This is a genomic window from Solibacillus kalamii (assembly GCF_002174535.1).
GTDB classification, from domain to species: Bacteria; Bacillota; Bacilli; order Bacillales_A; family Planococcaceae; genus Solibacillus; species Solibacillus silvestris.
In genome coordinates this window covers 1-187,536 of sequence record NZ_NHNT01000006.1, presented here as the reverse complement: position 1 = coordinate 187,536, position 187,536 = coordinate 1, and the positions used below count along the sequence as shown (strand labels likewise).

Annotated in this window: 175 protein-coding genes, 2 rRNA genes, 3 pseudogenes and 2 riboswitches; of the genes and pseudogenes, 119 read left to right on the top strand and 61 right to left on the bottom strand. The window is 38.5% G+C overall.

Annotated features, from left to right (window positions below; all coding sequences use genetic code 11):
• Positions 1-114, top strand: a 5S ribosomal RNA gene (rrf, locus tag CBM15_RS10940); the annotation flags it as partial.
• Positions 115-172: 58 nt separating this feature from the next.
• On the opposite strand, the gene CBM15_RS10935 is transcribed toward rrf, so the two are convergent.
• The gene (locus CBM15_RS10935; RefSeq protein WP_087617527.1) at positions 173-643 is read right to left on the bottom strand and encodes a GNAT family N-acetyltransferase; all 471 of its coding nucleotides are present in this window, start codon (positions 641-643) and stop codon (positions 173-175) included.
• Between the two features lie 199 nt (positions 644-842).
• Between CBM15_RS10935 and CBM15_RS10930 the strand changes: the two genes are divergently transcribed.
• The 16 genes from CBM15_RS10930 to purD all read left to right on the top strand — a co-directional run bounded on the left by CBM15_RS10930 (position 843) and on the right by purD (position 18,225).
• Positions 843-1,541 (top strand): response regulator transcription factor, encoded by a 699-nt coding sequence (locus CBM15_RS10930; protein WP_087617526.1) that lies wholly within the window; start codon positions 843-845, stop codon positions 1,539-1,541.
• Positions 1,538-2,986 carry a HAMP domain-containing sensor histidine kinase gene (locus CBM15_RS10925; RefSeq protein ID WP_087617525.1) on the top strand — a complete coding sequence of 483 codons (1,449 nt, stop codon included), beginning with the start codon at positions 1,538-1,540 and terminating at the stop codon, positions 2,984-2,986. Before CBM15_RS10930 ends, CBM15_RS10925 begins: the two co-directional genes overlap by 4 nt.
• A 1-nt stretch (position 2,987) precedes the next feature.
• Entirely contained in the window at positions 2,988-4,025 is a 1,038-nt protein-coding gene (locus CBM15_RS10920; RefSeq protein WP_239534789.1) for a LolA family protein, read from the top strand.
• Between the two features lie 152 nt (positions 4,026-4,177).
• Positions 4,178-4,366 carry an NETI motif-containing protein gene (locus tag CBM15_RS10915; protein WP_008408744.1) on the top strand — a complete coding sequence of 63 codons (189 nt, stop codon included), beginning with the start codon at positions 4,178-4,180 and terminating at the stop codon, positions 4,364-4,366.
• A 98-nt stretch (positions 4,367-4,464) separates the two neighbouring features.
• A riboswitch (purine riboswitch) is annotated at positions 4,465-4,564 on the top strand.
• A gap of 169 nt (positions 4,565-4,733) precedes the next feature.
• Positions 4,734-5,222, top strand: a complete 489-nt coding sequence (purE, locus tag CBM15_RS10910) for a 5-(carboxyamino)imidazole ribonucleotide mutase (RefSeq protein ID WP_014822577.1) — start codon at positions 4,734-4,736, stop codon at positions 5,220-5,222.
• Positions 5,219-6,343: a 5-(carboxyamino)imidazole ribonucleotide synthase gene (purK, locus tag CBM15_RS10905; protein WP_087617523.1), complete on the top strand. Its 1,125-nt coding sequence runs from the start codon at positions 5,219-5,221 to the stop codon at positions 6,341-6,343. Before purE ends, purK begins: the two co-directional genes overlap by 4 nt.
• 13 nt (positions 6,344-6,356) lie before the next feature.
• The gene (gene purB, locus CBM15_RS10900) at positions 6,357-7,658 is read left to right on the top strand and encodes an adenylosuccinate lyase (protein ID WP_087617522.1); all 1,302 of its coding nucleotides are present in this window, start codon (positions 6,357-6,359) and stop codon (positions 7,656-7,658) included.
• 28 nt (positions 7,659-7,686) lie between these two features.
• Complete coding sequence (gene purC, locus CBM15_RS10895; RefSeq protein WP_087617521.1) at positions 7,687-8,397, top strand: phosphoribosylaminoimidazolesuccinocarboxamide synthase; 711 nt, start codon at positions 7,687-7,689, stop codon at positions 8,395-8,397.
• A 3-nt stretch (positions 8,398-8,400) separates the two neighbouring features.
• Positions 8,401-8,646 (top strand): phosphoribosylformylglycinamidine synthase subunit PurS, encoded by a 246-nt coding sequence (gene purS, locus CBM15_RS10890; protein ID WP_087617520.1) that lies wholly within the window; start codon positions 8,401-8,403, stop codon positions 8,644-8,646.
• A gap of 4 nt (positions 8,647-8,650) precedes the next feature.
• Entirely contained in the window at positions 8,651-9,334 is a 684-nt protein-coding gene (gene purQ, locus CBM15_RS10885; RefSeq protein WP_087617519.1) for a phosphoribosylformylglycinamidine synthase subunit PurQ, read from the top strand.
• Positions 9,321-11,552, top strand: a complete 2,232-nt coding sequence (gene purL / locus CBM15_RS10880) for a phosphoribosylformylglycinamidine synthase subunit PurL (RefSeq protein WP_087617518.1) — start codon at positions 9,321-9,323, stop codon at positions 11,550-11,552. The genes purQ and purL overlap by 14 nt, the downstream gene beginning before the upstream one ends.
• Positions 11,528-12,946: an amidophosphoribosyltransferase gene (purF, locus tag CBM15_RS10875; RefSeq protein WP_008408735.1), complete on the top strand. Its 1,419-nt coding sequence runs from the start codon at positions 11,528-11,530 to the stop codon at positions 12,944-12,946. The genes purL and purF overlap by 25 nt, the downstream gene beginning before the upstream one ends.
• A 24-nt stretch (positions 12,947-12,970) precedes the next feature.
• Positions 12,971-14,026 (top strand): phosphoribosylformylglycinamidine cyclo-ligase, encoded by a 1,056-nt coding sequence (gene purM, locus CBM15_RS10870; protein ID WP_087617517.1) that lies wholly within the window; start codon positions 12,971-12,973, stop codon positions 14,024-14,026.
• On the top strand, positions 14,026-14,598 hold the full coding sequence (purN, locus tag CBM15_RS10865; protein ID WP_087617516.1) for a phosphoribosylglycinamide formyltransferase: 573 nt from the start codon (positions 14,026-14,028) through the stop codon (positions 14,596-14,598). The genes purM and purN overlap by 1 nt, the downstream gene beginning before the upstream one ends.
• A gap of 353 nt (positions 14,599-14,951) precedes the next feature.
• Positions 14,952-16,487 carry a bifunctional phosphoribosylaminoimidazolecarboxamide formyltransferase/IMP cyclohydrolase gene (gene purH, locus CBM15_RS10860; protein ID WP_087617515.1) on the top strand — a complete coding sequence of 512 codons (1,536 nt, stop codon included), beginning with the start codon at positions 14,952-14,954 and terminating at the stop codon, positions 16,485-16,487.
• 487 nt (positions 16,488-16,974) lie between these two features.
• Positions 16,975-18,225: a phosphoribosylamine--glycine ligase gene (gene purD, locus CBM15_RS10855; protein WP_087617514.1), complete on the top strand. Its 1,251-nt coding sequence runs from the start codon at positions 16,975-16,977 to the stop codon at positions 18,223-18,225.
• A gap of 53 nt (positions 18,226-18,278) precedes the next feature.
• On the opposite strand, the gene CBM15_RS10850 is transcribed toward purD, so the two are convergent.
• The 3 genes from CBM15_RS10850 to CBM15_RS10840 all read right to left on the bottom strand — a co-directional run bounded on the left by CBM15_RS10850 (position 18,279) and on the right by CBM15_RS10840 (position 20,059).
• Positions 18,279-19,055 (bottom strand): multidrug ABC transporter ATPase, encoded by a 777-nt coding sequence (locus CBM15_RS10850; RefSeq protein ID WP_087617513.1) that lies wholly within the window; start codon positions 19,053-19,055, stop codon positions 18,279-18,281.
• Positions 19,056-19,069: 14 nt separating this feature from the next.
• Entirely contained in the window at positions 19,070-19,426 is a 357-nt protein-coding gene (locus tag CBM15_RS10845; RefSeq protein ID WP_087617512.1) for a hypothetical protein, read from the bottom strand.
• Positions 19,427-19,828: 402 nt separating this feature from the next.
• Positions 19,829-20,059, bottom strand: a complete 231-nt coding sequence (locus CBM15_RS10840) for a YgaP-like transmembrane domain (RefSeq protein ID WP_014822588.1) — start codon at positions 20,057-20,059, stop codon at positions 19,829-19,831.
• A 311-nt stretch (positions 20,060-20,370) separates the two neighbouring features.
• Between CBM15_RS10840 and CBM15_RS10835 the strand changes: the two genes are divergently transcribed.
• The 14 genes from CBM15_RS10835 to CBM15_RS10770 all read left to right on the top strand — a co-directional run bounded on the left by CBM15_RS10835 (position 20,371) and on the right by CBM15_RS10770 (position 37,134).
• Positions 20,371-22,101 (top strand): adenine deaminase C-terminal domain-containing protein, encoded by a 1,731-nt coding sequence (locus CBM15_RS10835; protein WP_087617511.1) that lies wholly within the window; start codon positions 20,371-20,373, stop codon positions 22,099-22,101.
• Between the two features lie 27 nt (positions 22,102-22,128).
• Entirely contained in the window at positions 22,129-23,187 is a 1,059-nt protein-coding gene (locus CBM15_RS10830; RefSeq protein ID WP_087617510.1) for a DUF3048 domain-containing protein, read from the top strand.
• Positions 23,188-23,205: 18 nt separating this feature from the next.
• Positions 23,206-23,520: a YerC/YecD family TrpR-related protein gene (locus CBM15_RS10825; protein WP_008408714.1), complete on the top strand. Its 315-nt coding sequence runs from the start codon at positions 23,206-23,208 to the stop codon at positions 23,518-23,520.
• Positions 23,521-23,694: 174 nt separating this feature from the next.
• Positions 23,695-24,384 (top strand): heptaprenylglyceryl phosphate synthase, encoded by a 690-nt coding sequence (gene pcrB, locus CBM15_RS10820; RefSeq protein WP_087617509.1) that lies wholly within the window; start codon positions 23,695-23,697, stop codon positions 24,382-24,384.
• A 35-nt stretch (positions 24,385-24,419) separates the two neighbouring features.
• Positions 24,420-26,678: a DNA helicase PcrA gene (gene pcrA / locus CBM15_RS10815; RefSeq protein ID WP_087617508.1), complete on the top strand. Its 2,259-nt coding sequence runs from the start codon at positions 24,420-24,422 to the stop codon at positions 26,676-26,678.
• Between the two features lie 12 nt (positions 26,679-26,690).
• Entirely contained in the window at positions 26,691-28,688 is a 1,998-nt protein-coding gene (ligA, locus tag CBM15_RS10810) for an NAD-dependent DNA ligase LigA (protein WP_087617507.1), read from the top strand.
• Between the two features lie 18 nt (positions 28,689-28,706).
• Positions 28,707-29,882, top strand: a complete 1,176-nt coding sequence (locus CBM15_RS10805) for a CamS family sex pheromone protein (protein ID WP_087617506.1) — start codon at positions 28,707-28,709, stop codon at positions 29,880-29,882.
• A 293-nt stretch (positions 29,883-30,175) separates the two neighbouring features.
• Positions 30,176-30,466, top strand: a complete 291-nt coding sequence (gene gatC, locus CBM15_RS10800) for an Asp-tRNA(Asn)/Glu-tRNA(Gln) amidotransferase subunit GatC (RefSeq protein ID WP_008408705.1) — start codon at positions 30,176-30,178, stop codon at positions 30,464-30,466.
• A 17-nt stretch (positions 30,467-30,483) separates the two neighbouring features.
• Positions 30,484-31,947 carry an Asp-tRNA(Asn)/Glu-tRNA(Gln) amidotransferase subunit GatA gene (gene gatA, locus CBM15_RS10795; protein WP_087617505.1) on the top strand — a complete coding sequence of 488 codons (1,464 nt, stop codon included), beginning with the start codon at positions 30,484-30,486 and terminating at the stop codon, positions 31,945-31,947.
• Position 31,948: 1 nt separating this feature from the next.
• Positions 31,949-33,394, top strand: coding sequence for an Asp-tRNA(Asn)/Glu-tRNA(Gln) amidotransferase subunit GatB (gatB, locus tag CBM15_RS10790; RefSeq protein WP_008409014.1), 1,446 nt, complete (start codon positions 31,949-31,951; stop codon positions 33,392-33,394).
• 139 nt (positions 33,395-33,533) lie between these two features.
• On the top strand, positions 33,534-34,712 hold the full coding sequence (nagA, locus tag CBM15_RS10785) for an N-acetylglucosamine-6-phosphate deacetylase (RefSeq protein ID WP_087617504.1): 1,179 nt from the start codon (positions 33,534-33,536) through the stop codon (positions 34,710-34,712).
• A gap of 2 nt (positions 34,713-34,714) precedes the next feature.
• A complete protein-coding gene (locus CBM15_RS10780) occupies positions 34,715-35,587 on the top strand; it encodes a GNAT family N-acetyltransferase (protein ID WP_087617503.1) in 873 nt (290 codons plus the stop codon).
• A gap of 20 nt (positions 35,588-35,607) precedes the next feature.
• Positions 35,608-36,273: a GNAT family N-acetyltransferase gene (locus CBM15_RS19650; RefSeq protein WP_338057550.1), complete on the top strand. Its 666-nt coding sequence runs from the start codon at positions 35,608-35,610 to the stop codon at positions 36,271-36,273.
• The gene (locus CBM15_RS10770) at positions 36,274-37,134 is read left to right on the top strand and encodes an ROK family protein (RefSeq protein WP_087617502.1); all 861 of its coding nucleotides are present in this window, start codon (positions 36,274-36,276) and stop codon (positions 37,132-37,134) included.
• 56 nt (positions 37,135-37,190) lie between these two features.
• On the opposite strand, the gene CBM15_RS10765 is transcribed toward CBM15_RS10770, so the two are convergent.
• From CBM15_RS10765 to CBM15_RS10745, 5 genes are all read right to left on the bottom strand, one after another.
• Positions 37,191-38,273, bottom strand: coding sequence for an ABC transporter ATP-binding protein (locus CBM15_RS10765; protein ID WP_087617501.1), 1,083 nt, complete (start codon positions 38,271-38,273; stop codon positions 37,191-37,193).
• 74 nt (positions 38,274-38,347) lie between these two features.
• Positions 38,348-39,199 (bottom strand): helix-turn-helix domain-containing protein, encoded by an 852-nt coding sequence (locus CBM15_RS10760; protein WP_087617500.1) that lies wholly within the window; start codon positions 39,197-39,199, stop codon positions 38,348-38,350.
• 81 nt (positions 39,200-39,280) lie between these two features.
• The gene (gene putP / locus CBM15_RS10755) at positions 39,281-40,768 is read right to left on the bottom strand and encodes a sodium/proline symporter PutP (RefSeq protein ID WP_087617499.1); all 1,488 of its coding nucleotides are present in this window, start codon (positions 40,766-40,768) and stop codon (positions 39,281-39,283) included.
• 90 nt (positions 40,769-40,858) lie between these two features.
• Positions 40,859-41,833, bottom strand: a complete 975-nt coding sequence (locus CBM15_RS10750; RefSeq protein ID WP_087617498.1) for a proline dehydrogenase family protein — start codon at positions 41,831-41,833, stop codon at positions 40,859-40,861.
• 301 nt (positions 41,834-42,134) lie between these two features.
• Complete coding sequence (locus tag CBM15_RS10745; RefSeq protein ID WP_087617497.1) at positions 42,135-43,430, bottom strand: AAA-type ATPase lid domain-containing protein; 1,296 nt, start codon at positions 43,428-43,430, stop codon at positions 42,135-42,137.
• A 168-nt stretch (positions 43,431-43,598) separates the two neighbouring features.
• Between CBM15_RS10745 and pruA the strand changes: the two genes are divergently transcribed.
• Entirely contained in the window at positions 43,599-45,143 is a 1,545-nt protein-coding gene (gene pruA / locus CBM15_RS10740; protein ID WP_087617496.1) for an L-glutamate gamma-semialdehyde dehydrogenase, read from the top strand.
• 85 nt (positions 45,144-45,228) lie between these two features.
• Here the strand turns inward: pruA and CBM15_RS10735 are convergent, their stop codons facing one another.
• From CBM15_RS10735 to CBM15_RS10715, 5 genes are all read right to left on the bottom strand, one after another.
• Positions 45,229-46,137, bottom strand: coding sequence for an ABC transporter ATP-binding protein (locus CBM15_RS10735; RefSeq protein ID WP_087617495.1), 909 nt, complete (start codon positions 46,135-46,137; stop codon positions 45,229-45,231).
• A 2-nt stretch (positions 46,138-46,139) separates the two neighbouring features.
• Positions 46,140-47,186: an ABC transporter ATP-binding protein gene (locus tag CBM15_RS10730; protein WP_008405512.1), complete on the bottom strand. Its 1,047-nt coding sequence runs from the start codon at positions 47,184-47,186 to the stop codon at positions 46,140-46,142.
• A gap of 14 nt (positions 47,187-47,200) precedes the next feature.
• Positions 47,201-48,133 carry an ABC transporter permease gene (locus CBM15_RS10725; RefSeq protein ID WP_008405516.1) on the bottom strand — a complete coding sequence of 311 codons (933 nt, stop codon included), beginning with the start codon at positions 48,131-48,133 and terminating at the stop codon, positions 47,201-47,203.
• On the bottom strand, positions 48,133-49,062 hold the full coding sequence (locus CBM15_RS10720) for an ABC transporter permease (RefSeq protein ID WP_008405519.1): 930 nt from the start codon (positions 49,060-49,062) through the stop codon (positions 48,133-48,135). The genes CBM15_RS10725 and CBM15_RS10720 overlap by 1 nt, the downstream gene beginning before the upstream one ends.
• A gap of 146 nt (positions 49,063-49,208) precedes the next feature.
• Positions 49,209-50,825 carry a peptide ABC transporter substrate-binding protein gene (locus tag CBM15_RS10715; protein ID WP_087617494.1) on the bottom strand — a complete coding sequence of 539 codons (1,617 nt, stop codon included), beginning with the start codon at positions 50,823-50,825 and terminating at the stop codon, positions 49,209-49,211.
• A gap of 354 nt (positions 50,826-51,179) precedes the next feature.
• Between CBM15_RS10715 and CBM15_RS10710 the strand changes: the two genes are divergently transcribed.
• Both CBM15_RS10710 and CBM15_RS10705 read left to right on the top strand, forming a co-directional pair.
• Complete coding sequence (locus CBM15_RS10710; protein ID WP_087617493.1) at positions 51,180-51,737, top strand: thioredoxin family protein; 558 nt, start codon at positions 51,180-51,182, stop codon at positions 51,735-51,737.
• A gap of 175 nt (positions 51,738-51,912) precedes the next feature.
• On the top strand, positions 51,913-52,839 hold the full coding sequence (locus tag CBM15_RS10705) for a diacylglycerol kinase (protein ID WP_087617492.1): 927 nt from the start codon (positions 51,913-51,915) through the stop codon (positions 52,837-52,839).
• Between the two features lie 407 nt (positions 52,840-53,246).
• Here the strand turns inward: CBM15_RS10705 and CBM15_RS10700 are convergent, their stop codons facing one another.
• Positions 53,247-54,932, bottom strand: coding sequence for a methyl-accepting chemotaxis protein (locus tag CBM15_RS10700; protein WP_087617491.1), 1,686 nt, complete (start codon positions 54,930-54,932; stop codon positions 53,247-53,249).
• Positions 54,933-55,119: 187 nt separating this feature from the next.
• Here CBM15_RS10700 and rlmD (CBM15_RS10695) point away from each other — a divergent pair, with 187 nt between their 5' ends.
• Positions 55,120-56,487 carry a 23S rRNA (uracil(1939)-C(5))-methyltransferase RlmD gene (gene rlmD, locus CBM15_RS10695; RefSeq protein WP_087617490.1) on the top strand — a complete coding sequence of 456 codons (1,368 nt, stop codon included), beginning with the start codon at positions 55,120-55,122 and terminating at the stop codon, positions 56,485-56,487.
• A 278-nt stretch (positions 56,488-56,765) separates the two neighbouring features.
• Here rlmD (CBM15_RS10695) and CBM15_RS10690 read toward each other — a convergent pair whose 3' ends face one another.
• Positions 56,766-57,305, bottom strand: a complete 540-nt coding sequence (locus tag CBM15_RS10690; RefSeq protein ID WP_087617489.1) for a hypothetical protein — start codon at positions 57,303-57,305, stop codon at positions 56,766-56,768.
• A gap of 1,012 nt (positions 57,306-58,317) precedes the next feature.
• Here CBM15_RS10690 and CBM15_RS10685 point away from each other — a divergent pair.
• Entirely contained in the window at positions 58,318-59,064 is a 747-nt protein-coding gene (locus tag CBM15_RS10685; protein ID WP_087617488.1) for a DUF2935 domain-containing protein, read from the top strand.
• Positions 59,065-59,351: 287 nt separating this feature from the next.
• On the opposite strand, the gene CBM15_RS10680 is transcribed toward CBM15_RS10685, so the two are convergent.
• Positions 59,352-60,038: a type 1 glutamine amidotransferase domain-containing protein gene (locus CBM15_RS10680; protein WP_087617487.1), complete on the bottom strand. Its 687-nt coding sequence runs from the start codon at positions 60,036-60,038 to the stop codon at positions 59,352-59,354.
• Positions 60,039-60,112: 74 nt separating this feature from the next.
• Here CBM15_RS10680 and CBM15_RS10675 point away from each other — a divergent pair, with 74 nt between their 5' ends.
• Both CBM15_RS10675 and CBM15_RS10670 read left to right on the top strand, forming a co-directional pair.
• The gene (locus tag CBM15_RS10675) at positions 60,113-60,454 is read left to right on the top strand and encodes a MerR family transcriptional regulator (RefSeq protein ID WP_087617486.1); all 342 of its coding nucleotides are present in this window, start codon (positions 60,113-60,115) and stop codon (positions 60,452-60,454) included.
• A gap of 242 nt (positions 60,455-60,696) precedes the next feature.
• Positions 60,697-61,584: a glycine-rich domain-containing protein gene (locus tag CBM15_RS10670; protein WP_087617485.1), complete on the top strand. Its 888-nt coding sequence runs from the start codon at positions 60,697-60,699 to the stop codon at positions 61,582-61,584.
• A gap of 364 nt (positions 61,585-61,948) precedes the next feature.
• On the opposite strand, the gene CBM15_RS10665 is transcribed toward CBM15_RS10670, so the two are convergent.
• The 3 genes from CBM15_RS10665 to CBM15_RS10655 form a co-directional block, all read right to left on the bottom strand.
• A complete protein-coding gene (locus tag CBM15_RS10665; protein WP_087617484.1) occupies positions 61,949-62,665 on the bottom strand; it encodes an FAD-dependent oxidoreductase in 717 nt (238 codons plus the stop codon).
• Between the two features lie 200 nt (positions 62,666-62,865).
• Positions 62,866-63,294, bottom strand: a complete 429-nt coding sequence (locus CBM15_RS10660) for a MarR family winged helix-turn-helix transcriptional regulator (protein ID WP_087617483.1) — start codon at positions 63,292-63,294, stop codon at positions 62,866-62,868.
• 125 nt (positions 63,295-63,419) lie between these two features.
• Positions 63,420-64,049 (bottom strand): nitroreductase family protein, encoded by a 630-nt coding sequence (locus tag CBM15_RS10655; protein ID WP_087617482.1) that lies wholly within the window; start codon positions 64,047-64,049, stop codon positions 63,420-63,422.
• Positions 64,050-64,246: 197 nt separating this feature from the next.
• On the opposite strand from CBM15_RS10655, the gene CBM15_RS10650 reads away from it, so the two are divergent.
• The gene (locus CBM15_RS10650) at positions 64,247-64,810 is read left to right on the top strand and encodes a CotY/CotZ family spore coat protein (protein WP_087617481.1); all 564 of its coding nucleotides are present in this window, start codon (positions 64,247-64,249) and stop codon (positions 64,808-64,810) included.
• A 57-nt stretch (positions 64,811-64,867) separates the two neighbouring features.
• On the opposite strand, the gene CBM15_RS10645 is transcribed toward CBM15_RS10650, so the two are convergent.
• Positions 64,868-65,233 (bottom strand): dehydrogenase, encoded by a 366-nt coding sequence (locus tag CBM15_RS10645; protein ID WP_087617480.1) that lies wholly within the window; start codon positions 65,231-65,233, stop codon positions 64,868-64,870.
• Between the two features lie 11 nt (positions 65,234-65,244).
• On the bottom strand, positions 65,245-66,432 hold the full coding sequence (locus tag CBM15_RS10640) for a ParM/StbA family protein (protein ID WP_087617479.1): 1,188 nt from the start codon (positions 66,430-66,432) through the stop codon (positions 65,245-65,247).
• A gap of 156 nt (positions 66,433-66,588) precedes the next feature.
• Between CBM15_RS10640 and CBM15_RS10635 the strand changes: the two genes are divergently transcribed.
• The 3 genes from CBM15_RS10635 to CBM15_RS10625 all read left to right on the top strand — a co-directional run bounded on the left by CBM15_RS10635 (position 66,589) and on the right by CBM15_RS10625 (position 70,382).
• On the top strand, positions 66,589-67,359 hold the full coding sequence (locus CBM15_RS10635) for a CsxC family protein (protein WP_087617478.1): 771 nt from the start codon (positions 66,589-66,591) through the stop codon (positions 67,357-67,359).
• Positions 67,360-67,463: 104 nt separating this feature from the next.
• Positions 67,464-69,284, top strand: a complete 1,821-nt coding sequence (locus CBM15_RS10630; protein WP_087617477.1) for a hypothetical protein — start codon at positions 67,464-67,466, stop codon at positions 69,282-69,284.
• A gap of 276 nt (positions 69,285-69,560) precedes the next feature.
• Positions 69,561-70,382, top strand: coding sequence for a CsxC family protein (locus CBM15_RS10625; protein ID WP_087617532.1), 822 nt, complete (start codon positions 69,561-69,563; stop codon positions 70,380-70,382).
• Between the two features lie 150 nt (positions 70,383-70,532).
• Here CBM15_RS10625 and CBM15_RS10620 read toward each other — a convergent pair.
• Both CBM15_RS10620 and CBM15_RS19280 read right to left on the bottom strand, forming a co-directional pair.
• A pseudogene (locus tag CBM15_RS10620) lies at positions 70,533-70,857 on the bottom strand (CotH kinase family protein); the annotation flags it as partial.
• Between the two features lie 406 nt (positions 70,858-71,263).
• Positions 71,264-71,401, bottom strand: coding sequence for a hypothetical protein (locus CBM15_RS19280; RefSeq protein WP_162287368.1), 138 nt, complete (start codon positions 71,399-71,401; stop codon positions 71,264-71,266).
• Positions 71,402-71,487: 86 nt separating this feature from the next.
• Between CBM15_RS19280 and CBM15_RS10615 the strand changes: the two genes are divergently transcribed.
• Together CBM15_RS10615 and CBM15_RS10610 are read left to right on the top strand one after the other, a co-directional pair.
• Entirely contained in the window at positions 71,488-71,958 is a 471-nt protein-coding gene (locus tag CBM15_RS10615) for an SRPBCC domain-containing protein (protein WP_087617476.1), read from the top strand.
• A 54-nt stretch (positions 71,959-72,012) separates the two neighbouring features.
• On the top strand, positions 72,013-72,198 hold the full coding sequence (locus CBM15_RS10610) for a hypothetical protein (protein WP_087617475.1): 186 nt from the start codon (positions 72,013-72,015) through the stop codon (positions 72,196-72,198).
• Between the two features lie 58 nt (positions 72,199-72,256).
• Here CBM15_RS10610 and CBM15_RS10605 read toward each other — a convergent pair whose 3' ends face one another.
• Positions 72,257-74,302: a methyl-accepting chemotaxis protein gene (locus CBM15_RS10605; RefSeq protein ID WP_087617474.1), complete on the bottom strand. Its 2,046-nt coding sequence runs from the start codon at positions 74,300-74,302 to the stop codon at positions 72,257-72,259.
• A gap of 316 nt (positions 74,303-74,618) precedes the next feature.
• On the opposite strand from CBM15_RS10605, the gene CBM15_RS10600 reads away from it, so the two are divergent.
• Positions 74,619-75,524, top strand: coding sequence for an NAD(P)/FAD-dependent oxidoreductase (locus CBM15_RS10600; RefSeq protein WP_087617473.1), 906 nt, complete (start codon positions 74,619-74,621; stop codon positions 75,522-75,524).
• Between the two features lie 369 nt (positions 75,525-75,893).
• On the opposite strand, the gene CBM15_RS10595 is transcribed toward CBM15_RS10600, so the two are convergent.
• Complete coding sequence (locus CBM15_RS10595) at positions 75,894-76,628, bottom strand: YqcI/YcgG family protein (protein ID WP_087617472.1); 735 nt, start codon at positions 76,626-76,628, stop codon at positions 75,894-75,896.
• 173 nt (positions 76,629-76,801) lie between these two features.
• On the opposite strand from CBM15_RS10595, the gene CBM15_RS10590 reads away from it, so the two are divergent.
• The 6 genes from CBM15_RS10590 (at position 76,802) to CBM15_RS10570 (ending at position 81,311) form a co-directional block, all read left to right on the top strand.
• Positions 76,802-77,656 (top strand): dimethylarginine dimethylaminohydrolase family protein, encoded by an 855-nt coding sequence (locus CBM15_RS10590; RefSeq protein ID WP_087617471.1) that lies wholly within the window; start codon positions 76,802-76,804, stop codon positions 77,654-77,656.
• Between the two features lie 183 nt (positions 77,657-77,839).
• The gene (locus CBM15_RS10585; RefSeq protein WP_087617470.1) at positions 77,840-78,691 is read left to right on the top strand and encodes a DegV family protein; all 852 of its coding nucleotides are present in this window, start codon (positions 77,840-77,842) and stop codon (positions 78,689-78,691) included.
• Between the two features lie 716 nt (positions 78,692-79,407).
• Positions 79,408-79,551 carry a hypothetical protein gene (locus CBM15_RS19370; protein WP_014822645.1) on the top strand — a complete coding sequence of 48 codons (144 nt, stop codon included), beginning with the start codon at positions 79,408-79,410 and terminating at the stop codon, positions 79,549-79,551.
• 105 nt (positions 79,552-79,656) lie between these two features.
• Entirely contained in the window at positions 79,657-79,878 is a 222-nt protein-coding gene (locus tag CBM15_RS10580) for a DUF2829 domain-containing protein (RefSeq protein WP_008405570.1), read from the top strand.
• Positions 79,879-79,933: 55 nt separating this feature from the next.
• Entirely contained in the window at positions 79,934-80,656 is a 723-nt protein-coding gene (locus CBM15_RS10575) for a 3-oxoacyl-ACP reductase (RefSeq protein ID WP_087617469.1), read from the top strand.
• A 151-nt stretch (positions 80,657-80,807) separates the two neighbouring features.
• Positions 80,808-81,311, top strand: a complete 504-nt coding sequence (locus CBM15_RS10570; RefSeq protein ID WP_087617468.1) for a QueT transporter family protein — start codon at positions 80,808-80,810, stop codon at positions 81,309-81,311.
• Positions 81,312-81,378: 67 nt separating this feature from the next.
• Here CBM15_RS10570 and splB read toward each other — a convergent pair whose 3' ends face one another.
• The 3 genes from splB to CBM15_RS10555 form a co-directional block, all read right to left on the bottom strand.
• Positions 81,379-82,407 carry a spore photoproduct lyase gene (splB, locus tag CBM15_RS10565; protein WP_087617467.1) on the bottom strand — a complete coding sequence of 343 codons (1,029 nt, stop codon included), beginning with the start codon at positions 82,405-82,407 and terminating at the stop codon, positions 81,379-81,381.
• A gap of 253 nt (positions 82,408-82,660) precedes the next feature.
• Positions 82,661-84,859 (bottom strand): polysaccharide pyruvyl transferase family protein, encoded by a 2,199-nt coding sequence (locus CBM15_RS10560; RefSeq protein WP_087617466.1) that lies wholly within the window; start codon positions 84,857-84,859, stop codon positions 82,661-82,663.
• On the bottom strand, positions 84,852-85,550 hold the full coding sequence (locus CBM15_RS10555; protein ID WP_087617465.1) for a glycosyltransferase family 2 protein: 699 nt from the start codon (positions 85,548-85,550) through the stop codon (positions 84,852-84,854). Before CBM15_RS10555 ends, CBM15_RS10560 begins: the two co-directional genes overlap by 8 nt.
• 157 nt (positions 85,551-85,707) lie before the next feature.
• Here CBM15_RS10555 and CBM15_RS10550 point away from each other — a divergent pair, with 157 nt between their 5' ends.
• Positions 85,708-85,884 (top strand): DUF2642 domain-containing protein, encoded by a 177-nt coding sequence (locus tag CBM15_RS10550; protein ID WP_087617464.1) that lies wholly within the window; start codon positions 85,708-85,710, stop codon positions 85,882-85,884.
• A 15-nt stretch (positions 85,885-85,899) separates the two neighbouring features.
• Entirely contained in the window at positions 85,900-86,124 is a 225-nt protein-coding gene (locus CBM15_RS10545) for a hypothetical protein (protein ID WP_087617463.1), read from the top strand.
• 377 nt (positions 86,125-86,501) lie between these two features.
• Here CBM15_RS10545 and hpaB read toward each other — a convergent pair whose 3' ends face one another.
• The gene (hpaB, locus tag CBM15_RS10535) at positions 86,502-87,944 is read right to left on the bottom strand and encodes a 4-hydroxyphenylacetate 3-monooxygenase, oxygenase component (RefSeq protein ID WP_087617461.1); all 1,443 of its coding nucleotides are present in this window, start codon (positions 87,942-87,944) and stop codon (positions 86,502-86,504) included.
• 565 nt (positions 87,945-88,509) lie between these two features.
• Between hpaB and CBM15_RS10530 the strand changes: the two genes are divergently transcribed.
• A complete protein-coding gene (locus CBM15_RS10530; RefSeq protein WP_008405590.1) occupies positions 88,510-89,364 on the top strand; it encodes a hypothetical protein in 855 nt (284 codons plus the stop codon).
• Between the two features lie 70 nt (positions 89,365-89,434).
• Here the strand turns inward: CBM15_RS10530 and CBM15_RS10525 are convergent, their stop codons facing one another.
• Positions 89,435-89,875 (bottom strand): YtoQ family protein, encoded by a 441-nt coding sequence (locus CBM15_RS10525; protein ID WP_008405594.1) that lies wholly within the window; start codon positions 89,873-89,875, stop codon positions 89,435-89,437.
• Positions 89,876-90,040: 165 nt separating this feature from the next.
• On the opposite strand from CBM15_RS10525, the gene nadX reads away from it, so the two are divergent.
• From nadX to CBM15_RS10500, 5 genes and pseudogenes are all read left to right on the top strand, one after another.
• A complete protein-coding gene (gene nadX, locus CBM15_RS10520; RefSeq protein WP_087617460.1) occupies positions 90,041-90,817 on the top strand; it encodes an aspartate dehydrogenase in 777 nt (258 codons plus the stop codon).
• Positions 90,818-90,962: 145 nt separating this feature from the next.
• Positions 90,963-91,931, top strand: a complete 969-nt coding sequence (locus CBM15_RS10515; protein ID WP_087617459.1) for a tRNA dihydrouridine synthase — start codon at positions 90,963-90,965, stop codon at positions 91,929-91,931.
• A gap of 241 nt (positions 91,932-92,172) precedes the next feature.
• Positions 92,173-92,520, top strand: a complete 348-nt coding sequence (locus CBM15_RS10510; protein WP_087617458.1) for a PadR family transcriptional regulator — start codon at positions 92,173-92,175, stop codon at positions 92,518-92,520.
• Positions 92,507-93,505 (top strand): HAAS signaling domain-containing protein, encoded by a 999-nt coding sequence (locus tag CBM15_RS10505; protein ID WP_087617457.1) that lies wholly within the window; start codon positions 92,507-92,509, stop codon positions 93,503-93,505. The genes CBM15_RS10510 and CBM15_RS10505 overlap by 14 nt, the downstream gene beginning before the upstream one ends.
• A 377-nt stretch (positions 93,506-93,882) precedes the next feature.
• Positions 93,883-95,084, top strand: a pseudogene (locus tag CBM15_RS10500) (SLC13 family permease); the annotation flags it as partial.
• A gap of 43 nt (positions 95,085-95,127) precedes the next feature.
• Here the strand turns inward: CBM15_RS10500 and CBM15_RS10495 are convergent.
• On the bottom strand, positions 95,128-96,309 hold the full coding sequence (locus CBM15_RS10495; protein ID WP_087617456.1) for an MFS transporter: 1,182 nt from the start codon (positions 96,307-96,309) through the stop codon (positions 95,128-95,130).
• A 157-nt stretch (positions 96,310-96,466) separates the two neighbouring features.
• Between CBM15_RS10495 and CBM15_RS10490 the strand changes: the two genes are divergently transcribed.
• A complete protein-coding gene (locus tag CBM15_RS10490) occupies positions 96,467-98,035 on the top strand; it encodes an alkaline phosphatase family protein (RefSeq protein ID WP_087617455.1) in 1,569 nt (522 codons plus the stop codon).
• A gap of 34 nt (positions 98,036-98,069) precedes the next feature.
• On the opposite strand, the gene CBM15_RS10485 is transcribed toward CBM15_RS10490, so the two are convergent.
• Positions 98,070-98,954, bottom strand: a complete 885-nt coding sequence (locus tag CBM15_RS10485; RefSeq protein WP_087617454.1) for a patatin-like phospholipase family protein — start codon at positions 98,952-98,954, stop codon at positions 98,070-98,072.
• 403 nt (positions 98,955-99,357) lie between these two features.
• Here CBM15_RS10485 and CBM15_RS10480 point away from each other — a divergent pair, with 403 nt between their 5' ends.
• The 6 genes from CBM15_RS10480 to CBM15_RS10455 are packed head-to-tail and all read left to right on the top strand — an operon-like array spanning position 99,358 to position 105,282.
• Positions 99,358-100,314, top strand: a complete 957-nt coding sequence (locus tag CBM15_RS10480) for a sugar kinase (RefSeq protein WP_065217604.1) — start codon at positions 99,358-99,360, stop codon at positions 100,312-100,314.
• Between the two features lie 23 nt (positions 100,315-100,337).
• Positions 100,338-100,967, top strand: a complete 630-nt coding sequence (locus CBM15_RS10475; protein ID WP_087617453.1) for a bifunctional 2-keto-4-hydroxyglutarate aldolase/2-keto-3-deoxy-6-phosphogluconate aldolase — start codon at positions 100,338-100,340, stop codon at positions 100,965-100,967.
• Between the two features lie 3 nt (positions 100,968-100,970).
• The gene (gene uxuA / locus CBM15_RS10470) at positions 100,971-102,041 is read left to right on the top strand and encodes a mannonate dehydratase (RefSeq protein ID WP_087617452.1); all 1,071 of its coding nucleotides are present in this window, start codon (positions 100,971-100,973) and stop codon (positions 102,039-102,041) included.
• A complete protein-coding gene (locus CBM15_RS10465) occupies positions 102,041-102,877 on the top strand; it encodes an SDR family oxidoreductase (RefSeq protein WP_087617451.1) in 837 nt (278 codons plus the stop codon). The genes uxuA and CBM15_RS10465 overlap by 1 nt, the downstream gene beginning before the upstream one ends.
• A 3-nt stretch (positions 102,878-102,880) precedes the next feature.
• A complete protein-coding gene (locus CBM15_RS10460) occupies positions 102,881-103,885 on the top strand; it encodes a LacI family DNA-binding transcriptional regulator (protein ID WP_087617450.1) in 1,005 nt (334 codons plus the stop codon).
• 59 nt (positions 103,886-103,944) lie between these two features.
• Positions 103,945-105,282 carry a gluconate:H+ symporter gene (locus tag CBM15_RS10455; protein ID WP_008405615.1) on the top strand — a complete coding sequence of 446 codons (1,338 nt, stop codon included), beginning with the start codon at positions 103,945-103,947 and terminating at the stop codon, positions 105,280-105,282.
• A gap of 46 nt (positions 105,283-105,328) precedes the next feature.
• On the opposite strand, the gene CBM15_RS10450 is transcribed toward CBM15_RS10455, so the two are convergent.
• The gene (locus CBM15_RS10450; protein WP_008405617.1) at positions 105,329-105,574 is read right to left on the bottom strand and encodes a hypothetical protein; all 246 of its coding nucleotides are present in this window, start codon (positions 105,572-105,574) and stop codon (positions 105,329-105,331) included.
• Positions 105,575-105,804: 230 nt separating this feature from the next.
• On the opposite strand from CBM15_RS10450, the gene CBM15_RS10445 reads away from it, so the two are divergent.
• Positions 105,805-107,202: a hypothetical protein gene (locus tag CBM15_RS10445; protein ID WP_087617449.1), complete on the top strand. Its 1,398-nt coding sequence runs from the start codon at positions 105,805-105,807 to the stop codon at positions 107,200-107,202.
• 145 nt (positions 107,203-107,347) lie between these two features.
• Positions 107,348-108,967 carry a multicopper oxidase family protein gene (locus tag CBM15_RS10440; RefSeq protein ID WP_087617448.1) on the top strand — a complete coding sequence of 540 codons (1,620 nt, stop codon included), beginning with the start codon at positions 107,348-107,350 and terminating at the stop codon, positions 108,965-108,967.
• 60 nt (positions 108,968-109,027) lie between these two features.
• Here CBM15_RS10440 and CBM15_RS10435 read toward each other — a convergent pair whose 3' ends face one another.
• Positions 109,028-109,588, bottom strand: a complete 561-nt coding sequence (locus CBM15_RS10435) for a DUF3298 and DUF4163 domain-containing protein (protein WP_008405623.1) — start codon at positions 109,586-109,588, stop codon at positions 109,028-109,030.
• A 267-nt stretch (positions 109,589-109,855) separates the two neighbouring features.
• On the opposite strand from CBM15_RS10435, the gene CBM15_RS10430 reads away from it, so the two are divergent.
• Both CBM15_RS10430 and CBM15_RS10425 read left to right on the top strand, forming a co-directional pair.
• The gene (locus CBM15_RS10430) at positions 109,856-111,118 is read left to right on the top strand and encodes an MFS transporter (protein WP_087617447.1); all 1,263 of its coding nucleotides are present in this window, start codon (positions 109,856-109,858) and stop codon (positions 111,116-111,118) included.
• A 59-nt stretch (positions 111,119-111,177) separates the two neighbouring features.
• Positions 111,178-111,417: a hypothetical protein gene (locus CBM15_RS10425; RefSeq protein WP_087617446.1), complete on the top strand. Its 240-nt coding sequence runs from the start codon at positions 111,178-111,180 to the stop codon at positions 111,415-111,417.
• 64 nt (positions 111,418-111,481) lie between these two features.
• Here CBM15_RS10425 and CBM15_RS10420 read toward each other — a convergent pair whose 3' ends face one another.
• The gene (locus CBM15_RS10420) at positions 111,482-111,712 is read right to left on the bottom strand and encodes a DUF1540 domain-containing protein (protein ID WP_008405628.1); all 231 of its coding nucleotides are present in this window, start codon (positions 111,710-111,712) and stop codon (positions 111,482-111,484) included.
• A 307-nt stretch (positions 111,713-112,019) separates the two neighbouring features.
• On the opposite strand from CBM15_RS10420, the gene CBM15_RS10415 reads away from it, so the two are divergent.
• Together CBM15_RS10415 and CBM15_RS10410 are read left to right on the top strand one after the other, a co-directional pair.
• Complete coding sequence (locus CBM15_RS10415) at positions 112,020-113,507, top strand: class I adenylate-forming enzyme family protein (RefSeq protein ID WP_087617445.1); 1,488 nt, start codon at positions 112,020-112,022, stop codon at positions 113,505-113,507.
• A 76-nt stretch (positions 113,508-113,583) separates the two neighbouring features.
• Positions 113,584-114,075, top strand: a pseudogene (locus tag CBM15_RS10410) (catalase-related domain-containing protein); the annotation flags it as partial.
• Between the two features lie 43 nt (positions 114,076-114,118).
• On the opposite strand, the gene CBM15_RS10405 reads toward CBM15_RS10410, so the two are convergent.
• The 5 genes from CBM15_RS10405 to CBM15_RS10385 form a co-directional block, all read right to left on the bottom strand.
• The gene (locus CBM15_RS10405) at positions 114,119-115,024 is read right to left on the bottom strand and encodes an ABC transporter ATP-binding protein (RefSeq protein ID WP_008405631.1); all 906 of its coding nucleotides are present in this window, start codon (positions 115,022-115,024) and stop codon (positions 114,119-114,121) included.
• Complete coding sequence (locus CBM15_RS10400; RefSeq protein ID WP_087617444.1) at positions 115,017-116,069, bottom strand: ABC transporter ATP-binding protein; 1,053 nt, start codon at positions 116,067-116,069, stop codon at positions 115,017-115,019. Before CBM15_RS10400 ends, CBM15_RS10405 begins: the two co-directional genes overlap by 8 nt.
• Before the next feature lie 15 nt (positions 116,070-116,084).
• Positions 116,085-117,020 (bottom strand): ABC transporter permease, encoded by a 936-nt coding sequence (locus tag CBM15_RS10395; protein ID WP_087617443.1) that lies wholly within the window; start codon positions 117,018-117,020, stop codon positions 116,085-116,087.
• Positions 117,020-117,949, bottom strand: a complete 930-nt coding sequence (locus CBM15_RS10390) for an ABC transporter permease (protein ID WP_087617442.1) — start codon at positions 117,947-117,949, stop codon at positions 117,020-117,022. Before CBM15_RS10390 ends, CBM15_RS10395 begins: the two co-directional genes overlap by 1 nt.
• A gap of 131 nt (positions 117,950-118,080) precedes the next feature.
• Complete coding sequence (locus CBM15_RS10385) at positions 118,081-119,748, bottom strand: peptide ABC transporter substrate-binding protein (protein WP_087617441.1); 1,668 nt, start codon at positions 119,746-119,748, stop codon at positions 118,081-118,083.
• A gap of 322 nt (positions 119,749-120,070) precedes the next feature.
• Here CBM15_RS10385 and CBM15_RS10380 point away from each other — a divergent pair, with 322 nt between their 5' ends.
• Both CBM15_RS10380 and CBM15_RS10375 read left to right on the top strand, forming a co-directional pair.
• Positions 120,071-120,568, top strand: coding sequence for a YehS family protein (locus CBM15_RS10380; protein WP_087617440.1), 498 nt, complete (start codon positions 120,071-120,073; stop codon positions 120,566-120,568).
• A gap of 245 nt (positions 120,569-120,813) precedes the next feature.
• A complete protein-coding gene (locus CBM15_RS10375; protein WP_087617439.1) occupies positions 120,814-121,713 on the top strand; it encodes a radical SAM/SPASM domain-containing protein in 900 nt (299 codons plus the stop codon).
• 58 nt (positions 121,714-121,771) lie between these two features.
• On the opposite strand, the gene CBM15_RS10370 is transcribed toward CBM15_RS10375, so the two are convergent.
• Positions 121,772-122,347: a metallophosphoesterase family protein gene (locus CBM15_RS10370; RefSeq protein ID WP_087617438.1), complete on the bottom strand. Its 576-nt coding sequence runs from the start codon at positions 122,345-122,347 to the stop codon at positions 121,772-121,774.
• A gap of 212 nt (positions 122,348-122,559) precedes the next feature.
• On the opposite strand from CBM15_RS10370, the gene CBM15_RS10365 reads away from it, so the two are divergent.
• From CBM15_RS10365 to CBM15_RS10300, 14 genes are all read left to right on the top strand, one after another.
• Positions 122,560-123,405 carry a MurR/RpiR family transcriptional regulator gene (locus CBM15_RS10365; protein WP_087617530.1) on the top strand — a complete coding sequence of 282 codons (846 nt, stop codon included), beginning with the start codon at positions 122,560-122,562 and terminating at the stop codon, positions 123,403-123,405.
• 57 nt (positions 123,406-123,462) lie between these two features.
• A complete protein-coding gene (locus tag CBM15_RS10360) occupies positions 123,463-124,866 on the top strand; it encodes an extracellular solute-binding protein (protein ID WP_087617437.1) in 1,404 nt (467 codons plus the stop codon).
• A 98-nt stretch (positions 124,867-124,964) separates the two neighbouring features.
• Complete coding sequence (locus CBM15_RS10355; protein WP_087617436.1) at positions 124,965-125,858, top strand: carbohydrate ABC transporter permease; 894 nt, start codon at positions 124,965-124,967, stop codon at positions 125,856-125,858.
• 13 nt (positions 125,859-125,871) lie between these two features.
• Positions 125,872-126,696, top strand: a complete 825-nt coding sequence (locus tag CBM15_RS10350; RefSeq protein WP_087617435.1) for a carbohydrate ABC transporter permease — start codon at positions 125,872-125,874, stop codon at positions 126,694-126,696.
• 10 nt (positions 126,697-126,706) lie between these two features.
• Positions 126,707-127,738: a serine hydrolase domain-containing protein gene (locus CBM15_RS10345; protein ID WP_087617434.1), complete on the top strand. Its 1,032-nt coding sequence runs from the start codon at positions 126,707-126,709 to the stop codon at positions 127,736-127,738.
• A gap of 13 nt (positions 127,739-127,751) precedes the next feature.
• The gene (locus tag CBM15_RS10340) at positions 127,752-128,729 is read left to right on the top strand and encodes an N-acetylglucosamine kinase (protein ID WP_087617433.1); all 978 of its coding nucleotides are present in this window, start codon (positions 127,752-127,754) and stop codon (positions 128,727-128,729) included.
• On the top strand, positions 128,726-129,631 hold the full coding sequence (murQ, locus tag CBM15_RS10335; protein WP_087617432.1) for an N-acetylmuramic acid 6-phosphate etherase: 906 nt from the start codon (positions 128,726-128,728) through the stop codon (positions 129,629-129,631). The genes CBM15_RS10340 and murQ overlap by 4 nt, the downstream gene beginning before the upstream one ends.
• Positions 129,632-129,794: 163 nt before the next feature.
• Positions 129,795-130,937 (top strand): acyl-CoA dehydrogenase family protein, encoded by a 1,143-nt coding sequence (locus CBM15_RS10330; RefSeq protein ID WP_087617431.1) that lies wholly within the window; start codon positions 129,795-129,797, stop codon positions 130,935-130,937.
• Between the two features lie 22 nt (positions 130,938-130,959).
• Positions 130,960-132,141 carry an acetyl-CoA C-acetyltransferase gene (locus CBM15_RS10325; protein ID WP_087617430.1) on the top strand — a complete coding sequence of 394 codons (1,182 nt, stop codon included), beginning with the start codon at positions 130,960-130,962 and terminating at the stop codon, positions 132,139-132,141.
• Between the two features lie 531 nt (positions 132,142-132,672).
• Positions 132,673-133,905: a DEAD/DEAH box helicase gene (locus CBM15_RS10320; protein WP_087617429.1), complete on the top strand. Its 1,233-nt coding sequence runs from the start codon at positions 132,673-132,675 to the stop codon at positions 133,903-133,905.
• 3 nt (positions 133,906-133,908) lie between these two features.
• Entirely contained in the window at positions 133,909-135,138 is a 1,230-nt protein-coding gene (locus CBM15_RS10315; protein ID WP_087617428.1) for an aminopeptidase, read from the top strand.
• A 21-nt stretch (positions 135,139-135,159) separates the two neighbouring features.
• Complete coding sequence (locus CBM15_RS10310) at positions 135,160-136,026, top strand: SGNH/GDSL hydrolase family protein (protein ID WP_087617427.1); 867 nt, start codon at positions 135,160-135,162, stop codon at positions 136,024-136,026.
• Between the two features lie 119 nt (positions 136,027-136,145).
• On the top strand, positions 136,146-137,309 hold the full coding sequence (locus tag CBM15_RS10305; RefSeq protein WP_087617426.1) for an exonuclease SbcCD subunit D: 1,164 nt from the start codon (positions 136,146-136,148) through the stop codon (positions 137,307-137,309).
• Between the two features lie 2 nt (positions 137,310-137,311).
• Positions 137,312-140,365 (top strand): AAA family ATPase, encoded by a 3,054-nt coding sequence (locus tag CBM15_RS10300; RefSeq protein ID WP_087617425.1) that lies wholly within the window; start codon positions 137,312-137,314, stop codon positions 140,363-140,365.
• Between the two features lie 55 nt (positions 140,366-140,420).
• Here the strand turns inward: CBM15_RS10300 and CBM15_RS19535 are convergent, their stop codons facing one another.
• Both CBM15_RS19535 and CBM15_RS10295 read right to left on the bottom strand, forming a co-directional pair.
• Positions 140,421-140,549 carry a hypothetical protein gene (locus tag CBM15_RS19535; protein ID WP_008405671.1) on the bottom strand — a complete coding sequence of 43 codons (129 nt, stop codon included), beginning with the start codon at positions 140,547-140,549 and terminating at the stop codon, positions 140,421-140,423.
• Positions 140,550-140,616: 67 nt separating this feature from the next.
• Positions 140,617-140,949 (bottom strand): magnetosome magnetite crystal formation protein family, encoded by a 333-nt coding sequence (locus CBM15_RS10295; RefSeq protein WP_039966819.1) that lies wholly within the window; start codon positions 140,947-140,949, stop codon positions 140,617-140,619.
• Positions 140,950-141,065: 116 nt separating this feature from the next.
• A riboswitch (TPP riboswitch) is annotated at positions 141,066-141,174 on the top strand.
• A gap of 130 nt (positions 141,175-141,304) precedes the next feature.
• Between CBM15_RS10295 and thiT the strand changes: the two genes are divergently transcribed.
• From thiT to CBM15_RS10275, 4 genes are all read left to right on the top strand, one after another.
• Positions 141,305-141,871, top strand: a complete 567-nt coding sequence (thiT, locus tag CBM15_RS10290; RefSeq protein ID WP_087617424.1) for an energy-coupled thiamine transporter ThiT — start codon at positions 141,305-141,307, stop codon at positions 141,869-141,871.
• Positions 141,872-142,061: 190 nt separating this feature from the next.
• Complete coding sequence (gene map, locus CBM15_RS10285; RefSeq protein WP_008405676.1) at positions 142,062-142,814, top strand: type I methionyl aminopeptidase; 753 nt, start codon at positions 142,062-142,064, stop codon at positions 142,812-142,814.
• A 171-nt stretch (positions 142,815-142,985) separates the two neighbouring features.
• Positions 142,986-143,828, top strand: coding sequence for a polyphosphate kinase 2 family protein (locus CBM15_RS10280; protein WP_087617423.1), 843 nt, complete (start codon positions 142,986-142,988; stop codon positions 143,826-143,828).
• 72 nt (positions 143,829-143,900) lie between these two features.
• Complete coding sequence (locus CBM15_RS10275) at positions 143,901-144,461, top strand: GNAT family N-acetyltransferase (protein ID WP_087617422.1); 561 nt, start codon at positions 143,901-143,903, stop codon at positions 144,459-144,461.
• 52 nt (positions 144,462-144,513) lie between these two features.
• Here the strand turns inward: CBM15_RS10275 and CBM15_RS10270 are convergent, their stop codons facing one another.
• The 3 genes from CBM15_RS10270 to CBM15_RS10260 all read right to left on the bottom strand — a co-directional run bounded on the left by CBM15_RS10270 (position 144,514) and on the right by CBM15_RS10260 (position 146,841).
• Positions 144,514-145,083, bottom strand: a complete 570-nt coding sequence (locus tag CBM15_RS10270; protein WP_008405682.1) for a beta-class carbonic anhydrase — start codon at positions 145,081-145,083, stop codon at positions 144,514-144,516.
• Positions 145,084-145,242: 159 nt separating this feature from the next.
• Entirely contained in the window at positions 145,243-145,443 is a 201-nt protein-coding gene (locus tag CBM15_RS10265) for a hypothetical protein (protein WP_008405685.1), read from the bottom strand.
• Positions 145,444-145,605: 162 nt separating this feature from the next.
• The gene (locus CBM15_RS10260; RefSeq protein WP_087617421.1) at positions 145,606-146,841 is read right to left on the bottom strand and encodes an aminopeptidase; all 1,236 of its coding nucleotides are present in this window, start codon (positions 146,839-146,841) and stop codon (positions 145,606-145,608) included.
• Positions 146,842-147,032: 191 nt separating this feature from the next.
• On the opposite strand from CBM15_RS10260, the gene motA reads away from it, so the two are divergent.
• The 4 genes from motA (at position 147,033) to CBM15_RS10240 (ending at position 150,741) form a co-directional block, all read left to right on the top strand.
• Positions 147,033-147,833 (top strand): flagellar motor stator protein MotA, encoded by an 801-nt coding sequence (gene motA / locus CBM15_RS10255; RefSeq protein ID WP_008405688.1) that lies wholly within the window; start codon positions 147,033-147,035, stop codon positions 147,831-147,833.
• Positions 147,817-148,572 (top strand): flagellar motor protein MotB, encoded by a 756-nt coding sequence (gene motB, locus CBM15_RS10250; protein ID WP_008405690.1) that lies wholly within the window; start codon positions 147,817-147,819, stop codon positions 148,570-148,572. The genes motA and motB overlap by 17 nt, the downstream gene beginning before the upstream one ends.
• Positions 148,573-148,744: 172 nt before the next feature.
• A complete protein-coding gene (locus tag CBM15_RS10245; RefSeq protein ID WP_087617420.1) occupies positions 148,745-149,833 on the top strand; it encodes a carbohydrate kinase in 1,089 nt (362 codons plus the stop codon).
• Complete coding sequence (locus tag CBM15_RS10240) at positions 149,833-150,741, top strand: pseudouridine-5'-phosphate glycosidase (protein WP_008405693.1); 909 nt, start codon at positions 149,833-149,835, stop codon at positions 150,739-150,741. Before CBM15_RS10245 ends, CBM15_RS10240 begins: the two co-directional genes overlap by 1 nt.
• Before the next feature lie 85 nt (positions 150,742-150,826).
• On the opposite strand, the gene CBM15_RS10235 is transcribed toward CBM15_RS10240, so the two are convergent.
• Positions 150,827-151,048 (bottom strand): DUF1128 domain-containing protein, encoded by a 222-nt coding sequence (locus tag CBM15_RS10235; RefSeq protein WP_087617419.1) that lies wholly within the window; start codon positions 151,046-151,048, stop codon positions 150,827-150,829.
• 183 nt (positions 151,049-151,231) lie between these two features.
• On the opposite strand from CBM15_RS10235, the gene CBM15_RS10230 reads away from it, so the two are divergent.
• Positions 151,232-151,561: a hypothetical protein gene (locus CBM15_RS10230; RefSeq protein WP_008405697.1), complete on the top strand. Its 330-nt coding sequence runs from the start codon at positions 151,232-151,234 to the stop codon at positions 151,559-151,561.
• 54 nt (positions 151,562-151,615) lie between these two features.
• Positions 151,616-152,551 (top strand): YihY/virulence factor BrkB family protein, encoded by a 936-nt coding sequence (locus CBM15_RS10225; protein ID WP_087617418.1) that lies wholly within the window; start codon positions 151,616-151,618, stop codon positions 152,549-152,551.
• Between the two features lie 289 nt (positions 152,552-152,840).
• On the opposite strand, the gene CBM15_RS10215 is transcribed toward CBM15_RS10225, so the two are convergent.
• Positions 152,841-153,923 carry a CdaR family transcriptional regulator gene (locus CBM15_RS10215; RefSeq protein ID WP_087617416.1) on the bottom strand — a complete coding sequence of 361 codons (1,083 nt, stop codon included), beginning with the start codon at positions 153,921-153,923 and terminating at the stop codon, positions 152,841-152,843.
• 125 nt (positions 153,924-154,048) lie between these two features.
• Here CBM15_RS10215 and CBM15_RS10210 point away from each other — a divergent pair, with 125 nt between their 5' ends.
• Complete coding sequence (locus tag CBM15_RS10210; RefSeq protein ID WP_087617415.1) at positions 154,049-155,167, top strand: glycerate kinase; 1,119 nt, start codon at positions 154,049-154,051, stop codon at positions 155,165-155,167.
• 14 nt (positions 155,168-155,181) lie between these two features.
• Positions 155,182-156,528: a GntP family permease gene (locus tag CBM15_RS10205; protein ID WP_087617414.1), complete on the top strand. Its 1,347-nt coding sequence runs from the start codon at positions 155,182-155,184 to the stop codon at positions 156,526-156,528.
• 53 nt (positions 156,529-156,581) lie between these two features.
• On the opposite strand, the gene CBM15_RS10200 is transcribed toward CBM15_RS10205, so the two are convergent.
• Positions 156,582-158,486, bottom strand: a complete 1,905-nt coding sequence (locus CBM15_RS10200) for a heavy metal translocating P-type ATPase (RefSeq protein ID WP_087617413.1) — start codon at positions 158,484-158,486, stop codon at positions 156,582-156,584.
• 216 nt (positions 158,487-158,702) lie between these two features.
• Between CBM15_RS10200 and CBM15_RS10195 the strand changes: the two genes are divergently transcribed.
• Positions 158,703-160,082 (top strand): L-cystine transporter, encoded by a 1,380-nt coding sequence (locus CBM15_RS10195; protein ID WP_008405708.1) that lies wholly within the window; start codon positions 158,703-158,705, stop codon positions 160,080-160,082.
• 411 nt (positions 160,083-160,493) lie between these two features.
• Here the strand turns inward: CBM15_RS10195 and CBM15_RS10185 are convergent, their stop codons facing one another.
• Together CBM15_RS10185 and CBM15_RS10180 are read right to left on the bottom strand one after the other, a co-directional pair.
• Entirely contained in the window at positions 160,494-162,032 is a 1,539-nt protein-coding gene (locus CBM15_RS10185) for a fumarate hydratase (RefSeq protein WP_087617411.1), read from the bottom strand.
• Positions 162,033-162,286: 254 nt separating this feature from the next.
• A complete protein-coding gene (locus CBM15_RS10180; protein WP_008405711.1) occupies positions 162,287-162,472 on the bottom strand; it encodes an SE1561 family protein in 186 nt (61 codons plus the stop codon).
• Between the two features lie 451 nt (positions 162,473-162,923).
• On the opposite strand from CBM15_RS10180, the gene CBM15_RS10175 reads away from it, so the two are divergent.
• Positions 162,924-164,084 (top strand): MFS transporter, encoded by a 1,161-nt coding sequence (locus CBM15_RS10175; protein WP_087617410.1) that lies wholly within the window; start codon positions 162,924-162,926, stop codon positions 164,082-164,084.
• A gap of 16 nt (positions 164,085-164,100) precedes the next feature.
• On the opposite strand, the gene CBM15_RS10170 is transcribed toward CBM15_RS10175, so the two are convergent.
• The 5 genes from CBM15_RS10170 to CBM15_RS10150 form a co-directional block, all read right to left on the bottom strand.
• Complete coding sequence (locus CBM15_RS10170; protein WP_087617409.1) at positions 164,101-164,337, bottom strand: carboxypeptidase; 237 nt, start codon at positions 164,335-164,337, stop codon at positions 164,101-164,103.
• 122 nt (positions 164,338-164,459) lie between these two features.
• Entirely contained in the window at positions 164,460-164,855 is a 396-nt protein-coding gene (locus CBM15_RS10165; protein WP_087617408.1) for a VOC family protein, read from the bottom strand.
• A gap of 114 nt (positions 164,856-164,969) precedes the next feature.
• Positions 164,970-166,331: a 23S rRNA (uracil(1939)-C(5))-methyltransferase RlmD gene (gene rlmD / locus CBM15_RS10160; protein WP_087617529.1), complete on the bottom strand. Its 1,362-nt coding sequence runs from the start codon at positions 166,329-166,331 to the stop codon at positions 164,970-164,972.
• A gap of 131 nt (positions 166,332-166,462) precedes the next feature.
• The gene (locus CBM15_RS10155; protein WP_008405716.1) at positions 166,463-167,248 is read right to left on the bottom strand and encodes a polysaccharide deacetylase family protein; all 786 of its coding nucleotides are present in this window, start codon (positions 167,246-167,248) and stop codon (positions 166,463-166,465) included.
• Positions 167,249-167,297: 49 nt separating this feature from the next.
• Positions 167,298-168,197: a TIGR01777 family oxidoreductase gene (locus CBM15_RS10150; RefSeq protein WP_087617407.1), complete on the bottom strand. Its 900-nt coding sequence runs from the start codon at positions 168,195-168,197 to the stop codon at positions 167,298-167,300.
• A 103-nt stretch (positions 168,198-168,300) separates the two neighbouring features.
• Here CBM15_RS10150 and recX point away from each other — a divergent pair, with 103 nt between their 5' ends.
• Genes recX through CBM15_RS10135 form a run of 3 tightly spaced genes read left to right on the top strand, consistent with a single transcriptional unit; the run spans position 168,301 to position 169,709 of the window.
• Positions 168,301-169,116: a recombination regulator RecX gene (recX, locus tag CBM15_RS10145; protein ID WP_087617406.1), complete on the top strand. Its 816-nt coding sequence runs from the start codon at positions 168,301-168,303 to the stop codon at positions 169,114-169,116.
• Positions 169,109-169,438 carry a YfhH family protein gene (locus CBM15_RS10140; protein WP_008405719.1) on the top strand — a complete coding sequence of 110 codons (330 nt, stop codon included), beginning with the start codon at positions 169,109-169,111 and terminating at the stop codon, positions 169,436-169,438. Before recX ends, CBM15_RS10140 begins: the two co-directional genes overlap by 8 nt.
• Before the next feature lies 1 nt (position 169,439).
• Positions 169,440-169,709 carry a YfhJ family protein gene (locus CBM15_RS10135; RefSeq protein WP_008405720.1) on the top strand — a complete coding sequence of 90 codons (270 nt, stop codon included), beginning with the start codon at positions 169,440-169,442 and terminating at the stop codon, positions 169,707-169,709.
• Between the two features lie 89 nt (positions 169,710-169,798).
• Here the strand turns inward: CBM15_RS10135 and CBM15_RS10130 are convergent, their stop codons facing one another.
• Positions 169,799-170,788 carry a metal-dependent hydrolase gene (locus CBM15_RS10130; protein WP_087617405.1) on the bottom strand — a complete coding sequence of 330 codons (990 nt, stop codon included), beginning with the start codon at positions 170,786-170,788 and terminating at the stop codon, positions 169,799-169,801.
• A 114-nt stretch (positions 170,789-170,902) separates the two neighbouring features.
• Here CBM15_RS10130 and mutY point away from each other — a divergent pair, with 114 nt between their 5' ends.
• From mutY to nikC, 9 genes are all read left to right on the top strand, one after another.
• Positions 170,903-171,961: an A/G-specific adenine glycosylase gene (mutY, locus tag CBM15_RS10125; protein WP_087617404.1), complete on the top strand. Its 1,059-nt coding sequence runs from the start codon at positions 170,903-170,905 to the stop codon at positions 171,959-171,961.
• Positions 171,962-172,007: 46 nt separating this feature from the next.
• Positions 172,008-172,307, top strand: coding sequence for a hypothetical protein (locus CBM15_RS10120; protein ID WP_087617403.1), 300 nt, complete (start codon positions 172,008-172,010; stop codon positions 172,305-172,307).
• A gap of 266 nt (positions 172,308-172,573) precedes the next feature.
• A complete protein-coding gene (ntdP, locus tag CBM15_RS10115; protein WP_087617402.1) occupies positions 172,574-173,122 on the top strand; it encodes a nucleoside tri-diphosphate phosphatase in 549 nt (182 codons plus the stop codon).
• 150 nt (positions 173,123-173,272) lie between these two features.
• Complete coding sequence (locus tag CBM15_RS10110; protein ID WP_193433786.1) at positions 173,273-174,997, top strand: ABC transporter ATP-binding protein; 1,725 nt, start codon at positions 173,273-173,275, stop codon at positions 174,995-174,997.
• A 151-nt stretch (positions 174,998-175,148) separates the two neighbouring features.
• On the top strand, positions 175,149-176,168 hold the full coding sequence (locus tag CBM15_RS10105) for an ABC transporter ATP-binding protein (RefSeq protein WP_008405730.1): 1,020 nt from the start codon (positions 175,149-175,151) through the stop codon (positions 176,166-176,168).
• On the top strand, positions 176,143-177,120 hold the full coding sequence (locus CBM15_RS10100; RefSeq protein WP_087617401.1) for an ABC transporter ATP-binding protein: 978 nt from the start codon (positions 176,143-176,145) through the stop codon (positions 177,118-177,120). The genes CBM15_RS10105 and CBM15_RS10100 overlap by 26 nt, the downstream gene beginning before the upstream one ends.
• Before the next feature lie 32 nt (positions 177,121-177,152).
• Entirely contained in the window at positions 177,153-178,796 is a 1,644-nt protein-coding gene (locus CBM15_RS10095) for an ABC transporter substrate-binding protein (RefSeq protein ID WP_008405734.1), read from the top strand.
• An 83-nt stretch (positions 178,797-178,879) separates the two neighbouring features.
• Complete coding sequence (locus CBM15_RS10090) at positions 178,880-179,884, top strand: ABC transporter permease (RefSeq protein ID WP_087617400.1); 1,005 nt, start codon at positions 178,880-178,882, stop codon at positions 179,882-179,884.
• A 16-nt stretch (positions 179,885-179,900) separates the two neighbouring features.
• Positions 179,901-180,791: a nickel transporter permease gene (gene nikC / locus CBM15_RS10085; RefSeq protein WP_087617399.1), complete on the top strand. Its 891-nt coding sequence runs from the start codon at positions 179,901-179,903 to the stop codon at positions 180,789-180,791.
• A gap of 37 nt (positions 180,792-180,828) precedes the next feature.
• Here the strand turns inward: nikC and CBM15_RS10080 are convergent, their stop codons facing one another.
• A complete protein-coding gene (locus tag CBM15_RS10080; protein ID WP_087617398.1) occupies positions 180,829-181,923 on the bottom strand; it encodes an FUSC family protein in 1,095 nt (364 codons plus the stop codon).
• 68 nt (positions 181,924-181,991) lie between these two features.
• The gene (locus CBM15_RS10075) at positions 181,992-183,278 is read right to left on the bottom strand and encodes a glutamate-1-semialdehyde 2,1-aminomutase (protein WP_087617397.1); all 1,287 of its coding nucleotides are present in this window, start codon (positions 183,276-183,278) and stop codon (positions 181,992-181,994) included.
• A gap of 134 nt (positions 183,279-183,412) precedes the next feature.
• Between CBM15_RS10075 and bcp the strand changes: the two genes are divergently transcribed.
• From bcp to perR, 3 genes are all read left to right on the top strand, one after another.
• Positions 183,413-183,880: a thioredoxin-dependent thiol peroxidase gene (bcp, locus tag CBM15_RS10070; protein WP_087617396.1), complete on the top strand. Its 468-nt coding sequence runs from the start codon at positions 183,413-183,415 to the stop codon at positions 183,878-183,880.
• A 24-nt stretch (positions 183,881-183,904) separates the two neighbouring features.
• Complete coding sequence (locus CBM15_RS10065; protein WP_087617395.1) at positions 183,905-184,852, top strand: D-2-hydroxyacid dehydrogenase; 948 nt, start codon at positions 183,905-183,907, stop codon at positions 184,850-184,852.
• A 176-nt stretch (positions 184,853-185,028) separates the two neighbouring features.
• On the top strand, positions 185,029-185,475 hold the full coding sequence (perR, locus tag CBM15_RS10060) for a peroxide-responsive transcriptional repressor PerR (RefSeq protein WP_014822720.1): 447 nt from the start codon (positions 185,029-185,031) through the stop codon (positions 185,473-185,475).
• 93 nt (positions 185,476-185,568) lie between these two features.
• Here the strand turns inward: perR and CBM15_RS10055 are convergent, their stop codons facing one another.
• A complete protein-coding gene (locus CBM15_RS10055; RefSeq protein WP_008405748.1) occupies positions 185,569-185,910 on the bottom strand; it encodes a YgzB family protein in 342 nt (113 codons plus the stop codon).
• Positions 185,911-186,202: 292 nt separating this feature from the next.
• Here CBM15_RS10055 and CBM15_RS10050 point away from each other — a divergent pair, with 292 nt between their 5' ends.
• Together CBM15_RS10050 and CBM15_RS10045 are read left to right on the top strand one after the other, a co-directional pair.
• Entirely contained in the window at positions 186,203-187,096 is an 894-nt protein-coding gene (locus CBM15_RS10050; protein WP_087617394.1) for a nucleotidyltransferase-like protein, read from the top strand.
• 343 nt (positions 187,097-187,439) lie between these two features.
• Positions 187,440-187,536: ribosomal RNA gene (locus CBM15_RS10045) — 16S ribosomal RNA — on the top strand; the annotation flags it as partial.

Below are 187,536 nucleotides of genomic sequence, written 5' to 3'. Positions count from 1 at the left end.
AAGTGATGATGGCAAAGAGGTCACACCCGTTCCCATACCGAACACGGAAGTTAAGCTCTTTAGCGCCGATGGTAGTTGGGGGCTTCCCCCTGTGAGAGTAGGACGTCGCTTCGCACACGCAAAACCACTGAGGAATCAGTGGTTTTTTTGTTGTTATAAATAGTTTTATTTTTTATATTCTCACCATTGTCATAAATTCTGTAACGTCATTACTGAATTCATCTTCTTTAACAAAACCAAGCTTTTTATATAAATGAATGGCTCTCTGATTAAATGTCGCTACGGTTAATCTTAGCGATTTACTTGGATACTTCTCCTCAATAAATTTCATAATCCCTGTACAAAACTCGAACCCATTGCCTTTTCCAACAAGATTTGGGTGCATTCCGACTCCCATATCTATTAAATCTGCCGTATAAACACCGAAATGGTTCCCTCTAGGTACTCGAGCACTCTCTCCGATACAGAAAAATCCAATTACTTCTTTATTTTTATCTGCAATGGCATAGTAGGATCCATCCATTAATTCTTCCAAAGCCTCATCAGTTTGTTCATTATTATAAAAATCGTAAGGCTGTTCATATTTCCATCCGAGAATTGTAGTGGCCATCTTACTGTTCATCTTTTCGATAAAGAATTCCATTATTGCGACACCTCTTTTATTTATTTACACAATTGATAGTAACATAAAATTTCCATTTTAAAACGACCATCTTTACAGTGAAAGGTAACTTTGGCTATCTTTAAACAGCCATAACAAAGTAAGATAAAATATAAAGGATTTATAAAGTCACAATTATCGATAAAATTACTTGTTATAGTGATGGTAGGAGGCGTACATGATGGAACAACAAATTCTTTTAGTGGAAGATGACCGTGAAATTGCGCGCATTATTAAAGACACCTTAATAAAGGAAGGCTATGCAGTGACATGGGCAACGACTGGGATTGAAGGATTAGAAGATTTTTCTGCCGGGAACTATGATTTAATACTTGTTGATTGGATGATGCCTGAAATGGATGGGCTATCAATGATTGAACATATTCGACTGCAAAGTGATGTTCCAATTATTATGATCAGTGCAAAAAGTAATGAATCGGATAAAGTCACAGGGTTACAAGATGCCGATGATTATTTGGCAAAGCCGTTTTCTTTAGAAGAATTAAAAGCGCGTGTTCGTTCTCAAATACGACGATGGCAGAGATATAATAGAGTTTTCGCAGCAGAAGATATGATTTCATATGTACATGGATTAAAAATTGATTGGGTAAAAGAATGTGTTTATATCGAAGAGGTTGAAGTTAGCTTGACACAAAAAGAGTTTGCGTTACTGAAAGTATTGGCACAAAATCCTTTCGAGCTATTTACAAAGGAAGCGTTGTATACACATGTTTGGCACCAAGTTGAGCTGGATCAAACACATACGGTAACGGTGCATATTAAAGCATTGCGTGAGAAGCTGAAGGATCCTGTAAAATCACCTAACTATATACAAACTGTATGGGGAAAGGGCTACCGCTTTATAGGTGAACAAGTATGAAAATTAAATCATGGCTTCTCCTTACGTATTTGCTTGTCATGATATTACCGTTACTTGCACTGTATGGGCTATATATATCCATTAACGATTACTACCAGGATAAAAGTCTTGATGAGTATTTTGAAAAGTGGGCAGTTGTATCAGATATAAAAGATTATTTGGATAATCCGTCGCTTTACACGATTAATGCTAATTATAAGGAAATCGAGAAACTGACATCCGATCAGTTGATGATTACGCTGTACAGTCCGAATGGCAAGATTTTTTATTCCTCGAATTTAATCAACTCTTTGAACGGTTTTGAATCAAAAAGTGCGGTTTATAAAAATCTGTTTGAATTTAAACAAAACTACGAAACATTCGTTTATAAAGAACCTGTTTATGAAGATGGGGAAATTAAGGGGGTATACAAGATTACGCTCGTTCGATCTGAATGGCTGGAACAAGTAAACACAAAATCACTTATTGTCGTAACGAGTTTAATTGTAGTAATGCTGTTGTTATACGGGTCGGTTGTCTATATGCTGAATAGGCGCCTCAATAAGCCGGTAAAAAGACTAATGGAACAAATGCGCGCTTTCGCCAAGGATGAAGCAACAAGTCCGCTACCGGTAAAAAAGGATGAAATCGGAGAACTAACCGAGAGCTTTCAATTAATGCTGCAGGAAATTACAGCGACGCGAAAAAAGCTTGCATTAGAGCAGCAGCAAAAGGAATTTATGATTGCCAGTCTGTCACATGACTTGAAAACGCCTCTAACATCAATTCAAGCATATGCAGAAAGTTTACGGCATGGGACCCATACTGAAAAGGACCATCAGGAGTATTTGCAGATTATTCAGTCCAAATCAGATTATATGAAGCAGTTGCTTGATGATTTAATGATGCTAACATTATTGCAGTCACCGACATATGAACTGGAACTTGTAAAAGTTGAAGGCGAAGAGTTTTTTGATATGCTCTTGGGCGACTATGAACAAATCAGCAAAGAAAAGGGGTTTGAAGCAAAGACGACAGCCAATGTGGAAGGGAGTTATCTTGTAAATCCGAAGCAATTGATGCGCGTTGTCGATAATGTTGTCGCAAATGCCTGGACGTACACAAATCCGGGAGGAGCGATTTATATATCCGCATTTGAAACGCTGAATATTCCTGTATGCAGTACAAAAAGGTTAGCAGAAAACTTTACGGAAAAGGGCGTATATATCGTCGTCCAAAATAGCGGGGTGACCATATCGGAACAGCAGTGTGAGCAAATGTTTGAGCCGCTGTATCAGTTTGATGTTTCTCGAAGCCAGATAGGTGAGCGAGGGGCTGGTCTCGGTTTGAGTATTGCAAAGCAAATTATGGCTAAGCATAATGGGACAATTAAAGCTATAACACAGCAAGATCAATTAGCGATTATCATCTGGCTACCACCAATTGAAGAAGAGGGGAATGGATAAAATGAAAAAAATGATATATTCAGCAGCATTAATTTTAACGCTGTCTTTAGCGGCATGCAGCAATGAGGAAAATTACTCGCCCCAAGAAATATTGAATCAGGCGATGCAGGAAACATCTGAACTTGATTCTTATTATGGAGAATATAAGATAACAATGGACGACGGGACCGAGATTCTTTCGAAGCAATGGGAGAAAAAAGGAAAGACACGTGTAGAAATGGTTGATTCCACAGGAGAAGAATCGATTGCAGTTAATGATGGCAAAACATTAACTTCCTATTCGAAAACAACGAATGAAGCAATGATTTTTGGGCTAGGGCCAGAAGTAGAAAGTTTAGTTCGTCCAACGTTAAAAGAGCAGGCATTGCATACGTTGGAACAAATAAAAAATTCCCACGATATTACGATTGGTGAAGAAGAAAAGATTGCTGGGCATGAAACGTACCATTTAATTGCAAAGGCCAAAAAGCAAAATACGCTTATTGGGGATATGGAAATTTGGGTAGATAAAAAAACATGGATGACATTAAAAACGATTTCGGCAAGTGGCGATATGAAAATAACTTCTGAATTTACGAAATTTGAGCCAAACAGTAAAATTGACGATGCTAAATTTAGTGTAGATATACCCGAAGATGCCGTTGTTAAGGTCGAGTCTTTCAAGCCATTGGAACAATTGACAGTAGAGCAGGCTGTCGAGAAGATTGGACCATTTTTAATATTCCCTGAATCCCTTGGTTACACAATGGAAGGAATTGAAGACATGGGGGTTACTGATACGGGAGAGATTGCCTTAACATATTCCAAAAACGGTGATAAACAATTCTCGCTTTCAATCTTTAAGCCAATGCAGTCAATTGGAGAGGAAGAAGAACTGATTGAAGTGCGCGGACAAAAGGGTTCTAAAATCGAGTTGGGTACTTTCAAAACAATCCAATGGGATGAAGAAGGTTTACGATATAATGTGATTTTAGAAAATCCGGACTTAACATTTGAGGAAATACTGCAGTTAACAGAGCAAATGGAGATTATAAAATAAACAATTCGGAGCAATTACAGGAAATTTGTGATTGCTCCGTTTTAATTTTACTTGTGACAAATCGTTCACAAAATAAAACCATTCTATTAGAAAGTACTAAAAGTATCGTGGTATAGTTAGAGCGATATTTTACATGTGGAAGGATGACCTTTTTGGCTAAAAAGCAAGTATGGTATGAAGTAGAAGAAAATGAAACAATCGAGCAATGCCTTGAAAGAATGAAGAAAGATGGCTATATGCCTTTTGGACGCAGAGAAGAGCCGGTGTTCGAAGAAGTAAATGGCGAGCCTATCTATTTGCGTCAAAAAATACAATTTAAAGGTGTATTAATAGAAGAATAACGTACTACTCGATTAAAAACCGAACAATATCTTTTGCTTTAAAAATATTGTTCGCATTTTTGCATTGATTTTATGCGTAACCCTTGTTAAAATGTGTACAGGAAAAACATTTAATCCCTCATATATGCTAGAGAATATGGCTCTAGTGTCTCTACCCGGCACCGTAAATACCGGACTATGTGGGAAAGCAACTTCAGGTATGATGAAATAAAGGATGTGGATCTCAATGCAATTATCTACATATACTTTTAATGCTCAGTCCTCAAGTAGATTGCTTTCTCATGCGTAGAGCGTAGAGAGCAATTTATTTGAGGATTTTTTTACATTTATTACACAAATGGCGAAGATGTTTAAAGGAGCGAAACTCATGAATCCGAAAATTGGCGTTATTATGGGAAGTTCAAGTGATTGGGAAACGATGAAGCATGCTTGTGACATTTTGGACGAGCTGCAAGTGCCTTATGAAAAGCAAGTCGTTTCAGCACATCGCACACCAGATTTAATGTTTGAATATGCGGAAGCTGCGCGTGGACGCGGTATTCAAGTAATTATTGCAGGGGCTGGTGGAGCAGCTCATTTACCAGGTATGGTAGCAGCAAAAACGACGTTACCTGTAATTGGGGTACCTGTACAGTCACGTGCGCTAAACGGACTCGATTCACTATTATCGATTGTCCAAATGCCAGGTGGTGTACCTGTCGCGACTGTAGCAATTGGCAAGGCAGGAGCAACAAATGCAGGCCTGCTTGCAGCGCAAATTTTAGGAGCGTTTGATCAGGAACTTGCTGCAAAGCTTGAGGCACGACGTGAAGCGACAAAAGCGCAAGTTTTGGAAAGCACAGGTGACTTAACGTGACGAAAATGATTTACCCTGGACAAACAATCGGCATCATCGGCGGTGGTCAGCTTGGTCGTATGATGGCAGTTGCCGCAAAAGAAGCCGGCTATAAAATCGCAGTACTGGAGCCAACAATGGATTCGCCTTGTGGACAAGTGGCAGACATACGAATTGTCGCAGCTTATGATGATGAAGCAGCATTGGAAGAGCTGGCGGAAGTTAGTGATGTCATAACATATGAGTTTGAGAATATCGATTACGATGGTTTGAAACGTTTAACACAAATGGCCTATGTTCCTCAAGGCGCAGAGCTTGTGCGCATTACACAAAATCGTGTCACAGAAAAGCAAATGATTGTTGAGGCAGGCTGTCCGGTTGCACCGTATATTGTCGCATCTACCTATGAAGAGCTGCTAGAAAACATTGGAGAAATCGGCTTCCCATGTATCGTTAAAACAGCACGGGGCGGTTATGACGGGAAAGGACAGCAGTTATTGAAATCAGCTGAGGACTTACCAATGGCAAAAGATTTATTTACACATTCACAATGTATTGCAGAGGGTTTTGTTCCATTTACGAAAGAGATTTCTGTCATCGTTCAGCGCAATGGTGATGGTGAAACATACTGCTTACCTGTCGGAGAAAACATTCATATAAACCACATTTTACATGAAACGATTGTCCCGGCCCGTATCGAACAGTCGACAGCACAATTAGCTGAAGAAGCTGCACTTAAAATTGCCGATTCTCTGAAACTGATCGGAACATTGGCAGTGGAAATGTTCGTCCTTGAAGATGGCAGCATCGTTATAAATGAATGTGCGCCACGTCCGCATAACTCAGGCCATTATTCGATAGAGGCATGCAATATTTCCCAGTTTACACAGCATATTCGTGCAGTATGCGGATGGCCGCTACGTAAACCAAAACTGTGGGCACCTTCAATTATGGTGAATGTACTTGGTCAGCATGTCGTTCCATTAACAAATTCAATTTCAAAATTTCCTGACTGGTCTGTACATTTGTACGGGAAATCAGAAGCAAAGGTAAATCGGAAAATGGGTCATGTTACAATCATGACAGATGATATAAATACAGCATTACAACAAATAACAGACTCTGGTATTTGGCCGGAGTAAAAGGAGAAGATTTATGATAGAACGCTATACACGTCCAGAAATGGGTGCTATTTGGACTGAAGAGAACAAATTTAAAGCATGGCTTGAAGTAGAGATTTTAGCTTGTGAAGCATGGGCTGAAATCGGTGAAATTCCTAAAGAAGATGTAGCAAAATTACGTGCTAATGCATCATTTGATATCGACCGCATCTATGAAATTGAACAGGAAACACGTCATGATGTAGTAGCATTTACACGAGCTGTTTCGGAAACACCTGCACTTGGCGAAGAAAAAAAATGGGTACACTACGGTTTAACATCAACGGACGTTGTAGATACAGCACTATCATACTTAATCAAACAGGCGAATGAAATTTTACGTAAAGATTTACACCAATTCATCGCCATTCTGACAGAAAAAGCAAAAGAGCATAAATTTACAGTAATGATGGGGCGTACACACGGTGTGCATGCAGAACCGACAACATTTGGTTTAAAGCTGGCATTATGGCTTGAAGAAATGCGCCGTAACTTAGTACGTTTTGAAGAAGCCGCAAAAGTAATCGAAACAGGTAAAATGAGCGGTGCTGTAGGAACATATGCCAATATTAATCCACGTGTGGAAAGCTATGTATGTGAACATCTTGGATTAGCAGCTGCACCAATTTCTACACAAACATTACAGCGTGACCGTCATGCACAATACTTTTCTACATTGGCATTGATCGCTACATCAATTGAAAAATTTGCGACAGAAATCCGCGGACTGCAAAAATCTGAAACACGTGAAGTGGAAGAAGGGTTTGCGAAAGGGCAAAAAGGTTCTTCTGCTATGCCGCATAAGCGAAACCCAATCGGCTCTGAAAATATGACAGGTATGGCACGATTGATGCGCGGCTACATGCTGACAGCTTATGAGAATGTAGCTTTATGGCATGAACGTGATATTTCACATTCTTCAGCTGAACGTGTCATTATTCCGGATGCCACAATTACATTAAATTATATGTTAAATCGTTTCGGTAATATTTTGAAAAACTTAACTGTATTCCCTGACAATATGAAACGCAATATGGAGCGTACATTTGGTCTGATCTACTCTCAGCGTATTTTACTAGCGTTAATCGACAAAGGATTATCACGTGAGGAAGCGTACGATACGGTTCAGCCATTAACAGCGCGAGCTTGGGATGAGCAAACACAATTCCGTCCGCTTGTAGAAGCGAGTGAAGAAATCACATCGCATCTATCACCGGAAGAAATTGCAGACTGCTTTGACTATAACTACCATATTCAGAATGTTGATTTGATTTTCGAACGTTTAGGTCTTAACTAACTAATCAATTAATCAGGAGGAATACGTCATGAATAAAGGCCAGCTTTTATATGAAGGGAAAGCAAAACGATTATATACAACAGAAGATACTGAAATTCTTTTTGTTGAATACAAAGATAGTGCGACAGCATTTAATGGTGAGAAAAAAGCCGAGATTGCTGGAAAGGGAAATTTAAACAACCAAATTACGACTTTACTTTTCGAAAAGTTACAAGCAAACGGAATCGAGTCACATTTCGTAAAAAGGCTTTCAGCGAACGAACAGCTTGTACGTAAAGTCGAAATTATTCCAATCGAAGTTGTTACACGCAATATTGCTGCAGGCAGCCTGGCAAAACGTCTAGGCTTGGATGAGGGCACACCGCTTAAGCGTCCAATCGTCGAATTTTACTATAAAGATGATGCATTAGGTGATCCAATCATTACAACGGAGCATATTGACGTGCTGAATATCGCAACACCAATCGAAGTAGAACAGCTGTATAATGCGGCACTGCATGTGAATGAAGTGCTGCGTCCGATTTTTACTGCGGTTGGTGTAACATTAGTCGACTTCAAACTGGAATTTGGTCGTGACAAAGACGGCAATATTTTACTTGCCGATGAAATTTCTCCTGATACTTGTCGTTTGTGGGATTCTACTACAAAAAAAAAGCTTGATAAAGACGTATTCCGCCGTGATTTAGGCAATCTAACGGAAGTATATGAAATTATATTACAAAAACTTGGAGGCAACTAACTCATGAAGAAAGTTAAAATATACGTAACATTAAAAGAAAGCATCCTGGATCCACAAGGTTCTGCAGTTCAAGGCTCATTGCAAAAAATCGGTTATGGCGAAGTATCTGACGTACGTATTGGTAAATATTTAGAAGTTACAATCCAAGACACTGACCGCGATATCGAAACAATCGTAAAAGAAATGTGCGAAAAAGTATTAACAAATACGGTAATCGAAAAGTACCGTTATGAAGTTGAGGAGGCATAATACGATGAAATTTGCAGTACTCGTTTTCCCGGGGTCTAACTGTGATATCGACATGTTTCATGCGATTAAGGACGAGCTAGGTGAAGAAGTAGAATATGTTTGGCATACAGCTACAAGTCTAGACGGATTTGACGGGGCATTAGTGCCTGGCGGTTTCTCATATGGAGACTATTTACGTTGTGGCGCAATGGCAAACCAATCAAACATTATGTCGGCTCTAAAAGAGTTTGCTGCACAAGGCAAACCAGTGCTAGGTGTTTGTAACGGATTCCAGATTTTAACGGAAGCAGGGCTGTTACCTGGTGCTCTAATCCGCAATAAAAATCTTAAATTCATGTGTCGTACAGTACAGCTAAAAGTTGAGAACAACAACACATTATTTACAAACGGATATGAAGAAGGAGAAGTAATCAATATTCCGATCGCGCACGGTGAAGGCAACTACTACTGTGATGACGAAACATTAGCCTCTTTACAAGCCAATAACCAGATTGTCTTTACATATGGAGGCGAAAATCCGAACGGTTCTTTAGCGGATATTGCAGGAATTATCAATAAAGAAGGCAATGTACTCGGCATGATGCCACATCCAGAGCGTGCTGCAAATGAAATCGTTGGTGGCGCAGATGGTCTTAAACTATTTAAATCAATTGTGAAGCAGTGGAGGGAACAGCATGTTAACAACTAATTTCGAACCAACACCAGAGCAAATTAAGGAAAAACGTCTCTATGCAGACATGGGGATGTCAGATGCGGAATTTGACTTAGCAATTGAAAAATTAGGTCGTATTCCAAACTGGACAGAAACAGGTCTTTTCTCGGTAATGTGGTCTGAGCACTGCTCTTATAAAAAATCGAAGCCGGTACTTCGCAAGTTCCCGACAAAAGGTCCTCAAGTACTGCAAGGTCCTGGTGAAGGTGCTGGTATTGTTGACATCGGTGATGAGCAAGCGGTCGTTTTCAAAATGGAATCACATAACCATCCATCTGCGATTGAACCATACCAAGGTGCTGCAACAGGTGTAGGCGGAATTATCCGTGACGTTTTCTCAATGGGTGCACGTCCAATTGCGATGCTGAACTCCTTACGTTTTGGTGAGTTGAAATCAGCGCGCGGTAAATATTTATTTGAAGAAGTTGTTGCTGGTATTGCAGGTTACGGAAACTGTATCGGTATTCCGACAGTAGGCGGCGAAATTGGTTTTGATCCGTGCTACGAAGGAAATCCGCTTGTAAATGCAATGTGTGTCGGATTAATCGATCATAAGGATATCCAAAAAGGTATTGCTGCAGGAGTAGGAAATACTGTAATGTACGTTGGTGCAAAAACAGGTCGTGACGGTATTCACGGTGCAACATTCTCTTCTGAAGAATTGACAGAAGATACTGAAGAAAGTCGTTCGGCAGTACAAGTTGGGGATCCGTTCATGGAAAAATTACTTCTTGAAGCTTGTCTGGAAGTTGTAAAATCAGATGCATTAGTTGGTATTCAAGATATGGGTGCAGCAGGTCTTACTTCATCTTCAGCAGAAATGGCCTCTAAAGCTGGTACTGGTGTAGAAATGAACTTGGACTTAGTTCCTCAACGTGAAACAAACATGTCAGCGTATGAAATGATGTTATCAGAGTCTCAAGAGCGCATGCTGATCGTTGTAAAAGCAGGTCGTGAAGATGAAATTAAAGCGATTTTCGATAAATATGATCTTGATGCGGTAGCAGTAGGAAGAGTTACAGAAGACAAAATGCTTCGTTTACTGCACAAAGGTGAAGTGGTAGCAGAGGTGCCTGCAGACGCGCTTGCTGAAGACGCACCGGTTTACAATATGCCGGATGCTGAACCAGCTTACTTTGCAGAATATCAGGCAATGGAAAATACGGAACCAAACGTAACAGATTATAAAGAAACGTTAACAGCACTTTTAAAAGCGCCGACAATCGCTTCAAAAGAGTGGGTTTACGATCAATATGACTATCAAGTACGTACAAATACTGTTGTAGCACCAGGTTCGGATGCTGCAGTATTACGTGTACGCGGTACAAATAAAGGGTTGGCGATGACGACAGACTGTAATGCTCGCTATATCTACCTAGACCCTACAACAGGCGGAAAAATTGCTGTTGCTGAAGCAGCGCGTAACATCGTATGTTCAGGCGGACAACCACTTGCGATTACAGACTGCCTAAACTTCGGTAATCCGGAAAAGCCTGAAATCTTCTGGCAAATCCAAAAATCGGCTGACGGTATTGCGGAAGCTTGTTTAGCATTAGATGCACCAGTAATTGGCGGTAACGTGTCAATGTACAATGAGCGTTCAGGTGAAGCCGTTTATCCAACACCAACAATCGGTATGGTTGGATTAGTAAAAGATTTAGCACATGTTACAACTCAGGAAGTAAAAGCTGCTGGTGACGTTGTGTATATAGTCGGCGACACGAAAACAGAATTCGGTGGATCTGAATTACAAAAGTTAGTGGAAGGCGGCATTTTTGGCAAAGCACCTTCAATCGACTTGACAGTAGAAGCGGTACGTCAACAATCTATTTTAGAAGCGATTCAAGCGGGACTTGTTCGATCAGCGCATGATGTTTCTGAAGGTGGAGTTGCGGTTGCATTAGCAGAGAAAACTTTCGCAGCAAAAGGTTTAGGCTTAGACGTAGCATTAACAGGTTCTGCAACAACGGCTCTATTCGCTGAATCACAATCACGCTTTGTATTAACTGTGAAAGCTGAACATGCAGAAGGCTTTGAAACAATCGTAAAAGATGCACAAAAAATTGGTACAGTAACAGACGACGCGAACATAAAAATTAGCGGTGAAGCTGGTGTACTTGTTGAAGGTACTGTGGAGGAATTCCGTTCTGCCTGGAAAGGAGCAATTCCATGCTTGCTGAAATCAGAGGCTTAAATGAGGAATGTGGTGTATTTGGCATTTGGGGTAACCAGGATGCGGCGCACTTAAGTTATTACGGTTTACACGCATTACAGCATCGTGGACAGGAAGGAGCTGGTATCGTCACAACTGACGGTAATCAGCTTCAGGCTGTACGTGGTGAAGGTCTCGTAAATGACGTGTTCAATGAAAATAAATTACGTAAAGTAGTAGGGCATGCGGCAATTGCGCATGTACGATACGCAACAGCAGGCGGTAAAGGACTGGAAAATGTTCAGCCACTGTTATTCCGTTCTTCAACTGGCTCACTGGCAATTGCCCATAATGGGAACTTAGTGAATGCCACACATTTAAAACAGTTTTTAGAGCGCTCTGGCAGCATTTTCAACTCGACTTCCGATACAGAGGTTGTTGTACATTTAATTAAAAAATCAAAACACTCTCCATTTCGTTCAAAAGTGAAAGAAGCATTGTCGCTATTAAAAGGCGCATTCTCTATTATTCTATTGACGAATGATCAAATGATTGTAGCGCGAGACCGAAACGGCTTACGTCCCCTTTCACTTGGAAAACTGGGGGATTCTTATGTTGTTGCTTCTGAAACATGTGCATTTGATTTAATCGGAGCGGAATACGTACGTGAAGTGGAACCAGGCGAGTTATTGATCATTTCAAATAATGGTCTTGAAGTCGACAGCTATGTTGAAAAGGACAAGCGAACAATGTGTGCGATGGAATATGTGTATCTTGCACGTCCTGATTCAAATATTGATGAAGTGAATATCCATATGGCACGTAAACGCATGGGGAAAGAACTCGCAAAAGAATGTGCCCATATTGAAGCGGATGTCGTTACAGGAGTTCCTGATTCGTCCATTTCTGCAGCAATTGGATTTTCTGAAGCGAGCGGAATTCCATACGAGCTTGGCTTAATTAAAAATCGCTATGTTGGTCGTACTTTTATCCAGCCGACACAGGAACTTCGCGAACGTGGTGTTAAAATGAAGCTTTCACCGGTAGTTCAAGTTGTTAAAGGAAAACGTGTCGTAATGGTAGATGATTCAATTGTACGCGGTACAACATCGAGACGCATTGTACGCATGCTGAAAGAAGCAGGGGCGGCAGAAGTACATGTTGTGATTTCTTCCCCTCCAATGACGGATCCTTGTTATTACGGAATCGATACATCGACACATGAAGAGCTGATAGCATCAAGCCACAGTGTGGAAGATATACGAGTTGCAATTGAAGCGGACACATTAACATTTTTATCTTTGGAAGGTATGGTCCGTGCAACGAACCGCCCGTTCGAAGATGAAAATGGCGGACTTTGCGTCGCATGCTTTACAGGAAAATACCCGACAGAAATATTCCCGGACACAGTTTTACCACATGAAAAAGACTGTTAGAAATTAAGGAGGAGCAAGTACATTATGTCAAAAGCATATGAACAGGCAGGCGTAAATATTGAGGCAGGTTATGAAGCAGTAAAACGTATGAAATCGCATGTCGAGCGTACGAACCGTTTAGGTGTGATGGGAACGTTTGGCGGCTTTGGAGGCATGTTTGATTTGTCTGCACTGAACTTAAAGGAACCAGTTCTTATTTCAGGTACGGACGGTGTTGGGACGAAACTAAAGCTTGCATTTATGGTTGATAAACACGATACAATCGGCGTGGACTGTGTTGCGATGTGTGTAAATGATATCGTTGCACAAGGTGCTGAACCGCTTTACTTCCTTGACTATGTAGCAGTAGGAAAGGCTGAACCGGCAAAAATAGAACAAATCGTTAAAGGTGTTGCAGACGGTTGTGTGCAGTCAGGAGCAGCATTAATCGGTGGAGAAACAGCAGAAATGCCGGGTCTTTACGAAGAAGACGAGTACGACTTAGCTGGCTTTGCTGTAGGTGCTTGTGAAAAAGCGGATATTATTACAGGTGAGAAAATAGAGGAAGGCGATGTTCTAATCGGCCTTGCTTCAAGCGGAGTCCATTCTAATGGCTATTCATTAGTTCGTAAAATTGTATTCGCTGACAATGAAATTGCAGTTAATGCAGTAGTAGAAGGCTATGAAGACCTTGGTCCAATCGGAGAAGCGCTTCTAGTTCCTACAAAACTTTATGCAAAGCCTGTCTTAGCAGCACTTAAAGCAGCAGACGTACATGGTTGTGCACACGTAACAGGTGGGGGCTTCTATGAAAACTTGCCACGTATGATGCCACAAGGTTTGGCAACTGAAATTGATTTAGGAGCTTGGCCAGTGCTGCGCATCTTTGAGTTTTTAAAAGAAAAAGGTGCATTAGCGGACAAAGATTTATATAACGTATTCAACATGGGAATCGGTTTTGTTATTGCGGTACCTGCGAGTGAAGCGGAAAAAGTGATCGCTGCAGTAGAAGCGGAAGGTGAAAAAGCCTATACAATTGGTCGCGTTGTCAACGGTGAAGGTGTCATCTTTAATGGCGAACATGACGGGAGCTTAGTGTAATGAGTACGAAAATTGCCGTATTCGCTTCCGGAAGCGGTAGTAACTTTCAGGCAATTCAAGAAGCGATTAGCCGCGGTGAGCTTAACGCGACAATCGAGCTTGTAATTACGGATAAGCCGGGTGCCTATGTTGTGACACGTGCACAAAATTGTGGTATTCCTGTTGTGGAGCTTGCACCGAAAAATTTTGCCGATAAGGCAGCCTACGAAGCGAAACTAATTAAACTGTTAAAAGAACGAGAGATTGAATGGATCATATTAGCAGGTTATATGCGCCTTGTTGGGGAAACGCTTTTAGCGGCTTATGAGCATCGGATTATCAATATTCATCCGTCGTTGCTGCCGTCATTTCCCGGAAAAGATGCTATTGGTCAGGCAATGGCTCATGGCGTAAAAGTTACCGGTGTGACGGTGCATTATGTAGATGCGGGAATGGATACGGGAAAGATTATCTCGCAAGGGGCAGTTGACGTTATCGATGGAGACCGTGAAGCAACAGAAGAGCGTATACATAAATTAGAACATGCGCTATACACGAGAACATTACAGCAATTATTTAACGCAAAAAAGTAAATTCGCATGAGCCGCTCCAGTGAGGGCATTGCTCACCGATAAGTTGAAAAAATTTCACCAACGAATTGTATTATTCTAAGGATAGTACTTTGACTGAATATTGTTGTTTGGAGTGAAGGCGGCGAGTGCAACTGCCGGCTCTGCCTTTCGTTGCAGAGCGAAGCGGAGTCATAGAAGCCAATCAAAGCTTCCTGGGGGACAAGCACGACGCCTGAGACTAGGAACAAAAGCTAAGAACGCCACGTCCTGTGGCAACGCTTTTGTGACCAACATCCTGTTGGCCTCGTGCCCCCGGAAAGCGTCCGCCGTAACGGAAAACAACACTTATAATAACTAAATTGGAGGACCTAATCGTGACGAAACGTGCACTTATTAGTGTTTCAGATAAAAATGGTATTTTAGAATTTGCAAAAGAATTAGTAGCTCTTGGCTATGAAGTACTTTCTACTGGAGGAACAAAAAGTTTACTACAACAAAACAATGTTCCGGTAACAGCAGTGGATGAAGTAACAAACTTCCCGGAAATTTTGGATGGCCGTGTAAAAACATTAAATCCAATGATTCATGGCGGTCTATTAGGTAAGTTTGATGAGCCAAGCCATGTTGCACAGATGAATGAACATGGCATCCGCCCAATCGAAATTGTATGTGTCAACTTATATCCGTTCGTCGAAACGATTTCCAAGCCGGATGTATCTTGGGATGATGCAATTGAAAATATCGATATTGGTGGTCCGACAATGTTACGTTCAGCTGCAAAAAACCATGATTATGTAACGGTAATTGTTGATGCAAATGACTATTCTGCCGTATTGGAAGAGTTGAAGGCAGATGGAAAAACAACATTAGCAACACGTCGTCGTTTAGCAGCAAAAGTATTCCGTCATACGGCTGCTTATGATTCGTATATTTCCAATCATTTATCAAATGCAATTGGCGAAGAGTTCCCTGAAAACATGACGCTAACATATGAGTTGAAGCAAACATTACGCTATGGTGAAAACCCTCATCAAAAAGCGGCTTTCTATGCAAAACGTTTAGGTTCGGATTTCTCGATTGCCTACGCAACACAATTACACGGTAAAGAGTTATCGTACAACAATATTCAGGATGCAAATGCAGCATTGCAAATCGTAAAAGAATTTGAAATGCCTGCAGCGGTTGCCGTAAAGCACATGAACCCATGTGGTGTCGGTACTGGCGAAACAATTGAAGAAGCATTCAATAAAGCATATGAAGCAGATTCAACATCTATCTTTGGCGGCATCATCGCATTAAACAAAGAAGTGGACAAGGCAACTGCCGAAAAATTATCGGGTATTTTCCTGGAAATCATCATTGCGCCAAGCTTTACTTCAGAAGCATTAGAGATTTTAACGCAGAAGAAAAACATTCGTCTGTTAACAATCGATTTCACACAGGAAAAGCAGGATCAGTTCAATGTTGTAGCAGTTGAAGGTGGTTTACTTGTACAAGAGCCGGACCGTTTCGGCTTTAAAGATGCAACTATTCAAGTTGTGACAGACCGTGAACCGACTGAAGAAGAGTGGGAAGCATTAAAACTAGGCTGGGCAGTTGTGAAGCATGTAAAATCGAATGCCATCGTTGTAACAGATAAGCAAATGACATTAGGTGTAGGTGCGGGTCAAATGAACCGTGTAGGTGCTGCGAAAATTGCCTTTGAACAAGCGGGAGAAAAAGCACAGGGCGCGGCATTAGCTTCTGATGCATTCTTCCCAATGGGCGACACAGTAGAAGCAGCGGCAAAAGCCGGTATTAAAGCAATCATTCAACCAGGTGGCTCGATTAAAGACCAGGAATCAATAGATGCAGCAAACAAATATGGTATTGCCATGGTGTTTACAGGGGTTCGTCACTTTAAACACTAATTAAAAGTTAGCAGTAGAGAAATTATTAAATTTACGTTATAATAGAATAAAGTTTCGCTAATGTTCTGGCCGGACGTTAGCAGAAGCGTTTGCAAATGCTTTATTTATTCTTCTTTCTGGCCGGGAGAGGGGTAAATAAGACGATTGGGCGATTCTTGGCCGGGTCCCCGTCGTAACCAAATTTTATTAACAACTGCATCGACTTTGGCCGGGAGATGCCCTGTTAATAATAAAATAATCATTGATTGTAAGATACACAGCACTACTTTTGGTCGGGTAGCGCAGTGTAAACGACCATTAATGAAAAGCGCTCGCCTAAAATTTGGCGGGCGTTTTTTTTATTAGAAAAATAAAATTAATAGAGAATTATAAGGTTAAATCATGTGTAGGGAATGACTTTAGTTGTTTGGAGTGAAGGGCGAGGACTCCCCCCCGCGGAAGGCATTCGCCCGCAACGGAAATTAACGATATAAAAGGAGAGCTCATAATGAATATTCTTGTAATCGGTAGTGGTGGTCGTGAACATGCGATCGCAAAGCAATTCAATAATGCACCATCTGTACAAAACGTTTTCGTAGCACCAGGAAATGACGGGATGAAACAGGATGCACAAGTAGTGGCAATCGATGCACTGGATTTCACATCACTTGCACAATTTGCAAAAGAAAATGATGTGGCTTTAACATTTGTAGGTCCGGAGCAGCCATTAGCAGAAGGAATCGTTGACTACTTCAACGAGCAAGGCTTGGTTATTTTCGGCCCAACAAAAGCGGCGGCAAAAATTGAAGGTTCGAAGTCTTATGCAAAAGAGATTATGAACAAATATAATATTCCGACGGCAGCGCATGAAACATTTACAGAAGCGGATAAAGCGGTTGATTATATTAAAGAGCAAGGTGCTCCAATTGTAATTAAAGCGGACGGATTAGCTGCCGGAAAAGGTGTCATTGTAGCGATGTCAGAACAGGAAGCGATCGAAGCAGTGGAAGATATGATCGGTAACCAACGTTTCGGTGATTCGTCTTCCCGTGTTGTTGTAGAAGAGTTCCTGGATGGCGAAGAATTCAGCTTTATGAGTTTTGTACATAAAGGACAAATTTATCCAATGGTCATAGCACAAGATCATAAACGTGCTTATGATGGCGATAAAGGACCAAATACAGGGGGAATGGGTGCTTATTCACCAGTACCGCAAATTTCTGAAGACATTGTAAAAGTTGCATATGACACAATCGTAGAGCCGACTGTAAATGCAATGGAAGCAGAAGGTGTATCATTCACCGGTATCCTGTATGCAGGCTTAATTTTAACGGCAAAAGGCCCGAAAGTAATAGAGTTCAACGCACGATTTGGTGACCCGGAAACACAAATCGTATTACCACGTATGGCTTCAGACTTCGGTGAATTTATGATGAGCTTAATGAACGAGCAGCCATTCGATTTACAGTGGAAAGAAGCAGCTATGCTAGGTGTTGTTGTTGCGGCGGAAGGCTACCCAGGCGATGTGGAAAAAGGAAATGCTCTGCCGGAGCTTTCGGATGTTGAACTGCCGGTATTCCATGCGGGGACAAAGCTTGCGGGTGATCGGTTCGTAGGTAACGGTGGCCGTGTGTTATTAGTAGCAGCAGAAGCAACTACATTAAAAGAAGCGCAGGAAAAAGTATATGCTGAACTTGCAAAAAAAGAATGGACGAATTTCTTTTTCCGCAAAGATATTGGCTGGAGAACATTTAAATAAAGGGAAGGCGATACGTACAGACGTGTCGCCTTTTTACTCAATAAAACTGTCTATTATATATCGCCCTTTTTATGTTTCTCAATCTCCATGGCAAGTAAAAGTAATTTGTCATCAAACTCATCGAGAATACGTAATTTTTCTTCAAGCTCCGTTTCGAAACTGGTTGCTTGGATGAATAAATTTTGAAGCTGGTTTTCCAGATTAATCCGGGTAATGGATTGTTCATCTGAAGTAGGGGAATATTTATGTTTAGGCTCTTTTACTTGGGCCATTTCTTCTAACGTAGAATGAATTTCATCGTTTTTATCTTTAATTTCCTTTAACAGATGGTGCTGTTGATTGATCGTTTCGCGCAGAGAAATTAATTGTTCATTGTTACTGTTCATGAAGGAACGAAGCAAATGATCCAGCTCTTCGACGGCATATTTATAGTTTTCTGAACGGGCAGCAGGAGATACAATATCACCTGTTTTTTCGATTGTTTCTTTTAACTGTTTATTTTCTTTCTGTAAGTTTTCTTTTTTTTCCACTAGTGATTCTATGGAAGAAATGAGTTTTATTCTTTGCTCTTCACGTAACTGAATATTTTCGTGCAGTTCGCTCAGCTCTTTTTCAAAGCTTTTCCTCAGCATCATTAATTCCACAGAAAGTTCTTTTTTCTCATTAATTAACTGATTCAGTTCCTGCTCAAGACTATTTACCATTGAATAATGGTCCACGCTTTGTAGGGTGGATATTTCGTTTTGATATTTAGCGATTTCTGATTTTAAAAAGTTGATGGTTTGCTGTAATTGAAGTGGGTCTTTACTTTTCACGCTATCAATCTCCAAATGGATCCCTCCTATCAAGTCATATTTTTCAGTAAGCTTATAATCTCTTGAAAATCTTTTTCATTTTCATGGACGAGCTGATTTATTTTTTCTGCGGCTTTTCTTTCTTCTTCTTCATTGGCAGGATATGATGTTTCAAATTTATTGTTTGATAATAAATAGGCCATTAACAAATTGAGTGAACTTTTTTCCGGAAATATAAAGCTGTTAGTATTTTCCTGTACTTCATCTTTTACCGATGAAAAATTCTCTTTCATAAAATGCTTTAGGATCTTATCAAATGTTAGTACTCCCGATTCTTCTTGTTTATCTTCAAATTCGTTTATAATGTTTCCTCCTGTTCCAAATGAATAACACTTAAAACTGTACATGTACATACCGTCCGCTAAATAACAACATTCAGGTAACTGATCTTGGAAATATGGTAAGAGCCTAGACATAAACTCTCTTGATCTAATAGATAGGAAATATTAGAAGTGGAAGTTATCGTTGAATACTTTTATTTCGTGGATATAATTTTGGGTTTGATTTTCCAGCGCATTTAATTTTATTTCAAAAGGATTGGAGCTTTTAGCCACTGGAAATGCTGCCGCCTTACAAATGATTTTTATTTTGCTTATGTAAGCAAAATAAAGAAAGGGCATTTCACCCTTTCTTCACTGTATGATGATTAAGTTATTGGTAACACTGCGATATGTAAAAACGCTATATTTAAATTTAAAATATAGCGCTTTGTAATGTGAGCATTATAGAACAAGCCCTAGATCCACCTCTTAATCATTGACGGGCATCATTTCGGTCATCTGCTCTGATTTGGCCATTGCGACTACTGGACAATACTGATAATACCCTTCCGCCACTTTCATTGAACCGGCAAGAATCATCATACGACCAACTGTACATTGAGGTTTATGAGCAATTCTCCCGACACCGAATGCGGTCATAGCAACACCGCACATCATACGGATAAAAGCGTTTGTTTCAGAAATATTTGGGGTCAGCAATTATGTTTCCTCCTTTTTTTAGAAAATTTAAAAATTATTTTGGAAACACTTTGCTTTATGAAAGTGCTATGTTACGATTAATTCACCAAAAGGAATATTGTAGCAATTGCCTACATAAAGCAAAATATATTGAACTAAGTATGTGTTTTTCTTTTAAATCGATACGCATTTAATCTAGCTTCAGCAGCTGTTAAAGACAATTGCTGAAGCTACTTGAATCGCAGCAGGATATTTTTTAGAGCTGGTTTAGCATCTTGGAAAAGTTATAAGCGTCTTTATATTAGGTGTAAAAGTTGAAAGGAGTGCAGAAAATGCCGGAAATTAGTTGGAAGTTAAGTAATATAAGAGAGCAAGTTAGTATCATTGATGGGCATGCTGCTCCGAATCTAGTTTTAAAAAATGCTAAATACTTACATAGTATGATGAAAAGTTGGGGAACAGGTAACATCTGGATATCCAATGATCGCATCGTATATGTTGGTAAGGAAATGCCTGCAAATACAGAAGGGACAGAGGTTGTTGATTTGGCAGGGAAAGTAGTAGTACCAGGTTATATTGAGCCGCACGTACATCCTTTCCAATTGTACAATCCCCACAGTTTCGCAGAGTTTAGTGCACAGACAGGCACGACTACATTTATTTCAGACAATATGACACTTGTTTCATTAATGAAAAATAAGAAAGCGTTTTCTTTTATGGATGAGCTTGCTAAATTGCCATTTTCATTCTACTGGTGGAGTCGTTTCGATTCCCAAACTGAACTTGAAAATGAGAGGGAACTTTACTCAAATGCCTCGGTCTTGGAATGGCTTGACCGTCATGACGTATTGCTTGGCGGGGAACTGACAGGATGGCCTCGTCTGATGCGCGGGGATGATCAAATGCTTTACTGGATTCAGGCAGCTAAGCATAAGGGGAAAAAAATCGAAGGACACTTACCGGGAGCATCCGAAAAAACGTTGGCTAAAATGCGTTTACTAGGAGTCGATGGTGACCATGAATCTATGACAATTGAAGATATTGAAGCGCGTATACTGCATGGATATGCTGTTACACTTCGCTATTCATCGATTCGACCGGATTTGCCACATCTATTAAAAGCGGTTGTCGATAAAGGCTACGAAATATTCGATCATTTAATGATGACAACAGATGGCTCCACACCGAGTTTCCATGAAGATGGCGTGATGGACAAATGTATTCGGGCAGCCCTTGAAGCAGGTGTGCGCCCAGTTGATGCTTATAATATGGCAAGCTATAATGTTGCGAGATATTATAATATGACCAATTTGCATGGGTTACTTGCTACAGGTCGTTATGCAAATATTAATATTTTAGCGGACGAACATTCGCCGACACCTGAAGCAGTAATTTCAAAAGGAGTATGGCTAAAACGCGACAATACAGATTTGAAAGCATTTCCGGAAGTTGACTTATCTCTATTCGGTGATCTGAAAATTGATTTTGATTTGCACGAAGGAGATTTTCAATTTTCGATGCCGATTGGCGTTGAGATGGTGAATGATGTCATAACAAAGCCGTATAGTATAAAAATTCATGGACATCATCATACATTATCTACAGACCATGATGAAAGCTATTTAATGCTTGTCGACCGCAATGGGAAATGGCGTATTAATACGATGATTAAAGGATTTGCGACACATGTAAAAGGCTTTGCCTCATCTTATTCCAACACTGGAGATATTATTTTAATAGGAAAATCGGTGCAGGATATGCAGCACGCTTTCCGAGAATTGAAGAAAATGAATGGCGGGATTGTACTTGTAGAGGATGATCAAATTGTGACAAGTATTCCTTTAACTTTGGCCGGCTCTATTTATGAGGGAACCGTTGATGAAGTAATTCCGCTTGAGCTAGCATTGAAGAGTGCTTTGAAAAAACGTGGGTATCACCATACAGATGCAATTTACACATTGCTGTTTTTACAATCGACACATTTACCGTATATTCGAATTACGACACGTGGGCTTTTTGATGTCATGAAAAATAAGGTTATGCTACCTGCTGTAATGCGATAAACCTGAAAAAACGAGAGGAGTAGCACGATGAAACGCAGTATATTCATGTTAACACTATTAGGCATAACCTTAGCGACAGGTTGTTCAGATAAAGAACAAACAGAGGAGCCTGCTGTAGAGATAGAAGAAAACGAAGTAGAGAAAGATATTATTGTAGCGGAGGCTGAAGAAGTACTGCCATTTGTAACGCCGTTTACAGGGGAACGAGTGGCAGAGGAAGTGACGATGCGCCCAATACTTGCCACGATTAATAACCATCCGCAAGCACGGCCGCAATCCGGACTTGCACAGGCGGATGTGGTGTATGAAATGCTGGCGGAGGGTGATGTAACACGCCTTTTAGCTCTTTACCAGTCCGAACTTCCTGAATCTATCGGACCGATCCGCAGTGCGCGTTCATATTTTATTGATATCGCAAAAGGGCTGGATGCATTTTATATTGCGCATGGCTACAGTCCTGAAGCAAAATCGATGCTTTCGCAAAGAGTAGTCGATAATATTAATGGAATGCACTATGATGGTACTTTCTTTAAACGTTCATCGACACGGGTCGCTCCTCACAACTCTTATATTTCGGGTGAAAATGTAAAGGCGGGTGCTGAAAAAGTAGGGACTTCACTACTTTATCAGAAAAAAGTGTCCTACCCATTTTATGAAGCCGAAGATAATGTTAAAATAGGAACAACAGCTAATGAAGTATTGATGAAATACAATAACAGCGGTTCATTTAATAGTCAGTACGTATACAATGCCGAAACGAATCAGTACAAGCGTTATTCTGCAAATGTAGAAACAGTCGATTACGAGACAAATGAATCGATCGAATTAGCTAATATTTTATTTTTTGAAATGCCTCATCGAATTGTAGATAATGCCGGTCGACGCGAGATTACAATTACTGGTGGCGGCAATGCGTATGTAGCTCAAGCAGGGACGATACGTGAAGTGAAATGGAAAAATGCAGATGGCCTGCTGGTGGCAGTCGAAGAAGATGGAACGGAAGTAAAGTTAGTTCAAGGAAAGACATGGATACATTTCGTACCAACATCTCCAGGTCTAGCGGCATCTGTTATATATTCAGAGTAGAGAGGAAATGGTGGGCACATGCAAATTGAAAAAATTCGCGGTCATCAAACAGATCAGTTATTTAAAGCAGTCCTAGAGTTAAAAGATATTGAGGAATGCTATAAATTTTTCGATGATTTGTGCACAATTAGTGAAATTCAATCATTGGCACAGCGATTTGAAGTTGCACATTTATTACGTTTGAAAAAAACGTATGAAACAATTAAAAAAGAAACGGGTGCTTCAACAGCAACAATTTCCCGTGTACGCCGTTGCTTTGATTACGGGAATGACACTTATGATGAAATGCTGGGCCGTCTATATCCAGACGAAAAACCATTTACGTCAAAGTAATGAAGCGCCAATGCGCCCAATCATAAATACATGAGCAAGCTTAAAAGACTGAGCAGATTTATCCGCTCAGTCTTTTAATATTTGAACGAATTTCGTTATACTAAGAGATGGTCAATAAAAACAAAGATAATGGAAAGTTCAATATAAAAATTTTGAGAATAGGTGGATATATTCATGGAATATTTAAACTGGAGACATGTATTTAAACTGGACCCTGCTAAGGAAATTACAGATGAGGCATTAGAGCAGATTTGTGAATCGGGTACGGATGTTATTTTAGTAGGCGGGACAGATGATGTGACGTTGGATGGCGTTCTGGATCTGCTCGTCCGTGTACGTCGTTTTTCAGTACCGATTGCGCTGGAGATTTCAAACGTTGATAGTATTACACCAGGATATGATTATTACTTCATTCCGTCGGTGTTGAATAGCCGTGATACAAAATGGGTGAAAGATTTACATCATGAAGCGATTAAAGAATATGGCGATGTACTAATTTGGGAAGAGCTTGTAGCGGAGGGCTATTGTGTACTGAATCCGGATTGTAAAGTAGCGCAAGTAACAAATGCAAAAACGGATTTGACAGTGGAAGACGTAGTGGCCTATGCACGAATGGCCGAAAACTACTTTAAATTGCCAATTTTTTATTTAGAGTACAGCGGTGCATATGGTGATATCGAAATGGTCAAAGCAACAGCCGAAGTTTTAAATGAAACAAAGCTCTTTTATGGAGGCGGCATTACTTCTGTAGAACAGGCGAAAGAAATGGCTGCATATGCCAATACCGTAGTTGTCGGAAATATTATTTATGATGATTTAAAAGCGGCATTAAAAACCGTACAAGCAGTGAAAAGTGTTATATAATAGGAACAAATGTTCTTTAGATAGGAAGGTGCAATATGGAGCATATAGCAAAAAACTTAGTAGCGGGAATGAATCCACAGCAAGCTGAAGCGGTGAAAACTACAGAAGGCCCGCTCCTAATTATGGCAGGGGCCGGCTCTGGGAAAACAAGGGTACTGACTCACCGTATCGCCTATTTAGTGGTTGAGCGTGAAGTATACCCTTCAAAAATTTTGGCCATTACATTTACAAATAAAGCTGCCCGTGAAATGCGTGAGAGAATTGACGGGATATTAGGAAGCGGGACAACGGAAAGCATGTGGGTATCCACATTCCACTCAATGTGTGTACGCATTTTGCGACGCAATATTGACCGGATCGGCTATTCGAAAAGCTTCTCAATTTTAGATAGTTCAGATCAGCTGACGGTTATAAAAAATATATTGAAGCAGGATAATATAGATCCTAAAAAATATGACCCGCGTGCAATCTTAAACACGATCAGTTCTGCAAAAAACGAGTGCATTACTGTGGATGGGTTTGAAGCGAATATGAATCCGCATAATCCTTTCGAAAAGATTGTCGCACAGGTATATAAAGGCTATCAGAAACGATTAAGACAAAATCAAAGTCTCGATTTTGATGATTTAATTATGCTGACAATCCGTCTATTTAAAGAAGCGCCGGATGTGCTTGAGTTTTATCAAAACAAATTCCAGTACATTCATGTCGATGAGTATCAAGATACGAACAAATCTCAATATTTGCTCGTGCAATTATTGGCGAAGAAATTCCGTAATATTTGTGTTGTCGGGGATTCGGACCAATCGATCTATCGTTGGCGAGGTGCTGATATTTCGAATATATTATCATTCGAAAAAGATTACAAAGAAGCAAAAGTTATTATGCTTGAGCAAAACTACCGCTCTACAAAACGTATCTTACAAGCAGCAAACAGCGTAATTGAAAAAAATAAAGACCGCTATAAAAAAGTACTGCGAACAGAAAATCCGGAAGGCGAAAAGATCCCGCTTTACAAAGCGGGAAATGAGCAGGATGAAGCGCAGTATGTCGTACGTACGATTCAAAAACTCATGAAGGATGAAGATTACAAGCTGGATGATTTTGCGATTTTATACCGTACAAACGCACAGTCACGTGTGATGGAGGACGTGCTCGTAAAATCGAATATGAACTACCAGATTGTTGGCGGTACAAAGTTCTATGATCGAAAAGAAATTAAAGATTTACTCGCTTACTTACGTTTAATTGCAAACAATGATGATGACCTGTCATTGGCGAGAATCATCAATGAACCAAAACGTGCGATTGGTGCGACTTCATTTGATAAAATGCTTGTCTATGCAATGGAGCGCGACCGATCAATCTTTGATGCGATGGGTGAGCTTGTATTTATGGGGCTTTCAGGCAAAGCAGCCACTTCAGCTGAAAATTTCTACAATATGATTCGTTCATTGAGTGATCGTCAGCAGGAATTATCGGTTACAGAGATTGTGGAAGAAGTGCTTGAAAAATCAGGATACCGCCAAATGCTGAAAGCGGAAAAGTCGATTGAAGCAGAAAGCCGCTTGGAAAATATCGAAGAATTTTTAACAGTAACACAGGCTTTTGAAGCGCGCAGTGAAGACCAGTCATTAGTAGCCTTTTTAACGGACCTGGCACTTATTGCGGATATTGATTCTTTAGATGAAGAAGAAAAAGCGAAAGGTACGATTATTTTAATGACGATGCATGCCGCAAAAGGGCTGGAGTTCCCTGTTGTGTTCATTATCGGGATGGAGGAAAATATATTCCCGCATTCACGTTCATTGGAAAGTGAAGATGAAATGGCCGAAGAACGGCGCTTGATGTATGTCGGCGCAACTCGGGCAGAGCAGCGTCTTTACTTGTCTTGTGCGGGTTCTCGTACAATTTTTGGTCGTACAGGATACAATGCCCCATCACGTTTTTTACGCGAAATTGATGAAAATGTGTTAGAGCAAGTTTCAAAAGCAAATACTACATCTTATCGTGATGATTCACTGCCATTTAAATCGAACCGTTATGACCGTATGCCGAAGCGTTCATTAGGAAGCGTGCAGGCACCTGCTTCCCAAACATCACGACTGAATTCTACAGGCGGGGATAAGTTTGACTGGAAAGTAGGCGACAAAGCAGCCCATGGTAAATGGGGTGTCGGTATGGTCGTAAGTGTAAAAGGTGAAGGGGATGGCATGGAACTGGATATCGCTTTCCCATCACCGACTGGAATAAAACGTCTGCTAGCGAAATTTGCACCGATTACGAAAGCTTAGGAGGAACATTTGATGAATGAAATAGAACAAAGAATTGCGGAATTAAACAAGCTTCTTCATGAGTATGGCTATGCGTATTATGTACTGGATAAACCGGTAGTAGAAGATAGTGTATATGATCAGCTTTTACATGAACTTATCGCATTAGAAGAAGCAAATCCGGAATTTATTTATCCTGATTCTCCTACTCAGCGTGTCGGTGGCATGGTATTGGAAGGCTTTAAAAAGGTAACACATGAAACAGCAATGCTTAGTCTATCGAATGCCTTCAATGAAGAAGATTTGCGTGATTTTGACCGGAAAATCGAGCAGGCAATCGGTAAAAATTACTCCTATGTATGTGAACTGAAAATTGATGGTTTGGCCATATCTTTGCGCTATGAAAACGGGGTTTTTGTACAAGGTGCTACGCGTGGTGACGGAACGGTTGGTGAAGATATTACAGCCAACCTGAAGACAATCCGTGCCATTCCTTTACGTTTAAATGAACCAGTAACATTAGAAGTGCGCGGCGAAGCCTATATGCCGAAAAAATCTTTCGAGAAACTGAACGAACGTCGAGCTGAAAATGGCGAAGAGCTATTTGCAAACCCTCGGAATGCGGCAGCAGGATCGTTGCGTCAATTAGACCCAAAAATTGCGGCAAGCCGAAATTTATCGACTTTTATATATGCAGTTGGCGGGGATGGAGAAAGCTATGGAATCGACGGGCATTGGGAAATGCTCAAGTATTTGGAGGAGCTAGGTTTTCCATCAAATAAAGAGCGTGAGTATTGCGAAACTATTGAGGACGTTTTGGCGTTTATAGAAAAGTGGACAGAAGCGCGCCCAAATTTATCGTATGAAATTGATGGTATCGTCATTAAAGTGAATCGCTATGCCCACCAAGATGAGCTTGGCTTTACGGCAAAATCGCCGCGCTGGGCAATTGCCTACAAATTCCCGGCTGAAGAAGTTATAACAAAATTACTGGATATCGAACTGACGGTAGGTCGCACGGGCGTTATTACTCCGACAGCGATTTTAACACCAGTACTTGTAGCCGGAACTACTGTGAGCCGTGCATCATTGCACAATGAAGACCTGATTCGTGAAAAGGACATTCGAATCGATGATACGGTCATTGTACGGAAAGCGGGGGATATTATTCCGCAAATTGTGGGGGTTGTTCTGGAACAGCGCCCGGATGACGCCGTACCATATAAAATGCCGACACATTGTCCCGCATGTGATGAAGAAATTGTACGCATTGATACTGATGTAGCATTGCGCTGCGTGAATCCGCATTGTCCTGCACAAATCGCGGAAGGTGTGAAGCATTTCGTTTCCCGCAATGCGATGAATATCGACGGTCTTGGCGAGAAGGTAGTGGAACAGCTGCTGAGAGAAGGCTATATTCAAGATGTAGCAGGACTATATGAACTGACAGTAGAACAACTGATCAACCTGGAGCGAATGGGGCAAAAATCGGCTACAAATTTAGTTGAAGCACTTATTCAGTCAAAGGACAATTCGCTGGAACGACTATTATTCGGTCTTGGCATTCGCCATGTTGGTGAAAAGGCAGCTAAGATTTTGGCAGCACATTTTGAAACAATCGATGCACTAATGGTCGCTACTGAAGAAGATTTGAAAGATATTCACGAAATTGGCGATAAAATGGCCGAATCGATTGTCGCGTATTTTGCAAACGAGCAAGTACAACAATTAATCGAACGCCTAAAAGGATTTGGCTTAAATATGAGCTATAAAGGCAAGAAAATTGTCGTGGAAGCAGGGGCAAATCCTTTTGCTGGTAAAACAATTGTACTGACAGGAAAATTACAGCAATTGACACGTAACGAAGCAAAGGCGAAAATAGAACAGTTAGGTGGTACGGTTGCAGGGAGTGTCAGTAAAAAAACAGACCTTGTAATTGTCGGAGAAGATGCAGGCTCGAAGCTGGAAAAGGCACAAAGCTTAGGCATTGAAATTTGGGATGAAGTGCGCCTAATCGAACAATTAATATAGTAAAGGGGACTTGCTCTCATGAAACGTTATCGCTGGATACCTGCGATAATTGTAGCGGCGATGTTGTCAGCGTGTGCGCCAAACCTCACACCTGATACAGAACTGACGCAAGAATCAGATACAGAACAGGCTGTGGAAACAACAATTATCCCGAATATGCAAATAAACGATAAATTTTATCGCACATTGATTCCATATAAGGAAAGTGCAAGCCGTGGTTTAGTTGTTTCCAATATTTATACGAAGTACGATATGAAGGAAGTCGAAACAGGCTTAATGCGTATTTCGCAAAATCATTTCGATACGGAAAACTATTACTTCCAGGAAGGTCAGTATTTAGATGAAGAAACATTGAAATACTGGCTGGCCCGTCCAAACCAAACAGAAGATAAAGGACCGGAGTACCAAGGTCTAAACCCATCAAGTGTGGATGAGGCGACAGGCAAGGAAATGGATCCGACTGTAAAAGCGACAGAAGCGCCAGTTTATTTGGCACATATTGTGGAACAAAATTATTTAACAAAAACCGATGAGAACAAAGTAAAGCTGGCTGGTGTTTCAATCGGTTTAGCATTAAATTCAGTTTACTATTATCAAAAAGAGCAGTATGGAGAATTTTTTGAAGAGAAAATTCCGGATGCAAAAATAGATGCAGAAGGTAAAAAAATAGCGCAGGAAGTGATCAATCGATTGCGTGCCCGTCCGGAACTGGCAGATGTTCCAATCGTCATTGCTCTATTTAAACAAGCTGAAAGAAATGCAATTGTGCCGGGAACGTATACCGACTATAATTTTGCGGATAAAGGAAAGACAGAATTGGGTGAATGGAAGGCAATCGATGAAAAATACGTTACTTTCCCGATGAGTTCACCGGATGATGTATATCGTGACCTGAATACGAATTTCCAAAACTTCAAACAAGATGTCGACAAGTATTTCTCAAACTTCACGAGCGTGTTTGCGACTGGCTTTTACCAGAACAAAAAAGTCCAGAAGCTTGATATCGAAATTCCGATCCAGTTTTACGGAACAGCTGAAATTACAGGATTTACCCAGTATTTGACCGGTTTAATGCTTAATCATTTACCGCTTGACCTGTATATTTCGGTGAGCATTACCTCTGTTAACGGACCCGAAGTACTGATTATTAAAGAACCAAATGAAGATGAACCTTTTATTCATATTTATGAGTAAAATCTTTCGAAAAATACCATACTTTTACGAGTGTGGTATTTTCTTTTTGTAAAAGAAATCTACTTCATTACGTTAATGCGTTAATTTGGCGAAAAAACGTCATAAGTGGGGGATTGTTTGCTGGATTTTTTCCTAAAGCGGAGATTTTTACATGGAAAAATGTTATCATTATGGGCATGGTTTATGTAGAATCAGCGGGTATCCAAAACAATCACTGACTCCACATATAGACCCGGCGGATGATCCGGATTTTGCCGAGGTATATTTGATTCGATAACTTGGAGGTGTAACAAATGGCAAAAATTTCGAAAGAAGAAGTAAAACACGTAGCACACTTAGCTCGCCTTGCTATTACAGAAGAGGAAGCAGAGAAATTTGCTGAACAACTAGGGAAAATTACTGATTTCGCAGAGCAGCTAAATGAATTAGATACAACAAATGTAGAACCGACTTCACATGTTTTACCTTTAGTGAACGTACTTCGTGAGGACGTAGCAAAAGAAGGCTTACCTCTTGAAAAAGTAATGCTGAACGTAAAAGAACAAGAAGCAGGTCAAATTAAAGTACCATCAATTATGGAGTAATAGGAGGAACCACTCGCATGACAGTATTTGAGCGCACATCAGCACAATTGCAAGAGAGCTTAAAGTCGGGTGAACTAACAATTGCGGATTTAACACAAGAAGCGTTTGACCGCATTGAAAAGTTGGACGGCGATGTACAAGCTTTCTTAGCATTAAATAAAGAACAAGCAACTGCAAAAGCAGCTGAATTAGATCAAGTTCCTTTTGAGGAGCGCGGTCCATTATTCGGTATGCCGATTGGCGTAAAGGATAATATCGTAACAGAAGGATTGGAAACAACTTGTGCTTCTAAAATTCTGGAAGGTTTTATGCCAATTTACGATGCAACAATCGTAAAAAAATTACGTGATGCAGGCATGATCACAGTCGGTAAATTGAATATGGATGAATTCGCAATGGGTTCTTCAAATGAAAACTCGGCTTATAAAACAACTAAAAACCCATGGAACCTTTCGCATGTGCCAGGTGGTTCTTCAGGTGCATCTGCAGCTGCAGTTGCAGCGGGTGAAGTACCATTTTCACTAGGTTCTGATACGGGTGGATCAATCCGTCAACCAGCAGCCTACTGTGGTGTTGTAGGAATGAAACCTACATATGGTCGTGTATCACGTTTTGGTTTAGTTGCATTCGCATCTTCTTTAGACCAAATCGGACCAATTACACGCAATGTAAAAGACAATGCATTATTACTTGAAGCAATCTCAGGTGTAGACGAAATGGATTCTACTTCTGCGGATGTGCCTGTACCAAACTATGCAGCCGCTTTAGACGGTAATATTAAAGGCTTAAAAATTGCTGTACCAAAAGAATTCCTAGGTGAAGGCGTTGGCGAAGCAGCAAAACAGTCGGTTCTTGATGCATTGGAAGTATTAAAAGGGTTAGGTGCTACAGTAGAAGAGGTATCATTACCACACTCTAAATACGCGTTAGCAGCTTATTACATCCTTTCTTCATCAGAAGCATCTTCAAACCTTTCACGTTTCGATGGTATTCGTTACGGCTACCGTTCAGAAAACGCGAAAAACTTATTAGAGCTGTACAAACAATCTCGTGCTGAAGGTTTCGGCGATGAGGTAAAACGCCGTATTATGCTTGGAACATATTCATTATCAGCTGGTACGTATGATGCTTACTACAAAAAAGCACAACAAGCACGTACTTTAATCAAAGCTGATTATGACAAAGTGTTCGAAAACTATGATGTAATCATCGGGCCAACTGCTCCAACACCCGCATTCGCAATCGGTGCAAACATTGATGATCCGATGACAATGTATGCAAACGATATTTTAACAATTCCGATTAACTTAGCAGGTGTACCGGCAATTTCGGTTCCATGCGGATTTGAAAACGGATTACCATTAGGATTACAAATTATCGGTAAGCATTTCGATGAAGAGACACTTTACCGCGTTGCCTATGCTTATGAGCAACAAACAGATTTCGCTAAACAAACTCCAGCATTATGGGAGGTAAAATAAAATGAACTTTGAAACAGTCATTGGCTTAGAGATTCACGTTGAGTTAAAAACAAACTCAAAAATCTTCTCTAGCAGTCCAAACCACTTTGGTGCGGAACCAAACACAAATACAACAGTAATCGACCTTGGTTATCCAGGTGTTTTACCAGTATTAAATAAACAAGTAGTAGATTACGCTATGCGTGCTTCTTTAGCATTAAACATGGAAATCGAACAGGAAACTAAGTTCGACCGTAAAAACTACTTCTATCCGGACAATCCGAAAGCTTACCAAATTTCACAATTTGATAAGCCCATCGGTAAAAACGGTTGGGTAGAAATCGAAATTCCAGCTAAAGGTGATACACCAGGCTACAAAAAGAAAATCGGTATTACACGTCTTCACATGGAAGAAGATGCTGGTAAATTAACGCATGCTGATGGCTATTCTTTAGTGGACTTAAACCGTCAAGGTACGCCATTAGTAGAAATCGTTTCTGAGCCGGATATCCGCACGCCGGACGAAGCATATGCTTACCTGGAAAAAGTAAAATCTATCATTCAATATACAGGCGTTTCTGACGTACGTATGGAGGAAGGTTCTCTGCGTTGTGATGCGAACATTTCAATCCGTCCATACGGTCAAGAAGAGTTCGGTACGAAAACTGAGCTTAAAAACTTAAACTCATTCAACTTTGTCCGTCGTGGTTTAGAGCACGAAGAAATCCGCCAAGCAGAAGTATTAATGGCTGGTGGCGTTATTGAGCAGGAAACACGCCGTTTTGATGAGAAAACAGGTAAAACAATTCTTATGCGTGTTAAAGAAGGTACAGATGATTACCGTTACTTCCCAGAGCCGGACTTAGTGCGTCTTTCAATTTCTGATGAATGGGTAGAGCGCGTACGTAACGAGATTCCAGAATTACCGGATGCTCGTAAAGCACGTTATGTTTCTGAATTAGGCTTAAATGATTATGATGCAAACGTACTTGTAGTAAACAAAGAGATTTCAGATTTCTTTGATGCAACTGTAAACGCAGGTGCTGATGCGAAATTATCAGCTAACTGGTTAATGGGTGATATTTCTGCATACTTAAATGCAGAACAAAAAGAGCTGAAAAATACAGCTCTAACACCGGAAAACTTGGCTGGTATGGTGAAATTAATTTCGGACGGTACAATTTCTTCTAAAATCGCGAAAAAAGTATTCACTGAGTTAGTAACGAATGGTGGAGACGCTGCGAAAATTGTGAAGGAAAAAGGCTTAGTCCAAATTTCTGATCCGGAAGTAATCCGTGGTTTCGTCACAACTGTTCTTGATAACGATGCAAAATCAGTAGAAGATTTCAAAGCTGGTAAAGACCGTGCGATTAAGGCACTTCTTGGCCAAATTATGAAAGCTTCTAAAGGCCAAGCAAACCCACAATTAACAAACCAAATCTTAATGGAAGAAATTAATAAACGTTAATTTCTTCTTAGAAACGGCAGTCCATTTTTTAATTGGACTGCCGTTTTATTTTGGCCAAAAAAGGAATTTTCTTGAAAAATGATAAGAGGTAAGCTAATAATGGGAAATGTATAAGATGTGGTAGAGGGGGGAAATGTTCATGGAAAAAACATGGTGTATTGGACCACTTCAAATTGTCCGGGAACAGCGGATAGAGGATGACTGTTACGCTGTAATTGAAGGTGGAAAAATAGTTCAGTTTTGCAAAAGGGGTGAATTACCTGAACAGGTCGATCTGGTAGAAACAAAGACAGCTTATAAAATGATGCCGGGGATGATTGATCAGCATATTCACGGAATATCCGGTGCTGATGTAATGGACGGAACGGAAAGCAGTCTAAATACGATCAGTATGGCACTTGCAAAACACGGGGTGACAACCTTTTTAGCGACAACGATGACTGCGGAAGAAAATCAACTCGAGCGTGTTGTACAAGCGATTGCGAATATGAAAAACAATGTAAAAGGTGCAAAAATTGCAGGCATACATTTAGAAGGTCCTTTCATTAGCCCGATTCAAAAAGGGGCACAGTCCGATCAGTTTATTATAAAACCTTCTGTAGAAATATTTGACCATCTAAACAGGTCTGCCCAATACGAAATTAAGCTTGTTACACTAGCGGCAGAGCTAGATAAAGGCCATAAGCTTGCAACGTACTTAAAACATAACGGCATTGTAGCATCCATTGGTCACTCAGATGCGACCTATGCTGAGACAAAGACATTATTGGGACAACAGCTTATCAAGAATGCCACTCATTTTTGTAATGGGATGAGGCCGATCCATCACCGGGAGCCCGGCTTGCAGGTTGCATTAATGCAAAGTGAGTGTATGCTGGAAATTATTGCTGACGGATTTCATATTCATCCGGACATGATTCGCTTTATTTACGACACGATTGGTGAAGACCGAATGATATTAATATCAGACAGTATGCGCGCAACCGGATTAACAGACGGTATTTATGATTTAGGTGGACAACAAGTCCGGGTAGAAGATGGCTTATGTAAATTAGTCGGGAGTGACGCGCTTGCTGGAAGTACGCTGAATTTAAACAAGGCCCGAAAAAATATGAAAGACTGGCTCGGATTATCAGATGTGACACTAGCTAAGCTGACTGCAACTAACAGTGCAAAGCTGTTAGGGTTGTTTGAAAATAAAGGGTCAATTGAAATTGGTAAAGATGCTGACTTTTATATAGTTAACGAAAACGAAGAAGTTGTATTAACTGTTTCAGAAGGAAAAATAATTTACGAAAATTTTAAAAAGGAGGGATAGTAGTGAATTTCATAAAAGGGGACGCTGTGCGCCTTAATCCGCAATTGAAAGGGAGTTTCTTTAAACTGGCAAATGATACTTTTGGATTGGATTTTAGACAATGGGATGAGCTAGGGTATTGGAACGATACATATTGTCCTTATGTATTTGAAGCGGATGGTGAAATAGTAGCCAATGTTTCTACCAGTCATGGAACGATGATTTTGGATGGCAGGCAGTATAAAGCAGTTCAAATCGGATCTGTAATGACAAATCCCACATTCCAAGGAAAAGGATTATCGCGTCAGCTTATGGAAAAAGTTATGGAAGATCATGTGGATACAAATATCATATACTTGTTTGCAAACAAAACAGTATTGGACTTTTATCCGAAGTTTGGTTTTGAAACTCGGACGCAATCTACATTTACTGTGGATAAAAAAGACATTGAACCGGTTTATACAGAAGTAAAGAAAGTTAACTTGGAAGATAAACCGACAAGAAACATATTTTATGAAACAACTGTGTTTAGAAAACCTGTTAGTCAGAAAATGAGTATGGTTCAAAATGAAAACATCGTGATGTTCCATGCATTGACCCAATACCAGGATTGTATTTACTATGTGCCAAAGTTTCAGGCATTTGTTATTTTAAATGAAACAGCCCAGCATGCTGAGTTAATCGATGTGATTTCTAAAGAGCCGGTTAATATACAGGAAATACTAGGTTGCTTGCCAATTCAATCTGAACAGATCAGGCTGTGCTTTACACCGGATGATATAAAGCTTCCTGTCACGCAAGATGTGTTTATAGATGATGGGGCAATGTTTGTAAAAAACCAAAAAGATATTGTGTATCCTAATAATTTGCTTTATCCATATAGTGGGTTGGCATAAAAAATGAAGGTCCGTGAAAAATACTACGGGCCTCCATATACCGTTATGCAGAACGGGCCCTTCTCAATAAAGGCATAAAGAAAATTCAGCTTGGCGGGGATATAGGGCACTTATTATGCGGAGTCCCGCTTGATCAGCGGGAGGGTGTTGCGTTTGCAGAGAAGTTTGGCTTTAAACGAGTTGTCGAAAGTGTAGACTTCACAAAAACCGTAACGGAACCATTATCACTGCCTGAAAAAAATAATGTTCAATTTGTTCTATTAGAAAAAGAGGAACAACAGCAACTCATTGATTTTATGGCTCAGTCATTCCCTGGGCGGTGGACTTTTGAAGCGCATGATTATTTCGCTCATGGAGGTACAGGGAGAGATTATGTCGTTGTGAAATGGGAAGGCAAGATAGTGGGCTTCTGTCGTATAAATGATGAACATAGTGCTTTGAAGGGGCCAAACTATAATTGGGCAGAGCAGTTTGAGCGATTAGGTGGCATTGGTCCACTAGGGGTAAATGAAGATTATAGAAAGTATGGCTTAGGGCGAGCTGTTATCGAAGCTGCAGAATATTATTTGCAGCAACGTGGTAAAGAGACGTTCTTTATTGATTGGACGGATTTAATCGCCTTTTATGAGAAGCTAGGCTATACAATTTGGAAAGACTACGGAATTTTTGTAAAGCAGGTGGAGTAAATGTGGATTTTAAGTGCAGATATCGGAGGGACAAAATTAGCACTTGCTTTATCGAAGCAAGAACAGCCGGAAATATTAATAAAGCAAATGGAAGTTAAGAGTCCCCAGCAGTCTGAATCATTATTTGAGGCGATTATTTCAGGTTTTGATAAGCTTCTGGAAGGTGACGAAGGAGATGTTATAAAAGTAGCGGTTGGACTACCGGGAATTTTAGATTTAGAGCAAGGGTTTGTAGTTTTTCAGCAAAACTTGCCGTGGCGTAATTTTCCGCTTGTCCAAAGACTTCAAACGACATTTCCGAAAGCTGAGGTTATTATGGAAACGGATATGATGACTGCAGCAAATGGAGAATATAAAGTACGTCACTTTGAGAAAGAAACATTCATATATGTCACGATCAGCACAGGAATTGCCTGCTGTATCATCCATGAAGGAAAATTTTTAAGAGGTGCCGGAATTCCCGGAGAAATCGGTTTTTCAATAACAGGCTCCGGTGCCTATTTTGAAGAAGTATGTGCTGGACCCGGTTTATTAAACACATTACAGCAGCAAACAAATGAAGAAGGCACATTACAGCAATTTTTTGAACGCTACTATGAAAAGGATGAACGCATCGTGCCGCTCATACATGAATGGCAGCAAGAAATCGCTCAGAAGATTCACAGCTTCATTTTATTAGTAGATCCGCATGTTGTCGTACTAGGCGGAGGAGTTATGAATCATCATCCGCAAATTGTGGATGAGATTTCAGGTTTAGTTGACCAGTATTTTAGTTTACCATTTTTTGAACATAAAAAAGGTAGAGTACAAGCAAGCTTAAATAAAGGAAATGCAGGACTGATCGGTGCTGCGCTGCTATAAAATTATGAAAGAAGCAGTCAGAAATAATTCTGACTGCTTCTTCTAATTATTTACTATCAGCGAATCCGCATTTCTGTTGCCGGATCAAAGAAGTGAGCTTTTGCCAGGTTGAAGTTAAGTGAAAGCTCCTGCCCCATAGCTACATCTGCATCTGCATGTATTTTACCTACAAATTGCTGGTCATCAATTGACGCATAAACAATCATTTCTGCACCGGTTAATTCACTTACTTGGACTTTCGTTTTAACGAGACTGCTTGAATCTTGTTTATGGCCATCATGAATATCTTCCGGACGGATACCTAAAATAATTTCATGGTTAATATAGTTTTGTTCTTTTAATATTTTTAATTTTTCTTCCGGAATGCGGACTTTTTCATTGGCGATTTCAAAATATTCGCCTACAACATTCCCGCGAAGGAAGTTCATAGCTGGAGAACCGATAAACCCGCCGACAAATACATTTTCAGGTGTATCGTATACTTCACGCGGCGTTCCGATTTGCTGAATGACACCATCCTTCATTACAACAATTCGTGAAGCCATCGTCATCGCTTCCGTTTGATCGTGCGTAACATATATAGTCGTTGTATTTAAACGATAATGGAGCTTTGTAATTTCAGAGCGCATTTGTACTCGAAGTTTTGCATCCAAGTTCGATAACGGTTCATCCATTAAAAACAGCTTCGCATCACGAACAATGGCACGGCCAAGTGCAACACGCTGACGTTGGCCACCGGAAAGCGATTTTGGCTTCTTGTCCAATAAATCCGATAACCCTAAAATTTCCGCAGCTTCACGTACTTTTTTATCAATTTGATCTTTCGAGAATTTCCGCAGCTTCAAGCCAAAAGCCATATTATCGTACACATTCATATGCGGGTATAGAGCATAGTTTTGGAAAACCATTGCAATATCGCGGTCTTTTGGTTCAACTTCATTCACTCGTTTACCCTCGATGCGCAATTCGCCTTCAGAAATCGTTTCAAGTCCTGCGACCATACGCAATGTCGTAGATTTTCCGCAGCCTGACGGACCAACAAGTACAAGAAATTCACCAGGTTCAACCTTTAAATGAAAATTTTCAACAGCTACATGGCCATCGGGATAACGTTTTACAAGATGATCAAAATCTAACATAAAAAACCAGTCCCCCTTTTTTATAGTATAAAAGATTAAAAGGGAGCTGCCTTTGTGCAATGTGCTTGAAATTATCAGGAATATTTTGTTAGTTTATACAACTGGGCTGCTAAATTGGCTAATAGCAGGTCATCACTGCGCTTTAAATCCAACGTAGTTTCTTCAAAATAACGTTGTGTACGGTATAACAAGGTGTTGCGATGGATATGTAATTCTTTCGAAGCAGAGGACATATTTCCGTTATGGGAAAATAGCGCTGTAATGGTAGTAATCATTTCATCATTTAAACTATTGAACAATGTATGCTGCAAATATTGTTGTAACGGCATAGTCAAGTGTAATGGCAATAAAATTAAGAAGCTTTCAGAAAATGTATAAATCGTTTGGTGCTGCCGTTCTAAAATGGACTGAAATATTTTTTGCTCCGTTAAGAAAGAATGATGCAGCATTTCAGAAACCGGAAGCAATTGACCTACGAAAAGCTGTCCATGCAAATAAAAGTCATTTTCCAATATTGCCATAAAGCCTTCAAGTTCTTCTCGAGTATAATCTCTAAGCAAAATAATCCAGAAAGTATGAGGAGCAGCTTCCAATAGATAAGCATCATTCATAAAGAAAAGCTCAATAGCGTACTTTAATTGCCCGGCATCATTGGTAATATGATATTGTAATATGCGAATAGAAGAATAAGTTGCAGGCTTCGGGACTACACCTTGTGTTAACAATAGTAACCACGGATCCATTTGTTCACTGCATTCTCGATAAAAATGCTTTAACATTAAAGCATCTCGTTCGGTTATTTCGTTTTTTGCGATCTCATACCAGCATGCATCAGCTGAATCATAAAAGATCGTTGTTGCTGAATTATGGGTTGTCGGGTATGTGCTATGTCTTTTAAGGGAAGGGAATAGTTGTGCAAGTTGCATAAAATAACCTCCATCACATTATCTGCTTTTTGATATTGAAAAAACGGTATGTCTTTATTAAAGATCATACCGTTTTTATTATTACTTTTGCTCTTCTTTTAAAATACGTTGTGTTTCATTGAACTCTTCTTCGATTTCCGCATTTGGTTTATATGTCAACATACTCACTACGACTGCAACGACTAAACATGCTATAAAGCCTGGTACAATCTCATAAAGCATGCTCGTTAAACTTTCCGTACGTCCCCAAACGAATGCAACTGCGGCACCGGCAACCATTCCGGCAAGTGCTCCGTAGTTTGTAAGCTTACGCCAGAACAGAGAAAGTAAAATGATTGGACCGAATGCTGCACCAAAACCGGCCCATGCGAATGCGACCAATCCTAAAATTGTGCTTTCCGGATTCCATGCAACAATTGCCGCAAAAATAGATACGAAAAGTACAGCGACACGACCTAAAAATACGTAATGTTTATCTGTCGCAGTTTTGTTGAATAAAGCTTTATAAATGTCTTCAATCAGTGCTGAAGAAGTTACGATTAATTGTGATGAAATGGTACTCATAACTGCTGCTAAAATTGCTGCAAGTACGATTCCTGCAATGAACGGGTGGAATAAAATCTGCCCTAACACGATAAATACTGTTTCCGCATCCTTCAATTCCGTACCTTGCTGCTGGAAGTAAGCCACACCGACTAATGCTGTTGCGAGCGCACCTAGTAAACTGAAAATCATCCAGCCAATACCGATACGACGAGCATTCTTCGTTTCTTTTACAGATGTAATCGCCATAAAGCGTACGATTATATGTGGCTGACCAAAGTAGCCAAGCCCCCATGCAAGAGAAGAAATAACAGCTGTTGCTGTTACAGTAGAAGGAAGAAGGCTGAACATTTCCGGATCGACTGCTTTAATAGAATCAACCGTTTCTCCAATACCGCCAGTTAAGAAGATTCCGAAAACAGGAACTGCAATTAATGTAACAAGCATTATAAGACCTTGAATTACATCCGTATAACTAACAGCTAAAAACCCGCCGAATAATGTGTAGGCAACAACTACTGCCGATACGAATAAAAGACCTGTATGGTAATCCATTCCGAATGAGCTCTCAAAAAACTTACCGCCTGATACCATTCCGGAAGATACATAGAATGTAAAGAATACTAAAATGATAATCCCCGATGCGATACGTAATAGTTTCGTGTTGTCACGCAAACGGTTATCCAAATAACTTGGAATCGTGATGGAATCCTTTGTTACTTGTGTATAAACACGTAAACGAGGTGCTACAAGTAACCAATTTAAATACGCACCGACTGTTAAACCGATTGCAATCCAAGCTTCCACGAGACCCGATAAATAGATTGCACCTGGAAGCCCCATTAATAGCCAGCCCGACATATCCGCTGCACCGGCACTTAATGCTGTTACTGCAGCACCGAGACCACGTCCGCCCAACATATAGTCTGTCAGGTTGCTAGTTTTCCGGAAAGCATACCAGCCAATGCCGAGCATCACAATCATATAAATAATAATGGCCAACAACTGATAACTGTAATCTGACATAAATACAACTCCCTTAATAATAAATTTTTGACTAGTTTACCATGTTGCAATACATGGTCGTCAACGCAATAAAATATGGCGCTTCTGTACTTATCTATACTTTTTAGACATACGTCCGGCTAAAAATGCACCTGCTGCAACAGCTAAAATTGTATTTGTCTTTTTCGTAAATACTTGTTTTGTAACTAGTGTCAGGTTTTGCGGACGTTCTGCTAAACGACGCATAAAATAGCCGTACCAATCATTACCAAATGGTACATACGTACAGAAGTTATACCCTTCCTTTGCGAGGCCCAACTGCATTTCTTTGCGGAAGCCATAAAGCATTTGGAACTCAAATTTATCATTAGGAATATTATGCTTATCGACAAATTGTTTTACATGATTAATTACATTGTGATCATGTGTCGCAATCGAAGTGAATTTGCCATGTAGTAAATGATATTCAATCTGCTCGATAAACTTGCGGTCGATATCGGCTTTATTTTGGTAAGCGACAGACTCATCTTCTTTGTAAGCGCCTTTTACAATACGTAAACGGTAATCTTTAAAACGTTCTACATTTTCACCTGACTCGAAAAAGTATGCTTGAATAACTGTACCTACATTATCGTAATCGACGTGAATCTTTTCCAAAAGTTCAAATGATGGGTGTAGACGTGCATAGTTTTCCATATCGAAATTAACAAAAATCTGATATTTATTTGCCAATGCAACGATCTCTCTTAAATTTTCATAGCAAAATTCAAAATCAATATCCAACCCCAACTGAGACGGTTTCAAAGAAATATGTGCATCCAGATTTTCACTATGAATACGTTCAATTACAGCTGAAATTTGGTTTTTTGCAGCAAGTGCAGCAGATTTTTCAAACACAAATTCCCCTAGATTATCGACAGTACAAGAGATACCTTGTGCATTTAAATGCTTGATGCTTTCTATAACTTCATCGATATTTGTACCTGCAACGACACTTTGCGCCCCCAGCTTAAATCCGTATTTTTGGGCTGCAGAATTTAATGTTTGATTCTCTGAAAGTGCGATAAAAAAATCTTTTAATGACATTTTAAATAGTCCCCCTGCGAATAAAAAAGTTTTTTAATGTTATTGAGCAGAGTATAAAACAAAAAATTCAAAAAAGGAAATAGAATTTGAGAGGATTAATGTTTACTAGATGAAAAAGTGAGAAATATCAACGGTTTTTAAAGCAAAAAAATTTTGCTGAAATACTTTCTTGAAACGTTTACATTCTCTAAAAAACATAATTTATAAAACATGCAATAAAATATTGCACTAAGAAAAATGGAAAAGAGACCCACTAGTAGCGGGTCTCTTAAGTGGTAAATAATACAAATTATTACCAATTTTATTTGCGTTTTAGACGATATTGCAAACCTTGCCGATGAATGCCCAGTGCTTTAGCTGTCTGCGAAATATTTCCGTCATTCAGCTGTAAGGCGTGTGAAATATAATAGTCCTCAACTTTACGCATATATTCATCAAGAGGCTGCAATGTCTGTTCAGAGAAATCGAATAATTTTTGCTGTTCAGAGGCAGTTGGCTCTGCTTGCTGGAGCTTCCACTTGAAGTATGCTGGGATATGTATAAGTTCCACATATTCTTCTGTTGTTAGTAAGGCACTAATATCATCCAGTAAAACTTCAAGTTCTTTTAAATTTCCAGGCCAGTCGTAGTTCTGGAAAATTTCCTCGATTTCAGGTGCTAATCCTTTAACTGAGCTGCCATAAGCAATGCGTCGGCGAGCAAAATAATCGTCCACGAAGGGCTTAATATCTTCACGGCGCTCCCGGAGTGCGGGTACTTTTATTGTTAAGTTCGAAAATAAGTAATACAGGTTTTTGGACAGATGACCTTTCTGGATTAAGTCAATCGGATCTTCACCAATACTTGCAATGAAGACATGGTTACGTTCGGTATGTTTTTCCAGAAGCTCCACGATGCGGTTCTGTGCTTCATCTGATAAAAATTCAATCCGCTCGGCAAAAAACGTATAGTTTTTTTCCTCGGCAATATATTTTTCTATTTGAGTGAGCAATGTTTTTTCATTGCGTCGGCAAATAAGTGTGATGAAGCGTTCGTTTTTTTCAGCAAGCTCATGATGAATACCTTCTGCAATCATATCTTTCCCTGTTCCGGATTCACCGACAAGCATAACCGGAATTCGACCGAGTGCGGCAATTTTAGCTTGCTGAATTACTTGCTTCATTGATTTTGAAACAGCAGTAATAATATCAAAAGTTAATGGAGCACCGTAACGACTTAGAGGACGGTCCATCAAAAACTCCTGCTGAGTAATATCGCGGGAAAATTGAATGGCGATTTTCGTACCGTCATTTAGGGTATATGGATAATAGTCATTCATCATTGTCACTTCTTCACCACGTGCATTCCAGAACGTTTGCTTAATATGTTTGAAGCTTTGACCTGAAGCTAAAACTTTTTGCAGCATATTTTGCTCCAAGTTAAAGTCGAGTGACTGTGATAAAAAGCGTTGTGTAATTTGTTCAAGTGATTCACCGGTAAGCTCGCGCATTTTTTTGTTGTATACGATGACTCGTCCATTTTCGTCAATAGCGCAAAGACCGGTTTCTATTTTTTCAATCATAAATTCAAAAACACTAGAGCGATCTAGTTGATTCATGCGGTGTAACCCCCTCTATTTTATTTTAGCATGGGAATGTCAAAATGAGATAATTTGCGTAATTTAGAAAAAATAATTGATTTAAGCATTATTATATTGCATAATTCAAATTAAGAAACATAATATGATGCAAAATAATATTGCACTTAATATCGGAGGTAATGATAAATGATTAACTATAAACATGAACCATTTACAGATTTCTCGGTAGAAGAAAACAAGCAAGCTTATTTGGAAGCGCTTAAAAAAGTAGAATCACAGCTTGGTGCCGATTATCCTCTAATTATCGGTGGTGAACGTATTACGACAGAAGAAAAAATTGTATCATATAACCCGGCTAAGAAAACAGAAGTGATTGGCTCTGTTTCAAAAGCTTCAAAAGACTTGGCTGAAAAAGCGATGCAAGAAGCAGATAAAGCATTCAAGTCATGGAAAAAAGTTAAACCTGAAATTCGTGCAGACGTATTATTCAAAGCAGCGACAATTATCCGCCGCCGCAAGCATGAGTTTTCTGCATGGTTGACGAAAGAAGCAGGTAAGCCTTGGAATGAAGCGGATGCAGATACTGCAGAAGCAATCGACTTTTTAGAATACTATGGCCGTCAAATGCTGGAAATGAAAGATGGTCGTAAAGTAGAAAGCCGTCCGAATGAATACAACCGTTATGACTATATTCCACTAGGGATCGGGATTGTTATTTCGCCTTGGAACTTCCCGTTCGCTATTATGGCAGGTACAACTGTTGCAGCTGTTGTTACTGGTAACACAGTATTATTAAAACCAGCATCAACTACACCGGTTGTCGCTTATAAATTTATTGAAGTGCTTGAAGAAGCAGGTTTACCAAAAGGCGTAGTAAACTTCGTACCTGGTAGTGGAGCAGAAGTAGGGGACTACTTAGTAGACCACCCGAAAACACGCTTCATCAGTTTTACAGGTTCTCGTGATGTCGGCTTACGTATTAACGAACGTGCATCAAAATTAAGTCCAGGACAAATTTGGATTAAACGTGTCATTGCTGAAATGGGCGGTAAAGATACAATCGTTGTTGATAAGGATGCAGATTTAGAGTTAGCTGCACAGTCCATCGTAAAATCAGCTTTCGGTTTCTCAGGACAAAAGTGTTCAGCATGTTCACGTGTAGTAATCGTAAAAGATGTATATGATCAAGTTGTAAACCGTGTGGAAGAGTTAACGAAATCATTAACAATCGGTGACCCTTCAGACAATAACAACTTTATGGCAACAGTAATCGATTCGGCAGCATTCAAAAAAATCAGCGAGTATATTGAAATCGGTAAAACAGAAGGCCGTCTAGTTGCTGGTGGTACTGCAGATGATTCTGTTGGTTACTTTGTACACCCGACAGTATTTGCCGATGTAGATCCGGAAGCGCGTATTATGAAAGAAGAAATCTTCGGTCCAGTTGTAGCGATTACAAAAGCAGATTCATTTGAAGACGCGATTGATATCGCAAACAATACTGAATACGGATTAACAGGTGCCGTTATTACAAACGACCGTATGAACTTAGAGTATGCCCGCGAAGAGTTCCATGTTGGAAACCTTTATTTCAACCGCGGCTGTACAGGTGCTATCGTTGGTTACCAACCATTTGGCGGCTTCAACATGTCAGGTACTGACTCTAAAGCAGGCGGACCAGATTATTTAACATTGCATATGCAAGCGAAAACAACATCTGAAGCATTTTAATATTAAGTAATAGTCATTGGAAATTTCCTTATTATATATAGAAAGAACTCCTTCACATTGCCTCGTGAAGGAGTTCTTTTGTTTTTTATTTAGCCCATTCTTTTACTTGTGCATCTGTGCCAAAGACGAAATGGCCAGGGCGGGCTTCGATTACTTTAGCTGCCGGATCATGTTCAACATGTTTGTACGGGATACGTGTACGGTTGCGTTCATAAGCGGGATCTGGCTGAGGAACAGCAGATAATAGAGACTTCGTATACGGGTGGATTGGGTTGTTGTAAATCTCATCCGCACTTCCAAGTTCTAATATTTTCCCGCGATACATAACCGCGATTCGGTCTGATATATATTTTACCATCGATAAATCATGAGCAATGAATAAATAAGTTAACCCACGTTCTTTTTGAAGTTGCTTCAGTAAGTTTACTACCTGTGCTTGAATTGATACATCAAGTGCAGAGATCGGCTCATCTGCAATGATGAAGCTTGGATCTAAACTAAGTGCACGGGCAATACCGATACGTTGACGCTGCCCGCCAGAAAACTCATGGGCATAACGGTTAGCATGCTCGCGTGTCAGTCCGACCGCTTCCAACAATTCACCTATACGAGCTTGGCGTTCTTTTTTGTTTTTATACAGACCATGAATGTCAAAGCCTTCTGCAATTAATTCACCAGCTGTCATACGAGGATTTAAACTCGCATACGGGTCCTGGAAGATCATTTGCATTTCACGATTGAATTGCATTAATTCTTTTCGTGACTTCATCTCTGATATATTTTTGCCTTTAAAGGTAATTTGACCTTCTGTAATATCGTAAAGGCGGATAATTGAACGGCCCGTCGTTGATTTACCACAGCCGGATTCTCCGACTAAACCTAATGTTTCGCCTTCATACACATCAAAGGAGATACCATCGATCGCTTTAATCGGTTGTTTGGCAGTGCCAAAATACTGTTTTAAGCCTTTTACTTCTAATATTTTATTTGCCATAATTACATGCCCTCCTGTTGATAGCCTTTAATACGGCGTGCTACCGCCTCAGGAACAGGCATTTTTGGTGCATCAGGATGCAGTAGCCAAGTTTTAGCGTAGTGTGTATCCGATACTTTAAACATTGGCGGTTCCATCTCGAAATCGATTTTCATTGCAAATTCGTTACGAGGGGCAAATGCATCGCCTTTAGGTGGATCGATCAAGTTTGGCGGAGAACCTGGAATCGCCATTAACAGCTCATCTGTAGAGTTGTTTAAGTCCGGCATAGAGCCGAGTAGTCCCCAAGTATATGGGTGCTGTGGATTGTAGAAAATATCTTCTACTGTACCGTACTCAACGATTTGACCTGCATACATGACCGCAACTCGGTCTGCTACATTTGCTACAACACCCAGATCATGGGTAATGAAAATAATCGATGTATTCGATTTCTTTTGAAGTTCTTTCATCAACTCTAAAATTTGTGCCTGTATCGTTACATCTAATGCTGTTGTCGGCTCATCGGCAATTAATAGTTTTGGATCTGCTGCAAGAGCGATAGCGATAACAACACGCTGGCGCATCCCTCCCGACAGTTCGTGAGGGTAAGCTTTATAACGCTTTTCTGGGAAAGGGATACCTACTTGATCAAGTAACTCAACCGCACGTTTTTTTGCTTCGTCCTTATTTGTAACTTTTTTATGTTTTAGAAGTACTTCGGTAATCTGTGCACCGATCCGCATTGTTGGATTTAATGCAGTCATTGGATCTTGGAAAATCATTGAAATATCATTTCCGCGAACTTTCATCATTTCTTTCTCAGATAAAGGAATAATATTGCGACCGTTGAAGTTAATCTCACCACCGGCATAAATACCTGGTGGCTGAGGAATTAACTTCATCAGTGCGTTACTCGTTACGGATTTTCCGGAACCGGATTCCCCGACGATTGCTAATGTTTCGCCCTCGTATAATTCAAAGCTTACTCCGCGTACGGCTTGTACGACACCAGCGTACGTTTTGAAATTAATACGTAAGTCGTTTACTTCTAATACTTTTTTCTTCATTGCGTACACTCTCCTTATTTACGTAATTTCGGATCAAGTGCGTCACGTAAGCCGTCCCCAACTGCGTTAAATGCGAATATTGTAATCGAGATTAAAGCTGCAGGGAACAATAATCGCCATGGTGCAGATTGAAGTGCTTTGAAACCTTCAGAGGCCATCGTACCCCAGCTGGCTAAAGGAGCCTGAACCCCTAAACCTAAGTAGCTTAAGAAACTCTCTGTGAAAATTGCACTTGGAATAGTCATTGTCATTGTTACTAAAATAGCACCCATTGCATTTGGGATTAAGTGACGTTTAATGATGTGCCATTGATTTGCGCCTAATGTACGAGCAGCAAGTACGTATTCCTGATTTTTAATTTTCAGTACTTCACTTCGTACAATACGCGCCATGTTTACCCAACCTGTAATGGAAAGGGCGATAATCATAGGAATTAAACCAGGTTCCATAATTACCAATAAAATAATTACTACTAATAGATAAGGAATTGCCGTCAACACGTCTGCGATACGCATCATAATATTATCGACACGACCACCTGCCAAACCTGCAATACTTCCCCATAAAACACCGATAATCAAATCAATTACAGCGGCAGTAATACCGATGAATAATGAAATTCGAGCGCCTTCCCATGCACGGACGAAAATATCACGCGCAAGGTCATCCGTACCGAACCAATGTGTTGCAGAAGGAGCGGTATTATATAAACCTACATTCTGTTCATATGTATAAGAAGAGAACACCGGCGCAAAAATTGCAAATCCTGCAATTATAATAAGAAGGATTAACCCGAGTACAGCTAACTTGTTATGAGAGAAGCGATAAAATACTTCTTTCCAATAAGATACTTGCTTTTTAGAAAGGGCATCTGTATTTTCTGAACGACCGACAACATCGAACATGTCAGCTGATACTTTTGGTATTTGCTGTTCGTTTTGAGCCATTATTTTTTCGCTCCTTTCAATTTAATACGTGGATCGATGACACTGTATAAAATGTCTACGATTAATACAGCCAGTAATAAAATTAATGAATAGAACACTGTCGTACCCATAATTACCGTATAGTCACGGTTTGTAATACTTGTTACGAAATGGCGGCCAAGTCCTGGCACAGCAAAAATCTGTTCAATAACGAACGAACCTGTGATAACACCGGCAAAAAGTGGACCTAAATACGTTACGACCGGCAATAATGCATTACGTAAAGAGTGCTTGAACACGATTGTCCATTTTCCAAGACCTTTTGCACGAGCAAGCTTTACATATTCACTATTGTTTTGCTCCAACATACTAGAACGAGTAAGTTTGGCAATAAATCCGGCATGGGTAACAGCGATTGCCAATGAAGGTAATATTGTATAGGCAAATCCTTTCCAGCCACTTACCGGGAACCAGCCTGCTTCAAATGCCAGGTAATACTGCAAGAGTCCGGCTAATATGAAGGAAGGAACTGAAATCCCTAAAATTGCAAAAATTGTCGCGGCATAATCTCCAAAGCGGTTATGATACAGTGCTGAAACAACGCCGAGTAATACACCAAGACCAATTGCTAAAACCATTGCCTGAAGACCTAAAGCAAGGGATACAGGGAAGCTTTCTGCGATAATGTCATTTGTGGAACGGCCTTTGTATTTCATCGACTCCCCAAAATCAAATGTCATTGTATCTACTAAATAGTCTTTATATTGGATATACCAAGGATTATCCAACCCATATTTCGCGTTTAACTGTTCTTCGATGGCAGGCGGCAATTCACGTTCGCTCGTGAAAGGGCTACCGGGAGCAAGCTGCATTAGGAAGAACGTCGCTGTAATAATTAAGTACATTGCAAGTACGATATAGAGTAATCGTTTAATGATAAAGTTAAGCAATGTCCGTACCTCCTTTTTATACTATTTTGAAAATTCGATAAAACTATGAAAGGGAGTGCCCGAAATTTTATTTCGAGGCACTCCCTGTTTACGATGACCTTGCAATTAATTTGACCATCGCAGGAGTAAATAATAAATAGTTAAAATTACTTCATTTTAACGTATTTAAGATTAATGTTACCTAAAGCATCTGGAACCATATTTTCTACTTCGTCAGATACAACATTTAAGTTTGTATTGTAGTAAATAGGAGCTACAGGCATTTCTTCCATAATTACTGCTTCAGCTTCCAATAATTTTTCCGTACGTTTGTCCGGATCAGTTTCAGTGATCGACTCATTTAATAATGCAGTGTATTCATCGTTTGACCAGCCAGTTTGGTTATTGCCGTTCTCTGCAGAGTTATACATTTCTAGGAATGTATACGCATCATTGTAGTCAGCACCCCAACCAAGACGACCGATTTGGTAATCGCCATTTCCAATTTTATCTAAGTATACTTGCCATTCTGAGTTATCAAGTTTAACAGTAATACCTAAATTAGATGACCATCCTTGTTGGATGAATTGTGCGATTGCAGAGTGTGCTTCAGAAGTATTGTATGAAACTTTTACTTCTAAATCAGCAGGATTTGCTAATCCTAATTCTTTCAGACCAGCTTCTAAATATTTCTTCGCTTCTTCGAAATCAGCATCTTTGAAGTAACCTTCATCATCGCCGAAGCCTTCTACAGAGTTTGGCACGATACCTAATGCAGGTTCTTGTTCGCCTTTTACAACATTACTGATTAAGCCTTCACGGTCGATTGCCAATGCTAATGCTTTACGAATGTTTTCGTTTTGCATTACCGTATCTTCTGTATTGAACTTGTACCAGTAAATAGATGACATATCAGAAACGTTTAATTTGTCTTCAGATTTTAAGCGATCGATTGCATCAAGAGAAATTGTCCCGTAAGGAGCACCTAAGAAATCAATTTCTCCAGCGTCAAACATTGTCATTTGAGTTGTTTCAGACTCAACCATTGCAATGTTTACCGTATCGATATCTACATTTTCTGTATCCCAGTAAGTATCGCTTTTCTCTAAAACGATATCGCCTGAATGGTTCCAAGTAGATAAATTGTATGCACCGTTCGATACATATGTATCTGCTTCTGTGTACCATTTTGGATCCGCTTCAGCTGTTGCTTTATGGATTGGGTAGAACGTTTTGAATGCTGTTAATTCCAAGAAATATGGAGTTGGAGCATTTAACGTTACTTCCAATGTTTTTTCATCGATAGCTTTAATCGCCACATCTTCGGCATTACCTTTACCGTTGTTGTATTCTTCTGCTCCTTTAATAGGGTAAAGGATAGTAGAATATTCAGACGCATTTTCCGGGTTTAATGCCCATTTCCATGCGTATTCAAAATCTTCAGCTGTAACTTTTTCTCCATTTGACCATTGTGCGTCACGTAAAGTGAATGTGTAAGTTAAAAGATCATCCGATACTTTATAGTCTTCAGCGGCAGCTAAAACCGGCTCGCCTTCAACCAATGTTGTTAAACCTTCAAAAGTATTTTCTAAAATTGCGCCAGAAGTTGTATCTGAAGCTAATTGTGGATGTAATGAAGGTGGCTCAGAAGTGATTAGTAAATCTAATTCTTTTTCCCCATCTCCAGATGATGTTGATTTAGTTTCATCTCCTCCACATGCTGCAAGTAATGCAGATAATGAAAGTGCTGTAGCAGTCAATGCGACCTTTTTGTTGCGTTTCATAAATACCCCTCCTAGAAAATCATGTAAATTAAATTTTCTGATAATTTTTTGATGCGTTATTTTAATATATCAGAATATTTGTATGAAATATATACTACATTTGAAATTTTTTATAGATACTAATAAGTAAGACAATTAGGAAAATTTTTAATTATTTTACTATAAGGTAATATTATTTGCATAAAATATTAGTTGGTTATAAAATTCTCGAAAGTATTAAGAATCTGCTGTTTTATGTAACTTGTTTTGAAAATTTAGAATTGTATTATTGTGTAACAATTTTGACACATAAAACTTTCTTTTTTTCTTGAAAACGTGCAAAATAGAAGAGAGCATTTGAAAGGTGGTATATATATGAAAACAGAACAACAATATTTTGAAGAGAGCAAATCCATGAAAGAATATATGGATGCAATGTCTCAATTAAAAGAACAAAGTTTTGCTATTTATGAGAGCTTTGAGCTTCCGGAAGATACAGCTTTTATTGAAAAGCTGAAAAATGCCAATGTCCATATTTTAGCAATTACTGAAGACTGGTGCGGGGATGCAATGATTAACAATCCAATCATTCGCAAAGTTGCAGAAGCAGCAGATGTAGAAATTCGTACAGCATTACGCGATGCGGATACAGATTTGATTGATCGTTATTTAACGAATGGTGGACGTGCTATTCCAATGTACTTGATTTTAAATGAAGCAGGAGAAGTAATTACAACGTGGGGCCCACGTGCACCGCAATTACAGCAGCTAGTAACCGATTTACGTGCAACATTACCGGATAAAGAAGATCCAACATTTGAAGACGCACAAAAAGTGGTATACGAAAATATGCGCGGGCAATATGTAAACGATTCAAAGCTGTGGAGCTATGTATATGAAGATTTTAAAAATAAGATAATCGCAGCAATATAATTTTACTTTACCTGTTACTTTTACGAGTTCTTACTATATAATATAGTAGGAACTTTTTTCTATTTTAAGCGTATTATTGAAGAGAATATCCTGGGTACTATTGTTGCTTTTCTAAAACAGACAGCAGTATACTTTGGACAGAATGAAAAATATAATTAATCAGGATGAGATCAATATGAAAAGAGCGAGAATTATATATAACCCAACTTCGGGTCGTGAAGTATTTAAGAGACATCTTCCGGAAGTATTGGAGAAACTCGAAATAGCAGGATATGAAACTTCATGCCATGCAACGACTGGTGAAGGTGATGCAACAAAAGCTGCAATCGAAGCTGTAAGACGCGAATTTGATGTTGTAATTGCGGTAGGTGGAGACGGGACGTTAAATGAAGTAGTGGCAGGTGTTAGTCAATGCGAAAAACGGCCAAAGCTTGGTTTAATTCCAATGGGGACCACAAATGACTTTGCACGGGCTGTTCGTATTCCCCGAAATGTTGAAGAAGCACTAAACATCATTCTTGCAGGGGATACAATACCTGTCGATGTCGGTATTTTGAATGACGACCGCTACTTCATTAACATTGCTGCAGGCGGGCGTATCACCGAGCTGACATACGAAGTACCGAGCAGAATGAAAACGGTACTTGGACAAATGGCGTATTATTTGAAGGCAATTGAAATGATTCCTTCTATTAAAGCAACTCATATGAAAATCCAAATGGATGAGGAAGAGTTTGATGGTAAAGCGATGATGTTTTTATGTGGCTTAACAAATTCCGTAGGCGGTTTCGAAAAAATCGCACCCGATGCATCAATCAATGATGGACTGTTCACTGTTATGATTTTAAAGGAATGCAATATTGCGGATTTCATACGTATTGCTTCATTGGCATTGCGTGGCGAGCATTTATCCGACGAACGTGTCATTTACAGAAAAGCTAGTCGTGTTGTCGTATCATCTGATCAGGAAGTGCATTTAAATCTGGACGGTGAATATGGCGGCGATGCACCAGCTGTTTTCCAAAATTTAAAACGGCATATTGAAGTATTCGTGCCGAAAGATAAAATTCGTGAAATTGAAACGGATGAAGAAGTAATTTAACTATAGCTTGCAAGGGTAGTGGAATGCCCTTGTGAGTTTTTTTGTTTTTATCGGGAAGAGTCGGGGGACGGGGAATTAGCGGTTTTCTAATATAGTGCTTAAATGTTCTAATAAAATAAATTAAGTTCTAATAAAAGCGGGAAGTACTAATATATCGCTTTGATCTTCTAATACCGGGTCGAGATGTTCAAATAAACTCACCGAATGTACTAATATCCTCTAAACACTTTCTAATAAAGCCTTTCAATATTCTAATATCCGCTAGCTTCATTTGAAAGAACACCCAGAACAGCGTATACAATACCAATTTTCTAATATAAATGGTCAAAATACTCGATGTAAATCTAAAAACCTCCACTCCAACAATTATAAACCGTTAAAGTGAAGGCATTTTAAGTCAATTCCTTTTACAATGTAAATTTATCCATACTTTGTTGCAGCTGTTTTGCCTGATTCGCTAAACGTTTAGAAAGCTCTTCCATATCATCGACAATTTCAGTTTGAAGTTGTGTCGCATTTGCTACTTGCGCTACATCCGCCATCGTTTTTTCTGTACCTTGCGAAATTTCGATGACTGAAGCCGCAACTTCTTCTGAGCTTGCTGAAATTTGCTGTGATGTAGCAGAAATATGTTCTACACGCTCCGTTATATTGTAAATATTTTCGGTAATCGTGTGGAATGACTGACCGGCACGATCGATGACAACAACACCATCATTTGCACACTTGAGACTGCTTTCCACCGCTTCGCCAACATTTTGGGAATTGTACTGAATAGTTTCAGTTAAATGGACAATTTCATTTGCGGACTTTTTGGATTGCTCTGCGAGTTTGCGAACTTCATCTGCGACTACAGCAAAGCCTTTCCCATGTTCACCAGCTCTAGCCGCTTCAATGGCAGCATTCAAGGCAAGCAGATTCGTCTGATCCGCTATATCAGTAATGGCTTTTGTAATTGTACTAATTTGTCCTGACTGTTCAATTAATACGTTTGAAAGGCTGGAAATCGATTGAGTCGATGCATATACTGTTTCCATTTGCTGCATCGCTTCGTCAATAATTTTTACCCCATCATTAGCAAACTGGGTCAATGTAACAGCACCAATATGCAATTCTTGTGTTGATTGGGCAATCGAATTAATTCCCTGTGCCGTCTCATCTACAGCCAGGGCACTTTCATTTGCTCCAATTGTCATCGTTGCGGCGGTCTGTGCAGTATGCTCAATCAGTTCATTAATATGAGCTGTTTCCGATGAAATCGTCTCACTGTTTTTCATAAGTGCATCCGCTGAATTGCTAAGCTGATTTGCGTTTTGCTGAATGCTTACTAACAATTCCTCGAAATTACGCTGCAATGAAATAAAAGCATTCGACAGCATACCAAATTCATCTTTTGTGCGAACTGGTTTGTGTGAAACTTTGATATCCCCGCCAGCCATGTGTTCCAGATCTTTTGTAATTGACTGGAGGCGCAGTGTAATGCCATATTTCGTGTAAATCATGTAGGAAGCTATAACAAGGAGCGCAATAATAATGAATATAACGGATAAAATCATCGATAGTGAAATCATGTTTTTCGTATTATTCACAACTTTATCAAGTTCGGTGTTTTCAATTTGTTCCACTTTCCCGGCAAGCTCGCTTGTGAAATTGCTCGTATATGTATAGTCACCATTCACCACTGATAGCGCGGCTGAAATATCACGTGTCTGTACAGATGAAATCACTCTATCCATTTGTTCGGCAATGATTTCTGATTGGTCTTTTAAGTTATTAATAATCGGTGCAGCATCCGCTGATATATTTTTGCTCTGCACTTCCTCGATGAGCTGGACGAGGCTTGTTGTATGGCTGTTTAGTGAATCCAAGTTATTTTGAGAAGGATCTACTGCATAGGCACGAGCATAGATGCCTTGCGACAGTATATGTTGCTGGATAGCGTTAATCCGCTGAACCTGTGCCATTTGTACATCGACTGCTTTGGAAACTTCATCACCAATCCGGGAAAACTGAACGGTTGCAAATCCGATTGAAAATAAAAGCACCATCCCGATTAAAATAAAGCCAATATTAAGTTTTTTTCGAACTGACATATGCCTCAATCTCCTTGAAATTAATAGAATTATTAGAGTTATAAGGTAAATTATATAGGCAATACATACTGAATACTAGAACAAAAGTAATAATTGGATAGTCAGAACATTAGTAGAAAGTATAATAAGTGCAAATTATATGGAGCATGGTACAATAAAGTGATTGAAATGAGAGGAAGAAATGAACATGTCTGCACCTATTAAAAAAAATGATCGTCAAACAGTTTATATAGAAGATTTAACACATGATGGCAATGGCGTCGCGAAAATCGACGGCTATCCATTATTCATACAAGGGGCACTTCCTGGAGAAACTGCCGAGATTCATGTAATGAAAACATTAAAGAATTATGGGTTTGCAAAAGTAATGAATATACTGGAAAAGTCGCCTGATCGTGTAGAAGCGCCATGTGTCTATTTTTCGCAATGTGGGGGATGTCAATTACAGCATCTTTCGTATGAGGGACAATTAAAATGGAAACAAAATATGGTCGCAAATGTGATGAAGCGTCTTGGGAAAATCGACGCACCTGTCCATCCGGTAAAAGGGATGGAAGAGCCTTGGCATTACCGCAACAAATCACAAATACCTTTTGCGCAAAACGAATCAGGTCAGATGGTGGCAGGCTTCTATAAAACGAAGTCACACTCAATCGTTGATATGGAACGTTGTTTAATTCAAACAGGGGAAGCCGATGTTGTCATGGCAGACTTGAAACGTGAGTTGGAAATTTTAGGTGTGCGTCCGTATGATGAAAAATCCCATCAAGGCATGCTGCGTCATGTTGTCGTTCGTAAAGGTCGCGCAACAGGCGAAGTAATGGTCGTACTCGTTACAAAATCTAAGAAATTCCCGCAGGCGAGCGCGGTAATCGAAAGAATCCGAGCGCTTATCCCGAATGTCACATCCATTGTCCAAAATGTAAACGGCGAGAAAACAAACGTTATATTCGGCAATGATACATTCACACTTTGGGGCAAGGATACAATTGAAGATACAATCGGCAATGTCCGTTTTGAAATTTCGGCACGCTCGTTTTATCAAGTCAACCCGGTTCAAACAGAAGTGCTTTATAAACAGGCCCTCGATTATGCACAACTGACAGGCAATGAACGCGTAATCGATGCCTATTGCGGTATCGGATCCATTTCACTGTTTTTAGCCCAAAAAGCGGGTCATGTAATGGGTGTTGAAATTGTCGAGCAGGCAATCGAAGACGCAAAACGCAATGCCGCATTAAACGGTTTTACAAACACATATTTCGAAGCTGGCCCGGCAGAGGAAGTCATTCCCCGCTGGTACAAAGAAGGTAAAGAAGCAGATGTATTAGTAGTCGATCCGCCGCGTAAAGGCTGTGATGAAGCGCTACTGAATACGATTATCGAACAAAAACCTAAGCGTGTTGTTTACGTTTCTTGCAATCCTGCAACTCTAGCGCGCGACCTCCGCATTTTAGAAGACGGCGGATATAAAACGCAGGAAGTGCAGCCGGTTGATATGTTCCCGCACACGACACATTGTGAAGCGGTTGCTTGGTTGGAGTTAGCTGAATAATCCTTTTTTAAGCATACTTTTCGAAGTATGCTTTATTCGAATGAGTCTTTGGTATAGCTAATTTAATATTGTCATAAAAAAGTAGATGTCTTAGAAGTGTGATAATCATTTCTAAGACATCATTTTTAGGAACTATAAAAATTGTGTAGTCATTAAGTCAAATAGGTATTAAATTGATTACTTTGTTCATCGGAAAAGTAAAAAAGTGAGTTTATACATCATGCATAGACTCACTTTTTTCAAAAAAATGTTTATTAGAATATCTTGTACACCTAAATTTATAAGCTAAAATTAGGGGTGTTAAGTATTTTAGATAGTATCTCTATGTCTTTTTCAGATAATGTCCCTTGTAGTGGATACATTTGAGAAGTTTCTAAATTACATAACATTATTTTTGGGGAATCTGTATGTAATGTACCAATGGTCCAGATTGGTTTTACTGTAGATTCCTTTATTTTATTAATTGGCGTATAGTTTTTTAATTTTTCTTCTCTTGTTGCTTGAATTAGCTTTTTACTACTATGTGCAGGAAGTTTAAATAAATTTATTTCTCTTAAATCATTAGTATCTTCGCTAACATAGAAGACATGTTCGTTTTCAGTTGCTCCAATTATAACTCTTTTCCAATAAACATTTTTTTTATTGGTTGGTTCTACATAATAAAGCGTCTCTGCGTTATTATTGATTTTTAAATTCCAAACACGAGTTTTTAATAGGTTTTCATTCTTTTTATCAATAAAAATTTCTTTGCCTTTGTGCTCAAAATACAATCCTACAATATCATTGTCGTAATAAGTGACAGTGTATTTATTATTCATTTTTCTCACCTCCTTAATGAAATTGTACTATATAGAATAAGGGAATTCGACATATTTTTGAGTAAGAGAATAGGATTTTACGTTTCAAATTAAATAAATTATTATTATTCATTTAAGATGTAATTCTTAGGCGTGTCTAATGAATACAAAAGAAGCTTTTGGAGTAGTATTGAGAATATATCGTAAAGAGACGAATACGCTATTGTCGGAGGTAATCATAGAACATACAATTAAGTGGAGTAGTTGAAAAGGAATTAAAACTTTAAATAAATGATGAATGTAGAGAAGAGTTAGGTAACCCTCAGCACACGACGCATTGTGTAGCTGTTTCTATAATCATTTAAGGATTGTAGAGCAGCTTTTTTGTTTAGCTTTGACAGGACAATTGAATAATAGGCTGCTTCAGAACGAATTAAGTCCGTATCTGTTAAACTTAATAGTGTAGAACGTATTTACAGCAATTAATAACAAATACACAAGCTGAACTACCTAAAATCATCGTTGAATTATATTTTGATAACCCAGACAACATATACAGTGAATTAAAAGGGACAAATAACTTATTAAGAATTGATATTCCAGGGTTATCTATCCACATTGTGAAGCGGTGGCGTGGCTTAAGGTAAAAGTATAAGTAGAGGGGTCAAGAATCGGTAAGATTCTTGGCCCCTCTACAGTTTCATTACAACCCACCAGCACCCTTGTGTTGCCACATACACTCCATACATTGTGAAGCGGTTGCTTGGTTGGAGTTAGTATAATCTATAAAAACGGATATCCGATTGGGGAATCCGTTTTTGTGGTTCAGGAGTAAGGTAGGAGGAATTTATAAGTGAAGTAAGCTATACATCTAAATCCTGCGTTAAGTCTATTGTTAAACATAGGTATTTAAAAAACATTAATTCAAAATACATTGAATACATTAGATACCAATACGACAATAAGAGGAGGGTATCCTATTCCTACATTTGTAACACAATCTTTGGAGGAAATACGGTTTTGGTCAAGGATTATGAAAGAACATGCTTTCTTTTTAAGTCTTGGATTTACAGCTGATCAGACAGAACTTATTCAAGAGGCAAAGTATTTTGTTACAGTTTTTGAACAGATTGAAGAGCAAGTTAGTAGCTATAATGAAAAGACAGACCCAGAAGTAATCAGGCAATTAAACATTCAAGTTTACCAAGCTGCTTGTTATATTTGGGCATATAAGCGAAAAGTATTAGGATTAATTTTAAGCTGCCAAATAATATCTAATAACATCCCATTATTAGTTGACCATACAAGCCGTGAAGCATATTATTTTGCAAAGAGATTGAAACAATTAAATGAAGGGGTAATAATCCCTTTACCTGAAGCTATAATTAAAGAAAATGTATTTTTCCTAAAAATTATGGCGGACCATTCAAAATTTATTGGTCACTTGTTAGATCCTTCAGAACGAAAATTAGTGGATCAAGCACGTGAGTTCAGTCATGACTTCGATCAACTGCTTTATCAGGCACAAGATTTAGATCATATGCGCCCACAATCCGAAACAAGACCACTCTTAGATCAATTTCTTGATCAAAATCGCGTATCTGTTGTAGCGTTACGTGATTTCAAGAAAACAGCAAGAGATTTAATTGAAGCTTGTAGAATAAAAAGTAATATCCATCCACTTCTTGCTGACCATGTATACCGTGAAGCAGATCACTTTCTGCAAATTATAGATGCATTCGATGCGCATCTCACAGCGCATAGGTCTTCTCAGTCTTAATAGAGAATTCTATTAAGACCAGGAGTTCGACTAACTTTTGATTATTTAAATAGGCATCTACTAAATGACTTATATGATTACACTTTAAACTATGTTTTAATAAACGCGCCAGCACCAATGTGTTGTCACATACAGTCGACACATTGTGAAGCGGTTGCTTGGTTGGAGTTATTATAGAAGTACAATAAAAAAGCTGTGTCAAAAATCCACGTTGTATGGGGATTTTAGCACAGCTTTTTTGAGGTTGAAAATGCTTTTACTCATCAATTTTTTGAGTTAATTTTGTATTAAAGTGATTTTAATAGTTTAATTACATCTTTGGCAACTGCGCCACCTGATGCAGGATTTTGTCCTGTAACAATACGATTATCAGTTACAGTGAATACTGACCAATCAGCATCTTTTACGTAATTAGCACCTTTACGAACAAGTTCATCTTCAGTTAAAAATGGAACGACTTTATCTAGTCCAACAGCAATTTCTTCTGTGTTAGTAAAACCGGTCACTTTAGTATTTTTAATTAAATATTCACCATCACCATTTTTAATATTTAATAATCCAACAACTCCATGACAAACAGCAGAAACAACGCCACCGTTAGCGTGAATAGTGCTTGCAATGTTTTGTAGGTTTTCGTCTTCTGGGAAATCCCACATAACTCCATGACCACCTGCATAATAGATAGCATCATAATCATTTGGGTTAATAGAATCAGCCGGCAAAGTAGTGCTTAGTTTATTTAAGAAATCAGCATTTGCGTAATATTGCCAATCTAATTCAGTCATTTGATCAGCTTGTAAGCTGTGTGGGTCAAGTGGTGTATGGCCACCTTTAGGGCTCACATAATCAATTTCATACCCTGCTTTTTCTATTTCAGCTGCAAAGTGAACAGCTTCTCCTAACCATAATCCTGTTGCACGTTCTAAATTGGGATACTTAGAGGTATTCGTTACTACTAATAAAATCTTTTTCATTATACAATCTCCTTTAAGTTTGATACTATCAAGCTTATAGGTTAAACCATACTTTAAGTCAAGGAGGACACCTCGTGTATACAATCCAACAAGCGAGCCTCTTAATTGAAATACCTGCAAGTTCAATTCGATACTATGAAAAAATAGATTTAATTCCACCAATAAAAAGAAATGAACAAAAGCATCGAATATTTGATGAACAAGACATTGAACTTTTAAAATTAATTAAATGTTTTCGAAGTCTAGGCATGTCAATTGAGGATATAAGAGAAAATATATCAACGCTGAATTTAGAGCAGGAAGAGATTAATACACAAGCTATATTAATTCAGCACAAGAAAAAATTAGAAGAGCAAATTGACATTTTAAATTCTTTTATTAGTGAAATTGATCAGAAAATAATTCCTACATTTTAACGTTAAAAGATTAAGCTGAGTGATTCTACTACATCATTCGGTTTTTTGTTGTTTTAAAATGAAAACATAACTTGTCAATATCATTAATTTACAGGAAGTATAATAACAAATGGGGATGAAAAGAAGCTGCTTGGATTTCAAAACTTCCAATGAGTTAGGCATTTGTTTCTCATGCTTTTTATATGATATAGAGGAATTATTTTATCATTATTTGAAATCTACATAGGGATGGGGGTTATTAAATGAAATGGTTACTCCTGCTGGCAGTAGTTATTTGGTTTATTTTACTTTTACGTAAAAAACGCTCGTTTAAATTTGGCTTATTGCCAAATACGATAGACATAAAACCGATTAAAGGATTAAAAAAGCTGTGTGATAACCTAGAGCAATCACTTAGTAATATTTTTATGGACAACGTAGAAAAGAGGGTAGGGAAAAATAATAAGTTAAAAGAAAATGAGTACGAGTGGCGCCTCCTGGATTTAAAACGTTATTTTATTATGACTTATTTTTTGAAGAAGTCCCCAATGTTTAGTGAGAAAGTCGATGAATTGTGGCATGAGATGCTCATGTTTACCCGTGAGTATGATGATTTTTCAAAGAGTTATTTAGGGACAACACTTCATCACAATCCAAATGTCAATGAAGAGCCTGATCCTGATTTACGCGGATTTTTTGATTGGGTGTATACTGAGCTTTTTAATTTAAGAAAGGAGAACATCTATCTTTATAAAGGCTTTTTCAGATACCCTGTACATCCAAATGTTATTGATGAGTTTAGAAATTTACCGGAAAATGAACTAATAGAGAATTACTTTAAAAATGATATAAAGTATATGACTACTGTCCGGGCGCTTATTTCTTCCATGAAAAAGTCAGCAAACGGAATAAAGGATTATGATAAAAACGTTATAAGTGAAATGCTGAAAAAAAGAAAATATCAGGAAAGTTACAATACAATGCTTGTTCCTTTCTTATCTGTTTCTTATTTTCATTACAATGAATTTAAAAGTTATATGAAGGTAAGCAGTAGCAGTTCCTCGAGTTGTAATAGTTGCAGTTCGGCAAGCTTCTGCAGTTCTTGTTCGTCGGATTCTTCCTGCTCAAGCTGCGGTGGGGGTGGAGATTAATAAAAAGAAACTTCATTAGACTCAAATAAAATGAAGGTGCGCTATATTTACTAATGCTACATACACTCCTTACTTTGTGTAGTTGTCACTTGGTTAAACGGGTGAAGTTAGTTTAATAATGAAGCAAAAACAGGCGGTTGTGCAGACGCGTTGCCCAAACGAAAGAAAAGCTTTTGCCAGACAGAAAAAAGCATCGAAAAGCGGCTCCTTCTATAATTGTTGCTGTTCTTATTCTTGCTCTCTTCACACTCGCCACATGTTGTAGCGGTCGTTTGGTTGGAGTTAGTTTAATATAAAGATAAAAAAGCGGGGCTATCCTAAGAGTAGAACAACTCTTTCGGATAGCCCCGTTTCATATAATCACTTAAATTGTAGATTCCGCCGGGAAAAAATTAGGTAATTGTCGTTCACGTTTATCAAGGACAATTTGTTCTGGTTTGATACCTTGTTCACGCAACACGTCAATGTTTTGCATAATAAACTCGTCGCTGCCGACAACATAAAACAGACCGTCTTGATCTGCAGCAAGTTTTTTCACTTCTTCATAGTAATCTTTCCGATTATCGACGTACTGTGATGTGAAGTTTTTATCAGGTGCAGATTCGAAAATATCGGTAAATAAGTAGTCTTTTGTTGAATCGATAGTAAGAGAATGAATGCGATTAATGTTGTCAGGACGTTCAAAATAAGTAAGTACAAGCGGTCTAAACGTTGCAATGCCTACACCTGAAGACAATAAGTAAATGTTTTTATCTTGTCTTTGCAGCGGTACATTGGAATGGATTTTAAAGAGTGCAACTTTATCGCCGACTTCGAGATTTCTTAAAATCGATTTAAATTCAGAGCACAGTTCTTTAATACGGGTTGTTATCCCGACAGTCTGCTCATTTGGTAACGTGGAGATTGACATATGACGAACTAAGCTTTTATTTGGCTGATCACCAGCATTGAAACCTTCTAATGCAAGGTGGGTGTGGGCGCCTTCTTCCCATGTGAAGTCTTCGGGAAGGTCGAGCAAAAACGTTTTAACTTCTGGTGTTTCATCAATAATTTTGTTTATTTTCGTCCAGTATATTTGCATAAAACATTCTCCTTAAGTAATGCTTATTTTCTTTATAGTTATAGTATATCATAGATGATAAACATTCTCATTTAAAACTATCCGTAAATACATTAATTTATTGGAAACGCCAGTAGTGAAAAGGGTTATGAGAGCAAAAAAAGAAGAACGATTTCCTGGATACAGAAGATCGTTCTTCTTATTTTATTATTATGCAACGATTAAAGCTTCTCTACATTTTGATTTAAGCGCGTAAGAAACTGTTTAAGCTGCTGTAATTCGCTATCTGAAAAATCTTCATAAAGGTCATTCAGAAATTGATCTTTAAACATTGTGCAACCTTCAAGTAATGCTCGTCCTTTATCGGTAATCGTTACAAGAACTTCACGGTTGTTTTTTGCATTGCGTTGTCGTTCCACATAATGCTGTTCTTCAAGCAGCTTTAAATGGCGCGTAATTGCAGATTGATCGATAGCTAAGGATTGTTGCAGAACCTTTTGAGAAACGCTTCCTTTTTTTAATAAAGAAACTAATATTTCATATCTCGTTAAACTGACTTCTGTTCTTTTTTCAAATATTTGCGTTACATGACGGTCTAATCTTTTTAACATCATGATCATCTGTTTTTTATCATCCAAACAAACTTCCATACTATACCTCCTTACATTGATTGCTCTTCGTTCCAAGTATCCCTATATGGTAGCATTTCCGTTCATTCGGATAAAGTCTAAAAAATTTCAATTGAACATGTCAGGCAAAGGATCCTATAAGTCCATTAGCTAGAAAAACGAATAATTTGTTCGAATGGTAAACGAGATGAATTACGTGCTGGCATAGCAGCTTTTCCGATAGCGATTAAAATCATCGGAACCTCATTGGCAGGCAACTCATATTTTTTAGCGAATGCAACTTTATCAAAGCCGCCCATTATTACTGTGTCATAGCCCATATCCTTCGCTAAAAGTACGATTTGCATAGAAATTAAACCTGAATCCAAATGTGCAATATTACTGCGTTCAGCATCAGAAAAATTGCTGTACGATGCTTCGGAATTTGAAATCATCATATCTGCAATTTCACGTGGCATATAGCCTAACTCAACATTTAAATCATTAATTTGCTTGGCATTTTTATACATTTCGATATCGCCAATGACTGCAATAATTGCAGATGACGTTTCGATTTGTTCCTGATTAAATCCAGCGATGCGCAACTCTTTCTTTTGCTCCTGATCGTCAATAACAAGGAAGCGCCAAGGCTGTAGGTTACTTGATGAAGGAGCTGATGTTGCTTGCTGTAAAATATGTTCAATTGTCTCACGGGGAATCGTAACACCAGGTTCATATTTACGAACCGATTTACGTTCATCCATTAATTTTTCTAAAGCTGATTTTTGTTGTGACATTTTTTTCACCCTTCTTTATCGAAATTGGAGTAGAATTTTATTTTAGTTGATGAGTCAACAATTGACAAGTCATATGTCTTGGGGAGACTCGCTGGTGGATATTCAATTTTTCTATGTCGATAGGCGATGTATTCAAGCAAAACACTAGATCTACCCATATGATAAAAAGAAATTATTATTTATTGGGAGTGAATGACATGTATAACCATGAAAAAGAGAGCAGTTATAATCAAGAATATTTTCCAAGTTACAAAGAAGATGGGCATTGCAGGGGGAATTGCAATAAGGATAAACATAAAGGCGCATGCGTAGAAGAAATTCTTGAGGCAATTTTAAAAGCACAAAGGAAAGCCGAGAATGATCATGACAAGAAATGTTCTTCATGCGATGAATCATTTGAAGAACGATTAGAAGAAAAAGAACACAAAAAATTTAGTAAAAACACAATTCCGGTTATTCTGTATTGTGGGTGTGAACCATTTAAAGGTGAAGGCGTAACGGCTTGTCCGGCAGGAATGAAGGATAAAAAATTCATATGCATTACTAGTTTTATTTTCAAGGTCAGAGAAATAAAAGGCAATTGTGCTGAATTGGAACTTTTAACGTTTAAACCAAAAAGAGATCGGTGCAATAAGTTCATGAGCCCTTGTGAACAAATTAACCATCAATATGTTAGCGACTTAATGAAAACAGGAATCTGCATTACTGTAGACTTATCCTGTTTCTGTGCAGTTACTACTTTACCAGCTGTACGACTATAGAAATGTGGTAGTGTTTTAATAATAGGTGAACTCTCCCCTAAAGTTCACCTATACAATTTACCCTCCAAAAACATCCAGAATATCATCGACTTCCTGTATATCTAAATGAGTTGAGTTTGTTTTGACCTTTTTCGTTGTAATGCTTGCATATACATTATTTACTTGATGTCCCTGCAGCAATTGCTTGATTTCGACTAATGCCACTAAAATATCTTCATTTGGCTGGCTTTTTTTAGCGGGATGAAAATATTCAGTAAGTGCTGATAATAATAAATGATTGAGTGTCTGATTTTCGGCATGGTATTCGATTTGTTTTAAGATTTCTGTTGAAACCCCCACTGATTCTCCGCTTTTAACATCGATAAAAAGTGATGGAACTGTTAGTGCAGTCTTATTGAAATAGTCTGTATATAATTTAGACATATCCATCATCCTTAATTTCTCACAGAGATGAGGTTTTCATTTTCTGTTTGAGCCTTAATTTGCTTCATTTTTGCTAGAATCATCAGACCATGAACGTTTAATTTCTCCATATTTTCGGGGAATGTCAATTGAATTGGACGACCTCTATCAGCCCATCGAACTGCAACTTCCTGTATTTGCTTCTGTGCTAGCTTGGCAGCACCTCCGACTGCAATATACCGCGTAGCTCCCTTGATTTCGCTAGAACTGCTTCTGACCCGATCAAAATGTTCCAAATACTTGATGGCCATTGATTTTAATTGTGGAACAATATATTTACTTATATCTTTTCTGACACCTGCAAAAGGCTCCACATACCATTCTGATTGTCCGGCAGCCAATTTTTCCTCTAATTCTGCACGAGAATCAAATTTATATAATTCATTTTTACTAACCTTTTGAATAATATTATCGAGGAATTGATTAATGCCAAATGTTTCTCCTTCTACAGAAGCAACTGGTTTATTATTCTTGATTCCGACAAAATCAACAGAATCCCCTCCTAAATCCCCAATAATAATCCCTTTCTGTGAATCCCTAACTAGCTCATCGTCTTTGATTCCCAATGTCTCTTGATCTCGTGTTAATCCAAGGTAAGCACAGGCACCTTCCGCTCCGATAATGACATCTTCTACATACAATTTAACTGTTATTTCTTTCGGTTCTGTAACACCTGGTACTTTATGAAAAATCACGGTATGGGCCCCTGACAACCGTTGTCTAAACTTATCTTTCATTTCCTTATATTGAGTAGTTGGCAGTGATACCGCTAATTGATCAATGTGATAGTTTATTTCGGTTTCCTCAGGATTTACGCAAATGGCATGAAATGCAGCTAAACCAAATAAGAGAATATAAGTGCGATCTTCCTCGACTTTTTGATTATTGAATCCGGTTAAGCTTACATCACGCTTTTTAGTGGCTGCCTTGCCAATATAGAATATTTCCCTTTTATCGATGATGGCATGACTTTTGAGTTCAACAATCAGATTTTCTTCAAATTTGATATCTCCCTCATCATAAGGCTTTTCATGGAACTCCTCATCGTATAAAGAGATTGCATTTGGAATCTGATAATCCCGATAATATCCATCATCAGATGATAAAGCTTTATACCAGCTATTCCCACAATCTACCGCAAGAAGGTTTTTCCCTTCCATATTTCACTCACCTCTCATTTTTAATTGTATGCAGAACAATAGCCCACACGTGCCTGTACTTTTTAATTTCATGCTAAATATAACAATAGGTATTCGCCCAGAGGATGGGCATTTAGCCCGCATATGATGCACTAATTGATATTTAGGAGGGGCAAGATGTTCGAAGATAAAAAAAGTGATGTATGTAAAATCTCGTCAAATTTAAATGAGTGTGATAATAAACCTCATAAACCCCATGTAAGTATTGGGAAAATATATACAAAAGTTCCGGTAGTGTTAGCCGAACTCACGGTACAAGTAAATTTAGACGCATGTATTAAATTTCCTAAGCCTGTCTTGGAAATAAAAGATGTGAAAAAACAGATTAAAATAGTACAATGCAGATTGCTTCTGCCAACGAATAAATTATTTATAAAAGGGTTCGTGCGAAAAAATATTCAATATGCGAGCCCAATGACAGAACCCGATTGTAATATAAAAACCATTTCTTCCAGCATAAATTCCCTGACGGTTGATGTTCCTTTTAGTTGTGTAACGGAAATCAAACACTACTTGAGAAAACCTGTTCAGCCTGCACTCAACACTCGAAGTGAATTCGATTTCTTAATTGCAGATACATTGCCAAGCGGGTTTCCGGAAAAAGATGAATTTTTATCAAGCGATCTTTCTCAGTTTCATCAAAACTCAACTCAATATTATAATGAATTACCATTCTGCGAGTTAGTTTCCAGTAATATTATTGAATGGGATGAAGCGATTGATCGAAAACATTTATCAAAGGATGCTCCTATAGGTGAAGGTGTCTTTACTCAAGTTGAAGAAAAAATGGTTGTTGATATTACGTTAAAAGTACTTCAGAATCAACAAATTCGTGTATCTTCAACAACAAATGACGATTGTGATGACGATTGTGATGACTATTGTTAAGAATTTAATACTAGAAATTTTTAAAATATGACTGGTGAATGATCTTTAGCTTTTCGTAAGGAGGGGAAAGGAAGGGGTGCGTATAAGCATTCCTTCCAAAAGCGATGAATAATTTCCGGAATCAATATGTAGACCCCGACTCATTTCAAGGTAAAGTTTATGATTATTATAGAAATCCAACCAACCCAATTCACTTTGCTATAAATAATCAGGGAGGATTCGAACAGAAGGAAAATCAACAAAGTCGAAAAAAAAATGATTATGACAATACAAAAAAGCATTCCTTCTATATAAATAATCAATTTGGAAAAATAAACGATTCAAAACCAGTTATGTTTTCACCACCAAAGGTTGATTCTATAGAAAAGCCTTTGATTGAAAATACATCAGAAGAATTACCATTTAATATTGCTCCAGACAAAAACTCACATATAGAGAAAAAGAGCAGGAAAGAAGTAGTTTCAAATTTAATTAAGGAATTCTCTCATATGCTTGAGGCTAACAATTCCTTATCAACTCCGAGTGAAAATACATCCACAGCTGAAAATAACTTAGGTGAAGAATATACCAATAATCCAGATATTAAAAATGTTAATGAAGATCACGGCATTATGGAAGATAAATTCTTCACCATGTTTTCAGAGGTCGTTGAATTGCAGAAAGAAATTCAAAACAGTAACACGAATGAAGCAGTTATGGATGGGTTGGATGAAAGTACTGACACGATAGATAATAAATTCTTAACGATGCTTTCGGAAAACGTAGAGTTGGATGAAGAACAACATTACGGTAACCTGAATCCAGAAGATAATGATGCGATTGATGAAAGTACAGATATGATGGTAAATGAATTCTTAACGATGCTTTCTGAAAGCGAGGAGTTGGAGGAAGAAGAGCAAGATAGTAACATGAATGAAGCAGATAATGATGCGTTGGATAAAAGTACCGATATGATGGCAGAAAAATTCTTAACGATGCTTTCAGAAAGTGATGAGTTGGAAGAAGAAAAGCAAGACGGTAACCTGAACACAGAAGATAATGATGGGTTTGATGAGAATACCAACAAGATGGTAGAAAAATTCTTAACGATGCTTTCAGAAAGCGATGAGTCGCAGGAAGAGAAGCAAGATAGTAACACGAATGAAATAGAAGTTGATGCGTTGGATGAAAATACTGACATTTTGGAAAAAAAATTTTCCTCGGTATTTTCAGAAAGCGATGAATTACTGGAAGAAAAGCAAGATAGTTCATTTACAAACTTTGATGACACAAAATCTGAAGATGATAGTATTAACAAAAATAACCCATATAACATAGCGTGTTTTAAGAAAATAGACGATGAGCAGCTTTACCGGAAAAGCACTCAAATTACCGATTTTATCGGAAAGAAAAAAACAACAACTGTCAAGATGCCGGTATTGCTGGCGGAATTAGAAACAGATGTAGATATTGTTGAATCAACGGATTTGCTATTGCCGCTTGATAATATATTGAAAGTTGAATGGTCCGTTCAATCGCTTGATTGTAAAGTTGTATTACCTTCAAAGACAGTTTTTCTAAAAGGGGAATTCATCGCAGAAATTGAATTTAGTAACAAAGAATTGGAAAATGAAATCCATTCATTGAAAATCACTATTCCATGGAAAAAGACAGAAAATATTCACTGGCTATCCGTACCTGATCTTCCTTCTAGTAATCAAAAAGAATTTATGTTCCAATTTCAACAGGAACATGATTCCAATTACCACTATGAAGCTTATCAAAAATTTGCAGAACCCATTCAAAGTCAATTAAAGCAAGTCCATTTTGTATGGAATCAAGAATTAAAACCAAAGGAAAAACAGCTGCAAGTTAATGGTGTCGCGCAATTGTCTATTCATTTGATGCAGGACCAATTTATAGAACTGGATTGCTACTCGAAATAATTATAGAGTAGCATTTTTTTTTTTTGAATAAGAAGGACATGCTTTTTTCCATACTGGAAATATATTTTTAAATAATGAATGGAAAATTGAAAATTTCATTTCTTTATTTGCATAAAAATGTTTTTCAAAATTGAATCATATGACTATTTTACTAGCCCATGACATAAAATCATCTATTCATATGTTAGGAATGTAGAGTGAAACTTTGACTCTAACAAAAAAGAAAGAGGGTTTTAGATAATGGATCAAAATTATCCAATGAATGATGGCCACTCAATGAATGATGGCTATGGAAAGCAAGCTAAAAATTGTAAACCAGGGGAGGATCATGGGGTAAAATCACATCAGCAAATTCCTGTTTCTGATTCAGCTGTTACTCTAGTGGGATCTCCACTTTTAACTCCTTTTTTTAAAATTCCAGTAGTAATTGCAGAAAGAACGCTTCAAATTGTCGTTGAGTCAGATATTTCCCTTTATCCGCCAGCTACTGAGATCAAACGAGTTAAAAAACATGTATTTTTAGATCAAGTAAAACTAGTACCAGTAGCGCCATTCGTACGAATTCCTGGCACTGACTATTTCACAGCAAGAAGAGCAAAATTATTTGTATCAGGACATATTCGTAAAAATATTGAATACGCTTCTGCAGATTACAATGCACCACTTCAAGACCGTATTGCAAATGTTAAGTTTTCAGGATTTGCCGAATTAAATGCTGCAACAGGGGATTTCTTCAACTTCCCAATTATCGGTATCTCTGAAAATGCAGAAGCTAACTTCGTTAACGAAAAAACTCAAATGGACGCTCGTTTGGATAAATACTTCTTCCAAAACCTTGTGAAATACAATGAGCAGCCATATGGTGAATTAGTTGCTGCTAACTTCTATGAACTTGATTTTTCACCGAACTCCACATACCATGATGGATCTTTCCACACTTTACGTGAAAAAATTGTGTTAGACCTTACTTTAAAAGTATTACAAATTCAACAAGTTACAATAGCTGCAGGAGCAACTGCACAAGTTCCTCTACTTTTTGCTTTGACTCCTCCTCCTACTGTAGCTGGTGCTGAAGATACTACAACAACAGAAGAGTAAAAGTAAGCTGGTTTGTTCAGTAGATATTTAGAGAACAAACCTTTTCAAGATGCCACCCTATTTAAAATAGGGTGGTTTTTATTTTTCCATTTAAAGTATAGATATTGACAAATTTTATTGGAAAGAGGATTTGCGAAATGACGCAACCACTTAATCTAACGAATGTAAATTTCCTTTTATATATTTCGCCCGTGCTTCAATAAAATTCAATATATACTCTGGTTCCTTATCAAATAAATCGATCTCATCTTTTTTGTCGCCGAAAATTTTCTACATCGAGAATTCTTGCGGTAAGCGTATTAAATCCTTCGATACGTAAATAATTTTCCTCCATCACTTTTCCTTTTACATCTCTTCCCCATGTTGCATCGTAATCCCACGGGATAATTTCGTATAGTCTGGTTTCGCTATTCTGGTATAAAGCATAATTATGAACAAAACCATCAAAATTTTTGGTGAAAATAACGCCAGCTAATCAATGATGACTTCTTGTATTGAAGAATTCAGGTTATTATCGCTATCTGAAGAATGTGTCACTTAATCTTATTCTATAGGCTAGTTACGACTAAATATCAAGTTAACTAGTTCATATTAGTTAACTTGATATATATCCACCCAATTTAGATATCCAGGATGAAAGGCTAACCAAAGTTCGAGAAGTACCTAATTTTATTTTATGTTTGAATATTTAATATTTTCTGTAACGTTATTTCCTACATAAAGATTTCCTGCTTGGGTTGCAATACTTGAAAGGATAAAATTGAATCGTTACAGTCTGAGTGTGATGGCAATAAATGTATTGACAAGGTTCAAGGTAATCACCGTTGGCAAAGTTATTTCCTGGAACCTTGCATAATTTTGAACGAGCATTTCCACTTTATTTAATAGTTGAACGGACATTTAAATCGGTAAAAAAATTGCATTACAATTGCTGATGCGATCACATCGGACATAGCCAATGCCTCAGCTTCAATTTCATCAAACACTTCAATATCCGTTTGATAGTCTTTTTGAATCATTGTCAGGGCTTCTTTTTTCATTTTTTGGCTATAAATATTTAGTACAATAAAGGGTATAAATAATATAAGAGAAGGAGCATCATACGATGAAAGATTATGGAACACTACATGAATTAAACGGCCGCTATATTTTAAAATTTGAACGATTTTTTTCTGTCATTCCGGAAGATGTTTTCTCTATTTTGACAAGTCCTGAACACTTTATGCAGTGGTATCCTTTCGCAACAGGGGAAATGGATGTCAAACTTGGTGGTGAGATTGCTTTTGATGATGGTGGAGGGACAACATATACAGCAACAATTACAGAACTGGAAAAGCCATATTTGTTTAGTTTCCGTGAAGTTGATGATTTGATAAATATTTCATTGGAAGAAAATAATCGAGGATGTAAAATGAAATTTATCCATACTTTCGATGATGCTTCATGGGCGGTGAATACCGCGGCAGGATGGCATCAATGTCTTGATGTATTCAGCCAAATCGTTAATGGGGAAGCGACAAATTGGCAAGATAACACAGCGGAATTGGGTGAAATTTACAGCGAAGCTTTTAGTTAAACAATGGGATAGAAATTTGCTTTCCACACACACTGTTAGTGGAGGTGAGTTGGAATGGGTAACAATAAACATAAAAATAATAAAACTCAGGATAACAAAAAACAGCAAAACCAAAATCAAAATGCTAACAGACCGCGAGCAAACAGAGAAGAATTTGCTCAGGAAGTAAACTTTAATCAAAATCAGAACCAAAACCAAAATCGTAATAAAAACCAAAAACAGAATAAGAAGGATTGTTAAGTTTTATAAGAAAAGCCCCGATACTCATTAAATTGTGGTATCGGGGTTCTCTAATTTCTTATAGCTTAAATTTAGAAACCGACTCAGTTAATTTTTCAACCTGGTTATTTAAATGAGTAGCATGCATCGTTACTTCAGAAGTAGCAGACGTTTGTTCTTCGATTGAACTTGCAATTTCTTGAGTTTCTGCTGTAACTTCTGTTGTCATTTCATTAACAACTGCTATAGAAGATACAACGACATTTTTTTGCTGTTGCATTGTTGATACATTTTCCATCGTGTTTGAAATTGATACTTTCATATTTTCTAATGTATCGGACAGCTGTTTAATAGCATTATCAACAGTATTAACGGCTGACTTCTGATCTTCGCTAATCTCATTTGTTTGCTTCATTACTTGAACGAGTTGTTCGGTATCTTCTAAAATACTTAGAATAATTTGCTGAATATTAGTTGTTGCTGCTTTTGAACTTTCTGCTAAGCTTCTTACTTCCTCTGCTACAACCGCAAATCCTTTTCCATGTTCACCTGCTCGAGCAGCTTCAATCGAAGCATTAAGTGCAAGTAAATTTGTTTGTTCGGTAATTTGAGCAATTACATCCGTTACTTTTGAAATGGATTTCGTTTTTCCATCTAACTGTCCAGTTACGACCGTTACTTCATTGAACGCTCGCTCTAAATTCGCATAGGATGTTTCCAATTGTTGAACTTTATTAATGCTCATATGCACTTCAACCAATGCTTCGTCTGCATCTTTTACCATTTGCTGAGTTTTTATTTCTATAGATTCTATACCATCGGCCAATACATGAATAGCTGTAGAACCATCATGCATTTTTTCTGCTTGTGTGCTTGTATTTATAGCAATTTCTTCGATACTGTTTGAGACATTATTTAACGCTTGCTCATTTTCCTTCGCAATAATCGCTAAACTGTTTGAAGAATGTTGAATTTCTATTGAATTTTCATTTACTTGATTAATTAAATTACGGACCTCATCAAGCATTTTGTTGTAGTGATTTGCCAAGTCTGCAATTTCATCATTTGATTTTGTTTCAAAACGTGAAATAAAGTCGCCACTTGCTGTTTTTTCGAATACTTTTTTAAAGTTATTAAAAATTCCTACTAATTTACGTGCCATAAAATAGGCGATTAAACACCCTATTATTAAACCGATTGCTAATGATATCCAACCTGCAATTGTAAAATCTTTTAACTGTTGTGCATAACTGTCAGCATCTACCAAAGAAACAATTTGCCAATTATTTTTCTCGATTACCTGAACTTCACCTGTATAATTCACTTCATTCCATTCAAACTGTTCAATTTTATTGCTTCCATTTTTGGCATCGGAGAGCCATTTAAACTCTGCTTCTAATTTGGCAGTATCTAATAAATCCGTAACCCCTTCAATCTTGCCGGAATTATCCGCAATAATATTTTTCCCGTCCCCATCTTCAATAAATGAAGATATAATCAATCCATTTGGATCGACAATCATTAATTTTGAAGATGATTTGGCTTCAATTCCTTCACGAATTGTACCAATTGTTGAGAAATCAATATCATAGCCGACCGCACCAACAAGTTCATCGTTTTTAAATACCGGGGCGATAACAGAAGTCATCAGCTTGTTTACGCCAGTATCCAAATAGACGTCCATCCATTGTAGGTTGGGGTTTGCGTTCAATTTCGCGAATGTTTGAGAATCACGTACATCCCATTCATAATCGATTTGAGGTGTGACATGTAATTTTCCGGTATTAAAGTCCATGTAATATACGGATAAATAATTTTTATTATTCTCTTTCAATGTGCTGGTAATTTTATCGATTTGTAAATAATCCACTTGTTCATTTTGTAAAATCGTTTCGATAACCTGACCGAACTGCAGAAGATTTGTTTCATAATTTTCTAAGCCTAATGACACTTGATCAACAGCATTTTTTGCATTATCAGAAGAAGTTTGCTCATTTTCTTCCGTTAAAATATTTCGTACTGTCCACTGACTAAAAATAACTGTGATGACGACTGCTAAAATAACAGCGAGTGAAATGAACATCATCCACTTAGTTTTTATAGTTAAATTACTGAATATATTCATGTTTTACATCTACCTTTTACCTATGTATTTACTTTCATTCCCAAAATGAGGGGTTTGAAGACGAATTAAGGATATATTATAACGGGACTTTTGTCTATTAATTTTTCAGTAAATTATAATATATATTTAAAAGTTATAATTTTTTGATTTATTTTACTATTCATTAAATATTTTATAAAAAATTTTTTACTAAAGGATACTTCTGGTTTTTTGGTTCAAAATATCCAAGATAGGGCATAAAGAATTATTGATGTTTTTTCTATATAAATACTGGGAATTTAATGAAATTAGAAACAAATTAAGTGGGTGAAAAAAAGTGGATGTATTGGATTGTATTATTATCGGCGGCGGCCCGGCAGGATTAAGTGCGAGTTTAGTTTTAGGTAGAGCTAGGAGAGAGATTGTATTATTCGATGATAAAATGAATCGCAATCGCGTGACAGATGAGGCCCGTGGATTTATTACACGGGATCGGACCAATCCACAGGAGTTCAGAGAAATGGGATTGCAAGAATTGGATAACTATCCATCGGTATCCTACGTGAATGCAACCGTTACTGAAATAATTAAGGACACAGATAATGAAAGATTTACTGTCAAAGCATCTAACAAGCAGGAATATGTGACAGAAAAAATTATATTGGCTACAGGAATTCAAGAGGTTTTTTTCATACCGAGCATAAGAAACTATTATGGGAAAAGTTTATTTAGCTGCCCTTACTGCGATGGTTGGGAACAGCGGGATAAACCTTTAGTTGTGATCGCGGAAAAAGAAGATCATGTAATGCATTTAACTAAACTAATTTATAACTGGTCAAAAGATTTAGTTGTTCTAACGAATGGCCTTAAACTATCGAAAGAGGCGGTGTCACAGTTAGAAAGACGAAAGATCAAAATAATAGAGGATCGAATAAAAACTTTAATTGGTAATGACGGCTATTTAGAAAAAATAGAACTTGAGTCAGGAGAAACAGTAAAGCGTTCATATGGTTTTGTAGCGCCGACCTATTACCGTCCTAATAATCTAGTGGAAATGTTAGGATGTGAAATACATGAAAATGGAAAAGTTATAACAGATGGTGTTGGCAGAACATCTGAAAAAAATGTTTATATTGCGGGAGAAACCGAAACAGCCCGACCGTCTTCCTTAATGATTTCGGCTGCCAGAGGAAATAAAGCGGCAGTTTCTGTAAATGTTGATCTTACTGAGGAACGTTTTTAAATTGGAAGTAGAATAAAAAAATTATGAGCACTAAAATTACAAAACGAATTTTTGAAAAAGAATTCGTTTTTTTCTATTGAGCATGTCATAACAGGTAATGCTAATCTAACTCTTACATATAAATATAGTAGAGGTTCAATTATCTATAAGTAAGTTTATATTACAGTAATAACTATAGATAAAAATAATAAGTACGCAGAAATGGCTGCGTAAAGTGGAAGGTGTATACGATGAGAAAGATTATTTTATCAACTGACAGTGGAGCAGATTTACCGAAAGAACTCGTTGAAAAATATCAAATTCAGTTAGTCCGAATAACAAAAGAACGAATCTTCCAGTGGATTCGTTCTTTTGTTTTGAACTATAAACTTATAGTAATGATTTATGCTGGAAAGGGCATTTTCCTTGAATTGGCACTATGTCATCACCGATAAAGGATTGTTTCCATTCGTTATGTGTCGGATCTCCAAAGTGGCCGATATCAGGATGCTTCGGAAGCTGATCCCAAACTTCCACACGTTTCCGCACTTTCTCCCTCGACATAATCCCGCCTTTTTCAGTACCCTCTAAACCTTGGAATATTTTACGGGGCTGAAATCCAAGTACCATTGCATTTCCTAAATGGCGGGTTTTGCGCTTCTTATATGCAGGAGCATTTCCAAACACAAAGATTGGCTCTCCAGCGAAATGAAAATCCCACAAGTAATGATCCGGATCACGAGGACTGTTTTCCGGCCATTCTACTTTATCGACCGTATGCAGGTACTGAAGGATATCCCAAAACTGTTTGCGGTAATCATCTAGAGCACCTTCTTGTTCAAAAGGCTCCACAAAAACAAAGAGACCGTGTCTTTTATAATTGGGCTGTTTAAACAAATCTAAAAAACCTTCAACTGCTTGAGGCAGATTACTCCAGTCGTCCTGTGTAATATATGCATAACGGAGTTCGCCTTTTAGTTCGCCGCTCATACCAAAAAAGCATGGGAATGTTTTATCCGTTACCGTATTATGAAAAGTTTCATATTCGCTATACAGCCAACTTGGCAAGTCTGTTCGATTGTGAAAATCCTCTTTTGTTAATAGTGCCTGCCCTTTCGTAATCATATAATCTCCTCCATTGATGTTCTTCGCCTAATTTTAATTTTTATTGTTAGTCCATACCCCAACGGAAAAATCCTGAAACAACAGCATTCACCTAGTAATGATCGGAAATAGTTTATGAAATCGAGAAATTAGGGAATGGTATAAAGGTGAATTAAAAATTTGGAGGATGACTTATGGTTAAAACAGTTTCAAATAAATCTAACGTACAATGTCAAAGCGAATATGGAATCTTAAAACAAGTCGTATTATGCGAGCCTAAATATATGGAAATTAAAGAAGTGATAAATGATGTTCAAAAAAAATATGAAGATGACAATATTGATCAAGAACTTGCCGTTAAGCAGCACCGAAACTTTGAGCAAGCGTTACGTAATGCCGGTGTAGAAATAATTAAACTGCCGCCTAGTAAAGACCATCCGGAACAAGTGTTTACAAGAGATATTGGTTTTACAATTGGAAATCATTTGTTTGTTTCTGAAATGGCCAATCCCATCCGTCAAGGTGAAGAGGAAGTATTGGCTCAATGGCTGAACAACAATAAAATCGCTTATAAAAACCTTTCTTTACATTCCATTGAAGGTGGCGATGTGATTGTTGATGGAAATAGGGTCTTTGTCGGAATTAGTGATCGTACATGCAAAAAAGCAATTCAAAATTTACAAAAAGAATTACCCGATTATGAAATTATTCCGATACCGTTTAACCCAAAATATTTACATTTAGACTGTGTATTCAATATTCTCTCATCAGAAGATGCTCTTATTTTTCCGGAAGCGTTCGAACCAAAAATAGTCAATCTTTTGTCGAGTATGTATCATTTAATCGAAGTAAGTGAAAGCGAGCAGTTTTCAATGGGGACGAATGTGCTTTCTATTGGACAAAACCGTGTGCTGAGCTTGCCGGTTAATCGTGATGTGAATTATCAAATGAAACAGCATGGTTATGAAGTGCTGGAAATTGATTTCTCAGAAATTATTAAATCTGGCGGCTCATTCAGATGCTGTTCGATGCCAATTCTACGGCAATAAAAATTTGATGCCCTCCAATTATCGATGCGAATAGCCTTATTCGCACTTCGTTTTTACTATATGTCATTTATACAACACTCATTCTAAAAGTTGTGCTTCCCGCACTTCCTTTTTAGTGTATATTTAAGGTGAATACGCAAAAAAGATTGCAGCAGTGACTGCGTTTTTTGAAAGGAAGGTACAATGAAGAGAATTATTTTATCGACTGAAAGTGGCGCGGATTTACCGAAGGACCTAGTTGAAAAACATCAAATTCAAGTAGTACCGATGCACGTTATTATGGAAGGGAAAGATTATTTGGATGGTAAGCTATCTGTAGAAGAAGTTTTTCAATTTTATGACCGGTCGAAAACAATTCCCTCTACAGCTGCGACGAATGTCCATGAATACCATGATTTGTTTACAAATATTCGATTGAAGTTTCCTGAAAGCATTATTATTCACATTGGCTATACGTCAAAAGCATCTGCTTCCTTTCAAAGTGCGGTAATTGCAGCAGAAGATTTTGACGATCTTTATCTCATTGATACGTTAAATGTAACGGGTGGATTAGGTGCAGTGGTGATGTATGCAGCAAATTTGCTTGAAGAAGAACCTGAGATTAGCCATGAGTACTTAATTGAAAAAATCAAATCAATCGTTCCTAAAACAAGACTGGCTTTCTTGCCAGGAAGTTTAGACTTTTTAAAAGCCGGGGGACGGGTGAGTAATCTCGCATATATCGGTGGCGCATTGCTTAAAATAAAGCCTTGCATCGAGTTAAAAGAGGGTAAACTTGTTTCAACTAGAAAATACCGTGGCAAAATGGATAGTGTGGCTGAAAAGCTTATGAACGATTATTTCAATGAATACGATATCGATCGTAAACAGTTATATTTAATTTACTCGGTAGGACTTGATGAACGTATTAAAGAACGTTTGGAAGAAGTCTCGAAGGAAAACGGCTTTGAGAATGTAAAATGGATGCAGGCCGGAGCAATGATTTCCACTCATGCAGGACCAGGAGGATTTGGTATTGCGGGGATAGAACGTTAGTGAACAAAATAAGAAAGAACCTGGAGTTTTAATTCCAGGTTCTTTTTTGATTATCACTTTTGCTCCTCCATGACACACTGCCTCGCTTTCAGATTAAATTTTAGATTGCTCCAAAAATATTCTGTTTAAGCATATTCAGTTCTTGATGGTCCTTTTGAGATTGATCATTCGCACTCATCGGGTTAACCCTCCAGTCACTTTGATTTGAAGTGAAATCTTTAATAGTATAGGCCTTATTTTATTTTTTAAACGTTAATCGAAAAAGTTTTTTTATAATACGATGGAGATTCCACGTAGGGCACCATTTAGGCAAAAATAAGAAAGAACCTGGATTTTTAATTCCAGGTTCTTTTTTTGATTACCACTTATGATCCTCCATGACACACTGCCTCGCTTTCAGATTAATTTTAGATTACTCCAAAAATACTCTGTGTAAGCTTATTCAGTTCTTGTTGGTCCTTTTGAGATTGATCTTTCGCACTCATCGGGTTAACCCTCCAGTCACTTAGATTTGAAGTGAAATCTTTAATAGTATAGGCTATATATTATTTTTTATACAAAAAGTTATAAAATTTTTCCGTAAAATAATTTGGATACTCAAAGCGCTAAAAATTGTCTTGATATAAATAAATTGGTGTTCATTTGATTACAGCATACATTCATTAATTTTACGCAAAATAGATAAGAATCAAAATCGTTTTCGGAGGTGAAATAAGTTGGCGAAAAAAAGTAAAACAAGCTTCACTAAGAACAAAAAGGAAAAAAAGGACACGAACCGCCGTGAGGAGTATTCAAAAGAGTTTAATCAAGTAATTCATAATAACCCGCCGCAAGAAGTGACAAAGCATAGAGGAACATAAGGATGTGGTGCACCGGAATATCATTTTGATACCCGGTGCATGTGATTTCCGTAACTTATTGTTATAATATGTGTAAGAAATATGAATACATAAAGGAAGATGAATATGACATTTGAAGAAATTTTGCCACGTTTAAAAAATGGAGAAAAAATAATCCGTAAAGGCTGGGGCGGTGCTGAACTATATGTAAAATATGTGCCGGCGACTACATTGGATGACTTGGACATGAACCCGTACTTTGTTATTAATGTAACTGGTGAAGGATATACAATGTTTACACCGACAGTTTGTGATATTTTAGCGGATGATTGGGAAATCGTTCTATAAGAAATTTACGCTGGCTTGTTTTATACAAGTCAGTTCTTTTTTTGGAGGGAATACAGTGGGAAACCGATTTGAAAATAAAGTGGTCGTCATAACGGGGGCCGCATCCGGGATTGGTCGTGCACAGGCAGCTGCCTTTTTAACAGAAGGGGCCACTGTTGTTGGTATCGATATTCAGAAAGCAGCTATAACAGACGACAAGTATCATCACTATGTAGGAAGTGTAGCGGATAACCAATTTATTGAAGAAACGATTGGACAATTAAAGTCTATTGATATTTTATGCAATACAGCCGGCGTACTTGATGGTTATGCTCCGTCACTTAAGACAGAAGAAGCACTATGGGACAAAATCTTTAACGTGAATGTAAAAGGGATGTTCTTTGTAACGAACACAGTATTAAAGAAGATGCTCAAACAAAAGCGCGGTATTATCGTAAATATGGCGTCCATCGCAGGAATGGTTGCTGGTGGCGGGGGAGCGGCATATACGGCTTCCAAACATGCTGTAATCGGTTATACAAAGCAGCTTTCCTATGATTATTGTAAGGAAGGTATACGTGTTAATGGAATCGCACCGGGAGCGATTGAAACACCGATGAATGCAGCCGATTTTGAAGGGACAGGCGAAATGGCGAAGCAGGTGGCCGAGCAAACACCGGCTGGTCGATGGGCAAAGCCGGAAGAAGTTGCAAATGTTACGCTATTTTTAGCGAGTAAAGAAAGTGATTATATGCATGCAACGATATTACCGGTTGATGGTGGATGGATGAACAAATAAAGTATTGCCATTATTTAATATTTACTCCATAATGAATGGGTGCAAATCACACTATGGCACTTTGGCAGGGTACTAGCACCCATGCTCCTTTGGTCATAGTTATTAGTAAAATAGCAGCTTTTTGCTATTTTATAAAGGAGGAAATTAAATAATGGAAAATTCTGTTTCATCATCACGTGTCAACGTGCATGAAACAGCAAAAGTTGCGATCGTTGCTTCTCTTTATGTAGCAGTGACGCTTGTTTTGGCTGTCATAAGTTTCGGAGCCGTACAATTAAGGCTGTCGGAGATGTTTAACTATTTAGTTCTGTTCCATAAACGTTACATAGTAGCAGTAACATTAGGTGTGGTCATTGCAAACTTCTTTTCGCCGATGTGGTGGGTTGATGTACCGGTAGGCGGGGTCGCTACACTGATTGTGTTAGTAATTTGCCGTATCGTTACAAAAAATATGAAAAACTTAGTGTTAAAAATTATTGTAACCGGAGTTATTTTTACAGCATCCATGTTTACAGTGGCAGCACAGCTGATGGTCGTTTTTGATATGCCATTTTGGCCAACGTACGGAATGGTAGCAGTGGGGGAAGCCTTTTCAATGCTAGTAGGCGGCGTCACAATTTATTTATTGCAAAAGAAAATTGATTTTACTAAATAATAATTAAAAAACCGTTAAATATAAGAAGCAGACAGTTCAAAAATGAATGTCTGCTTTTATTTTTGCATTAAGTGAAATATTCCAGCTTTGCATTTGGAAAGAATTTTTCCATGTAGCTGTAGAGTGTTTCTTTCATTTCATCTTCTTCGTCCTTTTGGTAAATATACTTACTGATTCCGTATTTCCCCCACTTCACACGTCTTGCTGATTCGTCCAGCTTTAGCTTCGTCTTCGGGTAGTTTTTATTAATCACATTTTTAGCAGCCTTTGTAAAACGGTGCTGAATAAATTCGAATGTAATATCTTCCCGAACGTCTTGGGGGAGTTCGGCGTCAAGTCGTTCAAACATATGATAGTAACCTTCCTGCCAACCGTCATGAAGATAAATCGGTGCTACGATAAACCCAAGCGGATAGCCCGCTCTCGCTACTTTCCCGGCTGCCTCAATACGCTGGGCAAGCGAGGATGTACCTGGTTCAAAATTTCTTATGACATAATCCGCGTTTATACTAAAACGAAATCTCGTATGACCATTATGTTTAGCATCGAGTAAATGGTCAACATGATGAAACTTTGTGACAAACCTTAACCTTCCCAGCTCGGTTTGACCAAAATGCTCTATCGCCTTCTTTAATGAATGGGTTAAGTGATCCAAACCTACAATATCGGATGTACAGGCTGCTTCAAACCTTGTAATTTCAGGTGCACGTTCTTCAATATACCGGTCAGCCGCTTCAAATATTTCCTCGACATTCACATATGTGCGAATATACGGTTTGCTTCCCATTGTTGTTTGTAAATAGCAATAATGGCAGTGTCCCATACAACCTGTAGCAAGCGGAATAGCATATTCTGCGGAAGGCTTGGACGTGTCAAATTTCAACGTTTTGCGAATACCAACGACAAGAGTGGATTTTGCAATTCGATACTTTTGCAAATCATTTTCTCCGGGAAAGTCTCGTATTTGATTATGGGAAGTTGTATACCGTATCTCAATGCCTAACGCTTCAAACTTTTCTTTTAGTTCTTTGCCAAGCGGATAGTCAAATGCTTTCGGTTCAAAATAAACAAGCTGAGGGATGAAAGGTTTATTCATGTTTTTTGCACAACACCTTCTCTTTATTTTGGTTTAGTTTGTCTTAAGAACAGGGATTTTATGAGGTGGGAATAATTGCAGCAGATAGCAACAGGAAGACATTTGCATATGTTCGTCCACTTAGATTTTATAAAAAAATAAGACTCCTTAAAATGGGTAACAAACATAGACTAACCATTTTGCGACATGTGTTAGATTTGTTGGAGGTAGGAGTCTTATTTAAATGGAATTTAAATGAATTGAAAAGTTCATATTATTTTTTTGTGAAGGGTGATTCCAAAAGAGAAATATATTTTTGTTGGATTGTGTTATATTGTTTTACTGGCTCTAATTCGTTTTTTTCAATCATTATGATGCGTTCTAACAGGTCATCTGTTAATTGTTGAGAACTTGTAGAAACGACTAAGTGCGGTAATCCTAATAATGCAGTGAAATCAAAAACTTTAAACCGATAGCCTAATGGGATAGAGGGGACATTTGCTATCAGAGATAGAATGTTGGCATATAGCTTGAAGTTAATCGTTGCTTTACACCTTGATAATTGAGTGATCAATTGCTGTTCGGTATAAAGGTTTTTGTCTAGTACTACATTGTTCGGATCATTAATTTTATTGTAAAGTCTTTCGCAATGTAGGATATCGTCAGTCCACACTGTGTAAATCAATATTTTATACCCTTTGTTTATTAATCTCTTCGCCGTTTCAACCAACTGTTCTTCTACTGATTCTTCATTTGCGCCGTATAAACGATTAAATGTTGTTCCCCAATTGATACCGATTATTTTTTCTTTTTCTGGAGTCTGCAATAAATGTGTATTTTGTAATAGTAAGGCAGGATCGCCAATCACTTTTACTTTTGCAGATATCTCATTGCCCACCATAAGTTCAATGGCCTTTTTAGTTAAGGGACCTCTAACCCCTACAAAAAGCGCATGTTCTAAAACCTCTTCTAGTACATCCACATCTTTTTGTGTAAAGCTTGGGCTTAAGGAAGTCAATTGATCATTTAACAGTAAGCCTAACGTTGGTTCTTCAATCCAATCTATTCCTGCTCCCCAAATGAGTACTGATTTTCCTCTATGAATGGCGTCTTGGAGAATTTGAAGATAGCCGGGCAAGAAGAGGGAGCCTCCACCTAATACAACCATATCAAATTCATCAAGATTTTTTAAATCAGTACCTGGCAGTGATGGCTTAATTGTGAATTTTCCCCCGTCTAAATATTTGGCACATGTATCTTTAAACATATTCCACAATAGTTCATCACCCAAATTATTAAAGCCGATCCAGCCTATATATAATATATTTTTTATTCCATCCCACCTTATTTTCGTTTGTTGAGAGTAGATTTTTAAAATCTTTTTTACAATCGTCTGAATGTTAAACATTTCCTCGATAATCTCTCTGGCTTTTATTCCATTAAGTCTGAGCTGCTCTGTATCTCTTAAAATTTTTTTTAGATCATCACTTAATTGATGTCTATTGCAAACAGCCTTTGAACCGTGATCTCCAAAATAATGACTCCATGCTTCTTGAAAATTGTTAGTATCCACAATACCGAAATAACCATGGTTCCCTACTGCAACCACTTGCTTTTCCGAAGCCATCGCCTCTAAAGCTACTCGCCCCGTGCCAACTACACAATCTGCAATTGAATAATAGGGGTGCATATTATTTTGTTCTCCTACTATATGGATAAAAGCCTCACCGCAAATTCCCTCAATTGTTCGAGCCAAAGATGTAATTTCATCCAACTTGTTTCCATCGCCTACCACTATGACATGAAGGTTAGGAATTTCACCTACTTTTAAATCCTTGCAAGCTCTTAAAAAAATGGAACAAACATGCGCCTTAGCCCATGTAATTCTGCTTGCATACAGAAGGATGGTGGCATCTTCCGGTATTTTCAATTCATTTCTTATATCTCTTTCAGCGAGATCTATGGGATAGTCATCTAAGTTGATTCCATTTGGTACTAAGAAAGGATGTTCTACACCGAATGTTTTTACATAGTCACATAATGGAGGGCTTACACAAATTACTTCATCTGATAATTTGAGAAGTTCCTCTATCTCATGATTGGGATAATACGTCCCATGTATTGTTATAATTGTAGGAATGTCTCTGTTTTTTGCTGCCTTTCCAGCCAAGTAACCAGATGAAGTCTGATGAATATGAACATGGGATATTTTTTCTGTTTCAATGATTAGTTCAATTTGTTTTATCAATTCCGTCTCATAGGTTTCTTCCAAAGTAATCGATTTTGGAAATTCAATATGATATATGGGACAATTCAATGCCTCATATGAATTGACTAAATTACCTGTTTTATTAGCAACGATTGCCACAAAGATATTATTTTTAATAAGTTCTTTTGCCAAGCTTAATACATGAGTTTCAGTTCCGCCGATATAGAAGGCATCAACGGCAAGCAAAATCCTTTTTTCAGTCACTCTTCTCGCCTCCATAAAACGTCTTGGAGCGTTGCTGATCATGATTTCGATAGTAATAGAGAACATCTGTAAGATTATCTATCTTTAATTTTGCATTCAGAAATTTTACGATAAATTCATAATCTTCTGCACCGTTAATCCTTCGTGTGGGACCACCTATCATGTCAAAAACCTTTCCGCGAAATAAAATCGTTCCGTGACAGACACAATGACCTCCAGCCGCATAACATTCTTGTATAGAATCTCCGTATTGCAACCAATTAGATTTTTGTCCATCTTCTATTGAATTTGCGTTATAAAATACTTTGTAGTTTGCTCCAATTAAATCGTAGTCTGGATTTTCCAGGAGAAAGTTTACCTGTTTATCTAAACGTAACGGGTGCGAAATATCATCGGCATCATTTACTGCAATATATTCGCCCGAGCTCATAAAATAGCCGACAGTAAGAGCCCCGGCAAACCCTGTATTCACAGGAAGATTACATATAATAGTTTCAAAGTGGGGATTTGAATTTTCCAGCCACTTTTCAACTACGTCTAGCGTGTTGTCAGTAGAAGCGTCATTAACAATTATTACTTCAATTTTATCGTGTTTTTGAGACTTCAGTCCATCTAGGCAATCTTCTATAAATTGCGCTGCATTATAGCATGGAATCACAACACTCACTAATCCTTCCTTTCTTTCCTTCATAGTTATCACCTCACAATTATGATATGAACCTTATTTAATACCAACTGTGCGACATGCTTATATTTTATTGGGAATTATGGAAAATTAAATCTTTACCCAGAGAAGTTTCTGGAGCAAACATATCATTTAACATACCAACATAAAGGGGGGGTGCAATATGGGGCAACTGCGTGCATTTCTTAATTCTTTGAAAGGGTCAAACCTTATAGTTACAACTGAATATTCAAAGGTAACCGGTATTTTAGTAGAAGTGGACTTGGACTTTTTAACACTTAAAATGAACACGCATTTTCTATACATTCCACTAGCCAGTATTGAAAATGTAGCTTATTAAAGAGGAGGTGGTGTAATGAGCCGCAAATTATTGAGTACACAGCTGGAGAAGTTTTTAAGAAGAGAAATTACAGTAGCAGTAGGAGAAGACCTGATTACAGGAACATTGGAAGCGGTTAAACAGGATTTTCTAATTTTAACTGAATCTATTAATACCTACGAAAGGGAAAGTATAACAAGAATTATCGTTCTATCACAAATAAGCTATATACAAGTACCACTGTCAGTAGGGAGGTATTAATCAAATATTGACCAAAAGGGCGACTGTAATTGAATCCTTGGATCACAACTCTAAATGGGTTTGTACAACGCTAAAATATCACTTTTAATAAAAAGTGATATTTTAGCGAATATGAAATTTTTCGTACAGATTACGAGGTGTAAAGTACCCGCAGTGCTACCTCCATCGTTTTCCCAGCGATTCATGTCACTGCTTTCATCATTTTCAATGTAATCTGCATGTTTGTCGTTTGGATGGGAATTTCCGCAACATTTCCGCAACTTCATTTTATTCATCATCCTTTTTATAATCATTCTTATTTAGTTTATGCAATAAACCCGTTTTAGTTAATGACTGAAGAAGGAGTGATGAATGTACCAGGATCATCAACTATCTAATTATTTTAGGTTTATAAATGTACATACAGCCTCTACATATTCTTTTTTAGGATAATTGAAATATAATTCGCTCGTTAACCGGACGGGATCGCCAAAGAAGAAACGCTCGTATTGTGTTTGCCTAGTTCCAAATGAACTCATCGTTAAATCCCAAGCTAACCGGAATATTTTTACCCGTTCTTTAGCGGGTTTAGTTGCGGCTTGAAGATATTGATCTAAATCGCTTCTTATAGCAGAGTGAAATGCCTTTTCAGTTGGGAGGGTAATAATTCCGCTGGCACCAATGAGCTGAATGATTTCGGTGAGGCGGGCATAAATTTTCGAAAACGTATAACCGGCAACTTTCAATGGTAAAATTGCAGGCCGTAAATAGCCGTATTCATCTAGTGCTGCATCATTCTCCGATTTCTCCAATAGTGCTTTCATCGTTTCCAATCCAACAATAATTTCAGTCATTTTTTCATGGATATGCTGATATTCATAAACTTTAATCGTATTGATGAGGAGTTCGGCAATTCCTAAAATAAATTCTGTTTTTACAATCTGCCTAATTAAAACTTGAGATTTGGCAAAATGATGAAAACCACTTTGCATAAGAAATTTTTCGGCAACCTCGACATTGTTGTAAAAAAAGACACGTTCCCATGGTACTAATACATTGTCAAATACCACAATGGAATCCATTTCTTCGTATTTTGAGCTTAAAGGATGATCAAATGCAGACTCCCCACCTATAAAAGAATCTCTGCAAATAAATTTTAAACCTTCTGTATTCGATGGGACGGCAAAGGAAAAAGTTTCATCTTCACCAAATACAAGCTTACCAACATTAAATACAAATACTTCATCTGTTAATCCGCCTTGTGTTGCTAAAAGACGTGCGCCTTTTATGATGATGCCTTCTTCAGTCTCGGCGATAACCCTTGCCGAAATAGGTTCGTTCGTGTTTTCAATATAACTTTGAGAACGATTTACTTGAGGGGTAATAAACGTATGGGTAAGCGATAAATCATTTTCCCTAACGATTTCAAAAAATGCCAGAAGGTTTTCCGGGTAGCATTTTTCCTGGCCTTCAAGCATTGCAGCAGAGGAGGTGAAGCCCATTAAAACGGAGTTCAAGTAATCGGGACTTCTTCCTAAAATGCCATGTGTATGTCTAGCCCAATGCTCCATCATTTTTCGCCTTTTTATTAAATCCTCTTTCGTTTTGGGCATCAAATAAGAAAGGCCGACACGTTCTCCGGTAAGGGGGGATACGAAGGTCATTTCATCTTTTATTTTAGGATTGTGCTGTAAATCATAAAGGGAAGCTTTCGTATGAATAAGTCCTTTAAAAACAGGGTGTTCAGATATCAACCCTTCCAACTTTTCACCGTCCAACCATATTTCATTATTTAACGCATTTAATCGGTTAATATAATTTTCACCATTAATTGCACCCATTCACTCACTCCTTAAGTTTCATGATCATCGTCCAGCCAATTACTTACTTATATGCAAATGTAGGCTTGAACTAAAACAAGGTAGCACTTTGTATGTTTGTATATACGCAACATATGTAAGGACAGGTTCTAAAGTGCTTCGTAATATGTGGATTTTTGAAAGGAAGCGTTTAGTAAATGCTGTATTCATCTATTTAATAAATAAAAAAAGCATCCGGTTAAAACGCGTTTTTACACGTTCGAACCAGATGCCTACTATAATTTTAAGGGATAAATATTTTAGTTGACTTAGAACAAAATTTCATTTTAACCTAACGTAAAATAATATGTCAATAAAATTTTTGTAATTTCTATAAAAAAATGTTATAATAGTCTTACAATTGTTTTCGGTGCGTATTATGTATTCTTTGTTCTTTTTGAATTCATTATTAAGGATACGTATTTATGTACTTTTTTTATTCACGAGAGCAAAAATTTTAACAGTTGTCTAAGCTCTAAACTAGAGTTAATTATTGGCTGACGATTGAAAGTAACTGTGTTTTTATTTTACAAGGAGGATTTAAATAATGAATCTAATCAATAAAAAAGTTACACATAAGCATTTCGGAATGGGTAGTATCGTTAAACAGAATGAATCAAGTATTGAAATACATTTCGCATCGGAAAGTAAAAAGTTTGTTTTCCCTGATGTATTTGGAAAGCATTTAGTACTTCATGATAAAGATGATGTGCAAACGCTAGAAAAAATCATTCAGAAAAAAGAACTTGAGCGAAGAGAAGAAGAATGGCAAAAAGAAGAGAAATTAAAACTCCAGCGTAAAAACCAGGAACAACGATTAATTCATGAAAAACATATGAAAAACTTTAAACTTCATCCAGAATCACAATTGGTTTTCTGGTGTGACACTGAAGAACAGCAAACAGCTTTTTCAGATTGGAAGGTCTTTTCGGGATTAACGAAGAGCGGTGTGAATAAAGGGAAGCCTGTAAAACCAATTCGTCTGCATCTGAACAGTGCTGTGTTGTTAACGGCAGTGGATGAAAATTCGCCTGAAAAGGAACGACGCATTTTAGGTGTGTATATGGTAGAAGAGAATTTTATCGGGAAATTGAGTGAAGATGGATATATTCCGGCACATTCAAAGTACAGAATTCAACTGACAGAACAGGAAGCTGAGCAAATGCTGTTCTGGAACTATTATGTAAACGAGAAGTTCACTCATAAAATGACGTGGAATACAGGTAAGCATCGTTATTTTGATAATGTATGGATGGCTCAAATTTTACGTGATATTGTTTCCTTGAAAACAGACCCTCAGGAAAAAGAGCTGGCTCAACAATTCTTTACACATTTCTGTAAAATGAATGAAATAACAGCGCAAGAATTACCACAGCCTAATGGTGCCTTGAAGCGTATTTAATTATATAGATATTTATAAAAAGGAACGAATTCCAAAGGGAGTTCGTTCTTTTTTAATTTTAACTGGTACTTTAATCAAATATATAACGGATTACTTCAATCGCCTGATCAACAGTTTCCACTGTCACATTTGCTTTGTTGGATAGCTCTTTCAAAGGGTGAATTAATGACTCGGGACGGATGATGATTGTCGGTTTATTCAATGCAATCGCTGTACTTACATCCATTGCGGTATTCCATTGTTTATACTTTTCACCGAATAATGCAATGACGACATCCGCTTTTTGCATTAACACCTGTGTCCGGAAATTATTAATATCTGAAGCAGCATTGTCCTTATAATATGCTGAAGGCTGGATGCCTAAAATCTCCTCGCCAATATTATCTGATCGGTCGTGGTCTGTCTGTGGTGCTACAAAGTGTAGCGGAAGATTTTTTACCTTCGCCTTTTGTGCGATTTCTTCACGCCAATTATCATGTATCTGTCCTGCTAAATAAACTGTCAGTTCCATACGAATGCCTCCTCTAATTTCTTGCCTTATATTCATACTAACGAATTCATCTATATATTTGAAGTAAAGCCTCTGTTAAAGGATGGGAGAATGCATTGCCGATATTATGATATGGTTGTAGAAGAGTACAATTGAAAATAGAAGATGATTTAAAGGAGGTATACAATGAAGATTGGTTTAATCGGCGCTGGTGCAATTGCTCATTTCCTGTTGGAAGAAATAAATGAAAAGAGGCAAGAAAACTTGTGTATTACAAGTGTTTTTGTGAGGGACAGGGAAAAGCATCATTTACTTGAATCCAATTATGGAGTAAAGCTGTACACGGAAATAGATGCATTTTTAGATTCAGAAATTGATATTGTTGTGGAGGCTGCAAATATTGAAGCAGTTCATACATTACTTCCGGCGGCAATCAGGAAAAAGGATGTTGTCTTAATTAGTATTGGTGCATTAGTGGATGAGGAACTGTTGGCAGAGCTGAACACCTTAGCGAATGAATTCCACCGAAGACTTTACTTGCCATCAGGTGCAATTGGAGGGTTGGATTTACTGCAAAACGCCCATGTGCTTGGTACAGTTACATCCGTTGCGCTAACAACACGCAAACCGGCGAGCTCATTAATTGAGGAAACAATCGAGAAAGAGAAAGTGATATTTAAAGGGAGTGCGACGGAAGCGATCCGACGTTACCCTAAAAATATGAATGTATCGATTGTGCTTGCGTTGGCTGGAATTGGATTTGACGAAACGAGTGTAACATTAGTGGCAGACCCGAAAATTGATAAAAACATTCACCAAATTGAAATGTCAGGGGATTTTGGGGAAGCAACATTTACAATTAAGAATAATCCGCTACCTGCAAATCCTAAAACGAGTTATTTAGCAGCGATGAGTATTTTAGGAACACTCAAAAAAATAAAACAGAAGCTGCTAATTGGTTAATGAAGCAAAAAATCCATCTATTTATTAAAAGACAGCTTTTTAAATCATCTGCTTTTACTTTTCTGCACTATTTACGCTAATATTGTTAGAGGAAATTTAAAAGTAAGAGATGATTGTTTGTAATGAGAGGAATTGAACTTAACATATGAAAGAGAATTTTTGGCAGGAGCTACCGAAACCATTTTTTGTACTCGCGCCGATGGAAGATGTGACAGATTTAGTTTTTCGGCATGTAGTGGCTGAAGCAGGAAGACCAGATGTATTTTTTACCGAGTTTACTAATTCGGAAAGTTACTGTCACCCTGATGGAATTAAAAGTGTCCGTGGTCGCTTAACATTTACAGAAGACGAACAGCCGATTGTTGCCCATATATGGGGAGACAATCCCGACAATTTCCGCAAGATGAGCATTGGTATGGCAGAATTGGGCTTTAAGGGAATTGATATTAATATGGGATGCCCAGTACCGAATGTTGCAGGCAGAGGGAAAGGCAGCGGTCTGATTTTACGTCCCGATGTGGCAGCAGAGCTAATCGAAGCTGCTAAAGCAGGTGGTCTGCCTGTCAGCGTGAAAACACGACTAGGTTATAAAGAAATAGATGAGTGGAAAGAGTGGCTCACACATATTTTAAAACAGGATATTGCAAATCTTTCTATACATTTACGTACACGAAAAGAAATGAGTGCTGTTGATGCACATTGGGAGCTTATTCCGGAAATTAAAGCGTTGCGAGATGAAATTGCGCCAAATACACTGTTAACAATTAACGGCGATATTCCGGACCGTCAAGTTGGTTTAGAACTTGCAGAAAAGTACGGAATTGACGGGGTAATGATAGGACGCGGTATTTTTAAAAATCCGTTTGCTTTTGAAAAGCTTCCAAAGGAGCACAGTCCTGAAGAGTACCTTGACCTTCTAAAACTGCAGCTTGATTTGCAGGACAAGTATGCCGAAGAACTGCCTCGTTCAATGTCAGGCCTTCACCGCTTTTTCAAAATTTATGTAAAAGGCTTCCGAGGTGCCGGTGAACTGAGAAACCAGTTGATGAATACAAAATCTACGGATGAAGTACGTTCATTGCTTAATAGCTTTGAGTTAAATAAAGAAGAATAATAATAGGCTTGATTCCGATCAATGGAATCAAGCCTATTTTTCAACACTTTTGTAAACAGCTATAAAATGGATACAAACTTATCTCCGATTGCTTATTAAAAACCTGTGGATTCATTTAAGAATTCATTGGTTTTATTTTTTTATCTGAATGTATAATGGATTTCTTCACATCTATACTGTATGATGCATAGTATAAGAATAATACTGTATGACATACATTATAATAATTTGAGGTGTATAAATGAGTAATTTACTAAATTCCTTAACGACAGAGCTTAGGAGAGGGACATTGACTTTAGCTGTTTTAAGTCAGTTAAGAACTCCGCAGTATGGCTATTCATTGGTTCAGCTATTAGAAGGTGCCGGTATCTCCATTGATCAAAGTACTCTGTATCCGTTGCTTCGCCGACTAGAAAAGCAGGAACTAGTTACGAGCAGCTGGGATACTTCTGAAAGTAGACCCCGAAAATACTATGTGCTGAGCAAATATGGTACGGAAATATTTCTGCAACTAAAAAAGGAATGGATCGATAATTCTAAGGAACTATATGCTTTATTAAGAGGGGATGAAGAAAATGAGGATCATTGATGTATATATTCAAGAAGTCACTCGGAGATTGCCTGAAAAAATGCGTACGGATATTGCATTGGAGTTACGTTCAACGATCGAGGATATGTTGCCGGAACAGTATAGTGAGGAGGATGCGAAACAGGTTATTAATCAGTTAGGCAATCCGGCCGTCCTGGCGAATGGCTATAAAGATGAGCCGATGCATCTGATTGGTCCTCGTTATTTTGATGTATATGTCTCATTGCTTAAAATGATTGTCCCTATTGCCGTTATCATTACTCTAATTACGGTTATTACTAAATATATTGTCAGTTATAATGGTGAAGAAGCAATTTTAATGAGTGTGTTATCTATTTTTGGAGAAAGCATTTGGTCGATAATCAATGCTGCAATCCAAGTTTTTTTCTGGGCAACTTTAACGTTTGCAATTATTGAAAGGGTTGATAAAGATAAGGAACAGCAACCGCTTACTGCAAGCATGCAAAAATGGACAGCAGATGATTTAAAAAATATACCTTATATACCTAAAAAAAGAGCGATCTCGAAGTTTGAAGTTTTTGGAAGTTTATTGTGGACAGCTATTTGGGCAACCCTTTATTTCTATGCCAACCAGCTTATAGGGGTATACGAAGGAGATGGAAACCGATTACAGTTCGTTATGATTGCACTGAATCAAGATGTATTACTTCAATTTTTGCCGATAGTTATTTTAATCATTGGACTGGAAATTTCCTTTGCACTTTATAAATTACTAAAACAACAGTGGACAAAAAGAATGGCAATTTGGAATGCGGTTCTCCAATTATTCTCAACTGTCGTTTTTGTAGTAATTGTAATTAATCCTGATATAATGAACGACCATTTTGTAACTTATATGATGGAATTATTTACGATGACTAGCACGCAATTTAGCATATGGGTAGTTGGCAGTGCTATTATCATTTTCATCGTAAGTGCTGTAATATCTGTCTATGATGGTTTTAAAAGAGCGAATGCACGTTAATTTCTGGAAAAAAGAACGGATTTCCTATTAAGGGAGTCCGTTCTTTTTTATACATTTCATACGGATTTCTAAATTTGAAAGAAATAAATATTTTCTTACAGAAAGTAAATTTTTCTGTTTTACTAATTATATTTACTTTTTTAAAATAACATTAAAGTGTTATATAACAATACTTTATGCATAAAAATACTATTTGCATACGTTAAATAGTGGGTCATTTGTATACTAAAATCGAAATATTTTAAATACTATTTCTTTTTTTCTTAACCTAAGTAAAAATGTAAAAGGTAATAGCAATATAGCATCAAAAATTGGTGTATAGCTATTTTTAATCAAATTTAGGGGGGTTAGGAATTGTTTTCAACAACTTGGAATCGGAATGGAACTTACATAGACGTATAGCAATTTCAATTATTTCGATGGTCGGTACAAATATGGACCGAATTGTTCTCGGATTTATGATTGCACCAGGATTTTTATCGATGTGGATTTCTAATACCGCTACAGCGATGATGATGATTCCAATTGGACTTGCCATCATCAACCAAGTTGCAGACGGATTAAAAAATGACCTGTCGATTGATACATCTCCACAGCGTTTTGCATTTGGTAAAGCGTTGATGCTCGGAATTACATATTCTGCCTCACTTGGTGGAATCGCCACATTAATCGGTACACCGCCAAATACATTGCTTGCCGGAGCAATTAATAAAATGTATGGCATTGAACTATCATTTGCTGGATGGATGCTATTTGGTGTACCATTTGCATGGATTTTTATTTTTGTGACATGGATTTACCTTGTAAAAATTGCGTTTCCATCAAAATTAAAAACAATGCCTGGTGGACATGCTGTTATTGATAAACAGAAAAAAGATCTTGGAGCTGCATCAATTGAAGAAAAGCTTGTATTTGTTGTCTTTGCATTAGCGGCATTTTCTTGGATTACGCGTACATTTTTACTGAGCAAATTTGTCGACGGTTTAACAGATGGAATGATTGTGTTATTTTTGCGATTGTGTTATTTGCGATACCTTCAGTAAACCGTAAAGGCGACCGCTTAATGGATTGGCAAACAGCAGTAAAATTGCCATGGGGCATTCTGCTTCTATTCGGGGGTGGCCTTGCAATTGCTTCCGGTTTCGTAAGTACTGGCTTGTCAGAATGGATAGGAGCACAACTTATGGGACTTGAAGGCGTAAGTGTTATCGTCCTGATTTTCCTTGTTGCAGCACTTGTACTTGCTTTAACGGAAATTACTTCAAACACTGCAACTGCTTCTATGATGTATCCAATTATGGCATCTCTTGCTGTTGCATTAGGTGTTCATCCATATGCTTTAATGATTGCTGCTGGTGTAGCTGCATCATGCGCATTCATGCTACCAGTAGCCACACCGCCAAATGCGGCAGTTTTCGGATCAGGTTATATTAAAATAACTGACATGATGAAGGCAGGATTTGCATTGAATGTATTCGGTGTAGTATTCATCACACTGTCCATTTATTTCCTTCTTCCAATTATGTGGGATATTGATCTGAATTCAGTACCGGAAATGTTTAAAGTAATGAATAAGTAATTTAAAAAGGTGAAATCGAAAAAGATTTCACCTTTTTTATGCTTTATTTATCGTTGTATACGGTCATTTTCTTACTTCCAATTAAATAGATGATTAAAATAAGAATCATAAGTACCGCAGAAAAACTGAAGGTCATACCGTAGCCAACTATACTTGCTATAAAACCTAATCCTACTGACCCAATAGCTAAACCGGAATCGATAAATATAAGAAGCATCGAATTGGCTGTTGCCTTTTTCTCCGGTGGAACAAGTGTTAATGCCCAAGCTTGAATAATGGGATGAAGAATAGCAAAAGCAATTCCGAACAGTACACCTGACAGTAAAACCATAATCATGTTAGTTGAAAAGCCTAATACAACCAACCCGACAGCACCTGAAACAGCAGCCGGAATAATGAGAATTCTATGCCCGAACTTATCGAAAATCTTACCGGAGAAAGAACGGATGATTACCATTGTAATTCCTTGAGCTATAAAAAACTGTGATATGCTTGCCCCTACATTAATTTCTTTCCCAAATGCCCCCATAAAGTTCACAATCCCTGCAATCGTCATATAATTGAATGCTACTAAAATAGACGGAAGAAGAACACGTTTATCAAACATATATTTATAGAACGGCTCTTTATTTATCTCCTTTGGATGTTCCTTTTCAACTTTCGTATTTTTTGTAAAAAGACTGCACACAAATGAAAATGCCATAAGACCTAATGTTAGTACCATCATAGACTGAAATGAAAAATTTGCTAAATAGGAAATAGCAATAAGAGGCCCTATTGTTGTCCCGAGGCTCGTAGACATTGCAAAGAAAACAATTCCTTCACCTAATCGGGATTTTGGCACAATAGTACTGGATATAGTAAACACCAAATTTGTAAGCATGCAAAATCCAATCCCTTGAAGAGCTCTAATGGCGATTAAAAATCCGATTGAATCATTGACGAAAGTGAGGGCGATTGTTCCTATAAAATAAAGCAAAGAAATAATCAGCAGCAATTTCATATTAATTTTTTGGATAATTATACTAGCGAAGAAGCGTGTAATCAGGGATGCAGTCATTAAAGTCGTCGTCATAATTCCTGCAATTGCAGGGTTATCACTAATCGTGGCTACATAAATAGGAAAACCTGCTGTAATCATATAAAAAGAAACGAACATTATTAAAGACAGTAAAATAATTATTAAGTATTGGTTTGTCCATAGTTTGACTTTTATATTATTCATGATGGAAAAACCACCTTTCAAGGCAATATGATAGCAATATAAATTACTTTGCCCATTTCAAAAAAAATTATTTCAGGCCAGAATTTGTTATTAGCGGCATACATTCATAAAGTTCAAACCATACTAATCTTTATATAATTAGTTTGAAGGTGACACGATGAAACGAAAATTAATAGTTGCAGCAGTCTTTGTTGCTGTTATCTGTGCAAGTTTTTTATTAGCGCTTTCAATTTCCCCATTAAAAAAACTGGAAGGTCAAATCATGAATAACCCGATTAAACCTGTAATACTCATTGTCGTAGATTCCTTAATGAATGAACCATTGCAGAAAGTGATAAAAGAAGGTGATGCACCTGCTTTAGCATATTTAATGAACAACGGACAGCTGCATCAGGAAATGGTTAGCTCTTATCCGACGATGTCAGTCACGATTGACAGTACGTTACTAACGGGTACATATCCAGACCAGCATCAAGTGCCGGGATTAATCTGGTTTAAAGAAGATGAAAATCGAATGATTAGCTACGGCAGCGGAATCGGCGAAATCTGGAGTAATGGAGTTAAAAATGTTGCTCTTGATAGTGTTGTCCATTTGAATAGCAGCCATTTAAGTAAAGAAGTGCAAACAATCCATGAAGAGCTGGCTCATCGGAATCTTTCTTCCGCTTCGATCAACGGTCTTTTATATCGTGGAAATTTTCAACATAGCCTAAATATACCCAAATTAATTACGGTAGCAGATCTTTTGCCGGAAAATATTGATGTTAATGGTCCTGCAATATTTTCACTTGGAACGTTATCTCAATATAATTCAGAAAATAATCGTTATAAATTTGTATGGAATCGTTTAGGTGTCAATAACCAATTTACTGCGAATGAACTGAATTACTTGATTGACCAAAAGATGTTACCGCCCTTTACACTTGCCTATTTACCGGATGCAGATGCTTCTATACACAAACACGGGCCTGAAGATTTAAAGGGAATACAGAAAGCGGATCAAGCAGTACAAAACATTCTAAATCGCTTTCCATCATGGGAAGAGGCTATACAAGAAGTAACTTGGATTATATTGGGCGATAGTGGTCAATCGTTTGTAAAAGATGATAAAGAAACGTCATTAATTGATTTAAATCAGTTATTGAAGGATTATACTTTTTGGGAAAGGAAAAATCCGAATGCCCAACTTGCCGTCGCTGTTAACGAGCGTATGTCATACATTTACTTAATTGACCCCCAAGTTGAGCTATCGGAAATTGTAAATGTTTTAAAAGAGGATGAGCGAATTGGCTTTATCGCATGGAAGAGTGGACAAACAAACTATGTTGTCAGCCCACAAAGTGACGGAGAGTTAGAATTTTCAAGAGAAGGTTACTTTATTGATGAATATAATCAAACATGGCGAATTGCTGGAGATGCCTCAATTTTGGATTTAAACATGACGAAAGAACAACGTATTGTATATCAGGATTATCCAGATGCACTTGCAAGGCTGGATGGAGCGCTTCATTCACAGGAAGGGCGTGTTATTATCGTGGATGCTAAACCATCTTATGAGTTTATTGAAAAGCATAGCCATGACCATGCGGGTGGCGGCGCACATGGATCTCTTCATAAAGTAGATTCGATTGTTCCGATTATAGTGACTGGGGCAAGTGAATTACCTGAATCTGATCGACTAGTTGATTTGAAAAAGTGGATACTTCAATTACTGGGTGAATCATAATTATGAAAGCATCCAGTTTTTTTTATAGGGGAATTTACCAAACTGGAGACCAGGTTTTTAAAAATTGAATTGTCCGCTCTTTTCCGATGCCCATTAATTTATTTTTTGTCGCTTCATCTAAATCAAATTGGGTTGCACTATATTCTTCAACCGGAATAAAGATAATATTCTTCTCGTGTCTTCGAGAAATATACCGATTATCATGAGCATTTTGCATCGTACTAAATAACGCTTCAAATAGTTGAATTCCATTATTAATATCATGAGGTTTCTTATCCTCGCTTGAACTGCTAAGCTTCATTCCAAGAACGGGCCGTTCTCTATTTCCATTATCATAAATCCACATTGGGAAATTACTTAAAACACCACCATCTACAATAACAGACTCCCTTCTCCCATTTTTTAAATAGACAGGCTCAAAGAAGAATGGAAGACCGCAACTCATGCGTAAAGCGCGGGAGACCGGAAAACTTTTGGGATCTATATTATAGTGATGCAAATCATCCGGGAGAACAAGAATCTTGCCGTTTGTTAAATCGGAGGCTACTAGTTTTAAAATGCCCTTTGGTAAATCTCCGAATGTGTAGATGCCTTTTGTCGCAAGTTTTTCGAGAAACCAGTTTTCCAAGGATTTACCACGATACAAGCCCATTCTTTTATATAAATTAAGCCATTTTAAAAACGGTAACTCGATTATGAATTTCGGGGGATCGAGTAAAACCTTTAAATTTAGTTCATCAAAAATTTCTTCAAGTTCCTTTGTATTAAATCCCGCAGCGATAAAAGTTGCCAATATGGCTCCGGCACTTGTACCGGCTACACGTTCGAACTTCACGCCCTTTTCTTCGAGCGCCCGAATGGCACCTACATATGCAAAGCCTTTAATACCGCCGCCTGAAAAAACCCCGTCTACAATCATTCGTTCTCTCCTTCCTTATATTCATTTAGAAAGTTCAATACAATTCCGGCTAGAAGTTAGTAGCTTTGGTATTTTTATAATGATTTTTTAAATTTGATGTCATAACAGTATATGATATTAAACATAAAATGGGCTTATTAATATTAAACAAAATTGGATATTAAGAATTACTATCCCGAAAATTTAATCGCCAAAAAATTAAAAAGAAATTTATGGCCTGAAAAAGCGTATTAAGTCCTTATATAACAGCATTCAGTACTATCAAAAAACACTTTACATTTAAAATATTCTAAATTTTTCTATTGAAATGAAAGCACTTTCAATGTAAGATTTGAATAATTCAAATTACTAAACCGGTTTAGTAAAATATTTAGCTTAAAAGTTTTCTCAAGGAGGAATAATTTTGACTACAAATCCAACTGTTTTTACATTAGGAGATGCATTAGTTACGTTTAACCCATCCGAAACAGGTCCGCTTCGTTATGTGCAAAGCTTTGCTAAGAAAGCGGGTGGGGCAGAGTTAAACTTTGCTATTGGTTGTGCCCGACTTGGATTGCAGTCGAAATGGATGAGTCGCCTAGGTAATGATGAATTCGGTAAAGGCATTTACAAGTTTGCTCGCGGAGAAGGCATTGATGTATCGGAAGTTGAGTTCGTTGATGGGTATCCGACATCTCTGAATTTTAAAGAAATCCGCGAAGACGGTTCCGGAAAAACGTTTTACTACCGCCATCAATCTCCGGTATTAACAATCGAGCCGGAGCATATTACGGACGAATTGTTGAATGGCGTGTCGATTGTCCATTTAACAGGTGTATTTTTGGCAATCGCACCAAAGAATCTGCAAATTGTACTAGCTGTACTAAAAAAGGCGAAAGAAAAAAATATAAAGATTTCATTCGATCCGAATATTCGACTAAAACTATGGACGATTGAAGACGCTCGTAAAGCATATGAGCAAATTTTCCCTTATGTAGATATTCTGCTGGCAGGGATGGAGGAAGTGGAGCTTATTCAACATGATGTAAGCAAACCAGCACTGGAAGCTTTCGCAAAGCAGCACGGAATCGGACAACTTGTTATTAAAGACGGAGCCAATGGTGCAAAGCTTTATTCAGAAAATATGTGGCATGAAAAGGAAGCTTTCAAAATCACTCCAATTGATACAGTAGGTGCCGGAGACGGGTTTGATGCAGGCTATATATACGCAGCTCTTCACAATTATTCACCAATAGAAAGTCTTACGTTTGCGAATGCGGTGGGTGCGCTAGTAACGACTGTAAAAGGTGATAATGAAGGATTGCCGGAACTACAGGAAGTGCTCGACTTTATGAACAATAAAAAAGCAATTGAACGTTAATCATATAAAAGGGAGATGAACATATGGTAAAGGCTGAAACATTAGCAGCGATTACAAGTTCGAAAGTAGTAGCAGTGATTCGAGGAAGTTCAGCAGAAGAAGCAATCGCTCTTTCTAATGCAGCGATTGAAGGGGGCATTCATTTAATCGAGCTCACTTATACAACGCCAAATACGCAGCAAGTACTGGAAACATTCCGCAATTCTGATGCAGTAGTGGGTGCTGGGACGGTGCTTGATGCGGAAACAGCTCGTCATGCAATTTTGAATGGAGCAAAGTTTGTTGTAGGTCCACAGTTCAGCAAAGAAGTAGCAAAAGTATGCAATCGCTACGCTATTCCGTATTTCCCTGGTTGTATGACGATTCAGGAAATGGTATCGGCACTTGAGTATGGCTGTGATGTGATTAAGTTATTCCCTGCAAATAACTTTAAGCCTTCGTTCATTAAGTCTGTTAAAGGTCCATTACCGCATGTACAGATTATGCCGACTGGTGGCATAAATACTGACAATCTCTGTGAATGGCTTGATTCGGGAGCAATCGCAGTAGGGATTGGCAGTGATCTAAATAAAGCTTATGCAACAGGCGGACATGCAGCAGTAGTAGAAGCGAGCAGAAAATATGTAGAAGCAGCAAAACAAGGAGAGGTGTAAAAGATGAATATTACATTTCGCTGGTACGGAAGAAACAATGATACAGTAACGCTCGACCATATCCGTCAGATTCCGAATGTTAAAGGAATTGTTTGGGCATTGCACCAAAAGGCAGCAGGCGAGCTTTGGACGAAAGAAGAGATTAAAGAAGAAGCGGAGTATATCCAGTCAAAAGGTTTCCATATTGATGTTGTTGAAAGTGTCAACGTTCATGAAGATATTAAGCTCGGTCTTGGTAATCGCGATTTATATATTGAAAATTATAAACAGACAATTCGGAATTTGGCGGAAGTAGGCGTTAAAGTAATTTGTTATAATTTCATGCCGATTTTCGACTGGACACGTACAGATATGTTCCACCCGCTTGAAGATGGGTCGACAGCACTTTACTTCGATAAAGAAAAAGTACAAAGTCTTGATCCGCAGCAGCTTGTAAAAACGGTTAGTGAAGCTTCTGATTTAACTTTGCCAGGTTGGGAGCCTGAACGTATGGCCCGTATCGCGGAACTTTTCGAAGCGTATAAAGAAGTGGATGAGCAAAAGCTATGGAACAACTTACGTTACTTTTTAGATGCCATTATCCCTGTCGCCGAAGAGGTTGGAATACGCATGGCAATCCATCCGGACGATCCGCCGTATTCGATTTTTGGCTTACCTCGCATCATTACAGGAGCAGCAAGCTATGAAAAATTAATTGAGATCAATGATTCTTTAGCAAACAGCTTTACATTCTGCTCTGGGTCGATGGGTGCATCACCGGATAATGACATGGTCGCAATTGCTGAAAAATATGCATATCGTTCACCGTTTGCCCATATTCGTAATGTGAAAATCTATGAAAATGGCAGCTTTACAGAAACTTCTCATTTTACATCAGATGGTTCAATTGATATTAAAGGGATCGTTAAAACATTGCATGAACAAAATTATACAGGCTATGTACGTCCGGATCATGGACGTCACTTATGGGGAGAAGTTTGTCGCCCTGGCTACGGTTTATATGATCGTGCACTCGGTATTATGTATTTAAATGGTTTATGGGATGCTTACAGCGAACAAACAGGAGGCAAATAATGATTCCAATACACGAAAATTTGGCAAATAAAGTAGCAGTAATTACAGGTGGCAGTGGTGTTCTATGCTCAAAGATGGCACAGGAATTGGCACGCCAGCAAGTAAAGGTGGCGATTATCGGTCGTACTGAATCAAAGGTCGAAGCAGTTAAAGAGGAAATCGTTGCAGCAGGGGGGACTGCTGTGGCAATAACTGCTGATGTACTTAACAAAGATTCTTTACTTGCAGCAAAAGAGCAAATTCTTGAACAGTTTGGACGTATTGATTTTTTAATTAACGGTGCAGGCGGAAACCATCCGGATGCGATTACCGAAAAAGAATATTATGAGGCGAATTCCACTGGCCTTTCATTTTTTGACTTGCAGGAAAATGGCTTTTCCGATGTATTCTCTTTAAATTTCACAGGAACATTCCTGGCATGCCAAGTGTTTGGAGAGGCACTTTTACAAGCAGAAAATCCAGCCATCATTAACATTTCATCGATGAGCGCATACACACCATTAACGAAAATCCCTGCGTACAGTGCAGCAAAAGCGGCGATAAATAACTTTACAAGCTGGATGGCTGTTCACTTTGCTGAAACAGGCTTACGTGTAAATGCAATTGCACCTGGATTTTTCATTACCCAGCAAAATAAAGATCTGCTCGTTGATGCAGAAGGAGAGTATACAGCACGTTCAAAAAAAATTATTGAAGCTACACCGATGAAAAAATTTGGTGAGCCAGATCAATTATTAGGGGCTCTGCTATTTTTACTGGACTCTTCTTATTCTTCGTTTATTACAGGTACAACAATTGCAGTAGATGGTGGCTTTAACGCGTATTCGGGGGTGTGATATTTGAAAAATGTCACGATTTCCGATGTCGCAAAGCATGCGGGGGTTTCTAAAAGTACTATTTCTCAATATTTGAATGGCCGCTATGAATATATGAGTGAGCATACCCGAAAAAAAGTGGAATATTCCATTCGCGAGCTTAATTACCGACCAAATATTATTGCTCGTAGTTTGTCGCAAAAATCTACTTTTACTGTTGGGATTATTGTCGCGAATATTCTACATTCATTCTCGACTCATATTATTCGCGCAATTGAATTGAACTTTAATAAACACGGCTTTCATACAATTGTATGTAACGCTGACGATGAACCTGAGAAAGAACGCCAGTATATCGAAATGCTCATGGCAAAACAGGTGGATGGGATGATAATCTTTCCTACTGGCGACAATTTGGATTTATATGAGCAAATGAAAAAGAAAAAATATCCGATTGTTTTCATGGACCGTACGATAGAGGGCTTAGGAATTCCCTCTATTTTACTGGAAAATGAACAGGCGGCAGAAGTGGCGGTAAAGGCATTGACCGATAACGGGCATAGCCGGATTGCCATACTGACCGCACCGGTAACACGTAATATTACACCACGGCTGGAGCGAATTGAAGGTTATAAAAAAGCTTTAGTGAGTAGAGGCATACAAGTACAGGATGAATATATACATAGTGTCGAAGTCGAAGAAATGAAAGTATCTCTTCGTAATATGTTTGAACTGGATCAGCGGCCGGAAGCGATTATCGCAGGCAGTGACCGTGTATTAGTCGAAATCTTAAACTTTGCCAAAGAGCATCAACTTGTCATTCCAAAAGATTTAGCTGTTATTGGAATAGATGATGTGTCCTTTGCAAACTTGTTTACACCCCAACTTACGACCATTTCACAGCCAACAACAAAAATGGCGAATAAAGCCGTGGAGTTGTTATTACAGCAAATCAAAGGGGAACAAAAGCTGTCTAATGACAAAACAATCCGCTTTGGTGGCCAACTTAATATGCGTCAAAGTCATTAATACAATAAGCTGTGTTGATAGATAGACTGGATGTACAGCTATTAACCTAGGGGGAAAACATGGATTTCATAGTAGACTATTTACCGATCATCTGGGTCGCACTTGGTGTCGGTTTATTATTATATTTAAACATCGTTGTAAAATTAAATAGTGTATTAGCTTTACTTATTGTTGCAATTCTTGTTGGGGTTTTAAATGGTTTATCATTAACGGATGTTGTGACATCTGTTAAAACAGGCTTTGGGAGCACACTTGGAAGTTTAGCGATTATTATCGGGATGGGTGCAGTTCTCGGGAAGTTAATGGTCGATTCGGGAGCTGCACAACGAGTTGCCTCGACATTGCTTAAAAAATTCGGAGCAAAAAATGTAGAATGGGCAATTTTAATTGTCGGTGCAATTTTCGGTATTTCCGTTTTCTATGAAGTGGCATTTATTATTTTGGCGCCTTTAGTTATTTCAATTGCAATTGAAGCAAAAATGCCTTACTTGCGTTTAGGGATTACGATGGTTGCTGCCGCTACGATGGCGCATAGTATATTCCCGCCACAGCCTGGTCCAACTGCACTTGTAGAAGCATATGGTGCGGATATGGGGATGGTTTACCTGCTGGGGATTGTTGTAGCTGTACCTGCGATTATTGCTGCGGGGATTATTCTTCCTCGGGTATTAAAGAATTTGGATTTGCCAATACCTCCATTATTGAAGAAATCTGAAGAAGTAGATCTGGACAAGGCACCAGGGTTTGGAATTAGTTTATTAATTCCATTATTACCTGCAATTATTATTACAGGTGCTACGATTTACAATATGATTTTCGATAAAGAGTCGGCAGTCGGTCAATTCATCAACTTTTTAGGCAGTGCTGAAATTAGTATGATTCTGGCAGTGCTGATCGCAATTTATGTATTCGGTATCCGTCTTGGCCGTACGATGAAGGAAGTAATGAATTCGTTCTCGGGTGCAATAGAAGGTATTGCAATGATTATCTTTATCGTCGGTTCCGGTGGGGCGTTTAAACAAATCATTTTAGATACAGGCATTGGTGATCTCATTGCAGGTGTGATGCAAAATACGTCCATTAACCCGTTAATTATGGCATGGCTGATTACAGCCGTTATTCGTATTGCGACTGGTACAGGGGTTGTGTCGGCAATTACAGCTGCAGGTATTGTAGGACCGTTAATCCATACGTTTGATGTCAATCCTGTTTTGATGGTTTTGGCCACAGCAGCGGGAAGTAATACAATTACACATGTTAATGATGCGTCTTTCTGGCTGTTTAAAGAGTACTTTAACTTATCGATTAAAGATACATTTAAAACATGGGGTCTTTTACTATTCACGACATCGATTGTCGGCCTTTGCGTAGTATTAATTTTGGATATATTTATTTAATAAATTTGATTATGGCATGTCCGAAACTTTATTTCGGACATGTTTTTTACTGTTCCTGTATAAACAGGACCTGCTCAAAGCTGCACTCTTTGCAAACAAGTAAATGCGGACAAATTTCATCTTTTGCGGTATTAGGGTAGCCATCCCCAAGCTTAACGGTATTTTCATCATTATAATGTCCATATGGATCCGAATAATCAGCTACCTTTCCTCCATCCTGCAGTGGACTGTTGCAAGAAGGACAATCCTTGCTGACTTTTTCTAATGCATTGCACAACGGACAAATCGCCATAAACACACCTCTATTTTTATCGTATGTATGCAATATGTCTCTTTTCCCCCATTAATTAAACACAATTGCCCGATGAAGTTACTTTTAAAAATACCTTACTAACATTGCGTCCCATTTTATAGAATCTAGGCGAATACCATGAAAGGTTAAAATATATATATTGGTACTAGGCGCTCACAACCTTTCTTTTTTCTCCATATGCTAAGTAAAAAAGGAAAAGAGGTTAGAGTATGGGAATTGAGATAACAGCTCTCCACTGGATCTATGTTGTATTTATTATGCTGATCATTATCTTTATGGTGAGGCGCCTGGATACAACATTGATTAGTATTGTGGGGATTTTTGTTATTGCTCTCGTCGCAACAGGGGATTTTGTAGCGTCAATAGGCGGTGTATTTAATAGCTTTATTTATGCAATTACCGAACTTTTATCTACTATTTTAATTATCTCAATTATCGTCGCCATGAGTCGGGTACTAACTAAAACGGGAATCAACGAAGTAATGATTGCACCTTTTACAAAAATCATAAAAAATCCGACACTAGGATTTTGGACAATCGGGATATTAATGATGATTATTTCCTGGTTTTTCTGGCCATCTCCTGCAGTAGCGCTGCTCGGAGCTGTTTTGCTTCCTGTAGCAATACGGGCGGGGTTGCCGGCATTAGGTGTGGCTATGGCGATGAACTTATTCGGTCACGGGATTGCGTTATCCAGTGATTTTATTATTCAAGGTGCACCCAAATTAACGGCTGATGCTGCCGGTCTTCCAGTTGGGGATGTCGTGATGGCAAGTATACCGCTTGTCATAACGATGGGGGTTGTAACGACAGTTGTCGCATTTTACTTTTTGAAACGGGATATGAAGCGCGGCACTATTCCTTTAGTAGGAACGTACGATAATAGTACGGAGCAAGAGCTGGAGCAAACAGTAAATCTATTATCGATGACTCAGAAAAAATTCTTTGCGTTGCTCATTCCGCTTGCTTTTGTACTGGATGTTGTTGCAATGGCTATTTTTGATCTTCAAGGGGGAGATGCAACAGCACTGGTAGGAGGAACTTCTGTATTTATCCTGCTAATTCTTTGTGTTATTGCTTTTAAAAAGAAAGGGCTCGACCAAACGACAAGCTACTTTATTAAAGGGTTCCAGTTTGGTTTTAAAGTATTTGGACCGGTCATCCCGATTGCGGCGTTTTTCTATTTAGGGGATGCAGGTTTCCTTACAATTCTCGGGAATCATCTGCCTGAAACGTCACATGGTATTGTGAATGATCTTGGGATGGGACTGGCGGCACTCGTACCATTAACAACCGAAATTGCAGTTGTAACACTGACGGGTGTAGGAGCCATTACAGGGCTGGACGGATCAGGGTTTTCTGGAATTTCTTTAGTCGGTTCACTCGGAAATTTATTTGGTACTGCAATTGGAGAAGGTACGGCAACATTGACTGCTCTTGGTCAAATTGCGGCTATTTGGGTAGGTGGCGGGACGCTTGTTCCATGGGCGTTAATTCCTGCAGCGGCCATTTGTAATGTTAGCCCTTTTGAACTGGCACGAAGAAATCTTGTACCGGTAATAATCGGGTTAATCGTAACGACGATTGTAGCGCTTTTCATTATCTAACCTGTTGCACGGATATAACAAACCACTCGCTGCAGTATGTTTGCTGTCCGGGAAACTTGAAGAAATGTCGGGTTTTCAAATAATGTGGAACGCCTAATTATATAGAGAATAAAATAGAGTAATAAACAATGAAGGATGGGACAATTTGAAAATTAATGATCAGCCGGTGAACCCAGCAGATCCTGCTACAATACCAAAATTTGAAGATAGACTGGTTATACCGCGAGTTGCAAGATCTAAACCAAACAATAACTATCCGCCTAATTCCTATTATGAAATCCAGATGCTTAAAGCAAGGCATCGATTTCATAAAGACTTTCCTTATACTGATGTGTGGGGCTATGATGGAATCGTTCCTGGTCCAACAATTGAAGCAAAAAAAGATGTTACGACTTATGTGAAATATTTAAATAAACTTCCCGATAAACATTTTCTGCCGGTAGATTACAGTCTGCATAGAGTAAACAATTCTGCAGAAGTCCGAACAGTGGTTCATTTACATGGGGCGAATGTCGCTTCTGCAAGTGACGGGCACCCTGAGGCATGGTATACAAAAAACTATGCTGCTACAGGACCACTATTTAAACAGGAAGTGCATGCATATACGAACCATCAGCCGGGTACGACTATGTGGTATCACGACCATGCGATGGCACTTACAAGATTAAACGTTGTGGCAGGATTGGCAGGATTTTATTTGCTTCGTGATTCTTTGGAGGAACGATTAAAACTGCCAAAGGGAAATTACGAAATACCATTGCTCATTCAGGATCGCTCCTTTAATGAAGATGGTTCTATTTTTTATCCAACGAAACTTGATCCGCCATTTCCTCTACCTGTACCTGACCAGCTTCCACTGCCGGATCCGACTGTTACGTTAGGCTATGTTGGAAATACAGTTATTGTAAATGGGAAAGTATGGCCATATTTAAATGTTGAGCCGAGAAAATATCGCTTCCGAATATTAAATGGCTCAAACCGTAGAAGTTACAAACTGTGTCTCTCCAATGAAGAAAAAATGAATCAGATTGGAACAGATGGCGGATTTTTAGCTGCGACAACGGAAATCATCACAGCTGAATTAAATCCTGCTGAGCGTATAGATGTAATTATTGATTTTAGCAAATTTGCGAATGAAGAAATTTTTCTGATGAATGATGATGAGGAGTTTGCAGATGAACATACGAATGTCATTATGAAATTCATTGTGAACTTACCTCTAAGGCGAGAAGATACAAGCCAAATACCTACATTGTTGGAACCAGCGATGGATTTACACGAGCATCATGCACATACCATTCGTAATCTGCCTTTAACATCTTCTCTAGACCGTTATGGCAGGCTTATGCTCATGCTGGATAATAAAATGTACCATGATCCCGCAACAGAAAAGCCTTCGTTAGATAGTATAGAGATTTGGAACTTTATAAATACGACACCAGTCCATCATCCAATCCATCTCCATTTAGTACAATTTAAAATATTGGAGCGTAGACCGTTTAATGTAGATCTATATGTTTCGGAAGGGAAACTAGAGTTTACAGGTAAGCCGGAAAAACCGAGAGATTATGAAAGAGGTTGGAAGGATACTGTAAAAGCGGACATTGGAAAAGTAACGAAAATTATTATGCATTGGAAAGAACATACAGGGGATTATATGTGGCACTGTCATTTTCTTGAGCATGAAGATCATGATATGATGCGTCCGATTCGCGTTATTAACGATGCCCATCCCGTGCAGCCACCGCATATTGATGACCATTAACTAAATTGAAAAAAATGTACTATATTTTGAATGTAAAAATATAGTACATTTCACTTAACTTTAACCGTTAGTTGCCAATCTGCCGAGCGGACCGGATTCGTCGATAATATCAGCCAAATCAAAAACAGAAATCGGAAACATGGGCAGACCTACGACATATGGAGTAATCTCATATAATTGAAAATAAATAACGAGTGTTTTATCTGCAATATAAAAATCCTGATCTGGACTTATACCCCGAAAATCACCTAATGTCGGGAGGTCCCGCTCCTGTATTTGAATATCGACAAGAGCAGAAAGTCTTCTAACATAGTTGCTGCCCGGTTTAAATAAATCTTTAAGTGTACATAGCTTCTTTTTTTCGATATCAAATGTCAGTGATTGAATCGTCGTCATCCCATGCGCGGCCTTTTGATGATACGTATAATTGGAAAGACTCAAGCTTAGCACTTGCCGCTGATTGTTTTTTATTTCGTATAGCCCCAGCATTTCTTCTACTGTTGTCGGCATTTCACCCACTTGCTGTGCAATTTGCTTTTGTACTTGCTCCTTAATCGCCTCATTCATCTCGTTTTCCCATAAATGATCCCACTTGTAAGAAACATGAGGATAATATACCAATTGATTCGGTCCACAATCTAATCGAACAGTACTAACAGGCATTGGACCAATTTGAAGAATAGTGTCACTTCCTTCATTCATTTTTTCTTAAATAACAATATGCATCTTACCCTGCATACTGTTATTTATATGTAGTGTATATAACTTTATGAAAGTGAAGGCTTGAAAAGATAACATGCAAAGTTCTTTCATAAAATGGATAATGATATGGAACTCGTAAATTAACAATTCAATGTGTAAAGAAAAACATTATGGGAGTCGTGATCATTGGAAAAACAGAACAGTAGGTACAGATGGGTAGTATTTGTTTCGGTATTGCTTACGTATTTGTTGATGGCTAGTCAGCGGACAGCGCCTGGATTGATTACTGATCAATTGATGAATGATTTTAATATTACGGCCACGACAATCGGATTAATAACAGGTGTTCAATTTTTTGTTTATACTAGTCTGCAAATTCCAATGGGGATTTTGGCGGATCGCTTTGGTCCAAATTTTTTTCTTATTTTTGGTGCAGTCCTTGCCGGGGGGGGAACGGTTCTTTACAGTGTAGGAACGCATGAATCGGTATTATTTCTTTCGCGAATTTTTACCGGAATAGGGGATGCGACCATCTGGGTTAATATGATGCTCATATTAGGACAGTGGTTTTATAAAAAGGAATTTGTCCGTTTAGTTGGTTTTGCCGGGATGACAGGCAGTTTAGGTTTCTTGTTGGCGACTGTGCCATTTTCGGCATGGATTGGACTCCTTGGATGGAGAGGGGCATTTTTCTCATTGGGACTTCTTGTAAGCTTATGCGGAGTACTATTATATGTTGTCCTGATAAAACAAGCAAAAAAGGCTTTCCCGCAAATTACGCCTGTAGTAAATGAGCCTGTCCAACGCGAAAAAACAGCTGGTATCGTAAAAAGAGTCTTTTCCAGCCGTCAAGCATGGGCATTATTTTTATGCCATTTTGGGGTAGTGGGTGGCTATGTTGGATTTATCAGTTCGTGGGCTGTGCCGTACGGAATGGATCTTTACGAAATGAGCCGGTCACAGGCGAGCCAGTTAATTATGGTTGGGCTCGTTGGTGCAATTATTGGTGCACCTTTTATGAGCTGGGTTGCAAGTATGTATGAATCGATAAAAAAACCTTATATAGCAGTGCAAACGATTGTTTTTGCAAGCTGGTTTATGTTTCTTTTATTTCAAGGATATCCGTCCCTGATCGGAGTTATTGTTCTTTTCTTCCTTATCGGCTTCGGATATGGAGCAAGTGCATTGACATTTGCTGCTGTACGGCAGTCATTCCCAATGAAAGAGTCTGGCATTGTATCGGGATTTGCCAATACAGGAGGCTTTTTAAGTGCCGTCCTATTGCCGATTTTTTTAGGTGCAATATTAGACTATGTTCAGGCAAGCTCGTTAAATTTACAAAATGGGTACTTTTACGGGTTTATTATTCCAGTTATTTTTTCTTTAGTCGGTTTAATTGGAATTATGTTATACAAAGAAGGATCTGTTACGGAAACAATGTCGACTTGAGCAAGTAATTACATAAACAATTGTTCATCGCACATCCTAGTAATTGAGGAGGTGGATGAATGAACGAGAAAAAATTCACAGAAGCAGGAACAGATGTTGATGAAGTAAAGAGATTGAATGCAGCGTCCGGTCTTTCTTATAATGACACGCTTGCTTTACTTGCCAAGGAACAGGAAGTAAAGACCACTGATGAAATGCCGCTTCGACCATTAACAGAAAATCTGGAAGTCGACAGCAGTACTTATAAAATCAGTGAGGTACCTGGTAGTGGGCAATTAGGTGGCAATGGTCCACATTAAATTTTTATGAAAAAGGAAGCTGTCTTGAAAGTGTATACTTTCTAGACAGCTTCTTCAAAATTAATTAGTGCTGCTTATCTTTTTTAGAAATAAACGTTTTGCAGCAAGTGTCGCTGGAAGACTTCGCTTCTTTTTGTTTAGGGGCCTGCAAATCAAAATCAGAAGCAAACTCCGTCCGTTCTTTTTTGTTGGTTATACCTTCCATATCAATTTCTATTTTTTCTGCCCCACAAAAATTTCCCTTTGCATGGAAAAAACAATCTGATACAGTACATTTCACCTCTAAAGTTGGCATTAGCTTTCCTCCTCTTTGATTTAGCAATAATGAAGAAAAAGGCGCTTGATCTTGATCGCTTTCCTTTTAAAATCTTCATCATTAATTTGTCCACTCTGAATGTTTTTATGTTCAAATAAAATGGATGTATTAACTTTATTTGACAACTAGCTTATCCAAAATAAACGTATACCATTCGCGGAACCTAATAAATAATTCAATTTTCATTAGTTGCTAAAAAATAAAAAAATGAAAATATTGCATTAGTTAGCTACAAATTGTTAAAATTTAGAATATTAAGATATTTATATACTAAGGGGGATGTTAAATGACAGTTTTACAGGCATTAGTTGACCAAGCTCTGGAGACACCGAATGCAACGGCTATTCAATTTGAAAATGAAGTATGGTCATACGATGAACTTCTGGATAATTCCCGGAAAATTGCAGGTTATCTAATTGAAAAGGGTTTTCAAAAGGATGATATTGTAGCAGAGTTTGCACTCAACTCCCATTTATTTATGGCTGTTTATTATGGTGTGCAGCTCGCAGGCTTAACCGTAATGCCTGTGAATACAAAACTGGCTCCTCCTGAAGTCGATTTTATATTTAAGCATTCAGAAGCAAAAGTGTTAATTTATGATGAAAAACTGCAAGAGACGATTGATCTCACGACACATGGTTTTCAGGAAATTCTTTCACTATCACAAATCAAAAACATTTTGAATGAACAAAGTACTTCTCCAGCAATGCCGGAGTTAGAGCTCGAGGACACGTCCGTTGTTATGTATACATCCGGAACGACGGGAAAACCAAAAGGGGTTATGCTCAGTCACCGAAACATTTTAGAGACTGCGCAAATCTGGTCTGACTCAATGAATATGACAAATGAGGACCGCATGTTTATTTGTACACCATTATTCCATTGTGCAGGCAGTCATGTATTTGCAGTGCCGACAATTTATAAGGGGGGAGCGGTTCTTATTGAAGAAGCATTTTCACCAGACCAGACTCTGAAAAATTTAGTTGAAACAAAGGCATCCATTTTCTTTGGTGTACCGGCAATGTATACCATTTTGTTAAATAAACCTGAGCTGCAGTCCTATGATTTTAGTGAACTGCGCCTGTTCTGCTATGGGGCTGCACCAATGCCGTATGAGCTTGTGAAGCGTCTGAAGGATACATTCCCTAATGTAAAAGTACAGAACTTATACGGGCAAACGGAAAATTCACCCGCAGCCAGCTCATTGCTGGATGATGCGGCACTGTTTAAAATCGGTTCAGTAGGCAAACCGTTAGCACGGACGGATATTCAGCTGCGCGATGCGAATGGTGAAATTGTGTCATTAGGGGAAGTCGGGGAAATTTGCGTGAGAGGTCCCCAAGTAATGAAGGGATATTTGCGCGCACCGGAAGAAACAGCCAAGTCGATTCAGGAGGGGTGGCTGTATACCGGAGATTTAGGCCGTTTTGATGAGGAAGGCTATTTATATATTGTAGATCGCAAAAAGGATATGATCATTCGTGGAGGCGAAAATATTTACCCAATTGAAGTGGAAGAAGTACTGTACCAAATGCCTCAAATTCTGGAAGCCGCGGTCGTAGGAATCCCACATGAAGTTTACGGTGAAGTTCCTAAGGCATTTGTTGTATTAAAGGAAGGCAAGCAACTAATGGAACAAGATGTACTGGACTATTGCATGACACAGCTGGCAAAATATAAAGTTCCATTTGAAGTTGACTTTATCGATCAACTGCCACGTAATGCTTCCGGTAAAGTACTGAAGCATACATTAAGACCAAAACAAACCATATAAATAAACGTAGCCTCGATTTTTGTCGAGGCTATTTTTCTTGAATAAAATAAGGCCTGTTTACCAACCCTTTGCAATGCCTGTCGATAAAATGGTGATCAATAAAAATCCGGAAGACTATTTCACAGAAGTGGAACAGGTTGCTTTTGGTACGGGGGTATTAGTGGACGGGCATGAAAATCCGCATATTAACTATGAGCCATCGTTATTGGGCGGATTAAAAGAAGCGAAGCAAAGCGGAAAAGAACATACGCCTTTTGTCGAAGGAAATATCGTTCGCCAGCCAATCGACCGTACAAATGATACGAAGCAAGCCGGGGAAACTTACCGCAAATTCGAGAAGTGGGAGCAGGATGACCTGATTTTGAATTTAACGACCGATTTAGCGAAGTGTGCACCTGTCATTCAGGAAACGATGATTCGATATGCCGAAGAAGCAGATGAAGAATACGGGCGTCGTCTTCGTGAGAATTTGAAAAACTCGAATGAATCAGGACCGCTTGGTAATCCGGATAATGATAAAGCAGTACAGGAAGCGATTGATAACAGTAGAGAAACAGGACCACTATAATGAAAAAAAGCCGAGTACTCAATTTGGATACTCGGCTCTCTATTTATAACCAGCTGGCAAGTTGCTGTTTTGTGGCAAATACGAAATGCCCGGGACGTGCTTCTAAAGTCTCCGCATTTTCTGGTGTTTCTTCATGCTTGTATGGAATACGAACACGTTTACGCTCATACTCAGGGTTTGGTTGAGGTACGGCAGAAAGTAAAGACTTTGTATAAGGATGAATCGGATTGTTGTAAATCTCGTCCGCATCACCTAACTCTAAAATTTTCCCGCGATACATAACAGCAATACGATCCGAGATATACTTCACCATCGATAAATCATGGGCAATGAATAAATATGTTAAACCACGTTCTTTTTGTAGCTGCTTTAATAAGTTAACGACTTGAGCTTGAATAGATACGTCTAGAGCAGAAATTGGCTCATCCGCAATAATGAAGCTTGGATCCAAGCTTAATGCGCGGGCAATCCCAATACGTTGACGTTGACCGCCTGAAAATTCATGTGCATAACGGTTTGCATGCTCACGGTTTAAACCAACAGATTCTAACAGCTCTCCAATTTTTTCCTGACGCTCTTTTTTATTTTTATGAAGGCCGTGAATATCATAGCCTTCCGCAATAATTTCGCCAGCTGTCATCCGCGGGTTTAACGATGCGTAGGGATCTTGAAAAATCATTTGCATGTCGCGGTTGAATTGCATCGATTCTTTTCGTGAAGAATAAGAATTCACATTTTTTTGGTTAAATAAAATTTCACCTTCTGTAATATCATACAGGCGAATAATTGAACGTCCCGTTGTTGATTTACCACAGCCTGATTCACCCACTAGTCCAAGTGTTTCGCCTTCATAAACGTCGAAGCTAATGCCGTCAACCGCTTTAATAGGCTCTTTGGCAGTACCGAAATATTGTTTTAATCCTTTTACTTCTAAAATCTTTTTACGCATTAGCTGTGCCTCCTCTTGCCATTTCGATCCGGCGAGCAACCGCCTCAGGAAGTGGAATTTTTGGAGCATTCGGATGAAGTAACCAAGTTTTTGCGTAATGAGTGTCAGAAACTTGGAACATCGGTGGCTCTTCCTCATAGTCGATTGCTAAAGCCAGCTCATTACGAGGGGCGAATGCACAGCCGATAGGTGGATTAATCAAGTTTGGCGGCGAACCAGGTATTGCACGTAATAACTCATCTGTAGAGTTGTTTAAGTCGGGCATTGAACCTAGCAGACCCCAAGTATAAGGATGCTTAGGGTTGTAGAAAATGTCCTCTACTGTGCCATACTCAACAATTTGTCCGGCGTACATAACGGCAACGCGGTCAGCCACGTTTGCCACGACACCTAAATCATGGGTAATAAAAATAATCGACGTATTCGAACTTTTTTGAATGTCCTTCATCAATTCTAAAATTTGCGCCTGAATCGTTACATCGAGTGCTGTTGTTGGTTCATCGGCGATTAAAAGCTTAGGATCCGCAGCAAGGGCAATTGCGATGACAACTCGCTGACGCATCCCCCCAGAAAGCTCGTGTGGATAAGAAGCAAACCGTTTTTCGGGAAAAGGTATACCAACCTGATTTAATAATTCAATGGAACGCGTTTTCGCTGCCCCTTTACTGGAAACTTTTTTATGCTTTAATAAAACTTCCATGATTTGCTTGCCGATACGCATCGTTGGGTTTAGTGCAGTCATCGGATCTTGGAAAATCATTGCCACTTCATTGCCCCGGATTGACAACATTTCTTTATCAGAAAGAGGAATCAGATCACGGCCATTAAATCTAATTTCGCCATTTGCATAAATACCGGGTGGCTCAGGAATCAGCTTCATCAAAGCATTACTCGTAACACTTTTACCTGAGCCCGATTCACCTACGATAGCCAATGTTTCGCCTTCGTATAGTTCAAAGTTTACGCCTCGTACAGCTTGTACAATACCGGCGTACGTTTTGAAGTGAATATGTAAATCATTAACTTCTAAAATTTTCTTCTTCATCTCATACACCCCTTTCTACTTACGTAATTTCGGATCTAAAGCATCGCGAAGACCATCTCCAACAGCGTTAAATGCGAAAATCGTTAACGAAATGAAGAGGGCAGGGAACATTAATCGCCAAGGTGCAGATTGGATTGCCTTATTTCCTTCTGAAGCCATTGTGCCCCAACTTGCAAGCGGCTGCTGTACCCCTAAACCGATATAGCTTAAAAATGATTCTGTAAAGATAGCAGCTGGAATAGTTAATGTCATTGTTACTAAAATGGCGCCCATTGCATTTGGGATTAGGTGACGTTTAATTAAATGCCATGAACCAGCGCCTAATGTGCGAGAAGCTAAAACAAATTCACGACTCTTAATTGAAAGTACCTCAGCACGAACGATACGTGCCATGTTTACCCATCCCGTAAAGGATAGGGCGATGATCATAGGAATTAATCCTTTCTCCATAACGACTAGTAAAATGATAACAACTAATAAATAAGGAATCGCTGTTAACACATCGGCAATACGCATCATAATATTGTCAACGCGTCCACCAAGCAATCCTGAAATACTTCCCCAGAGAACACCAATAATTAAATCAATCACAGCTGCGGCAAGACCGATGAATAACGAAATTCTTGCGCCAATCCAGACACGAACGAATAAGTCGCGTGCAAGGTCGTCTGTACCGAACCAGTGGGCAGCTGAAGGGGCTGTATTGTAAAGACCCGTATTTTCTTCATAACTCCAAGAGGAAAACATCGGTGCAAAGATAGCCATAATTGTAATAAACGCTAAAATAACCAAGCCTATAATTGCTAGCTTGTTATGTGAAAACCGGTACATTACCTCTTGCCAAAATGAAATTTGCTTTTTGTTTAGAGAATCCGCATCACTTGGACGGGCGCCTACAATTTCAAAACGCTCCGGAGCGATTTGTTCATTAAATTTATTTTCTAAAGTCATTATTTTTTCGCTCCTTTCAATTTGATACGAGGGTCAATGTAGTGATACAAAATGTCTACAATTAATACCGCAAAGAGTAAAATAATTGAATAGAAAACAGTTACACCCATAATCGTCGTATAATCACGATTCGTAATAGATTGTACGAAGTGACGGCCAATACCCGGTATGGCAAAAATTTGTTCAATAATGAAACTTCCTGTCAATACGCCTGCAGTTAAAGGTCCTAAATAGGTGATAACCGGCAACAACGCATTACGAAGCGAGTGTTTAAATACAATTGTCCATTTTCCGATTCCTTTAGCACGTGCAAGCTTTACATATTCACTGTTATTTTGTTCCAGCATACTGGATCGAGTTAGCTTCGCAATAAATCCAACATGTGTCAGGGCAATAGCGACTGCAGGTAAAACCGTGTAGCTAAAGCCTTTCCATCCAGTCACAGGGAACCACCCCAATTTTAGTGATAAATAGAGCTGTAATATCGCTGCAAGTATAAAGGAAGGGACAGAAATTCCTATAACAGCGATGACAGTCGACACATAGTCAGGAAATCGATTGTGATATAGCGCTGAAATAACACCTAGTAAAATTCCAAAACCTACTGCTAAGAGCATTGCTTCTAAACCTAGTACTAATGAAACAGGGAATCCTTCGGAAATCATGTCGTTTACTGAACGTCCTTTATATTTCATGGATTCTCCAAAATCAAATGTAAGGGATGAGATTAAATAATCTTTATATTGGATGTACCATGGATTATCAAGTCCGTATTTTGCATTAAGTTGCTGTTCGATTGCTGGTAATAGCTCACGCTCACTGGCAAATGGGCTACCTGGTGCAAGCTTCATTAAAAAGAACGTTGCCGATATGATGAAAAATAATGCTACCAAAATATAAATTAATCGCTTGAAAATGTAGTTAAGCACTAAACAGACCCCCTTTTTGTTAGAATGAAATGAATATTCTGAAATATATAGAAAGGCTGCCCTAAATCACATGGATTCTGAGCAGCCTTTCATGTAAACATACACAGTAAGTTGTGTTGATATGTTAAAAATTATTTGTTGATATCAACATTTTTAAGTGAAATATTACCTAATGCATCTGGCTCCATGCCTGTTACATAATCTTTTACGATGTAAGGGTTAGTGTAGAAGTAGATTGGCGCAACTGGAACTTCTTCAGCCATAATTGCTTCTGCTTGTAACATAATCTGAGTACGTTTGTCTGGATCTGTTTCAGTAACTGATTGTTTCAATAGGTCAGCGTATTCAGCATTTTCCCAACCAGTATCGTTGTTTCCGTTTTCTGCAGAGTTATACATTTCCAGGAATGTATAAGCATCGTTGAAGTCAGCAATCCAACCTAAACGACCTACTTGATAATCTAAGCCAGAAAGTTTATCTAAATATACTTGCCATTCAGAGTTATCAAGTTTTACTTTAATACCTAATTCTTTTGTCCATCCTTGTTGAACGAATTGTGCAATTGCAGCATGAGCTTCAGAAGTGTTGTGAGAAACTGTAATTTCTAATTCAGAAGGATCTGATAAACCAAGTTCTTCTAAACCTTTTGCTAAATACTCTTTAGCACCTTCGAAATCAGCATCTTTGAAATAACCTTCATCATCACCAAATCCATCTACTGAGTTTGGAACATATCCCAATGCAGGTTGTTGTTCCGCCTTCGTAATGTTGGCAATTAAGCTTGCACGGTCTATTGCTAAAGTTAAAGCTTTACGAATATTTACGTTACTTGTCACTTTGTCTGTCGTGTTGAATTTATACCAGTAAACACCAGAGTACTCTGCTACTTTAAGCGTGCCTTCTGATTTTAAGCGATCGATTGCATCAAGGGAGATCGAACCATAATTTGTTCCTAAGAAGTCAACTTCCCCAGCATCAAACATGTTCATTTGAGAAGCTTCAGATTCAACGATTGCTACGTTTACCGTATCAATTTTCACGTTCTCTGCATCCCAGTAATTTTCTGATTTAGTGAATACCAAGTTACCATTGTGAACCCACTCCGTTAAAGTGTAAGCACCATTTGATACGATTGTGTCTGCCTCAGTGTACCAGTTAGCATTTGCTTCTTGAGTAGCTTGGTGAATTGGTGAAAATGTTTTGAAAGCAGTTAATTCCAAGAAATATGGTGTTGGAACTTCTAATGTTACTTCTAAAGTTTTGTCATCCACAACTTTAATACCTAAATCATCGGCAGAGCCAGTACCTGAGTGGTAAGCTTCAGCGCCTTTGATTGGATATAAAATTGAAGCATATTCAGAAGCGTTTTCAGGCGTTAATGCCCACTTCCAAGCAAAAGCAAAGTCGTTTGCTGTTACAGGGTCGCCGTTAGACCATTTTGAATCACGTAATTTAAATGTATAAGTTAATAAGTCATCGGAAATTTCATAGCTCTCTGCGGCAGCTTCAACCGGAACGCCGTTTTCCATTGTCATTAAACCTTCAAAAATGTTGTTGATTGCTGTACTTGATGTAGTATCAGACGCTAAACCCGGGTGTAAAGACGGTGGTTCAGACATAAATACTAAGTTAAGCTCTTTTGGTTCTGATGAAGTGCTTGTAGACCCTTCATTGTTTGTTTCAGTACCTGTAGAACCTTCCGATGTTTCATTGTCCTTACTGTCGTCCCCACCACATGCCGCAAGTACTACAGATAGTACAAGTGCCATGAAAAGTGTTAGAAACTTGTTCAATTTCATCTTAAAACCCCCCATTTTGTGTAAAAACATGATATTTTTTGCAAATTAATGCAATATAACTATATCAAATCTTCAGAAAATTATAAACCTATTTTTTTATAAATAACGTAAATTTTCTGTTTAGAGCATAAAATTACTATTTAGTGTTATTTATTTTACGTGGGACTTTTTGAATTCAAAACATCGTGAATACTAGTTTTTGCTGAGTGGAAATGTATAAAAAAATACGCTAAAAGATATGGAACGGTTAAGAGATCACGCTAACATTCCAAGTCCAACCTCTGATATAATATTTGCTAGCGAAAGAAGTATGGAGGTTATTATGGATAATAATGATATTCTCATCCGAACGCGTTACGCATTGGATTTGAAAAATAGAGAAATGATTGAAATTTTTAAGCTTGGTGGTATAACAGTGAAACCAGAAGACATGCCAAAAATGTTAACGAAGTCATTGGAAAAAGATGAGGAAGTGCCAGCTGACTACGATCAAATAAAAGTTAACAACAAAACATTAGAAGGATTTTTCAATGGCTTAATTACTCATAAACGTGGTCCAATGCCGAAAAAGGAAGGGCAAGCAGCGCCAGTACAAGAAAAGCAGGATCATATGAATAATATGGTACTAAAAAAATTAAAAGTAGCATGTCAATTAACTGCAGAAGAAATGCTGAATGTGCTGGATGATGGTGGAATTGCCGTTTCGAAAGGTGAACTTGGTGCAATTATGCGTAAGCCAGGGCACCGCAACTACAAAGAATGTGGCGATAACTTCACAAGAAAATTCTTAAAAGGGTTATCAGTACGATATAGAGGATAAAACGGAGGATGTCTAATTTTAGGCATCCTTTTGAGTGCGTAAGCGCACTTATATACAACTACTTGAACAATCTAGAAGTCGCCAACTTCCTTTTTGCTGATAAAATTTGATACAATGAACAGTATTGTTTAATTTCTTTCATCATGTATTCAAACACCTACTGAAAGAAGTTAAGGTCTCCGGCAAATTAGAGGCAATGATGCAAAGGTATAATTGATATAAAATAAAGGAATGGTGAACGAGCGTTGAAAACTTTTAAGAAAGTGTATATCGAAATTACAAGTGTATGTAATTTAGCATGCAGCTTTTGTCCACCTACAGAGCGCGCAAAAGGATTAATAAAGGTAGAGCAATTTGCTCATATTTTAGATGAAATTAGCGGCTATACAAAATATATATACCTACATGTAAAAGGGGAGCCTTTATTGCATCCGCGCATCGGGCAATTACTTGATATTGCACATGAAAAGGGCTTTAAAGTCAATATTACGACAAACGGGACATTAATTAAAAAGAACCGTGAAAAGCTTTTAGGCAAGCCTGCACTCAGACAAATAAATTTTTCGCTTCATAGTTTTGACGGACATGAAGGTTCTGAAAACCGAGAAAAGTACTTAAGTGATATTTTGGAATTTGTACGGGATGTACGTAAACATAATGTTATTATTTCTTACCGCCTATGGAATTTGCAGCGTAATAATGTTTCCGAACTGGCAAACCGTAGAAACCGCGAAACACTTGAAATTCTCGAAAAAGAGTATGAGCTGGACTATGAAATTCAAGAGCGGGTAGAAATGGGGTCAGGAGTAAAAATTGCAAAAAACATCTATTTAAACCAGGATCATGAGTTCCGCTGGCCGAGTCTGCTTGAAAAAGCGGATGAAGGAAAAGGGTTCTGTCATGCATTGCGTACACATGCAGCCATTTTAGTAGATGGTTCTGTTGTTCCTTGTTGTTTGGATGGCGAGGGTGTTATTAATCTAGGGAATGTCCACGATCAAAAGTTCGGCGATATTATTACTACAGACCGTGCACAAAACTTGGTAGATGGTTTTTCACGTCGTGAAGCAATTGAAGAACTTTGCAAAAAATGCGGTTTCCGCCAAAAGTTTGGCATGGATTCCGAACTGCCGGATGTTTTGTAACCCGCTATATTGATAGATTAAAAAGGCTGTCCTGAGTTCACTTCAGGGCAGCCTTTTCCTATTGCGCCTGCATAAAAGTGACCGTCATTTCCTCACTGTCATATAGGCACCATTCTTTATTATCTACGACAGGACCGACATTAATCTGGTATTGTTTTTTTCCAACTGCCAGCGGGATATCGTAAGGGACAGATTGTCGTAGCCCATCCTTATAGATTGCTGCTTCATGACTATGTCCAAAAAACAGCAATGGCGTTTGGATGTTAGGGAAGGTAGGATTGAATGTCTTATCCCACTCTATTTGGTGCCCGTGAATTAAAGTTGCATGTTCAATTACAAGCGCATTTTTATATTGGAGAAAACGATTATCCCCTGTTACAAGAGCAATCCGTTCTTCCTGGTTGCCGATGATTGAAGGGAATGTTAAGAGACTCATAAACTTATCATCAATAATTGCCGCATCTTTTAGCTTTGCATGACGAATCATTTTCGCCTTTTTCTTGCCGATTTTACACTCGAATAAATCCCCTAAGCCAATAATCTCTGCATTGGGTGCTACTTGCTGTATATGGTTTAACACCCTTTTAGTATTTTTATAATGCGAATGTAAGTCACTTAAAATTGCATACTTCATTAAGAATCACCACCGTATAATTGAATTTCTACAATAGTATAGCAATAGTCAATTTATCGATAAAATAAAACATTTATTTCCTTTTATTTTCAGAAAATTTAAAATAAATCCTTGACGACTAGCAATATAGGTTTTATTATGAAGTTAAATTTCATATATTTTACATTAAAAATGAAGTTTTACAACATTTTGTTTGAGAGTAGGTAATGAATTTGGAAAATAGTATTGAAAGAATACGTTCGGGGATGGAATTGCTGAAACCTGCAGAAAGAAATGTAGCTTTATATATTTTAAGTCACTTAGAGGATGTTATTCGCATGCCGATTGCAGTGCTGGCAGAAAAGGCTAAAACAAGTGAAGCAACAATAGTGAGAATGTGCAGGGCATTAAACTTTTCCGGATTCAAAGATTTAAAACTAAGTATTGCTACAGCACCTACTCTGGAAATTCAAAACAACCACAATTTTGAACTGGAAAAAGATTCGACCATAATGCAAATGATACAGACCATTGAAATGCACAATATCGATGCAATCCAACGAACGCTAATGATTAATGGAGAAAGGGAATTGGAGAAAATTATTCACCAAATTAATAATGCAAGAAAGATTATCTTTATCGGCATCGGGGCCTCAGCAATCGTTGCGCAAGATTTCGAACATAAATTGAAACGGATTAATAAAAACTGTGAAACAATTTTCGATAGTCATGGGCAGCTAATTGCAGCGGCACATGCAACGAGCGAAGATGTTGTATTCGCAATCTCGTACTCAGGTGAAACGAAGGAAGTTATTAATGCACTTACCGTTGCAAAAGAGAATAAAGCAACGATTATTACCATGACACAAAACAAGCGAAATACAATACAAAGCTTTGCAGATTCTGCTCTGTACGTTGTTTCTAACGAAGCAGATATTCGTAGCTCGGCAACCGCATCACGCATCGCCCAACTGACATTAATTGATATTTTATATACAGGAATTGCCACATTAAACTATGATAAATCGATTATTGCGTTAAATCGCACACTCGAGGTAATTAAGGGTTTTTCTCGTTAATATTGGTGCTGACTATATTCATATAGTTAACATAATGAAAATGAAGGGGTGTAATGTATGTTTGTTATCAAAGAGAGAAAGCAGACTTGGTTTTTAGTAGCATTAATGAGTTTAATGCTATTGCTCGTAGCGTGTTCGAATGATGAGGAATCAAACAGCGACACTGAAGGAAACAGCAGTACAGAACAATCAACGACTTCATCGGATAATACTTCTACAGAAAGTACAGGGGATGGGTTATCAGGAAAACTGGAAATTCAATATTTCGTTGGAGGATATGGTGACGGATGGTGGAAGCAAGTTATAGGGGACTTCCAAAAACAGCATCCGGATTTAGAAATTGTAGAACATGCAGGTCCGAATATTAATACGGAGATGAACACACGCTGGATTTCGGAAACACCACCTGATGTCGTCTATATCGATGGAGCAGGAGCTAGTGAAACACAAATGATCGCTGAAGGTCAGTTAATGGATATTAGTGAATTTGCAAAAGGGATTAAACTTGAAAATGGTACAGCATTATTAGATAGCTTTATCTCACCGGCAGAAGAAGTAGATGGCGGGAAAATCTATAGTTTGCCATTAGTATTCGATACGTGGGGAACTTGGTATGATGCGAAGTGGTTTGAAGAAAACGGATGGGAAGTACCAACAGATTTTGACAGCTGGATCAGCTCTATGGAAAAAATTAAAGCCGATACGAAAATTGCACCATTTGTAACGACAGGCCAACATACACAATACTTCCACCGTGGCGTATTGAATCCGGCTTTTGCTGCTGCAGGCGGTGAAGAGTTATTAAATGACTTAAATAATGGTGTAGTAGAGGCTTGGAAAAAACCTGAAACGCTTGAAGTATTGAAAAAGGTAGAAAAAATTGCTAAAGCAGGACTAATTGACAGCGGTTTTGCTGCCTACAATCATACGCAATCACAAATGAACTTTTTAATGCATAAAAATGCCTACATTCCAGTAGGTTTCTGGTTACCAAATGAAATGAAAAATGATACGCCGGACAGTTTTGAATTCGGCTTCACACCAACACCGATGAATGATCCTGGTAAGCCATTAGCACTTGTACCGGATATTCGTACAATTGCAATTGCTGAAAAATCGCAAAATCCGGAAGCTGCAAAGGCATTTTTGGAATTCATCTTTACGGAAGAATATGCGCAGGCATTTGCTGAATCAACTGGTGCGATTATGAACATGAAGGACGTTGATTTATCTTCGAATACAAATGTTCAGGATTTCTTGAAAAATATTAATGAAATGATTAACAATCCAGGTGCTGTTCATACGTACAAACGTTACACACCAGATGCTGAACTGCAAAAAATTGCAGTTGAAATTACAAATGAAATTAAATTATTAATTATTGATATCTTACTTGGTGAAATTACTGCTGAAGAATTTGTCGATAAGATGGTGAAAAAAGCAGAAGAGCTAAGAAAATAACGAGAGAGTCACTTTGCAAATAAGTGACTGCTGGAAATGAGGTTGCTAAAAGCTTTTTAGCAACCTTATTTAATCAGTAGAGAAAGGAGTAATGAACAATGACCTTTTCTTCCAAAAGTAAATATTTGTTTTTAGCATTTTGTTTACTGCCGACTTTTCTGCTCTTTTTAATTTTTACTGTTTATCCGATGTTGGGCGGATTGTATTACTCATTTTTTGAGTGGTCCGGAACAAGTGCAAACAAAACGTTTATCGGCTTAGATAATTATATTCGTCTATGGAATGACTCCATTATTAAAAAGGCGATCATAAATGACTTTTTCTTCGTATTTGTAAAAGTTATTGGGATTATGACGCTCGCTCTATTTTTTGCTGTCGCATTGACGCAGCTTAAGATTAAAGAAGCACCATTTTACCGGATTGTATTTTTCTTTCCGAATATTATGTCGGTCGTAGTTATAGGGATTTTATGGCAATTTATTTATGATCCGAATATGGGGATTGTAAATAGCTTATTAAATCAGGTTGGATTAACTGAATGGGCCCGCCCTTGGTTAGGTGATAAAACATGGGTACTTCCTAGTATTGCCATTCCTGCAATCTGGGCAGGGATTGGATTATTTATGCTACTTATTATGGGTGGTATCTCGAATGTACCGAAAAGTTTATATGAAGCGGCAGATATTGATGGGGCATCCGAGTGGCAGCAATTTTGGCATATTACGGTTCCACTCGTTTGGCCACAAATAAAAACATCCATCCTTTATATCATCATTACTTCTCTTAACGGTTCGTTTGTCCTTGTGCAAGTAATGACAGGTGGTGGACCGGGAAGCGCTTCAGAAGTAATGGGGTCATATTTATACCAGCGCGCTTTTGAAGATTTTCAATTTGGCTATGGTGCAGCGATTGGTGTTCTAATCTTGGTCGTGTCGCTTATTACCGTTCTCGTGTCACAATTTATTCTGAAAAAAGAAAAAGTCGAATATTAACGGGGGAATTAAGATGAAAGTAGTTTCACAAATTTTAGTACGTATCCCGTTAATCCTATGGGCGTTTATCGTAATTTTCCCATTAATATGGATGTTTATGGGTGCATTTAAATCGAATGCAGAAATCTTTACGTCACCTTGGTCAATGCCGACAGATTTTAGTATTACAAATTTTGAACGTGCATGGAACGACTATAATATCGGGCGTGCATTTTTAAACAGTTTTTTTGTAACAGTGCTTGGCTCGTTTTTAACACTCATTTTATCCATTCCTACGGCTTATGCGCTGGAACGTGTTCGTTCAAAATTTGGTGAAGTGCTGATTAATGTTTATTTGGCTTCAATGATGATTCCATCCGTTTTAGGTTGGATTCCTCTATTTTTCTTATTAATGAAGTTTAATTTACTAGATAACTTGTGGGCATTATCGCTTGTATATGCCATTTCACATGTACCGTTTACAATTTTTATACTTGTTGGATTTATCGGCAATATTCCTAAAGAGCTTGAAGAAGCAGCGGTCGTCGATGGTATGAGTCCATATGGAATACTGTTTAAAATTGTGACACCGCTTATAAAGTCAGGAATTATGACCGTGACGATCTTGAATGCCATTTCTTATTGGAATGAATTTTTCATGGCGCTAATTTTACTGCAGACAGAAAGCAAAAATACGTTAGGTGTTGCGATGAACTTACTGAAAATAGACGCACAATACGATAGTGCATGGGGTGTCTTGTTTGCGGGATTATGTATTGCTGTCATACCGATAATTGTTTTCTATTCGATCTTCCAACGCCATATCGTAAAAGGTATGACAGAAGGTGCAATCAAATAGGGGGGAGATCATGGCTTTTTCACGAGTTGAACAATTTATTGAAACAGCAATCCAAAACAAAGAACTGCCCGGTGCAGTATTATCTGTGGCAAATGCAAAGGATGTCCTTTACTGTAAGGCATTTGGGATGGCACATACAAAGCAGCAAATTCCGATGTCGGAACAGACGATATTTGATTGTGCTTCATTAACGAAAGTAGTAGCAACAGCAAGCTCGGTTTTATTATTGCTTGAGCAGGGGGTTATTGATTTAGATGATTCCATTAGTTACTACTTTCCGGAATTGAAGGAAATGCATGAAGAAGTTAGGATTCGTCATTTATTAACACATACAAGCGGCTTTCGGGCAGAAATCAAGTTCTATAAAGAAGAGGTAGCTTATGCAGATGTCATAGAACGTATTGCACAGGAAACAGGACGGAAAAATGTAGAGCAGCAGGTGATTTATAGTGATGTAAACTATATTTTATTAGGGAAGCTGATCGAAAAGGTTACAGGTATCTCATTGGCCGACTATGCCAGTAAAACTATTTTTCAGCCGCTTTGTATGCACAATACTCTATTTAATCCGCCTGTCCAGTTACAGGCTAAAGTTGCGGCAACTGAATTTCGTACTTATTTACAGAAACATCAGTGGGGTGAAGTGCATGATGAAAATGCTCTCCATTTTGACGGAGTTAGCGGTCATGCAGGGTTGTTTTCGACTGCTGAGGATTTGACGAAGTTTGCTCAATCTTTTATAAAAAATAACGATTCTATTTTTCGCGAGCATACTAAACAATTAGCAAAGCAAAGTTTTACAGAGCAGCATGAGGAACAGCGTGGATTAGGGTGGCAGTTGTATTCTTCGCCTTCATTTTCCGGCCAATATTTGCGAGACGGTTTTGGGCATACCGGTTTTACCGGCACTTCAATTTGGGTATCAGATGAGAAGCAATTAGCAATTATTTTGGTAACAAATCGCGTTCATTTTGGACGTGGTTGCGAAATTCAACGGTTTCGAAGAATTGTGCACAACTTAGTTGCACTTGAAAATGAATAGATAAGGTGAGTAAATGGCAGGGAAACTATGGATTGGTATAGATGGTGGCGGTACGAAAACAACCGCTGTAATCGGTGATGAAAACGGACATTTACTTGCAGTTGCCAAGGGAAGTTCCGGCAATTTAACAGCGATTTCAATAGAGCAGTTGTACACACTTATAAATAATTTGATCGACCAGTTGTTCATACAGACAGGTGTGACATTATCGGACGTTGAAACAGTATTTGCTGCAATGGCAGGTGCAGATCGACAAGCTGAGCAGCAGAAAATATATGATGCATTTAAGCAATCACCCGTTCTGGAAAAACTTAGAGTGCAGAGTGATATCCATGCCGCATTAGCAGCGGGAACATGGGGCAGAGAAGGTACTTTACTTATTGCTGGAACCGGAGCAATTATATTCGGTTATGAGCAGCAAAAAACATTTCGTGTCGGCGGCTGGGGTTATTTATTAGGTGACGAAGGAAGCGGCTATCACTTAGGGAAGCTGGCCATTCGTTCTGTTTTAAAGGCGCATGACAACAAAATGCCTTTGAAGCTATTTCAGGAAAAGATATTGTCCCATTTTAATGTACTGTCACCTGATCAGCTCATTACAAAAGTTTACGGCAGCACGAACTCCGTGGCCGCTATTTCTTCTGTGGGCAGGATTGTGCTAGACGCTTTTGAGGAAGATCTAATAGCAAAATCCATCGTTAGCACAGTTCAAGAAGCATTATTAGAACTTATTGAAAGTGCCTATTCACGAATTGATCGGACAAAGCCGGTAGTTTTACATGGCGGATTATTTTCGAATAAGCCATTTTATGAACGGTTTACCGTACGTTTTTCATCGCGATTTCCTGATTTGATTGCTTTGAAGCCACCAATTTCGGGGACAGTTGGAGCTTACTTATTAGCATTACATGAAAGTGAAATCGAAGTAAGTGATCCAGTTAAACAAACGATTCAACAAACATGGCTTCTATTGGAAGGTGAGATAACATGAATTACGATCAATTAACAACTGAAAAGCGGAATGACGAAACATTGAATTTGGATGTAATGCCTATCTCGGACATACTGCAAATAATGAATAAAGAAGATATGCAGGTTGTGAAAAGTGTCGAACAAGTTTTGCCTATTATTGAGAAAGTAATTAAAAGAGTGGTTGAAAATATAAGTAACGGTGGACGCCTTTTTTATATCGGAGCGGGGACTAGTGGTCGTTTAGGTATGCTTGATGCATCAGAATGTCCCCCTACTTTTATGACCGATCCGGAACTTGTGCAAACGGTCATGGCAGGCGGAAAGGAAGCCTTTTTCCAGGCAGTGGAAAATGCTGAAGACCGTTTGGAAGACGGAATAAACAAATTAAAGAAAAAAAACATAACACCGTTCGATTCCGTTATCGGTATTACAGCGAGCGGTACAACGCCATTTGTAATGGGGGCTTTACAATATGCGCAATCTGTCGGGGCTTTTACGGTAAGTTTGACGAGCAATATTAACTCCGAAGTAAGTCGCTATGCGGAAGAAGCGATTGAAATCGTCGTAGGTCCCGAAATATTAACAGGTTCAACAAGGTTAAAAGCGGCTACATCACATAAAATGATTTTAAATATGATCAGTACGGCTTCGATGGTGCAGCTAGGCAAAGTGTATGAAAACTTAATGGTCGATGTACATGCCAGCAATAAAAAATTAATAGAGCGGGCTAAAAGAATTGTCATCGCTGCTACGGATTGTGAATATGTGGAAGCGGAACAAATACTTGAAAAAACAAAATTTGCTGTTAAACCTGCAATTGTCATGCTAAAAACAAATCAGAATTATGATCGGGTAATCCATGCGTTAGAACAAGTAGATGGCCATACGAGAAAAGCGATTTTACTATTAAACAATAGTTAATATCGAGAGTTGTCATGAATAATTCTGGCAACTCTTTTTTCGTTTTTTTTGCACGAATTTCTGTATAGTGCAATAATATTTCTTATAAAACCATTGTTTCCATTTTTTGTGCCTGTTAATATTGAAGTGTACTAATATTCAGAAAAAACAAAGGGGCGGGGAAATGGGCATTTATACAGAAGAGCATGAGATGTTTAGAAAAGCTTTACGAAAAATGCTGGATAAAGAGGCATATCCATATTTCGAGCAATGGGAAAAAGATCGCGATATTCCACGGGATTTTTGGCTGAAGCTCGGGGAGAATGGCTTTTTATGTCCAATGGTCAGTGAAGAGTATGGGGGGCTTGCGCTCGATTTTGGCTATTCTGCTATATTAACGGAGGAACTAGAGCGTGTTGGTGCAGGGTTAGCAAGTGGGATATCGCTTCATTCCGATATTGTGACACCTTATATTGAAGCATATGGGACAGCTGCACAAAAGGAAAAATGGCTACCTAAGAGCGTTACAGGAGAGTATATTTCGGCTATTGCTATGACGGAACCCGGTGCAGGATCTGACCTTGCAGGCATTCAAACGACAGCGAAAAAAGATGGGGATTTTTATATTTTAAACGGAGAAAAAACCTTTATTACGAATGGGATTCATGCAGATTATGTGGTTGTCGTATGTAAAACAGACCCGCAGGCAAGTCCGGCATATAAAGGAGTTAGTCTGTTAATTGTGGAAAGCGCTACACCTGGTTTTAAGCGCGGAAAAAAACTAGATAAGATCGGCATGCATAGCGCAGATACCGGGGAGCTGATTTTTGAGGATGTTCGTGTACCAGCAGAAAACCTTTTAGGGGAAGAAAACCGCGGCTTCTATTATTTAATGGAAAAACTGCAGCAGGAACGACTGATTGTCGCACTGGAAACACAAATCGAGGCCGAATGCTGTTTAAAACTGACGGTTGACTATGTAAAAGAACGTAAAGCATTCGGCAGCCGCATTGCCGATTTCCAAAATACTCAATTCAAGTTAGCTGAAATGGCAACTGAAATTGACCTTGGCCGTACATATGTCGATAGTTTGATTGCCAAACATATTGCAGGACAAGATATCGTAAAGGAAGTATCGATGGCCAAATGGTGGATCAGTGAAATGGCAAAGCGTGTTGTAGCAGATTGTCTGCAGCTGCATGGTGGCTACGGTTATATGGAGGAATACGAAATTGCAAGACGATATCGTGATATTCCGGTAGCGGCGATTTACGCGGGTACTACCGAAATCATGAAGGGGATTATCGCAAAGCAAATTATTAAATAGTACTGACAAAGGGGATAGAATAATGAAAAACGTATATATCGTAGACGGGGCACGTACAGCATTTACAGCTTTTGGAGGTTCTTTAGCAACAACAGATGCAGTACAGCTTGGCACAAAAACAGCAGTGGAAGCGTTAAAGCGTGCAAACGTACAGCCTGAGCAAGTCGACCATGTCATTTATGGGGGTGTAATTACAACTGGTGCAAACTCAGCATATTTAGCCCGTCATATTGGACTTTATGCTGGCGTGCCAAAGGAAGTGCCGGCATTAACATTAAATCGTCTATGCGGATCCGGTATGCAATCGGTCGTATCGGCGGCACAGATGATTCAGCTAGGTGAAGGGGAAGTTGTACTCGCTGGGGGAGCAGAAAATATGTCCCAGTCGCCATATTCAAATTTCGAACAACGCTTCAGCGGTTCCAAACTTGGCAACCTGCAGTTTACAGATATGCTTCAAGCGACATTAACTGACCAGTATACGGGCTCAGGAATGGGGTTGACGGCAGAGAAACTTGCTGAACAATATACGATTTCCCGCGAGGAGCAAGATGCCTTTGCACTTCTATCAAACGAACGTGCCGCAAAAGCACGCGAGAACGGTACGTTTGCAAAAGAAATCGTGCCTGTTGTAGTAGCTACAAGAAAAGGCGAGATTTTAATAGATCAAGATGAACATATTAAAGAAGGCGGCACACTGGAAAGCTTGGCAAAATTACGTCCTGCATTTAAAAAGGACGGCTCTGTTACAGCTGCCAATGCTTCCGGCATTAACGACGGGGCAGCATCTGTCGTTGTCGCAAGCGAAGATTTTGTAAAGGGACAAGGGTTAAAGCCGTTAGCCCGCATTGTATCATGGGGAATAGCAGGCGTTGATCCGACGATTATGGGAATCGGCCCGGCTCCGGCAATTCGTCAAGCATTGGAGCGTGCAAATTTAACAATTGGAGACATGGATTTAGTTGAAATAAATGAAGCTTTTGCAGCTCAATATATTGCAGTGGAAAAGGAACTTGGTCTGGACCGTGAGAAAACGAATGTAAACGGTGGTGCAATCGCACTTGGTCATCCGGTTGGTGCAAGTGGAACAAGAATCATCTTATCCGCTGCATACGAACTGCAACGACGCAGCGGGAAGTATGCGGTTGCCAGTCTCTGTATCGGGGGCGGACAAGGAATTGCTCTAATTATCGAGAGAGTGTAGAAACTAGGCATGCTGGAAAGAGATTTCTGGCATGCTTTTTTGTTGTAGGGACTAGTAGGCGTTTTATTAGAACAATGGCGAGTGATATTAGAAGAAATGAGGGGGATATTAGAAAAAATGGTGACGTTATTAGAATTTTGGACGATGTTGAAGTTAAAGGGCGATCTTTATAATCAAGAACTTCTGTAAAAGGCATCCGGTTTGATTTTTATTAGAACAATGCTGCGGGATATTAGAAAATGTCCGGGCGATATTAGATAACCGCAAGATGATATTAGAACAAAGTGAACCTAAATTAGAACAATGACCGGTTATATTAGAAAATCGCCATTTTATTAGAACAATTTCAAATATATTAGATGATTTCCGCATTTATTAGAAACCTTCCAAGCTATCTCAATCCACGTTTGAAAAGTTTGACACATCGCCTCCTTATTTCGTTTTAAAACAGTAACTGACATCCCGCCAAATTTCCGCATTAATAACGGAATATGGTACACTAAAGCCAACGAATAAAAGGTGGTAAACAATATGTCAGCAATTAGCTTATTAAACGAAACACTTCAAAATAAATGGACGTTTGAAACAACAATGAAAATACAAGAGGAAATGATTCCTGCGATGGTTGAAGGGAAAGATATCGTAGCGGAATCACCGACAGGTTCAGGGAAAACACTAGCCTACACATTACCGATTTTAAATAAAGTAGACGGTAACAAGAAACAAACTCAGGCATTAATCGTTGCACCTTCACAAGAGCTTGCGATGCAGATTGTTGAAGTAATCCGTGACTGGACAGCAGGGACAGACATCACTGTGCAGCAACTAATTGGCGGAGCGAATTCGGCACGCCAAATCGAAAAATTAAAGAAAAAGCCAACGATTGTAGTCGGGACACCAGGACGTCTAAATGAATTGGCACGCCAAGGTAAATTAAAACTTAAAGAAATCGAGACGATTGTTTTGGATGAATGCGATCAGCTGCTTAGCCGTGAGTACCGTGTTGTCGTAAAATCATTTATCGAAAATGCTGCATTCGGCCGTCAAGTCGTTGTTGTATCGGCTACGATTACAGAAGAGATCAAGCTTGTAGCGGAACGATTAATGTTTGAACCGATCAGCATCGAAATAAAGCCGGAAGATATGGTGAAGTTCGGTAAAGTTGTGCACTCTTTTGTAAAAGTAGAAGAGCGGGACAAAACAGATATGCTTCGTCGTTTAGCTAATATTGAAGGATTGCGCGGATTGGCATTTGTTAATAACATCGACCAAGTACTAATGAAACAGAACAAGCTGGAATACCGTGATGCACCGATTGTAGCACTTCACTCGGACATGAAAAAAGATGAGCGTAAAAAAGCGTTGGATGCGTTCCGAAAAGGAGAAGCGCGCATTTTAATTGCGACAGATATTGCAGCACGAGGTTTAGATATTTCAGGTTTAACACATGTTATTCATGTTGATGTACCTCGTACAATCGAGCAGTATACACACCGTTCAGGACGTACTGGGCGTGCCGGTGCAGACGGAGAAGTATTGACATTACTATCTTACAAGGACGAAAAGACATTCAAAAAATGGTTGCGTGATCTTTCCTTAAAAGGTGTTCAAAAAGTTTGGACACAAGGACAACTTGTCGAGGGAAATGCTAAGACAGTAACTTCAAAAGCGGCACCCGCAGCAAACAAAGCATCAGAGAAAAAGCCGTATCAACCAAAGTCCAATAAAAAAGGCATGACTTTCAGTAAGAAAAAGGAGAAATAATTCATGACATTCCAAGAGAAGTTAGAGCAATTTGCAGATTTAGCCGTTCGAATCGGAGTAAATATTCAAAAAGGACAATATTTATTAATTAACACATCTACGGATACGCTGGACTTTACACGTATTGTCGTTAAAAAAGCATATGAAGCAGGCGCAAGCCGTGTTCATGTTAACTTAACTGATGCCAGCTTTGAACGCGCTTATTATGAGAATGTTACGGTGGAAGAGACAGCTAATTTCCCGAAATGGGTTGTCGCACAACGTGAAGAATTGATTGAACGTAAAGGTGCACTTCTTTGGATCGATGCGGAAAATCCTGATTTACTGACAGGTATTGATTCAGAAAAGATCGGAGCACAGCAAAAAGCAGCAGGTACGGCATTAGTTAATTATCGTAAAGCTGTTATGAATGATGATATCGCCTGGTCAATTATTGCTGTTCCTTCGCCGAAATGGGCGGCAAAAGTATTCCCTGATTTACCGGAACAGGAGCAGGTTCCTGCACTATGGGATGCTATTTTCAAAACAGTACGTATTGGTGAAGGGGATGCAGTAGCAAACTGGCAAACTCATATTGAAAACTTACACGAACGTGCAGATCAGCTGAACAAGAAAAAGTATGCGAAGCTTCACTACACGGCTCCTGGTACAGACTTGACGATTGAACTTCCGGAAAAACATTTGTGGAAAAGCGGAAGCAGCGAGGCACCTGATGGCACGACATTCATCGCGAATATGCCGACAGAAGAAGTATTCACGCTGCCTGCAAAATATGGTGTAAACGGCTATGTATCCAATACGAAGCCGCTTGTTTATAAAGGGAATATTATTGATGATTTTAAGCTGACATTTGAAAAAGGTAAGATCGTTAATGTTGAGGCAAAAGTCGGTCAGGACTTATTAAAGCAGTTAGTTGCTTCTGATGAAGGGTCTTCATATTTGGGAGAGGTTGCATTAGTACCGCATGAGTCACCTATTTCTTCGTGTAATATTTTATATTACAACACATTATTCGATGAAAATGCCTCTAACCATTTAGCGATCGGAGAAGCATATCCGACGTGCTATGAAGGTGGCAAGGAACTTGAAAAGGGCCAACTGGAAGCACTGGGCATTAATACGTCGATAACCCATGAGGATTTCATGATCGGCAGTGCGGAAATGGATATTGACGGAATTTTGGCAGATGGCACAACAGAACCGATTTTCAGAAAAGGTAATTGGGCAATCTAACATTAGAAGTGGGGTGAATAAATGCGAAAAATAATAGGGATTCTTATTTTTTGTATTGTCCTGTTTCCAACGGGAGCATTAGCCAATGAACGAGAAGTTTATATTGCACTTGGCGACTCTTTGGCAGCAGGGCAAACACCTTACAGTCAAATTGATGCAGGATATACGGATTACATTGCTTTGCAGCTAGAGCGACATGGCAAGCTCGCACATTTTTCAAAAGAGCTTACTTTCCCGGGATACCGTGTTGGAAATGTAATTGAAACAGTTCAGTCCGAAAAGGCAGCACCATTACTAAGTGAAGCAACATTGATCACACTGTCAGCCGGAGCGAATAATTTACTGCCGCTCATTACACATAACCCTCAACAGGGAACACTCGCTTTTAGTCAGCTTAACGCCAATTTCGCTTTAAATGAAGTACGGAATCAAATGAGAGAGCTGCTTTCGTTAATTAACGAAAAGGCCCCGAAAGCGACCGTATATGTACTTGGCTATTATTTCCCTTATGTAAGTGTTCATAAAGAACAGGCAGATGGAGCAGTAGAAGCGGTGCAGCTTTTAAATACGATAATAAAGCAGGAAACAGAAGCGGCAGGCCATATATTTGTAGATGTTTATGAAACATTTAACCAGCAGCGTTCAACATATTTGCCGAATGTGGCGGATGTGCATCCAAACCAGCTCGGGTACCGTATTATGGCTAATGAAATGCTGAAAAGTTATAGCGGTAATGAGGCACTTATATTGCCAATCGATGCAATGCCAGCACCAAATCCGAAAACATTTGAAGAAATGCTGAGGATCCAACAAAATAAGTTAGCAGTAGAAGACGTACCATTTATAGCACTGCATAATCTTGATCGACCAATCCCGATCTTAGTATAAAAAGCATTCCGACAATATTTATTGGAGGAGACCACATCGTACGAACGAATATTCGTACGATGTGGTTTTTTTATTTTTCCTCATGTACACTTATAGTTATAAGATAGGAGGCGGTATTCATGAAAATTTTTCATACAGCAGATTGGCATTTAGGAAAAATAGTACAAGGTGTATCGATGACAAGAGACCAGCAATTTGTTCTTGAACAGTTTATCGAAGAAATCAGAAAAGAAAAGCCGGATGTCATCATTATTGCCGGAGATTTGTACGATCGTTCTGTACCACCGACAGATGCAATCCAACTATTAAATAAAACATTGAAAGAAATTTTAGTCGATGAGAAAACACCGATTTTAGCAATTGCTGGAAATCATGATAGCGCTACACGTTTAAATTTTGGCAGTGAATTTATGAAGGCGAGCGGGTTACATATTGTTGGTCATTTAGAACAGAATATCGATCCGGTCATAATGCACGATGAATACGGAGAAGTTCACTTTTATTTAGTTCCATTTGCAGAGCCTTCAATTGTACGGGCAGTATTTGACGATCAATCCGTTACAACTCATGAAGCGGCGATGGCGAAAATCATTGAACAGATTAAACAGACAATGGACTGTACGAAACGTAATATCATTATCGGCCATGCTTTCATTACAAAAGACGGGATGCCGGAACCGAATACGAGTGACTCTGAACGCAAGTTGACGATTGGCGGGACGGAGTGTATCAGTTCAGCGTTGTTTGAACCGTTCTGTTATACAGCGTTAGGCCATTTACACCAGGCCCACTTTGTCGCAAACGAGAAAATCCAATATGCAGGATCACCACTTAAGTATTCAGAATCTGAAGTGACACATAAAAAGGGATTTTTGATTGTTGATTTAAATGAAGACGGGGCAGTGGCGATTGAAAAAAGAATGCTTGCACCAGTACGGGATATGCGTGTCGTGACGGGAATGCTTGAGGATATATTGCAGCATAAAGTAAACGACGATTATGTATTTGTAAAATTACAGGATGAACATTATGTAAAAGGTGCTGCCGAACTTGTCCGCACAGTTTATCCCAATGCTTTGCATATTGAACGAACGGTTGTGTATGAACAACTTGAACAGCATGCGACAACAATGAACCGTGTTCAGATGGATGATTCGGAACTGTTTGAGCTATTTTATACGGAGATAACAGGCAAGCCTTTAAGTGATGAAATAAAAGAGATTTATACAGATGTTTTAGAGCAGCTAATCGAAAATGAACGTGAAAAACAGGAGGTGCTGTAACGATGAAGCCAATAAAATTATCGATGACAGCATTTGGACCATATCATCAAAAAGAAGTCATTGATTTTACTAAACTCCATGAACATGGAATTTTTGTCGTTTCCGGTGCAACGGGCGCGGGAAAAACGACTATTTTTGATGCGATTACGTTTGCGCTTTATGATTCTGGAAGTGGAGAGGATCGGGAAAAGTCGCTGTTTTTGCGCAGTGATTTTGCGGATGAAACAGTTGATACGGAAGTCGAACTAGAATTTGAAGTACGCGGTCGCCTTTACCGTATTTGGCGGAAATTTGGTCATGACGGGGCAAGTGCAAAGCGCGAGTTTTTTGAAATTACGGATGGGGTCATTGTGCCCGCTGTAGAGAAGTTTCAAGTGAAGCTCATTCAGTCGAAAGTTGAAGAACTGATCGGCTTAACACAGTCCCAGTTCAATCAAATCGTCATGCTGCCGCAAGGGGAATTTCAAAAGCTCCTCACTTCGGAATCAAAGCATAAAGAAGAGATTTTCCGGAAAATTTTCAAAACGGAACGCTTTACGAAGATGGTGGAACTGCTGAAAGAGAAAAAGAATATTGCTGAAAAGCATTATGAACAAGCAAGGATGCAGCAGGACAATACGATTCATGATATTCGGTCCCGGCTTCCGCACAGAGAATCGGAACTGTTTACAGCACTGAACAATGATGTCATTAATCTGTATCAAGTAAAAACGGCATTGGAAACAGAACAGCAATTTTATGAAGAGCAATGTGCTGCATTAAAAGGGGAATATGCTACCTCGAAAATGCATTTACAAACGTTAGTTAAATCATTAAATGAGCAAAGGCTGTTAAATGAGCGAATTGAAAAGTTTTTAATCAGGAAAACCCGGCTCGATGAATTGCTGCAGCAAAAGGATAAAATACAAGCAGAACAACAGAAACTTGTACTTGCAAAAAAGGCTAATCAAATAGAACCTTTAGAACGTGAATATGAGAAGGTAAAACGGCAGCTTGAACATGCGGAAGTTTCCTTACAGAAAGCAAAGGCTGACTATGAACGTGCACAGGCACAACTTCTGCAGGTGACAAATCACTATCAGGAGCAAAAGCAGCATGAGCCACTGTTGGATGAATATACGAAATCAATTTCACAGCTTGAACAGCTTGTCCCGATCTATCAATCGATTAATGCGCAGCGGGAAAAGGTGGAAAAGCTTACAGAAAACCAGAAGAACGCAAAGCAATTATTTGATAAGCTCCAAAAGGAAGCAGCTTCTTTAAAAGAAAAACATCAACAGCAGCAGGCTATTATAAATGAGTTGGAAGATGCGACAGTGACGTACCATGAAACGTATGAAGCACATGCTGCATTAACACGGAAAATTGAAATGGCAAAAGAAGTGGCTGCAATACAAATGAATATAGAAACTTTAGTGAAACAGCTTGCTGATAAGAAACAAATTGCCGATGGAGCGCAACAGAAGCTGCAAAATATGGAGCAGCAAATACGCAGCAATCAGGCAGCGTTTCTAGCGGCTTCATTACATCATGGGGAAGCATGTCCTGTATGTGGGAGCAGGGAGCATCCAGCCATTCATAATAGCGAAGCGTTTACCATTGATGAAAATGCACTGGAACATCTTCGTCAAGAAGGCGACCGTGCTATGCAAAGTTTTTACAAGGTCAATTCGAAATTGGATGTAGAAAAGGCAGCATTGGAACAGAAAAGAAGTGCTCTAGAGTTACTGAACGTTGAGCTTTCACAACTACATCATTATGAACAGCAATTGGCCGAACTGACTGAGCAATTGACAAAGCAAAAGCAGCAGCAGGCACAGCTCATCACTGAAAAGAAAACGATGGCACAGCTTATTGAAAGTAAAGAAGTGCTGCAAGGCCGTATTGAAAAAGGGCAGCAATATGTAGTCGATATTGATAAACAATATGCACAAGAAAAAGGGAAGCTTGAGCAAAGTGAGCAGTCATTATTGCCTCAGTTTTCCACATTGGATGAAGTAACACAAGAATTGGCAAGCCAGCAGCAAAAACACCGCCATTTAAAAAGTGCAATTCAAAGTGCACTGGAGGCAATGCAAAAAATCCAATTAGATGAGAAATCTTGTGAAGTGAACCATCTACATGCACAAAACCTTGTAACAGAAAAACAGCAGGAGACTATTTTAGCGCAAAAAGCGTTTGATACAGCATTGCAGCAAGAAAGTTTTGACTTGGAAACATATAAGAATGCGTTACTGCCATTAAATGTTCAGCAGCAAATTCAGGATGAAGTTGAAGCTTACAAGCAAAATGTTCATACATTATCTGTTCAAATTGCCGAGGAAGAACCTTTGCTTGAAGGAAAAGAACGGGCTGATTTAACGGCAAGTGAGCAACAGATTCATGAGCTGAATGAGCAAATCGAGGCACAGTATTCTAAAATTACATTAACCCAGTCCTATGTGGAACAATGTGAGGAAACCCTCGAAAAACTTGACCAATCCGCACAGCAGATCGAAAGCTATAAAGCGAAACTGGTGCAGGTGGAGCATGTTTATAATTTAATCCGCGGACAAAACGATTCGAAAATTTCATTTGAGCGATTTGTGCAAATTGGTTATTTGGAAAAAGTAACCCATGCGGCAAATGAACGTTTACGTGTCCTGTCAAATGGTCAATACTTCCTGAAATCTACAGGTCGTAAAGAAGGAAATGCACAAAGCGGGCTCAGTATCGATGTATATGACAGCCATACAGGACAAACGCGGGATGTAAAAACATTGTCCGGCGGTGAAAAATTCAATGCCTCACTTTCATTAGCATTAGGAATGGCCGATGTTATTCAAAGTGTTCAAGGAAGTGTGCATATCGATACGATGTTTATCGATGAAGGCTTCGGTACATTGGATGAGGAGGCGTTAAGACGGGCAATCGATATTTTGATCGATCTTCAGCAAACAGGCCGCTTAATCGGCGTCATCTCCCATGTGGCCGAATTAAAAGCAGCAATGCCTGCCATTTTACAAGTCCAAAAGTTAAAAGAAGGCTACAGTAAAACGGAAATTATTATTAAATAAAGACAACAAAAAACACATTTCACACTAGTTTTAGTGAGAAATGTGTTTTTCTGTATTAACGTTTTGGCGTTCGTCGTGTAGTTGCTGGTTGGGGTGCAGATTTTTTATCCATCATTTTTTTAATGATCGGGTACACGATCGGTCCATATTTAATTGCGGTTTTAATGAGTTTATTTAATTTCATGATACACACTCCTTAACGAATACATTTCGTATAAAAAATATACCCAAAGAAGGAGCTATCATAAACATTAACGTAAAACTTTAATCGCTTGGACTAGATTCCAAATCGCCAGAATAAACGTAATAAGGACTAAAAGAATAAATCCGATAAAATGGGAACTAATAAAGAAATCCTGCACGCTCACTGTCAAAGTGTTATTCCAGGAAAGAACGGAAGTGAAAAAGTAAATCATGTACAAAATCCCTAACAGTATTGGAATTAGTTGAGAAATAAAAGCTTTTTTAGAATGGCCTTTAACGGCTTCATCTTTCGTAACGATAAATATAATTACCGGTAAAATAAACGGTGCAAAATAAAAGCTCAAATAGCTTAGTGCACTTAAACCTTTCGATTGATCCATCATTTATCACTCCTTCGTATCTATTATATGTAATTCTAGTACGTTTCAAAATAATAGTTGTTGAAAGTTGTAGAAATATTCGTTACAATGAGCATGTTCAAACAATAAAAATTTAGATGTACCACAAGGGGTGCCGAGAAAGTCGGCTGAGATTGTGCACGGGATTGCACTGACTCTTTGAACCTGTAAGTTAGCACTTGCGTAGGGATGTGGATAGAATCCGACTGTTCAAACGATAGTCAGGCTTTTGTCCTGATTATCGTTTTTTGCTTTTTCTAAATACCTAGAAGAAGTAAAAGTTCCATTCTATCCCTCTTCACTTTTGTTACATCGGATAAAAGAAAGGGGAATTGTTATGGACAGAAAAAAATTATTGATGATGGTGGAGATAGCGATATTTGCTGCCATCGGACTTGTATTGGACCAAGTATCTTTTAAAATGTGGGCACAGGGCGGGTCAATCAGCTTTGTTATGGTACCGATTATGTTAATGGCCATTCGTTGGGGACTAACAGCAGGACTTGCAACAGGCTTGCTGATCGGCGTTATGCAAATGATGTTCGGCGCTTACATAGTACACTGGCTTCAGGCGATTTTAGATTACGGTCTAGCCTTTACAGTAGTAGGATTGGCGGCAATTGTAAGAAAGCCATTATTACAGGCAACACAATCACTCAATAAAGTAAAAATGGCAATTTATATCGTTATAGGAGCTCTAATAGGCGGAGCTTTAAGATTTGTTTCGCACTTGCTCGCAGGTGTCGTGTTCTTTAAAGAGTACGCAGGCGATGATAATGTGTGGATCTACTCAATAATTTATAACAGTACTTATATGGTACCTGCTACAATAATTACAGCGGTTATTGCAGTTATATTATTCACATCTGCACCCCGTTTACTCAAAAAAGCACAAACACCATAATGAATTGAAAACTCAAGGCTTGCAGCAAGGGATTATTTTCCCGTTGCAAGCTTTTTCTATTTTCTATTGTACAATGTCGTATTAATTTGATCATAAATCCAAATAATTTTAAAATCCTTGAACAATTACAACCGATATTAAGTATGCTATAGTTAAGGGTAGACATTGTTTAAGAGGAAGGAAGTTACACATGATTGTTACTACACAAGAAGAAATAGAAGCGTTTAAAAAAATTGGACGCATTTGTGCTGAAATTCGCGAGGCAATGAAAGCTGCGACAGTACCTGGCGTGACAACGAAAGAATTAGATGAAATTGCAGGCCGTATGTTTGCGGAAGCAGGCGCGGTTTCTGGTCCTAAAGGCGAATACGATTTTCCGGGATATACATGCATTTCAGTAAATCACGAAGTTGCACATGGCATTCCAGGGAACAAGGTTATTCAGGACGGCGATATCGTAAACATTGATGTATCGGGCTCTTTAAACGGATACTTTGCAGATACAGGTATTTCTTTTGTTGTTGGTGAAGGTTATGAAGATAAAGAAAAACTTTGCTCTGTAGCAAAATCAGCATTTGACCGTGCGATGACAAAGGTTAAAGCAGGTTCGAAATTAAATCAGATCGGTAAAGCGGTAGAGCGTGAAGCACGTGATCACGGGTTGACGGTAATTATGAACTTAACAGGACACGGCTTAGGAAAATCATTACACGAAGAACCAAACCATGTATTGAACTATTACGATGCTTGGGATACGACAATCATGAAAGAAGGCATGGTGTTGGCGGTAGAGCCGTTCATTTCGGCGAAGGCTGAGCACATCGTAGAATCAGGTGACGGCTGGACATTTATTACACCGGATAAATCATTAGTTGCCCAGATCGAACACTCGATTATTGTAACGAAAGATAAACCAATCATTTTAACAACATTGGAAGACTAAATTATAACCGTGGGTGCATATATAAGTGCGCCCGCGTTTTTTTGTTCTATTAAAACAGGATGCCGACATAAAATAATCAAATGATTCAAATAAATAACCGCAACAATTACCAATTGCATACACTTTCGAGTAAAATATACATAATAAATGGAATAGGGGAGGCAGCACTATTTGAAAAAGCTACAAGATGTGGATTTATCGCAAAAACTGGAGAAAGAAATCTATAAGAAGCAATTGAAAGCTTTGCAATATGAAATGCTAAATGCCCAGCAATTTTTATTTAATAATAAAATTGGCCTTATTATTGCATTTGAAGGAATGGATGCAGCAGGAAAAGGGGGAGCGATTAAGCGTTTAACAGAACGTATCGATCCGCGTGGGTTAATGGTATGGCCAATTTCTGCCCCGCAGCCCCATGAGATGCGCTATCATTATATGCAACGCTTTTGGAGAAAGCTGCCGCAGCATGGCCAGATTGCGATTTTTGATCGCTCTTGGTATGGTCGGGTGCTGGTGGAGCGTATAGAGGGTTTTGCTGAAGAAGCAGAATGGAAGCGTGCTTATGAAGAAATAAATAGTTTTGAGAAGCAATTGACAGATGAAGATTATATAATGATAAAATTTTGGATTCATATCGATTCGGATGAACAGCTTAAACGTTTTAATGAAAGAGCAGCCGATCCATATAAATCATGGAAATTGACGGCTGAAGATTGGCGGAACCGTGATAAATTTAATTTATATTGTGAGGCAGCCGATGAAATGTTTGAAAAAACTGATTCTGAAAACGCTCCTTGGCACTTAATTCCGGGGAACGACAAAAACTATGCACGTGTTCAAGTACTAAAAGAAGTAGTTATCCATATAGAAAAAGAAGTTACAAAGCGCGGATTAAAGCTCACGAACATTTTCGAAAGCGGTAATAAAACAACTGCACATAAAGAGAAATCGGAATTTATAGATATAACACCAAAGCCTGTAAAATCAAAAAAGAAAAAGTTGAAAAAACGGTAGCAAGCTTTGAAATGAAATGTAGGTGGTTCAATGAAAAGCTTATTCAAGCTATTTCACAAGAAGGAGGGTCCAATGGTTCAACTTATTGGGCAACAATGTTCGCTTCGCACGTTTACCCCGTCCGATGCGAAAGGATTGGCAAAATTATTAAATGACAATAAAATGTATTGGTCCGAATTTGAGCCATTACATCGCGATGAATTTTATACAGAACAAGTACAGTACAATAAAATTTTGGAAAGCATACATTTGTTGCAGTCAAACCGGGAATTTTCATTCGGCATTTTTTATAATGCAACAGGTCAGTTAATCGGGCATATTTCCCTCTATTCAATTAAACGTTTACCTTATTCAAGCGGTTTTATCGGCTATTCGATGGATGAGAAGTTTACAGGTAAAGGAATTGTCACTGAAGCGGTACGTCTAGTAATGGAATTTGCTTTTATTACGTTAAATATTCACCGGATTGAGGCATATGTCGCCCCGCAAAATTCTGCTTCCATTCGTGTATTGGAAAAGTCGGGCTTTACAAGAGAAGGGTTATTACGAGAGCTATTATATATAAACGGAAAATGGGTGGATCATTATATGTACGCCATTTTACAGCGGGAATATAAAGGGGCCTCATTATAAAAAATAGCGGCAGTGCTCATTATATTGAGCGCTGTCGCTAATTACTTATTATTTATTTTTGTTCAACTGTGCCGTCTGTTACTAAATCAAGTTTTCCTGTTGCAGGATCGATGATAAGACCATGTACTGGAACGCCTTTTGGCATTAACGGATGTGTTCTGACTAAATCCACACTTTTTAATACACTTGTTTTAACATCCCCAAAACCGCGTAACCATTCTTTTAAATCAAAACGGGCATAATTGATGACATCAATCGTTTCCTGTTTAACCCCGCGTTCAAGCATATGGCCGATCATTACGTTCGGATCAACTGCACTCATTCCGCAGTCATAGTGGCCGATAATATATACTTCATCTGCCTGTAATTCATAAACGGCTACAAGTAAACTGCGCATGATCCCGCCGAATGGGTGATTTACGATTGCCCCTGCACTTTTTACAACTTTGACATCCCCATTGCGCAAGTTCATAGCTTTAGGTAGTAATTCTACTAAACGTGTATCCATACAAGATAAAACTACAATTTTCTTATCTGGAAACTTCGTTGTGGCATATTGTTCATATTGTTTTTCTTCTACGAATTTTTCGTTAAATTCTAAAATCGTTTGCAATGCAGACATTGTTCTTCAAACCCCTTTCGATTCTTGTTTTATTGTAAAATATTTTTTAGATAATTCAAACAAATGCGCACTAATAAAGTTAAAAATAAAATAAATAAAGAAGAAGTGATGTATTAATATCAAAAAAACAACCACTCAATAGAGTGGTTGTAAAAAAATTTAATGATGATGGTGACCATCCAATGATTTTTCGTTTGGCGCAAATGTATTTGCCTTTGAATCTACTATAACAGAGTCGTGTGATTGTAAACCAATACGTAAGTACATAATAAACATAAATAAGAATACAAGAAGTATAACCGTAAACCCTAACACTAACGTATAGTAGTCAGATAAGAACGGATAATGGTGATCAAACATTATAAAAACTCCTCTCTATTTAGTAATAACAATCATTAACCAATTATACCCTATTAAATTGGAACATTGTAGGGTAATTTAGTTAGTTAATGTAGAAAAAACTGTAAATATGGCGACATCTTGAAATTTTATTTATCGGTAAAGCCGGAAGTAAAACAGCGGTTAAAATGCCCAGTTCCCATTACGGAAAACTGGCTCGCTTTGCCCATCAGCTGTAACACCATCAATATTCATCTGTTCAGAGCCAATCATGAAGTCGACATGTGTAATGCTCTCATTTAAACCGTGAGCTTTTAACTCATCAGACGACATTGACTTGCCGCCTTCGATACAAAATGCATAGGCGCTGCCAATTGCCAAGTGATTTGATGCATTTTCATCGAATAGTGTATTGTAAAACAAAATATTCGATTGTGAAATTGGAGAATGGAATGGAACAAGCGCCACTTCTCCTAAATAATGTGATCCCTCGTCTGTAGCAACAAGATTTTTTAATACTTCTTCACCTTGTGCTGCCTCTACTTGAACGATACGACCGTTTTCAAATGTAAGTTTAAAGTTATCGATAATATTACCACCATAGCTTAATGGCTTTGTACTAGATACATACCCGTTTACACCATCTTTATGTGGTACTGTGAAAACTTCTTCTGTCGGCATATTTGCCATGAATTCTTCGCCTTTTTCGTTAATACTGCCTGCCCCGCACCATAAATGTCCTTTAGGAAGCTCGATCGTCAAGTCCGTCCCTGGAGCTGAATAGTGTAATTTTGCATAGTTTTTATTGTTTAAGTAATCAACTTTTTCATGCAAGTTGTCATTATGCTGTGCCCATGCTTCTACCGGGTTATCCAGATCCGCACGTGTTGCTTTAAAGATGGCATCCCATAATGCCTCTACTTGCTTTTCTTCCGGCAATTCAGGAAATACTTTACGAGCCCATTGTTTAGATGGAGCTGCAATGACCGTCCAGCTAATTTTATCTGACTGAACATATTGACGATATTTGTTCAATGCAGTGCCTGAAGCCTTTTGGAATGATGCAATACGTTTTGAATCAATGCCAGACAGTAAATCGGGGCTTTGGGATACGATGCTCATAAATGCCGCACCTTCTTCAGCAAGCCATTCACGTTCCTGTACTTTCCAAGGCGGGAAGAAATCGAAAGAATCCGACGGTGCCAGCTCATATCGAGTGCGTGTAATTTGATCATCTGTATAATCTACAAATACTTGTTTGGCTCCAATTTCATAAGCGATTTTTGTCACTACTTGTACAAATGGTGCCGATTCGATAGAGGCTGCAATATACAAATATTGATTTGGCTGAATATTGACACCGATTTTTACTGCTAGTTCTGCGTATTTCGTTAGCTTTGCTTCGAACGTTGAATTCATTGATTCATTCCTCCAATAATTATCTTAAAAATTAGTTAATTCTTAACCTATTATTACTCATATTCCAGCTCAGAAAAGAACAATAATGTGTCAAAAATAAAAAAATCTTCTTATAACAAGTGTAAAGGAAGTTAATAAAAATTTAAATATACCGAAATAAGAAAAGACATCGTAATTTGGAGGTACTACATATGGATATTTCATCAGTTGTTGGGGTTATCATCGCCTTTATCGCCCTGTTATTCGGGATGTTTTTAAAGGGCGTTACACCGGAAGTGTTAATAAACCCTGCTGCTATTTTAATTATTATTTTTGGTACGATTGCTGCAGTTACAATCGCTTTCCCAATGAAGGAATTAAAAAGAATTCCAAAGCTTTTTAAAATTTTATTTTCAGAAACAAAACTCGCAAGTGATATCGACTTGATCAAAATGTTTTCACAATGGGCAGATTTAGCTCGTCGTGAAGGGCTATTGGCATTAGAAAGCAAAGCAGCTGAAATTGAAGATCCATTTTTAAAAAATGGACTGACATTAGCGATTGATGGACAAAACGCAGACTATATTCGCGATGTTTTAACAGAGGAAGTTGAAGCGCTGGAAGACCGCCATGCAAGTGGAGCAGGCATTTTTTCACAAGCAGGTACTTATGCACCGACACTTGGGGTATTAGGTGCTGTAGTAGGCCTTATTGCTGCATTAAAAGATATGTCTGATATTGATAAATTAGGACACGCCATTTCAGCGGCCTTTGTTGCGACATTATTAGGTATCTTCACTGGGTACGTATTATGGCATCCATTTGCCAACAAGTTAAAACGTAAATCCGCTGTAGAAGTTAAGCAAAAGCTAATGATGATTGAAGGGATTTTATCCGTACTTGAAGGTGAAGCACCTCGTGTAATCGAGCAAAAGCTGGCTTCATATTTAACAATGGAAGAACGTAAGCAAATTACCGAAAGCGGGGCGGGTGGCCTTGGCAAAGAAGCGTAAAAGACATAAAAAGCATGAGGAACATATTGACGAGTCCTGGTTAGTACCTTATGCAGATATATTAACGTTATTACTAGCATTATTTATTGTACTTTTTGCATCAAGCTCAGTGGATGAGAAAAAATTGGAGCAAATGTCTGCAGTATTTAATAATATTTTTACCGGTGGCACAGGTGTAATGGACAACTCATCTATCATACAAACACCGGATAACTCTACACCAACAGGTATCTCTAAATATATGGAAGATCAGCAACGCCTACATGAAACGCAAAACCGTGTGGACGAGTTTATTGCGATTAATGAGCTGGAAGACCAGTTTGAAACGAAAATGACAGAAGAGGGATTATTAATTACAATCCGGGACAGTATTTTATTCGATATGGGACGAGCAGATGTGAAAGCGGAATATGCAACAATTGCTGACGAGCTTGCTCAATTATTAATGTTTGATCCACCGCGTAATATTGTCATTACTGGTCATACAGATAATGTACCGATTAAGACACCGGAATTTGATTCCAACTGGGATCTGTCTGTAATGCGTGCAGTAAACTTCATGAAAGAAATTGTTTCGGGAAATGAACAACTTGATTCCAAATACTTCAGTGTAAAAGGTTTCGGAGAATTCCAGCCGATAGCTACGAATGATACTCAAGAAGGCAGAGCCAAAAACCGCCGTGTTGAAGTGCTCGTACAGCCACGTATAGCAGAAAATGGCGATGTAATAGTAGAATAGCAAGAAAGCTGTTTGGAAGGGAAACTTTCCAAACAGCTTTTTTGTTATGTCACAGCTCATAAAAGAAAAAAGTACTTCCATACTACGCAAGACGAAAAATTTAATATTAATTTGACATTACGCAAACAAAAGTTTATAATAATAAACAAATGTTTGATTAGAGGTGATAAAGTTGAATGAAAAGGAAAAATTGATTTTCCAATTAATAAAGAAGAATCCCTACTTATCACAACAGGAAATGGCAGAACAACTGGGAATGTCCAGGCCAGCGCTTGCTAATATAATCTCTTCGCTTATAAAACGAGGGGAAATTTTAGGACGTGCCTATGTTTTGCCAGAGAAAAATCAAATCATTGCAATTGGTGGTGCCAATATCGATCGTAAATTCACTATTGAGCAAAATGTCCAATTAGGGACTTCCAATCCTGCTTCTGTTACAGAATCGGTAGGCGGTGTTGCCCGCAATATCGCTGAAAACTTAGGGCGGTTAGGCAACCGTGTTTCTTTAATTACTGTAATGGGTGAAGATCATGATAGTGCATTTATTGAACAAAATTGTAAGAGTATGATGAATGTGGATTTAGTAGAGAAATTAAACGATTATAATACAGGTTCTTATACAGCAGTACTTGATAATATGGGTGAACTGGTAATATCGATGGCAAATATGGCGATTTATGATCAGTTGTTGCCGAGTATTTTAAAAAAGCACGAGGCGATACTACAAAATGCCAGCTGTATTGTCATTGACTTAAACAGCCCATTAGAAACAGTAGAATATATTAGGAATTTCGCAATAGAGCGTAATATCGCATTGGCGGTTATCCCTGTTTCTTCACCTAAGATGAAGAATATGTCGCAGGATCTGCACGGTATCCGTTACTTTATTTGCAATCGAGATGAAGCGGAAAGCTATTTAAATGTGAAGCTGGAAACATATAGCCAATATGAAAAGGCTGTTAACATGTTGTTGCAAAAAGGAGCGGAGCATGTTGTGCTCACTCTTGGCGAACATGGAGTAATGGTGGGGAACGAAGGTAATATAGTACACTACAAAGCCATTGCAACTAGAAATATAGTAGATGTTACAGGTGCCGGAGATGCTTTTGTTAGTGCATTTTTACATGGTTTATTAAACGATGAAGAGCTTGAAGAAGCAATCCAGCTCGGGTTGGTAAATGCATCGAAAACATTGCAATCGGACAAAACAGTACGTGAAGATTTAACAAAAGACAACTTAATCGAATGGAGGAATTTATAATGAAACAATATTTATCATATTCACAAGAGGTATTAGAAGCTAAAGAGAAAGGCTTACCAATCGTAGCGTTGGAATCAACAATTATTTCACACGGTATGCCATATCCTCAAAATGTACAAACAGCTCGTGAAGTAGAACAAATTATTCGTGATGGCGGTGCAGTACCGGCAACAATCGCATTAATCGATGGGAAAATTAAAATTGGTTTATCTGATGAAGAATTAGAAATGTTCGGTAATGCTCAAGGTGTAGCAAAAACAAGCCGTCGTGATATTGGCTATTTACTTGCAACAAAGAAAATCGGTGCAACTACTGTAGCGGCAACAATGATCTGTGCTGAGCTTGCTGGTATTGAACTATTCGTAACAGGCGGTATTGGTGGGGTTCACCGTGGCGCTGAAACTACAATGGATATTTCTGCAGACTTGGAAGAGCTGGCAATGACAAATGTGGCTGTAGTATGTGCAGGTGCCAAATCAATTTTAGACATCGGCTTAACATTGGAATACCTTGAAACTAAAGGTGTACCGGTAATTGGTTACGGAACAGATAAATTGCCTGCATTCTATGCACGTGAAAGTGAATTCGATGTAAATATCCGCGTTGATTCTGCAGAAGAAACTGCTGCAATTCTACGTGCTAAGTGGGATTTAGGTTTACGTGGCGGTGCATTGATCGCAAATCCAATCCCAGTAGAAGATGCTATGGAATCAAGTGTTATTGACGGAATTATTGACAATGCATTAAATGAAGCGAAAGAACAAGGCATCGCAGGCAAAAATGTAACGCCATTCTTATTGGGTAAAGTGAAAGAGCTGACAGAAGGTAAATCACTGGATGCCAATATTGCCCTTGTTAAACATAATGCCCGTGTAGGTGCAAAAATTGCTGTCGAATTAAATAAATAATTAATATTTCCTGGGGAATAGGGAATAAAAAAAGAAGCTTGTCGAATTAATCGATGAGCTTCTTTTTCACACTATGCTATTGATGTTATTTACGAAGGGTGCCTAGTTCAGCTACGATGGCATTCATTTCACTTGGGCTAAATGAATCGCGTTTCATAACCATTTCGTATAAATATTGTAGATCTTCGTATTTTTCTTCATCAAATGCAGAAGACTGCATAGCATCAACATTTACCATACGAAGTTTTTCTTTAATTTGCTCGATCATATAGATGACATTCTGTTGCGATGGGTTGGATAAGTCCATAATTTTTGCCCCTACCTTTCAATGTTTACAAAAATATCATTTCATGCAACCATCAACTTGTCAACAGGATAAAGTTGACTGAATACTTTTAATAATATTGGATATTCGTTAAAATACATATAGATAAGTTTTATGAAAAAATATTAGGGGAATACGAAAGCATATAGTAGGAGGAGAAAACTAATGAAAAGTAAACTATTACCTTTTATAGCAATTGGAGCAGTAACAGGTGCAGCAATTAGTATGTTGGATAAACAAACACGTGAGCATACTGTAGAAACAGCAAAGAAAGCAAAAGATACAGTAGCATACTATGCTGAAAATCGTGATGAATTAGTGGCGTTGGTAGAAACTAAGATGGAACAAGCGCAATCTTTGTATGGGACAGTAAATAATGGTGTCCAATCAATTATGCAAAATGAAAATGATATTAAAGAGTTACCTGCTACAATTCAAAGTATGGTTTCAGAAACGATTCAGGCTTTCTCAAAAAAGGATGAACAAATCGGGTAATCGGATGTCCATGATATCCACTGAATCAACATAATGTGAACAGGTGGTGGCAGCATGGAAGAAAAGGGAGAACTAAAAGAAAAGATTTCGCTAGTTAAATCATATGTTTCACCGGAGCGTAGCCAAATAAATATACTGACGACAAAAGGGTTTATCCAAGATTTAATTTATCGAACTAAAAATGTGGACATGTCAGGCATGGGGGCACAGTTGGCCTATTTTTTCCTGTTATCATTTTTCCCTATGCTTATTTTTATGGTAACGCTTTTACCTTACTTAAATTTGGAACAAGGGCAAATATTCGATTTTTTAAGTGATGTTATGCCGGAAGAAGTATATGGACTGATCGAAACGACATTAACAGATGTTTTGAACAATCAAAACGGCGGTTTACTTTCAATCGGTATCATTGGTACACTATGGTCTGCCTCTAGAGGTGTAGATGCACTGATGAAATCATTAAACCGTGCGTATGATGTAGAAGGCAGAGCAGGATTTTTAAACCGTTTATGGTCACTTGTTTTTACAATTGCATTAGTTGCAGTTATTTTAATAGCACTTGTATTCCCGGTTTTTGGTCAGCAGATCGGCAATATCGTATTCGGCTATTTAGGTGTAGAGGAGTCATTCGCAAGCGTTTGGACCTTTGTGCGCTGGATTACGCCGCCAACACTTATTTTCATCGTAATATCAGTCATGTATTGGATTGTGCCGAATACAGATCCTCGGTTAACGATGTTCAGTGTGATTCCGGGTGCTGTTTTTGCGACTTTGGGCTGGCTTGTATTAACGTACGGGTTCTCATTCTATATTAATAATTTTGGCAATTACAGTTCAACATACGGCAGTATCGGTGGGGTCATTATTTTAATGCTTTGGCTATATTTCACAGGAATGATCATCATATTAGGCGGATTGCTTAATGCGTCATTCCAAAAAAGGCAACTTGCTAAAGAAAGTAAAAAGCAAGCCAAATCACCTGTTTTTTAGGTGGAAATTAGATAATCCAGAAATGCTATTTTTCTCTTTGAGAAAAATAGCATTTATTTGCTGAGCGTTAAAAATTGATTTCCATTCCGGGACGCTTTCCGCGGGCGTGGCCTGAGCCTGTAGTCTCAGGCGTCACGCTATTCCCGCAGGAAGCTTTGCTTGTAGCGAAAGGCGTTAGCCGACAGCTACACTCGCCCTCCATTCCAATCAATTTTACAAAATATCCGTTCTTAATAATGTTTTTCTTCTTATCCATCGGTACTTCTACCTCTATCCCAACCTCATTTTTTTATAGGTTCAGTCCTTCACGATGCCATAGTGCGATTTGCAGTTTTAATGCATCATGAAACTCCGCAGGATTTAAAAAGGTTTGCTCTCTAATTTGAGAAAGCCGATAAGCTAACGTATGTCGGTGTATTTGCAATTCGTCGGCAGTCGCTGAAGCTGACTTGTTATTATTAAAAAAGCATTGCAATGTAGCAATTAATTTATCATCCAGTTGGTTCAATGTTTTTATACTGTAGGGATGGGCCACCTCTGGATTAAATAAGGTGAATACTTCAACTTCCTTATGGTAGATTACTTTCGAGACGGTATGGTGATGCTTTAAAGCTAACTGCGCTGTTTTATAGGAATGCGGTAACCGTTCAAGATTTTCGACATGTTCACCGACAGCTATTTTAATACTGAATTTGCTTTTTATATAAGTATTAAATGCTTCCACTATTTTTGTTAAAGTTGTTTGATCCAATTCTGTAGTTAAAATAAAGTATTCATCTAGCTGAAAGTGTCCAAAGATAACGGGTTTGTTATAAAAGAAATCATCGATATATTGTATGAGTGTCCGGTGGGAACCAGTCTTTTGTTCGGCCTTTAATAATATGATGCAATAGGGGGCAATAAAGGGTATGGCCAGTTTATTTATCCGTTCTTTTACAAACCGATTTATAGAAGTGCCACTAATTAGTTCCTCAAAAATATGTACACTCATTTTCCGCTGCCATTCGCTTTTAGATTCAATAAGAGCCTGATGGACTAATACCTCTGCTGTTAACTGAACTAATGAAGAAATATTTAGCAGTTCCTCATCGACCACACCGGTAATTCCAATAATACAAACGATTTCCTCCTGAAAAAAGATCGGCAAATTTATCCCGTGCTTAGTTTGCGGGAAATCATGAATATTGTCGTCTGATATTATGAGCGTTTTCTTCGATTCTGCTACAAACTTCGCGCCTTCATGAAACTTTTCCACCCGCTCCTTATCTCCGGAAGCTAATATAATACCGTCAATGCTCATTACATTTACATTACGCTTTAACCGCAGCATTGTTTGTTCTACAATTTCATTTGCCAGTCTTATTGTTAACAATTTATACACCTCGTATAAAAATAAAGTAATAATTAATAAAAAATTATACAACAAGTATAAAGTAAATTCAGAATATTACTACTATAATTTTTGTAAGCGCTTTATTCATGTGAGGGAGGAATCAAATGAAGATTATTATAAGCCCGGATTCCTTTAAAGGAACTTTGTCTTCCGGAGAGGTTACATCAGTGATAAAGGAAGCGATTAAAAAGGTGGACAATAAGATTGAAACAGTTTGTTTACCGATTGCAGATGGCGGTGAAGGAACCCTTGACGCATTAGTCAAAGCTACAAAAGGGAAATATTTGACAGCGTCGGTTCAAAATCCTTTAGGGAAGCGGATTGAAGCAAAATATGGAGTACTGGGCGATGGAAAAACTTGTGTGATAGAAATGGCTCAAGCTTCAGGGCTAACACTTATAAATGAAGAAGAAAAAACCCCCCGCTTTGCAACAACATACGGAACAGGTCAATTAATACAACATGCAATGGATACAGGGTATCGTCACTTTATTATCGGCATAGGGGGAAGCGCCACAAATGATGGTGGCCAGGGGATGCTGAGGGCACTTGGAATGAAGTTCCATGACAAGGATGGTAACGAAATTTTAAACGATGTATACCAATTTAATGCACTTGAAATAATCGATTTGTCTAATTTCGATTCACGAATTTCTGAAAGTACATTTATGATTGCCTGTGATGTAGATAATCCGTTAATAGGTTTGAATGGAGCTACAACTGTATTTGGTCCGCAAAAAGGAGTAAATCCGCATGATATTAATATATTTGATCAAAATTTAAAACATTATATTACTATAATTGAATCACAGCAAAATGTAAAAGTCCGTCATCGTGCAGGAGCTGGCGCGGCTGGTGGAATAGGCTCGGCGTTTATGGCGTTTTTCCCTCATCAGTTTAAGCCTGGTGTAGATATTGTGCTGGAAGCAGTGCAATTTTCATATCACCTGGACAAAGCGGATTTTGTCATTACAGGTGAAGGGAAATCGGATGAGCAAACACTTTCCGGAAAAGCGCCAATAGGGGTTGCTAAGCTGGCAAAAGAAAAAGGTGTGCCAACAATTTTAATTTCGGGAATGATTGAAAATTCCAGTATTCTAAAAACCTATTTTCATCAAGTTGAAAGTATTGTCGGTAATGATATTTCGGCTGAGCAATCATTAAATAATCCAAGTTATTATTTGGAACAAAAGATTACGGATCTAATAAAAAGATTAATATAAAGGAGTGGGGAGAAATGTTGTTTCTAATTATTCTGATTGGTGTGTTGTTCATTGTCTTTGCAACGGCAAAACTTAAGCTTCATCCTTTTCTTGCATTATTAATTAGTTCATTCTTTGTTGGTATTGCAGCGGGTATGCCTTTGTTAACAGTTGTAGAGAGTATTAACACAGGGTTTGGAGGGCTGATGACGAGCATTGGTATCGTCATCGTAGCAGGTACGATTATTGGAATTATATTAGAAAAGTCCGGCGCTGCATATCGTATGGCTGAAGTCGTATTGCGGGTAATTGGACCAAAACGACCGCAATTAGCAATGTCAATCATTGGCTACATTGTATCCATTCCGGTATTTTGCGATTCAGGCTATATTATTTTAACGAGTTTAAAGAAAGCGCTGGCTAAACGTGCAGGCGTAACAATTGCTTCAATGGCAGTTGCTTTAGCTACGGGTTTATATGCAACTCACGTACTCGTACCGCCTACACCAGGACCGATTGCGGCTGCTGGAAATATTGGTGCAGCAGATTATTTAGGCACAATCATTTTAATTGGATTAATCGTTGCTATTCCAGCAACAATCGTAGGTTATATTTGGGCGACTAAAGTAGCATCGAAAATTCGGGTTGAGGCAGATGATGAGCCGGCATTGGATTACGATGAAATTATTAAGTCGTTTGGTAAAATGCCTTCTACATTCAAGTCATTCTTACCAATTGTATTGCCGATTGTATTGATCGGGGCAGGTTCTGTCGCTGCATTAGTAGGTGACCCGGAAGCGGGAGTTAATACGTTCTTCAGGTTTTTAGGTTCACCGACAGTTGCACTTATATTAGGGGTCTTTGCTGCCTTTTTACTATTGCCTGAACTGAGTGAAGAAACCTTATCAAACTGGATCGGTGAAGCATTAAAAGAAGCAGCACCAATTTTATTAATCACAGGTGCTGGTGGTGCATTTGGTACGGTTATTAAAAATACAGGCGTCGGTGATAAACTGCAGGAAATGGATTTGGGTGCTTTAGCAACAGGCGCATTATTTTTATTAGTTCCGTTTTTAATTGCCGCTGCCCTAAAAACAGCGCAAGGTTCTTCAACTGCAGCATTAGTTATTACATCTTCTTTAATTGCACCGATGCTACCGACTTTAGGAATCGAAGGGGCAGTGCCGTTAGCATTAGTCGTTATGGCAATTGGTGCGGGATCTATGACAGTCAGTCATGTAAACGATAGTTTCTTCTGGGTAATTACTCAATACAGCGGAATGAAGGTTACGGATGCATATAAAGCGCAAACGATGGCAACATTGCTGATGGGTTTAACGACAATTATCTTCACAATGGCATTATGGTTTGTACTAGTTTAATAGAGAAAGCAAAAAGGTGCATCCTGTTGTTGGGATGCACCTTTATTATTGGACTAAACATTTTTACTCAGCATACGTAATCCATTTAAAATAACTAAAATCGTACTGCCTTCATGACCAATAACGCCTAGAGGAAGGCTGATTGCTTGGAAAAAGTTCGAAATAATCAGCAGAGCAATAACCGTTAATGAAAAAATAATGTTCTGTTTCACGATACGCTGCATTTTTCGCGAAAGCTTAACGGCATGGGCAATTTTAGATAAGTCGTTTTTCATTAATATTACATCCGCTGTCTCTAGTGCGACATCTGTACCGCCACCCATTGCAATACCGACGGAGGCAGTAGCAAGGGCAGGGGCATCATTGATACCGTCACCAACCATGCCGACATGGCCGGATGTTTTTTCATATTGCTTAATATGCTCGACCTTCGTTTCCGGCAAGCACTCCGCCACATAAGTCGAAACACCAGCTTCTTTTGCAATTGCTTTTGCGGTTGTTTCATTGTCACCAGTCAGCATGGCTACATTAATACCTAGCTCTTGCAGTGCAGCTACCGCTTTTTTTGCCTCTTCCCGAACGACATCTTTAAGGGCGATAAGTGCTGCAATGCCTTGGTGATCTTTTAGAAATACAACTGTTTTACCTTCATTCGCTAATTGTTCGAGCGCTCCATCAGCAAATTGTTTTGCCAATTTTGCTCCAACAAAGTCAGGTTTTCCGATTATATAGGATTGTTCATTAAACTGCGCTTTCATTCCGTAACCAGGAATATCTTCAATGGTAATATTTTGCTCGTTGATGACATCCTGCTCTTTTGCGAATGCGTTAATCGCCTGTGCAAGAGGGTGGTTTGATTGTCCTTCAATCCCTGCTATTAAAGCTAACGTCTGCTGTTTATCTAAATCATCACGAACAACAAAATCCGTCACAACAGGTGTTCCTTGTGTTAATGTACCAGTCTTATCTACTGCCAATACGCGGATCGAGCTTAAATTTTCTAAATGCACACCGCCTTTAACAAGTATCCCGTTTCTCGCCCCATTGGAAATCGCTGAAAGGGTAGCCGGCATAATAGAAGCAACTAATGCACAAGGAGAAGCAACAACAAGTAATACCATTGCGCGGTAAAGAGTTGTCGTCCAATCCCAGTCTAATAAATAGTGCGGTAAAAACATCATGAGTGCTACGGCCAATAATACTGCTTTTACATACACACTTTCAAAGCGTTCAATAAACTGTTGGGAAGGTGATTTTTCGCTTTGTGCAGATTGAACAAGTGTAATGATTTTTTGGAACAATGTTTCGGAACTAGGCTTCGTTACTTTTACAGTTAACACACTGTTTAAATTTACTGTACCGGCAAAAACTTCATTCCCCGCGTTTTTCGTGATAGGCATTGATTCACCGGTAATCGCTGCCTCATCAACTGTTGAAATACCTTTATAAATTTCGCCATCTGCTGGAATACGTTCACCTGGTTTTACTAATATATGATCGTTTACCTTCAAATCTTTTACGGAAACTTTAATCGGTTCAAATCCGCCTCGTACAAGCCATGCTTCCTCTGGCTGCAGTTCCATTAATGAAGAGATTTCACGATTGTTTTTATTCATTGCATATGTTTCAAGTGCGCCGCTTAAGGCAAATATAAAGATTAATATAGCACCTTCCATCCAGTAACCGATAATGGCAGAACCAATGGCAGCAATAATCATTAAAATTTCTACATTTAAAGATTTGCTTTCTATTGTATCTTCAATACCTTCTTTTGCTTTTGCATATCCACCGATAAAAAATGCTGTTAAATATGCGATTACAGCGGCTGTCGTTTGCTCTGTTGACTCCATTCGCCACGCGAGCAAAATGATAAAGCCGGATACTAAAGCAGCAATTAATTCTTTGTGTTCTAAGATTTTCTCATTTAATGATAAGTTTTCTCGATTAGAATTAATCATAAATACCTCCTTGATAATGATTATTAATATTGATAAGGACTGATAATGAATTTCAATTAGATTAGAATTATTTCTTATTTAGAATAATTATAATATAGGTCATTTATTTTGTAAATAACATACAATAGAGAATTAAAAAAAATTAATGCCAACTTGACTTATAAGGATTATAGAGTAATATAATGGAGTACATTTATAAAATTGGAGGAGTTTACTTTGAATTTCTACGTATTGCTTAATATTGCTTTGCTGCTTATTGTCATTGCTTTTTTATATTTCCTTAAAACAAAGCATGTTAAGTTTTCAAATCGTGTTTTTATCGCCTTAGGTTTAGGTATTATACTTGGGGTAGGATTACAATTTGCATATGGGGTAGGGTCGGATGCCATTAATGAAACTGTGCCATGGTACAACATCGTCGGAACTGGCTATGTAAAATTACTGCAGATGATTGCGATGCCTTTAGTATTCATTTCGATATTAGCTGCATTTACAAAAGTGACATTTGGTAAAAACTTAGGTAAGTCAGCAGCGGTTATTTTATCAGTTTTAATCAGTACAACTGCTGTTGCAGCTGGTTTAGGTATTGCATCGACTGTGTTATTTGACTTAGATGCATCTCAAATTATGCAAGGTGAAGCTGAAATTGCACGCGGTGAATCATTGGTTGAACGTTCGGCAGAAGTGACACCTTTACCTGAACAGATTTTATCAATGTTTCCTGCAAATCCATTTGCGGATTTAACAGGATCTCGTGCAACATCAACAATTGGGGTTGTAATTTTCGCGGCATTTTTAGGATTTAGTTATTTAACACTCCGTCGAAAAGAAGAAGAAACGGCGGCAAATGTTAAAAAAGGTGTCGATGCACTTTACGGTTTAATAATGGGTGTTGTACGTATTATTTTACGTTTAACTCCATATGGTGTAGCTGCCATTATGGCACGTACCGTTGCAACGAGTGATTTAGGGGCGATTATGGATTTAGGTAAATTCATTCTAGCTTCTTATGTTGCATTGATCGCTATGTTCATTCTGCATTTGATCATTGTGGCATTAACAGGTTTAAGTCCATTAACTTACTTGAAAAAAACAGCAGAAGTATTGCTGTTTGCCTTTACTTCACGTTCAAGTGCAGGAGCATTACCGTTAAATATTCAAACGCAGACAAAGCGTCTTGGTGTTCCTGATGGCATTGCCAACTTTGCTGCTTCATTTGGTCTTTCAATCGGGCAAAATGGTTGTGCTGGTGTTTATCCGGCAATGTTGGCCGTAATGATTGCACCGACAGTAGGTATTGATCCGTTAACACCTGGCTTTATCGCAACATTAATTTTAATTGTGGCGATTAGTTCATTTGGTGTGGCAGGTGTAGGTGGTGGTGCGACATTCGCAGCCATTATCGTCTTATCTGCAATGGATTTACCGATTGCGTTAGCAGGTGTTTTAATTTCGGTAGAACCTTTAATCGACATGGGTCGTACAGCACTTAATGTAAGCGGGTCAATGGTTTCAGGTGTCGTATCAAGCCGTGCAACAAAAGAGCTCGATACAACAGTCTACAATGAACCAGCCGATACACAATTAGTTCAATAACATTAAAAAGTAAAGCAGCACAGACAAATTCTGTGCTGCTTTTTTATTAACCAAACAATCGATCCCGCATAAAAAAACTTGCGCTGGAAAATAGCCAAAGCATTAATGAAAGATATAGATATATATATTCAAAGGTTACGTAAGGGAGAATAATAATCACATAAATTGTATACGAAAGGGCAACTAGAAAGCTGCGTTTATACTGATATTTAGTACTCACGTGTATTTGAGCAGCTATAAATAATGCATTGATCAATATCTTAATATAGAACATATAACACCACCTACACCTTATATAATAAAATAGTATAGCATACCAATAAAAAGAATAGTTAGAATTATATGTAATTTGAAACACGGAAATAAAAAAACGACTTCAACCATTTTGGAAGAAGTCGTTTTTCTTAACTATTAGAATACGCGCTCTGCATGCAATGCTAGTTTATCTAAAGAAGATTTCTCTACATCAGCATGTAATGAGTTACCATGAGAGTCCATCGTTACAACTGCAGTAAAGTCTTTTACAGTTAAGTGCCACATTGCTTCTGGAATTCCGAATTCCATTAAGTCTACACCGTCGACTGATTTAATGCAGTCTGCGTAGTACTGAGCAGCACCGCCGATTGCATTTAAGTAAACGCCACCGTGTTCTTCTAAAGCTTTAAGAGTTTTTGGTCCCATACCGCCTTTACCCATAACAGCACGGATACCGAATTTTTTCATGATGTCGCCTTGGTATGGCTCCTCACGAATTGAAGTTGTTGGACCAGCAGCTTTTACGACCCAGTTGCCTGCTTCGTCTTTCGCCATTACCGGACCACAGTGGTAAATAATTTGACCATCTAAATCTACTGGCGCTTCTACACCTTCACCGATTAAGTGGTGGTGGATTGCGTCACGACCTGTGTACATACGGCCAGAAATTTTTACTACGTCCCCAACTTTAAGTGAACGAATTTTTTCTTCAGTAATCGGTGCAACCAATTCAACTACTTTGTTGTCCGAGTTATCTTGTTTTTCTTCATCACGGAAAGTGATTTTTTCACCTTCTTGGTAGTGCCAGTTTGTGATTTCGCCAGTCGCCGGATCAATATCGATTGCCATACGACGGTAAGCCCAACAGTTGTAAGCTACAGATACGAAGAATGAAGCTGGTAAACGGTCCATTACACCGATTTTACAACCTAGTAATGTTGCTTCACCGCCGAAGCCCATTGTACCAACACCGAATGTATTTGATTTTTCTACAATATACTGTTCTAGTTTTGCCAAGTCTTCGATTGGATTCACATCATCAACATGACGGAATAATTGCTCTTTTGCAAGATCATAACCTGAAGAGCGGTCACCACCGATACCAACACCGATGAAACCAGCAGAACAGCCTTGTCCTTGTGCTTGCCATACAGAATGTAAAATACATTTACGGATACCGTCTAAGTCACGACCAGCGCGGCCTAAACCTTCTAATTCTGTAGGTAAAGAATATTGGATATTTTTGTTTTCACAGCCGCCGCCTTTTAAAATAAGCTTCACTGTAATATAGTCATTTTCCCATTGCTCAAACTTTACTACTGGAAGTCCAGCACCAATGTTTGTTCCAGAGTTTTTACCAGTCAATGAATCAACTGAATTCGGGCGTAATTTTGCATCACCAGTAGCTGCAGCAATTGCAGTGTGGATTGCTTTTTTAATTTCGATTTGGTTTACGCCAACCGGAGTATATACTTTAAATGTTGGTAGACCCGTATCTTGACAAATTGGAGATACATTATCTTCTGCCATTACAATATTTGTAGTGATTGTGTCTAAAGACATCGCTGCACGTGTACCAGCATTTTCTGCTTCTTTTGCAGCTTTAATAGCACGACGAACGTCTTTTGGTAAGTTAGTAGATGTTTCAGTTACTAAAGAATAAAGACTTTTTTCTAAAGTTTCTAAGTATGCCATCTTATTTTTCCCCCCAGAAAAATATGTGTATTTTGATCAATAAAATTGATATAAGTTAGAACAAAACTTTCACGAAGAAATGAATGTTATGTCTTTCTTAATAAACCATCTTACATTATAACTCTTTTAATGTGGAAAAAAAAGAGCGCTTACATGAATGTTTGTCAGATTAAAAGAAAAAACGGCGAATAATAGCAGAACTAGTCAAAAGAATGAAAAAAGCAATACCCAGTGTACAGGTATTGCTGAATTTTCTATTTATCTTCGCGGGATTGGAATTGATCCATTTTTTCTTCTAAATCATCCATCATTTGAATTAAGCGATCAATATCTTCAATTTCCGTCGTTTCAGGATCGATTGCATCAAGCACTTCAAGGAAAATTTCCAGGCGTTCTTTTAAATATGTTACTTGCTGTTCTTTGTTTGTAATTGGCTTCATAATGTATGATGCTCCTTTTGTATTGACTTATTATTATTATACTACGCTATTTTCTAAAAGTTAAACAACAACTTATAGTATATATCGGACTAACCTATTAAATTAACTTTAAAAAATAGGAAATTGTATAGTACTTGTTAATTATTTTAACATTCTGTTAATTTCGAATATTTACATTAATGAAGTGTTATGATAAAGTAAATTCATACTTAAATACGAAGGAGATGGTCGGAAAAAACATGTATAGACAAACTCAAGAAAAGGAGGAAGTTTAAACATTTACGGCTAATCGCCGATACGACTGTTTACGCAACGCAGAAATGGAATATAGTGATATTTAAAACCCCGGTTAACTTTTAGAGATAAAGTTAGCTGGGGTTTTTGAGTTTACTTTTATTTCTCCTAAAAGCTGTGATACGATGAATTGTATGAACTAAGGGAGAAAATTGAAATGAGTTATGAACAGCGCAGGTTTACGATTTTAGTTATTATTGTATCAATTTCAGGATTTTCGCAAGGAATGCTTTTACCTCTGATTTCGGTGATTTTTGAAGGGGATGGCGTATCCTCAACGCTCAATGGTTTGAATGCCACAGGTTTATACATAGGAACATTATTGATCTCGCCGTTTATCGAGCAGCCATTACGCAAATATGGGTATAAACCTATTATCATATTTGGTGGGGCACTCGTTTTCATGTCACTGTTTTTATTTCCATTTTGGAAAAGTGTCATGTTTTGGTTTATACTCCGGCTGTTAATTGGCATTGGGGATCATGCACTGCATTTTTCAACACAAACTTGGATTACATCAACCACAGCTACACATAAACTCGGTAAAAGCATGTCAATATACGGCATATCTTTTGGAGTAGGCTTTGCTGTTGGCCCATTGTTTGTCCCGCTAATTAAAATATCGGAAAGCTTTCCATTTATTATTTCGTCGGCATTATGTTTATTAGCGTGGTCGTTAATCTTTTTTGTGAAAAATGAAAAGCCGGAAGCGTTGGCAGGGGATGCAAATGAATCAGGTTTCAAACGTTATAGTCTAGCTATAAAATACGGATGGATTGCCTTTTTGCCGCCGTTTGTTTATGGATTTTTAGAATCGTCACTGAATGCTTTATTTCCGGTGTATGCTTTACGAAAAGATTTTGACGTAGCATTTGTATCCATTATTTTGGCCGGCTTTTCGATCGGTGCGATTGTTATGCAATTTCCGCTTGGTGCATTGGGTGATAAAATTGGTCGCCATAAAGTCATTGTTTCAGGGCTCTTTGCCGGAAGCATATTTTTCTTAATAGGCAATTTCTTTGAGCATTCGGAACTGTTTGTAGCTGCTGTCTTTCTTTGTGCAGGAATGTGTGTCGGTTCGATGTTCTCGCTCGGTATTACATATATGACGGATTTGACTCCGAAAGAGCTGCTGCCGACAGGGAACTTGCTTTGTGGTATATTCTTCAGTTTAGGCAGTTTAACTGGTCCGCTTTTAGGCGGTTTTTATTTGGAAGTTTTCCCGAGTAGCGGATTTTTATTTGTTATTTCGGTCATGCTGCTGACAGTTGCAGTGGCCATACTCTTTTTTGGCAAATCGAAAAAAATAGCTATATAAAAAAGCAGGCGTTCTCTTAATTGGAACGTCTGCTTTTTACTGAAAAGAAGACTATTGCGGTAAAAATCATTGCTAAAATTATGTAGATGAACACATTTAAATAGTTTACACCACCAAATGTAACAGCAGCTTGAAGTGAGCTTGCTGAAGTTGCTGAATTTTCATCATTGCTTTGGAAGATGAGGCCTGCAAAAGATGAAATCGCCCAATAAGAAAAAATAAAAGTGATTACTACAAATAGAAAATTCTTCATATTAATACCTCCTGGCGATTTCTATTTTACATGAAAAGTAAAGAAGTGGGGGAGGTTCTTCTAAAATGATTCTTTTCTATAAAACGAAGGAACCTTATATACAAGGTTCCTTCGTTTTCATGTTATTTTGCTTCCGGGTCCGGTTGATGTAGACCAAATATATTATTTTCAGTATCAAGAAAATATCCTTGCCAAGCCATACCTGGCAGCGCATATTTTGGCATTGCTACTTTGCCGCCGTTTGCTAAAATCTTAGCTTCGGTTTCATCGTAATTGCTTACGCCTAAAGTACATACTGCAGAGTTGATACTTTGTCCTTCTGCAGGGGAAGGGCCTTGACGCTGCATTAAAGCACCATTAATTCCCGGATATTGATCGTCGCCAGTAATCGCTCCCAAATACGGCATGCCTGCATATTCACTATAATCCTCAAAACTCCATTCAAAAACAGCCTCATAGAAATTTTTCGCGCGTTCCATATCGTCTACATGAATTTCAAAATGAATGATTCTTCCCAAAATGATCCCTCCGAAAATATATTTGATTTAATATTGCGTCAATTGAAGTGTATATGCAAGTTTTTACCAAGAGAAAAAACCTACACAAAATTTTGTGTAGGCGTATGGAACATATTATTTTTTTAATGTCAGTTTCACGACACATTCAACCTGTGCTGTTTGCGGGAACATATCGACTGGTTGAATATATTCAACGTTGTAACTCTTTGATAATTCCTTTAAATCACGCGCTAGTGTTGAAGGGTTACACGATGTGTAAACAAAACGCTTTGGTTTAATTTTTAATACTGTTCTAATAAAGCCTGGCTCTAAACCTGTGCGAGGTGGATCCACACAAATGACATCTGGACGGTAATCTTCTTTTGACCAGCGGAAAAGCCATTTATCTGCAGAGCCTGGGAAGAAACGTACATGCTGCAGATTATCGTTTGTACGTGCATTATACTTCGCATCAGCAATTGCTTCGTCGACATTGTCCATACCGCGGACTTCACGGGCACCTTCTGCAAGCCACATACCGATTGTTCCAACACCGCAATATGCATCGACAACATTTTCTTTCCCTGTCAGTGCTGCAGCTTTTTTAATTTCATTATATAAATGTACTGTTTGTTCAGGGTTAAGCTGGAAAAATGCACGAGTTGATAAATCAAATGCAAATTCACCCAACTTTTCATGAATCGCTTCTTTTCCGTCTAAAATAAAAGTGTCAGGTCCGAATATAAGCGATGTCTTCTCACGGTTGACGTTTTGTGTAATGGAAACGATTGAAGGATCAATCTTTTTAATACGTTCAATTAACTCTTCTTTATGCGGAAGCTCACGGCGAGTTGTTACAAGACATACTTGTGTTTCGCCAGAGCGCATACCTGTACGGACAACAATTGTTCGTACTAAGCCATTTAACGTTTTCCCATCATAAATCGGGATATTTAGTTTCTGTAAAATTTTACGAGTAGCAACTGTAATTTTTGAAGTTACAGGATGCTGTACAAGACAATCATTAATATTTAGAAGCTGGTTAGTTCCTTCAGTAAATAGACCTGCATATACACGCTTGCCTTCTTTACGTACTTGGAACTGGGATTTGTTGCGGTAATGCCAAGGATTATCCATTCCGATCGTTGGGCGGATTTCAGCAGTTTGTCCAATTTCTTTGGCGTATTTTTCGAATGCCTGTATGACGATATCACGCTTATTCATTAACTGCGCTTCATAAGTCATATGCTGTAATTGACAACCACCACATTCAGAATACACAGGGCAAGGTGCTTCTTGGCGGAATTCGCTTGCTTTACGTATTGCCAAAATTTCCGCTTCAGCAAATTTCGGCGATACTTTTGTTAACTTTACTGTTACTTCTTCCCCAGGAATCGCACCTTTTACGAATACGACATTGCGTTTATAAAAACCGACACCTTCACCATTAATGCCAAGGCGCTTTATCGTTAACGGGAACTTTTGCCCGACTTCCATTTTTAGTTCACTCAAGTTTACACGTCCTTTAAATAGAGTAACTCGCACCAAAATTTAGTGCGAGTCACTTCCTTTTCTTCATCATTTCAGTATAGCGGAAAGTACAATGAAAAGAAAGGAACGCTACTTTTCTAATACGGGGAAATTTTTTCGTATTCAAGCACCAGATCATCCAGAGAGCCAAACGTGTAACCTTGTGCTTTTGCATCTTTTATGAATTGAGGTATCGCTTCGGCATTATCCTGAGCTACCGTATGCATTAAAATAATTGCACCTGGATGTAGCTGGTTCATTAGTGCATCATAAGCATATTTTGCGCCGCGTCGTTCATCTTTTAGCCAGTCTTTAAAAGCGATGGACCAGAACATATGGCGATAGCCCACTTCATTGCCGACTTTCAAAACTTCTTCATTAAAGATACCTTCTGGCGGGCGGGCATAATAAGTCCGTTTGACACCAGTCAGTTCATTTAATTTATCATCAAACCGTTTCCATTCCTTCTTCATTTCATCAGCGGATAAACGCGCCATATTCGGATGCCCATAAGAGTGGTTTCCGATAATATGGCCATCTTTAACCATCGTTTTTACTAAATCGGTAGCGCTTGTTAAATAATGACCGGTCAAGAAGAAAGTGGCTGGAGCTTTTTCTTCCCGCAAAGTATTTAAAATACTCTCGGTATAGCCATTTTCATAGCCGTTATCAAATGTTAAGTAAACGATTTTCTTTTCTTCATTGCCTTTATAAATGGCACCGTATTTACTTAACATAGATTCAAGCGGTTCTCCTATTTCTACAGGCTCGCCATTACGGCTTGGCTTGAAGCCCCAATGAAATTCCTCGGCTTTTGCAACAGACATAAAGGATATAAATGTGGCGACTAACACGAAGCTAATCCCTAAAATATGTTTTTTCAATGAAAAAGCAACCTCCTTTTACAAGGTAGGTTGCGTGAAAAGCATTGTTTTATTCATATAGATTACGAATTGCATCTTCCACAGAAATAAACTTGAATTCAAAATTTGCGTTTAACAATTTTTCGGGTAATACATGCTGACCTTCCAGTACGAGCATACTTTTTTCACCAAGAGCGATCTTTAAAGCAATGCTTGGAACCGGGAACCAATGTGGACGCTTCAATGCATGACTTATTGATTGCCCGAATTGCTTCATTCGTTTTACATTTGGTGTTGTAAAATTAATCGGCCCGGTTAATGTATCGTTTTCAATTGCAAAAAGTATAGCACGTGCTACATCCTCTACATGAATCCAGCTAAGCCACTGTCTGCCTGATCCAATTGTTCCGCCAACACCAAGCTTATAAGGAAGTACCATCATCGGCAATGCACCTTCGCCTTTTTCCAAAATAACGCCAAAACGGGTTAAACAGGTGCGAATGCCTAGTTGTTGAGCCTGCGTTGCTCTTTCTTCCCATTGGACTACAACGCTTCCTAAAAAATCAGATGCTTTTTCGGGAGCTTGTTCCGTATATACAGCTGTTTCGGAAACAGGATAAATACCAACAGCACTGGCATTAATAAGTACTTCTGGTTTGTGCTTTAAATTTTGTAGAATACGGATGACTTCATCGGTAGATTCGATACGGCTTGATAGTATTTTTTGTTTTTGTTCATCTGTCCATCGACCTTCATTTAGTGATACTCCGGCTAAATTTACAAATGCATCAGTATTTCCCATGAAAAGCTCGGGTGTCGAGTCATCGTTTAGCCATTGTACATAGTGGATGTTATTTTTAACTTGCTGCTCTCCCCGAGTTAAAATTATGACTTCGTGACCTTTTTCAAGTAATAGCTTACTCAACCTTCTGCCAACCATTCCTGTCCCACCTGCAATTGCAACTTTCATACAAACACCGCCTTCATTTCATTAGTAACAGTATACCGTTCGATGAAACTATAAGTAAAAAGATGTATACTAGAATGTACATTGTTATTGTGAGGTGTACACGGTGCAAGTGCAAATTATTACGAAAATTGGTCGACAAAAAAACAATCAAGAGCGCTACAATATTTATTTGAACGAACAGTATGCTTTTGCAGTTGATGAAGGGACACTTATTAAGTTCGGTCTGCAAAAAGGCAAAGTACTTGAGCAGATGGAAATAGATGAAATACAATATGAAGATGAAATCGCAAAAGCGTTTAACAAAGCGCTTAATTTTCTAAGCTTCCAAATGCGCAGTGAACATGAAGTGAAGTCCAAGCTCCTGAAAGCGGGGCATGGGGAAGCAGTTGTACAAGAAGCTATTCATAAATTAACGGGCTTAGGTTTTTTAAATGATGAAAGCTATTCAAAAGCACTGCTTGAAACGAGAAAGCGTACGACAAAAAAAGGACCGGCTGCAATCCGGCAAGACCTGATGCAAAAAGGGATTGATAAAAATTTGCAACAGAAAGTATTGGCGACATATGATCATGAGGAGCAATTAAAGCTTGCAATGGAACTGGCGGAAAAAGCTGTGCGTTCCAATACAAACAAAACTCCGATACAAGTGAAGCAGAAAATTCAGGATGTGCTGTTGCGTAAAGGGTATTCCTATGAGATTGTTAAAGAAATACTCGAGCAGATTACATTAGACCGCGACGAAGATGAATGGTCCGAATTAATAGAAGCTCAAGGTGATAAAATTTGGCGCAAATATGCAGCCAAATTAACAGGATCTAATCTTCGGCAAAAAGTAAAACAGGCGCTTTATCAAAAGGGCTTTCCGATAGAGAAAATTAATGAATATATTGAACAGAAGGAGCAACAACAAAATGAATGAATTAACATATAGTGCAATGTCTGAACCGGAATTGCGTCAGGAAATTGCGAATTTACGTGAACGTGCGAGAAAAGCAGAGCAATTGGGGATTGTTAATGAATATGCAGTTTATGAGCGTAAAGCATTACTGGCAGAGGCATATTTAGTTGATCTTTCGACAATTATTCCGGGCGAAATCTATCGTCTAAATGGATCGCCGGGTGAGTTTTTCCAAGTAGATTATTTAAAAGGTCGCTTTGCATGGGGACACCGATTAGGTTCGGAACGTTTTGAAGAAGCATTACCTGTTTCTATTTTACGTCCAATGAAAGAAGGGAAGTAGCATGGAAGAATTATATCAAAGATTAACAGAACAATTATTAGCGAAAAATCCTAAATTACCGGCAGGTCGTGCCCGTACATGGGTGGAATTATTATGCAGCGATTTCGAGTCTACATCTGCCAAGGCAGGGGCGGATTACCGCGGTGCCGAATATACAGCTAAATTAGTTAGTCAGTTAATTGAAAGCTATGGGGATAAGCTTCATTTATTTGCGGCACAAAATCCGAAATATGCGCATTTATTAAATGACAGTGATGATACGTTAAATTAAAACCAATCAGCTTTAGTGTAATTTTTTTATTTACAGCTGATTGCAGCATAAAACCACCAGTTGTGGCTGGTGGTTTTCCGTCTTTTTATTTAGTCATTACCGGCTCCTATTTGCAGTCGTTTCTGCAATTTTTCTTCTGTAAAAATCCAGCCGGTATAAGAATTGACAATGTTAAGCTCTTCATCTAAATGGGCGACTGCAACGAATGGATAGCGATCATTACTTCGGTAGCGTAAATCGATTAAACGCAGTTCTGTCACGCCACTTTCAAGCTCTGAAATTTCCCACCGGTAAAGTGGTGAAAACGATAAAAAGGCATCTAAATTTGGATCTTTTATCGCTTTTTCAACGAGTTCTGTTTTTGGGATAGGTTCAATTTCGAACTTATCGTAAATATTGACAGATCTGCGATAGGCACGGCCAACATAAAAGTGCGTTTTCGATTTAGCGGCAACTTTCCAATGGAAAAAGCGCATTGTCGGTGCGACAATTACAAACTCTTCGTCCTGCAATTCATGATGGACAGCAGTTTTAACCGCCTTTTGAAGAGCAAAACGTAAAATATAATAGAAGAAAATAATGATATACATGACCGTAAATGTGAGGACAGGTTCTGTCCCTATTAACCAAAGTAAAATTCCGATACAGTGCATCGTAAATATAAATGGATCGAATGTATTAATAACACCGAGTGCAACCCACTTTTTTGAAAAAGGGCGCAATGCCTGTGTGCCGTATGCATTAAAAATATCTACAAAAACATGTAAAAAAACGGCGATCTGAGTCCATAGCCAAACATTGAACAGATGGACATCAGGTAAAATAAGGGCGAGAACACCTGTTATTAATAGAGGCCATAGTAAAACGGCTGGTATTGAATGTGTAATCCCTCGGTGATGGCGTATATAAACCGCATTATTACGAAGTTTTAAAACCGTATCAATATCCGGTGCCTGTTGTCCGATAATCGTTCCTGCCATTACAGCCGTAAAGGTCATGGAATGACTTGCGACAGTCGGGTCTACAAGTGCTAGGCCTCCAATAGCAATCCCCATGACGAAATGTGTGCCAGAATCCAAATGTATCAACCCCTCGATCTTAAAACCGTTCGAGAACGGAAAAATTTAGCAATCGTATCCACATTATAATATACCCTTTTTTAAGGAAATAAAATCGAATTTTTGGAGGACAATGTGAACTATCAATATACAAAACAGTTTCGCCAAGCATTAGTGCAATGGTTTTTGGAAGAGCAACGAGATTTGCCTTGGCGTCGTACGAAAGAACCCTATCAAATTTGGGTGTCTGAAGTCATGCTGCAGCAAACAAGAGTTGATACAGTCATCCCATATTACAACCGTTTTATCGAAAAATACCCGACAGCGGAAAGCTTAGCCTATTCACCGGAGGAAGAGCTGCTTAAAATGTGGGAAGGTCTAGGATATTATTCCCGTGTACGTAATTTACAAGCAGGTGTCCGAGAAGTGGTCGAGGTGTACGGCGGAAAAGTGCCGGATAACCGCGTCGATATTTCAAAGCTAAAAGGTGTTGGACCTTATACTGCAGGTGCAATATTAAGTATTGCTTACGGGAAGCCGGAGCATGCTGTAGATGGAAATGTCATGCGTGTTTTAAGTCGCGTATTAAATATTGATGCCGATATCGCTTTGCCGAAAACAAAGAAAATTTTTGAACAAGCGGTAACAGAGCTGATTGATCCTGAAAATGCATCTGCATTTAATCAAGGACTGATGGAGCTAGGTGCGTTAATTTGTACACCAACTTCACCAAAATGCTTATTATGCCCAGTGCGTGATTACTGCACGGCATTCCATGAAGGTGATCCATCCAGCTTACCGGTTAAATCGAAAAAGCTAAAAACAAAAAATATCGAATATGATGTTTATATTATCCGTGATCAGCAAGGACGTTTTTTAATGGAAAAACGACCGGAAGCAGGTCTGCTCGCGAATATGTGGCAGTTTATTATGATTGAACGCCAGGCAGATGAAAATAGTTTAACCAAAGTGGAAAAACAATATAACGTTACTTTGGAGCACAATTCCAAGGAAACAATTTTAAGTTTCAGCCATGTTTTTTCTCACTTGAAATGGCATATTGACAGCTATTTGGTCGATGCAGTTGAAACGAATGCTAATCCGGAAAATACAGCATTCTTTACAAAAGAGCAAATTGCCAATTTACCAATGCCTGTGCCGATGTTAAAAATATGGGGGAAAATAAATGCATAATTACTTTGCCACCAGACCACAATAATGGTCATGGAGGTGACAAAAAATGAGTCGCAATGAACAAAACCGCAACAAACAACAAAACCAAAACCAACGTAACAACCAGCAAAACAACCGTGAAGAGTTTGGGCAAGACCTAAACTTCAACGAGTTCAACCAGCAAAACCAAAACCAAAACCAAAACCAAAATCAAAATAACCGTCAAAACAATAACCGACAAAACAACCTTGAAGAATTCGGCCAAGACGAAAACTTCAATGAGGTTCAACAACAAAACCAAAAACAACAACGCGAACAAGAGCAACGTAACGCACAATTTGCGAAACGTAACAATAACAACTTCTAATGAAGTGTAGCAAGATGTTCTGAAAGTGCAAACTTTCAGAGCATCTTTTTTTGTTTTAAAATAAAAGAGCGGGGAAGTTATAAAAGAAGTGTCACATACTACTAATTAATTCTTTGATTAAATACGTGCAACTATTAAGGCTTCGTAATAATTTTCACGCAAAATTGAAAATAATTGTATTCGAACTACAAGTTTTGCCAAAGCATTGTTATAATACAATAAAGACTGCTAGAATTTTTAGCTAAGACGAAAAGGTGGGCTTTATGATGGCATTACCGGTTGAAGGAGAAAAAATCCAAATACATAGTTATAAGCACAATGGTAATATCCACCGTGTCTGGCAAGAAACGATGGTATTAAAAGCGACGAAAAATATTATTATCGGTGCGAATGAAAAAACACTTGTTACGGAATCAGATGGTCGCACTTGGCTGACACGTGAGCCCTCGATTTGTTACTTTCATGCAGAGCATTGGTTCAATATTATTTGTATGCTACGGGATGACGGCGTGTATTACTATTGCAACATCAGTTCACCGTTTGTGTTTAATAACAATTGCTTAAAATATATTGACTATGATTTGGACGTAAAGGTGTTTCCTGATATGAGTCATGCATTATTGGATGAAGATGAATATGAGCAGCACAGGTTGGAAATGAATTACCCCGAAGTCATAGATAAAATTTTACAGCGTAATGTTAAAACATTGGTAAGCTGGATTGAACAACGCCGTGGACCATTCGCTCAGGATTTCATAGAGTCTTGGACGAATCGTTATATCTTATTGAGTGAAATTCAGGCAAATAAAGAGTAGTGGGACACAAGCAGCTTTTTAGGTTGCTTGTGTTTTTCTTTTGGGTAAAGTACATGTGTAAATGTTAAATGGGGAATTATGATATGATAATTGCTGTTGCAAAATTTCTGAGGGGAAGTGTTTTTTGCATTGGATAGTATTAAACGTTATATGCGGTTCGTCAAGCCGTATAAAATGCTTTTATTTTTAACAATCGTGATCGGCATACTAAAATTTGCGATTCCGTTATTTTTACCGTGGCTCCTGCAAATAATTATCGATGATATATTGTTGAATGATGGCATGACTACAGAGGAGAAGACAAAGCAATTATTTACATGGATCGGAATTGCACTTGTACTGTTTTTTGTTATTCGTCCACCAATCGAATATTACCGCCAATACTTTGCGCAAAATCTGAGTAACAATATTTTATTTGATATACGTAAAGAATTGTATGGGCACTTGCAAAAATTAAGCTTAAAGTATTATGCGAATACCCGTGCTGGAGAGGTAATTTCGCGTGTCATCAATGATGTTGAGCAAACGAAGAACTTTGTTATGACAGGATTGATGAACTTATGGCTGGATTTAGCGACGATTTTAATCGTTATTGCCGTCATGTTTGCGATGGATGTGAAGCTGACGCTTGTTTCGCTTATTGCTCTGCCATTTTACGCATTTAGTGTAAAGTATTTCTTCGGGCGACTTCGAAGTTTAACGAAGGAACGGTCACAGGCTCTGGCTGGTGTTCAAAGTTATCTACATGAGCGTGTTGCCGGTATGAGCATTATTAAAAGTTTTACATTGGAAAAGCATGAGCAGAAAATTTTCGATGAAACGAATGGAGAATTTCTTAATAAAGCATTGGACCATTCACGCTGGAACGCCAAATCTTTTGCTGTAGTTAATACTATTACGGATATGGCGCCGCTGATCGTAATTGGCTATGCAGGCTATCAGTATTTAAATGGTGCGCTTTCGATTGGTGTACTCGTTGCGTTTTATGCTTATATTGAACGCTTATATGGACCGCTTCGCCGATTGGTAAGCTCATCGACAACATTGACTCAGTCAATTGCCTCAATGGACCGAATGTTTGAACTGATGGATGAGAAATATGAAGTTCAAAATAAGCCTGACGCGATGGTGTTACCCGCAGCAAAAGGGAAGCTTCAATTTGACCGAGTTACATTCAAGTATGATAAAGGTGGAAATACAATTTTAAATGAAGTTGATTTCACGATTGAACCTGGACAAACTGTTGCCTTTGTAGGTATGAGCGGCGGGGGGAAATCGACAATTGTCAGCCTAATTCCCCGTTTTTACGATGTGACGGAGGGATCGGTGAAAATTGACGATCAAAACGTTAAAGATGTTACGATTGATTCATTACGTTCGCAAATCGGGATAGTATTACAGGATAATATTTTGTTTAGTGATTCAGTGAAACAGAATATTTTAATGGGAAATCCGCATGCGACAGATGAGGAAATAGTTGCTGCGGCCAAAGCGGCGAATGCTCATGACTTTATTATGGGTTTACCGGAAGGCTATGACACGAAAGTGGGAGAACGAGGCGTCAAACTTTCAGGCGGGCAGAAGCAGCGTGTGGCAATTGCACGAGTATTTCTTAAAAATCCCCCAATTCTTGTATTGGATGAGGCGACTTCTGCACTTGACTTGGAAAGTGAAGCACTTATCCAAGACTCACTTGACCGTTTAGCGCACGAGCGGACAACCATTATTATCGCTCACCGACTATCTACAATTACCCATGCCGACAACATTTTCGTTATCGATCACGGAGAAGTTGTAGAATCAGGGACTCATCAACGACTAATGGAGCAACAAGGAGCATATTATAACTTATTCCAAGTACAAAAATTAGATTAAATTTGAGTGACTATGTTGAAAAAAATCAGCATGGTCACTTTTTTTATGTATATTTTAAAATACATTTTTTTACGATAATGTTGTAAATTAGTAGATGTTATAATATCATATTTTCAAATACTTTTAATCTTCAGAAAACTGAGGTGTTTAAATGAGTCGAAAAGCTGTGCTTGAAGTGAGAGAGTTAGAAACGACATTTTTTTCAGACAGTGGAAAGGTTGCAGCTGTCGATCGGATAAGCTTTTCAATTCATGAAGGGGAAATTCTCGCTATCGTAGGGGAATCTGGCTGTGGTAAAAGTGTTACTTCCCTCTCTATTATGGGGCTGGTACCGAGTCCTCCCGGAAAAATAACAAATGGAGAAATTTTATTGAAAGGGCAAGACATTTCGAAGCTTTCAGATAAGCAAATGCGCAAAATTCGAGGCAATGAAATCGCGATGATCTTCCAGGAACCGATGACTTCGCTAAATCCTTTGTTTACAATCGGGAATCAATTGATCGAAGCAATCCGAATCCACCATCCAAAATGGTCGAAAAAAGAAGCAAGTGCACGAGCGGTGGAAATCATGAAGTTGGTCGGCTTGCCGCGCGCGGAACAGTTGCTTAAAGATTATCCTCATCAGCTATCAGGAGGAATGCGGCAACGTGTAATGATTGCAATGGCCCTTGTATGTAATCCAAAAGTGCTTATCGCCGATGAACCGACAACAGCCCTCGATGTTACAATCCAAGCCCAAATATTAAAGTTAATGCGGGATTTAAATGAAAGGCTGAACACTGCTGTTTTACTCATTACACATGATTTAGGTGTTGTTGCGGAAACCTGTGAGCGCGTCATTGTCATGTACGCAGGACAAATCGTTGAAGAAGCGCCGGTCAATGAAATATTTAAAAACCCGCAGCATCCTTATACAAAAGGACTCATCCAGTCTGTACCCGATATGCGTTATAAAAAGGATACGCTTTATTCAATTCCTGGGAATGTTCCGAAACCGGGTTCCATTTTGGAAGGCTGCCGTTTTGCAGCACGATGTGAATACGCATTCGACCGTTGTTTAACAAATAATCCTCCGCTATATGAATCATCCGGTACACATAAAGCAAGATGTTTCTTATTGGATATGGAAGAAGGGGGAGTTACACATGTCGAAAGTGCTGCTGAAAGTTGACAACCTAAAAAAATATTTCCCGATCCGGCATGGGATGTTTGCACGGCATGTCGGTGATGTAAAGGCGGTCGATGATATATCGTTTGAGCTTTATGAAGGGGAAACATTAGGCATTGTCGGAGAATCCGGCTGCGGGAAATCTACTACTGGCCGGGCGATTATGAGATTGCATGAACCTACAGATGGCCGGGTGACATTTGATGGCATTGAGCTCACTGAGTTAAACAGCGAGCAAATGCGAAAAGTTCGACGAGAGATTCAAATGGTATTTCAGGACCCGTACGCCTCATTAAATCCAAGACATACAGTTGAAAAAATTTTAGAGGAACCGTTAATTGTCCACGGAATTGGGAATGCGAAGGAACGAAAAAAGAAAGTCCATGAATACTTGGAAATCGTCGGTTTAAGCTCCTATCATGCGAAGCGCTATCCTCACCAGTTTAGCGGCGGACAAAGACAGCGAATCGGTATCGCTAGAGCATTAATGACAAATCCAAAATTAATTATTGCAGATGAACCGGTATCTGCACTGGACGTATCCATTCAAGCGCAAGTTTTAAATTTAATGCAACGATTGCAGGAAGATTTAAAACTGACATATATATTTATTGCCCATGATTTAGGGGTTGTGCGACATATTAGTGACCGGGTAGGCGTGATGTACTTAGGCAGGCTTGTCGAAATTGCGGAAAGCGAATTATTATATCATGAGCCATTACATCCTTATACACAAGCGCTACTATCGGCTGTACCGATTCCGGATCCGCAGTTTGAGCGGGAACAGCTGTTGCTGAAGGGTGATATTCCGAGCCCGTCAAACCCGCCGACAGGGTGCACATTCCATACACGCTGTCCTTTTGCGATGGATAAGTGCAAACAGGTAATTCCGATGCTACAGCAAGTTAAACCAGGTCATTCTGTTGCGTGTCATTTATATGAAACGCCGCAATGATAATAGATTAAAAAGTCTAGGGGGTTTTTTTATTGAGGAAAGGTAAATTGTATTTGGTAAGTCTAATGATGCTATTAATAATGTCATTATTTTTAGCTGCTTGTGGTGCTGACGATGCAGAAACGTCATCATCAGAAACAAATAACGATTCAAGTACAAATACAGACAGCAATACGACAGACAATTCAAGTTCTTCAACACCTCAAGTATTAGTATTTGGTCGTGGAGCAGATTCTGTTTCACTTGATCCAGGTATCGTAACAGATGGCGAATCGTTTAAAGTTACACAAAACGTATTTGAAACATTACTAAACTTCGGGGAGCAAGATACAACAATCAACCCTGGACTGGCAAAAGAATGGGAAGTAAGTGAAGATGGTTTAACTTACACATTCCAGCTTCAAGAAGGCGTCAAATTCCATGACGGCACAGACTTCAATGCAGACGCGGTTATTAAAAATATCAATCGCTGGAAAGGTGGAAAAGAGGAAGATTTCTACTATTTCAACTCTATGTTTAAAGCAGAGGGCGAAGATATTATTAAAGATGTAACGGCAGAAGGGGATCATACAGTTGTATTCACACTTTCTCGTCCGCAGGCACCATTCCTTAAAAACTTGGCAATGAGTCCATTCGGAATTGGTTCGCCAACTGCATTTGAAGCAGCAGGCGATAAATTCGGCGACAATCCTGTAGGTACAGGTCCATTTAAATTTACAGACTGGAAACGTAATGACTCAATCACGATTGAGAAGTTTGAAGACTACTGGCAAGAAGGTTTACCGAAATTAGATAAAGTTATCTTCCGTTCAATTCCGGATAACTCTGCTCGTTTAAATGAATTAATGGCAGGCAATATCGATTTAGCTGATGGTATTAACCCTTCAGACGGTAAAACAGTGGAAGGTGATTCTACTTTACAACTGATTGAACGTCCATCAATGAACATTGGTTATTTAGGTTTGACGAATACACGCGCACCGTTTGATAACAAACTGGTACGTCAAGCAGTTAACTATGCAATCGATAAACAGGCGATTGTTGATGCGTTCTTTGAAGGACGTGCAGAAGTGGCGGCAAACCCGATGCCATCTTCAATTAGCGGTTACAATGATGCAATTTCTCCATATCCGTATGATCCGGAAAAAGCGAAATCTTTATTAGCTGAAGCGGGCTATGACGGAAAAGAAATTGAGTTATGGGCAATGCCAGTTCCTCGTCCATATATGCCGGACGGAGCGAAAGTGGCGGAAGTTATTCAGAAAAACTTAGAAGATGTTGGAATCCCATCGAAAATCGTTACTTTTGAATGGGCAACATATTTAGAAAAAGCGAAAAACGGTGAAGCAGATGCATTCATGCTTGGCTGGACTGGTGACAATGGAGATGCTGACAACTTCATTTATACATTATTAGACAAAGATAATATCGGTTCAAACAACTATGCATTCTATTCAAATGAAGAAGTGCATGAGCTATTAATTCAGGCGCAGTCGGAAACAGATGAAAATGTGCGTAATGAGTTATACAAAAAAGCACAGGAAATCATTCATGATGATGCTCCATGGGTTCCGCTTGCTCACTCTACACCGTTATTAGCAGCAAAAGCAGGTGTAAAGGACTTCAAGCCTCATCCAACAGGTTCTGATAAATTGGATAAAGTTTCAATGGAGTAATAGAGAATTCTTTGAAAGGGGAGGAATATTCCTCTCCTTTTTTCAACTAGTAGAACCATACATTCATAAAAGGGGTGAAGAGCATGCTTCACTACATTGGCAAACGTCTACTGCATTTAATTCCTGTATTACTTGGAATGACTTTTTTAGTATTTCTTATTATCCGTGCCATTCCCGGGGATCCAGCACAAGTCATTTTAGGACAGCAAGCTACTGCTGATGCAATCGCGGCACTTCGCCTGAAACTGGGTCTTGATAATCCGTGGTATATTCAATATTTCGATTATTTGAAAGGGATTATAACGGGAGATTTGGGAGAGTCATTAAGAACGAGGCAGCCGATCTCTTCTGAAATGTGGCCTTATTTAGCAGCTACATTTGAACTGGCATTTTTCGCGATGATTATCGCAATTATCGTCGGAGTAAATGCAGGGATTATTTCATCATGGTTTCAAAATTCATGGTTTGATTACTTAGCGATGGTGATTGCTTTAATCGGTGTTTCGATGCCGATTTTCTGGTTAGGTTTAATGGAGCAATGGGCATTCGGTATTCAGCTGGGCTGGTTACCGACATCGGGACGGGAAGAAGTGCGGGATCCTGTTTTGGCCATTACCCACTTTTACTTGATTGATACATTATGGCAAGGCCGGTTTGATCAATTTATTGTTGTGTTAAAGCACTTATTATTACCTGGCATTGCACTTGCAACAATTCCGACAGCGATTATTGCACGAATGACAAGAGCCTCTATGTTGGAAGTAATGCGTTCTGATTTTGTTCGTACAGCGCGGGCAAAAGGTCAAAAAATGTTTGTCGTTGTTTATAAGCATGCATTGAAAAATGCGTTGATTCCTGTATTGACAGTTGTCGGCTTACAAACGGGCATGCTGTTAGGCGGTGCCATCTTAACGGAAACGATTTTCAGTTGGCCGGGAATTGGCCGCTATATATACGAAGCGATAGGATTCCGTGATTATCCTGTCATCCAGTCAGGTATTTTAATTGTTGCCTTTTTATTCGTAATGATTAACCTGATTGTTGACCTTTTATATACGGTGATTGATTCGCGCATTAAATACAACTAGAGAGGAGGCGCATAGCATGGCTGAAATTATACAAAATCGAGTTCAGCGAATTGAAGAAGAACGAGTAAAAGGACCATGGCAAGAGGCGTGGACGAATTTCAAGAAAAGTAAGTCTGCGCTGTTCGGCAGTGCAATTGTGTTATTTTTTGTGCTTCTGGCAATATTTGGCCCTTTGTTTGCACCACAAGGTATAAATGAGCAAAATTTAAGTATGCGTCTGCAGCCTCCATCTGCTGATTTCTGGTTTGGAACAGATGATCTAGGTCGTGATATATTTTCGCGAATTTTACATGGGGCGCGTATTTCGTTAACTGTTGGTTTATCGGCCGTGTTAATCTCTGCAGTTGCCGGCAGTTTTTTAGGGATTATTGCAGGCTATTATGGTCGTTGGGTTGATACGATTATTTCGCGAATCTTTGATATTATGCTTGCGTTTCCGAGTATTTTATTGGCGATCGCAATTGTGTCGATTTTAGGCCCATCATTGCAAAATGCATTAATTGCGATTGCGGTTATTAATATACCGAACTTCGGCCGACTGATCCGGTCGCGGGTGCTGAGTATAAAAGAAGAAGAGTATATTCATGCCGCAAAAGCTATCGGTATGAAAAACTCTCGGATATTATGGAAGCATATTTTGCCGAACTCGATGACTCCCGTAATTGTGCAGGGGACACTGGCGATTGCGACAGCGATTATCGAAGCGGCAGCACTCGGGTTTTTAGGACTTGGTGCAGAAGCTCCTCAGCCGGAGTGGGGGAAAATGCTTGCAGATGCGCGGATGTTTTTAATGAACGCACCATGGGCGATGATTTTCCCGGGACTGGCGATTATGCTCACAGTAATCGGATTTAACCTAATGGGTGACGGATTACGGGATGCACTTGATCCGAAGATGAAAAGTTAAAAAGAAGGTGTGCGAAATATGCACACCTTCTTTTTATTTAATAAAACTCTGATTCCAAATCGAGATTTTTTTCTTCGCTGTGGAAGCTGCGATAGGAAACTATCAATGTATCAAGATGTTCCAGGTTTTCTTCGTAATCTAAAATCCGCGATAAAATATAAAGCAGATGATAGCTTGAAAACTGTTCATCTTCAGCAGCCTCTTCTTGAGCAAGGGCGATTTGTTTAATAAACTGCTCCATTAGTTCACTACCTTGCAGATACTCTTCGTGACGTGTCCATTTCGAATGTTCTGGCCTAAGCTTCCCAGTATACTTCAATAACAGTTGTTCATGATAGGTTAACAAGAAGTCTAAACGTTCTTGAATAATTACTTGAAATTTACTTGGTAACTTTCCAAGCTCATTTTCATGTTTGTGTAAACGAACGAGCAGCTCATAGCTTTTTTTCGATGTTAGTAACATTTGACGATAAATAACAAGCTTTCGGGCTTTCACAAACTTCCGGTTTCTGAAATAGCTGCGTTCTTCTTTGAAAAACCCATACATTGTATCAATTTCATTGAGACGGGACTGCAATTTGTTTACCGCCATTTTCGTTGAAGTATGTTCACTAGCCTGGCGAACGGCCAAACGTGTCCAGCGAATGATATCATCCTGGACAGAGTTAATCATTTTAAATAATTTTATTTCGTATTTAGGCGGTACAAATAACATATTGACAACGAAAGCAGCAAAAACACCCAACATAACAGTACTGAATCGGATCAGACCAAACATTAGAAAATCATCGCCCGGTACTTCCATAATGGCAATCATCGTTACGAGTGCCAATGAAATGGATTTTTCGAGCTTTAACTTCATCATAATACCAAGGACGACAATAGCGGCAATACCGACAGCCACTATATGATGTCCGAAGATGAGACCGAATAGGACAGCGACGGAAGCACCAATAATATTCCCCTGTATTTGCTCTAAAATTGTAAGATAAGAGCGGTAAATAGAAGGCTGGATTGCGAATACAGCAGCAATTGCAGCAAACACAGGTGAAGGTACATTCAGTATTTGAGCTAAAAATAAGGCGAAAACGATTGCAACACCCGTTTTTAAAACGCGTGCACCTAGTTTCATGTTCTTTTCCTCCTTTCTGAGGGAGTCAATGAAGAGAAGCCGCTATAAAAGTATAGCGGCAGTTGTTATTATAGTTGAGAAAATGCGTAATCTACTGCTTTTAACGTTTCTTCCACGTCTGCTTCTGTATGTTCTGTCGTTAAGAACCATGCTTCATATTTTGATGGGGCTAAGTTGATGCCTTGAGATAGCATTAATTTAAAGAAGCGACCGAACTTTTCACCGTCCGTATTTTCCGCTTGCTCATAGTTTTCCACTTTTACATCAGTAAAGTAAATAGCGAACGCCCCTTTTAAACGGTTTAATGTAATCGTAACATTATGTTTTTTGGCAGCAGCTAAAATACCTTCTTCTAGAAGAGCACCTAAACGATCCATTTCTTCATAAATCCCTGGTTGCTGTAACACTTCAAGACATGCAATCCCTGCTTGCATACTTGCAGGATTTCCGGCCATTGTACCTGCCTGATATGCAGGACCTAGTGGAGCAACTGTTTCCATTACTTCTTTACGACCACCGTATGCACCGATTGGCAGGCCACCGCCGATTACTTTCCCCATTGCGACTAAGTCCGGAGTTAAGCCGAGCATTGTATGTGCTGCCCCGTAGTGGAAACGGAAAGCTGTGATAACTTCATCGTGGATTGTTAAGGCACCATACTCTTTTGCCAATGCATGTACATGTTCCAAAAATCCTTTATGCGGTTCAACAATTCCAAAGTTGCCAACGATTGGCTCGATTAAAATACCTGCCACATCGTTGCCCCATTTTTCCATAGCTAATGTGAATTGTTCCTGATTGTTAAAAGGAACTGTAATTACTTCCGTAGCGACAGCATGAGGAACACCGGCAGAGTCAGGCGAACCTAATGTAGCTGGACCTGATCCTGCAGCAACAAGTACTTGGTCGAAGTGACCGTGATAGCAACCGGCAAATTTAATGATCTTTGTACGGCCTGTAAATGCGCGTGCTACACGGACACATGTCATCACGGCTTCTGTACCGGAATTGTTGAAACGTACTTTATCCAATGTAGGAATTGCTTCTTTTAACATTTTTGCAAATTTGATTTCATGCTCTGTCGGTGTACCGAATAATACACCTGTTTCTGCGGCATGGGCGATAGCTTTTGCGATATGTGGATGACCATGACCTGTAACAATCGGTCCGTATGCTGCTAAATAATCGATGTAACGATTACCGTCCACATCCCAAAAGTATGCTCCTTTACCGCGGACCATGACAACAGGTGCGCCGCCGCCTACTGCTTTATAAGAACGGGATGGACTATTTACCCCGCCAACGATATGTTCGAGTGCTTCTGCATGAAGCTGTTCAGATTTAGTATGATTCATAATTTATTCCTCCAAAATAGGTTACATGAAATGATTTCATATCTATTGTAGTATGTAATGATAGGGAACGCCAAAGAAATTGAAGCAACGGGCATTGTTTTGTATCATAGAAGAAAATTTTGGAGGGAAAAGACATGACATTAGAAAAAGTACAAGCACCAGAATTTACATTGCAAAACGAGGAGGGGAAATTGATTTCGCTGGAAGACTATAAAGGCAAAAATGTTATTCTCTATTTTTACCCGAAAGATTTAACACCGGGCTGTACAACACAGGCTTGCGACTTCCGCGATAAATATGAGGACTTTTCAGAATTGAATGCTGTAATTTTAGGTGTGAGTTTGGATGATGCAGCGAAACATACCAAGTTTATTGAAAAGCACGGATTACCGTTTTCGTTATTAGTGGATGAGAACCATGAAGTTGCGGAGAAATATGGTGTATGGACATTGAAGAAAAACTTCGGAAAAGAATATATGGGCATTGAGCGTACAACGTTTTTAATTAATGAAGAGGGTATTGTTGAAAAAGAGTGGCGAAAAGTAAGGGTGAAAAACCATATTGAAGATGTGTTAAACTATTTAAAAAATCGCACAAAATAATATGTGCACAAAGGGGAATTACTGATGGTAACGATTTATTTTACATTTGAACCGCGTGAGGATCTAAAACAGCCGCTTCTGGCGGAGTTTCCTCAAGCAGATTTTTTATTTGATAAGAAACTGGATGTGGAGAAACTTGCTCAATCAGAAATTTTAGTAACCTATGGGGAAGACTTAAAGGAAGAGCATTTGCAGCATGCAGACAAATTGCAATGGATTTTTGTAGCATCTGCAGGAATCGAAAAGATGCCGGCAGAAGCAATCGCGAAACGTAATATACTCGTTTCGAATGTGCGAGGGATACATAAGAAGCCGATGACTGAGTCAATTTTAGCTCATATTTTATCTTTGAAACGTGTATTGCCGTTTATTTACGAGCAACAGCAGAAGAAAGAATGGAATAAAAAGGCGCGTCCGACAGAGTTAAATGGAAGTACAGCCTTAATTATTGGTCCGGGTGCAATCGGTGGTGAAGTAGGACGGATTCTGCAGGCATTTGATGTTCATACAATTGGCTGTAACCGTTCAGGCAAAGAAGCGCCGTATATGAATGAGACGTATAAGCTGGATGATTTAAAAGAGCAGCTACCAAAAGCGGATATTATTCTCTCCATGCTGCCATCTACAAAGGAAACGAAGCATATGCTGACTCGAGAGCATTTTGAACTGATGAAGAGTTCTGCTATCTTTATGAATTTCGGGCGGGGAGACTTAGTAGAAACAGATACACTTGTCGGTGTTTTGCGAGACAAGCTAATTGAGCATGCTGTATTGGACGTATATGAAATTGAGCCATTACCGGCAGATAGCCCGCTATGGGACTTGAACAATGTTACACTTTCACCGCATTTTTCTAGTCATTCATCGCGTTACTTAGAGCGCAGTCTCGATATTTTTAAACCAAGCCTGAAAAAATGGCTGAACGGGGAACGTGATCTAGAAAATAAGATGAATATTTTAAGAGGGTACTAATTGAGAATACTATATGAAAGAATAAGCCTTTAATCGCTTTCATTTTCAATTAGCCTTTCTATCAAATACTTTTATTTCGATTGGAATAAGCAATTGTTGACAATGCATGGACAAATTCGCTACACTAATTATAACAATTACTAATTAATAATATGTATGAAAAGGGGTGCATGACGATGTCTGAATTGCATTTGAAGGATGCGCTGGACACGTTAAAGACTACTGGTGTACGAATTACTCCTCAGCGTCATGCGATTTTGGAATATTTAATTCAAAGTATGATTCACCCAACAGCTGATGATATATACAAGGCGCTTTGCGATAAGTTTCCTAATATGAGTGTAGCAACAGTTTATAATAATTTACGTGTCTTTCGTGAAGTAGGTCTAGTAAAAGAGCTTACTTATGGAGATGCAGCGAGTCGTTTCGATTTCGTAACGGGCGACCATTATCACATGATTTGTGATGGCTGCGGTAAAATTGTAGACTTCCACTATCCCGGATTAAATGAAGTGGAGCAGTTTGCTTCGCAAGTAACAGGCTTTCAAGTTAATTCGCACCGTTTAGAAGTCTATGGTACATGTCCTGACTGTATTGCAGTCGGTGCAACAAAAGTTCAATAATAGTTTAACCTAGTAACGGTTGTTGCTAGGTTTTTTTTATGAAAAAACTGGAGCAAAAAGTTTGAAAACTTTTTCTCCAGTATTGCCGAACATTTAATTTTTATTGTACTCTTGATTGAATTCTTTTCCTTCCAATGCAGGATCTAAAGTGAGTGGTTCATTGCAATACATGCAAATATCCACACGACCTAAAACTTTTGTCCATTTCCCGCATTCCGGACAGACCACTTGCACGGCCTTTGTAGACAGCAATCCTATCCAGCCGTATACAGCTGTACTGCCGATTATACAAAGAAGTCCAATTGTCATGAAGATTAATACAAGTATTTGATTATTTTTGAAAAAGATTGCACCATACATAATAACGAAGCCGATGAAAATAAGGGATAATGCAAAAGAGCGGATCTTATTAATTTTACTATTATATTTTTTCATTTCAATTGCCTCCTAATCTAAAATATACTATAACATAAATTGGATATAAATTAGTAGACAGGAAAGAATTAGGTGGCTTTTAAATATCCTGTAATACTATTTAAAAATGTTTAAATGAAGGGTTTTTATAAACGAATGGCGAAAGAAAAAATAACGAGATTTCTATTATTTGATTTAAGGAAATGATGGACTTTCAGCATGGTTGAAAGTTTATCGACGTAACAATAGTTAATTTATCTTATAGCATCTACAATGACAGTATATAGAAGGTAAATTTTATAGGGGGATAACAATGGAACATATTTTAAGACCGATTTATCAGGAACGTGCAAGTCAGCCGGAAACGCTCGGAGTAATATTGATAAACAAGCGTGAAGGTGCTGAGAATATGACCGATACATTTGATTCGGTTCTTTTAATTATTGTAAAAGAAAGTGATAAGCCTATTTATTCGAAACACTATTCTTATGGTGAAGCAAAAATGGTGATGCATATTTTAACGGAGGAACGGTTGCGTAAATGGATTTTCATTGGTTCAAATAAGCGCTTGGTCGATTGGCTTTTCCACGGAAAAGTTATGTTTGACCGCAATGAGTTTCTATATAAGCTGCGTTCTGAATTGCAAGAGTTCCCATTCTTCGGTCGTAAATTAAAAACAGGTATACAGTTTGCCAAGTTAATCCGCCGTTATAAAGAAGGAAAAGAATTATTTGAAGATGGTCATTTTTTAGATGCTTACAATCATGTAGTTGCTTCATTGCATCATTTAGGGAGATTATCAATTATCGATAGTGGGCATTACCCGGAAGTTACAGTATGGGCCCAGGTAAAACGAAATGATCCAGCCATCTATAAATTATATGAAGAATTGATTATGAGTAACGAAAGTCTGGAAAAGCGTCTGGAGTTATTATTTTTAGCTGGCGAGTTTTTAATTAATTCCAGAACTACTGATGGGGCGCAACATATTCTGGAAACAATGCTTGTACAACCTTCGTGGACAATTCAACAGCTGCATGACCATCCAGAGTTAAGTTATTACTCTGTTGACTTGGAAGTGTTCGTTGAATATTTAATTGAAAGAGAGTTAATATTGGTTGAAACGGTTATTGCCAAAAACGAAGCGATATTCCACAGGAACTATTATGTAGACAGACAATATATTGAATCTGAGTATGGGTTATAGTATATTAATCAGAGCGTTTAAAAACGCTCTAAAATTTTTTTATAAAAAGTGTTGACGAAATCAGTGAAAGTATTGTAATATATTAAATGTCGCTAAGACGTACTGGAAAACAACTAAATTACCTTCTCAAATTTCTTAAAAAAACTTTCTCGAAAAAGTTGTTGACAAAAAGAAACAGAGATGTTAAATTAGAGAAGTCGCTAAAACGACATCGAAACAAAATGAACCTTGAAAACTGAACAAGCAACGTTAATGAAACAAGCTTCTTAAATGAAGCAAACAATAGATTCCAACTTCTAACGAAGTTGGATCGCTAGCAAAGCAAATGAGCTTTCAAACTACTTTTATGGAGAGTTTGATCCTGGCTCAGGACGAACGCTGGCGGCGTGCCTAATACATGCAAGTCGAGCGGAAATTTTATTGGTGCTTGCACCTTTAAA

Coding starts and splice junctions, on each gene's coding strand:
- CBM15_RS10700 (WP_087617491.1), bottom strand. CDS start 54,932: ATGTCAGTTCGAAAAAAACTTAATATTGGCTTTATTTTAATCGGGATG.
- CBM15_RS10920 (WP_239534789.1), top strand. CDS start 2,988: ATGAAAAAAATGATATATTCAGCAGCATTAATTTTAACGCTGTCTTTA.
- splB (WP_087617467.1), bottom strand. CDS start 82,407: ATGAATAAACCTTTCATCCCTCAGCTTGTTTATTTTGAACCGAAAGCA.
- CBM15_RS10690 (WP_087617489.1), bottom strand. CDS start 57,305: ATGAATAATAAATACACTGTCACTTATTACGACAATGATATTGTAGGA.
- CBM15_RS10710 (WP_087617493.1), top strand. CDS start 51,180: ATGAAAACAGAACAACAATATTTTGAAGAGAGCAAATCCATGAAAGAA.
- CBM15_RS10425 (WP_087617446.1), top strand. CDS start 111,178: ATGAACGAGAAAAAATTCACAGAAGCAGGAACAGATGTTGATGAAGTA.
- CBM15_RS10275 (WP_087617422.1), top strand. CDS start 143,901: ATGGTTCAACTTATTGGGCAACAATGTTCGCTTCGCACGTTTACCCCG.
- CBM15_RS10685 (WP_087617488.1), top strand. CDS start 58,318: ATGAAAGAACATGCTTTCTTTTTAAGTCTTGGATTTACAGCTGATCAG.
- CBM15_RS10580 (WP_008405570.1), top strand. CDS start 79,657: ATGACATTTGAAGAAATTTTGCCACGTTTAAAAAATGGAGAAAAAATA.
- CBM15_RS10325 (WP_087617430.1), top strand. CDS start 130,960: ATGAAAAACGTATATATCGTAGACGGGGCACGTACAGCATTTACAGCT.
- CBM15_RS10930 (WP_087617526.1), top strand. CDS start 843: ATGGAACAACAAATTCTTTTAGTGGAAGATGACCGTGAAATTGCGCGC.
- CBM15_RS10765 (WP_087617501.1), bottom strand. CDS start 38,273: ATGTTAGATTTTGATCATCTTGTAAAACGTTATCCCGATGGCCATGTA.
- CBM15_RS10445 (WP_087617449.1), top strand. CDS start 105,805: ATGGGAATTGAGATAACAGCTCTCCACTGGATCTATGTTGTATTTATT.
- CBM15_RS10825 (WP_008408714.1), top strand. CDS start 23,206: ATGCAAATTGAAAAAATTCGCGGTCATCAAACAGATCAGTTATTTAAA.
- CBM15_RS10555 (WP_087617465.1), bottom strand. CDS start 85,550: ATGAAGGAAAGAAAGGAAGGATTAGTGAGTGTTGTGATTCCATGCTAT.
- CBM15_RS10830 (WP_087617510.1), top strand. CDS start 22,129: ATGAAACGCAGTATATTCATGTTAACACTATTAGGCATAACCTTAGCG.
- CBM15_RS10640 (WP_087617479.1), bottom strand. CDS start 66,432: ATGGAAGGGAAAAACCTTCTTGCGGTAGATTGTGGGAATAGCTGGTAT.
- CBM15_RS10395 (WP_087617443.1), bottom strand. CDS start 117,020: ATGACTTTAGAAAATAAATTTAATGAACAAATCGCTCCGGAGCGTTTT.
- CBM15_RS10150 (WP_087617407.1), bottom strand. CDS start 168,197: ATGAAAGTTGCAATTGCAGGTGGGACAGGAATGGTTGGCAGAAGGTTG.
- CBM15_RS10450 (WP_008405617.1), bottom strand. CDS start 105,574: ATGGCGATTTGTCCGTTGTGCAATGCATTAGAAAAAGTCAGCAAGGAT.
- putP (WP_087617499.1), bottom strand. CDS start 40,768: ATGTCAGATTACAGTTATCAGTTGTTGGCCATTATTATTTATATGATT.
- pcrA (WP_087617508.1), top strand. CDS start 24,420: ATGGAGCATATAGCAAAAAACTTAGTAGCGGGAATGAATCCACAGCAA.
- CBM15_RS10340 (WP_087617433.1), top strand. CDS start 127,752: ATGGCAGGGAAACTATGGATTGGTATAGATGGTGGCGGTACGAAAACA.
- motA (WP_008405688.1), top strand. CDS start 147,033: ATGGATATTTCATCAGTTGTTGGGGTTATCATCGCCTTTATCGCCCTG.
- bcp (WP_087617396.1), top strand. CDS start 183,413: ATGACATTAGAAAAAGTACAAGCACCAGAATTTACATTGCAAAACGAG.
- CBM15_RS10530 (WP_008405590.1), top strand. CDS start 88,510: ATGAATCTAATCAATAAAAAAGTTACACATAAGCATTTCGGAATGGGT.
- CBM15_RS10065 (WP_087617395.1), top strand. CDS start 183,905: ATGGTAACGATTTATTTTACATTTGAACCGCGTGAGGATCTAAAACAG.
- ntdP (WP_087617402.1), top strand. CDS start 172,574: ATGGCATTACCGGTTGAAGGAGAAAAAATCCAAATACATAGTTATAAG.
- pcrB (WP_087617509.1), top strand. CDS start 23,695: ATGGAATATTTAAACTGGAGACATGTATTTAAACTGGACCCTGCTAAG.
- murQ (WP_087617432.1), top strand. CDS start 128,726: ATGAATTACGATCAATTAACAACTGAAAAGCGGAATGACGAAACATTG.
- purL (WP_087617518.1), top strand. CDS start 9,321: ATGTTAACAACTAATTTCGAACCAACACCAGAGCAAATTAAGGAAAAA.
- CBM15_RS10380 (WP_087617440.1), top strand. CDS start 120,071: ATGGATAATAATGATATTCTCATCCGAACGCGTTACGCATTGGATTTG.
- CBM15_RS10055 (WP_008405748.1), bottom strand. CDS start 185,910: ATGAAAAAATATAATAGTAAAATTAATAAGATCCGCTCTTTTGCATTA.
- CBM15_RS10140 (WP_008405719.1), top strand. CDS start 169,109: ATGAATGAATTAACATATAGTGCAATGTCTGAACCGGAATTGCGTCAG.
- CBM15_RS10205 (WP_087617414.1), top strand. CDS start 155,182: ATGTTGTTTCTAATTATTCTGATTGGTGTGTTGTTCATTGTCTTTGCA.
- hpaB (WP_087617461.1), bottom strand. CDS start 87,944: ATGGGTGCAATTAATGGTGAAAATTATATTAACCGATTAAATGCGTTA.
- purB (WP_087617522.1), top strand. CDS start 6,357: ATGATAGAACGCTATACACGTCCAGAAATGGGTGCTATTTGGACTGAA.
- rlmD (WP_087617529.1), bottom strand. CDS start 166,331: ATGGAAGTCGGGCAAAAGTTCCCGTTAACGATAAAGCGCCTTGGCATT.
- CBM15_RS10835 (WP_087617511.1), top strand. CDS start 20,371: ATGCCGGAAATTAGTTGGAAGTTAAGTAATATAAGAGAGCAAGTTAGT.
- CBM15_RS10175 (WP_087617410.1), top strand. CDS start 162,924: ATGAGTTATGAACAGCGCAGGTTTACGATTTTAGTTATTATTGTATCA.
- pruA (WP_087617496.1), top strand. CDS start 43,599: ATGATTAACTATAAACATGAACCATTTACAGATTTCTCGGTAGAAGAA.
- CBM15_RS10235 (WP_087617419.1), bottom strand. CDS start 151,048: ATGGACTTATCCAACCCATCGCAACAGAATGTCATCTATATGATCGAG.
- CBM15_RS10370 (WP_087617438.1), bottom strand. CDS start 122,347: ATGAAGTATGCAATTTTAAGTGACTTACATTCGCATTATAAAAATACT.
- CBM15_RS10170 (WP_087617409.1), bottom strand. CDS start 164,337: ATGAAGAATTTTCTATTTGTAGTAATCACTTTTATTTTTTCTTATTGG.
- CBM15_RS10605 (WP_087617474.1), bottom strand. CDS start 74,302: ATGAATATATTCAGTAATTTAACTATAAAAACTAAGTGGATGATGTTC.
- CBM15_RS10670 (WP_087617485.1), top strand. CDS start 60,697: ATGAAATGGTTACTCCTGCTGGCAGTAGTTATTTGGTTTATTTTACTT.
- CBM15_RS10265 (WP_008405685.1), bottom strand. CDS start 145,443: ATGTTTGATCACCATTATCCGTTCTTATCTGACTACTATACGTTAGTG.
- gatC (WP_008408705.1), top strand. CDS start 30,176: ATGGCAAAAATTTCGAAAGAAGAAGTAAAACACGTAGCACACTTAGCT.
- CBM15_RS10050 (WP_087617394.1), top strand. CDS start 186,203: ATGGAACATATTTTAAGACCGATTTATCAGGAACGTGCAAGTCAGCCG.
- CBM15_RS10585 (WP_087617470.1), top strand. CDS start 77,840: ATGAAGAGAATTATTTTATCGACTGAAAGTGGCGCGGATTTACCGAAG.
- CBM15_RS10315 (WP_087617428.1), top strand. CDS start 133,909: ATGACATTCCAAGAGAAGTTAGAGCAATTTGCAGATTTAGCCGTTCGA.
- CBM15_RS10615 (WP_087617476.1), top strand. CDS start 71,488: ATGAAAGATTATGGAACACTACATGAATTAAACGGCCGCTATATTTTA.
- CBM15_RS10200 (WP_087617413.1), bottom strand. CDS start 158,486: ATGATTAATTCTAATCGAGAAAACTTATCATTAAATGAGAAAATCTTA.
- CBM15_RS10385 (WP_087617441.1), bottom strand. CDS start 119,748: ATGAAATTGAACAAGTTTCTAACACTTTTCATGGCACTTGTACTATCT.
- CBM15_RS10225 (WP_087617418.1), top strand. CDS start 151,616: ATGGAAGAAAAGGGAGAACTAAAAGAAAAGATTTCGCTAGTTAAATCA.
- CBM15_RS10105 (WP_008405730.1), top strand. CDS start 175,149: ATGAGTCGAAAAGCTGTGCTTGAAGTGAGAGAGTTAGAAACGACATTT.
- CBM15_RS10760 (WP_087617500.1), bottom strand. CDS start 39,199: ATGCAACTTGCACAACTATTCCCTTCCCTTAAAAGACATAGCACATAC.
- purM (WP_087617517.1), top strand. CDS start 12,971: ATGTCAAAAGCATATGAACAGGCAGGCGTAAATATTGAGGCAGGTTAT.
- CBM15_RS10650 (WP_087617481.1), top strand. CDS start 64,247: ATGTATAACCATGAAAAAGAGAGCAGTTATAATCAAGAATATTTTCCA.
- map (WP_008405676.1), top strand. CDS start 142,062: ATGATTGTTACTACACAAGAAGAAATAGAAGCGTTTAAAAAAATTGGA.
- CBM15_RS10075 (WP_087617397.1), bottom strand. CDS start 183,278: ATGAATCATACTAAATCTGAACAGCTTCATGCAGAAGCACTCGAACAT.
- CBM15_RS10180 (WP_008405711.1), bottom strand. CDS start 162,472: ATGAAGCCAATTACAAACAAAGAACAGCAAGTAACATATTTAAAAGAA.
- CBM15_RS10645 (WP_087617480.1), bottom strand. CDS start 65,233: ATGTCTAAATTATATACAGACTATTTCAATAAGACTGCACTAACAGTT.
- CBM15_RS10400 (WP_087617444.1), bottom strand. CDS start 116,069: ATGAAGAAGAAAATTTTAGAAGTTAATGATTTACATATTCACTTCAAA.
- nikC (WP_087617399.1), top strand. CDS start 179,901: ATGGCTGAAATTATACAAAATCGAGTTCAGCGAATTGAAGAAGAACGA.
- nadX (WP_087617460.1), top strand. CDS start 90,041: ATGAAGATTGGTTTAATCGGCGCTGGTGCAATTGCTCATTTCCTGTTG.
- CBM15_RS19280 (WP_162287368.1), bottom strand. CDS start 71,401: ATGATTCAAAAAGACTATCAAACGGATATTGAAGTGTTTGATGAAATT.
- CBM15_RS10770 (WP_087617502.1), top strand. CDS start 36,274: ATGTGGATTTTAAGTGCAGATATCGGAGGGACAAAATTAGCACTTGCT.
- CBM15_RS10475 (WP_087617453.1), top strand. CDS start 100,338: ATGGTAAAGGCTGAAACATTAGCAGCGATTACAAGTTCGAAAGTAGTA.
- CBM15_RS10210 (WP_087617415.1), top strand. CDS start 154,049: ATGAAGATTATTATAAGCCCGGATTCCTTTAAAGGAACTTTGTCTTCC.
- CBM15_RS10120 (WP_087617403.1), top strand. CDS start 172,008: ATGAGTCGCAATGAACAAAACCGCAACAAACAACAAAACCAAAACCAA.
- CBM15_RS10665 (WP_087617484.1), bottom strand. CDS start 62,665: ATGCAAATATACTGGACGAAAATAAACAAAATTATTGATGAAACACCA.
- CBM15_RS10525 (WP_008405594.1), bottom strand. CDS start 89,875: ATGGAACTGACAGTTTATTTAGCAGGACAGATACATGATAATTGGCGT.
- CBM15_RS10490 (WP_087617455.1), top strand. CDS start 96,467: ATGAAACGAAAATTAATAGTTGCAGCAGTCTTTGTTGCTGTTATCTGT.
- CBM15_RS10330 (WP_087617431.1), top strand. CDS start 129,795: ATGGGCATTTATACAGAAGAGCATGAGATGTTTAGAAAAGCTTTACGA.
- CBM15_RS10100 (WP_087617401.1), top strand. CDS start 176,143: ATGTCGAAAGTGCTGCTGAAAGTTGACAACCTAAAAAAATATTTCCCG.
- purD (WP_087617514.1), top strand. CDS start 16,975: ATGAATATTCTTGTAATCGGTAGTGGTGGTCGTGAACATGCGATCGCA.
- purF (WP_008408735.1), top strand. CDS start 11,528: ATGCTTGCTGAAATCAGAGGCTTAAATGAGGAATGTGGTGTATTTGGC.
- CBM15_RS10680 (WP_087617487.1), bottom strand. CDS start 60,038: ATGAAAAAGATTTTATTAGTAGTAACGAATACCTCTAAGTATCCCAAT.
- CBM15_RS10625 (WP_087617532.1), top strand. CDS start 69,561: ATGAATGATGGCTATGGAAAGCAAGCTAAAAATTGTAAACCAGGGGAG.
- CBM15_RS10610 (WP_087617475.1), top strand. CDS start 72,013: ATGGGTAACAATAAACATAAAAATAATAAAACTCAGGATAACAAAAAA.
- CBM15_RS10735 (WP_087617495.1), bottom strand. CDS start 46,137: ATGGCAAATAAAATATTAGAAGTAAAAGGCTTAAAACAGTATTTTGGC.
- ligA (WP_087617507.1), top strand. CDS start 26,691: ATGAATGAAATAGAACAAAGAATTGCGGAATTAAACAAGCTTCTTCAT.
- CBM15_RS10135 (WP_008405720.1), top strand. CDS start 169,440: ATGGAAGAATTATATCAAAGATTAACAGAACAATTATTAGCGAAAAAT.
- CBM15_RS10465 (WP_087617451.1), top strand. CDS start 102,041: ATGATTCCAATACACGAAAATTTGGCAAATAAAGTAGCAGTAATTACA.
- purE (WP_014822577.1), top strand. CDS start 4,734: ATGAATCCGAAAATTGGCGTTATTATGGGAAGTTCAAGTGATTGGGAA.
- CBM15_RS10355 (WP_087617436.1), top strand. CDS start 124,965: ATGACCTTTTCTTCCAAAAGTAAATATTTGTTTTTAGCATTTTGTTTA.
- CBM15_RS10260 (WP_087617421.1), bottom strand. CDS start 146,841: ATGAATTCAACGTTCGAAGCAAAGCTAACGAAATACGCAGAACTAGCA.
- rlmD (WP_087617490.1), top strand. CDS start 55,120: ATGTCTGCACCTATTAAAAAAAATGATCGTCAAACAGTTTATATAGAA.
- CBM15_RS10230 (WP_008405697.1), top strand. CDS start 151,232: ATGAAAAGTAAACTATTACCTTTTATAGCAATTGGAGCAGTAACAGGT.
- CBM15_RS10415 (WP_087617445.1), top strand. CDS start 112,020: ATGACAGTTTTACAGGCATTAGTTGACCAAGCTCTGGAGACACCGAAT.
- CBM15_RS10660 (WP_087617483.1), bottom strand. CDS start 63,294: ATGGAAGTTTGTTTGGATGATAAAAAACAGATGATCATGATGTTAAAA.
- CBM15_RS10570 (WP_087617468.1), top strand. CDS start 80,808: ATGGAAAATTCTGTTTCATCATCACGTGTCAACGTGCATGAAACAGCA.
- CBM15_RS10110 (WP_193433786.1), top strand. CDS start 173,273: ATGCGGTTCGTCAAGCCGTATAAAATGCTTTTATTTTTAACAATCGTG.
- CBM15_RS10455 (WP_008405615.1), top strand. CDS start 103,945: ATGGATTTCATAGTAGACTATTTACCGATCATCTGGGTCGCACTTGGT.
- CBM15_RS10495 (WP_087617456.1), bottom strand. CDS start 96,309: ATGAATAATATAAAAGTCAAACTATGGACAAACCAATACTTAATAATT.
- CBM15_RS10505 (WP_087617457.1), top strand. CDS start 92,507: ATGAGGATCATTGATGTATATATTCAAGAAGTCACTCGGAGATTGCCT.
- CBM15_RS10310 (WP_087617427.1), top strand. CDS start 135,160: ATGCGAAAAATAATAGGGATTCTTATTTTTTGTATTGTCCTGTTTCCA.
- CBM15_RS10185 (WP_087617411.1), bottom strand. CDS start 162,032: ATGGCATACTTAGAAACTTTAGAAAAAAGTCTTTATTCTTTAGTAACT.
- CBM15_RS10240 (WP_008405693.1), top strand. CDS start 149,833: ATGAAACAATATTTATCATATTCACAAGAGGTATTAGAAGCTAAAGAG.
- gatA (WP_087617505.1), top strand. CDS start 30,484: ATGACAGTATTTGAGCGCACATCAGCACAATTGCAAGAGAGCTTAAAG.
- CBM15_RS10080 (WP_087617398.1), bottom strand. CDS start 181,923: ATGAAACTAGGTGCACGCGTTTTAAAAACGGGTGTTGCAATCGTTTTC.
- CBM15_RS10345 (WP_087617434.1), top strand. CDS start 126,707: ATGGCTTTTTCACGAGTTGAACAATTTATTGAAACAGCAATCCAAAAC.
- CBM15_RS10745 (WP_087617497.1), bottom strand. CDS start 43,430: ATGAATCAACTAGATCGCTCTAGTGTTTTTGAATTTATGATTGAAAAA.
- uxuA (WP_087617452.1), top strand. CDS start 100,971: ATGAATATTACATTTCGCTGGTACGGAAGAAACAATGATACAGTAACG.
- thiT (WP_087617424.1), top strand. CDS start 141,305: ATGGACAGAAAAAAATTATTGATGATGGTGGAGATAGCGATATTTGCT.
- nagA (WP_087617504.1), top strand. CDS start 33,534: ATGGAAAAAACATGGTGTATTGGACCACTTCAAATTGTCCGGGAACAG.
- CBM15_RS10595 (WP_087617472.1), bottom strand. CDS start 76,628: ATGATTACGAAAGGGCAGGCACTATTAACAAAAGAGGATTTTCACAAT.
- CBM15_RS10590 (WP_087617471.1), top strand. CDS start 76,802: ATGGTTAAAACAGTTTCAAATAAATCTAACGTACAATGTCAAAGCGAA.
- CBM15_RS10750 (WP_087617498.1), bottom strand. CDS start 41,833: ATGTCATTAAAAGATTTTTTTATCGCACTTTCAGAGAATCAAACATTA.
- CBM15_RS10705 (WP_087617492.1), top strand. CDS start 51,913: ATGAAAAGAGCGAGAATTATATATAACCCAACTTCGGGTCGTGAAGTA.
- CBM15_RS10935 (WP_087617527.1), bottom strand. CDS start 643: ATGGAATTCTTTATCGAAAAGATGAACAGTAAGATGGCCACTACAATT.
- CBM15_RS10360 (WP_087617437.1), top strand. CDS start 123,463: ATGTTTGTTATCAAAGAGAGAAAGCAGACTTGGTTTTTAGTAGCATTA.
- CBM15_RS10630 (WP_087617477.1), top strand. CDS start 67,464: ATGAATAATTTCCGGAATCAATATGTAGACCCCGACTCATTTCAAGGT.
- CBM15_RS10655 (WP_087617482.1), bottom strand. CDS start 64,049: ATGTCACAACAAAAATCAGCTTTAGAAAAATTAATGGATGAACGTAAA.
- CBM15_RS10515 (WP_087617459.1), top strand. CDS start 90,963: ATGAAAGAGAATTTTTGGCAGGAGCTACCGAAACCATTTTTTGTACTC.
- CBM15_RS10510 (WP_087617458.1), top strand. CDS start 92,173: ATGAGTAATTTACTAAATTCCTTAACGACAGAGCTTAGGAGAGGGACA.
- purS (WP_087617520.1), top strand. CDS start 8,401: ATGAAGAAAGTTAAAATATACGTAACATTAAAAGAAAGCATCCTGGAT.
- perR (WP_014822720.1), top strand. CDS start 185,029: ATGTCTGAATTGCATTTGAAGGATGCGCTGGACACGTTAAAGACTACT.
- CBM15_RS10550 (WP_087617464.1), top strand. CDS start 85,708: ATGGGGCAACTGCGTGCATTTCTTAATTCTTTGAAAGGGTCAAACCTT.
- CBM15_RS19535 (WP_008405671.1), bottom strand. CDS start 140,549: ATGAAATTAAATAAACTCATTAAAACCGCAATTAAATATGGACCGATC.
- CBM15_RS10845 (WP_087617512.1), bottom strand. CDS start 19,426: ATGTACAGTTTTAAGTGTTATTCATTTGGAACAGGAGGAAACATTATA.
- CBM15_RS10715 (WP_087617494.1), bottom strand. CDS start 50,825: ATGAAACGCAACAAAAAGGTCGCATTGACTGCTACAGCACTTTCATTA.
- purQ (WP_087617519.1), top strand. CDS start 8,651: ATGAAATTTGCAGTACTCGTTTTCCCGGGGTCTAACTGTGATATCGAC.
- CBM15_RS10320 (WP_087617429.1), top strand. CDS start 132,673: ATGTCAGCAATTAGCTTATTAAACGAAACACTTCAAAATAAATGGACG.
- CBM15_RS10300 (WP_087617425.1), top strand. CDS start 137,312: ATGAAGCCAATAAAATTATCGATGACAGCATTTGGACCATATCATCAA.
- CBM15_RS10305 (WP_087617426.1), top strand. CDS start 136,146: ATGAAAATTTTTCATACAGCAGATTGGCATTTAGGAAAAATAGTACAA.
- CBM15_RS10090 (WP_087617400.1), top strand. CDS start 178,880: ATGCTTCACTACATTGGCAAACGTCTACTGCATTTAATTCCTGTATTA.
- purC (WP_087617521.1), top strand. CDS start 7,687: ATGAATAAAGGCCAGCTTTTATATGAAGGGAAAGCAAAACGATTATAT.
- CBM15_RS10725 (WP_008405516.1), bottom strand. CDS start 48,133: ATGGCTCAAAACGAACAGCAAATACCAAAAGTATCAGCTGACATGTTC.
- CBM15_RS10545 (WP_087617463.1), top strand. CDS start 85,900: ATGAGCCGCAAATTATTGAGTACACAGCTGGAGAAGTTTTTAAGAAGA.
- CBM15_RS10420 (WP_008405628.1), bottom strand. CDS start 111,712: ATGCCAACTTTAGAGGTGAAATGTACTGTATCAGATTGTTTTTTCCAT.
- CBM15_RS10635 (WP_087617478.1), top strand. CDS start 66,589: ATGTTCGAAGATAAAAAAAGTGATGTATGTAAAATCTCGTCAAATTTA.
- CBM15_RS10295 (WP_039966819.1), bottom strand. CDS start 140,949: ATGGATCAATCGAAAGGTTTAAGTGCACTAAGCTATTTGAGCTTTTAT.
- CBM15_RS10730 (WP_008405512.1), bottom strand. CDS start 47,186: ATGAAGAAAAAAGTATTAGAAGTAAACGACTTACGTATTAATTTCAAA.
- CBM15_RS10925 (WP_087617525.1), top strand. CDS start 1,538: ATGAAAATTAAATCATGGCTTCTCCTTACGTATTTGCTTGTCATGATA.
- purN (WP_087617516.1), top strand. CDS start 14,026: ATGAGTACGAAAATTGCCGTATTCGCTTCCGGAAGCGGTAGTAACTTT.
- CBM15_RS10405 (WP_008405631.1), bottom strand. CDS start 115,024: ATGCGTAAAAAGATTTTAGAAGTAAAAGGATTAAAACAATATTTCGGT.
- CBM15_RS10270 (WP_008405682.1), bottom strand. CDS start 145,083: ATGTCTGCATTGCAAACGATTTTAGAATTTAACGAAAAATTCGTAGAA.
- CBM15_RS10805 (WP_087617506.1), top strand. CDS start 28,707: ATGAAACGTTATCGCTGGATACCTGCGATAATTGTAGCGGCGATGTTG.
- CBM15_RS10350 (WP_087617435.1), top strand. CDS start 125,872: ATGAAAGTAGTTTCACAAATTTTAGTACGTATCCCGTTAATCCTATGG.
- gatB (WP_008409014.1), top strand. CDS start 31,949: ATGAACTTTGAAACAGTCATTGGCTTAGAGATTCACGTTGAGTTAAAA.
- CBM15_RS10485 (WP_087617454.1), bottom strand. CDS start 98,954: ATGATTGTAGACGGGGTTTTTTCAGGCGGCGGTATTAAAGGCTTTGCA.